At 55.2% G+C, this 230,686-nt stretch carries 206 protein-coding genes, 2 tRNA genes, 3 other RNA genes, 7 pseudogenes and 1 other annotated feature (2 of these 219 running past the window's edge); of the genes and pseudogenes, 89 read left to right on the forward strand and 129 right to left on the reverse strand.

Features of this window, described 5'->3' with window-relative positions; translation table 11 throughout:
- The 5 genes and pseudogenes from NI40_RS22920 to NI40_RS12575 all read right to left on the reverse strand — a co-directional run.
- A protein-coding gene (locus NI40_RS22920) for a hypothetical protein (RefSeq protein ID WP_033144814.1) crosses the window boundary here: on the reverse strand, positions 1-152 show its beginning. Its footprint begins 775 nt before the window's first position; 152 of the gene's 927 nt are visible here — the first part of the coding sequence; its start codon is at positions 150-152; its stop codon lies beyond the left edge, outside the window.
- Positions 153-163: 11 nt separating this feature from the next.
- A pseudogene (locus tag NI40_RS22925) lies at positions 164-1,721 on the reverse strand (TnsD family Tn7-like transposition protein).
- 41 nt (positions 1,722-1,762) lie between these two features.
- Positions 1,763-3,211 carry an ATP-binding protein gene (locus NI40_RS12565; protein WP_001049182.1) on the reverse strand — a complete coding sequence of 483 codons (1,449 nt, stop codon included), beginning with the start codon at positions 3,209-3,211 and terminating at the stop codon, positions 1,763-1,765.
- Complete coding sequence (locus NI40_RS12570; protein ID WP_024551181.1) at positions 3,211-5,334, reverse strand: transposase; 2,124 nt, start codon at positions 5,332-5,334, stop codon at positions 3,211-3,213. Before NI40_RS12570 ends, NI40_RS12565 begins: the two co-directional genes overlap by 1 nt.
- Positions 5,321-6,163 carry a TnsA endonuclease N-terminal domain-containing protein gene (locus NI40_RS12575; protein ID WP_024551180.1) on the reverse strand — a complete coding sequence of 281 codons (843 nt, stop codon included), beginning with the start codon at positions 6,161-6,163 and terminating at the stop codon, positions 5,321-5,323. Before NI40_RS12575 ends, NI40_RS12570 begins: the two co-directional genes overlap by 14 nt.
- 302 nt (positions 6,164-6,465) lie before the next feature.
- On the opposite strand from NI40_RS12575, the gene NI40_RS12580 reads away from it, so the two are divergent.
- Positions 6,466-8,400 carry an exoribonuclease II gene (locus NI40_RS12580; RefSeq protein WP_033145738.1) on the forward strand — a complete coding sequence of 645 codons (1,935 nt, stop codon included), beginning with the start codon at positions 6,466-6,468 and terminating at the stop codon, positions 8,398-8,400.
- Positions 8,401-8,723: 323 nt separating this feature from the next.
- Complete coding sequence (gene pdeR, locus NI40_RS12585; protein ID WP_039263550.1) at positions 8,724-10,715, forward strand: cyclic di-GMP phosphodiesterase; 1,992 nt, start codon at positions 8,724-8,726, stop codon at positions 10,713-10,715.
- Here pdeR and NI40_RS12590 read toward each other — a convergent pair.
- A complete protein-coding gene (locus NI40_RS12590) occupies positions 10,712-11,581 on the reverse strand; it encodes a crotonase/enoyl-CoA hydratase family protein (protein WP_039263551.1) in 870 nt (289 codons plus the stop codon). The two genes, pdeR and NI40_RS12590, sit on opposite strands and share 4 nt — an antisense overlap.
- Before the next feature lie 193 nt (positions 11,582-11,774).
- On the opposite strand from NI40_RS12590, the gene NI40_RS12595 reads away from it, so the two are divergent.
- The 3 genes from NI40_RS12595 to osmB all read left to right on the forward strand — a co-directional run bounded on the left by NI40_RS12595 (position 11,775) and on the right by osmB (position 13,236).
- Positions 11,775-11,957, forward strand: coding sequence for a YciZ family protein (locus tag NI40_RS12595; RefSeq protein WP_024907126.1), 183 nt, complete (start codon positions 11,775-11,777; stop codon positions 11,955-11,957).
- Positions 11,958-12,000: 43 nt separating this feature from the next.
- Entirely contained in the window at positions 12,001-12,753 is a 753-nt protein-coding gene (yciT, locus tag NI40_RS12600; RefSeq protein WP_039263552.1) for a DNA-binding transcriptional regulator YciT, read from the forward strand.
- A gap of 264 nt (positions 12,754-13,017) precedes the next feature.
- Positions 13,018-13,236: an osmotically-inducible lipoprotein OsmB gene (gene osmB, locus NI40_RS12605; protein ID WP_008501216.1), complete on the forward strand. Its 219-nt coding sequence runs from the start codon at positions 13,018-13,020 to the stop codon at positions 13,234-13,236.
- Between the two features lie 105 nt (positions 13,237-13,341).
- Here the strand turns inward: osmB and yciH are convergent, their stop codons facing one another.
- The 5 genes from yciH to pgpB all read right to left on the reverse strand — a co-directional run bounded on the left by yciH (position 13,342) and on the right by pgpB (position 16,991).
- Positions 13,342-13,668 carry a stress response translation initiation inhibitor YciH gene (yciH, locus tag NI40_RS12610; RefSeq protein WP_023312064.1) on the reverse strand — a complete coding sequence of 109 codons (327 nt, stop codon included), beginning with the start codon at positions 13,666-13,668 and terminating at the stop codon, positions 13,342-13,344.
- Positions 13,668-14,405, reverse strand: a complete 738-nt coding sequence (gene pyrF / locus NI40_RS12615) for an orotidine-5'-phosphate decarboxylase (RefSeq protein ID WP_039263676.1) — start codon at positions 14,403-14,405, stop codon at positions 13,668-13,670. The genes yciH and pyrF overlap by 1 nt, the downstream gene beginning before the upstream one ends.
- 185 nt (positions 14,406-14,590) lie before the next feature.
- A complete protein-coding gene (lapB, locus tag NI40_RS12620) occupies positions 14,591-15,760 on the reverse strand; it encodes a lipopolysaccharide assembly protein LapB (RefSeq protein ID WP_023335944.1) in 1,170 nt (389 codons plus the stop codon).
- A 6-nt stretch (positions 15,761-15,766) separates the two neighbouring features.
- The gene (locus tag NI40_RS12625) at positions 15,767-16,075 is read right to left on the reverse strand and encodes a LapA family protein (protein ID WP_023312067.1); all 309 of its coding nucleotides are present in this window, start codon (positions 16,073-16,075) and stop codon (positions 15,767-15,769) included.
- A 148-nt stretch (positions 16,076-16,223) separates the two neighbouring features.
- The gene (pgpB, locus tag NI40_RS12630) at positions 16,224-16,991 is read right to left on the reverse strand and encodes a phosphatidylglycerophosphatase B (protein WP_039263553.1); all 768 of its coding nucleotides are present in this window, start codon (positions 16,989-16,991) and stop codon (positions 16,224-16,226) included.
- Positions 16,992-17,188: 197 nt separating this feature from the next.
- Here pgpB and ribA point away from each other — a divergent pair, with 197 nt between their 5' ends.
- Positions 17,189-17,779 carry a GTP cyclohydrolase II gene (ribA, locus tag NI40_RS12635; RefSeq protein WP_008501210.1) on the forward strand — a complete coding sequence of 197 codons (591 nt, stop codon included), beginning with the start codon at positions 17,189-17,191 and terminating at the stop codon, positions 17,777-17,779.
- A 37-nt stretch (positions 17,780-17,816) separates the two neighbouring features.
- Here the strand turns inward: ribA and acnA are convergent, their stop codons facing one another.
- From acnA to topA, 6 genes are all read right to left on the reverse strand, one after another.
- Positions 17,817-20,492 carry an aconitate hydratase AcnA gene (gene acnA, locus NI40_RS12640; protein WP_039263554.1) on the reverse strand — a complete coding sequence of 892 codons (2,676 nt, stop codon included), beginning with the start codon at positions 20,490-20,492 and terminating at the stop codon, positions 17,817-17,819.
- A 160-nt stretch (positions 20,493-20,652) separates the two neighbouring features.
- The gene (gene ymiC, locus NI40_RS24320; protein ID WP_032623144.1) at positions 20,653-20,751 is read right to left on the reverse strand and encodes a small membrane protein YmiC; all 99 of its coding nucleotides are present in this window, start codon (positions 20,749-20,751) and stop codon (positions 20,653-20,655) included.
- Positions 20,752-20,889: 138 nt separating this feature from the next.
- Positions 20,890-21,024 (reverse strand): hypothetical protein, encoded by a 135-nt coding sequence (locus tag NI40_RS24325; RefSeq protein ID WP_072162352.1) that lies wholly within the window; start codon positions 21,022-21,024, stop codon positions 20,890-20,892.
- A 38-nt stretch (positions 21,025-21,062) separates the two neighbouring features.
- Positions 21,063-21,203 carry a YmiA family putative membrane protein gene (locus tag NI40_RS22945; protein ID WP_213327741.1) on the reverse strand — a complete coding sequence of 47 codons (141 nt, stop codon included), beginning with the start codon at positions 21,201-21,203 and terminating at the stop codon, positions 21,063-21,065.
- 338 nt (positions 21,204-21,541) lie between these two features.
- Entirely contained in the window at positions 21,542-22,516 is a 975-nt protein-coding gene (gene cysB / locus NI40_RS12645; RefSeq protein WP_008502814.1) for an HTH-type transcriptional regulator CysB, read from the reverse strand.
- 187 nt (positions 22,517-22,703) lie between these two features.
- On the reverse strand, positions 22,704-25,301 hold the full coding sequence (gene topA, locus NI40_RS12650; protein WP_039263555.1) for a type I DNA topoisomerase: 2,598 nt from the start codon (positions 25,299-25,301) through the stop codon (positions 22,704-22,706).
- A gap of 399 nt (positions 25,302-25,700) precedes the next feature.
- On the opposite strand from topA, the gene NI40_RS12655 reads away from it, so the two are divergent.
- Complete coding sequence (locus NI40_RS12655) at positions 25,701-25,952, forward strand: YciN family protein (protein ID WP_023312072.1); 252 nt, start codon at positions 25,701-25,703, stop codon at positions 25,950-25,952.
- Between the two features lie 34 nt (positions 25,953-25,986).
- On the opposite strand, the gene sohB is transcribed toward NI40_RS12655, so the two are convergent.
- The gene (sohB, locus tag NI40_RS12660; RefSeq protein ID WP_039263557.1) at positions 25,987-27,033 is read right to left on the reverse strand and encodes a protease SohB; all 1,047 of its coding nucleotides are present in this window, start codon (positions 27,031-27,033) and stop codon (positions 25,987-25,989) included.
- A gap of 251 nt (positions 27,034-27,284) precedes the next feature.
- On the opposite strand from sohB, the gene NI40_RS12665 reads away from it, so the two are divergent.
- A complete protein-coding gene (locus tag NI40_RS12665; RefSeq protein ID WP_039263558.1) occupies positions 27,285-28,046 on the forward strand; it encodes a YciK family oxidoreductase in 762 nt (253 codons plus the stop codon).
- On the forward strand, positions 28,043-28,633 hold the full coding sequence (gene cobO / locus NI40_RS12670; RefSeq protein WP_023312075.1) for a cob(I)yrinic acid a,c-diamide adenosyltransferase: 591 nt from the start codon (positions 28,043-28,045) through the stop codon (positions 28,631-28,633). Before NI40_RS12665 ends, cobO begins: the two co-directional genes overlap by 4 nt.
- 35 nt (positions 28,634-28,668) lie before the next feature.
- Here cobO and rluB read toward each other — a convergent pair whose 3' ends face one another.
- The 3 genes from rluB to rnm form a co-directional block, all read right to left on the reverse strand.
- On the reverse strand, positions 28,669-29,544 hold the full coding sequence (gene rluB, locus NI40_RS12675; protein WP_023312076.1) for a 23S rRNA pseudouridine(2605) synthase RluB: 876 nt from the start codon (positions 29,542-29,544) through the stop codon (positions 28,669-28,671).
- Between the two features lie 96 nt (positions 29,545-29,640).
- Positions 29,641-30,261: an L-threonylcarbamoyladenylate synthase gene (locus tag NI40_RS12680; protein WP_039263559.1), complete on the reverse strand. Its 621-nt coding sequence runs from the start codon at positions 30,259-30,261 to the stop codon at positions 29,641-29,643.
- The gene (rnm, locus tag NI40_RS12685; protein WP_032656720.1) at positions 30,258-31,139 is read right to left on the reverse strand and encodes an RNase RNM; all 882 of its coding nucleotides are present in this window, start codon (positions 31,137-31,139) and stop codon (positions 30,258-30,260) included. Before rnm ends, NI40_RS12680 begins: the two co-directional genes overlap by 4 nt.
- A gap of 139 nt (positions 31,140-31,278) precedes the next feature.
- On the opposite strand from rnm, the gene trpL reads away from it, so the two are divergent.
- The 8 genes from trpL (at position 31,279) to yedF (ending at position 39,571) form a co-directional block, all read left to right on the forward strand.
- Positions 31,279-31,323, forward strand: a complete 45-nt coding sequence (trpL, locus tag NI40_RS24495) for a trp operon leader peptide (protein ID WP_106993556.1) — start codon at positions 31,279-31,281, stop codon at positions 31,321-31,323.
- Positions 31,300-31,393 (forward strand) — a sequence feature (Trp leader region). It overlaps the preceding gene by 24 nt.
- Positions 31,394-31,416: 23 nt before the next feature.
- Complete coding sequence (locus NI40_RS12690) at positions 31,417-32,979, forward strand: anthranilate synthase component 1 (protein ID WP_039263560.1); 1,563 nt, start codon at positions 31,417-31,419, stop codon at positions 32,977-32,979.
- Entirely contained in the window at positions 32,979-34,574 is a 1,596-nt protein-coding gene (trpD, locus tag NI40_RS12695) for a bifunctional anthranilate synthase glutamate amidotransferase component TrpG/anthranilate phosphoribosyltransferase TrpD (RefSeq protein ID WP_023312079.1), read from the forward strand. The genes NI40_RS12690 and trpD overlap by 1 nt, the downstream gene beginning before the upstream one ends.
- A 3-nt stretch (positions 34,575-34,577) precedes the next feature.
- Positions 34,578-35,936 (forward strand): bifunctional indole-3-glycerol-phosphate synthase TrpC/phosphoribosylanthranilate isomerase TrpF, encoded by a 1,359-nt coding sequence (trpCF, locus tag NI40_RS12700; RefSeq protein WP_039263561.1) that lies wholly within the window; start codon positions 34,578-34,580, stop codon positions 35,934-35,936.
- Positions 35,937-35,946: 10 nt separating this feature from the next.
- A complete protein-coding gene (gene trpB / locus NI40_RS12705; protein WP_039263563.1) occupies positions 35,947-37,140 on the forward strand; it encodes a tryptophan synthase subunit beta in 1,194 nt (397 codons plus the stop codon).
- Complete coding sequence (gene trpA, locus NI40_RS12710) at positions 37,140-37,949, forward strand: tryptophan synthase subunit alpha (RefSeq protein ID WP_033145748.1); 810 nt, start codon at positions 37,140-37,142, stop codon at positions 37,947-37,949. The genes trpB and trpA overlap by 1 nt, the downstream gene beginning before the upstream one ends.
- A 180-nt stretch (positions 37,950-38,129) precedes the next feature.
- On the forward strand, positions 38,130-39,341 hold the full coding sequence (yedE, locus tag NI40_RS12715; protein ID WP_039263564.1) for a selenium metabolism membrane protein YedE/FdhT: 1,212 nt from the start codon (positions 38,130-38,132) through the stop codon (positions 39,339-39,341).
- Positions 39,338-39,571 carry a sulfurtransferase-like selenium metabolism protein YedF gene (yedF, locus tag NI40_RS12720; RefSeq protein WP_003856774.1) on the forward strand — a complete coding sequence of 78 codons (234 nt, stop codon included), beginning with the start codon at positions 39,338-39,340 and terminating at the stop codon, positions 39,569-39,571. The genes yedE and yedF overlap by 4 nt, the downstream gene beginning before the upstream one ends.
- A 42-nt stretch (positions 39,572-39,613) precedes the next feature.
- Here yedF and ompW read toward each other — a convergent pair whose 3' ends face one another.
- Positions 39,614-40,246, reverse strand: a complete 633-nt coding sequence (ompW, locus tag NI40_RS12725) for an outer membrane protein OmpW (RefSeq protein ID WP_023312086.1) — start codon at positions 40,244-40,246, stop codon at positions 39,614-39,616.
- 114 nt (positions 40,247-40,360) lie between these two features.
- Positions 40,361-40,636 (reverse strand): hypothetical protein, encoded by a 276-nt coding sequence (locus NI40_RS24125; protein ID WP_166670513.1) that lies wholly within the window; start codon positions 40,634-40,636, stop codon positions 40,361-40,363.
- Here NI40_RS24125 and NI40_RS22950 point away from each other — a divergent pair.
- The 4 genes and pseudogenes from NI40_RS22950 to NI40_RS24210 all read left to right on the forward strand — a co-directional run bounded on the left by NI40_RS22950 (position 40,529) and on the right by NI40_RS24210 (position 43,231).
- Positions 40,529-40,933: a YkgJ family cysteine cluster protein gene (locus tag NI40_RS22950; protein WP_021240310.1), complete on the forward strand. Its 405-nt coding sequence runs from the start codon at positions 40,529-40,531 to the stop codon at positions 40,931-40,933. The genes NI40_RS24125 and NI40_RS22950 overlap by 108 nt on opposite strands.
- 25 nt (positions 40,934-40,958) lie before the next feature.
- Entirely contained in the window at positions 40,959-41,702 is a 744-nt protein-coding gene (locus NI40_RS12730) for a YciC family protein (protein WP_032656704.1), read from the forward strand.
- 55 nt (positions 41,703-41,757) lie between these two features.
- On the forward strand, positions 41,758-42,294 hold the full coding sequence (locus tag NI40_RS12735; RefSeq protein WP_039263565.1) for a septation protein A: 537 nt from the start codon (positions 41,758-41,760) through the stop codon (positions 42,292-42,294).
- 266 nt (positions 42,295-42,560) lie between these two features.
- Positions 42,561-43,231 (forward strand): annotated as a pseudogene (locus tag NI40_RS24210) (SOS response-associated peptidase).
- A 7-nt stretch (positions 43,232-43,238) separates the two neighbouring features.
- Here NI40_RS24210 and NI40_RS12745 read toward each other — a convergent pair.
- Together NI40_RS12745 and umuC are read right to left on the reverse strand one after the other, a co-directional pair.
- Complete coding sequence (locus tag NI40_RS12745; RefSeq protein ID WP_045143072.1) at positions 43,239-43,892, reverse strand: hypothetical protein; 654 nt, start codon at positions 43,890-43,892, stop codon at positions 43,239-43,241.
- 31 nt (positions 43,893-43,923) lie between these two features.
- Positions 43,924-44,954: pseudogene (gene umuC / locus NI40_RS12750) on the reverse strand (translesion error-prone DNA polymerase V subunit UmuC); the annotation flags it as partial.
- A 208-nt stretch (positions 44,955-45,162) separates the two neighbouring features.
- Here umuC and NI40_RS12755 point away from each other — a divergent pair.
- From NI40_RS12755 to NI40_RS23655, 3 genes and pseudogenes are all read left to right on the forward strand, one after another.
- Entirely contained in the window at positions 45,163-45,849 is a 687-nt protein-coding gene (locus NI40_RS12755; protein WP_039263567.1) for an SGNH/GDSL hydrolase family protein, read from the forward strand.
- 403 nt (positions 45,850-46,252) lie between these two features.
- Positions 46,253-47,314 (forward strand): acyltransferase family protein, encoded by a 1,062-nt coding sequence (locus tag NI40_RS12760; protein ID WP_039263568.1) that lies wholly within the window; start codon positions 46,253-46,255, stop codon positions 47,312-47,314.
- A gap of 213 nt (positions 47,315-47,527) precedes the next feature.
- Positions 47,528-48,675: pseudogene (locus tag NI40_RS23655) on the forward strand (IS3 family transposase).
- A gap of 17 nt (positions 48,676-48,692) precedes the next feature.
- On the opposite strand, the pseudogene NI40_RS24330 reads toward NI40_RS23655, so the two are convergent.
- Both NI40_RS24330 and NI40_RS12780 read right to left on the reverse strand, forming a co-directional pair.
- Positions 48,693-48,956: pseudogene (locus NI40_RS24330) on the reverse strand (anti-CBASS protein Acb1 family protein); the annotation flags it as partial.
- A 342-nt stretch (positions 48,957-49,298) separates the two neighbouring features.
- Positions 49,299-50,210 (reverse strand): annotated as a pseudogene (locus NI40_RS12780) (PBSX family phage terminase large subunit); the annotation flags it as partial.
- Between the two features lie 119 nt (positions 50,211-50,329).
- On the opposite strand from NI40_RS12780, the gene yciA reads away from it, so the two are divergent.
- On the forward strand, positions 50,330-50,725 hold the full coding sequence (gene yciA, locus NI40_RS12785) for an acyl-CoA thioester hydrolase YciA (protein ID WP_008502796.1): 396 nt from the start codon (positions 50,330-50,332) through the stop codon (positions 50,723-50,725).
- 38 nt (positions 50,726-50,763) lie between these two features.
- On the opposite strand, the gene tonB is transcribed toward yciA, so the two are convergent.
- Positions 50,764-51,486, reverse strand: a complete 723-nt coding sequence (gene tonB / locus NI40_RS12790; RefSeq protein WP_039263572.1) for a TonB system transport protein TonB — start codon at positions 51,484-51,486, stop codon at positions 50,764-50,766.
- A 220-nt stretch (positions 51,487-51,706) separates the two neighbouring features.
- Between tonB and NI40_RS12795 the strand changes: the two genes are divergently transcribed.
- Both NI40_RS12795 and NI40_RS12800 read left to right on the forward strand, forming a co-directional pair.
- On the forward strand, positions 51,707-52,003 hold the full coding sequence (locus NI40_RS12795; RefSeq protein WP_029741731.1) for a YciI family protein: 297 nt from the start codon (positions 51,707-51,709) through the stop codon (positions 52,001-52,003).
- A gap of 108 nt (positions 52,004-52,111) precedes the next feature.
- Positions 52,112-54,328, forward strand: coding sequence for a phosphoglycerol transferase I (locus tag NI40_RS12800; RefSeq protein WP_080338160.1), 2,217 nt, complete (start codon positions 52,112-52,114; stop codon positions 54,326-54,328).
- Between the two features lie 45 nt (positions 54,329-54,373).
- Here the strand turns inward: NI40_RS12800 and leuE are convergent, their stop codons facing one another.
- Both leuE and NI40_RS23945 read right to left on the reverse strand, forming a co-directional pair.
- On the reverse strand, positions 54,374-55,009 hold the full coding sequence (leuE, locus tag NI40_RS12805; RefSeq protein ID WP_023312092.1) for a leucine efflux protein LeuE: 636 nt from the start codon (positions 55,007-55,009) through the stop codon (positions 54,374-54,376).
- A 109-nt stretch (positions 55,010-55,118) separates the two neighbouring features.
- The gene (locus tag NI40_RS23945; RefSeq protein WP_086379783.1) at positions 55,119-55,292 is read right to left on the reverse strand and encodes a YciY family protein; all 174 of its coding nucleotides are present in this window, start codon (positions 55,290-55,292) and stop codon (positions 55,119-55,121) included.
- Positions 55,293-55,436: 144 nt separating this feature from the next.
- Between NI40_RS23945 and cls the strand changes: the two genes are divergently transcribed.
- Together cls and NI40_RS12815 are read left to right on the forward strand one after the other, a co-directional pair.
- Positions 55,437-56,897, forward strand: coding sequence for a cardiolipin synthase (gene cls / locus NI40_RS12810; protein ID WP_029741729.1), 1,461 nt, complete (start codon positions 55,437-55,439; stop codon positions 56,895-56,897).
- Positions 56,898-56,930: 33 nt separating this feature from the next.
- The gene (locus NI40_RS12815; protein WP_006810881.1) at positions 56,931-57,260 is read left to right on the forward strand and encodes an HI1450 family dsDNA-mimic protein; all 330 of its coding nucleotides are present in this window, start codon (positions 56,931-56,933) and stop codon (positions 57,258-57,260) included.
- Positions 57,261-57,291: 31 nt separating this feature from the next.
- On the opposite strand, the gene NI40_RS12820 is transcribed toward NI40_RS12815, so the two are convergent.
- From NI40_RS12820 to NI40_RS12850, 7 genes are all read right to left on the reverse strand, one after another.
- The gene (locus NI40_RS12820; protein ID WP_045143071.1) at positions 57,292-58,161 is read right to left on the reverse strand and encodes an ion transporter; all 870 of its coding nucleotides are present in this window, start codon (positions 58,159-58,161) and stop codon (positions 57,292-57,294) included.
- Between the two features lie 14 nt (positions 58,162-58,175).
- Positions 58,176-59,180, reverse strand: a complete 1,005-nt coding sequence (oppF, locus tag NI40_RS12825; protein WP_023312094.1) for a murein tripeptide/oligopeptide ABC transporter ATP-binding protein OppF — start codon at positions 59,178-59,180, stop codon at positions 58,176-58,178.
- Positions 59,177-60,190: an ABC transporter ATP-binding protein gene (locus NI40_RS12830; RefSeq protein ID WP_023312095.1), complete on the reverse strand. Its 1,014-nt coding sequence runs from the start codon at positions 60,188-60,190 to the stop codon at positions 59,177-59,179. The genes oppF and NI40_RS12830 overlap by 4 nt, the downstream gene beginning before the upstream one ends.
- A gap of 11 nt (positions 60,191-60,201) precedes the next feature.
- Complete coding sequence (gene oppC, locus NI40_RS12835; RefSeq protein ID WP_023312096.1) at positions 60,202-61,110, reverse strand: oligopeptide ABC transporter permease OppC; 909 nt, start codon at positions 61,108-61,110, stop codon at positions 60,202-60,204.
- A gap of 14 nt (positions 61,111-61,124) precedes the next feature.
- Positions 61,125-62,045, reverse strand: coding sequence for an oligopeptide ABC transporter permease OppB (gene oppB, locus NI40_RS12840; RefSeq protein WP_008502786.1), 921 nt, complete (start codon positions 62,043-62,045; stop codon positions 61,125-61,127).
- Positions 62,046-62,129: 84 nt separating this feature from the next.
- Positions 62,130-63,761: an oligopeptide ABC transporter substrate-binding protein OppA gene (gene oppA, locus NI40_RS12845; protein WP_033145757.1), complete on the reverse strand. Its 1,632-nt coding sequence runs from the start codon at positions 63,759-63,761 to the stop codon at positions 62,130-62,132.
- Between the two features lie 770 nt (positions 63,762-64,531).
- Positions 64,532-65,179, reverse strand: coding sequence for a YchE family NAAT transporter (locus NI40_RS12850; RefSeq protein ID WP_023312098.1), 648 nt, complete (start codon positions 65,177-65,179; stop codon positions 64,532-64,534).
- Positions 65,180-65,657: 478 nt separating this feature from the next.
- Between NI40_RS12850 and adhE the strand changes: the two genes are divergently transcribed.
- Positions 65,658-68,336 (forward strand): bifunctional acetaldehyde-CoA/alcohol dehydrogenase, encoded by a 2,679-nt coding sequence (adhE, locus tag NI40_RS12855; RefSeq protein WP_023312099.1) that lies wholly within the window; start codon positions 65,658-65,660, stop codon positions 68,334-68,336.
- 66 nt (positions 68,337-68,402) lie between these two features.
- Here adhE and tdk read toward each other — a convergent pair whose 3' ends face one another.
- Positions 68,403-69,017: a thymidine kinase gene (tdk, locus tag NI40_RS12860; protein WP_033145758.1), complete on the reverse strand. Its 615-nt coding sequence runs from the start codon at positions 69,015-69,017 to the stop codon at positions 68,403-68,405.
- A gap of 549 nt (positions 69,018-69,566) precedes the next feature.
- Between tdk and hns the strand changes: the two genes are divergently transcribed.
- Entirely contained in the window at positions 69,567-69,980 is a 414-nt protein-coding gene (gene hns / locus NI40_RS12865) for a histone-like nucleoid-structuring protein H-NS (protein ID WP_008502781.1), read from the forward strand.
- A 201-nt stretch (positions 69,981-70,181) separates the two neighbouring features.
- Here hns and galU read toward each other — a convergent pair whose 3' ends face one another.
- From galU to rssA, 3 genes are all read right to left on the reverse strand, one after another.
- On the reverse strand, positions 70,182-71,090 hold the full coding sequence (galU, locus tag NI40_RS12870) for a UTP--glucose-1-phosphate uridylyltransferase GalU (protein WP_033145759.1): 909 nt from the start codon (positions 71,088-71,090) through the stop codon (positions 70,182-70,184).
- Positions 71,091-71,290: 200 nt separating this feature from the next.
- A complete protein-coding gene (rssB, locus tag NI40_RS12875) occupies positions 71,291-72,304 on the reverse strand; it encodes a two-component system response regulator RssB (protein WP_033145760.1) in 1,014 nt (337 codons plus the stop codon).
- A 91-nt stretch (positions 72,305-72,395) separates the two neighbouring features.
- Complete coding sequence (gene rssA / locus NI40_RS12880) at positions 72,396-73,298, reverse strand: patatin-like phospholipase RssA (protein WP_023312102.1); 903 nt, start codon at positions 73,296-73,298, stop codon at positions 72,396-72,398.
- Between the two features lie 114 nt (positions 73,299-73,412).
- On the opposite strand from rssA, the gene NI40_RS12885 reads away from it, so the two are divergent.
- The 7 genes from NI40_RS12885 (at position 73,413) to NI40_RS22990 (ending at position 75,651) form a co-directional block, all read left to right on the forward strand.
- Positions 73,413-73,871, forward strand: a complete 459-nt coding sequence (locus NI40_RS12885) for a YchJ family protein (RefSeq protein WP_039263576.1) — start codon at positions 73,413-73,415, stop codon at positions 73,869-73,871.
- 46 nt (positions 73,872-73,917) lie between these two features.
- Entirely contained in the window at positions 73,918-74,760 is an 843-nt protein-coding gene (gene purU / locus NI40_RS12890; RefSeq protein ID WP_023312104.1) for a formyltetrahydrofolate deformylase, read from the forward strand.
- A 158-nt stretch (positions 74,761-74,918) separates the two neighbouring features.
- Positions 74,919-75,003: transfer RNA gene (locus NI40_RS12895), tRNA-Tyr, on the forward strand.
- 35 nt (positions 75,004-75,038) lie between these two features.
- Positions 75,039-75,123, forward strand: a tRNA-Tyr gene (locus tag NI40_RS12900).
- Between the two features lie 45 nt (positions 75,124-75,168).
- A non-coding RNA gene (locus tag NI40_RS22980) (RtT sRNA) lies at positions 75,169-75,299 on the forward strand.
- A gap of 45 nt (positions 75,300-75,344) precedes the next feature.
- Positions 75,345-75,475, forward strand: a non-coding RNA gene (locus NI40_RS22985) — RtT sRNA.
- Between the two features lie 45 nt (positions 75,476-75,520).
- A non-coding RNA gene (locus tag NI40_RS22990) (RtT sRNA) lies at positions 75,521-75,651 on the forward strand.
- A gap of 129 nt (positions 75,652-75,780) precedes the next feature.
- Here NI40_RS22990 and NI40_RS12905 read toward each other — a convergent pair.
- Positions 75,781-76,224, reverse strand: coding sequence for an Lrp/AsnC family transcriptional regulator (locus tag NI40_RS12905; RefSeq protein ID WP_029740417.1), 444 nt, complete (start codon positions 76,222-76,224; stop codon positions 75,781-75,783).
- A gap of 108 nt (positions 76,225-76,332) precedes the next feature.
- On the opposite strand from NI40_RS12905, the gene NI40_RS12910 reads away from it, so the two are divergent.
- A complete protein-coding gene (locus NI40_RS12910) occupies positions 76,333-77,229 on the forward strand; it encodes a DMT family transporter (protein WP_039263577.1) in 897 nt (298 codons plus the stop codon).
- Here NI40_RS12910 and narI read toward each other — a convergent pair.
- The 5 genes from narI to NI40_RS12935 all read right to left on the reverse strand — a co-directional run bounded on the left by narI (position 77,226) and on the right by NI40_RS12935 (position 85,664).
- Entirely contained in the window at positions 77,226-77,903 is a 678-nt protein-coding gene (gene narI, locus NI40_RS12915; protein ID WP_023312107.1) for a respiratory nitrate reductase subunit gamma, read from the reverse strand. The genes NI40_RS12910 and narI overlap by 4 nt on opposite strands.
- Positions 77,903-78,613, reverse strand: a complete 711-nt coding sequence (narJ, locus tag NI40_RS12920; RefSeq protein WP_039263578.1) for a nitrate reductase molybdenum cofactor assembly chaperone — start codon at positions 78,611-78,613, stop codon at positions 77,903-77,905. The genes narI and narJ overlap by 1 nt, the downstream gene beginning before the upstream one ends.
- Complete coding sequence (gene narH, locus NI40_RS12925) at positions 78,610-80,145, reverse strand: nitrate reductase subunit beta (RefSeq protein ID WP_039263580.1); 1,536 nt, start codon at positions 80,143-80,145, stop codon at positions 78,610-78,612. Before narH ends, narJ begins: the two co-directional genes overlap by 4 nt.
- Complete coding sequence (locus NI40_RS12930) at positions 80,142-83,885, reverse strand: nitrate reductase subunit alpha (protein WP_039263581.1); 3,744 nt, start codon at positions 83,883-83,885, stop codon at positions 80,142-80,144. The genes narH and NI40_RS12930 overlap by 4 nt, the downstream gene beginning before the upstream one ends.
- Before the next feature lie 381 nt (positions 83,886-84,266).
- The gene (locus tag NI40_RS12935) at positions 84,267-85,664 is read right to left on the reverse strand and encodes a NarK family nitrate/nitrite MFS transporter (protein ID WP_039263582.1); all 1,398 of its coding nucleotides are present in this window, start codon (positions 85,662-85,664) and stop codon (positions 84,267-84,269) included.
- Between the two features lie 309 nt (positions 85,665-85,973).
- Between NI40_RS12935 and narX the strand changes: the two genes are divergently transcribed.
- The gene (narX, locus tag NI40_RS12940; protein WP_039263583.1) at positions 85,974-87,770 is read left to right on the forward strand and encodes a nitrate/nitrite two-component system sensor histidine kinase NarX; all 1,797 of its coding nucleotides are present in this window, start codon (positions 85,974-85,976) and stop codon (positions 87,768-87,770) included.
- On the forward strand, positions 87,763-88,413 hold the full coding sequence (gene narL, locus NI40_RS12945) for a two-component system response regulator NarL (protein ID WP_008499531.1): 651 nt from the start codon (positions 87,763-87,765) through the stop codon (positions 88,411-88,413). The genes narX and narL overlap by 8 nt, the downstream gene beginning before the upstream one ends.
- A 3-nt stretch (positions 88,414-88,416) precedes the next feature.
- On the opposite strand, the gene NI40_RS12950 is transcribed toward narL, so the two are convergent.
- The 7 genes from NI40_RS12950 to nasR all read right to left on the reverse strand — a co-directional run bounded on the left by NI40_RS12950 (position 88,417) and on the right by nasR (position 100,735).
- On the reverse strand, positions 88,417-89,823 hold the full coding sequence (locus NI40_RS12950) for a YchO/YchP family invasin (protein WP_039263584.1): 1,407 nt from the start codon (positions 89,821-89,823) through the stop codon (positions 88,417-88,419).
- Between the two features lie 47 nt (positions 89,824-89,870).
- Positions 89,871-92,396 carry a nitrate reductase gene (locus tag NI40_RS12955; protein WP_039263585.1) on the reverse strand — a complete coding sequence of 842 codons (2,526 nt, stop codon included), beginning with the start codon at positions 92,394-92,396 and terminating at the stop codon, positions 89,871-89,873.
- Entirely contained in the window at positions 92,393-96,379 is a 3,987-nt protein-coding gene (gene nirB, locus NI40_RS12960) for a nitrite reductase large subunit NirB (protein ID WP_080338172.1), read from the reverse strand. Before nirB ends, NI40_RS12955 begins: the two co-directional genes overlap by 4 nt.
- Before the next feature lie 13 nt (positions 96,380-96,392).
- Positions 96,393-97,181 (reverse strand): ABC transporter ATP-binding protein, encoded by a 789-nt coding sequence (locus NI40_RS12965; RefSeq protein WP_033145769.1) that lies wholly within the window; start codon positions 97,179-97,181, stop codon positions 96,393-96,395.
- 9 nt (positions 97,182-97,190) lie between these two features.
- Positions 97,191-98,069 carry a nitrate ABC transporter permease gene (ntrB, locus tag NI40_RS12970; protein WP_033145770.1) on the reverse strand — a complete coding sequence of 293 codons (879 nt, stop codon included), beginning with the start codon at positions 98,067-98,069 and terminating at the stop codon, positions 97,191-97,193.
- Positions 98,070-98,071: 2 nt separating this feature from the next.
- Positions 98,072-99,319 (reverse strand): CmpA/NrtA family ABC transporter substrate-binding protein, encoded by a 1,248-nt coding sequence (locus tag NI40_RS12975; protein ID WP_033145771.1) that lies wholly within the window; start codon positions 99,317-99,319, stop codon positions 98,072-98,074.
- A gap of 231 nt (positions 99,320-99,550) precedes the next feature.
- Positions 99,551-100,735 (reverse strand): nitrate regulatory protein NasR, encoded by a 1,185-nt coding sequence (gene nasR / locus NI40_RS12980; protein WP_033145772.1) that lies wholly within the window; start codon positions 100,733-100,735, stop codon positions 99,551-99,553.
- A 72-nt stretch (positions 100,736-100,807) separates the two neighbouring features.
- Between nasR and NI40_RS12985 the strand changes: the two genes are divergently transcribed.
- The 3 genes from NI40_RS12985 (at position 100,808) to NI40_RS12995 (ending at position 103,503) form a co-directional block, all read left to right on the forward strand.
- Entirely contained in the window at positions 100,808-101,161 is a 354-nt protein-coding gene (locus tag NI40_RS12985; RefSeq protein WP_008499522.1) for a DsrE/DsrF/TusD sulfur relay family protein, read from the forward strand.
- 106 nt (positions 101,162-101,267) lie between these two features.
- Positions 101,268-103,052 carry a methyl-accepting chemotaxis protein gene (locus NI40_RS12990; protein ID WP_039263586.1) on the forward strand — a complete coding sequence of 595 codons (1,785 nt, stop codon included), beginning with the start codon at positions 101,268-101,270 and terminating at the stop codon, positions 103,050-103,052.
- 211 nt (positions 103,053-103,263) lie between these two features.
- On the forward strand, positions 103,264-103,503 hold the full coding sequence (locus NI40_RS12995) for a DUF1883 domain-containing protein (protein ID WP_010432930.1): 240 nt from the start codon (positions 103,264-103,266) through the stop codon (positions 103,501-103,503).
- Between the two features lie 30 nt (positions 103,504-103,533).
- Here NI40_RS12995 and NI40_RS13000 read toward each other — a convergent pair whose 3' ends face one another.
- Both NI40_RS13000 and chaB read right to left on the reverse strand, forming a co-directional pair.
- Positions 103,534-104,229, reverse strand: coding sequence for a gamma-glutamylcyclotransferase (locus NI40_RS13000; RefSeq protein ID WP_039263587.1), 696 nt, complete (start codon positions 104,227-104,229; stop codon positions 103,534-103,536).
- 177 nt (positions 104,230-104,406) lie between these two features.
- Positions 104,407-104,637 (reverse strand): putative cation transport regulator ChaB, encoded by a 231-nt coding sequence (gene chaB, locus NI40_RS13005; protein WP_023312121.1) that lies wholly within the window; start codon positions 104,635-104,637, stop codon positions 104,407-104,409.
- Positions 104,638-104,907: 270 nt separating this feature from the next.
- On the opposite strand from chaB, the gene chaA reads away from it, so the two are divergent.
- Positions 104,908-106,008, forward strand: coding sequence for a sodium-potassium/proton antiporter ChaA (chaA, locus tag NI40_RS13010; RefSeq protein ID WP_023312122.1), 1,101 nt, complete (start codon positions 104,908-104,910; stop codon positions 106,006-106,008).
- Positions 106,009-106,096: 88 nt separating this feature from the next.
- On the opposite strand, the gene kdsA is transcribed toward chaA, so the two are convergent.
- The 6 genes from kdsA to hemA are packed head-to-tail and all read right to left on the reverse strand — an operon-like array spanning position 106,097 to position 111,400.
- Positions 106,097-106,951 (reverse strand): 3-deoxy-8-phosphooctulonate synthase, encoded by an 855-nt coding sequence (gene kdsA, locus NI40_RS13015; RefSeq protein WP_023335996.1) that lies wholly within the window; start codon positions 106,949-106,951, stop codon positions 106,097-106,099.
- A gap of 36 nt (positions 106,952-106,987) precedes the next feature.
- Positions 106,988-107,797, reverse strand: coding sequence for an invasion regulator SirB1 (gene sirB1 / locus NI40_RS13020; RefSeq protein WP_023312124.1), 810 nt, complete (start codon positions 107,795-107,797; stop codon positions 106,988-106,990).
- 3 nt (positions 107,798-107,800) lie between these two features.
- The gene (gene sirB2 / locus NI40_RS13025; RefSeq protein WP_039263588.1) at positions 107,801-108,193 is read right to left on the reverse strand and encodes an invasion regulator SirB2; all 393 of its coding nucleotides are present in this window, start codon (positions 108,191-108,193) and stop codon (positions 107,801-107,803) included.
- Positions 108,190-109,020 (reverse strand): peptide chain release factor N(5)-glutamine methyltransferase, encoded by an 831-nt coding sequence (prmC, locus tag NI40_RS13030; protein WP_039263589.1) that lies wholly within the window; start codon positions 109,018-109,020, stop codon positions 108,190-108,192. Before prmC ends, sirB2 begins: the two co-directional genes overlap by 4 nt.
- A complete protein-coding gene (prfA, locus tag NI40_RS13035) occupies positions 109,020-110,102 on the reverse strand; it encodes a peptide chain release factor 1 (RefSeq protein ID WP_039263590.1) in 1,083 nt (360 codons plus the stop codon). Before prfA ends, prmC begins: the two co-directional genes overlap by 1 nt.
- Positions 110,103-110,143: 41 nt before the next feature.
- On the reverse strand, positions 110,144-111,400 hold the full coding sequence (gene hemA / locus NI40_RS13040) for a glutamyl-tRNA reductase (protein WP_023335999.1): 1,257 nt from the start codon (positions 111,398-111,400) through the stop codon (positions 110,144-110,146).
- 201 nt (positions 111,401-111,601) lie between these two features.
- Here hemA and lolB point away from each other — a divergent pair, with 201 nt between their 5' ends.
- The 4 genes from lolB (at position 111,602) to dauA (ending at position 115,956) form a co-directional block, all read left to right on the forward strand.
- A complete protein-coding gene (gene lolB / locus NI40_RS13045; RefSeq protein ID WP_039263591.1) occupies positions 111,602-112,213 on the forward strand; it encodes a lipoprotein insertase outer membrane protein LolB in 612 nt (203 codons plus the stop codon).
- Positions 112,210-113,079 (forward strand): 4-(cytidine 5'-diphospho)-2-C-methyl-D-erythritol kinase, encoded by an 870-nt coding sequence (gene ispE, locus NI40_RS13050; protein WP_033145776.1) that lies wholly within the window; start codon positions 112,210-112,212, stop codon positions 113,077-113,079. The genes lolB and ispE overlap by 4 nt, the downstream gene beginning before the upstream one ends.
- Before the next feature lie 125 nt (positions 113,080-113,204).
- A complete protein-coding gene (gene prs / locus NI40_RS13055; protein WP_003856663.1) occupies positions 113,205-114,152 on the forward strand; it encodes a ribose-phosphate diphosphokinase in 948 nt (315 codons plus the stop codon).
- Between the two features lie 124 nt (positions 114,153-114,276).
- A complete protein-coding gene (dauA, locus tag NI40_RS13060; protein ID WP_039263592.1) occupies positions 114,277-115,956 on the forward strand; it encodes a C4-dicarboxylic acid transporter DauA in 1,680 nt (559 codons plus the stop codon).
- Here dauA and NI40_RS13065 read toward each other — a convergent pair.
- Both NI40_RS13065 and ychH read right to left on the reverse strand, forming a co-directional pair.
- Entirely contained in the window at positions 115,942-117,000 is a 1,059-nt protein-coding gene (locus NI40_RS13065) for a MerR family transcriptional regulator (RefSeq protein ID WP_039263593.1), read from the reverse strand. The two genes, dauA and NI40_RS13065, sit on opposite strands and share 15 nt — an antisense overlap.
- Before the next feature lie 120 nt (positions 117,001-117,120).
- Positions 117,121-117,396: a stress-induced protein YchH gene (ychH, locus tag NI40_RS13070; protein ID WP_039263594.1), complete on the reverse strand. Its 276-nt coding sequence runs from the start codon at positions 117,394-117,396 to the stop codon at positions 117,121-117,123.
- 274 nt (positions 117,397-117,670) lie between these two features.
- On the opposite strand from ychH, the gene pth reads away from it, so the two are divergent.
- Both pth and ychF read left to right on the forward strand, forming a co-directional pair.
- Positions 117,671-118,255, forward strand: coding sequence for an aminoacyl-tRNA hydrolase (gene pth / locus NI40_RS13075; protein ID WP_023336005.1), 585 nt, complete (start codon positions 117,671-117,673; stop codon positions 118,253-118,255).
- A gap of 126 nt (positions 118,256-118,381) precedes the next feature.
- Complete coding sequence (gene ychF, locus NI40_RS13080) at positions 118,382-119,476, forward strand: redox-regulated ATPase YchF (RefSeq protein ID WP_010432886.1); 1,095 nt, start codon at positions 118,382-118,384, stop codon at positions 119,474-119,476.
- Between the two features lie 53 nt (positions 119,477-119,529).
- Here ychF and NI40_RS13085 read toward each other — a convergent pair whose 3' ends face one another.
- The 29 genes from NI40_RS13085 to NI40_RS13225 form a co-directional block, all read right to left on the reverse strand.
- Positions 119,530-119,823 carry a YciI family protein gene (locus tag NI40_RS13085; RefSeq protein ID WP_039263595.1) on the reverse strand — a complete coding sequence of 98 codons (294 nt, stop codon included), beginning with the start codon at positions 119,821-119,823 and terminating at the stop codon, positions 119,530-119,532.
- Between the two features lie 393 nt (positions 119,824-120,216).
- Positions 120,217-120,735 carry a hypothetical protein gene (locus tag NI40_RS13090; protein ID WP_039263596.1) on the reverse strand — a complete coding sequence of 173 codons (519 nt, stop codon included), beginning with the start codon at positions 120,733-120,735 and terminating at the stop codon, positions 120,217-120,219.
- 8 nt (positions 120,736-120,743) lie between these two features.
- A complete protein-coding gene (locus NI40_RS13095) occupies positions 120,744-125,135 on the reverse strand; it encodes an RHS repeat-associated core domain-containing protein (RefSeq protein WP_236918784.1) in 4,392 nt (1,463 codons plus the stop codon).
- 3 nt (positions 125,136-125,138) lie between these two features.
- Complete coding sequence (locus tag NI40_RS13100; RefSeq protein ID WP_023330599.1) at positions 125,139-125,579, reverse strand: DcrB-related protein; 441 nt, start codon at positions 125,577-125,579, stop codon at positions 125,139-125,141.
- Positions 125,580-125,661: 82 nt separating this feature from the next.
- A complete protein-coding gene (locus NI40_RS24130; RefSeq protein WP_039263597.1) occupies positions 125,662-126,360 on the reverse strand; it encodes a hypothetical protein in 699 nt (232 codons plus the stop codon).
- Positions 126,360-128,921, reverse strand: a complete 2,562-nt coding sequence (gene tssI, locus NI40_RS13110; protein ID WP_039263598.1) for a type VI secretion system tip protein TssI/VgrG — start codon at positions 128,919-128,921, stop codon at positions 126,360-126,362. Before tssI ends, NI40_RS24130 begins: the two co-directional genes overlap by 1 nt.
- 65 nt (positions 128,922-128,986) lie before the next feature.
- Positions 128,987-130,405, reverse strand: a complete 1,419-nt coding sequence (locus tag NI40_RS13115; RefSeq protein ID WP_039263599.1) for a serine/threonine protein kinase — start codon at positions 130,403-130,405, stop codon at positions 128,987-128,989.
- Between the two features lie 24 nt (positions 130,406-130,429).
- Positions 130,430-133,045: a type VI secretion system ATPase TssH gene (gene tssH, locus NI40_RS13120; protein ID WP_033145786.1), complete on the reverse strand. Its 2,616-nt coding sequence runs from the start codon at positions 133,043-133,045 to the stop codon at positions 130,430-130,432.
- A 38-nt stretch (positions 133,046-133,083) separates the two neighbouring features.
- On the reverse strand, positions 133,084-134,127 hold the full coding sequence (gene tssG / locus NI40_RS13125) for a type VI secretion system baseplate subunit TssG (protein WP_039263600.1): 1,044 nt from the start codon (positions 134,125-134,127) through the stop codon (positions 133,084-133,086).
- On the reverse strand, positions 134,124-135,995 hold the full coding sequence (gene tssF / locus NI40_RS13130; RefSeq protein WP_039263601.1) for a type VI secretion system baseplate subunit TssF: 1,872 nt from the start codon (positions 135,993-135,995) through the stop codon (positions 134,124-134,126). Before tssF ends, tssG begins: the two co-directional genes overlap by 4 nt.
- A 2-nt stretch (positions 135,996-135,997) precedes the next feature.
- Positions 135,998-136,561 carry a type VI secretion system baseplate subunit TssE gene (tssE, locus tag NI40_RS13135; protein ID WP_033145789.1) on the reverse strand — a complete coding sequence of 188 codons (564 nt, stop codon included), beginning with the start codon at positions 136,559-136,561 and terminating at the stop codon, positions 135,998-136,000.
- On the reverse strand, positions 136,554-137,366 hold the full coding sequence (locus tag NI40_RS13140) for a type VI secretion system accessory protein TagJ (protein ID WP_039263602.1): 813 nt from the start codon (positions 137,364-137,366) through the stop codon (positions 136,554-136,556). Before NI40_RS13140 ends, tssE begins: the two co-directional genes overlap by 8 nt.
- A 9-nt stretch (positions 137,367-137,375) precedes the next feature.
- Complete coding sequence (locus NI40_RS13145; protein WP_033145791.1) at positions 137,376-138,374, reverse strand: hypothetical protein; 999 nt, start codon at positions 138,372-138,374, stop codon at positions 137,376-137,378.
- Positions 138,375-138,390: 16 nt separating this feature from the next.
- Positions 138,391-139,188 (reverse strand): PP2C family protein-serine/threonine phosphatase, encoded by a 798-nt coding sequence (locus tag NI40_RS13150; RefSeq protein ID WP_014884226.1) that lies wholly within the window; start codon positions 139,186-139,188, stop codon positions 138,391-138,393.
- Entirely contained in the window at positions 139,185-140,948 is a 1,764-nt protein-coding gene (gene tagH / locus NI40_RS13155) for a type VI secretion system-associated FHA domain protein TagH (protein ID WP_039263603.1), read from the reverse strand. The genes NI40_RS13150 and tagH overlap by 4 nt, the downstream gene beginning before the upstream one ends.
- A gap of 87 nt (positions 140,949-141,035) precedes the next feature.
- Positions 141,036-141,389 carry a T6SS amidase immunity protein Tai4 family protein gene (locus tag NI40_RS13160; RefSeq protein ID WP_039263604.1) on the reverse strand — a complete coding sequence of 118 codons (354 nt, stop codon included), beginning with the start codon at positions 141,387-141,389 and terminating at the stop codon, positions 141,036-141,038.
- The gene (locus NI40_RS13165; protein ID WP_039263605.1) at positions 141,386-141,877 is read right to left on the reverse strand and encodes a type VI secretion system amidase effector protein Tae4; all 492 of its coding nucleotides are present in this window, start codon (positions 141,875-141,877) and stop codon (positions 141,386-141,388) included. The genes NI40_RS13160 and NI40_RS13165 overlap by 4 nt, the downstream gene beginning before the upstream one ends.
- 58 nt (positions 141,878-141,935) lie before the next feature.
- On the reverse strand, positions 141,936-142,418 hold the full coding sequence (locus NI40_RS13170; protein WP_008502640.1) for an Hcp family type VI secretion system effector: 483 nt from the start codon (positions 142,416-142,418) through the stop codon (positions 141,936-141,938).
- A gap of 180 nt (positions 142,419-142,598) precedes the next feature.
- A complete protein-coding gene (locus NI40_RS13175; protein ID WP_039263606.1) occupies positions 142,599-143,024 on the reverse strand; it encodes a T6SS amidase immunity protein Tai4 family protein in 426 nt (141 codons plus the stop codon).
- Positions 143,021-143,527 (reverse strand): type VI secretion system amidase effector protein Tae4, encoded by a 507-nt coding sequence (locus NI40_RS13180; RefSeq protein ID WP_032642293.1) that lies wholly within the window; start codon positions 143,525-143,527, stop codon positions 143,021-143,023. The genes NI40_RS13175 and NI40_RS13180 overlap by 4 nt, the downstream gene beginning before the upstream one ends.
- 65 nt (positions 143,528-143,592) lie before the next feature.
- On the reverse strand, positions 143,593-145,092 hold the full coding sequence (tssC, locus tag NI40_RS13185) for a type VI secretion system contractile sheath large subunit (RefSeq protein ID WP_014884232.1): 1,500 nt from the start codon (positions 145,090-145,092) through the stop codon (positions 143,593-143,595).
- 3 nt (positions 145,093-145,095) lie between these two features.
- Positions 145,096-145,620: a type VI secretion system contractile sheath small subunit gene (tssB, locus tag NI40_RS13190; protein WP_008502644.1), complete on the reverse strand. Its 525-nt coding sequence runs from the start codon at positions 145,618-145,620 to the stop codon at positions 145,096-145,098.
- 75 nt (positions 145,621-145,695) lie between these two features.
- Positions 145,696-146,712 (reverse strand): type VI secretion system protein TssA, encoded by a 1,017-nt coding sequence (gene tssA, locus NI40_RS13195; protein ID WP_039263607.1) that lies wholly within the window; start codon positions 146,710-146,712, stop codon positions 145,696-145,698.
- 11 nt (positions 146,713-146,723) lie between these two features.
- Entirely contained in the window at positions 146,724-147,440 is a 717-nt protein-coding gene (gene tagF, locus NI40_RS13200) for a type VI secretion system-associated protein TagF (protein ID WP_039263608.1), read from the reverse strand.
- A 16-nt stretch (positions 147,441-147,456) separates the two neighbouring features.
- Positions 147,457-151,077 (reverse strand): type VI secretion system membrane subunit TssM, encoded by a 3,621-nt coding sequence (gene tssM / locus NI40_RS13205; protein ID WP_039263609.1) that lies wholly within the window; start codon positions 151,075-151,077, stop codon positions 147,457-147,459.
- Positions 151,078-151,079: 2 nt separating this feature from the next.
- Positions 151,080-152,318, reverse strand: coding sequence for a DotU family type VI secretion system protein (locus NI40_RS13210; protein ID WP_033145801.1), 1,239 nt, complete (start codon positions 152,316-152,318; stop codon positions 151,080-151,082).
- 17 nt (positions 152,319-152,335) lie between these two features.
- The gene (tssK, locus tag NI40_RS13215) at positions 152,336-153,679 is read right to left on the reverse strand and encodes a type VI secretion system baseplate subunit TssK (RefSeq protein WP_029740099.1); all 1,344 of its coding nucleotides are present in this window, start codon (positions 153,677-153,679) and stop codon (positions 152,336-152,338) included.
- A gap of 28 nt (positions 153,680-153,707) precedes the next feature.
- Positions 153,708-154,211, reverse strand: coding sequence for a type VI secretion system lipoprotein TssJ (gene tssJ, locus NI40_RS13220; RefSeq protein ID WP_023312162.1), 504 nt, complete (start codon positions 154,209-154,211; stop codon positions 153,708-153,710).
- 23 nt (positions 154,212-154,234) lie between these two features.
- Positions 154,235-154,729: a hypothetical protein gene (locus NI40_RS13225; protein ID WP_033145802.1), complete on the reverse strand. Its 495-nt coding sequence runs from the start codon at positions 154,727-154,729 to the stop codon at positions 154,235-154,237.
- A 1,001-nt stretch (positions 154,730-155,730) separates the two neighbouring features.
- On the opposite strand from NI40_RS13225, the gene NI40_RS13230 reads away from it, so the two are divergent.
- Both NI40_RS13230 and NI40_RS13235 read left to right on the forward strand, forming a co-directional pair.
- Complete coding sequence (locus NI40_RS13230) at positions 155,731-158,019, forward strand: FdhF/YdeP family oxidoreductase (RefSeq protein ID WP_039263610.1); 2,289 nt, start codon at positions 155,731-155,733, stop codon at positions 158,017-158,019.
- Positions 158,020-158,041: 22 nt separating this feature from the next.
- The gene (locus tag NI40_RS13235; RefSeq protein WP_039263611.1) at positions 158,042-158,938 is read left to right on the forward strand and encodes a LysR family transcriptional regulator; all 897 of its coding nucleotides are present in this window, start codon (positions 158,042-158,044) and stop codon (positions 158,936-158,938) included.
- Here NI40_RS13235 and NI40_RS13240 read toward each other — a convergent pair.
- A complete protein-coding gene (locus NI40_RS13240; protein WP_039263612.1) occupies positions 158,917-159,675 on the reverse strand; it encodes a phosphate/phosphite/phosphonate ABC transporter substrate-binding protein in 759 nt (252 codons plus the stop codon). The genes NI40_RS13235 and NI40_RS13240 overlap by 22 nt on opposite strands.
- Positions 159,668-160,639: a fatty acid desaturase gene (locus NI40_RS13245; protein WP_039263681.1), complete on the reverse strand. Its 972-nt coding sequence runs from the start codon at positions 160,637-160,639 to the stop codon at positions 159,668-159,670. Before NI40_RS13245 ends, NI40_RS13240 begins: the two co-directional genes overlap by 8 nt.
- Before the next feature lie 149 nt (positions 160,640-160,788).
- On the opposite strand from NI40_RS13245, the gene NI40_RS13250 reads away from it, so the two are divergent.
- From NI40_RS13250 to NI40_RS13270, 4 genes are all read left to right on the forward strand, one after another.
- The gene (locus NI40_RS13250) at positions 160,789-161,769 is read left to right on the forward strand and encodes a GlxA family transcriptional regulator (protein WP_039263613.1); all 981 of its coding nucleotides are present in this window, start codon (positions 160,789-160,791) and stop codon (positions 161,767-161,769) included.
- A gap of 78 nt (positions 161,770-161,847) precedes the next feature.
- Positions 161,848-162,858 (forward strand): type I glyceraldehyde-3-phosphate dehydrogenase, encoded by a 1,011-nt coding sequence (gene gap / locus NI40_RS13255; RefSeq protein ID WP_039263614.1) that lies wholly within the window; start codon positions 161,848-161,850, stop codon positions 162,856-162,858.
- A gap of 281 nt (positions 162,859-163,139) precedes the next feature.
- A complete protein-coding gene (locus NI40_RS13260; protein WP_039263615.1) occupies positions 163,140-163,844 on the forward strand; it encodes a hypothetical protein in 705 nt (234 codons plus the stop codon).
- A 209-nt stretch (positions 163,845-164,053) separates the two neighbouring features.
- On the forward strand, positions 164,054-164,533 hold the full coding sequence (locus NI40_RS13270) for an Hcp family type VI secretion system effector (protein WP_039263617.1): 480 nt from the start codon (positions 164,054-164,056) through the stop codon (positions 164,531-164,533).
- Positions 164,534-164,581: 48 nt separating this feature from the next.
- On the opposite strand, the gene NI40_RS13275 is transcribed toward NI40_RS13270, so the two are convergent.
- Positions 164,582-165,769, reverse strand: a complete 1,188-nt coding sequence (locus tag NI40_RS13275) for an MFS transporter (RefSeq protein WP_039263618.1) — start codon at positions 165,767-165,769, stop codon at positions 164,582-164,584.
- A 115-nt stretch (positions 165,770-165,884) separates the two neighbouring features.
- On the opposite strand from NI40_RS13275, the gene NI40_RS13280 reads away from it, so the two are divergent.
- Entirely contained in the window at positions 165,885-166,841 is a 957-nt protein-coding gene (locus tag NI40_RS13280; RefSeq protein WP_039263619.1) for an AraC family transcriptional regulator, read from the forward strand.
- Positions 166,842-166,943: 102 nt separating this feature from the next.
- Positions 166,944-168,629: an alpha,alpha-trehalase gene (locus NI40_RS13285; protein ID WP_039263620.1), complete on the forward strand. Its 1,686-nt coding sequence runs from the start codon at positions 166,944-166,946 to the stop codon at positions 168,627-168,629.
- 493 nt (positions 168,630-169,122) lie between these two features.
- On the opposite strand, the gene NI40_RS13290 is transcribed toward NI40_RS13285, so the two are convergent.
- Positions 169,123-171,225: a TonB-dependent siderophore receptor gene (locus NI40_RS13290; protein WP_039263621.1), complete on the reverse strand. Its 2,103-nt coding sequence runs from the start codon at positions 171,223-171,225 to the stop codon at positions 169,123-169,125.
- Between the two features lie 112 nt (positions 171,226-171,337).
- On the reverse strand, positions 171,338-171,592 hold the full coding sequence (locus tag NI40_RS13295) for a GlsB/YeaQ/YmgE family stress response membrane protein (protein ID WP_008502662.1): 255 nt from the start codon (positions 171,590-171,592) through the stop codon (positions 171,338-171,340).
- A 208-nt stretch (positions 171,593-171,800) separates the two neighbouring features.
- On the opposite strand from NI40_RS13295, the gene ycgR reads away from it, so the two are divergent.
- Positions 171,801-172,532 (forward strand): flagellar brake protein YcgR, encoded by a 732-nt coding sequence (gene ycgR / locus NI40_RS13300; protein ID WP_039263622.1) that lies wholly within the window; start codon positions 171,801-171,803, stop codon positions 172,530-172,532.
- Between the two features lie 37 nt (positions 172,533-172,569).
- On the opposite strand, the gene emtA is transcribed toward ycgR, so the two are convergent.
- Complete coding sequence (gene emtA, locus NI40_RS13305) at positions 172,570-173,181, reverse strand: membrane-bound lytic murein transglycosylase EmtA (RefSeq protein ID WP_023312175.1); 612 nt, start codon at positions 173,179-173,181, stop codon at positions 172,570-172,572.
- A gap of 107 nt (positions 173,182-173,288) precedes the next feature.
- On the opposite strand from emtA, the gene ldcA reads away from it, so the two are divergent.
- Together ldcA and NI40_RS13315 are read left to right on the forward strand one after the other, a co-directional pair.
- On the forward strand, positions 173,289-174,203 hold the full coding sequence (gene ldcA / locus NI40_RS13310) for a muramoyltetrapeptide carboxypeptidase (protein ID WP_039263623.1): 915 nt from the start codon (positions 173,289-173,291) through the stop codon (positions 174,201-174,203).
- Positions 174,204-174,300: 97 nt separating this feature from the next.
- On the forward strand, positions 174,301-176,034 hold the full coding sequence (locus NI40_RS13315; protein ID WP_039263624.1) for a potassium/proton antiporter: 1,734 nt from the start codon (positions 174,301-174,303) through the stop codon (positions 176,032-176,034).
- Between the two features lie 97 nt (positions 176,035-176,131).
- Here NI40_RS13315 and dadX read toward each other — a convergent pair whose 3' ends face one another.
- Together dadX and NI40_RS13325 are read right to left on the reverse strand one after the other, a co-directional pair.
- The gene (dadX, locus tag NI40_RS13320) at positions 176,132-177,202 is read right to left on the reverse strand and encodes a catabolic alanine racemase DadX (RefSeq protein WP_039263625.1); all 1,071 of its coding nucleotides are present in this window, start codon (positions 177,200-177,202) and stop codon (positions 176,132-176,134) included.
- A gap of 9 nt (positions 177,203-177,211) precedes the next feature.
- Positions 177,212-178,510, reverse strand: a complete 1,299-nt coding sequence (locus tag NI40_RS13325) for a D-amino acid dehydrogenase (RefSeq protein WP_032658462.1) — start codon at positions 178,508-178,510, stop codon at positions 177,212-177,214.
- 321 nt (positions 178,511-178,831) lie between these two features.
- Between NI40_RS13325 and NI40_RS13330 the strand changes: the two genes are divergently transcribed.
- A complete protein-coding gene (locus tag NI40_RS13330; RefSeq protein WP_023293929.1) occupies positions 178,832-180,364 on the forward strand; it encodes a SpoVR family protein in 1,533 nt (510 codons plus the stop codon).
- A 71-nt stretch (positions 180,365-180,435) separates the two neighbouring features.
- Here the strand turns inward: NI40_RS13330 and fadR are convergent, their stop codons facing one another.
- Entirely contained in the window at positions 180,436-181,155 is a 720-nt protein-coding gene (gene fadR, locus NI40_RS13335; protein WP_023336056.1) for a fatty acid metabolism transcriptional regulator FadR, read from the reverse strand.
- Between the two features lie 200 nt (positions 181,156-181,355).
- On the opposite strand from fadR, the gene nhaB reads away from it, so the two are divergent.
- A complete protein-coding gene (nhaB, locus tag NI40_RS13340) occupies positions 181,356-182,894 on the forward strand; it encodes a Na(+)/H(+) antiporter NhaB (RefSeq protein ID WP_039263626.1) in 1,539 nt (512 codons plus the stop codon).
- A 143-nt stretch (positions 182,895-183,037) separates the two neighbouring features.
- A complete protein-coding gene (gene dsbB / locus NI40_RS13345) occupies positions 183,038-183,568 on the forward strand; it encodes a disulfide bond formation protein DsbB (RefSeq protein ID WP_023312182.1) in 531 nt (176 codons plus the stop codon).
- A 122-nt stretch (positions 183,569-183,690) separates the two neighbouring features.
- On the opposite strand, the gene NI40_RS13350 is transcribed toward dsbB, so the two are convergent.
- The 3 genes from NI40_RS13350 to NI40_RS13360 all read right to left on the reverse strand — a co-directional run bounded on the left by NI40_RS13350 (position 183,691) and on the right by NI40_RS13360 (position 185,207).
- Entirely contained in the window at positions 183,691-184,131 is a 441-nt protein-coding gene (locus NI40_RS13350) for a YcgN family cysteine cluster protein (protein WP_024909872.1), read from the reverse strand.
- A 93-nt stretch (positions 184,132-184,224) separates the two neighbouring features.
- Positions 184,225-184,884: a fumarylacetoacetate hydrolase family protein gene (locus NI40_RS13355; RefSeq protein WP_039263627.1), complete on the reverse strand. Its 660-nt coding sequence runs from the start codon at positions 184,882-184,884 to the stop codon at positions 184,225-184,227.
- Between the two features lie 47 nt (positions 184,885-184,931).
- Positions 184,932-185,207 carry a YcgL domain-containing protein gene (locus NI40_RS13360; protein WP_029742143.1) on the reverse strand — a complete coding sequence of 92 codons (276 nt, stop codon included), beginning with the start codon at positions 185,205-185,207 and terminating at the stop codon, positions 184,932-184,934.
- 123 nt (positions 185,208-185,330) lie between these two features.
- Here NI40_RS13360 and minC point away from each other — a divergent pair, with 123 nt between their 5' ends.
- From minC to minE, 3 genes are read left to right on the forward strand one after another with little or no spacing between them, the layout of a single operon-like run.
- The gene (gene minC / locus NI40_RS13365; protein ID WP_023312186.1) at positions 185,331-186,038 is read left to right on the forward strand and encodes a septum site-determining protein MinC; all 708 of its coding nucleotides are present in this window, start codon (positions 185,331-185,333) and stop codon (positions 186,036-186,038) included.
- A gap of 23 nt (positions 186,039-186,061) precedes the next feature.
- Positions 186,062-186,874 (forward strand): septum site-determining protein MinD, encoded by an 813-nt coding sequence (gene minD / locus NI40_RS13370; protein WP_023312187.1) that lies wholly within the window; start codon positions 186,062-186,064, stop codon positions 186,872-186,874.
- A 3-nt stretch (positions 186,875-186,877) separates the two neighbouring features.
- Positions 186,878-187,147 (forward strand): cell division topological specificity factor MinE, encoded by a 270-nt coding sequence (gene minE, locus NI40_RS13375; RefSeq protein WP_008500504.1) that lies wholly within the window; start codon positions 186,878-186,880, stop codon positions 187,145-187,147.
- A 75-nt stretch (positions 187,148-187,222) separates the two neighbouring features.
- Here the strand turns inward: minE and rnd are convergent, their stop codons facing one another.
- From rnd to NI40_RS13400, 5 genes are all read right to left on the reverse strand, one after another.
- The gene (gene rnd / locus NI40_RS13380; protein ID WP_127353321.1) at positions 187,223-188,350 is read right to left on the reverse strand and encodes a ribonuclease D; all 1,128 of its coding nucleotides are present in this window, start codon (positions 188,348-188,350) and stop codon (positions 187,223-187,225) included.
- Between the two features lie 71 nt (positions 188,351-188,421).
- Positions 188,422-190,107 (reverse strand): long-chain-fatty-acid--CoA ligase FadD, encoded by a 1,686-nt coding sequence (gene fadD, locus NI40_RS13385; RefSeq protein ID WP_075204798.1) that lies wholly within the window; start codon positions 190,105-190,107, stop codon positions 188,422-188,424.
- A gap of 203 nt (positions 190,108-190,310) precedes the next feature.
- The gene (locus NI40_RS13390; RefSeq protein ID WP_032658483.1) at positions 190,311-190,892 is read right to left on the reverse strand and encodes a Slp family lipoprotein; all 582 of its coding nucleotides are present in this window, start codon (positions 190,890-190,892) and stop codon (positions 190,311-190,313) included.
- A gap of 37 nt (positions 190,893-190,929) precedes the next feature.
- Entirely contained in the window at positions 190,930-191,625 is a 696-nt protein-coding gene (gene tsaB, locus NI40_RS13395; RefSeq protein WP_039263630.1) for a tRNA (adenosine(37)-N6)-threonylcarbamoyltransferase complex dimerization subunit type 1 TsaB, read from the reverse strand.
- 66 nt (positions 191,626-191,691) lie between these two features.
- A complete protein-coding gene (locus NI40_RS13400) occupies positions 191,692-193,602 on the reverse strand; it encodes an ATP-dependent DNA helicase (protein ID WP_039263631.1) in 1,911 nt (636 codons plus the stop codon).
- 133 nt (positions 193,603-193,735) lie between these two features.
- Here NI40_RS13400 and NI40_RS13405 point away from each other — a divergent pair, with 133 nt between their 5' ends.
- Positions 193,736-194,080, forward strand: a complete 345-nt coding sequence (locus NI40_RS13405) for a RidA family protein (RefSeq protein WP_008500498.1) — start codon at positions 193,736-193,738, stop codon at positions 194,078-194,080.
- Between the two features lie 6 nt (positions 194,081-194,086).
- Here NI40_RS13405 and NI40_RS13410 read toward each other — a convergent pair whose 3' ends face one another.
- On the reverse strand, positions 194,087-194,278 hold the full coding sequence (locus NI40_RS13410) for a YoaH family protein (protein WP_033145823.1): 192 nt from the start codon (positions 194,276-194,278) through the stop codon (positions 194,087-194,089).
- Between the two features lie 61 nt (positions 194,279-194,339).
- Here NI40_RS13410 and pabB point away from each other — a divergent pair, with 61 nt between their 5' ends.
- The 4 genes from pabB to NI40_RS13430 all read left to right on the forward strand — a co-directional run bounded on the left by pabB (position 194,340) and on the right by NI40_RS13430 (position 199,528).
- Entirely contained in the window at positions 194,340-195,665 is a 1,326-nt protein-coding gene (gene pabB, locus NI40_RS13415) for an aminodeoxychorismate synthase component 1 (protein ID WP_039263632.1), read from the forward strand.
- Between the two features lie 6 nt (positions 195,666-195,671).
- The gene (locus tag NI40_RS13420; protein ID WP_023312196.1) at positions 195,672-196,250 is read left to right on the forward strand and encodes a CoA pyrophosphatase; all 579 of its coding nucleotides are present in this window, start codon (positions 195,672-195,674) and stop codon (positions 196,248-196,250) included.
- A gap of 184 nt (positions 196,251-196,434) precedes the next feature.
- Entirely contained in the window at positions 196,435-197,799 is a 1,365-nt protein-coding gene (gene sdaA, locus NI40_RS13425) for an L-serine ammonia-lyase (RefSeq protein WP_039263633.1), read from the forward strand.
- A 130-nt stretch (positions 197,800-197,929) separates the two neighbouring features.
- Positions 197,930-199,528, forward strand: coding sequence for an EAL domain-containing protein (locus NI40_RS13430; RefSeq protein ID WP_039263634.1), 1,599 nt, complete (start codon positions 197,930-197,932; stop codon positions 199,526-199,528).
- A 6-nt stretch (positions 199,529-199,534) separates the two neighbouring features.
- Here NI40_RS13430 and yoaE read toward each other — a convergent pair whose 3' ends face one another.
- Positions 199,535-201,094: a CNNM family cation transport protein YoaE gene (yoaE, locus tag NI40_RS13435; RefSeq protein ID WP_033145827.1), complete on the reverse strand. Its 1,560-nt coding sequence runs from the start codon at positions 201,092-201,094 to the stop codon at positions 199,535-199,537.
- Positions 201,082-201,291 (reverse strand): protein YoaL, encoded by a 210-nt coding sequence (locus NI40_RS24500; protein WP_372584218.1) that lies wholly within the window; start codon positions 201,289-201,291, stop codon positions 201,082-201,084. The genes yoaE and NI40_RS24500 overlap by 13 nt, the downstream gene beginning before the upstream one ends.
- 265 nt (positions 201,292-201,556) lie before the next feature.
- Between NI40_RS24500 and manX the strand changes: the two genes are divergently transcribed.
- The 5 genes from manX (at position 201,557) to mntP (ending at position 205,711) form a co-directional block, all read left to right on the forward strand.
- On the forward strand, positions 201,557-202,522 hold the full coding sequence (manX, locus tag NI40_RS13440) for a PTS mannose transporter subunit IIAB (RefSeq protein WP_039263635.1): 966 nt from the start codon (positions 201,557-201,559) through the stop codon (positions 202,520-202,522).
- Positions 202,523-202,568: 46 nt separating this feature from the next.
- A complete protein-coding gene (manY, locus tag NI40_RS13445) occupies positions 202,569-203,369 on the forward strand; it encodes a PTS mannose transporter subunit IIC (RefSeq protein WP_008500490.1) in 801 nt (266 codons plus the stop codon).
- 12 nt (positions 203,370-203,381) lie between these two features.
- On the forward strand, positions 203,382-204,233 hold the full coding sequence (locus tag NI40_RS13450) for a PTS mannose transporter subunit IID (protein ID WP_006810994.1): 852 nt from the start codon (positions 203,382-203,384) through the stop codon (positions 204,231-204,233).
- Between the two features lie 54 nt (positions 204,234-204,287).
- Positions 204,288-204,746 (forward strand): DUF986 family protein, encoded by a 459-nt coding sequence (locus NI40_RS13455; protein ID WP_039263636.1) that lies wholly within the window; start codon positions 204,288-204,290, stop codon positions 204,744-204,746.
- A gap of 398 nt (positions 204,747-205,144) precedes the next feature.
- Positions 205,145-205,711: a manganese efflux pump MntP gene (mntP, locus tag NI40_RS13460; protein WP_029741998.1), complete on the forward strand. Its 567-nt coding sequence runs from the start codon at positions 205,145-205,147 to the stop codon at positions 205,709-205,711.
- Here the strand turns inward: mntP and rlmA are convergent.
- The 7 genes and pseudogenes from rlmA to mgrB all read right to left on the reverse strand — a co-directional run bounded on the left by rlmA (position 205,708) and on the right by mgrB (position 210,939).
- A complete protein-coding gene (rlmA, locus tag NI40_RS13465; RefSeq protein ID WP_039263637.1) occupies positions 205,708-206,523 on the reverse strand; it encodes a 23S rRNA (guanine(745)-N(1))-methyltransferase in 816 nt (271 codons plus the stop codon). The genes mntP and rlmA overlap by 4 nt on opposite strands.
- 65 nt (positions 206,524-206,588) lie before the next feature.
- Positions 206,589-208,307, reverse strand: a complete 1,719-nt coding sequence (ftsI, locus tag NI40_RS13470) for a peptidoglycan glycosyltransferase FtsI (protein ID WP_039263638.1) — start codon at positions 208,305-208,307, stop codon at positions 206,589-206,591.
- A gap of 219 nt (positions 208,308-208,526) precedes the next feature.
- Positions 208,527-208,736: a transcription antiterminator/RNA stability regulator CspE gene (cspE, locus tag NI40_RS13475; RefSeq protein ID WP_001062678.1), complete on the reverse strand. Its 210-nt coding sequence runs from the start codon at positions 208,734-208,736 to the stop codon at positions 208,527-208,529.
- Between the two features lie 13 nt (positions 208,737-208,749).
- A pseudogene (locus NI40_RS23030) lies at positions 208,750-208,894 on the reverse strand (DUF2627 domain-containing protein).
- 525 nt (positions 208,895-209,419) lie between these two features.
- On the reverse strand, positions 209,420-210,409 hold the full coding sequence (locus tag NI40_RS13480; RefSeq protein WP_039263639.1) for an MBL fold metallo-hydrolase: 990 nt from the start codon (positions 210,407-210,409) through the stop codon (positions 209,420-209,422).
- Between the two features lie 21 nt (positions 210,410-210,430).
- On the reverse strand, positions 210,431-210,721 hold the full coding sequence (locus NI40_RS13485) for a YebO family protein (RefSeq protein ID WP_039263640.1): 291 nt from the start codon (positions 210,719-210,721) through the stop codon (positions 210,431-210,433).
- Between the two features lie 74 nt (positions 210,722-210,795).
- Positions 210,796-210,939, reverse strand: coding sequence for a PhoP/PhoQ regulator MgrB (gene mgrB / locus NI40_RS13490; RefSeq protein WP_006175995.1), 144 nt, complete (start codon positions 210,937-210,939; stop codon positions 210,796-210,798).
- Positions 210,940-211,101: 162 nt separating this feature from the next.
- On the opposite strand from mgrB, the gene NI40_RS13495 reads away from it, so the two are divergent.
- On the forward strand, positions 211,102-211,341 hold the full coding sequence (locus tag NI40_RS13495; RefSeq protein ID WP_033145832.1) for a YobH family protein: 240 nt from the start codon (positions 211,102-211,104) through the stop codon (positions 211,339-211,341).
- 68 nt (positions 211,342-211,409) lie between these two features.
- On the opposite strand, the gene kdgR is transcribed toward NI40_RS13495, so the two are convergent.
- Positions 211,410-212,201: a DNA-binding transcriptional regulator KdgR gene (gene kdgR / locus NI40_RS13500; RefSeq protein WP_023312208.1), complete on the reverse strand. Its 792-nt coding sequence runs from the start codon at positions 212,199-212,201 to the stop codon at positions 211,410-211,412.
- 179 nt (positions 212,202-212,380) lie between these two features.
- On the opposite strand from kdgR, the gene NI40_RS13505 reads away from it, so the two are divergent.
- The gene (locus NI40_RS13505; RefSeq protein WP_039263641.1) at positions 212,381-213,754 is read left to right on the forward strand and encodes an MFS transporter; all 1,374 of its coding nucleotides are present in this window, start codon (positions 212,381-212,383) and stop codon (positions 213,752-213,754) included.
- A gap of 50 nt (positions 213,755-213,804) precedes the next feature.
- Here the strand turns inward: NI40_RS13505 and htpX are convergent, their stop codons facing one another.
- From htpX to NI40_RS13525, 4 genes are all read right to left on the reverse strand, one after another.
- Complete coding sequence (htpX, locus tag NI40_RS13510; RefSeq protein ID WP_014884290.1) at positions 213,805-214,686, reverse strand: protease HtpX; 882 nt, start codon at positions 214,684-214,686, stop codon at positions 213,805-213,807.
- 193 nt (positions 214,687-214,879) lie between these two features.
- Positions 214,880-216,928 (reverse strand): carboxy terminal-processing peptidase, encoded by a 2,049-nt coding sequence (gene prc, locus NI40_RS13515; protein ID WP_029741991.1) that lies wholly within the window; start codon positions 216,926-216,928, stop codon positions 214,880-214,882.
- A gap of 19 nt (positions 216,929-216,947) precedes the next feature.
- Positions 216,948-217,634, reverse strand: coding sequence for an RNA chaperone ProQ (proQ, locus tag NI40_RS13520; protein ID WP_014884292.1), 687 nt, complete (start codon positions 217,632-217,634; stop codon positions 216,948-216,950).
- Positions 217,635-217,730: 96 nt separating this feature from the next.
- The gene (locus NI40_RS13525; RefSeq protein ID WP_033145834.1) at positions 217,731-218,228 is read right to left on the reverse strand and encodes a GAF domain-containing protein; all 498 of its coding nucleotides are present in this window, start codon (positions 218,226-218,228) and stop codon (positions 217,731-217,733) included.
- 132 nt (positions 218,229-218,360) lie between these two features.
- Between NI40_RS13525 and yebS the strand changes: the two genes are divergently transcribed.
- The 4 genes from yebS (at position 218,361) to NI40_RS13545 (ending at position 224,112) form a co-directional block, all read left to right on the forward strand.
- On the forward strand, positions 218,361-219,644 hold the full coding sequence (yebS, locus tag NI40_RS13530; RefSeq protein WP_023312213.1) for a membrane integrity lipid transport subunit YebS: 1,284 nt from the start codon (positions 218,361-218,363) through the stop codon (positions 219,642-219,644).
- Positions 219,613-222,246, forward strand: coding sequence for a PqiB family protein (locus NI40_RS13535; RefSeq protein WP_039263642.1), 2,634 nt, complete (start codon positions 219,613-219,615; stop codon positions 222,244-222,246). The genes yebS and NI40_RS13535 overlap by 32 nt, the downstream gene beginning before the upstream one ends.
- 77 nt (positions 222,247-222,323) lie before the next feature.
- The gene (gene rsmF, locus NI40_RS13540; protein ID WP_039263643.1) at positions 222,324-223,766 is read left to right on the forward strand and encodes a 16S rRNA (cytosine(1407)-C(5))-methyltransferase RsmF; all 1,443 of its coding nucleotides are present in this window, start codon (positions 222,324-222,326) and stop codon (positions 223,764-223,766) included.
- A 106-nt stretch (positions 223,767-223,872) separates the two neighbouring features.
- Positions 223,873-224,112, forward strand: a complete 240-nt coding sequence (locus NI40_RS13545; protein WP_008500472.1) for a YebV family protein — start codon at positions 223,873-223,875, stop codon at positions 224,110-224,112.
- A gap of 34 nt (positions 224,113-224,146) precedes the next feature.
- Here NI40_RS13545 and pphA read toward each other — a convergent pair whose 3' ends face one another.
- Positions 224,147-224,791: a protein-serine/threonine phosphatase gene (pphA, locus tag NI40_RS13550; protein ID WP_033145837.1), complete on the reverse strand. Its 645-nt coding sequence runs from the start codon at positions 224,789-224,791 to the stop codon at positions 224,147-224,149.
- A gap of 166 nt (positions 224,792-224,957) precedes the next feature.
- Here pphA and NI40_RS13555 point away from each other — a divergent pair, with 166 nt between their 5' ends.
- Both NI40_RS13555 and NI40_RS13560 read left to right on the forward strand, forming a co-directional pair.
- Complete coding sequence (locus NI40_RS13555) at positions 224,958-225,899, forward strand: VirK/YbjX family protein (protein ID WP_039263644.1); 942 nt, start codon at positions 224,958-224,960, stop codon at positions 225,897-225,899.
- 173 nt (positions 225,900-226,072) lie between these two features.
- Entirely contained in the window at positions 226,073-226,969 is an 897-nt protein-coding gene (locus NI40_RS13560; RefSeq protein WP_039263645.1) for a benzoate transporter, read from the forward strand.
- 439 nt (positions 226,970-227,408) lie between these two features.
- Here the strand turns inward: NI40_RS13560 and NI40_RS13565 are convergent, their stop codons facing one another.
- The 3 genes from NI40_RS13565 to yobA are packed head-to-tail and all read right to left on the reverse strand — an operon-like array spanning position 227,409 to position 229,006.
- Positions 227,409-227,747 carry a YebY family protein gene (locus NI40_RS13565; protein ID WP_039263646.1) on the reverse strand — a complete coding sequence of 113 codons (339 nt, stop codon included), beginning with the start codon at positions 227,745-227,747 and terminating at the stop codon, positions 227,409-227,411.
- Between the two features lie 16 nt (positions 227,748-227,763).
- Positions 227,764-228,633: a copper homeostasis membrane protein CopD gene (gene copD / locus NI40_RS13570; RefSeq protein WP_039263647.1), complete on the reverse strand. Its 870-nt coding sequence runs from the start codon at positions 228,631-228,633 to the stop codon at positions 227,764-227,766.
- A gap of 1 nt (position 228,634) precedes the next feature.
- Complete coding sequence (gene yobA / locus NI40_RS13575) at positions 228,635-229,006, reverse strand: CopC domain-containing protein YobA (protein ID WP_033145842.1); 372 nt, start codon at positions 229,004-229,006, stop codon at positions 228,635-228,637.
- Between the two features lie 136 nt (positions 229,007-229,142).
- Between yobA and NI40_RS13580 the strand changes: the two genes are divergently transcribed.
- The 3 genes from NI40_RS13580 to exoX form a co-directional block, all read left to right on the forward strand.
- A complete protein-coding gene (locus tag NI40_RS13580) occupies positions 229,143-229,373 on the forward strand; it encodes a DNA polymerase III subunit theta (RefSeq protein WP_008500465.1) in 231 nt (76 codons plus the stop codon).
- Positions 229,374-229,483: 110 nt separating this feature from the next.
- On the forward strand, positions 229,484-230,134 hold the full coding sequence (locus NI40_RS13585; RefSeq protein WP_039263648.1) for a carbon-nitrogen hydrolase family protein: 651 nt from the start codon (positions 229,484-229,486) through the stop codon (positions 230,132-230,134).
- A gap of 24 nt (positions 230,135-230,158) precedes the next feature.
- A protein-coding gene (exoX, locus tag NI40_RS13590) for an exodeoxyribonuclease X (protein WP_010432611.1) crosses the window boundary here: on the forward strand, positions 230,159-230,686 show its 5' portion. Its footprint extends 135 nt past the window's final position; only the first 528 of its 663 coding nucleotides appear in the window; it begins with the start codon at positions 230,159-230,161; its stop codon lies beyond the right edge, outside the window.

Genomic DNA, 230,686 nt, shown 5'->3' on the forward strand with positions numbered 1-230,686 from the left:
TGCAATTTGTACATATCAATCAGTTCGAGCCGAGGAAAGGCATCGTACCTTAGTTCACCATGCTTAGATATTATGTTCCTGCAATTGGATAAGTTATACATTATCTGTGAACGCAGAAGAAAACTGTGCCACAATTCATTTTCGTAAACCATATCACTCCCTCTTATTTAATTAGATTCTTTTTCCTGAGAAGTGTCATTGTCATTGGTAGTTTATCTCTGTATTTCAAAAGCCAGTTATGCCCCCCCCAGTAAAGCATCCAGGCTTGTAAGTGACATCGGGTATTGCCCCTGAGATAAAACAACATTTATTAATGATGATGAGATTATATCTCTCTCGCTCCAGTCTACTCTTTTATTTCTATAACATCGTACTGCTTTAGGAAGACAGGAATTAAGCCAGCCATTTTCATGTTTATTTAGCCAAAAGAAACTAGCATAACAACTTTCCTTGACTAACTTTCGCGTTACAGAAATGGATTGATTATGTATAAATCTTAATATTTTCTGCTTATGACGCCGTCTTAAAGAATCTTTTTTACATTTTTTACGCCATGAGCATAAACCGTAACAAGAAGAAATTACAGAGGATACAGTTCCTTCCGATAATGAGTTTTTCTCAGCTATGGATGCCAGACTAAACCCCCTTACAGCCATAGACTTGATAAGCAATTCAGTGAATATATTAATTTTTGTGTTTCGCTTAAACGCCCTCAGGTATTTTTTATAAATAAGTGTTTTAATGTAACATCTGCTGCGATTAAATTCTCTCCCAAGGTTGCTAACACTAGTATTATTTTCAGCCATATGAAAGCTGTATTCCTTATGACTTTTAAAGATTTCTTTCTTTTTATTAGGACGACTTCCTGCATACGTTGGCCAGCAAGTATTTAACAAACAATAACAAAGCAAAAGGTGTTTTGTGGGATGCTGACAACATTTATCTTTGAGTATAGGCTCCCAGTAGTGATAATCAGTAAGGGATGTCGGTAGAAGCTCCGATGAACCCTCCCCAAATAACTGGCACTTAGCATAAACATGTGCGTAAAATACATTTTTCTTCAGATTCCCGTCCAATGATAATAAATTTAACTTTTTAAGTACATCCATGTAATTTGGGTGACAAATTTCTTTTCTTCTGATTATATTTATGGACTCATAACAAAATTTAGCAAAATCGAAGTCTGTCTCATTGCTGAGTTGTTCTGTATACGAAACAGGAGGCATCAGTCCAATACGTATGTGCGGTGCAGAAGGGACATTGATGCTTTCAAGCACTACCTGGTGCCGATGGCAGGTTGTAACCCCATGAAGTTGATGCGCCAGATGCCAATAAGTAACACCATAATGAAAAGTATCTTCACGAGCGCAAACCGGGCAAAACTTCAATAGTGTCCGCTGTCCTAGTGAAAAATTACTAAGGCGGCACAATCGATTAAGCCTGGCAGGGGTCGTGTTGAAATCCATAATTTCATTACGACTGATTGGTAGTGCCCAGGCAAACAGAGGGAGTAAAGTCTGTTCATGCCAGAGCTGGTCTGCACTTTCGGATGTATGAAGAGAAATAGCCTTTAATCCTGAATTGAGAATTGGATGGACGCTCATATCAGGTTTGTGGAAAATGATCGTTAACAGAGAAGATGGGGACATACCGTACACGGTAGCTGTCCGACAAAACCGACTGAACAAGGATTCATCAGGTAAAACAGACAACATTCTCATTTACCCCACCTCTCTTTGACCGTTACGAACTGATGACCTCATTACAATTTATTAAGTGGATCTGTATTTATAAGCCCGCAACGCTGAAGAGCATCGTAGGTATTTTTCTTTTCAGCTGTTCTGGTGATAACAAGATCATGGTCAAGAGACAGTATTTTCTCGTCGAAATTGCGCATAACCTCGTCTATTTTTCTTACGAATTCCTTGTGCTGTGGCCTGTCTATATCTCCAGGGATCAAAGCTTTTAAGGGCTTCTCTGACATGAACTTAGCCGAAGCATCACTTTCATTAGATGCAGAGAGCCATTTGGCTTCCTCGTCTTCAGTCGCTGCCCCCGGGAGTAAAGTATCCTTATATTCCTCCGTATGGCTTACGAGTACCGGTACAGAGGCCGACAAGACTGCACCAGTTATGATTTCATTACCGCTACCGATAACCTTTAATTGTGCCCCCCGATAAATCATCTGAGCCAATCCAATGTTGCCTTTAGATAAAATGAATAATTTTTCGTTTAACTCATCATTTAATGGTGTTTCAACATTTGTCCATTGTAATGGCCATAAATAATGAATAAACGATTGCCAGTCTTGTGAGTCGTATCTGACATTTGAAATTTTCATATAACCACCAGACTCTGCCCGCCTGGCAATTCTCATTTTCTTTGTCAGAGTCTCGTCAAAAGGATGATTTCCACAAAAAACCATAGATACCCCCATCGAATCTACAATTTCATGTAAAAAATCAATCAACTTACTCTCACCTCCAGTTCTTGAAAATTTTAGCCTCTGCATTTCATCAATAACAAGGATACCTAAAAATGATGATTTTATTCTTTGCGCAATCTGGCGAGCCAGAGCACCATTTCTAATCTCTGGTGTAGTTCGTTCAATACCAATTGCATCATCTAATTTTTGTAAAATCTCTTCACAAAGGTCTCTCACACTTGAGTTGTATGGACAATTAATCTTTACCCATACGATTTGCTTACTGAAGCCGGGAAAAACTCCTTTATAGCTGCTGTGTTCTATAATCTGAGGGAAATGATCCATGACTTGCTCGATCATGGTAGTTTTTCCAGAACCACTCATTCCAACTATCGTAATGGTTTCAGCCTGGGATTTAAAATATCCACTTTCGGGTTCAATATCAGGACGCTCAGTCCCATAGTAATGAAGATATTGAATAGTTCCGCTTTTTAAAGGATTACGGGCTGCATAGCTTTCCCTAAGTGCCCGTAAAATCATTTTATAAGCCTGGATAAGATTGGTTTGAGGGCAACGGAATTTCTTTATACGTTCGACATACTGCTCTCTAACATTCGCCGGGGCAGTCCAGCGGATTTTTTCGTCAATTTCGGGAAAATAACTCATTTCCAGAAGTACTTCATCTTCCGTAAGCGCTTCAGGAAGTGCTTCAATTAAGGGGTTGCCACGATACTCAGGTAACTCCTGTTCTTTATATATCGCTGAAACGCTCCGTATAAGGTTCATTATTCTGCGTCCTCAGTCTTCTTCTTACCTTTTAACCATCTTTGTTTCTCCTCCCGGCCAGGCAAAAGCAGAACCTTACTGGATGACGGAAGTAGGGGTTCAGGTCTTCCATTAGCAACATCAGTTCGCCCTAATGAATCAAGTTCATTTTTCCTGTTCTTTTTAATATCTTTACCATGTACCCGTCGAGATTCGTATATTTCATTTAATCTTTCGTTACCTTTCTTGTTAAAATCATCTTTATTATTGATATTGCTGAGTGAATTCAGAGTAAATAAATTAATTTCTTTTTGAGTATCTACCCAATCAGCCATTACATCTGTATCAAGATGAGCTTTACCTTTAAATATATCTCTTTTCTTAAGCAGGTAATGCTTTTTGAAAATGCTATTTTTGTCAAATCTTACATATATATAATCTACGCAATTGTCATCTATTCTTGCTTCACAAGTGGTTCTTCCAAATACTCTGGCACCTGATGCAATGTCTGGATCACATTCATAAAAAAGATTATTGTACTGAATCCCACCGGCGGTAATGTTAGCGTTCACAGGGATCAACAATCGTGCGATCACTTCGTCGGCCCCAACGGCTCTTGCGCTGAATCTCCCGTGCTTTAAGCTTATCATCCAACTATTTTTTGGTGATATTACGAGATCATTTTCAATCAGTAAGGGATTGATATAAGCCAGTTCTTCATATGTTCTCTGATTATGTGCAAGTATCTCCCGAATCAGTAAAGACGTGACCTCCTGAATCGTTAAACAAGCCCTGGATTGCGGTGTTGGCTCTCCTTTAACAATCTTACCCCTTCGTGTTGTTCCAATAAGCCTATGAATAACTTCATCATTTAGAATACCGAAACAGCGTTCAACAATGCTTTTTCTGTCGCCTCTACCGACTGGCGCAAACTCAAGTTTTGTCAGGGGGGTCATCTTTTCCTGAGGTTTAAGACCAATCATCTCCCCGTTGTCACACATCAATGTTAATGGAATATGAGAACAAGGCCAATCATCATTAGTAATAGAGATTCCAAATAATCTACAATATTCTTTTTTTGGCATAAAGCAATTTGCTAACGCTTGTCGGGCAGCTCGCCATGAAGCATGGTATAAAGAAACATGAAGGCCAACAATCATTCTTGTTGCGCGATCCACCACTGTATAAATAGTTGGGCGCCCAATGACTTTTCGTCTGTTTAAACTCGAAATAAGATGTACATCAGCGACAGTTGAGTCTATTTCGAAAACATCACCCGGTAAAACAGTTGTATTAGCCGCACTACCTAAAAGCGCCCGCATTTTGAGGTCTATTTCTTTTTTCGTGTTCTTCTTCTTTATCGAGAAATCTTTAGTGAAGAGTTTTTTATTCCAGTATGAAAATTGTTTTAAAGAAGGAACATATGGAGCTCTATTTTCTAAGTTCGCTGTTTTAATTTCATCCCTAAAATACAAATCAATATGTCTCTCTAATGTTTTCTTTATCGTATCTCCGTTAACTTTATAATGATACATAATGAGAGATTTTCTAATATTATTTATATCTCTTTCATTAAGAATGAAAACACGTGAACGTTCATTAGGTAATGCTCTGTTTTTCTTGGAATTCCCAAGTTTAATTTCATGTTTGATTCTACTTTTCCCAGCGGCACCACAGTTCGAGAATGCGGGTAGTAATGCATAAACATCCTGCCCATGTCGCCAGTACAACGCCAGAAGCGTTCTGATAGTATATTGTGATATTTTTTTATTTCTGGAGTAGTCCATTAAAAGGTGAGACTTTTTATGTAATGCATAGTCGAACAGAAACATTCTGTCATCTACAAGATCTTTAATGATATTGTAATTTTCATCTCGCCTTCCCCTGTCTTCATCTGTTATTTCTTTCTCATCTACTAACATATATGAAGGGTATATATAATCTTTACAAGTTATGCTATTTGATTCAATATAATATTTAAACAATGAAAATGAGAAAGGAATTGGCTTACCCGTTCTTTCTGATTTTATTTTAAACAAAATTAACAAATCAACCTTTTTGTCAAAATCCAAAACACGATAAAGCCCCTCTGCAAGCAAATCAGTGCCTTGAGAGAGCCAGACTGAATTTCTAATAATATCCATTTGCGTTCAGTCCTATATAGTGGCCATTGGATATTATCTTTATCAGACCGGTTTCGAGTATTGGATATGATAAATCAATTTTTATCATTTTTAATCCAATCATTGCCTGCAATAACATCATCGCTTCTTGTGCATCTACCCCAATGATTGATGAAATCATTGCACGTAGTCCCACTATGGGATAAACATCTGGTTTAAGCTTCCATAGGATTTTATCAAGAGGATATTTATCATAAAATTCAGAACCATCTCTTAATACAGAAGTAGCCCAGCAAATGTTTTTACCGACGACGTTATTGAGTTCCGAGCCAACATAAATTTGAAACTCAACATCAATCAACTGCCAAAACATCCTCTCTATTTCAAGTTTTTGGGCTTCGCGTTCAGGTATGCTCTCGTTATGTTTTACTGCTATAGCTTTGTATCGAAGTCCGCCTTCAGGAGTTCTCAAGGTCAGTAAAAAATCGGTTGTCATAACATTCAGAACTTCGACAGGTACTCCTCTTACTCCCCTCACCATAGGATGTTGAAAATGTAGATGATTTGCTATTTGTTGGGTAAGCCGGAGAGGAAAGAGTGGGAATTGTTCCCGGATATCAATCACCGAGTCATTAAACTCAGCCAGATAGAAAAAGTTACTTTCGACAGAAGAAAGGAGATGATGGTTTCGAAACGTCTTAAGGCCAAAGACTATCGAACGGTTTCCACGGGATTTAACGTCCTGAGCTCTAAGCCAGGGCTGATAACTTTGGCCATAGCCCACTCCTATGCCGTCACCTAGCGCATTTTCATAATCCAAATAGGATTTGAGACGCCTACCCCTACCCATGATCGTACCCAAAAAACGACATTGATACGTACCTATATGTGCATTTTATAGTCTCCAACCCTATAACCACACATTCAGTAAGTATACAACATTAGCGTCGTTTTTTGAGAATGGTTACAACTTTAGTGCTTTGTGTACAACTTTATTGTCTTCGGACAGCGCGTTTGATGGCTGGCTCAATCGTCTGAAAGTCGCGTTTGGTAAAGAGGAATAACCATACTAATTACCCAAAGAGCGCTTGCTGAGACAGTGAGAATCGCGTAAAACTGTCAGCCGCTCAATGGCTACGAAAATAGAACATTATGTTTCAGGACAACCCGCTGCTAGCGCAGCTTAAACAGCAACTGCATTCCCAGACGCCGCGTGCAGAAGGGGTCGTAAAAGCCACGGAAAAGGGCTTTGGCTTCCTTGAGGTTGACGCGCAGAAAAGCTACTTCATTCCGCCACCGCAGATGAAGAAAGTGATGCATGGCGATCGCGTCATGGCCGTCATTCATACCGAGAAGGACCGCGAGTCTGCCGAGCCGGAAGAACTGATCGAACCGTTCCTGACCCGTTTTGTGGGTAAGGTGCAGAGAAAAGACGATCGTCTTGCTATCGTGCCGGATCATCCCCTGCTGAAAGATGCCATTCCCTGCCGCGCCGCCCGTGGCGTTGAGCATGATTTTAAAGAAGGTGACTGGGCCGTAGCAGAAATGCGCCGTCATCCTCTGAAAGGCGATCGCGGTTTTTATGCTGAGCTGACCCAGTTCATCACCTTTGGCGCCGACCACTTTGTGCCATGGTGGGTCACGCTGGCACGCCACAATCTTGAAAAAGAAGCGCCGAACGGCGTAGCGACCGAGATGCAGGACGAAGGTCTGACGCGCCGCGATCTCACCGCGCTGGAGTTTGTCACCATCGACAGCGCCAGCACGGAAGATATGGATGACGCGCTGTACGCTGAAGAGAGCGCCGATGGCAAACTGCATCTTACCGTCGCCATTGCCGATCCAACCGCCTGGATTGCCGAAGGCAGCAAGCTTGATGACGCGGCGAAAATCCGTGCCTTCACCAACTACCTGCCGGGCTTCAATATTCCGATGCTGCCGCGCGAATTGTCAGACGATCTCTGCTCGCTGCGTCCAAATGAAGTGCGCCCGGTCCTTGCCTGCCGCATGACTATCGCCGCAGATGGCGCGATTGAAGACGATATCGAGTTCTTTGCCGCCACCATCGAATCGAAAGCCAAGCTGGCCTACGATAACGTCTCCGACTGGCTTGAAAATACCGGTAGCTGGAAACCTGAATCAGACGCCATTGCCGCGCAAATTCGTCTGCTGCATCGCATCTGCCTGAACCGCGGCGAGTGGCGTAAAACCCACGCGCTGGTGTTCAAAGACCGCCCGGATTATCGCTTTGTTCTGGGCGAGAAAGGCGAAGTGCTGGACATCGTGGCCGAACCGCGACGCATTGCGAACCGCATCGTTGAAGAGGCGATGATTTCCGCCAACATCTGCGCCGCACGCGTGCTTCGCGACAGGCTGGGCTTTGGCATTTACAACGTCCACACCGGGTTTGATCCGGCGAATACCGAAGCGCTGGCGGCCCTGCTGAAGACTCACGATGTGCACGTTGATCCTGAAGAAGTGCTGACGCTGCCGGGCTTCTGCAAGCTTCGCCGCGAGCTGGACGCGCAGCCGTCGGGTTTCCTGGACAGCCGCATTCGTCGCTTCCAGTCCTTCGCTGAAATCAGCACCGAACCTGGCCCGCACTTTGGTCTTGGCCTCGAAGCTTACGCCACCTGGACATCGCCGATCCGTAAGTATGGCGATATGGTTAACCACCGCCTGCTGAAAGCGATTATCAAAGGTGAAACCATTGCCCGTCCTCAGGAGGACACCACGCTGCAGATGGCCGATCGTCGCCGTCTGAACCGCATGGCCGAGCGTGACGTTGGTGACTGGCTGTACGCACGCTTCCTGCAGGATAAAGCCGGTACGGACACCCGTTTCGCCGCAGAGATCATCGATATCAGCCGCGGGGGCATGCGCGTCCGTCTGGTCGATAACGGTGCTGTCGCGTTTATTCCTGCGCCGTTCCTGCACGCGGTTCGTGACGAAATGGTCTGTAGCCAGGAAAACGGTACCGTGCAAATTAAAGGTGAAACAGTTTACAAAGTCACCGACGTGATTGACGTTACTATCGCCGAAGTTCGCATGGAAACCCGCAGTATTATCGCGCGCCCTGTCGCCTGATAACCGGTTCAATTGTCGGCCATTTCCTTTCCGGAAGGGCCGACAATTTTTCTTTTTATCCCCACCACAAAATCATTATTTTTCCTTACTATTTTCAGCATCCCTTCGCCCAAAACCGCCATAATTATCTACAGTAAAAGAGTGTTGTTATATTCGGTTACGTGAATTTCTATACGCTCAGTATCCTTTTTAACCTGACTCGTTTTATTATAAGAAAGCAGGGAAAAACAACAGGTTCACTTCGGTTTTGCCGCTGTTTCTCAACGGAAAAGTCGACAGCAAATGAATAATTTGTGCGCTAATGAACAGCTGCGGGAGAAAACATGATGGACGATCTGGAGCAGAATTTGCTGTTTCGCTACATGGGGACTCACAGCCCGTGGTGGCGCCTGTCAGCCGACAGCAACGCTCTGCACCTCTCCGCCAGCGAAAATGCCGATGTCACTCAGGTCGTGGCGCTGGACGATGAACAGGCCGATCTCATCCGTCATTTAACCGTTATTACCTCCAGTATTTCCATGTCGCTCTCCCTGTACGGAGAAGATGTCCCGGTTCATCTTGTGGGCCGTAAAATTACCCGCAACGAGTGGGCAGGCACCGCTTCCGCCTGGAACGATACGCCCTCCGTGGCGCGCGATCTGGCTCAGGGGCTCTCTTTCGCGGAACAGGTTGTCTCAGAGGCCAACTCCGTCATTGTTATTCTCGATCAGCACGGCAATATTCAGCGTTTTAACCGGCTTAGCGAAGAGTACACCGGCCTGAAAGAGCAAGAAGTCATTGGTCAGAACGTATTTAAGCTGTTTATGAGCCGCAGCGAAGCGGCAGCCTCAAAGCGCAATATTACCGGTTTTTTTCGCAACGGCAGTTCCTACGAAGTCGAACGCTGGATCAAAACGCGTAAAGGGCAGCGCCTGTTTCTGTTCAGAAACAAATTCGTGCACAGCGGCAGCGGTAAAAATGAAATTTTCCTTATCTGTTCCGGGACAGATATTACCGAGGAGCGCCGCGCTCAGGAGCGGCTGCGCGTGCTGGCCAATACCGATACCATCACCGGCCTGCCAAACCGCAATGCGATCCACGATCTGATTTCTGACGCCATCGATAACCGCGGCGACACGCAGGTGGGCGTGGTGTATCTCGATCTGGATAACTTTAAAAAGGTCAACGACGCTTACGGGCATATGTTTGGCGATCAGCTGTTGCAGGCTGTCGCCCTCGCCATTTTGAGCTGTCTGGACGAGGAACAGGTGCTGGCGCGTCTTGGCGGCGATGAGTTTATCGTCATGGCCACCAATACCTCTCAGGGCTCTCTGGAGGCGATGGCGTCGCGCATTTTAACCCGTCTGCGCCAGCCGTTCCGAATCGGTCTGATTGAGATTTATACCGGCTGCTCTCTGGGTATTGCCCTCGCCCCGCAGCACGGAAACGACCGGGAAAGCGTTATTCGCAACGCCGATACCGCCATGTACACCGCCAAAGAGAACGGCCGGGGCAAGTTCTGCGTCTTCTCACCCGAGATGAACCAGCGCGTGTTTGAGTATCTCTGGCTGGATACCAACCTGCGCAAGGCGCTGGATAACGATCAGCTTCTGATCCACTATCAGCCGAAAATAACCTGGCGCGGAGAAGTCAGAAGCCTTGAAGCGCTGGTCCGCTGGCAATCGCCAGAACGCGGCCTGATCCCGCCGCTGGAGTTTATCTCTTATGCCGAGGAGTCGGGGTTGATTGTGCCGCTGGGCCGCTGGGTGATGCTCGATGTGGTTCGCCAGGTGGCAAAATGGCGCGATAAGGGAATAAACCTGCGCGTGGCGGTGAACGTCTCTGCACGCCAGCTGGCCGACCAGACCATCTTCAGCGACTTAAAGCAGGCGCTGAAGGATCTGAATTTTGAATACTGCCCGGTCGACGTTGAGTTGACCGAAAGCTGTCTTATCGAAAATGAAGAGCTGGCGCTGTCCGTGATCCAGCAGTTCAGCAGACTCGGGGCGCAAATTCATCTGGATGATTTTGGCACCGGCTACTCTTCCCTTTCTCAGCTGGCCCGCTTCCCTATCGACGCCATTAAGCTCGATCAATCTTTCGTCAGGGATATTCATAAGCAGTCTATTTCCCAGTCGCTGGTGCGCGCTATCGTCGCGGTGGCGCAGGCGTTAAATCTGCAGGTGATTGCCGAGGGTGTGGAGAATGCAAAAGAAGACGCCTTTCTGACCAAGAACGGCGTCAACGAACGGCAGGGTTTTCTGTTTGCTAAGCCGATGCCCGCTGCCGCATTCGAGCGATGGCTAAAACGATATCAAGCGCGAAATCAACGTTAACTGGCTTTACGCAGGCCCGCCGCGTGATGGCGGTTTTGCAGCGTGACCAGACGCTCCATGTAGGCGATATCTTTCGGCTCCAGGCAGAAAGCGGCATCAACCCAGTCTTCCGTGATGTCCATCAGTTCACTGCGAGGCAATTGCAGAACGCGAGTACGGGCGCGCAGCATCGCCCTTACGCCATTCAGTTTTGGCCGCAGCGTATCGATGAAGGTTCGGGTGGAGACATAGCTTTGTCCCGGTTCAAACAGGACATCCACCAGCCCGTGCTGCTCGTACCATTCAGCCGTATGGGATTCCCCTTTGTAGATAAGTTCCTCCGCCAGCTTCATGCCTGCACGGCGTGCAACGAGGGAATATCCACCCATACCCGGAAACAGGTTGAAGGCTATCTCCGGGAAACCTAAACGGGCATCGCGCTGAGCCAGGACGAAATGGTGCGCCAGAGCGGCCTCAAACCCGCCCCCTAACGCACTGCCTTCTACCATTGCCAGAGTGATGGCTCCCGTATCAAAACCCCGTGAGGCCGCATGGACGCAATCAACGCAGGCGCGAGCGTACGCCCGTAACGCTTCCCGACGTCCGTTCTGAATGCACTCGACGAAGAACTGTAAATCACCGCCCGTATTGTACATCTCGGGAACCAGCGATCCGGTTACCCAAAAATCAACCGCAAAACCAGACTGGCGAACCAGCCATGAAAAGTTCATGATCTCCTCTATTAACGCATGGTTAAAGCAAGGACGTGGCTGAGCCCGCAGCATCATCCAGACCGTGTGACGCTCCGCCTCGTAATACCCTGACAGCTGCGTGAACCGTTCAGTATCGGTAAACAGTGTGCAGGTAGGCTGATTGATAACTGTCATAGTCTAATTCCTCTTATAAAAAAGCGCCTTGCGCGCAGTTTTAGACTAATCCAGTCATTAAGCCTGCTGCATGAGGGGGAATAAATTTATCACTTACGTTTATGTAATTTAGTTATTGCATTTTTTCCCTTCTCTTTTGAACCTAATTTCTGCATCATTGAAAATATTAACTTTTCGCGCCTGGGGTGAGATTATGTCGACTATTGACGCACAAGCTGTAGCACAACGAATTGATACCGTGCTGGATATCCTGGTGGCGGGCGATTATCACTCTGCTATCCGTAATCTCGAGATCCTGAAGTCTGAACTTCTTGCTCAGAATGGTGCTGACAATGCGCCAGAAAACAGACAGCCAAAAGCGCCGTGGGAAGTTTAATCCCACCGTCTCCGACCTCGTTTCGCTTTATTAAATGGATGCTATGAATTCCCGACAACAACTCATTTTGCAGATGGTCATCGATCAGGGACGCGCAAGCGTAGTCGACCTCGCTAAAACCACTGGCGTGTCTGAAGTCACCATCCGCCAGGATCTTAATCTGCTGGAAAAACAGAGCTACCTGCGTCGCGCGCACGGATATGCTGTCCCGCTGGACAGCGATGACGTGGAGACGCGCATGATGAATAACTACGCGCTCAAACGTGAACTGGCGGAATTTGCCGCGTCCCTGGTGAACAACGGCGAGACCGTCTTTATTGAAAACGGCAGCAGCAATGCCCTTCTGGCGCGCACGCTTGCCGATCAAAAAGACGTTACCATCATCACCGTCAGCAGCTATATCGCGCACTTGCTCAAAGAGACGCGCTGTGAGGTGATTCTGCTGGGCGGTATTTACCAGAAAAAAAGTGAAAGCATGGTAGGCCCGCTGACCCGTCAGTATGTCCAGCAGGTTCATTTCAGCAAGGCCTTTATCGGGATTGACGGCTGGCAACCGGAGACAGGTTTTACCGGCCGGGATATGATGCGCTCCGACGTGGTGAATGCCGTGCTTGAAAAAGAGTGTGAAGCCATTGTGCTGACCGACAGCTCTAAATTTGGCGCCGTTCACCCATACACGATGGGCCCGGTTTCACGCTTTAGCCGCGTGATTACCGATGAACGGTTGAGCGATGCGCACCGTAATAAACTGGAAGATGACGGGCTGATCGTCAATATTATTAAAACGACCGCCTGAGTTCCCTCCGCGCCCGAATTTCGGGCGCATACGCCCCTTCTTTCTCTGAGATGATTCCTGGTACTTCTTTAAGAGTTTTTACCTGTTTAACCTGCATTAAAGTCGTAAAATTAATGTTAGCGATATAACAGGAAGTGACTATCACCTGCGTGATTACGTAACGCCTGCGCGACCAGCTTTCACGGAGAACAGAATTAAGTATTCGATTCGTCTATACTTAACGTGTACATCTTTCCGTGAATCGATAATTCAGGAGAAAGTATTATGACCTTAACCAGCAAAAAATTAGCCGCCGCTGTTCTGGCAATCACTGTAGCAATGTCCCTGAGCGCGTGCTCTAACTGGTCTAAACGTGACCGTAACACCGCTATTGGTGCCGGTGCCGGTGCTCTCGGTGGTGCAGTATTAACGGATGGTAGTACGCTGGGTACATTAGGTGGCGCTGCTGTCGGTGGTATTATCGGTCACCAGGTTGGCAAATAATTATTCTCTAAGCCTTCCCCGGTATTGCGATATTTGAACGCATTTCAGGTCTGACATACGCACGTATATAACACGAGCCACGGCATTTGCCGTGGCTCATTTATTTTAACCGCCTGCCAGTTTGACTTTCATCCCTTTGGCTTCCAGTAGAGATTTTATTAAATCACGCTTATCTCCCTGGATTTCAATAATGCCGTCTTTCACGGCGCCGCCGCAGCCACATTTCTTTTTTAACTCGGCCGCCAGCTTTGCCAGTTCAGCATCATCCAGGTCAATGCCGGAGATAAGGCAAACTCCTTTCCCTTTTCGTCCACTGGTCTGGCGCTGGATCCGAACGATGCCGTCCCCCTTTGGACGTTCCACTTTCGCTTTCGGCTCGTCTATACGCCCGCTATCGGTTGAATAGACCAGACGGCTGTTGGAATCGGTCATTAGGCCCCCTTTTTCAGCGATGCGTTGATAGCCTTAAGCGTCTCAGCCGGGTTGGCAGACTGCGTCACCGGACGCCCGATGACCATATAGTCAACGCCAGCAGCCAGCGCCTGCTCAGGCGTCATAATACGGCGCTGATCGCCCACTTCGCTGCCTGCAGGACGAATACCGGGCGTAACCAGTTTAAAATCCTGGCCCAGCGCTGATTTGAAACGTACCGCTTCCTGCGCGGAACAAACAACGCCATCCAGGCCGCAATGCTGCGTCAGACGCGCGAGACGTTCGGCATGCTCGGCGGGTGACAACGTCACGCCCAGGTCGCGAAGATCGTTTTCGTCCATACTGGTCAGCACCGTGACCGCAATCAGCAGCGGTGCATCTTTACCGAACGGCAGGAGCGCTTCACGGGCGGCCGTCATCATTCTTGCCCCACCCGATGCGTGGACGTTGACCATCCATACGCCCAGCTCTGCGGCTGCGGCAACCGCGTGCGCCGTGGTATTCGGGATATCGTGGAATTTCAGGTCGAGGAAAACGTCAAAGCCGCGCTGCTGCAGATCGCGAACGATTTGCGGTCCAAACAGCGTGAACATCTCTTTGCCAACTTTCAGACGGCAGTCGCGAGGGTCGATGCCGTCGACAAGCGCCAGTGCAGCGTCACGCTTATTGTAATCGAGCGCAACAACAACAGGAGAATCCGTAATTACGCGGGAAGTGGAGGATGTAACAGACGTCATGACCAGCCCTTTTCGTCTATGGGCGCGCAGCGGCGCGGAACAGATAAACGGCCAGCATTCTACCTGCCGACGCCGCAAATTGACAGGATCCATTTACGCGCCTGCAAGGCCGGCAAACCGCACGGAGCACAGGACAGAGGAAAAACCATTAGTATGTTGTAACTAAAATGCGGCGTTTTAAAAAATTACTGCCCGTCCAAGCCACGGATTGGCTTGATGGTGGACCAGGCGCGGCAGGAAGGACAGTGCCAGTAGAGCGTATACGCGGTAAAACCACACTTCTGGCAACGATAGCGCGGCTTGCTGCGCACCTGTTCGCCAACCATGTCGCGCAGCACCATCAGGCTCTCTTTGGCGCGCCCTTCTTCTGCGTCGTTCAGGTGGTAATCCATCAGCTTGTGGAACACCCGCATGGTCGGATGACGCTGCAGCTGACGCGTAATATAAACCTGCGCGGTGTCGCTTCCCTCATACTGCTCAACGACGTCTGAGAGCATCAGTTCAGCGGTGGCGCCGGTATTTTCTTCCACGCAGCGACGCAGGAAAGCTACCCACTCTTCCTGCTTGTCGAGCTGTTGATAGCAGGTTTGCAGCATTTCCAGAGTTTCACTGACCAGTTCTTTGTCCTGGTCGATAACCCGCAGCAGGCTTTCAACGGCTTTGGCGTAGTCGCCATTCGCCATAAAGACGCGCCCCATCATGATGGAGATGCGCGCGCTGTTGCGGTCCGCCGCGGCGCCTTTCTTCAGCAGCGCCATGGCTTTATCCATGTCGTCGTTGCCCATCTGCTGAAGCGCAAGCTCACAGTAGAAATGGGCGATCTCAACGCGCTGCTTATCTTTACCCAGCTTCACCAGGCGTTCAGCGGTATCAATGGCTTTCTGCCAGTCGCTGGTGGCCTGATAAATCTGCAGGAGCTGCTGCAGCGCGCCGATGCGGAAATCTGTTTCGTCCACCAGCTGCGCGAACATATCTTCAGCGCGATCGTACAACCCCGCGGCCATGTAATCCCGCCCCAGCTGTTGCACCGCAAGGAGACGTTGATCGTAGGTCAGCGAGGCGCTTTCCATCAGAGTCTGGTGAATACGAATGGCGCGATCGACCTCGCCGCGCGAGCGGAACAGGTTGCCCAGGGTGAGATGCGCTTCAACCGTCCCCGTATCCTCTTTCAGCATATCGAGGAACAGATCTACCGCTTTGTCCTGCTGATTGCTCAGGAGGAAGTTCACCCCCGCAACGTAGTCGCGGGAGAGCCGGTTGGCCTCATCCTGTTTTGTTTGTTGCGCACTTCTGCGGCCCATATACCAGCCATAGGCTGCGGCTACAGGCAAAAGCAGAAACAACAACTCCAGCATAGTCGATTATTCCTTCACGACCGGCACACCAGAGCTTTCCGGAATGTCAGACGCAGGGGCAATGTTATTTTCGAGTCGCTTAATTTTACGTTCAGCGCGCGCAAGAGAAACACGGACTTTCAGCCAGAACAGACCGCAAACCAGCCAGCCAATGGCAAAGCCGGCAGCAAATAAGACCGCCAGCAGGCTCGAGACGCGATACTCACCCTGAGCCAGCAGATAGTTAAACGTCACCTGCTGATCGTTTTGTGCACCCAACGTGACTGAAATGACAAAAATCGCCAATACCAGTAAGAAAATGAGTAAATATTTCACATTACTTCCCGTTATGTGGTTCAAGCGAATAAAGTGTGTTCAATTCACCGCAATCAGCCTTATAAACTACCATTTTAGCGACGAGCGCGAAACGGAAAAAGTGTCGCGCAGGTCATGGATCTATGGGCAAAATACGGAATATCAACCGTCAGGCGTCTGTCTGGTCCCTTTCGGCTATTTCTTCTTTCTCTTCTGGCGGTGGCGTTAGCGGGCCGCAGAATCGTTCAGTGAGCCAGGTCGCCATCATAATCAGCAGCCATGAGATGAGCGTGGCGACGACCAGGTCCCGCGGCCAGTGCATCCCCAGCAGCAGGCGGCTGCCCATAACCCCGGTCGCCCAGATCAGTAAAATCACGATAGTGATCGTTCGACGCCTTGGCCAAAGCAGCCCAACCCCCAGCAACGCCCAGCTGGCCGCAAACATGGTGTGGCCGGAAGGAAACGCGAACCCGGTCTCTTTCTGCCAGTGTTTACGCAAGAATTTCGGGATATTCTGCTGTTCCGCAAGCTGTTCTTTCACCAGCGCGCCGCGATCTTTACGCTTTAAATTGTAGAACTCATCTACCGGAACATGATGCGTTTTTTCCAGCCAGACGACAAAAGGACGCGGCTCCTGAACGCGATCTTTAACCCAGGACTTCACGCCCTGACCGACAATGATAGCGCCCCCGAGGATCGCAAAGAGCATCAGCGCCGCGCGCAAACGAAAGCGCAGACACCACAGAAACCAGGCGCAGAGGAGTACGTGGGTAATAATCCCCCAAGGTTGGGTGACCGTTTCCGTTATCCAGTATAACGTTTTCAGCCGCGTGGCGTTCTGCCCGGGCTGCCACATCCAGCCTGAAAGCCATACGGCCAGAGGCATAATCAGTAAAATGGCCGCACCTGCTGCCGTACGTCTGGCGATTGAAAGCATGTCTTCTCCTTTTTCGCTAAGCGTCACAATCATAACTGAAATTAATCATCCGGGTGGATATGTCGGATCGTGCGTTTAACGTTCATATAGCATGGTGCCCATTAGGCGAACCTGCTGAGCTTGTGGCAAAATGAACTGATACAGAAAGCAAAACAGGGCAAAGGCACGAAACGTGTCAGCCTACTCTGGAGAATCACATGCAGCTTAAACGTGTGGCAGAAGCCAAACTGCCAACCCCATGGGGCGATTTCCTGATGGTGGGTTTTGAAGAACTGGCAACCGGACAGGATCATGTCGCGCTGGTTTATGGTGACATTTCAGGGCAGACGCCGGTTCTGTCCCGCGTCCATTCAGAGTGTCTTACCGGCGACGCGCTGTTCAGCCTGCGCTGTGATTGTGGTTTCCAGCTGGAAGCCGCCCTGTCTCATATTGCAGAAGAAGGTCGCGGTGTGCTGCTTTATCACCGTCAGGAAGGTCGTAATATTGGTCTGCTGAATAAAATCCGCGCTTACGCGCTTCAGGACCAGGGCTACGATACGGTTGAAGCAAACCATCAGCTTGGCTTTGCCGCTGACGAACGCGACTTCACCTTGTGCGCCGATATGTTCAAGTTGCTGGGCGTGGACGAAGTTCGCCTGCTGACCAATAATCCGAAAAAAGTGGAGATCCTGACCGAAGCGGGGATCAACATCGTCGAGCGCGTACCGCTGATTGTCGGCCGAAACCCGAAAAACGCCCACTACCTGGATACCAAAGCCGCCAAAATGGGCCATCTGCTGAAAGAGTGAGGCTAAAAAGCCCGGCACGGGTGCCGGGCTCGTTTCATCAGTCCAGCATCTTACGAATCACATAATGTAAAATGCCGTCGTTCTGGTAATAGGTCAGCTCGGTTGCCGTATCAATACGGCACCGGCAATCCAGCACCTCGGTTTTCCCGTCTGCCCGCTTTAACTTCACCGGCACCGTTTTACCCGGCTGCAGGTTTTGCAGACCGCTAATCTCGATCTGCTCTTCCCCGGTCAGTCCCAGCGTTTTACGCGTCACGCCCTGCGGGAACTCGAGCGGCAGGATCCCCATACCGATCAGATTCGAGCGGTGAATACGTTCAAACGATTCGGCGATAACCACGCGAACGCCAAGCAGACGCGGACCTTTCGCCGCCCAGTCGCGGCTGGAGCCGGAACCGTACTCTTTCCCGGCGATCACCGCCAGCGGCGTACCTTCCTGTTGATATTTGACCGCCGCATCATAGATCGAAACCACTTCCGTCCCCGGCAGATGGCGCGTCATGCCCCCTTCCACGCCCGGTACCATCTCGTTACGAATGCGGATGTTGGCAAAGGTCCCGCGCATCATGACCTCATGATTGCCGCGACGCGAGCCGTAGGAGTTAAAATCGCGGCGTTCGACGCCCCGGCTCTGCAGATAACGGCCTGCCGGGCTATCGGCTTTGATACTCCCCGCCGGAGAGATATGGTCGGTCGTGACGGAATCTCCCAGCATCGCCAGTATGCGCGCGCCGTGGATATCCTTAAGCGGTGCCGGCTCGGCCAGCATCTCATCAAAGAACGGCGACAGACGAATATAGGTCGAGTCATCCTGCCAGTCGTAGGTATCTGAGCCCACGACGTTGATGGTTTTCCATTCCGGCGTACCTTCAAAGACCTCCGCATACTCTTTGCGGAACATCTCGGTTGAGACCTTTTCGACGGCCAGCGCGATTTCACGCGAAGATGGCCAGATATCTTTCAGGTAGACAGGATCGTTCTTGCGATCGTGACCAATCGGATCGGTCGCCAGGTTGATATTCATGTTCCCTGCAAGTGCATACGCCACGACCAGCGGCGGTGAGGCGAGCCAGTTGGTTTTCACCAGCGGGTGAATACGCCCTTCAAAGTTTCGGTTACCGGACAGGACCGCGCCTACCGTCAGGTCACCCTGCTTGATCGCCGTTTCAATGGGTTCAGGCAGCGGACCGGAGTTACCAATACAGGTCGTACAGCCGTAGCCCACGAGGTTGAAGCCCAGTTCGTCAAGGTACGGCGTCAGTTTGGCCTGCGCCAGGTAATCCGATACCACTTTGGAACCCGGTGCCAGCGAGGCCTTGACCCATGGCTGAGGTTTTAGCCCAAGCTCTACCGCCTTTTTCGCCAGCAGACCGGCCGCCATTAATACGCTGGGGTTCGATGTGTTGGTGCAGGAGGTAATAGCCGCAATCACAACCGCGCCATCCGGGAGCTGATACTGATGTCCGTTCAGAACATAGTCGACCGGACGGTGATCTTTCTGCGCCACGTTCACTTCCAGGGCATTGCTGGCGGCAAAGGCTTTTGGCACGTCACTCAACGCAACCCGATCCTGCGGACGTTTCGGTCCGGCGAGGCTCGCCTCGACGCTTCCCATATCGAGTTCGAGCGTGCTGGTGAAGACCGGTTCATCGCCCGGGTTTCGCCACATGCCCTGCGCTTTGGTATAGGCCTCCACCAGCGCGACCTGCTCTTCGCTGCGCCCGCTAAGGCGCATGTACTCCAGCGTGACGTCATCGATGGGGAAAAAGCCGCAGGTAGCACCGTATTCCGGCGCCATATTGGCAATTGTGGCACGGTCGGCCAGCGGCAGCGAATCCAGACCATCCCCGTAGAATTCTACAAACTTGCCCACCACACCATGCTTACGCAGCATCTGGGTGACGGTGAGCACCAGATCGGTGGCGGTTATGCCTTCAGACAGCTTGCCGGTGAGCTTGAAGCCCACCACGTCAGGGATAAGCATGGACACCGGCTGGCCGAGCATGGCCGCTTCCGCTTCGATACCCCCGACGCCCCAGCCCAGCACGCCCAGACCGTTGATCATGGTGGTATGGGAGTCCGTGCCCACCAGCGTGTCCGGATAGGCGACCCACTCTTTATCCTGCAATTCACTCCAGACAGCTTTACCCAGATATTCAAGGTTAACCTGGTGACAAATACCGGTACCCGGCGGGACCACGCTAAACCGGCTGAACGCCTGCTGCCCCCACTTCAGGAACACGTAGCGCTCGTGGTTGCGCTCCATCTCCAGACGCACGTTCTCGCCAAAGGCGTCATCATCACCAAAGCGGTCAACGGTTACGGAGTGGTCAATGACGAGGTCAACGGGGGAAAGCGGATTCACTTTTGCCGTATCTCCGCCGAGACGCTTAACGGCCTCGCGCATCGCGGCTAAATCAACGACGGCAGGAACACCGGTAAAGTCCTGCATCAGCACCCTGGCCGGGCGGTAGGCGATTTCTCTGTCGGCATGGGCATTTTCCAGCCACCCTGCCAGCGCCTGGATATCATCGAGGGTGACAGAGTCACCGTCCTGCCAGCGCAATAGATTTTCGAGTAAAACTTTCAATGACTTGGGTAAACGCGAAATGTCCCCAAGCGTTCTGGCAGCCAGCGGCAGGCTGTAGTAATGCCAGGTTTTATTTTCTGCCTGTAACGTATCCTTACTGGCTTCGCGTAGGGTTAACGACATAAGCTCCTCCTTAATCACAGAGATGCCCCGACAATCATCAGGGCCGTAATTAAAGATAACACAAAGATGTCGTAACGTTTTGATAACAACCCAAATTGATAAATTTAGGATTGGTCCAGAAAGGAAAAACAAAAACCCCGCCGTAACGAGGTTTTACAATTTAGTGGAGGGCCAACCAGATGAGCTGACTCCAGAACAGAATCGACACGGTAAAAACGCCGATCCATGACCAGTATTTGTGAGACGTCATGTTATTCATCATAGGGACACCAGGCATTATTTATTAAAAGTTCCGAGGTAAGTTCTCAGTGCTATATTGCTGATGTGTATTTATTAAAGAGTACGAAAGTGCAGAGTCGATATTCAGACTATTTGCATCATTACGCAATTAACTAAATTATTGTTTTTTGGGTTCGTCTTCTGCGAACACATCAATAAACGCCTGCTGCTGCGGCGTCAGTTTCCAGGACGCGGGTACAACAGTCGCAGGTGCTTTACGCCCTCTGTGGCCGTTGTCACGATGCTGACACATCTGTTTTACCGTTTCTGTACGTACCGTCACTGCCATATTTAACCCCAATATTTCCAGGCCAGGAGAGCAACCACCACCCAAAACAGGGTAGAGACGAGAAAGACCGCCAGCCAGGCTTTACGCTTGAGCGCAGGATCCCTTTGCGGTTCTTCACTTCCTGAAGGCATTGCTAACCTCATACAATCGACATCGCTTATCATTTAGGACCAAACAATTGGTACAATTAATCATCTGTTGAGATAAATCCTAAAGAAACTTTAGCCGAAAAGCCAGTGAATTTACGCACCGGAAGGTATGAAATATTCAATCTTTTGACCAGAAATAAATAATTGAAAAGAAAAATTTGCGAAGGCGTAAATTAGTTTCTACTTTTGTCGCCAATTCACGACATTATAACCATACGGATTAAATGGATAATGACATTATATGACAGGGGATACGCAGATGATGATAATTCTAATTTAGCTTTGAGGCGTTATTTCGGTACCTTTCCCTAAGGGAAAGATACCGGGTGTGATTATTTTTCGGGGAGTTTGATGTCTTTAAACATCTCTTCAATATCTTCATTTGAGCGTAATGCAACGGCGGTATCAACCACGTCACGCGTTAAATGAGGGGCAAAGCGCTGAATAAAATCATACATATAGCTGCGCAGGAAGGTGCTGCGACGGAAGCCAATCTTTGTGGTGCTATGACTGAAAACATCATGCGCATCAAGACGCACCAGGTCAGGGTCTGACACTGGATCCACCGCCATGCTGGCAATAACGCCCACCCCCAGACCAAGCCGCACATAGGTTTTAATCACGTCGGCGTCCGTCGCGGTAAAGACAATGCGCGGCGTTAACCCTGCCCGGTTAAAGGCCGTATCAAGCTCGGACCGTCCGGTAAAGCCAAACGTATACGTTACCAGCGGATATTGCGCCAGCTCTTCGATAGTGACCGACCCTTTGCCCGCCAGGGGGTGATCGGGGGTCACCACGATAGAACGGTTCCAGTGATAGCATGGAAGCATCACCAGATCGTCATACAGATGAAGCGCTTCGGTGGCGATGGCAAAATCTGCATTCCCCTTGGAAACGGCTTCAGCAATTTGCGTTGGCGAGCCCTGGTGCATATGCAAAGAGACGCGAGGATAACGCTCGATAAAGCCTTTGATAACGCCGGGTAGCGCATAGCGCGCCTGGGTATGCGTCGTGGCAATATACAGCGAACCTTTATCCGGCCAGGTGTGTTCCCCTGCCACTGACTTAATCGCATCGACTTTGGAGAGGACTTCCCGCGCAATGCGGATGATTTCCTGCCCCGCAGGCGTCACCTGGGTGAGATGCTTACCGCTGCGGGCAAATATCTGGATACCTAACTCGTCCTCCAGCATACGAACTTGTTTGCTGATGCCCGGTTGCGAGGTATACAACCCCTCGGCGGTAGAAGAGACGTTAAGGTTATGATTCACCACCTCAACGATATAACGAAGCTGCTGTAATTTCATGCCAGACCATCCGATTTAGCGCATGCGGTCAATCGCTTAAGACGATTTAATAATAAGAAACAGGTTAACTATAACCACTATATCATTTATAGCCTGACTGTATAGTACGGAACAAAAAATAATAACAAGGCAATAAAAAAGGGCCGGAAATCCGGCCCTTTTACAGGTAAGTTACGGTAAGGGAAGATTATTTCTTGCCTTCAACCCATTTGCCATCGACAAAGAAGGCAGACCATCCGGTCGCTTTACCCTCTTTCTCGGCCGCAACATACTGCTGCTTAGTTTTACGGCTAAACCGTACCACGGTTTTGTTGCCTTCCGGATCCTGCTGTGGCGCATCGGCCAGATAACGCAGTTTCTCAGGCAGACGATCGCGGAAGCGATGCAATTCTTCCACCAGCGGCGCGCGCGTTTCACGCGATTTCGGGAAGGTGTTGGCGGCCAGGAAGACACCTGCGGCACCATCACGCAGCACGAAGTACGCGTCTGATTTCTCGCACGGCAGTTCTGGTAGCGGAACCGGATCTTCCTTAGGAGGAGCCACTTCGCCGTTACGCAGAATTTTGCGCGTGTTTTTACACTCGTCGTTGGTACAGGCCATGTACTTACCGAAACGCCCCATTTTCAGGTGCATTTCAGAACCACACTTCTCGCATTCCACAATCGGGCCGTCATAGCCTTTAATGCGGAACTCGCCCTCTTCGATCTCATACCCGTCACACGTTGGGTTATTACCGCAGACGTGCAGCTTACGTTTTGGATCGATCAGGTAGCTGTCCATTGCCGTGCCGCATTTCTTGCAGCGGCGTTTGGCACGCAGAGCGTTAGTTTCCGCATCGTCACCTTCCAGCACGTTGAGAACTTCGTTCTCAGGCACCAGGTTGATGGTGGTTTTGCAGCGCTCTTTTGGTGACAGCGCGTAGCCGGAGCAGCCAAGGAACACGCCCGTGGTTGCGGTACGGATCCCCATCTTGCGGCCGCAGGTTGGACAGTCGATGCTGGTCAGAACCATCTGGTTAGGCAGCATGCCGCCCTCTTCAGGGTCTTTCTCCGCTTTTTCAAGCTGGTCGGTAAAGTCGCTGAAGAAGCTGTCGAGTACCTTTTTCCATTCCGCCTGATGGCTGGCAACCTGGTCGAGGCTGTCTTCCATTTGCGCGGTGAAATCGTAGTTCATCAACTCGCGGAAGTTAGCTTCCAGACGGTCGGTGACAATCTCACCCATTTTTTCCGCATAGAAACGACGGTTTTCAACGCGCACGTAGCCACGGTCCTGAATCGTCGAGATGATGGACGCGTAGGTCGATGGACGACCAATACCGCGTTTTTCCAGCTCTTTCACCAGGGACGCTTCACTGAAGCGCGCAGGCGGCTTGGTGAAGTGCTGGGCTGGCACGAGGTCAACCAGCGAGAGCTCATCCCCTTTATTTACCGCCGGCAGCGTTCGGTCTTCATCACCTTTACGCAGCGCTGGCATCACCTTCGTCCAGCCGTCGAAGCGCAGGATACGACCGCGCGCTTTGAGACGGAACTCACCCGCACCAACGGTCAGCGTGGTGGAGTCGTACTGCGCTGGCGTCATCTGGCACGCCACGAACTGGCGCCAGATCAGCTGATACAGCTTCTGCGCGTCGGCTTCCATGTCTTTCAGCGATTCCGCTAACACCGAGACGTCAGAAGGACGAATCGCTTCGTGTGCTTCCTGAGAGTTCTCTTTGCTGGCGAACTGGTTAGCGCTTTCCGGCAGGTATTTCTTACCGAAATTGTCACTGATGTAGCCGCGCACCATGCTGACCGCGTCCTGGCTCAGGTTGGTTGAGTCGGTACGCATGTAGGTGATGTAGCCCGCTTCATACAGGCGCTGGGCCATCATCATGGTCTTCTTCACGCCATAACCGAGACGCGTGCTTGCAGCCTGTTGCAGCGTGGAGGTAATAAACGGTGCCCCCGGCTTGCTGCTGGTCGGTTTGTCTTCACGTTCCAGCACCTGATAGCGTGCATTTTCCAGCAGCGCTACGGCGGCCATGGTCTGGTCGCGGTTTTCTGGACGGAAAGGCTTGTCGTTGTGATGGCTCACCTGCAGCGGCAGAGCGTCACCGCCCGGCGTGGTCACATTGGCATCGACTTCCCAGAACTCTTCCGGCACGAAGGCTTTAATTTCGCGCTCACGCTCAACGACCAGACGCACGGCGACGGATTGCACACGCCCTGCGGACAGGCCACGGGCAATCTTCTTCCACAGCAGTGGAGAGACCATGTAGCCCACAACGCGGTCCATAAAGCGACGAGCCTGCTGTGCGTTTACGCGGTCAATATTCAGTTCGCCCGGCTTCTCAAACGCCTGACGAATCGCATTCTTCGTAATTTCATTAAACACTACACGGCTGTAGCGTTTGTCATCACCACCGATCACTTCCCGCAGGTGCCACGCAATGGCTTCCCCTTCGCGGTCAAGGTCGGTTGCGAGATAGATGTGGTCTGCTTTTTCAGCAAGCTGCTTCAGCTCGTTAACGACTTTTTCTTTCCCGGGCAGCACTTCATATTGTGCATCCCAGTTATGCCATGGGTTAACACCCATGCGGTTGACAAGCGCGCTACGTTCATCCTTTTTAGGCTTTTTAGCCCCTTTGGTGGAGGTAGAGTCTGCGCTCTTTTTGCTGGCTGAGCCACTGGTCGGCAAATCGCGGATATGACCGACGCTGGACTTAACCACGTAGTCATTACCCAGATACTTATTGATCGTTTTGGCTTTTGCCGGGGACTCAACGATGACGAGAGCTTTACCCATATTCACCTTTACCTAATTTAATTCTTCCAGGAATACGCCGCACGTTGATTTCCCTTCCGCTGACGACGAGCCAATGATATTGCGACTGCGTCAGGAGATATCAACCCCTTTGACTTACCGGACGTTAATGAGAAGACGCCCAGGTGATTGAGTTTTCGGGTATTTTTCTCACATCTCGTGTAATTCGTGACGAATTCCCGGTTGAATGTCAAGCAATTCTGTTGCCAGAATGACGAAAGCGCACACTCTACCTGATAAAATTCGTTACGCAACTTTATTAGCATGCAAAAGCAGATCCCGCCAGCCAGGCCCCTGCACCTTATCCCCTCACATTACAGGGAAAATTTGCCCCCAAAGCGCCCTCGGCGTAGACTATTGTCACTGTTTAAGGAGTGGATTATGCAGAATACGACCCAACCTATTGACCGAGCCTCTCTGCTTATCGAAGCAAACAAGCTTATCCGTGACCATGAAGATACGCTGGCGGGCATTGAAGCCACCGGCGTAGAGCAGCGTAATGGCGTGCTGATTTTCAGCGGCGAATACTTCCTTGACGAACAGGGTTTACCGACCCCGAAAAGCACAGCCGTGTTTAACATGTTCAAATACCTGGCGCATACGCTTTCAGAGAAATATCACCTGGTCGATTAACGCAAAACGCGAGGCATATGCCTCGCGTTTTTGTTTACAGCAGCGGTTTTTGTCCGCGCTGAAGCCAGCGCAGCAGCAGACGGTCCGCGCTTTCTGCGGCACTGTTGGTAAAGCGGTCAAGGAGTCGCTTACGCTGGGTAAAGCGCACGCCCACCAGTTCCCGGCCTTCCATCAGATTGAGCAGCAGATCGTCGCTGGTTCCGACTTCATCCACCAGCCCTTTCTCCTGCGCCTGGATGCCGTACCAGTGCTCGCCCGTCGCGACCTGTTCAATATCGAGCGTTGGGCGCATACGGTGTACAAAATCTTTAAAGAGATGATGCGTTTCGTTGAGATCTTCGCGGAATTTTTGACGCCCTTCTTCCGTGTTTTCCCCCAGCAGCGTCAGGGTACGCTTGTACTGACCCGCCGTGTGAAGTTCGATATCAATCTCTTTATTTTTCAGGAAGCGGTTAAAGTTCGGAATTTGCGCGACCACGCCGATCGAGCCAATAATGGAGAACGGCGCGGCAACAATTTTGTCCGCCACGCAGGCCATCATGTAGCCACCGCTCGCGGCCACTTTATCCACGGCAACGGTCAGCGGGATCTGTTTTTCACGCAGGCGCTGCAGCTGTGAGGCGGCCAGTCCGTAACCGTGAACCACCCCGCCCGGGCTTTCAAGACGCACGACAACCTGATCCTGCGGTGTCGCCACGGCCAGAACGGCAGTCACTTCTTCCCGCAGAGAAGACACTTCATGCGCATCCATACTGCCTTTAAAATCGAGCACATAGACGCGCGGCGTGGCCTTATCCTGCGGCGCATTGAGCTTTGCTTTTGCCTTTGCCGCTTTGGCTTCCTGTTTATGCTTTTTCTTCTGCGCTTTCTGCCAGACTTTCTGTTGATGACTATCAAGCAGCGCCAGAGACATCTCTTCCTGCATCTCTTTATACTGCTCGCTCAGGCGGGTGATGCGTAACTCCCCACGCTGACGCTTGCGCTGCGTCAGGTTGGCAATCAGAACGGCAACCACCGCAATGGCAACCACCACCGTCGCGATTTTGGCCAAAAACAACCCATATTGAGAAAGTAATTCCACGCGTTCCACCTTGATTTAACCACGAATCTTTCACGGCAGTGTACAACAGCCCTGCCCATGCGTCTCGCTCGTGACATTACCTCTGCGAGCCGCCTTCAGGAATCCCCGGACTGGAGTTTAAATATTTGCAAATTGTTAATTTTACAGTAATGCGTCCTGTAGACTGATTGAATTATTAGGCTAATTCGGGCATAAAGCCGAAAAGTCATCATAAAAGCGCCATTGCGTCACCGGTCGCCTGAGGAGTCACCGTGCATTATCAACCGCAAAAAAATCTGCTGCAAAACCGGATTATTCTTGTCACCGGTGCCAGCGACGGGATTGGCCGCGAGGCAGCCCTGACATACGCCGAATATGGCGCCAACGTCATTCTGATCGGGCGCAACGAAGAAAAACTGAAAAACGTCGCCCAGGAGATTGAGGCCGTATGCGGCACGCCGGCCCCGTGGTATACGCTCGATTTACTGACCTGCACGCCTGCGGTGTGCCAGGAATTAGCCCAGCGCATCAGCGCTCACTATCCGAGACTCGACGGCGTGCTGCATAACGCCGGTTTGCTAGGTGAAGTGCGTCCGATGGATGAACAGGATCCAGATATCTGGCAGCAGGTGATGCAGGTCAACGTCAACGGCACGTTTTTCCTCACACAGGCATTGCTTCCTTTATTACTCAAATCCGAGTCCGGGTCCCTGGTCTTTACCTCGTCCAGCGTTGGCCGTGAAGGACGCGCAAACTGGGGAGCCTATGCCGTATCAAAATTCGCGACCGAAGGCATGATGCAGGTGCTGGCGGAGGAGTACCAGAGCCGCCATCTGCGCGTAAACTGCATTAACCCGGGCGGTACGCGCACCAAAATGCGCGCCAGCGCGTTCCCGAGCGAAGATCCGCAGAAGCTGAAAACCCCGGCAGACATTATGCCGCTCTATCTCTGGCTGATGGGCGACGACAGCCGCCGCAAAACCGGGATGACCTTTGACGCCCAGCCGGGACGTAAACCAGGAATTTCGCAATGAGTGAAGAACGTCATCAGCAGCGCCAGCAGCGTCTGAAAGAACAGGTCGATGCGCGCGTCGCGGCAGCCCAGGACGAACGTGGGATCGTCATCGTTTTTACCGGCAACGGAAAAGGGAAAACCACCGCCGCATTCGGCACGGCGACACGCGCCGTCGGACACGGGCAAAAAGTGGGCGTGATCCAGTTTATCAAAGGCGAATGGCCCAACGGTGAGCGGAATTTGCTTGAGCCTCACGGCGTTGAGTTTCAGGTGATGGCGACCGGGTTTACGTGGGATACCCAGAACCGGGAAACGGATACTGCAGCCTGTCTCGCCGTCTGGGAGCATGCAAAGAGAATGCTGGCCGATCCCTCGCTGAATATGGTTCTGCTGGATGAGATCACCTATATGGTCGCCTACGACTACCTGCCGCTGGAAGCCGTGCTGGATGCTCTGAAGAATCGTCCTGTACACCAGACGGTTATCGTCACGGGGCGCGGATGTCATCGGGATATTCTGGAGATGGCCGATACCGTCAGCGAGCTGCGTCCGGTCAAACATGCGTTTGATGCAGGCATCAAAGCGCAAATTGGAATTGATTACTAAAGAAAAAAGCCCGGTTCGTTGACCGGGCTTTTATATTAACCGTTGTTGTTACGGCTGCCGGAACGGCGACTGCTGCTCACCTGGCTGTGTCGCTTCACCGCGCGACGGATCTGATTCGCCTTCATGCGACGACGATCTTTTTCCACCGCCACTTTTGAGGTGGTTTCCGGCGTCAGGCCGACCAGCTCGCGCAGGTAGTTGGTTTGGGTCAGATCCAGTTCGGTATAACCCCCGCGCGGCAGACCTTTCGGCAGCAGAATGTCGCCGTAACGGACGCGGATCAGGCGGCTAACCTGGACGCCTACCGCTTCCCAGAGACGACGAACTTCGCGGTTACGGCCTTCGGTCAGGGTCACGTTGTACCACTGGTTAATGCCTTCCCCACCGGTAAACTTGATGGTTTTGAATGCCGCAGGACCATCTTCCAGCTGAACGCCACGCGACAGATCGCGCAGTTTATTTTCGTCAACCTGGCCAAATACGCGCACCGCGTATTCACGTTCCACTTCACGGCTTGGGTGCATCAGACGGTTTGCCAGTTCACCATCGGTGGTAAACAGCAGCAGACCGCAGGTGTTCACGTCCAGACGGCCGACGGCAATCCAGCGAGCGCCACGCAGTTTAGGCAGACGGTCAAACACCGTCGGACGACCTTCCGGGTCGTTGCGGGTGCACAGCTCGCCTTCCGGCTTGTAGTAAGCCAGCACGCGGCAGATCTGTTCAGCGGACTCTTTCACGGAGATAAGATGACCGTCGATGCGGATCTTCAGCCCCGGTACGATTTCTACGCGGTCACCCAGCGTGGCGATTTTACCGTCCACACTCACGCGGCCCGCTTCAATAATGGCTTCGATTTCACGGCGTGAACCGTGGCCGGCACGCGCCAGCACTTTCTGTAACTTCTCGCTCATTGAGCTTCCTCAGGTGTCGCCTTCACAGGCGTCGAATCAGGTCAAAAGAGGGCTGAGCCCTGCTTTGATGGCCGCGTAGTATATCTGCTTATACCTTTACAAGAAAGGCTTTACGTCACCCACGCCTTCACGAATCACTTCCGGTGCATCTTCGGTTAAGTCGACCACGGTGGTCGGCTGCTGGCCGAGATAGCCGCCGTGAATAATCAGCTCGACCACCTTCTCCAGACGATCTTTAATTTCTTCCGGATCGGACTCGGTAAACTCGCTTCCGGGCAGCATCAGCGAGGTAGAAAGCATCGGTTCGCCGAGGGTTTCCAGCAGCGCCTGCGCAATCGGGTTCGACGGTACGCGCATTCCGATGGTTTTGCGTTTCTCCTGCAGCAGACGACGCGGTACTTCCTTCGTGCCCTTCAGGATGAAGGTGTAGTTGCCCGGCGTGTTGTTCTTAATCAGGCGAAACGCCACGTTATCAACATACGCGTAGGTCGACAGCTCAGAGAGATCGCGGCACATCAGGGTAAAGTTATGGCCGTCCGGCAGCTGGCGAATACGGCAAATGCGCTCCATTGCCCCTTTATCTTCAATTTTACAGCCCAGCGCGTAGCCTGAATCGGTCGGGTAGACAATCACGCCGCCTTTGCGGACGATATCCACGGCCTGGTTGATCAGACGTGGCTGCGGGTTATCCGGATGGATATAGAAAAACTGACTCATACTTCCCTCTCTTCAATTTGCTGCGGCTGTTCCCAGAGCTGCCAGACCGGCTCAACGCCAGCGGGCAGCCAGAGCTTGCGCCCCAGTTCGATCCACGCGCAGGGCTGATGGAAATCAGACCCCTGTGACCCAAGCAGGCCGAACTGGCGGGCATAGGTCGCGAGCTGCGCGCGCTCGTTGGGCGCCTGCTGACACTGGGCGACTTCCATCGCCTCGCCACCGCATTCGGCAAAGTGTGCCAGCAGCCTTTTCAGCCATTTAGCAGAAAGATTATACCGCCCAGGATGGGCCAGCACGGCCTTACCGCCAGAATGATGAATCACATCAATAGCTTGTTTTATTGTACACCACTGTGGCGGAACGTATCCGGTTTTACCGCGCGCCAGATACTTTTTAAAGACGTCCGCCATGGTCGTCGCTTTGCCCGCGTCGACCAGAAAACGGGCGAAATGACCGCGGGTGACCGCCCCGCCGTTCGCCATCTTTTGCGCGCCTTCCAGCGCGCCCGGAATATGCGCCTTTTCCAGACGCTCGCCGATCATCTCTGCGCGCTGATTGCGGCGCGTTTTTTGTTCTTGCAAAAATGCCGTAAGTGCCGGATGGTCTATATCGATATTCAGGCCAACAATATGAATCTCATGGTTTTCCCAGACGGTCGAGATCTCGACGCCGGACACCAGATTCAGCGCCAGCCCGCTGCGGGCGATCTCGGCGCGCGCCGCCGGAATGGCATCTGTCGTATCGTGATCGGTTATCGCCAGCGTGCCGACACGCATTTCAACGGCGCGATGAACCAGGGCTTCGGGTGTCAGCAGGCCGTCAGAGGCCTGAGTATGGCTGTGTAAATCATAAATAATGGCGTAGGTGGTATCGCTCAAAGCACTTCCCATAACAGGTTGGAGACATCCGAAAACACCATGATACCGACTTAACGCGAAATTCTGAAATCAAGGGTTGACAACTTGCCATCGAACTAGTTAACTAGTACGCAAGTTCACACGAGAAAGGTATCTGAAAATGACCGCACATTTCACTCTGCACGGCTGGTGGCGCACTTCCTGATCTTCGGGCAGTGTCACGCGTCTGCGAAATGCAAACAGATACCCGCCCGCTACCCAGCGGGCTTTTTTTTGAACAAAATATGAGAACAACAACATGCAAACAGCCAAACCTCATCTCGAACTGCTGACCTGCGAGGCGGCCTATCGCCACAACCCGACCGCGCTGTTTCATCAGGTGTGCGGGGCACGTCCGGCAACGCTGCTGCTGGAATCGGCGGATATCGACAGCAAGGACGATCTCAAGAGCCTGCTGCTGGTCGACAGCGCGCTGCGCATTACCGCTTTAGGTGACACCGTCACCATCAAGGCATTGTCAGACAATGGCGCATCGCTGCTGCCGTTGCTGGATGTCGCCCTGCCGTCAGGCATTGAAAATGAACGCCATCCAGAAATGCGCATTCTGCATTTTCCGCCGGTGAGCCAGCTGCTGGACGAAGACGCGCGCCTCTGCTCCCTGTCCGTTTTCGATGCCTTCCGCCTGCTGCAGAATCTGGTCACCGTGCCGGAAGACGAGCGTGAAGCGATGTTCTTCGGCGGGCTGTTTGCTTACGACCTGGTTGCCGGTTTTGAAGATTTGCCGGAAACCGAGCAGGGTAATCGCTGCCCGGATTATTGCTTCTATCTGGCTGAAACGCTGCTGGTGATCGACCACCAGAAGCAATACACCCGCATCCAGGCAAGCCTGTTCACGCCGTCTGTCTCTGAGAAACAACGCCTTGAGCACCGCATCGCTCAGCTGCAGCAGCAGATGACGGAAGCACCGCCTGCGCTTCCGGTGCAGCGAGTGGAAAAAATGACATGCGACGTTAACCAGACTGACGATCAGTACGGCGCCGTGGTTCGCCAGATGCAAAAAGCGATTCGCGCCGGGGAAATTTTCCAGGTGGTGCCTTCACGCCGCTTCTTCCTTCCCTGCCCGTCGCCGCTCGCAGCCTACGACGTGCTGAAAAAGAGTAACCCAAGCCCGTACATGTTCTTCATGCAGGACAACGAGTTCACGCTGTTCGGCGCCTCGCCGGAAAGCTCGCTGAAGTACGATGCCACCAGCCGTCAGATTGAGATCTACCCGATTGCCGGAACCCGTCCGCGCGGACGTCGCGCCGACGGCTCCCTGGATCGCGATCTGGACAGCCGCATCGAACTTGAAATGCGTACCGACCACAAAGAACTCTCCGAGCACCTGATGCTGGTTGACCTGGCGCGTAACGATCTGGCACGTATTTGTACTCCCGGCAGCCGCTACGTGGCGGACCTGACCAAAGTCGACCGCTATTCGTTCGTGATGCACCTGGTCTCCCGCGTGGTCGGCGAGCTGCGCCACGATCTCGACGTGCTGCACGCCTACCGCGCCTGCATGAACATGGGCACCCTGAGCGGCGCACCGAAAGTACGCGCCATGCAGCTGATTGCCGCCGCCGAAGGACGCCGTCGCGGCAGCTACGGCGGCGCGGTAGGTTACTTCACCGCCCACGGCGATCTCGATACCTGCATCGTAATCCGCTCCGCCTATGTCGAAGACGGTATTGCCACCGTTCAGGCGGGTGCCGGGATTGTCCTTGATTCTGTTCCGCAGTCTGAAGCTGACGAAACGCGCAGTAAAGCCCGTGCGGTCCTTCGCGCCATTGCTACCGCACACCATGCACAGGAGATTTTCTGATGGCTGACATTCTGCTGCTCGATAATATCGACTCCTTTACCTACAACCTGGCAGATCAGCTGCGTGCGAATGGCCATAACGTCGTTATCTACCGCAACCACGTTCCGGCGCAGACCCTGATTGACCGTCTGGCCACCATGCAAAACCCGGTGCTGATGCTCTCCCCGGGGCCAGGCGCACCGAGCGAAGCCGGCTGTATGCCGGAGCTGCTGACCCGTATGCGCGGCAAACTGCCGATCGTCGGCATCTGCCTCGGCCATCAGGCGATTGTTGAAGCCTATGGCGGCTACGTTGGCCAGGCGGGTGAGATCCTGCACGGTAAAGCGTCCAGCATTGAACATGACGGCCAGGCGATGTTTGCCGGGCTGCCGAACCCGCTCCCGGTCGCGCGCTATCACTCGCTGGTTGGCAGCAATATTCCCGCCGGGCTGACGATCAACGCCTCGTTTGAAGGCATGGTGATGGCGGTGCGCCACGATGCGGACCGCGTCTGCGGCCTGCAGTTCCACCCGGAATCAATCCTGACCTCCCACGGCGCGCGCCTGCTGGAGCAGACGCTGGACTGGGCGTTACAGAAGCTGGAGCAGACCAATACCCTGCAGCCGATTCTGGAAAAACTGTATCAGGCGCAGACCCTGAGCCAGCAGGAGAGCCATCAGCTCTTCTCCGCCGTGGTTCGCGGTGAGCTGAAGCCTGAGCAGCTGGCAGCCGCGCTGGTGAGCATGAAGGTGCGCGGCGAAAGCCCGCAGGAGATCGCCGGTGCCGCTACGGCCCTGCTGGAAAATGCCGCCCCGTTCCCGCGCCCGGACTATCAGTTTGCGGATATCGTCGGTACCGGCGGTGACGGCAGTAACAGCATCAATATCTCCACCGCCAGCGCCTTCGTGGCGGCGGCGTGCGGTTTGAAGGTCGCGAAGCACGGTAACCGCAGCGTTTCCAGCCGGTCAGGTTCTTCCGATCTGCTCGCCGCATTCGGTATTAACCTCGATATGAACGCCGAGCGTTCCCGTGAAGCGCTGGATGACCTGGGCGTCTGCTTCCTGTTTGCGCCGAAGTACCACACCGGTTTCCGCCACGCGATGCCGGTTCGTCAGCAGCTTAAAACCCGCACGCTGTTTAACGTGCTCGGCCCGCTGATCAACCCGGCCCACCCGCCGCTGGCGCTGATTGGCGTTTACAGCCCTGAGCTGGTTCTGCCGATTGCCGAGACGCTGCGCGTGCTGGGTTATCAGCGTGCCGCCGTGGTGCACAGCGGCGGTATGGATGAGGTTTCTCTTCATGCGCCAACGCTGGTGGCCGAACTGCGCGACGGCGAAATCCTGAGCTATCAGCTGGAGGCGGCCGACTTCGGCCTTGCCCCGTATCACCAGGAAGCGCTGGCTGGCGGTACGCCGGAAGAAAACCGTGACATTCTCACGCGCTTATTACAAGGTAAAGGAGAGGTCGCCCATGAGGCCGCCGTTGCTGCCAACGTCGCCATGCTGATGCGTTTGCACGGTGAGGAAGACCTGAAGGCCAACGTTCAAAAAGTTCTGGATGTACTGCGCTCCGGTGCAGCTTACGATCGCGTTACCGCACTTGCGGCAAGAGGGTAAAGAATGCAGACCGTTTTAGCGAAAATCGTTGCCGATAAGGCCATCTGGGTGGAAGCCCGCAAGCAACAGCAGCCGCTTGCCAGTTTCCAGAATGACGTCGTACCAAGCCAACGTCGTTTCTATGATGCCCTCCAGGGTGCACGCACCGCGTTTATTCTTGAGTGCAAAAAAGCCTCCCCGTCTAAAGGCGTTATTCGTGACGATTTCGATCCGGCGCGTATTGCCGGCATTTATAAGCATCATGCGTCAGCCATCTCCGTGCTGACGGATGAGAAATATTTCCAGGGCAGCTTCGATTTTCTGCCGATCGTCAGCGGCATCGCGCCGCAGCCGATCCTGTGCAAAGACTTTATTATCGACCCGTATCAGATCTGGCTGGCGCGCTTTTACCAGGCCGACGCCTGCCTGCTGATGCTCTCGGTGCTCGACGACGAGCAGTATCGCCAGCTTTCCGCCGTCGCGCACAGCCTTAACATGGGCGTGCTGACCGAAGTGAGCAACGAAGAGGAGCTGGAGCGCGCGATTGCGCTGGAAGCCAAAGTGGTCGGCATTAACAACCGCGATCTGCGTGACCTGTCCATTGACCTTAACCGTACGCGTCAGCTGGCGCCGCGTCTGGGGTCTGGCGTCACGGTGATCAGCGAATCCGGCATTAACAGCTACGCCCAGGTGCGCGAGCTGAGCCACTTCGCCAACGGTTTCCTGATTGGCTCCGCCATGATGGAACATGACGATCTTAATGCGGCCGTGCGTCGCGTGCTGCTGGGTGAAAACAAAGTCTGCGGCTTAACCCGCGAACAGGATGCTCAGGCCGCGTATGAAGCCGGGGCGATTTATGGCGGGCTGATCTTTGTGGACTCCTCTCCTCGCGCGGTCAGCGAAGAGCAGGCGCGTAAGGTCATCGCAGCGGCTCCGCTCAGCTATGTAGGCGTTTTCCGCAACGTAGAAATTGCAGACGTTACGGCAAAAGCCGACGCGTTATCCCTCAGCGCGGTGCAGCTCCACGGCGATGAAGACCAGAGCTACATCGATGCCCTGCGCGCCGCGCTGGCACCACAGGTGCAAATCTGGAAAGCGCAAAGCGTTGGCGATACGTTGCCCTCGCGTAACCTGAACCATGTGGATAAATACGTCCTCGATAACGGCCAGGGCGGTACCGGCCAGCGTTTTGACTGGTCGCTGCTGAACGGCGAAAAGCTGGACAACGTCCTGCTGGCGGGCGGATTAAGCCCGGATAACTGCGTAGAAGCCGCTAAAACCGGCTGCGCAGGCCTCGATTTCAATTCAGGCGTAGAGTCCCAACCGGGTATCAAAGATGCCAGCAAGCTGGCCTCGGTATTTAAAACTCTGCGTGCATATTAAGGAAGAGAAGATGACGACATTACTTAACCCGTATTTTGGTGAGTTCGGCGGGATGTACGTCCCGCAAATCCTGATGCCCGCGCTGCGCCAACTGGAAGAAGCGTTTGTCAGCGCGCAGAAAGATCCGGCGTTTCAGGCGGAATTTACCGACCTGCTGAAAAATTACGCCGGTCGTCCGACCGCGCTGACCAAATGCCGCAACCTGACGGAAGGCACCAAAACTACGCTGTATCTGAAGCGTGAAGACCTGCTGCACGGCGGCGCGCATAAAACTAACCAGGTGCTGGGCCAGGCGCTGCTCGCGAAGCGTATGGGCAAAACCGAAATCATCGCCGAAACCGGTGCGGGTCAGCACGGCGTGGCCTCTGCGCTTGCCAGCGCCCTGCTCGGCCTGAAATGCCGCATCTATATGGGAGCGAAAGACGTTGAGCGTCAGTCTCCGAACGTCTTCCGTATGCGTCTGATGGGAGCGGAAGTGATCCCGGTGCACAGCGGCTCCGCGACGCTGAAGGATGCCTGTAACGAAGCGCTTCGCGACTGGTCTGGCAGCTATGAAACCGCGCACTATATGCTCGGTACCGCGGCGGGCCCGCACCCGTTCCCGACTATCGTGCGCGAATTCCAGCGCATGATCGGTGAAGAGACCAAAGCGCAGATCCTCGAAAAAGAGGGGCGTCTGCCGGATGCGGTGATCGCCTGCGTTGGCGGCGGATCTAACGCCATCGGCATGTTCGCAGACTTTATCGACGACGCCAGCGTCGGTCTGATTGGCGTCGAGCCAGCCGGGCACGGCATTGAATCGGGTGAACACGGCGCGCCGCTGAAGCATGGCCGCGTGGGGATCTACTTCGGGATGAAATCCCCGATGATGCAAACAGATGAAGGCCAGATTGAAGAGTCTTACTCTATTTCTGCCGGCCTCGACTTCCCGTCCGTCGGGCCGCAGCATGCGTATCTAAACAGCACCGGCCGCGCGGACTATGTCTCCATTACCGATGACGAAGCGCTGGAAGCCTTTAAAACGCTGTGCCGCAGCGAAGGGATCATCCCGGCGCTGGAGTCTTCGCACGCGCTGGCGCACGCGCTGAAAATGATGAAAGAAAACCCGGAAAAAGAACAGCTGCTGGTGGTGAACCTTTCCGGCCGCGGTGACAAAGATATCTTCACCGTTCACGATATTCTGAAAGCACGAGGGGAAATCTGATGGAACGCTACGATAACGTATTTGCAGAGCTGAAATCCCGCCAGGAAGGCGCGTTCGTTCCCTTCGTCACCCTGGGCGATCCGGGCCCGGAACAGTCGCTGAAGATTATCGACACCCTGATTGAAGCCGGTGCCGACGCGCTGGAGCTGGGTATTCCGTTCTCCGATCCGCTGGCGGATGGCCCAACCATCCAGAATGCGACGCTGCGCGCATTCGCCTCCGGGGTGACGCCGACCCAGTGCTTCGAGATGCTGGCGGCGATTCGCCAGAAGCACCCGACCATTCCGATCGGCCTGCTGATGTACGCCAACCTGGTGTTCAACCGCGGTATTGATGAGTTCTATGCCGAGTGCGCGCGCGTGGGCGTCGACTCCGTTCTGGTGGCAGACGTGCCGGTCGAGGAATCTGCGCCATTCCGTCAGGCGGCCATGCGCCATAACGTCGCCCCGATTTTCATCTGCCCGCCGAACGCCGATGACGCCCTGCTGCGCCAGATTGCCTCTTACGGACGCGGGTATACCTACCTGCTCTCCCGCGCGGGCGTGACCGGTGCCGAGAATAAAGCCGCCCTGCCGCTGCATCATCTGGTGGAGAAGCTGGCCGAGTACCATGCCGCACCTCCGCTGCAGGGGTTCGGGATTTCCTCCCCGGATCAGGTCAGCGCAGCGATTGACGCGAAGGCGGCTGGTGCCATCTCAGGCTCCGCGATTGTGAAGATCATCGAGAAGAACGTGGACAAGCCAGAGCAGATGCTGGCCGAGCTGAAAGCGTTTGTGACCGCAATGAAAGCGGCGACGCGCAAAGCATAACCCTTCCACCGTCTGGCTCCCTGCCAGACGGTTACCCTTCCTTCCCCACCTTCTACAACGGATTACCTCAAAATTGATCCCGTCGATATTTTCGGCGTGAATGGCTTTCCATTCTGGCGTGCAAGCGTATGATCTGGACTCTTTTTTATCTTTAATCCTTCTGAGTTCAGAGGCTTATTCATGTCATGGCAATCCTTTAAACAGGCTTACCTGGTTAAGTTCTGGTCACCTGTTCCGGCCGTTATCGCGGCAGGCATTCTCTCTACCTACTATTTCGGTATTACCGGCACCTTCTGGGCCGTGACCGGCGAGTTCACCCGCTGGGGTGGTCAATTGCTACAGCTCGCTGGCGTGCATACTGAAGAGTGGGGTTACTTTAAACTCATTCATCTGGACGGCACGCCGCTTACCCGCATCGACGGGATGATGATCGTCGGCATGTTCGGCGGCTGTTTCGCGGCTGCGCTGTGGGCAAACAACGTTAAGTTGCGGATGCCCAAAAGCCGTATTCGCATAATGCAGGCGGTGGTCGGCGGTATCATTGCCGGATTTGGCGCCCGTCTGGCGATGGGCTGTAACCTGGCCGCTTTCTTTACGGGTATTCCTCAGTTTTCGCTTCACGCCTGGTTCTTTGCTGTCGCCACGGCCATCGGCTCTTACTTCGGTGCCAAATTTACCCTGCTGCCGTTGTTCCGCATTCCGGTGAAAATGACAAAAGTCAGCGCGGCGTCTCCGTTAACCCAGAAGCCGGACCAGGCGCGTCGTCGTTTCCGCCTCGGTATGCTGGTCTTTATGGCTATGGTCGCCTGGGCGCTTTGCACTGCGATGAATCAGCCCAAACTCGGCCTGGCGATGCTGTTCGGCGTGGGTTTTGGCCTGCTCATTGAACGCGCGCAGATCTGCTTTACCTCCGCGTTTCGCGATATGTGGATCACCGGCCGGACGATGATGGCGAAGGCGATTATCGCCGGGATGGCGGTCAGCGCCATCGGTATCTTCAGCTATGTTCAGCTCGGCGTTGAACCGAAAATCATGTGGGCTGGTCCTAATGCGGTGATTGGCGGCCTGCTGTTTGGCTTCGGGATTGTGCTGGCTGGCGGGTGTGAAACCGGCTGGATGTACCGCGCCGTTGAAGGTCAGGTGCATTACTGGTGGGTGGGCCTGGGAAATGTTATCGGCTCGACGATCCTGGCGTACTTCTGGGACGATCTGTCCCCGGCGCTTGCCACGAGCTGGGACAAGGTCAACCTGCTGAGCACCTTCGGCCCCCTCGGCGGCCTGCTGGTCACCTACGCCCTGCTGCTGGTCGCTTTTTTACTGGTTATCGCGCAGGAGAAACGCTTCTTCCGTCGCGCGAGTGTTAAAACAGAAACCCAGGAGAATGCTGCATGAAAGAGATCGTGCCCGATTACCGTCTGGATATGGTCGGTGAACCCTGCCCTTATCCGGCTGTTGCCACGCTTGAAGCCCTACCGCAGCTCAAAAAAGGGGAAATTCTGGAAGTGGTCAGCGACTGTCCGCAGTCCATCAACAACATTCCGCTGGATGCGAAAAACCACGGCTACACGGTGCTGGATATCCAGCAGGATGGTCCGACCATTCGCTATTTGATTCAGAAGTGAGAAAGGATATGCGCCCCGTCGGGGCGCATTGAACGGCCGGGATTAGAAACGATAGCCCGCAGAGAACATAAACACCCACGGATCCAGGCGAGTATTGATACTTTGCTGCTGACCGCCCGCCTTGAAGCGTACGTCCGTATCAATATCCATGTACCAGACCGAGGCGTTAATCAACCAGTCGCGGTTAATCAGATAGTCCAGACCGACCTGCCCCGCCATGCCCCAGGAATCTTTCAGGCTGAGGTCAGTCAGACCGGCCTCTTTACCGGTATCGTTAAACTTCTCGTCAAAGAAGGTGGTGTAGTTCACACCGGCGCCAATATAAGGACGCACCTTGCTGCTGGCATCGCCAAAGTACCATTGCGCCATCAGCGTTGGCGGTAAATGGTGAACCGTTGCGATATCACCGGTTGCGCCCAGACCCACGCGATGACGGAACGGCGTTGCAGCCAGAAGCTCAACACCAACGTTTTCCGTCGCCATATAGGTGAACGTTAACCCTAACTGGGTGTTATTACTGACGTTAAAACCGCCCATACCCAGCACGTTATCCGATCCTTCAGTCGGGCGAACCGTAGCCGAACCGGCACGAATAAAGAATTCGCCTGCTTCATGCGCATACGCGCCGCCAGAGAGACTGCTTAATACAAGGGCTGCCACCGCTAATTTTTTCATATCCGCTCCATCGTTGTGGTTTTAATCGCGGATGAGAATATACTCACAAATGAGTAATAAGTGATCTGCTACAGATCACATTAAAACCAGTAACTTAACATTCATTGATCTGGATTAATTTTTTGTTACGCGTCCAAAAGCGATAAGTTGTTTCCATGTCAATTTTTGGCATTTCACGGTTACAAAATTTTCCCTTTTCCCCCTCTTGCTCTTCCTCTGACGGCTGGATAATTTATCGCTCTCACAAGTTGATTTGATGCGTTCTTCTTTTGCAGGTGTGCCATGAGTGATATCAACCCGTGCATGACGTGCGGAGCCTGTTGTGCGTATTTTCGAGTCTCTTTCTACTGGGCCGAAGCCAGCGATGGCGGCGGTACCGTTCCGGTTCATCTTACTGAGCCGTTAACGCCCTTTCTGCGCTGCATGAGCGGCACAAACCAAAAGCAGGCCCGCTGCGTAGCGCTACAGGGTGAGCCAGGGGTCTCTACCCGATGTTCCATTTATGAGGATCGGCCCAGCCCGTGCCGGGAATTTGCCATGTCGGGGGAAGATGGGCAGGTCAACGAAGCCTGCAATCGCGCCCGGGCGCGCGTTGGATTACCGCCGCTTTACAAAGATATGCTTTTCCATACAAGCCTTGATGCTGCCACAGCAGGTGCATCCGGTGTACAATTGCCGGCTAATTAACACCTGCAATACTCAAGGAGAGTGCATGTCTATCACGGCGAAGTCTGTCTACCGTGACACGGGAAACTTTTTCCGCAATCAGTTCATAACCTTTTTACTGATCGCGTTGCTATGTGCCTTTATCACGGTGGTGCTGGGCCATGCCTTCTCACCGAGTGAAGAACAGATTGCCAGCCTGAGCCAGGGCGACCATCTTGCCGGAAGCGTGGGGCTGTTTGAACTGGTGCAAAACATGACGCCGGAACAGCAGCAAATTCTGCTGCGGGCGTCTGCCGCGTCAACGTTCTCAGGCCTGATTGGTAATGCGGTTCTGGCGGGCGGCGTTTTGCTGATGATTCAGCTGGTCTCGGCGGGCCACCGGGTCAGCGCCTTACGGGCGATTGGTGCGAGTGCGCCAGTCTTACCTAAGCTGTTTATTCTGATCTTTTTAACCACCATGCTGGTGCAAATGGGGATTATGCTGGTCGTGGTGCCGGGCGTATTACTGGCTATCGTGCTCTCATTTGCGCCTGTGATGGTGGTGCAGGATAAAATGGGGATTTTTACCGCGATGCGCAGCAGCATCAGACTGGCATGGGCTAATATGCGTCTGGTGGCTCCCGCCGTGATCGGCTGGCTGCTCGCCAAAACGCTCCTGCTGTTGTTTGCACCGAATTTTGCGGTATTAACGCCGAACGTTGGCGCGGTAGTGGCGAATACGCTGAGCAATCTGATTTCGGCGGTACTGCTGGTCTATCTGTTCCGCCTGTATATGTTAATTCGTCAGTAATCCTGAGGCGGGGGCATCGCTGCCTCCCGCCCCGCTCAGAAGATGGAATCACAGAATGAAGCAGTTTCTTGATTTTTTACCGCTCGTGGTCTTTTTTGCTTTTTATAAGCTGTACGATATTTATGCCGCGACCACTGCGCTGATCGTTGCAACGGCTGTTGTTCTGATCTACAGCTGGGTTCGCTATCGCAAAGTCGAAAAGATGGCGCTGGTTACCTTCGTCCTGGTCGCCGTATTCGGCGGGCTGACTCTGTTCTTCCACAATGATGAATTTATTAAGTGGAAAGTGACCGTTATTTACGCGCTGTTTGCGGGCGCATTGTTAATTAGCCAGTGGGTCATGAAAAAGCCGCTGATCCAGCGCATGCTGGGCAAAGAGCTGACGCTGCCTCAGGAAGTCTGGTCCCGTCTGAATATCGCCTGGGCGGTCTTCTTTATTCTCTGTGGTCTTGCCAATATCTATATTGCCTTCTGGCTGCCGCAGAATATCTGGGTCAACTTTAAGGTCTTCGGCCTGACCGCGCTGACGCTTATCTTCACGCTGTTAAGCGGCGTATACATCTATCGCCACATGCCGCAGGACGAGAAGTAATAAATTATATAGAATACAAATCCATATCAAATAGTTAGATTAAAATTAGACGTTTAATTATGATTAAAAGCACGCTTTAATGTACACTTTGTATAAAGCGTGTTTTTTTTAGCTGCGTTTTGCGTAGCTCCTTCCAGTTTCACGAAGCCCCGCTTTACCACTTCGCTGCCTTCCATCATCATGCTCTTGTTTCAAAATCATAAAGTTTCGGTGCACACCTGTTTATCCCTGCCCTATACTTTCAGTCTAACTGACTGGAGGTTTCTATGTGTGAACGTTTCGCACAAGCACAAACTCGTGAAGAATATCTCGCTTATTTGGCCGATGAAGGTGATCGTGACATCGCATACGACCCTGAGCACATTAGACATTACAACGTCGAGCCAGGCAAAAAGGTGTTGCTGCTGAGCGAACGCGATGAGCAGCTGCACCTCGATCATGTTTTCTGGGGTTACGCTCCCGGGTGGTGGGATAAACAGCCACTAATTAACGCGCGCGTCGAGATGGCGGCCACCATTGGATGTTCAAACCTCTCAGGCAGCATGGCCAGGCTATCTTCTTTGCCGATGGATGGTTCTAATGGAAGAAGAAAGGTGACAAAAAACAGCCCTACTTCATTCACCGGGCCGACGGCCAGCCCATATTCATGGCAGCGATCGGCAGCACCCCGTTCGAACGCAGAGATGAAGCAGAAGGTTTTCTGATAGAGACGTCTGCAGCTGACAAAAGACTGGTCGATATTCACGACCGCCGGCCGCTAGTTCTGTTGCCTGAAGCCGCCAGGGAATGGATGCGGCAGGATATAGGCGGGAAAGAAGCTGAAGAGATAGCTGCCGACGGTGCTGTGCCCGCCGACAAGTTTATCTGGCACGCGGTGTCGCGCGCCGTGGGCAATGTGAAAAACCAAGGATCATATTTGATGCAAGCTTCAAGCTGATGAAAAACTATTGCAAAGCTCCTAGGTTAATTGAATATGCTATTGTCAACAAGAACACAATATAGAAAGCGGCCTGCAAGCAAACAATTATTGATTGATGTACTACCGCATGTATGGCTTTACGATTACCTGGCTCTGGGAGACCCTGTTTTCGAATAACTTGTTGACGTAACTTTTTCCTAAGGAAATTGTAAGGAAATAAGCCAATAAAACTTTCCGCAAATTCTTCGTACGTTGGACCTTCCTTTGCCTGATAACCTGTATGCTTAGTTAAATCATCAAACGCTTTCATTGCCTCTTCATACTCTGAAACCCTTGCTTTCATGATAGTAGTGGTCTTTTGACCTGCAGCTTCAGAAATGGATGCGTTTATTTCAAAATATTTTGCAACAAAACCACAACACGCTGATAATGTTAGAAAAAATATAGCATACCTTAGACCAGGAGTTGAAATATAGGGAATGATTTTATCGATATTTACAATCATTAATGCTGCTGTAGCTCCACAACCAACTACCATCCAAGAGCTAAATTTATCAAAAACACTATGAGTCTCTATCACTCCTGAACTTGCAGCATCAACCATGGAACGATGAAAGTTTTGATTTATTAATTCTTCCCATTTTTCAATATGCTCATAATTTCTTCTTTCTTCGCTCATCTTGTCCCCCAGAGATATGAAGATGTTAGAGTTAACTTACTTTAACAAGATCAGAATATCTCGTCGTATACCGTGGTGAAAGCATTTCTCGCTTCATCTGCCACTGCTGCTCTACACCCTGCCCGGCAAAGTACAGCGTTCCTTTTCCGTCTTTTGCGTTGAGGTGATCGAGAACCTCCATCAACCTTTCGCTACCCGCCCTCGGGGCGTTTTCATCAAACAGTTTGAGCTGAGCCACTCCCTGGCTGAAAAAGTCCCCAAGCATGATCCCTGCCTTATGGTACCGGTGACCATTCTTCCAGATTTTGTCCAGACACTTTACCGCGGCGTTGATGATGTCGCGAGAATCCTTTGTAGGTGTGAGAAGCTTAATTGATGCACTGTTGCCGTAATATGGCTCATTCAGGGCAAATGGGGACGTCTTCACGAATGCAGAGATAAAACGGTAATATTGATGCTCTCCCCACAACTTTTCTGCACCACGGGCCGCATAGCTGGAGATAGCCTGGCGCATCTGTTCGTACTCAGTAACGCGTTTGCCAAATGACCGGCTGCAGACTATTTCCTGTTTTGCTGGTGCGAACTCTTCCAGCTCTAAACATGGCTCGCCTCGCAACTCCCGGACGGTTCGCTCCAGCACGACATTGAAGTGTTTGCGAATAATCCAGGTGCTTTGCTCTGACAGGCCCAGAGCCGTTTTGATGCCCATGGTGTTTAGCTTCTTACTGATGCGCCTGCCGACGCCCCATACATCCTTTACAGGCACAATAGCCAACAAACGACGCTGGCGATCGTTATTGGACAAATCAACAACTCCGCCCGTCTGCCTCTGCCATTTCTTCGCTGCGTAATTTGCTAGCTTAGCGTGTGTTTTTTATCTGCGCGATACCAACCCCGACAGTCAGGGGTGTACGCTTCAGAACCGTAGCGCGGCACTCTTTGCCGAAGGTCAGTCAGGTCTCGGCAGTTGCGAACGCCAGTCAGGTCACAAAAAGCTTCGTCGATACTGTAAATTTCGACTCTGGGACTCATTTCCTCCAGCGTCGTCATTAGCCTTCCTGAGTTTCAACAATTCTCGCTGAAGGAGGTAGAAGTGACTCTGTAGCCGCAACAAAGGCGACATGTGTGTCTGCTGCTGTCGACTGCAATCTTATGAGTCATCCAAAAAAATAAACAACTGTATATAAAAACAGCACGCGGCATTATCAGATTTATCAAGATTCGCTGGCAAGGTAAAAATGATAGAATCCCTGCATTAAAAGGGGTTGTTATGAAGAAGATTAGTTTATTTTTTGCATTATCTATGCCACTTATGGCACAAGCTGAATCACCATATAAAATTGATGAGAGCCCAAAAAGTTTCTACGGGATAACGGAAAGTATTAATAACATGAGGTTATCTCAGGCCTCAAATGATAACTTTCTTTTTTTTGGTGACTCAATTGTTCAAGCACTAAAACAGAATAAGTTACATGTTAATTACGTCAATATGGGCATAGCCGGAGATACTGTTCATGGCGTTATGAAGCAAATTAAAGAAGCTCCTATTGGAAAATTTAACGGGATTTTAGTGTCTGTCGGAGCTAACAATTTGCTGCAGGGTCAACATGGTAAAGAGCTGGGAGATGAGATTGGTGCCGTAATAGATTACGCGGCGCCGCGAACCAAGCAACTCTACGTTATGGAAACATTCGTTCCAAATCGTTTAAAGTACCCTTTCATCTCGCCTGATTTTGATGCTGCAAATCGCATAATTTATAAGACTTGTTCTCAATACAAGAACTGCCAAGTCATCCCCTTGCCAAAAGGCATGATCGGCAAAGATGGTATTGATTTGAAATACACCATTTCTGATGGCGTGCACCCTAACGCATTAGGTTTTACATTATGGAAAAGGGAGATTAACAAAAAGATGGCTAATTTCCCTTATAATCTCTATTACCGCGTTCGTTACTGATGTGCAATTAAAAAAGCCCGCTGGAGCGGGTTTAAAACAGATTAGAACAGTTTTCGAAGTTCACTCTTTACACTGCAAGCCATACAGAAGGTGGACAATACTTCACACTACCGAAGCGTAGACTTCTACAAGGTTCAGGGGCGCACCAGTAACTCTCAACTTTCAGATCATTATGTATCCGCCGGGATGCCACTGTCTCTCTTGAAAACCTGATTGTCATCTCTAACTTCAGAGATGTACAAAAAGAGTAAGTAAAATCCACCAAAATTGAGCTTTCATTCGAAACTCCACAACCGTTATGCAAGCGGCTATCACTACAAGTTTGGCAGCGATTTGAGATGTTTACTTGATCGCCAGCATCATAATGCTATGATTCAGTATATTTTTTTCAGGAAGTTACAAAATGCAGGAACGTTTTCATAGCATCCAGTATTTGAGAGGGATCGCAGCCCTGATGGTGGTCTTCACTCACCTCAAAGAAGATTTAAATGGCGCCTTTGGTTTACCAGATATAGGATCTAAACTATTCTCGCATGGTATTTTTGGTGTTGACTTATTCTTTATAATAAGTGGTTTTATTATCCATCAGTCCACACTGAAGAGGGAGCATAGTAAACCACTAACGTTCGTAATAAGACGAGCGTTCAGGATTTATCCTGTGTTTCTGTTTTGCGTTCTTGCTTTCATCTCCATTGCGCCAGGGACACCACAGCCTGTTGATCTAGCAAAGGGACTGATGTTTATTCCTCTTAACTTTGACGCTCCAGCCCCATTCTTCGGGTATAACTTCCTTTATCCGGCATGGACACTAACGTACGAACTATTATTTTACTCTATCTTTGTTATGGCTATATGCTTCTCGCATGCCAAAAGAGGGCTTTTAGCCTCTGCAACAATTTTCTTTTTTGTTGTTATTCTGCAACTCATATCTAATAAACATGTCGCTTTAGATTTTTCATCTCCAACGTTGTATTCCCAAGGAATATTCAAGCTGCTTGCGTCGCCAATGTTGATAGAATTTGTTTATGGCATTACCATTTCAGTTATTTTTACAAAACTGAAACTAAGTAGAACCTTCTACATTTTGATATCGGCTATAACATTCACTGCGTTTATATTACTGTTTGAATTTGGCATATCAAATTATCATGGCCCATTAAATTATGGCATTGCAGGTGTATGCATCATCATTTCAGGACTTTCATTTGAGCGTTCGGGGTTACTGCCTCAAATTTCAGCACTAGATAGACTTGGGGATGTATCATACTCACTATACCTTTCACATATCATTACGTTCTTCGTATTGAAGCATTATATACTAACTCCACTAAACATAAACCCAAGAGCAAGTATTGCATATTTTATCTTTGCAACATGCAATGCAATTTTAATTTCAAATTTCATATTTAAATATATTGAAATCACGTTTATTAGACTTGGCAAAAATGTTAGCAAGCTTGTCTGATAGTAATCGGGTGGTGTTGTGCACCACCCGTTAATTAATCAAAACTTATACAGATTACCAAAAATCCCACCAAAATCTTTTCTAACGCTCTGCTATCCCCGAATGAAATGTCCATTAGGGTCATTGTGTGGCCAGCAGCTACCGCCCCATTGAATAGCCACGGGTTTAACAGACACCTCCGAGTCTTTTAAAATGACTTAAAGAGAGGTGCTCATGAGCGGTAAGCGTTATCCCGAAGAGTTTAAAATTGAAGCAGTCAAACAGGTTGTTGATCGTGGTTATTCTGTTTCCAGTGTTGCAACACGTCTTGATATCACCACCCACAGTCTTTATGCCTGGATAAAGAAGTACGGTCTGGATTCTTCCACTAATAAAGAACAGTCAGATGCTCAGGCCAAGATCCGCCGTCTTCGGAAAGAGCTGAAGCGAGTTACCGACGAACGGGACATATTAAAAAAAGCCGCGGTGTACTTCGCAAAGCTGTCCGACTGAGGTACGCCTTTATCCGTGACAACACCTGTTGCTGGCCTGTTCGTCTGCTTTGTCGGGTACTGGATGTTCATCCCAGTGGCTTTTACTCCTGGCTTCAGCAGCAGCATTCACAACGCCATCAGGCAGACCTGAGACTGACAGGACAGATTAAACAGTTCTGGTTGGAATAGGGATGTGTCTATGGTTATCGCAAGATCCATCTGGATCTGCGCGACAGCGGGCAACAGTGCAGAGTCAACAGAGTCTGGCGACTGATGAAACGTGCCGGAATAAAGGCTCAGGTCGGATACCGGAGCCCGCGGGCACGTGAAGGCGAGGCCAGTATCGTGTCGCCCAACAAGCTCCAGCGACAGTTCAATCCGGATGCTCCGGATGAGCGTTGGGTAACGGACATAACTTACATCAGGACCCACGAAGGTTGGCTTTATCTTGCAGTGGTTGTTGATCTGTTCTCACGCAAAATTATCGGCTGGTCAATGCAATCCCGGATGACTATGGAAATTGTCCTGAACACACTGCTGATGGCTGTATGGCGGCGTAATCCTTAAAAAAAGGTGCTGGTTCACTCGGATCAGGGCAGCTAGTACACAAGCCATGAGTGGCAGTCGTTCCTGAAATCACACAGCCTGGAGGGCAGCATGAGCCGCCGTGGTAACCGCCACAATAATGCGGTTGCAGAAAGCTTTTTCCAATTGCTGAAGCGTGAACGGATAAAGAAAAAGATCTACGGAACGCGGGAAGAAGATCGCAGCGATATTTATGATTACATCGAAATGTTTTATAACAGTAAGCGTCGACATGGTTCTAGCGATCAGATGTCACCGACAGACTATGAAAACCACTATTATCAACAGCTCGGAAGTGTCTAGATTACCCGTGGCGATTCAGTTTCATCCTTGCTCTCGTCGGCATCGTCACCCTCAATAATTTCCGGGTTAGTCTGCCTGCACTTGCCCATCAACTTCTCTACTGCGCCGTGAGCTATGCCAACGCGTCGGTACAGGGCGTAGAGGTGTTCGTAGGTTACCTGCTCAGGGAAGCCATACTCTTACCATGCTAAATGGCGCTTATTGTCCAGACCCATATGGGCGCGTGCCATCCGCGCATCGTTCAACGCATGGTTGACGGTGAGAGTTAATTTGTCAGACATGGTTTGTCCGGTGGTGGCGTTGTGGCAATAAAAAAGGCCGCCGTAGCGACCTATTCGTTTTTTTTGAGAGGGCCGATTCCCAATCAAATGGTTTCTGTAGCCCGACGCTTCTCTCAAGCACCTTAAGCTTTATCAGTAACGCCTCGTTTCTTTCAGGTTCGAATGATTGGTAGTAAGGGGCGTATTGCTGAGCAAGCTTAGTAAAAATTAGCGATGAATGCTCAAGTCCTATAAGCCTTAACTCTTCTCTTATTTCTGCAACTAAGTGCACAAAGCTATGCATAAAACCTCCGAATCATATGACGGGAGTTTAATTATGGCTTCGCTTGATATTCGTACAAATTATCGTAACCATTTTGGGATCATCATCCCGGCCATCTGGCCCTTACACTTAATGTGTCTATCGAGGCTGTAGCGAATGCCATCCCAGCAGTGCTCGTATCCATCAGCGAGTTTCGGTCATACTTCTTCGGTGATGCAGTCCGTTTTGTACGACCACATAAGGGCCTCACGCGCCACGTTCTTGTACCGAGGATGGATAATAATTTCGTCGAATCCGCGGAGGTGCGCAATGCCATCCTCTACGCTTCCCTACCACTTCTCAGCGGCTGAGATATTAAAGCCCTGCCGCTTGGGATAGCTGATTGTCTCTGGTCGCGCCGAGTCAGCCTTGATGGGCCAGTCACGCGAAGCAGGAATCGTGTCGTATATCTCAGGCATGTGGTCGAGCTCTGTCTGCTGGCCGTATGCCTCGTACTCGATGTACAGCCGTTTATGCAGGATGAACGAGCGCACCAGCGTGTTAGGGTCTTTGGCGAAACCGAAGTCAGCACCGAAGAACAGGCGCTCTGCCTCTTTCCAGAGGCTTTCCGGGAACTCAGCGATGCGGTATTTTCCGGCCAGCACCTGCTTATCTGAGTTTTCAAGGTAAGCACCTTCCCAAACCCACGCGTATGCTGCGGGTCGAGACGGCGCTGGTCATTCTGTCTCTCCTTCCAGCACATCAGGGAGTCACGGGTTGTCCCTATAGTTCATCTCAACGGTGATGAAGTCGTCGCCAGCCTCTTTGCGGAAACGCTTGTCAGTGGTGCTACCGTCGCGCTCTGGGTTCCATGCCACCCAGATCTTTGAGCCTTCCTCACGCACTGTAGGGCTCAGTTTCTGCCAGGCTACTTCGCTGACTGATTCTGCCTCATCAACCCAGCAGAGCAGGATGCGTGCTTTCGACTTAATGCTGTCGAGGTTATGCCGCAGGACGACAAGCACTGATTAATGACTGACCAGAACGTCTACGACAGGCGTTCTGGTCTATTCTCTCCGCTGTGAAATCATAGTAGCATCCCGCCTGAAGTCTTCCGTTACGAGTTAAAACAATGACAACAACTAACGCCCCGCAGGGCGAACTGGTTTTACGCACACTGGCAATGCCCGCTGACACCAATGCCAATGGCGATATTTTTGGCGGCTGGCTGATGTCGCAGATGGATATGGGCGGCGCAATTCTGGCAAAAGAGATTGCCCACGGGCGCGTGGTGACTGTGCGAGTGGACGGCATGACCTTCCTGCGCCCGGTTGCGGTGGGAGATGTGGTTTGCTGCTACGCCCGCTGCGTCAAACGCGGCAACACCTCTATTTCAATCAACATCGAAGTGTGGGTTAAGAAAGTCTCTTCTGAACCCATTGGACAGCGTTATAAGGCCACTGAAGCGCTGTTTATTTATGTTGCAGTCGATAGCGAGGGAAAACCTCGTCAACTTCCGCAGGCCTGATCGACAGGCAAAAAAAAGCCTCCTTTCGGAGGCTTTTTTTATTCCATCTGCGCCCCGCCGTTCAGGCGGAAAACAATATTCACAATCAGTCCATTGCCCGGTTTCCCGGCCTCATAGCGCCATCTGCGCATCGCCGATTTCACTTCGCGCTCAAACATATTGGAAGGCTGAGCGGACAATATTTCCACGTTATCCACGCGGCCATCGGCAGTGACGTCAAATTTCACCCGTACGCGGCCTTCAATACGTAAGGCCTGCGCTCGCGCCGGATACTGAGGCTGGTTGCGACTCAGCGCGCGCGGGCCCGCAGGGGCACTGACTGTCGGCTTAGGCGCGGTTGCGGTGTTATTCATCACCGGACGCGAAGGCTCCGCATTCTCGACCGTCTGGGTCGCACGTGGTTCAACCGGACGTTCCTCGCGTTTCGGACGCTCCTCGACCTTCTTCACCGGTTTTGGCTTCGGCTTAGGTTTTGGCTTCGGTTCAGGCTTGTGGATCACCACCGGCGCTTCCTTCGGTGGCGGCGGAACAGGCTCGGGCTCTGGCTCAGGTTCAGCCACCGGCTGCGGTGGCGGAGGTGCAGCCTGCGGCGGTTCGAGATCCGCTGGCGATACCATCGTCACCGAAATCGGCTGCGCGGGCGCGGGCATTTCAATAACCTGATGAACCGAGGTATACAGCAAACCCGCCACAACAGCACCGTGAATCACGACAGAAAGCAGCGTCGGCCAGGGAAAGCGGCGAGGTAAATCAAGGGTCATCGAAGTCATAATCATCAACGTTAAAAAACCGAACACTGATTTTAAATGCAAATAGCAATCATATTCAATAAGACACTTTGTTCTGGCGCAACTTTAGCGCATGAGAGGCCAAAAAAGGCGCATTCAGATCAGGGTATTAACATTGTTTTTATTTTACATTGCAGTCGTTTGCCCTTTCACATAACGTAACTGACACTTTTACCGGTTAAGGAGCTTCGCCGTGTTTTACGTGATTTACTCTGAAGATGTTGCTGATTCGCTCGAAAAACGCCAGGCTGTGCGCCCTGCGCATCTGGCACGTTTGCAGCTGCTCCAGGATGAAGGCCGTTTACTGACCGCCGGCCCAATGCCTGCAGTAGACAGCAACGATCCGGGCGCCGCCGGTTTTGCCGGTTCCACCGTGATTGCTGAGTTTGAATCCCAGGAAAGCGCTCAGGCATGGGCTGACGCAGATCCGTATGTTGCCGCAGGTGTGTATGCGAAAGTAACGGTCAGACCGTATAAGAAAGTGTTTTAAATCAATCAACTAAATGTAGGGCAGCAAACTAACGTTTTATTGCCCTATTACCATTTTGAATGAAAAAAGATATAATCCATCCATCTCTTTTACTTAGACAGATTTGTTATGGATTATATTTTATTAGTATTATTACTGGCCGTTTGTTTTTCCAATTCTGTACTTGTCAGAATTAAATCAATTATTATGGTTATTGCATTGCTTACATTTGCATTTTGGTTTATATCAGATATGTTTACCGGAAATGGTGTAAATGATGCAGTTTATTATCATCTAAAAAGCAATGTTCACGGAACGTCCATTGATGATATATTACCTAAGATATTTGCTGCAAGCATATTTATTTTGATATCAATTGCGATACTGTTTATTTCATTCAAATATGGAAATAAATTACCACATAGCAAAACCCCATTATTTATATCATTATACATACTTCTCCTTTCGATTTTTATTTTTAAGTCTAACGCAACTCAAAATATTTTTAACTCGCTTCAAAACTTATCCTATGGAAACGGGATGAAAGTGGCTAAACAATATAACGGCATTGATTACGACATGAAGAATAAATATAACTATGTCTTTATTTATGCTGAGAGTCTTGAGCGTTCATTGAGAAATATAAATGGTATTAATTACATCCCAAATATAAGTAAACTCGCAGATCAATACCTTGAATTTACTGACATACAGCAAATTCCTGGTATGGGATGGACAATGGCAGGAATGGTTAATACGCAATGTGCTATCCCATTAGTTCTCCCCCAGGGGAATTCAGCGAGTAATATGTCTCATTTCCTGGCTGGGGCCGATTGCATTGCAACGCATTTGAAAAATAGTGGATACACTACTGAATTTATACGCGGGAGTGATAAAGAATTTGCTGGTGGTGATAAGTTCTTTTCTCAGCATGGCTGGCTAAATCAACATGATAAACAATATTTACTTAATCATCGCGTAGTAGATGAAAATAATATTAGTGGATGGGGAGTTCATGATGATTCGCTCATAGAACATGTATATAGTGAATTTGAGAAATTATCGGCCTCAAAAAGCAATTTCCTTCTCTCGTTCTTAACCGTCAACACTCATCCGCCAGCAGGCACTTATTTATCTGCCTGTGATGGACATATTAATGCCCCCATTAGTAATCCGATGCTTAAATCAGCGAGTTGCTCTGATTATCTTGTTGGTAACTTTATAAAAAAAATCATCAATTCAGACCATTTTGACAATACAATCATTGTTCTTGTTTCAGATCATTTGATGATGGCTAACGCTGCCAGTAAAGAGCTTGACAGCATTCAGGACAAGCGTAGAAACAACTTTATTATTATAAAAAAAGGGGTTAAACCTACTAAAATCGCAAAACCAGGAACATTACTGGATGTATGGCCGACTGTACTTGATATCTCTTCGGCTGATAAACCCGATTTTGGATTTGGTCACAGTTTACTTCGCAATGAAAAAAGCCATATATTACAATCATGGAAAAAATCTAAAAACATAAGTAATTATTTAGGATTTTCATCCTCACTATGGAAATACCCTTCCCTAAATGACAAATTCTCATTTAAGGATGGCATATTGACAATTGGTCAACAAGAATATAAATGGCCTCTCTTCGGATCCGCTGACAAGAATAAAAACATCAAGAGCATTTATTTTGAAGCCTTTGCCTTAAACGCACAAAAATTAACCACCGAAGATAATATTCTTTTTTATATAAATGATTGCTCTATAACATCTCATAGTAAAAAAGGCTTATGTGGCTATGAGTTAACACATAATGGTACAGTACAGTATCAAATAAATGAAAAAGGTCTTTTCAATCGCAGAGAACTCAGTGTTGCCTCTCCTTTGTTTACTGAGAAACTTATCGGTATTTCGTCTGGGCCACTTAATGTTCAGACAGGAATTTATGATAATATTCAAGAGCAAACCATGCCATATGGAGTTAATTTTTATAAGCTGGAAGGAGAAAATAGAAAACTAAAACTTATGGCCAACGTTGACACATGCAACAATGTTCCTGTTGATACTAACGCAGTAAAAAAATTAATTGATAAAGACAACTCGCCCCTCATCATTGCTTCAAATGAGTCTGTTTTTTGTATCCCTTATGAAACCAGACCATCAATTAACGAATTATTGCGCTCTAGTGTTGCTACTCAACTTGCCCCCAGACAGCAAATAATAGGTACTTATACTAAAAATGATACGAAATTCATTTTAGGAAAGCCTGAAATTCCATTAGATGTGTTTATAGACAAAACAAATTTTAATCTGGAAGAATTATGTACAATTTTAAACGACTGTAGGTGATTTATTCTAATCTTTGAAAGGCTCCCTCAGGAGCCTTTCAAACCATCAATGCAGCGACGCTAGCCTCGCCGCAAACCCGACAAACAGCAACCCTATCAGCCCGTTCCCCAGCTTTGCCAGTTTCTTTTTCGTTTTCAGATAACGCGTGACAAACGCGCCTGAGAAGATCAGGAAACTCATATACATGAAGCTTATCAACTCCAGCGTCGTCGCGAGGATTAGGAAAGAAGTGCCGGTGCTCTGCGCATTCACGTCAATGAACTGAACGAAGAACGATACGTAGAACAGAATCGCTTTGGGATTGGTCAGGCTTAATACCAGCGAACGTTTCATGATCATACTGGCCGGTTCGGGGCCGCTCTCATGCGCGTTTTTCTGACGGTTCACCACTGACCAGAGCATTTTGCCGCCCAGCCAGAGCAGATAGAAAGCCCCGAGATAGCGCACGATATTAAACAGTACCGGCGTGGTCTGGATTAATGCCGCGACGCCCGCCCAGGCCAGAAACATCAGAACCGCATCGCCGATAAATACGCCTGTGGCGGCAAGATACCCTTTTTTAACGCCGTGACCGATCCCGGTTTTGAGCACAAACAGGGTATTCGGCCCTGGCACCAGCACGATAAAAAATGCGCCGACAACATACGTCCAGAAATTCAGTACGCCAAACTCCGCAAACACTTCTCCCTCCTTTTGCTAAACACAACAGGAATATCGCTGCAAATACGCTATTCCTAAAAAATCAGACGCTATAAAATCAGCGGGCACCCGTTACGGTGCCCTCATGGTTTCAGATATCCTGGACTGCGAACAGCAACGCATTGCGGTGCCTGGTCAATCCACATTTTCTGATGGCGTGAATACGCATATTGCGGCGGGATTGTGCTTCCAGCCAACGAGCCTTGCGACGACTCACCTGTCGCAACATGCGCCAGCGCCCTACTTCTGTTCTACTGCGCTTCATGTCTACAACTCTTTAACTTACAGAGTCGCCATTATAAACCCAACCCGGCAGCAAACCAGCGCTTTTACCTGGCGTTTTTATTTGCCAGATGAATCCTGATGCGTACACTCATAACAATACGCTTTCAAAAGGATTTTTTTACCTATGACAACCTTCTACACCGTGGTGAGTTGGCTGGTCATTTTGGGATACTGGCTGTTAATCGCGGGTGTGACATTACGCATCCTGATGAAGCGCAGAGCCGTACCCTCTGCCATGGCCTGGCTTCTGATCATTTATATCCTCCCGCTGGTGGGAATTATTGCCTATCTCTCTTTCGGCGAGCTTCATCTGGGTAAACGCCGCGCCGAGCGGGCCCGCGCCATGTGGCCCTCCACCGCGAAGTGGCTGAACGACCTTAAAGCCTGCAAACATATTTTTGCCGAGGAGAACAGCAGCGTCGCCTCCTCACTGTTTAAGCTGTGCGAGCGCCGTCAGGGGATTGGCGGCGTTAAGGGCAATCAACTGCAGCTGCTGACCTCGTCCGACGACGTCATGCAGGCGTTAATCCGCGATATTCAGCTGGCGCGTCATAATATCGAGATGGTTTTTTATATCTGGCAGCCCGGCGGGATGGCTGACCAGGTCGCTGAGTCGCTGATGGCCGCCGCGCGTCGCGGCATTCATTGTCGCCTGATGCTTGACTCCGCGGGTAGCGTGGCTTTTTTCCGTAGCCCGTGGGCGGGCATGATGCGTAATGCCGGGATCGAAGTGGTTGAAGCGCTGAAGGTAAATCTCCTGCGCGTGTTTCTGCGCAGGATGGATCTCCGTCAGCATCGCAAAATGATCATGATCGATAACTATATTGCCTACACCGGCAGCATGAATATGGTTGACCCGCGCTTCTTCAAACAGGACTCGGGCGTAGGTCAATGGGTTGATTTGATGGCGCGAATGGAGGGGCCGATTGCCACCTCGATGGGCATCGTTTATTCCTGCGACTGGGAAATAGAAACCGGCAAGCGTATCCTGCCGCCACCGCCGGACGGAAATATTATGCCGTTTGAAGAGGCGAGCGGTCACACTATTCATACCATTGCTTCCGGGCCGGGCTTCCCGGAGGACTTAATCCATCAGGCGCTGCTGACGGCAACCTACTCGGCGCGTGAATATCTGATCATGACGACGCCCTACTTTGTCCCCAGCGACGACCTCCTGCACGCGATCTGTACCGCCGCGCAGCGCGGTGTCGATGTGAGCATCATTTTGCCACGCAAAAATGACTCCCTACTGGTGGGCTGGGCCAGCCGGGCATTCTTTAGCGAACTGCTGGCCGCAGGGGTAAAAATTTATCAGTTTGAAGGCGGATTGCTCCACACCAAGAGCGTTCTCGTCGACGGTGAGCTGAGCCTGGTGGGCACGGTCAACCTGGATATGCGCAGCCTGTGGCTAAACTTTGAAATCACGCTGGTCATTGATGATGCCGGCTTTGGCGGCGACCTCGCCGCGGTGCAGGATGATTATATCTCCCGCTCGCGGCTGCTGGATGCCAGACTGTGGGTAAAACGTCCGATGTGGCAGAGAATTGCCGAACGACTGTTTTACTTCTTTAGTCCGTTGCTGTAAAACGTGCCCAACGATGTTAAACAGGTAGTCATCATGGAAATGGATCTGAACAATCGCCTGACCGAAGACGAAACGCTCGAGCAGGCCTATGACATTTTTCTCGAACTGGCGGTTGATAACCTCGATCCCGCAGACGTGATCCTCTTTAATCTGCAGTTCGAAGAGCGCGGCGGCGCTGAATTGTTCGACCCTTCAGAAGACTGGGCTGAGCATGTGGATTTCGACCTGAATCCGGACTTCTTTGCCGAAGTGGTGATTGGGCTGGCCGATGAAGACGGCGGCGAAATTAACGATATTTTCGCCCGCGTCCTGCTCTGTCGGGAGAAAGACCACAAGCTGTGCCATATTCTCTGGCGCGAATAATAAAAAAGGCTGCGATTGCAGCCTTTTTTATTTACTCCGGCAATTCACTGCCGCAGCGGTGACAAAACCGCGCGTCGTGTTCATGTTCGCCCTGCTGGCAATGAGAACATTTGCGCTGTTGCTTGCGGCTCTGAAACGCGCTGCTCATGTGTGTGGTAATCAGTCCCGTCGGGATCGCAATCACCGAATAGCCAATCAAAATCAGCACGGACGCCACGATGCGCCCCAGTGGCGTATGGGGCGTAATATCACCGTAGCCCACGGTCGTGACGGTCACAATGGCCCAGTAAACCGACGCATTGAGCGTCGTAAAGCCATATTTGGGCCCTTCTATTAAATACATCAGCGCGCCAAAAACAATCATGACGATGGCAATAAACGAGTAGAACAAAATAAGCTGATGCCGGGCGCTGACGATCGCACTCCAGAACACGCGTAATGACGGCATAAAACGCAGCAATTTCAGAATACGTAATACCCGAATCACGCGCATCGCTCGCCAGGCAAAGACATAACTCAGGCTGATCTCCGGCCACAGCCACATGACATAGAGCGGTAAGATGGTGGCTAAGTCGATAAATCCCCAGAAGCTGAAAACATACCTGGCCGGGTTGGGCCAGGCTATTACCCGGAGGAGATATTCAGCGGTAAAAACCAGGGTAATCGCCAGCTCAAGCCAGACAAAGATATGCCATTCGTCAAACGTCAGGTGGTATTGCGTCCCGGCACCCGATTCAATAAAGATAACTACCACGCTGAGGAGCGCAAATAAACCGCACAGACCTTCGAAGCGTCGCCCGGAAACCGTTTCAGGATCGAATAAAAAATGATAAAGCCGCCGACGGGCTGACGTGAATAAACGCGACACAGTTACCTCGCAAAAAATAAGGGCTGACGTCATGTCAGCCCTTGCGATTATAACGGGTCTACTTTCAGGCAGGAAACCGCATGTCGGAAACTGCCTTCGAGAACCGGTCGCGTTTTAGCACATTCCGGCCCGGCCATCGGGCAGCGCGTGCGGAAGACGCAGCCTGACGGCGGGTTAATTGGTGAGGGTAATTCCCCTTCCAGAAGCTGGATGGTTTTATTTTTCTCCAGATCGGGATCGGGGATCGGCACCGCGGACATTAGCGCTCTGGTGTAAGGGTGCAATGGATTGTGGTACACCTCGTCATAGGTGCCGAGCTCCACGGCATGCCCCAGATACATCACCAGCACGCGGTCAGAAATGTGTTTCACCACGGCCAGGTCATGCGCGATGAAGATCAGCGACAGCCCCATTTCGCGCTGCAGCTTCTGCAGCAGGTTAACCACCTGCGCCTGAATGGACACATCCAGCGCGGAAACCGGCTCATCGCAGATAATCAGCTTCGGTTCGAGGATCAGCGCACGGGCAATACCAATACGCTGGCACTGACCGCCGGAGAACTCATGCGGATAGCGGTTGATGAGGTTTGGCAACAGGCCGACTTTCATCATCATCGCCTTCACGCGGTCGCGCACTTCCTGACGAGACATCTTCGGATGATAGGTGCGCAGCGGCTCGGCAATAATCTCGCCGATGGTCATACGCGGGTTTAATGACGCCAGCGGATCCTGGAAAATCATCTGGATATCGCTGCGCACCTCGCGCCACTCGTCGGGCTTCATGCCCAGCAGGTCTTTACCCAGCCAGGCCACTTTACCGTCGGTGGCTTTGACCAGACCGATGATGGCTCGCGCAAAGGTCGATTTACCGCAGCCGGACTCTCCCACCACGCCCAGGGTTTCCCCTTCGTACAGGCGCAGCGTGACGCCGTCCACCGCTTTTAGAGTTTTCGGCGGCTGCCAGAACCACTGTTTGCCGTCTTTGATGTCGAAATGCACTTTAAGATCGGCGATTTCGAGCAGAACGTTGCGTTTTTCATCTAATGCGTTCATACCAGCTCCTCCTGCGGCTTAAAGCAGGCGCGCAGACGGCCTGGTGCAAACTCTTCCAGCGGCGGAGCGCTGTTGCAGATTTCCATCGCGTGCGGGCAGCGCGGCTGGAACGGACAGCCTTTCGGCAGACGCAGCAGGTTTGGCGGGTTGCCCGGAATGGTGAGCAGGGATTCCCCTTCCGCATCAAGACGCGGCACCGCATTCAACAGACCAATCGAGTACGGGTGCGCAGGCTGATAGAAGACATCGCGCGCTTTGCCGTATTCCATGGTACGACCGGCATACATCACCAGCACTTTGTCGCAGATGCCGGCCACTACGCCCAGGTCGTGAGTGATCATGATAATCGCCGTGTTGAACTCGCGCTTCAGCTCGTTCAACAGGGTCATGATTTGCGCCTGGACGGTAACGTCCAGCGCTGTGGTAGGTTCATCGGCAATCAGCAGCTTTGGCCGGCACAGCAGCGCCATCGCAATCATCACGCGCTGACGCATACCGCCAGAAAACTCGTGCGGGAACATGCGCATACGCTTGCGCGCTTCCGGCATTTTCACCGCATCCAGCATTTTGACCGACTCTTCAAAGGCCTCCGCTTTGCCCAGGCCTTTGTGCAGCATCAGGACTTCCATCAGCTGCTCGCCTACGCGCATATACGGATTCAGCGAGGTCATGGGATCCTGGAAAATCATCGAGATCTGCTCAGCGCGCAGCTTATTCAGCTCGTGTTCCGGCAGGTTGAGGATTTCACGTCCGTTGAATTTAGCGGAGCCGCCAATCACGCCGTTAGCAGCAAGCAGGCCCATCAGCGCAAAGGCAGTCTGGGATTTTCCGGAACCGGATTCCCCCACTATCCCCAGCGTTTCACCCGCGCGCAGGTTGAAGTTGAGATCGTTGACGGCGGTAACATCCCCGTCCGGCGTTTTAAAGGTCACGCGGAGATCTTTCACATCCAGCAGAAGGTTATTCTGCTGTTGCGCCTGTGGCGCAGTGGCCGTTTCAATAATTGTCATGACGGCGCTCCTTAACGGTCTTTCGGGTCGAGGGCATCACGCAGGCCATCGCCGATAAAGTTAAAACAAAACAGGGTAACGACCAGGAAACCCGCCGGATAAAGCAGCAGCCACGGTGAAACTTCCATCGAGTTTGCGCCATCGCTCAGCAGCGCGCCCCAGCTGCTCAGTGGCTCTTGTGTACCCAGACCCAGGAAGCTCAGGAAAGATTCAAACAGGATCATGCTTGGTACCAGCAGTGAGGCATAAACCACCACCACGCCCAGCACGTTAGGAACGATATGGCGAACCACGATATTCCCGGTGGACACACCGCCTACCTGCGCGGCTTCGATAAACTCTTTGCGTTTGAGGCTCAGCGTCTGGCCGCGAACAATACGCGCCATATCCAGCCAGGAAACCATCCCGATAGCCACGAAGATCAGCAGGATATTTTGGCCGAAGAAGGTCACCAGCAGGATGACGAAGAACATGAACGGGAAGGAATTCAGGATTTCCAGCAGACGCATCATTACCGAGTCTATTTTGCCGCCGAGGTAGCCGGAAAGTGAACCGTAGAGCGTACCCACGATCACCGCCACCAGCGCGGCAGCAATACCTACCATCAGCGAGATACGGCCACCGATAGCGACACGCACCAGCAGATCGCGTCCCGAGGAGTCCGTGCCAAAATAGTGGCCTGATTCCATATCCGGCGCGCTGGACATCATGCCCCAGTCGGTGTCGAAATAGGTAAATTGCGACAGCATCGGCGCCAGGGTCACAAACAGTGCGATGATCACCAGAACAACCAGACTGGCAACCGCTGCACGGTTGTGCATAAAGCGACGGCGCGCGTCCTGCCAGAGGCTACGACCTTCTACTTCCAGTTTTTCACTGAAGTTTTCCAGCGCCTCGCTGTTTTTCTTACTCAACATCATGGCGTGCTCCAGCGTTAGTAACGAATTTTCGGATCGATGACGGCATACAGCACATCGACGATAGCGTTAAAGAGAATGGTCAGCGCACCGACGAGAATGGTCAGGCTCAGCACCAGCGAATAGTCGCGGTTGAGCGCGCCGTTAACGAACAGCTGACCAATGCCGGGCAGGCCGTAGATTGTTTCGATAACCATAGAGCCAGTGATGATCCCGACGAATGCTGGTCCCATGTAGGAAAGCACGGGTAACAGCGCCGGTTTGAGCGCGTGGCGGAAGATAATCCGACGCATCGGCAGCCCTTTAGCGCGCGCGGTACGAATGAAGTTCGAGTGCAGCACTTCGATCATTGAACCACGGGTGATACGCGCGATACTGGCGATGTACGCCAGAGATAATGCCACCATCGGCAAAATCATGAACTTCAGTGCCCCGCCGTTCCAGCCGCCTCCAGGCAGCCACTTCAGCGTGATGGCAAATATCATCACCAGTAATGGCGCGACAACGAAGCTGGGTATCACTACCCCGGTCATTGCCACCCCCATTACGGCATAATCCCATTTGGTATTTTGTCTTAGCGCGGCGATAACGCCTGCGGTGACCCCGAAAACGATGGCCAGAATAAATGCCGCAGCACCCAACTTAGCCGAAACCGGGAAGCTGGACGCGACCAGGTCGTTAACGGAATAGTCTTTATATTTAAATGACGGTCCAAAATCACCGTGGGCCAGCTGCTTCAGGTAATTGAAGTACTGGGTGGAGATTGGATCATTTAAGTGGTATTTCGCTTCGATATTCGCCATGACTTCAGGCGGCAGCGTACGCTCACCGGTAAATGGACTGCCCGGCGCAAGACGCATCATGAAGAAGGAAATCGTGATGAGAATAAATAGCGTTGGAATCGCTTCAAGACAGCGACGTAGGATAAATTTCAACATTGCCCGTACCTTCTGGCGTGTGCCTATATTATGTGACGTTGGTTAGACACCGTGGGGCGAGCATGCCCGCCCCACTCATTGCCATTAATGCTTGATAATATACAAGTTTTTAACGTAGATATTATCCATCGGGTCTTTACCGGTATATCCACCTACCCACGGTTTCACCAGACGGGCGTTAACGTAGTAGTAAACCGGAACGATCGCGGAATCTTTATCCAGCTGCTGCTCGGCTTTAGAGTACAGTTCTGTACGCTGCGCTTCGTCAGTGGTTTTCAGCGTGTCGCCAATCAGCTTGTCGAACGCCGGGCTCTTATAGTGCGCGGTGTTGTTCGAGCTGTCGCTCAGCATGGTGTTCAGGAAGGAGGTCGGTTCGTTATAGTCCGCACACCAGCCAGCTCGTGCTACATCAAAGGTGCCCTGATGACGGCTGTCGAGGAAGGTTTTCCACTCCTGGTTTTCCAGCTTCACGTTCGCGCCCAGGTTCTTTTTCCAGATTGAGGCAACGGCGATAGCCAGTTTTTTGTGCAGATCGGAAGTGTTGTACAACAGGCTAAAGGTCAGCGGCTTATCTGCGGTGTAGCCCGCTTCGGCCAGCAGTTTCTTCGCTTCTGCGTTACGCTGTTCCTGAGTCTGTTTGAACCACTCTGGCTCGGTCAGTTTTGCGCCATCGGTGTATGGAGGGGTATAGCTGTACGCCGGCAGATCGCCCTGGTTTTTCACTTTGTTCACGATGATATCGCGATCCAGTGCCAGCTTCAGCGCGGTACGAACACGTACGTCGGTAAACGGTGCTTTCTGGTTGTTGATTTCATAGTAATAGGTGCACAGGTACGGATCGACGTGAACTTCTTTAGGGATCTCTTTTTTCAGTTTCTGGAACAGTTCAATCGGCATGTTGTTATAGGTCATGTCGATTTCACCGCTGCGATAGCGGTTAACGTCAGTCACTTCGGACGAAATTGGCAGGTAGGTCACCTGGTCAATAACGGTTTTCGCGTTATCCCAATACTGCGGGTTACGGTCAAGCACCATACGTTCGTTGACCACCCAGTCTTTCAGCTTATAGGCACCGTTGGTCACGATATTGGCAGGCTGCGTCCATTTCTCACCAAATTTTTCCACGGCGGATTTTGGTACCGGGGAGACGGACGGGTGAACCAGCAGCTTATAGAAGTACGGAACAGGTTCGCTCAACGTCACTTCAAAGGTATTGGCATCGATCGCTTTTACGCCCAGGTCGGTAACAGGTTTTTTGCCCGCGATGATGTCATCAATATTGGCGATGTGGCCATATTGCAGGTAGCTCGCATACGGAGAGGCGGTGGTTGGATTCGCCAGACGCTGCCAGCTATAAACGAAATCTTCGGCCGTGACCGGTGTACCGTCGGACCATTTCGCATCTTTACGCAGATGGAAGGTCCAGACTTTGAAATCTTTGTTTTCCCATTTTTCTGCAACACCCGGCGCCGGGTGGCCGTCTACGTCTGTCACCAGCAGGCCTTCGAACAGGTCGCGGTTAACGTTAGACTCAGGAACACCTTCAATTTTGTGCGGGTCAAGAGACTGAACTTCCGCACCGTTGTTACGCACCAGCGTCTGTTTCTCCGCCAGTTGAACACCTGCAGGAACGTCCGCAGCCATTGCAGCGTTGCCCGCGATTAGCGCAGTTAAAATCCCCGCCGCTACCAGATTTTTTTTTGTGATGATGGACATTGTGTTGGTACTCCACTCATTATAATGACTGGCCTTCGCCAGCTGTGTAATCCCCTGTTGGGGCCTGTACAGCGCAGGAGTTTTTTTTGCTGCTGTCAGGTTCTTCTTTTACTGCTTGCTATCACCGACTTTTTTATTACTGACCGCTCGTATGGCCGTCTTGCGTCGATTCTTTACAGGCCTACCCTGTTTGAGACCTGCATTGGATATCTGAGAAGAGAACCATATGAAAATAATTCTCATCTGCTTGTTTTATGCTGCAAAATATTAGGCCGGAAAGTATCAAATGGCGTAAACGCGCGCCAATACATTTTGCAAATTTGTTAAGCAATTCTCTTTTACGGTGAGTACCGCATCGTTGAGGGCAGCCCTGCCGGACATCGAACACCACTTAAAAACCATGACATTCAATAAGATAGAGAAATTTTTCTCTACACGCGCGTCGCTGCGCTATCATCGAGTGATTTTGTACAAAAATTTAACAACTGGTTATTATTTAGCACATTCATCTAGGGGAATGTTGAATTTACTAATATCATTTCGGTTATCTCTCAGCAAGCCCCAGAGTATCATGTGAGTAAAATAACAGATCGATCGAAGGTTTTCTGCGCAGGCGGGTTTGGCGGGAATTAATAACTCATTGAAATACAAGCAATGAACATTATTAGTAGAATTTATTATGATATGTGAGCATTTCAACTTTAGTTATAGGATTTACTGATAATGACGTAAAAAAACGGAGCCGTGGCTCCGTTCTTTCATACGAAATATCAGTGCAGCAAACCGGGGAAAATGCTTTTAATTCCTGTAACGATGAATTCAATCCCTAACGCCATCAACAGCAGACCCATAATACGCGTTATGACGTTAATGCCCGTCTGCCCCAGCAGGCGCACCAGCCAGGGCGCCATGCGGAATACTCCCCAACAGCAAAGTGCGAAAAGCGCAATGGCAACGGAAAAGCCAATCAGGTGCATCAGGCTATGGTAACGCGTGCCCCAGACAATGGTTGAACTGATGGCGCCAGGGCCAGCCATGAGCGGTAAGGCCAGCGGCACCACGCCAATACTTTCGCGGATAGCTGTTTCTGACTTCTCCTGCTTGTTCTGTTTATCCTCGCCCAGCTTACCGCTGATCATGGACATCGCGATGGTCACGACCAGGATCCCACCCGCTATGCGGAAAGAGTCAATCGAAATCCCGAAGAGCTGGAGAATGGCGTCACCCAGGAAAAGGGAGGTGAGCAATATGATAGCCACTGACAGGTTAGCGGTGAGGTTGGTCTTATTCCTCGCCGCCGCCGTCTGGTAACTCGTCATACTAATAAAGACAGGAATGATCCCCACCGGGTTGACCAGGGCAAACAAACCAATAAAAAATTTAAAATACGTTGGAAAATCAAAGAGCGTTTGGATCACGTTTTGCTCCGCTTATACACATGCCCGGGACTGACACTTTGCCATGAGAAATCGCGCTGAAGATACCCTTTTTATTAGCATACTTCACTCGAAATCTGTGGCAAAACGTTATCATTTCAGGATGTTAAACATATGTATAATCAATGATAGCGTCGCTTCCATTACTTACGTAATTATTTAACACTTGAAAAATCTCAACGAAATAACCCTGCTGAAAGGTATCAGCTTGGGGGAAAATTGACGCAGATCATGATTTCCGTACTCAGAAGTGAGTAATCTTGGTTACGCCCCCAGGGAGATCACCTGACAAAAAGGGATGATGCTAAGGTAAGGCTCTTTTAGTAAATTAGTGTGCTGACGCAGAAAGTAACTCTTTGTTTTACTTTGTGTTACGCAAGTCGTATCGGCTCTGTCTATACTGTGTGACGTATCGAGCGCTGGTTTACTAAAAGAGTTTAAACATTATCAGGAGAGCATTATGGCTGTTACTAATATCGCTGAACTGAACGCCCTCGTCGAGCGCGTTAAAAAAGCCCAGCGTGAATATGCCAATTTCACCCAAGAACAGGTTGATAAAATCTTCCGCGCGGCCGCACTGGCTGCTGCAGATGCTCGAATCCCTCTCGCTAAAATGGCCGTTGCCGAATCCGGCATGGGTATCGTGGAAGATAAAGTGATCAAAAACCACTTTGCTTCCGAGTATATCTATAACGCCTATAAAGATGAGAAAACCTGTGGCGTGCTGTCCGAAGACGACACCTTCGGTACCATCACCATCGCTGAACCTATCGGCATCATCTGCGGTATTGTTCCGACAACTAACCCAACGTCTACAGCTATCTTCAAATCACTGATTAGCCTGAAGACCCGTAACGCAATCATCTTCTCTCCACACCCACGTGCGAAAGACGCGACCAACAAAGCTGCGGATATCGTCCTGCAGGCGGCGATCGCTGCTGGCGCACCAAAAGATCTGATCGGCTGGATCGACCAACCTTCTGTTGAGCTCTCCAATGCGCTGATGCATCACCCGGACATTAACCTGATCCTGGCGACCGGTGGTCCAGGCATGGTTAAAGCCGCATACAGCTCCGGTAAACCAGCGATCGGTGTGGGCGCCGGTAACACTCCTGTTGTTATCGACGAAACTGCTGACATCAAACGTGCCGTTGCGTCTGTACTGATGTCTAAAACCTTCGATAACGGCGTGATCTGTGCATCTGAACAGTCTGTTGTTGTTGTTGATTCCGTGTACGACGCAGTTCGTGAACGTTTCGCCAGCCACGGCGGCTACCTGCTGCAGGGCAAAGAGCTGAAAGCCGTTCAGGACATCATCCTGAAAAATGGCGCACTGAACGCTGCTATCGTGGGTCAGCCGGCTTACAAAATTGCTGAACTCGCAGGCTTTACCGTTCCGGCAACAACCAAAATCCTGATCGGTGAAGTGAAAGTTGTTGACGAAAGCGAGCCGTTTGCACATGAAAAACTGTCTCCAACGCTTGCCATGTACCGTGCGAAAGATTTCGAAGACGCGGTAGAGAAAGCCGAGAAACTGGTTGCCATGGGCGGTATCGGTCACACGTCTTGTCTGTACACCGACCAGGACAACCAGCCAGAACGCGTTGCCCACTTCGGTCAGATGATGAAAACTGCACGTATCCTGATTAACACCCCTGCTTCTCAGGGTGGTATCGGTGACCTGTACAACTTTAAACTCGCACCTTCCCTGACTCTGGGTTGTGGTTCCTGGGGTGGTAACTCCATCTCTGAAAACGTTGGTCCAAAACACCTGATCAACAAGAAAACCGTTGCTAAGCGAGCTGAAAACATGTTGTGGCACAAACTTCCGAAATCTATCTACTTCCGCCGTGGCTCTCTGCCAATCGCGCTGGATGAAGTGATTACTGATGGCCACAAACGTGCGCTCATCGTGACTGACCGTTTCCTGTTCAACAACGGCTACGCTGACCAGATCACCTCTGTACTGAAAGCGGCTGGCGTTGAAACTGAAGTGTTCTTTGAAGTTGAAGCTGACCCTACCCTGAGCGTGGTGCGTAAAGGTGCTGAACTGGCTAACTCCTTCAAACCAGATGTGATTATCGCTCTGGGCGGCGGTTCCCCAATGGACGCCGCGAAAATCATGTGGGTCATGTACGAGCATCCTGAAACCCACTTCGAAGAACTGGCGCTGCGCTTTATGGACATCCGTAAACGTATCTACAAGTTCCCGAAAATGGGCGTAAAAGCGAAAATGATCGCAGTAACCACCACTTCCGGTACCGGTTCAGAAGTTACGCCATTCGCAGTAGTAACGGACGATGCAACAGGTCAGAAATACCCACTGGCTGACTATGCACTGACCCCAGATATGGCTATCGTTGATGCGAACCTGGTCATGGAGATGCCGAAATCACTGTGTGCGTTCGGTGGTCTGGATGCGGTAACTCACGCCCTGGAAGCTTACGTTTCTGTGCTGGCATCTGAGTTCTCTGACGGTCAGGCTCTGCAGGCGCTGAAACTGCTGAAGGAAAACCTGCCAGCGTCCTACAACGAAGGGTCTAAAAACCCAGTAGCACGTGAACGCGTTCACAGTGCAGCAACCATCGCCGGTATCGCGTTTGCGAACGCCTTCCTGGGTGTTTGCCACTCTATGGCGCACAAGCTGGGTTCTCAGTTCCACATTCCTCACGGTCTGGCGAACGCCCTGTTGATCAGCAACGTTATCCGTTATAACGCTAACGACAACCCAACCAAGCAGACTGCTTTCAGCCAGTACGACCGTCCGCAAGCGCGCCGTCGTTACGCTGAAATCGCAGACCACCTTGGTCTGAGCGCACCGGGTGACCGCACTGCTGCGAAGATTGAGAAACTGCTGGCATGGCTGGAAAGCCTGAAAGCTGAGCTGGGTATTCCAAAATCTATCCGTGAAGCAGGCGTTCAGGAAGCTGACTTCCTCGCTCACGTAGATAAGCTGTCTGAAGATGCATTCGATGACCAGTGTACTGGTGCTAACCCGCGCTACCCACTGATCTCCGAGCTGAAACAGATTCTGCTGGATACCTTCTACGGTCGTGAGTTCAAAGAAGGTGACGTTGCCGCTGTGAAAACAGAAGTTCCTGTCATCAAAGCTGACAAGAAAGCGAAGAAAAGCGCTTAATTGAAAGCAGAAGAAAAAACCCGCCTTTATGGCGGGTTTTTTTATGTCTGTATAACAAGGCTGGCGTTATTTCCTGTTGTCGTGTTGAATCGCCGTCAGCGAGCCTACAGACAACGCTTCTTTATAATGCTTACGACAGACTGAAACATAGCGTTCATTACCGCCTATAACCACCTGCTCGCCATCTGCATAAGGTTTCCCGGCCTGGTCAAGACGAAGCACCATGCTGGCTTTTCGACCGCAGAAGCAGATTGTTTTCAATTCGACAAGCTTATCCGACCAGGCAAGCAAATACTGGCTACCAGCAAAGAGCTCACCGCGGAAATCCGTACGCAGGCCGTAACACAGCACGGGAATATCGAGCTCATCAACCACCTCTGAAAGGGCATGAACCTGTTCACGCGTCAGAAACTGGCTCTCATCTACCAGAACACAGTGAATGGGCTGCAAAGCATGTTCTGTACGAATGTCCTCATATAGATCGGTTTTCGGGTTAAACAGTCTGGCAGGCGACGAGAGCCCTATTCTGGAGCTCACCTTCCCTGCGCCAAAGCGATCGTCAATTTCAGCCGTATAAACAACGGTACGCATCCCGCGCTCCTGGTAATTGTACGAGGATTGCAGCAACGCGGTGGATTTCCCGGCATTCATTGCCGAATAGTAGAAATAAAGTTGTGCCATTGGCCGTAAAACCCTAATCAATGTGTAATATTCCCGATGATTCATTGTACCATAATTTGTCTGGTCATCAGCGATGTAGCACACAGAGGAAGCGTTTCAGCGCGGAGTTCACAACCTTCTTTTCATGAAAATAACCCGCTAAAACATGAAGTAAACTCCCTCAGCCTGGCCAATATGTTATATGTTTAGCCAAACATAACACTGCATTTTATAGTGGAATCGCCGTTCATTAAAATTCACTATTTATTAACTATTTCAGTCTTAACATCACGGTGGGGAACTAATACAAAAGGCTGATATTTCTCCGCCGCAACTATAATTCCTGCGGTAAATGTCACAAAAAAAAGAGGCAATCGACTGGGTCCAGCCGGGTTAGCTGATAACAAACGAGACTGTTGGGTGATGAAATTTAAGTTAGCGTAATTAATAATAGCGGCATTATTTAGTATTTTTTGAATTCCTTACATTCCTGGCTATTGCACAACTGAATTTATGGCTCTATTATTAGGTCAACAAACCACCCCCCATTATAAGTTTGAGATTACTACAATGAGCGAAGCACTTAAAATTCTGAACAACATCCGTACTCTTCGTGCGCAGGCAAGAGAATGCACCCTCGAAACGCTTGAAGAAATGCTGGAAAAATTAGAAGTTGTAGTTAATGAACGTCGTGAAGAAGAAAGCGCAGCTGCCGCTGAAATCGAAGAACGTACTCGTAAACTGCAGCAATATCGTGAAATGCTGATTGCTGATGGTATCGATCCAAATGAATTGCTGAACAGCATGGCTGCAGCTAAAACCGGTACTAAAGCCAAGCGTGCTGCTCGTCCTGCTAAATATAGCTACGTTGATGAGAACGGCGAAACTAAAACCTGGACTGGCCAGGGCCGCACTCCTGCTGTTATCAAGAAAGCCATGGACGAACAAGGTAAACAGCTGGACGACTTCCTGATCAAGGATTAATCCAGCCGTATTCAGAAAAATCCCGCGTAATGCGGGATTTTTTTTAACCTAAATTTGTCGCAAACATCCCCTTACACTCTGTCATAAAGCATTATTTGGCAATTTTAATAACTGTACTTTGAGACAGGTTTTGGAAGTGTTTAGGGCACAAAAAAACCGGTGGGCAGCGCCTCACCGGTTTCGGACATATCTAACCGTGGCTTATTTCTTAATACCTACGCTCTCTTTGAGCCAGGTTTTAAATTCTTCACCAAGAGTATTGTGGCGAATACCATATTCAACGAACGCCTGCATATAACCAAGCTTATTACCGCAGTCATGGCTCTTACCTTTCATATGGTAAGCCTCAACGGTCTCTTTCTCGATCAGCATATCAATGGCATCCGTCAGCTGAATCTCATCACCCGCTCCTGGAGGCGTTTTCGCCAGCAGAGGCCAGATTTCAGCGCTCAGGACATAGCGACCTACAACGGCCAGGTTTGAAGGCGCTACGTCGGCTTTAGGCTTCTCTACCACGCCAACCATTGGCACGCTTTCGCCCGGCTCAAGGTTAACGCCTTTGCAGTCAACCACACCGTATGCCGTCACGTCGTCAACAGGCTCAACCATAATCTGGCTGCTACCGGTTTCGTCGAAACGTTTGATCATCTCTGCCAGGTTATCCTGAGAAAGATCGGATTCGTATTCGTCCAGAATTACGTCAGGCAGAATTACCGCTACAGGCTCATCACCTACAACAGGATGTGCACACATCACAGCGTGGCCCAAACCTTTAGCCAGGCCCTGACGAACCTGCATAATAGTAACGTGTGGCGGGCAAATAGACTGAACTTCTTCTAACAGCTGACGCTTAACACGTTTTTCCAGCATGGCTTCAAGTTCAAAGCTTGTATCGAAATGGTTTTCGATAGAGTTTTTTGATGAATGCGTAACCAGCACAATTTCAGTGATGCCGGCTGCGATACATTCATTAACGACATACTGGATTAATGGCTTATCAACCAGAGGCAGCATCTCTTTAGGAATTGCCTTAGTTGCTGGTAACATCCTGGTCCCCAATCCCGCTACCGGGATGACGGCCTTTCTGACTTTCGAATTTAGGGCAGCCATTCAAATTCTCCTGAGCTGTTCAAGTTTTGAACTTTTATGCAATAAATAACGCGTTGAGTATATCAGCCTCACCCCGCAGTCCGGGTCTGAAAAGAACGCGTTGCCGATCAATTAGGACAAATACGCATGAATCTGGGCAGCGATAGTAGCACTCCCCGTAAAACACAGGTAAAGCAATCTTAAAATTAAGATCCAATTGCTTATTCCGTGGACAACATTAAGCGTAGCCGTCCCCCGGCGCCCCAAATTTGGCACTGCCAGGAGGAACAGCGGTGGCTAATTTGATTAAGATATGCCGTACCCAATGTCCCAAGCGGAACACCGTTACTCACCTGAATATGATGTTCACCGGTATTCAGTGAAGCGTTGAGACCTGCTGAAACGAGGATCAGATTCTTTAAACCGCTGTGGTAATAGCCGACCAGCAGCGGGAACTGTCCGGGCAAATTAGCCTGGCGAAAAAGCTGGTTTACCTGTTTGAGCAAACTACCTAACTCCGGCAGCCGTTGTCCCTGATGCGATAACTGTTCCTGCAGCAAACCATTAAAAAGCGCACGAAGAAGTAACGCGGCTAATACGCCATTATCCCCTGCCCGGGTGACATCCAGAGAATAAAACGCAAGGTCGGAATCAGATAAAGGTGCGATATCCAGTACCAGTCCCGGCTGGTCAGCCGCTACCAGCTGACGATAATTTACGCGGCAGTGTGAAATAGTTTGCTGTACGGGTGGCTGAAGTTCTTGCAACAGTTTCGCCGCAGCAGGAGGGTCACTCACCAGGGCATCCCAGTCTTGGAAAAGACGCTCCTCCTCCTCTACCCGGGAATTAAACATATTCGGATAAAGGCACGCTAAGACCGTTTCTCGCAGCCGATTCAGATCCTTGACCGGCTTAAGCAGAATATCCTGGACACCGAGTCGCAATGCTTTGGCGATATCCGCCATATTCTCTGTGGCAGAGATCACCAGAATCGGCGTCTGGTTGCCTTCGTTACGCAGATGTTCAACCAGCTTCAGCCCATTCATGCGCGGCATCTCAATGTCGCAAATCATTAAATCGGGCGTAATGCTGATCATTTTTTCCAGGGCGTCAATACCATCTTCAGCCAGTGAAGTGATTGCTCCCAGCGAGGATAACCACGAATCCAGTAGCGATCGGAAAACGGGCTCGTCTTCTACAATCAAAATGTGTTTTCCGGCCAATGGCTGCGTCATGGTTCCTCCCCTGGCTGACAGTAACTAAATAGTGGCATGCGATCGGCACTATCGCCTGTCAGATTTTGCTGAAGTAGTCAAAAAAAGGTGCTTAACGTGCTGTTTGCACAAAAGGCAACAATTCGTCCATTTTCTTTTCGACGGCTAACGAGCCCGCTGCGATGGCGGCCTCAGCCCGATGGAAATCAAGAGTAGAGATTTGCGGACAGTAAGGCTGAATAAGAATATCTGGCGGGTCGCCTGCCATACGATTGCGCTTAAGGCGATTCTCCAGTACCTGGATTGACGTGGTCATGATTTCTATCGCCGTCGGCGCGGCAACCGAGCGTCGCGCGGCCATACGCCCGATTCTACCGCGCAGGCGCTCATGCCAGGCCAGTTTCTCGCCCTCGGCATCTTCGCTCTGGAGATTGACCGGCATGAGGTCCTGTTGCATCAGGTGGGCGTCGTGCTGCAGGTCGACGGCAATCACGATATCCGCCCCCATTGCACGGGTCAGAGAGATGGGAACCGGGTTTACAACGCCACCGTCAACAAGCCAGTAACCGTTGTGTGGGACAGGCGCCATAAGCCCCGGCATGCTGCAGGAGGCGCGCACGGCAAGATGGATATCCCCTTCGGTTAGCCAGAGTTCGCGTCCCGTGCTGAGGTTCGTCGCGACGGCGCCAAAGGGCATCTGACAATCAGTGAAGTCTTCGAGAGGCATAACCTGACGGAACTGGTTAAAGACGCGTTCGCCGCGCAACAGCCCACCACGCTGCCACGAGAGGTCCATCAGACGCAGGACGTCCCAGTAACTGAAGGAACGCACCCAGGTCTCGAGTTCCGGAAGCTTCCCGCACGCGTAGGCGGAGCCGACAAGCGATCCTATTGAACAACCTGCGACAATATCTACGTTAATGCCCATCTTGTTTAAGGCATTAATCACGCCGATGTGTGACCATCCCCGGGCTGCACCTGAGCCCAGCGCCAGTCCAATTTTAACCTTTCTCATTAGCCCTGTTTTACTTCCCCTGGATTCCTGACATAGCGTCAACGCAACAGCTCAGTTAACATAGTGCTACCCGAAGCGTTTTACGCCTTTATTATTTGTTCCAGGAAGAGAATCGTGTCTCAACTCTGCCCTTGTGGTAGCGCTCTGGAGTATAGCCTATGTTGCCAGCGATATCTGTCTGGCGATCAGGTTGCACCAGACCCGTCACACCTCATGCGTTCACGTTACACTGCTTTTGTGATCAAAGACGCAGACTACCTGATTAAAACCTGGCATCCCTCCTGCCACGCTGCCGAATTCAGACAGGACATCGAAGCCGGCTTCGCGAACACGCAGTGGCTCGGCCTCACCGTCTATGAATTCTCAACGGGCAGTCATGTTGATGAAGGTTACGTCAGCTTTGTTGCTCGTTTTACCGAGAATAATAAACCTGGTGCCATTATCGAGCGTTCCCGGTTCTTAAAGGAAAGCGGGCAGTGGTATTATATTGACGGAACGCGCCCACAGTTTGGTCGTAACGATCCCTGCCCGTGTGGTTCAGGTAAAAAATTTAAAAAGTGTTGCGGGCAGTAATGCCTGACAACCCAGACTTCGCAAATACAAACAGGATTTCCCGGCGATGCAATCATTACAACGTAAAGTTCTGCGCACCATCTGTCCCGATCAAAAAGGACTGATCGCACGAATTACCAACATTTGCTACAAACATGAACTGAATATCGTGCAGAACAACGAGTTCGTTGACCACCGTACCGGCCGCTTCTTTATGCGTACCGAACTCGAAGGTATTTTCAACGACACCACCCTGCTTGCCGATCTCGACAGCGCGCTTCCGGAAGGTTCCGTGCGCGAACTGACCCCAGCCGGTCGACGCCGCATCGTGATCCTGGTGACCAAAGAAGCACACTGTCTGGGCGACCTGCTGATGAAAGCAAACTACGGCGGTCTGGACGTGGAAATAGCTGCCGTTATTGGCAACCATGAGACGCTGCGCACGCTGGTCGAGCGTTTTGATATTCCGTTCGAGCTGGTGAGCCACGAAGGCCATACCCGTGAAGAACACGACGATCTGATGGCGCAGGCCATTGAAGCGCATAACCCGGACTACGTGGTGCTGGCGAAATACATGCGCGTGTTGACGCCATCCTTCGTGGCGCGTTTCCCGAACAAGATCATCAACATTCACCACTCGTTCCTGCCGGCCTTTATTGGTGCGCGTCCCTACCACCAGGCCTACGAGCGCGGCGTGAAGATCATCGGTGCGACCGCGCACTATGTGAATGACAACCTGGACGAAGGTCCAATCATCATGCAGGACGTGATTCACGTGGACCACACCTACACGGCCGAGGACATGATGCGTGCAGGGCGTGACGTTGAGAAGAACGTGCTCAGTCGTGCGCTGTATCAGGTGCTGGCGCAGCGTGTCTTTGTCTACGGCAACAGAACCATCATTCTTTAATCTTTCGGAAAATGAATTGATTAGCTTTGCGCCTTTACGGATAAAAAGCAGGCAAACAGCTTCATTTACCTAAAGGAATGCTTTACAGGGGCGCCTCATTTGATATGATGCGCCCCGCTTCCAGAAGGAAGCAGGTAAGTCAAAAAGCATTACCCCGTGGTGGGGTTCCCGAGCGGCCAAAGGGAGCAGACTGTAAATCTGCCGTCATCGACTTCGAAGGTTCGAATCCTTCCCCCACCACCATCTCTCAGCACGACATCAAAATTTGAATTACCCCTGGTGGGGTTCCCGAGCGGCCAAAGGGAGCAGACTGTAAATCTGCCGTCATCGACTTCGAAGGTTCGAATCCTTCCCCCACCACCATCACTTTCAAATAACTCCAAACCTCCTTTTTGCACCAGGCATCATGTATTTCCGTAACGGGGAAGGATGAGAAGCTTCGACTAAGGTTCGATTCGAGCGTAGCGAGAAAGCGTTGCCGCAGGCAACGACCCGAAGGGCGAGGCGCAACGCGCCGAGTAATCCTTCCCCCACCACCATCACTTTCAAATAACTCCAAACCTCCTTTTTGCACCAGGCATCATGTATTTCCGTAACGGGGAAGGATGAGAAGCTTCGACTAAGGTTCGATTCGAGCGTAGCGAGAAAGCGTTGCCGCAGGCAACGACCCGAAGGGCGAGGCGCAACGCGCCGAGTAATCCTTCCCCCACCACCATCACTTTCAAATAACTCCAAACCTCCTTTTTGCACCAGGCATCATGTATTTCCGTAACGGGGAAGGATGAGAAGCTTCGACTAAGGTTCGATTCGAGCGTAGCGAGAAAGCGTTGCCGCAGGCAACGACCCGAAGGGCGAGGCGCAACGCGCCGAGTAATCCTTCCCCCACCACCATCACTTTCAAATAATCCAAAAAATCATTATAAAACTGAACCGAATCCGCCTTTGTAGGCCGGGTAAGGCGCAGCCGCCACCCGGCGACAGAAGACAGAAGACAGAAGACAGAAGACAGAAGACAGAAGCCTACATCGGCGGCAAACGACGCTTCACCGGCGAACTCTTCACAATCGACGTATTGCACTGGGCATGCTCCGCCAGGCCGTCCAGCAGCACATCCAGCTGCTCTATCGATCGCACCACCAGCCTAATAACAAAGCAATCTTCCCCGGTGACTTTGTCGCTCTCTATGCACTCCGGCATCGCCTGAATGTATTTATCCACCTTATGCAACAACCCCGGCAAAGGCCGCACGCGCACCAGCGCCTGCAGCGTATACCCCAGCGCCGCCAGATTCACCCGTGCGCCATACCCCTGAATCACACCGCGCTCTTCCAGCCTCTTCAGGCGTTCTGCCGTGCTGGGGGAAGTCAGACCGATGCGTCCGCTGAGCACCTTCAAAGACATGCGCGCATCTTCGACCAGACAGGCTAAAATTTGACGGTCGATATCATCGAGAAGGTATTCCATCGTTTTCACCTAATTTTAAAAAGTCATCACTGCATTTCACCTTATCTCATCCCTGTAAAACCCGACAGCGATTTTCGACAATAGCGTCATACAATCAGGAGGTGGATGATGCGTGATTTCCATAAAGGCGTCTGGCAAATGAGCCTGGCGATGTTAATTTCCGGCTCTATCGGTGCGTTTGTTTTACTCAGCGGTCTGCCGGTGACGGAAGTGGTGTTCTGGCGCTGTCTTATCGGGGCAATAGCGCTTTTTATTTTTATCCGGGCAAGTCAAAAGCCCTTCAGTCCCCTCACCCGCACCACGCTGCTGCTGGCCATTCTCGGCGGCGTAGCGCTCGTGGTGAACTGGCTGCTGCTCTTCGCGGCCTATGAACGGATCTCGATTGGTCTTTCGACCGTGGTCTATAACACCCAGCCGTTTATGCTGGTCCTGATGGGGATGTTTTTAGGTGAGCGCGTTAGCCTGGTGAAATGGGGCTGGCTGTTCCTCGCCTTTGGCGGCGTGGTGATCTTGCTCTCCAGCGAGCTGACCGGCGCGCACGGCGGTGAATGGCTCGCCGGAATCGGCCTGGCGATGGCCGCGGCTTTCTTCTATGCGGTCACGGCCATTATTGCCCGCAAGCTCAGATCCGTTGCGCCGCAGCATATTGCCTTTATCCAGGTGCTGACGGGCGTCGTGATGCTTTTGCCGTTTGCCAGCATGCCGTCATTTTCTGGTGATTTTCCCTGGCCGATCCTGCTGACGCTGGGCATCGTCCATACAGGCATTATGTACCAGCTGCTCTACAGCGCGATCCAGAAGCTGCCTACGCCCATTACCGGCTCCCTGTCGTTTATCTATCCGGTGGTGGCGATCGTTGTCGATAATCTGGTGTTCGGACACTCGCTGAACCTGACGCAGCTGGCGGGCGGCGCGCTAATCCTGTTTGCTGCCGCGGGTAATAATCTGGGCTGGGGCGAAAAAAAACCCCGCGAGTGCGGGGTTGGTATCAAAACGGCGAATTAGCGACGGGCGCGCACAATCTGGTATTTGCGCGTCAGGTACTCCACCGGCGCGCTCCAGATATGCACCAGACGTGAGAACGGGAACAGCACAAACAGCGTCATCCCCAGCACCAGGTGAACGCGGAAGATAAACGCCACGCCGTCCAGGTGCGCGGAGGCTCCGCCGTGGAAGGTCACCACGGACTGCGCCCAGCCGACCAGCTTCATCATTTCGCTGCCGTCCATATGCTGCGCCGAGAACGGAATGGTCAGCAGGCCCAGCGCGCACTGCACCATCAGCAGGGAGAGGATCAGAATATCCGCTGCGGTCGTGGTCGCACGCACGCGCGGGCTGAACAGACGACGTTTCAGCAGCAGCAGGCCACCCACCAGAGTCATCACGCCGCAGGCACCGCCGGCGATCATCGCCATCTTCTGCTTCACCTCGATCGGTAGCCACGCTTCATACATCCAGTGCGGCGTCAGCATCCCCAGGAAGTGACCGGCAAAAATCCCCAGAATACCGATGTGGAACAGGTTAGAGCCCACATGCATCCCTTTACGATCCAGCATCTGGCTGGAGGCCGCACGCCAGGTGTACTGGCCGTAGTCGTAACGCAGCCAGCTTCCCACCAGGAACACGGTACCCGCGATATACGGGTAAATGTCGAAGAAGAACATATTCAGGAAGTGCATTAGTGCCGTCCTCCGTTAGAGATATTCAAATATTGCGGTGCAACCGCGCCGGCAAAACGACGCTGGTGAGCGGAGATTTCAGACTCGCCGCAGTTCTGGTCAGCAAAGAATTTCACCTGCTCTTCTTCCCAGACCGCGTCCAGCGCTTGTGGCGTATCATCGCGGGCTTCATCCGCGATTTTCTCCGCCACTTTTTCACTGTCGACCGCGGCGTTGGCCAGCTTCACCAGCAGATCGAACAGCACCGCATAGCGGCTCTCGCGCTGCTGAAGACGCGCGCCGAGCAGCGCCAGGATCGGCGCGATGTCCTGCAGACCGCCCAGCGCCTCTTCTTTCGGCAGCTGCGCCAGGTACTCCAGATACAGCGGGAGATGATCCGGCAGCTCGCGGCTGTCGAGCTGCAGGCCGTGCTGTTCGTACTGGGCCATCAGGTCGACCATCGCCTGACCGCGGTCACGGGACTCACCGTGAACGTGTTCAAACAGCAGCAGCGAGGTCGCACGCCCCCGGTCAAACAGCTGGCTGTAGTCCGACTGGGCATCCAGAAGGTCGCGCGCCAGCAGATCGCGGAGGAAAACGCCAAGCCGCTGGGCATCGTCTTTATCCAGGTTTTCAGATGACGCGAGTGCATCAAAGAGTTCCTGCTGATGCTGCGCAAGCGCAGCATCCGGGTACTCGAGCAGACGCGAAACAATGACGAGTTCAATCATTGGTGCGGCTCCGTTTTGCTGGTCACATCCATGGCATCGATGCGGCGGCTGTTGAACAGGTTGAATTTGCTGTCTGACCCGTGGCAACCGTCGCCAAAGGTAAAGCCACAGCCATTTTTTTCCGGGAAGGCTTCACGGGCCAGCTCGCGGTGGCTGCTCGGCACCACGAAACGGTCTTCGTAGTTGGCAATCGCCAGATAGCGGTACATCTCCTGCGCCTGCGCTTCGGTCAGACCAACCTCTTCCAGCGCGCGGGTATCGATCACGCCGTCTACGGTTTCCGCGCGTTTGAAGTGACGCATCGCCAGCATACGCTTCAGCGCGAGCAGTACCGGCTGGGTATCCCCTGCGGTCAACAGGTTCGCCAGGTACTGAACCGGAATACGCAGGCTTTCCACGTCCGGCAGGATGCCGTTGCTGCCCAGTTCGCCCGCGTCAGCCGCGGACTGAATCGGCGACAGCGGCGGCACGTACCAGACCATCGGCAGGGTGCGGTATTCCGGGTGCAGCGGCAGCGCAAGCTTCCAGTCCATTGCCATTTTGTACACCGGTGACTGCTGCGCCGCGTCAATCACGCTCTGCGGCACGCCGTCCTTCAGCGCCTGCTCAATCACCTTGGGATCGTTCGGATCGAGGAAGACGTCCAGCTGACGCTGATACAGATCTTTCTCGTGCTCGGTGCTCGCGGCGTTTTCAATCGCGTCCGCGTCATACAGCAGCACGCCGAGGTAGCGAATACGGCCTACGCAGCTTTCTGAGCAGACAGTCGGCATTCCGGCTTCGATACGCGGGTAGCAGAAGATGCACTTCTCAGATTTACCGCTCTTCCAGTTGAAGTAGATTTTTTTGTACGGGCAGCCGGTGATGCACATGCGCCAGCCGCGACACTTGTCCTGGTCGATCAGCACGATGCCATCTTCTTCACGCTTGTAGATAGCGCCGCTCGGGCAGGTCGCCACGCACGCCGGGTTGAGGCAGTGCTCGCACAGGCGCGGCAGATACATCATGAAGGTATTTTCGAACTGGCCGTACATCGCCTTCTGCATGTTCTCGAAGTTCTGGTCTTTGGCGCGTTTCTCGAACTCGCCGCCCAGAATCTCCTCCCAGTTTGGACCGCTGGTGATCTTGTCCATGCGCTGACCGGTGATCAGCGAGCGCGGACGAGCGATCGGCTGGTGCTTGCTTTCCGGCGCGTTGTGCAGGTTCTGGTAGTCGTAGTCAAACGGCTCGTAGTAATCGTCGATGCCCGGCAGGTGCGGGTTAGCGAAGATTTTACCCAGCAGCATCGCGCGGTTACCCATGCGCGGCTGCAGCTTGCCGTTGATTTTACGGATCCAGCCGCCCTTCCATTTCTCCTGGTTTTCCCAGTCGGTCGGGAAGCCGGTGCCCGGCTTGCTTTCCACGTTGTTGAACCAGGCGTACTCCATACCTTCACGGCTGGTCCAGACGTTTTTACAGGTGACCGAGCAGGTATGACAGCCGATGCATTTATCCAGATTCAGCACCATGCCGACTTGTGAACGAATTTTCATTTTACGCTCTCCTGTACCTGGTCATTACCTTCGCCGTCTAACCAGTTAATATTCTTCATCTTACGTACCACCACGAACTCATCGCGGTTCGATCCTACGGTGCCGTAGTAGTTAAAGCCGTAGGCCAGCTGCGCATAGCCACCGATCATGTGGGTCGGCTTCGGCGTAATGCGGGTCACGGAGTTGTGGATCCCGCCGCGCTGCTCGGTAATTTCTGACCCCGGCAGGTTAACGATACGTTCCTGCGCGTGGTACATCATGGTCATCCCGGCCGGTACGCGCTGGCTCACCACCGCACGCGCCGTCAGGGCACCGTTGCTGTTGAACACTTCGATCCAGTCGTTATCTTCGATACCCAGATCTTTGGCGTCCGTTTCGCTCATCCAGACAATCGGACCGCCGCGAGACAGGGTCAGCATCAGCAGGTTGTCGCTGTAGGTGGAGTGAATGCCCCACTTCTGGTGTGGCGTCAGGAAGTTCAGCGCCTTCTCTGGGTTACCGTTCGATTTCGCGCCCATTACCGCTTTCACGGAGCGGGTGTCGATTGGCGGACGGTAAACCAGCAGGCTTTCACCGAAATCGCGCATCCACTGGTGATCCTGATACAGCGACTGACGGCCTGACAGGGTGCGCCATGGGATCAGCTCGTGAACGTTGGTGTAGCCCGCGTTATAGGACACGTGCTCATCCTCCAGGCCAGACCAGGTCGGGCTGGAGATAATCTTGCGCGGCTGCGCCTGAATATCGCGGAAGCGGATTTTCTCTTCCTCTTTATTCGTCGCCAGGTGCGTATGGTCGCGGCCGGTGAACTCGCTCAGCGCCGCCCAGGCTTTGACGGCAACGTGACCGTTGGTTTCCGGGGCCAGGGTCAGGATCATCTCTGCTGCATCAATCGCCGTGTTCAGCATGGGCTGGCCTTTCGCCGGGCCGTCCGCTTTGGTGTAGTTGAGCTTGCGCAGCAGATCCATCTCGCTCTGGGTGTTCCAGGCGATCCCCTTCCCGCCGTTACCGATTTTCTCCATCAGCGGGCCGATAGAGGTAAAGCGCTCGTAGGTTGCCGGATAGTCGCGTTCAACCGGAATAATGTGCGGCGCGGTCACGCCCGGGATCAGGTCGCATTCGCCTTTTTTCCAGTCCTTCACGTCCAGCGGCTGCGCCAGTTCGGCGGCGGAGTCGTGCTGGATTGGCAGCGTCACCACGTCGGTCTCTTTGCCGAGGTGCCCTACGCAGACTTCGGAGAATTTCTTCGCGATGTCTTTGTAGATATCCCAGTCGCTTTTCGATTCCCACGCCGGGTCAACGGCCGCAGACAGCGGATGAATAAACGGATGCATATCCGAGGTATTCATGTCGTCTTTTTCGTACCAGGTCGCGGTTGGCAGCACGATGTCGGAGTACAGGCAGGTGCTGGACAGACGGAAGTCGAGCGTCACCACCAGATCCAGCTTGCCGTCGAGGCCGTTATCTTTCCATTCCACCTCTTCCGGCTTCACGCCGCCCTGCTTGCCGAGATCTTTCCCCTGGATACCGTTTTCGGTACCGAGCAGGTATTTCAGCATGTACTCGTGGCCTTTACCGGACGAGCCCAGCAGGTTGGAGCGCCAGATGAACAGGTTACGCGGGTGGTTTTTACCGTTCTCCGGCTGTTCTGCCGCGAAGCGGATAGAGCCATCCTTCAGGGATTTCACGGTGTAATCCACCGGTGACATGCCCGCCTGCTTCGCCGCTTCCGCAATGCGCAGCGGGTTAGTGCCCAGCTGCGGCGCCGACGGCAGCCAGCCCATGCGCTCTGCGCGCACGTTGAAGTCAATCAGGTGGCCGCTGTAGCGGGATTTATCCGCCATCGGCGACAGCAGCTCCTGCGCGGTGACCGTTTCGTAGCGCCACTGGCTGGAGTGGTTATAGAAGTAGGAGGTGCTGTTCATATGGCGTGCCGGACGCTGCCAGTCGAGGGCAAACGCCAGCGGCTGCCAGCCGGTCTGCGGACGCAGTTTTTCCTGGCCGACGTAGTGCGCCCAGCCGCCGCCGCTCTGACCGACGCAGCCGCAGAAGATCAGCATGTTGATCAGACCGCGATAGTTCATATCGAGGTGATACCAGTGGTTCAGACCCGCGCCGACGATGATCATCGAACGGCCGTGCGTTTTGTCCGCGTTTTCTGCAAACTCACGTGCGATACGGGTAATGTGCGCGCGAGGCACGCCGGTAATCTGTTCCGCCCAGGCCGGGGTGTAGGCCTTCACGTCGTCATAGCCGGTTGCGCAGTTTTCATCGCCCAGACCGCGTTCCAGACCGTAGTTCGCCATGGTCAGGTCATAAACGGTGGTGACCAGCGCGGTAGAGCCGTCGGCCAGCTGCAGGCGCTTAACCGGCAGTTTGTGCATCAGAACGTTTTTCAGTTCAACCTTGTTGAAGTGCTCTGAACCTTCACCGCCGAAGTACGGGAACCCGACCTCGGCGATCTCGTCCTGGCTACCCAGCATGCTCAGGCGCAGCTCCGTCTCTTCGCCGGTGGTGCCGTTGCGTTGCTCAAGGTTCCACTTGCCCTTCTCGCCCCAGCGGAAGCCGATAGAGCCGTTTGGCGCCACCAGCTCGCCGTTGCTGTTATACGCAACGGTTTTCCACTCAGGGTTATTTTCCTGGCCCAGCGAATCCACCAGATCGGCTGCGCGCAGCGTGCGGCCAGCAGCATAGTAGCCCTCACGCTCTTCCAGCATGACCAGCATCGGCATGTCGGTGTAGCGACGCACGTAGTCGGTGAAGTACTGGCTTGGCTTATCAAGATGGAATTCACGCAGCATGACGTGGCCCATCGCCATCGCCATCGCCGCATCGGTACCCTGTTTCGGCGCCAGCCACAGATCGCACAGCTTGGCGATTTCCGCGTAGTCAGGAGTGACCGCCACGGTTTTGGTGCCTTTGTAACGGACTTCGGTAAAGAAGTGCGCGTCCGGCGTACGCGTCTGAGGAACGTTAGAGCCCCAGGCGATGATGTAGCTGGAGTTGTACCAGTCCGCGGACTCCGGCACGTCGGTCTGCTCGCCCCAGGTCTGCGGAGACGCAGGCGGCAGGTCGCAGTACCAGTCGTAGAAGCTAAGGCAGGTACCGCCGATCAGCGACAGATAGCGCGCCCCGGAGGCGTAAGAGACCATCGACATCGCCGGGATAGGCGAGAAGCCCGCCACGCGGTCAGGACCGTAGGTTTTAACGGTGTAGACGTTGGAGGCGGCAATCAGTTCGTTTACCTCTTTCCACGAGGAGCGAACGAAACCACCGCGACCGCGAGCCTGCTTGAAGCTTTTTGCTTTGTCAGCGTCTTCGATGATGGACGCCCAGGCATCCACCGGATCGCTGTGCTGTACTTTCGCCTCACGCCACATTTTCATCAGGCGCTTGCGCATCAGCGGGTATTTCAGACGGTTGGCGCTGTAGAGATACCAGGAGTAGCTGGCACCGCGCGGGCAACCGCGCGGTTCGTGGTTTGGCATATCCGGGCGGGTGCGCGGATAGTCGGTCTGCTGCATTTCCCAGGTCACCAGACCGTTTTTAACGAAAATCTTCCAGCTGCATGAGCCGGTACAGTTCACGCCGTGGGTCGAACGGACGACTTTGTCATGCTGCCAGCGCTGGCGGTAACCGTCTTCCCAGTCCCGGTTGGTATCCAGAACCTGGCCGTGCCCATCGGCAAAAGTTTCACCCTTCTGTTTGAAGTAGCGAAACCGGTCCAAAAATTTGCTCATCGGGTATCTCCTGTGTGGAGCCTGTGGCTCTCTAAATCGACATTGCTGATTTGCAGCGAAGGTAACGCCCTGAAAGAGGGGGAGAATTGATAACGATCAAGACGAGGAGGGACTTTCAGGCGAGGGATTACACCAAATACCACCAAAGCGGTATCTTCAAAAAATTCATATCATCATGAAATATAGAGTTATTTTTATTTTATCGTACAAAAAGCCAGTCAAAATTTAACATCTCAGGTATTAAGGGGTAGAGCCACCTGCAAAGCGATGGCGATCGCAGTGTCACCGCAGGCGTCTGCCGTAAAAGCCGTAAGTATGTTGTAACTATTATTCAGGCTAAAAAAAACGCGGCCCGAAGGCCGCGTAAACGGATAATCACACTTACTTATTTTTCTTGGTATTTCGGCCATATACCAGCCACGTAATCACAACGCAGGCGATATAGAAGACGAGGAAGACTTTCATGGCACCGGCCGGTGAGCCGGTCAGGTCCAGAGAGATACCGAACGCTTTCGGGATAAAGAAGCCGCCAATCGCGCCGATGGCAGAGATAAAGCCCAGCGCCGCGGCCGTATCCGTCGCCGCTTCGCGCATGGCCTGCTCTTCGCTTCCGCCCTGCGCCTTCACGCGATCCATCGTCAGCTTACGGAAGATCACGGAGATCATCTGGAAGGTAGAGGCACTCCCCAGACCGGCCGTCAGGAACAGCACCATAAACACGCCGAAGAAGGCGATGAAGTTACCGCCCTGCCCGTCGACGGGTAGAGTGAGGAACAGCAGCGCGCAGAAGACCGCCATCACGACGAAGTTCACCAGCGTCACGCGGGTACCGCCGAGACGGTCAGAGACCATGCCGCCCAGCGAACGCGCCAGGGCACCGATAAACGGTCCGAAGAAGGCAAAGTGCAGGATCTGAATCTCCGGGAACTGCGTTTTCGACAGCATCGCGAAGCCCGCAGAGAAGCCGATAAACGAACCGAAGGTGGCCAGATACAGCAGCGCCATCACCCAGAGGTGTCCACGCTTCAGCACCGGCAGCTGTTCGCTCAGCGACGCCTTCGACGCGGACAGGTCATTCATAAAGAACCAGGCTGCGAGGGTGAAGGCCACCAGGAAAGGTACCCAGATCCAGGCGGCGTTCTGCAGATAGAGGGAAGAACCATCCGCCTGCTCAACGCCACCGCCGCCAAAGGCCGCGAAAATAGAAACAGAGATCGCCAGCGGGGCAATCAGCTGCATCACGCTGACGCCCATATTCCCCAGGCCGCCGTTAATGCCCAGCGCACCGCCCTGCTTCGCTTTCGGGAAGAAGAAGCTGATGTTCGCCATGCTGGAGGCGAAGTTCGCCCCCGCAAAACCGCACAGCAGGGAAATAATCACGAACACGCTGAACGGCGTAGAGGTATCCTGCACCGCGAAGCCGAGCCAGACGCAGGGGACGATCATGATGCCCGTACTGAACGCCGTCCAGCGACGACCGCCAAACACCGGCACCATAAACGCGTAAGGCACACGCAGCAGCGCGCCTGACAGCGACGGCAGCGCGGTCAGCATGAACAGCTGATCGGTCGTAAACGTAAACCCAACTTTCGGCAGATTGACCGCCACCGCGCTAAACAACATCCATACGCAAAACGCTAATAACAAACACGGCACGGAAATCCACAGATTCCGGCTTGCTACACGATGGCCGCGCTGTTGCCAGAACGCCGGATCCTCTGGACGCCAGTCTGTAATAACGGCACCATTTTCCCTTTCGGGAGCGGATGAGTGACTCATAGACACCTCTGATTCTCGAATGATGCTGCAAACATTAGGGTTTTAGGGCGGCGGTAAGTTGATATAAATCAAAGGAAAAGTGGGAGGTTTTGCGGCGTAAAATAAGGCCTCACCCTTAGTGAGTAGGCTAATTCGGTAAAAAAGACGTGGTTTTTCACGGCACTGACGGTTCCTGGCTACCCCCACCTCCTTCCCCCTACTCCGTTGGCAATTTAGGGGTAATCCTTTATTGGTATGGGTATACTCCAGGGTATGCACCAGAATAGCGCCATTCCTGCAAGCAGGCCACGTCAGGAGCACGCCACCTCTATGTTAAAAAGATGTTTATCTCCGCTGACGCTCGTGAATCAGCTAGCCCTTATCGTTTTGCTGTCCACCGCCATCGGCGTGACCGGCATGGCGATCTCCGGCTGGCTGGTACAGGGAGTACAGGGTAATGCGCATGCCATCAACGAGGCAGGCTCGCTACGCATGCAGAGTTATCGCCTGCTGGCGTCGGTTCCCCTGACGCAGGACGATCGGCCCCTGATTGATGAAATGGAGCGCACGGTCTTCAGCCCCGAACTGGAAAACGCCGCTATCCGCGCCGGTCAGCAATATCAGCTTAAAGCCCTTCAGGGCTACTGGCACACCCAGCTGGAGCCCGGGCTGAAACAGGCGCGCAGCACCGAAACCGTTGCGCAGGACGTGGCGGGGTTCGTCTCACGCATCGATGCGCTGGTCTCCTCTTTCGACCAAACCACAGAATTACGCATCGACCGGGTGGTGATGGTGCACCGCGCCATGGCGCTGTTTATGGGGCTGCTGCTGATCTTCACCATCGTCTGGCTTCGTGCGCGGCTGCTGAACCCGTGGAAACAGCTGCTGGCAATGGCCCGCGCGGTGACCGCACGCGATTTTACCCAGCGCACGCACATCAGCGGGCGCAACGAGATGGCCATGCTCGGCCAGGCGCTCAACACCATGTCTGCAGAGCTCTCCGAGAGCTACGCGGTGCTGGAACAGCGCGTTCAGGAAAAAACAGCCGGACTGGAGCAGAAAAACGAGATCCTCTCCTTCCTGTGGCAGGCCAACCGGCGTCTGCACATGCAGGTGCCGCTATGCGAACGCCTCTCTCCGGTGCTGAACGGCCTGCAAAATCTGACCCTCCTTCACGACCTTGAGCTGCGCGTCTACGACGTGGAAGACGAAGATAACCATCAGGAATTTACCTGCCAGTCGGATATGTCCTGCGATGACAAAGGCTGCCATCTTTGCCCTCGCGGCCTGCCGCCGCTGACGTCCGGCGGCACCACCCTGAAGTGGCGCCTGACCGACAGCCACACCCAGTACGGTATTCTGCTGGCAACGCTGCCAGCCGGGCGTCACCTGAGCCACGACCAGCAGCAGCTGGTCGATACGCTGGTCGAACAGCTAACGGCCACGCTGGCGCTCGACAGGCATCAGGAAAAGCAGCAGCAGCTGATCGTCATGGAAGAGCGCGCGACCATCGCCCGCGAGCTTCACGACTCTATCGCCCAGTCGCTCTCCTGTATGAAAATGCAGGTGAGCTGCCTGCAGATGCAGGATGCGGAGATGCCCGAAAGCAACAAGCAGCTGCTCAGCCAGATCCGCAACGAGCTGAACACCTCCTGGATACAGCTTCGCGAGCTGCTGACTACCTTCCGTCTGCAGCTGACCGAGCCGGGTCTGCGCCCGGCGCTGGAGGCCAGCTGTCACGAATTTAGCGCCCGACTGGGGTTCCCGGTGAAGCTGGACTACCAGCTGCCGCCGCGGTTTGTCCCCTCCCACCAGGCCATACATGTACTGCAGATCGCCCGTGAAGCGCTGAGCAACGTGCTTAAGCATTCCGGCGCGACGGCGGTAACGGTCACCGTCAGCCAGCACAATAATCAGGTGAAGCTCACGGTTCACGACAACGGCCGCGGCGTGCCGGAAAATGCCGAACGCACTAACCACTATGGTTTAATTATTATGCGAGACCGCGCCCAAAGCCTGCGCGGTGATTGCCAGGTTCGCCGGAGAGAGACGGGTGGCACGGAAGTCGTGGTCACCTTTATTCCCGAGAAACCGCTTACAACTGCTCAAGGAGAAACCCATGACTAATCAGGAACCGGCATCCATCCTGTTGATCGACGACCATCCGATGCTGCGTACTGGCGTGAAACAGCTGGTCAGCATGGCGCCCGATATCACCGTGGTTGGCGAAGCCAGCAACGGTGAACAGGGCATTGAGCTTGCCGAATCCCTCGATCCCGATCTGATCCTGCTGGATCTGAATATGCCCGGCATGAACGGTCTGGAAACCCTCGACAAGCTGCGGGAAAAATCGCTTTCCGGGCGCATCGTCGTCTTTAGCGTGTCGAACCATGAAGAGGATGTGGTCACGGCGCTGAAGCGCGGGGCGGATGGTTATCTGCTCAAGGATATGGAGCCGGAAGACTTGCTTAAGGCGCTGCAGCAGGCCGCGGCGGGCGAGATGGTTCTCAGCGAAGCCTTAACGCCGGTTCTCGCCGCCAGCCTGCGCGCCAATCGCGCCACCTCTGACCGTGACGTCAGCCAGTTAACCCCGCGCGAGCGCGATATTCTCAAACTCATTGCCCAGGGGCTGCCGAACAAAATGATCGCCCGCCGCCTGGACATCACCGAAAGCACGGTCAAGGTGCACGTGAAGCATATGCTGAAGAAAATGAAGCTCAAATCCCGCGTTGAAGCCGCGGTGTGGGTGCATCAGGAACGCATTTTTTAAGGATTACTCCTCCGGCAGAAGCTTCCAGCGCGGGTCGTTGTCCGGCAATGCGACCAGCGGCTGCACGACGGTCAGCACGATCTCATTGGACGAGACGCGCTGGCCTTTCTCATCTTCCACCACCGCCGACAGGTGCCAGCGGTTTGTCGCCCCTTCACGGTCATCCCAGGCAGGCATAATCACACTCCAGCCGTCGCTGCTGTTGCTTTTGGACGGCGACGTCAGGCTCAGCGCCTGCGTATCCCCCTGCCAGTGGATCTCACGAATGCCGTGCGCGCTGCGAACCTGAAGCTTCAGCATAACGGTCTCGCCCCCTTTCAGATCCCACGGCGGCGTCGCCAGCCAGACGGACAGCGTTTTACGTTGGCGGAACTCCATCACCGGCAGGCTATTGCGCTCCGGCGAGTCGTAGCGGCTTCCGCGCAGGGAGCGCGTGGCGGCGACTTCACCGGCGGAAAGCTGCTTCACCAGCGGCACGCCAAAGCGATAGTTGAGCTTCAGCCCGAGGTTATTCTGGCTCGCGCCACTTTCGCCCTGCTTGTGCGCGGCGGTCAGGGTGACCAGCGGCACGGGGGTATAGTTAAGCCCCAGATTCACCGCCACCGGATTGTGATAGCCCGTTCCGCTGTTGAAGAGATCGACGTTATCGCCGAAGTATTGCTCGAAGCTCACGCTGGTATTCAGATGATGGAACCACGGCAGCCAGGCTTTAGCGGTGACGTCATAGCCGCGCGCCATGCGCTGCTCCTGGACGTCGGAGCGATCGCGCCAGCCGGCAAAGGGCTGATAATAGTTGGCTGACAGGCGCAGATTTTCCCCCCACGCTTCCGCGCCCAGCCCGGCACGCTGCAGGTTTTCATCCAGCAGGTTATCGTAAAACGTGTTGTAACCCAGCAGCCATTTCCCGGCGACCCAGCGCTGGCCTATTCCGGCGTTACTGACCAGGCCATCCGCCTGCTGGGTCAGGCCAAGCTGGCTCCAGCTCAGGTAACGGTTGTTATCGTTCCAGGGGATAAACCAGCTCCCGCTGCTGCCGTTAAATTTGCCGTCGTTATCCACCAGTAGGTTCACGCTGGCGTTCCCCCAGGGCGAAAGCCAGGATTCAATCTGCTGGTTCACTTCGCCGCTCACCGCGTCGCGCACCTGGCCAAACGCAAACTGCCGCGCCTGCTCGCCCGTTGTCAGGCCGTTGTCGGTCATGCTGGCTTCACCGAAGGCTTTCGCCATTTCGGCCAGGTGTTTTTCCCCCTCGCCCGTTGGCGCCGCCATGCCGAGGTCGGGCAAACTATCCCCGTTATTATCAAAGGGATTTTGCGCCTGCTGGATAAAGGAATTCGGCGCACCGTGAACGGCTCCGGCCGTAACAAGGGAGAGTAAAAACAGCAAACGAATGCGGGACGATACAGCCATCAACGTCGTAAATAAGAACCTGTGTTAATGAACAAACTCTTATTATGTTAACGCGATAAGCCTTGAAATGCAGTCCAGGCGGACATTTCAGGATTATCCTGAAACAGCCCTTTCAGCTCCGGCACGCAGGAGCCACAGTTCGTACCGCAGCGCAGCGTCGCCCCCAGCGCGGTGACGGAATCACACCCGCCGACGATCGCCTCCCGTATCGCATTCTCCCCGACGCTGAAACAGCTGCAGATGATGCGTCCCGGATCCGCCGCCTCCCCGACGCTCTGCCCGTTCAACAAGGCGTGGCGTTCTGCGAGAAGCACGGGTGGGGATTGAAAAGCGGCTTCAATCACCGCATGCGCCAGCGCCGGTAACGCGGTGCCCTCCCAGAAGCCCAGCATCAGCTGGCCTTCATGCCAGGCCAGCACGCTGCTGCGTTCACCGGTTTGCGCAACCTGCAGCTGCCAGCCACGAGCGCTGGCGTATTCCATTACCCACGGCAGCAGCGGTTGATCGCCCGCCACCGTCAGGCGTGAGGCTTTACGCCACCAGTAAGCCGAAGAGGGCATTTCCGGCCATTCCCGGGCATAGAGTTCCCCCTGCCAGGCGGGCTGCCAGGGCAGGATCCTGACGGCGGTTTGTTTACTCTCTGGCTGGCCCGAAACCGGATCGCAGCGCCCTTCCACCAGCGCATTCACCTTTCCCTGGCGGGCAAACCCAGCGTTCCAGTGCATCGGGGCAAACGCCTCGCCTTCCCGTATCCCGTCGCTGATTCGCACTCTTGCCACCATCACGCCGCGCGGCGAGCAGATGCGCGCCAGCTGGCCGTCGCACAGGGAAAAACGAACGGCATCTGCCGGGCCAACCTCAACAAACGGTTCGGCGATATGCTGCATCAGCCTCGCCACGTATCCCGTTCGGGTCATGGTATGCCACTGATCGCGGATGCGCCCCGAGTTGAGAATCAGCGGGTATAAGGCGCTGACCGTCGCGCCGTGCGACAGAGGGATAACGGGAACGATGTTTCGGCGCGGAAAACTCCCCGTCGGCCACTGATAAGGCTCAAGCTGATCCCACTCCTCACGGGTTAGCGCAGCCAGTTCATGAAGACTCAATGCCCGCGCGCCGTCATTTTCAAAGGCCGTCAGCGCCGCATGTTCGCAAAAAATCTCGTGCGGATGTTGCCAGGCAAAGGCCTCGCCGTAGCCCAGCCGTTTCGCCATCTGCGCGACGATCCACCAGTCCGGCTTCGCTTCGCCCGGCGCGGGCAGAAACGCGCGCTGGCGCGAAATGCGGCGTTCCGAGTTTGTCACCGTCCCGTCCTTCTCCCCCCAGCCCAGCGCCGGAAAACGGATATGGGCGAACCGGCTGGTATCGGTATCCTTCATCACCTCAGAAACCATCACCAGCGGGCAGCTCGCCAGCGCCTGACACACCGCGTGGCTGTCGGGCAGCGACACGGCAGGGTTAGTGCCCATGATCCACACCGCCTTCACCTCGCCGCGGGCAATGGCGTCAAACAGCTCCACCGCCATCAGGCCCGGGGTTTGCGCCAGCCGTTCCGTTCCCCAGAAACGCGCCACCCGCGAGAGATCGTCCGGCTCAAAGTTCATGTGCGCCGCCAGCTGGTTCGCCAGCCCGCCCACTTCCCTTCCCCCCATCGCGTTTGGCTGTCCGGTCAGCGAAAACGGGCCGCAGCCCGGACGGTTGAACTTCCCGCTGGCAAGATGAACGTTAATGATGGCGTTACACTTGTCGCTGCCGCTGGCGGACTGGTTGATCCCCATGGTGTAGAGCGTGATGGCCCGGGGCGCCGTCATAAACCAGTCATAAAAGGTGCCTATATCCTGCGGCGAGAGGCCGCAAAACGCCGCCACGCGCTCAACGGGCCACTCATCCGTTCCCTGAATCACATTAAGCAGACCGACAAACAGCCCGGCGTCGCTGCCGGGGGCGAGCGCCAGATGCAGGTCAGCAATATCACAGGTGGCGGTTCTGCGGGGATCGATTACCACCACCTTGATCCGCGGGTTGTCGTGCTTCGCCTGCACCAGCCGCTGATAGAGCACCGGATGCGTCCAGGCCGCGTTCGAGCCAGCCAGCACCACCAGATCGCTGTTTTCCATATCCTCGTAGCCGCACGGCACCACGTCTTCGCCAAAGGCGCGCTTGTAGCCCACCACCGCCGAGGACATGCAGAGCCGGGAGTTGGTATCGATGTTTGCCGCGCCGATAAACCCTTTCATCAGCTTGTTGGCGGCATAGTAATCCTCGGTCAACAGCTGGCCGGAGGCGTAAAACGCCACCGCCTGCGGCCCCCATTTATCGATAATCTCCCGCAGGCGCTCTCCTGCCGCGCTCAGCGCCTGCGCCCAGTCCACCTCAAGGCCGTCAACGAACGGGCGCAAAAGCCGCCCCTGTAAGCCCGTCGTTTCCCCCAGGGCCGTTCCTTTCACACACAGGCGGCCCAGGTTCGCAGGATGGGTTTCATCTCCCCGAACGCTGACCGCTTCACCTTCCGCGCGGACGATCACGCCGCAGCCCACCCCGCAGTAGGGGCAGGTTGTCCGGGTTTCCGTCATGAGGCCTCCGCACGCATTACCAGGGCGTCGCTGCCAACCCACACCTTGCCGTTTTCAATTTTCACCGGCCAGGCGCGCACCGCGGGTTCGCCGTTCTCTACCTGACAGCCGTCGCGCAGGCGAATGCGCTGCTTGTAGAGCGGTGAAATTACTACCGGCTCGCCCGCCGCATCGCCAAGAATGCCGCGTGAAAGCACGTTCGCATCGCCGCCCGGCTCCCGATCGTCGAGGGCGTAAACGGTTTTGCCAAAGCGGAACAGCGCAATCGGCTTACGTCCAAGCCGCGCGCCGATACCCGCCTGCTCGGGGATATCGTCGATGCCGCAAATTTCCTGCCAGCGCTTGCTTTCATCCGGCGCAGTCTCGTTCACCGTCGTGCGGAACAGCGCCAGGCGGCTGGGATCGCTGAGCGTGGTTTGCCATTCGCACTGGTAGGCTTCCACCACCCGGGCCATCTCCTGCTCCAGCTCGTGGGCGATGCCGAGGCTGTCGGTGATGATCACCTCCCGCAGATAGTCGAGGCCGCCTTCCAGGTTGTCCATCCAGGTGCTGGTGCGCTGCAGGCGATCCGCCGTGCGGATGTAAAACATCAGGAAACGGTCGACGGTGCGGATCAGCGTTTCGTCGTCCAGATCGCTGGCGAAGAGATCCGCGTGGCGCGGCTTCATCCCGCCGTTGCCGCACAGATAGAGGTTCCAGCCCTTATCGGTGGCAATCACCCCCACGTCTTTGCTCTGCGCCTCCGCGCACTCGCGGGTGCAGCCTGAGACCGCCATTTTGATTTTGTGCGGCGCGCGCAGGCCCTTGTAGCGGTGCTCCAGCCGGACCGCGAGGCCGGTGGAGTCCTGCACGCCGTAGCGGCACCAGGTCGAGCCGACGCAGGATTTCACCGTGCGCAGGGATTTACCGTAGGCGTGTCCGGTTTCAAACCCGGCCTCCACCAGCGCCTGCCAGATCGCCGGCAGCTGTTCGAGGGTGGCCCCAAACAGGTCGATACGCTGACCGCCGGTAATTTTGCTGTACAGGCTGTAGCGTTTCGCAATCTGCCCGATGGCAATCAGCCCGTCGGCGGTCACTTCCCCTGCGGGCATGCGCGGCACGATGGAGTATGTGCCGTCCTTTTGGATGTTGGCGAAGTAGCGGTCGTTGGTATCCTGCAGCGGCAGGTGCGCCGGTTTCAGCAGATACTCGTTCCAGCAGGAGGCGAGCACCGATCCCACCAGCGGCTTGCAGATCTCGCATCCGTGCCCCTGTCCGTAGCGGCTGATAAGCTGGTCAAAGGTGCGGATATGGTTGACCCGCACGAGGTGGTAAATCTCCTGGCGCGAGTACGGGAAGTGCTCGCAGATGTCCTTTTTCACCTCCACGCCCTGCTCCGCCAGCTGGAACTCCATCACCTGCTTCACCAGCGCGCTACATCCGCCGCAGCCGGTCGCCGCTTTGGTGCACTGCTTAACGGCGCCGATATCCGCCGCGCCCGCGCTCACCGCCCGGCAAATATCGCCTTTACTGACGTTATGACACGAACAGATCTGCGCGCTTTCCGGCAGCGCCGCCACGCCGAGCGCTTTTGGCGCGCTGCCTGACGACGCGGGTAAAATGAGCGTTTCCGGCTCTTTCGGCAGGCTGATGCCGTTAAGCATCATCTGCACCAGCGTGGCGTATTCGCTGGCATCGCCCACCAGCACGCCGCCGAGCAGCGTTTTGCCGTCGTGGCTGACCACGATTTTCTTGTAGATTTGCTGCGGGCCGTGCGTCCACTGGTAGCTCAGCGCCCCCGGGGTGCGCCCGTGGGCGTCGCCGAACGAGGCCACGTCCACGCCGAGCAGCTTGAGCTTAGTGCTCATATCCGCGCCGGTGAAGGTTTTATCCTCCCCCGCCAGCGCGGCGGCGGCCACCCGCGCCATCTGATAGCCGGGCGCGACCAGACCGAAGATTTTCCCCTCCCACAGGGCGCATTCGCCGATGGCCAGCACGTCCGGATCGGAGGTCTGGCAGCCGTCGTCAATGCAGATCCCGCCGCGTTCGCCGATAGCCAGCCCGCTGCTGCGCGCCAGCGCGTCCTGCGGACGAATGCCCGCCGAAAAGACCACCATGTCCGTTTCAAGCTGTTCGCCATCGGCAAAGCGCAGCACCAGCCCGCCGTCCGCGGTGGCGATCTCCGTCGTGGCTTTACTGGTGTGAACGCCGACGCCCAGCGCCTCGATTTTCTTGCGCAGCATCGCCGCGCCGTCGTTGTCGAGCTGGACCGCCATCAGGTTGGGCGCAAACTCCACCACGTGGGTTTCCAGCCCGAGCTGCTTCAGGGCATTCGCCGCCTCCAGTCCGAGCAGGCCGCCGCCAATCACCACGCCGCGGCGCGAGCCAGCCGCATGTGCAGCAATGTTGTCCAGGTCGTCAAGGGTGCGGTAGACAAAACAGCCCGGCAAATCGTTGCCCGGCACGGGCGGAACGAACGGGTATGAGCCGGTCGCCAGCACCAGCTTGTCCCAGTGGGTCTCATGCCCGCTGGCGGTACGCACCACGCGCGCGTCGCGGTCGATGCCGACGATCTGCTGCGACAGGCGCAGCTCAATGCCGCTGTCGGCAAAGAAATCCCCCTCCACCAGCGAGAGCGACGCCGCGCTGCGGCCGCCAAAATATTCCGACAAATGCACGCGGTCGTAGGCGGCATAGCGCTCCTCGCCAAAGACGACGATCTGATACTGCTGATGCAGATTGCGCTTAACGCAGTCTTCGAGGAAATGATGGCCGACCATACCGTGCCCAACCACCACCAGAGTAGGTTTTGTCATAGCATTCTGTCCTGCAACCTGCGGTTGCGTAGTGAAACGATCGAACAGCCAGTCCGCGTGGGCGGGCGTGGCCGTTGCCAGTAAATCGGTAAACGTTGCCGCGCTGCGGCAGTCGCCCATCAGCAGCGCGCCAGCCAGCGCCCCCTGATGGATCAATAAACGACGATAGTGACGGGTCAGCGGATCCCATGCGCTCCAGACCACGTCGCCCTCCTGCTCCGCCGCACGGCCGAGGCTGAACAGCTCCACGCCCGTCACCTTGAGACGCATCCCGCTGTCGGTCAGGGTAAACGGCGCGGTAGCGTCCCCGGCCAGCCGCGCGGCCAGGATTTCCGCCTGCGCCAGGCAGGGGGCGACCAGGCCAAACGTCTTCCCGTCAATTTCGCAGCACTCGCCGATGGCGTAGACGTTCGGTTCGGAGGTTTGCATCTGGTGATCCACCACGATGCCGCGCGCGCAGCGAATGCCGCTGGCCTGCGCCAGCGCGACGCTGGGCTGCACGCCGGTCGCCAGCACCACGCGAGCGGCGACGACGCGGCGCCCGTTGAGCAGCGTCACGCTATTCCCGCTCACCGCTGCGATGCCCGAGGCGAGCTCACAGCGCACGCCCCGCGCCGCCAGCGTCTCTTCCAGCAGCATTCCCGCCTGCCGATCCAGCTGCTGCTCCATCAGCCACGGACCGCGATGAACCAACGTGACGTTGTCACCTGAGCGCGCCAGCGCTGCCGCCGTCTCAACCCCGAGCACGCCGCCGCCCAGCACCACCGCCGGACCGGCGATCGTCCGAATGGCACGGGTATCCTCCAGGGTGCGGAACGTGAACACATGCGGCGCATCGCAGCCGGGGATTGGCGGAATAAAGGGCGTTGATCCGGTGGCAAACACCAGCGCGTCCCAGCCCAGCGTGCGGGCGGTGGTTTGCACTTCCCGCGCGTCCACGTTCACGGCGATCGCCTTTTCACCCCGCAGCACCGTCACGCCGCGCGACTGGTACCAGTCGTCATCCTGCAGACAGATGTCTGCAGCCTGCTTTTCACCGCCCAGGACCGGCGAAAGCTGGATGCGGTTATAGGCATGCTCCGGCTCGTCACCGATGACGGTGATAGCGAAACGACCGGCAGCACGCCCGGTGAGCGCGGCAATCAGCCGCGTGGCCGCCATGCCATTTCCGATAATGACCAGTCGCATCAAAGCCCCCTCGTTACGCCGCTTTCGGCTGCTTTTCATAGAGGAAATGGAGGATCTGTTGGCGCATGTGGTGATAGCGGCTGTCGTCGGCCAGCTGCACCCGGTTGCGCGGGCGCGGCAGGTCCACGCGCAGGATCTCCCCGACGGTGGCCGCCGGGCCGTTGGTCATCATCAGCACGCGATCGGAGAGCAGCACCGCCTCGTCCACGTCGTGGGTAATGAGCACGATGGTGGTGTTCAGCGCCTGCTGGATCTGCATCACCGAGTCCTGCAGATGCGCGCGCGTCAGGGCGTCGAGCGCGCCAAAGGGTTCATCCATCAGAAGGACTTTCGGCTTCATCGCCAGCGCGCGGGCAATGCCGACGCGCTGCTTCATGCCGCCGGAGATCTCCCCCGGTCGCTTGTGCAGGGCGTGCCCCATCTGCACGCGGTCGAGGTTGTGCTCGATCCACTCCCTGCGCTCCGCCTTGCTCATGCTGTGGCGAAACACGTGATCGACCGCCAGGGCCACGTTGTCGAAGCAGGTGAGCCACGGCAGCAGCGAATGGTTCTGGAAGACCACCGCACGTTCCGGACCCGGCCCGGCGATTTCACGGTTGTCGCAGATCAGCCCGCCTTCCGTCGGCAGGGTAATACCGGCGATGAGGTTCAGCAGCGTCGATTTGCCGCAGCCGGAGTGCCCGATCAGGCTGACGGTTTCGCCCTCGTGGATATCAAAAGAGACGTTTTGCAGCGCCAGAAACTCGCCGCTGGCGGTGGAAAAACGCTGGCTCACGGCCTGGACCTGAATTAATGGTTTCATGTTCGCTCCTTATTTTTCCTGCCAGCTAAAGCGACGGGCGATCAGCATCAGCCCCTGCTCCAGCAGCAGCCCGACCACGCCAATGATGACGATGGCGATGAGAATGTTTTCAACGTTGAGGTTGTTCCACTCATTCCAGATCCAGAAGCCGATCCCTAAACCTCCGGTGAGCATCTCGGCGGCGACGATCACCAGCCAGGCGATGCCGATGGAGAGACGCACCCCGGTCAGCACCGCGGGCAGCACCGCCGGGAAGAGAATGCGGCGCATGATGGTCCACTCGGAAAGCTGCAGCACCCGGGCCACGTTGAGGTAGTCCTGCGGAATGCGGCGTACGCCTTCGGCGGTGTTGATCACCATCGGCCAGATGGAGCAGATGAAAATGGTCCAGCTCGACGCGGGTTCCGCTTTCTGGAACAGCAGCAGGCCGATGGGCAGCCAGGCCAGCGGGCTAACCGGGCGTAACAGCGCGATCAGCGGGCCGAACATGCGAGAGAAAAAGGTGAAGCGACCAATCAGGAAGCCGAGCGGGATCCCGGCGAGCGCGGCCAGGCCAAAGCCCACCGCCACGCGCTGTAATGAGGCGAGCACGTTCCAGCCGATGCCCATATCGTTAGGCCCGTCGCGATAAAACGGATCGGCAAACAGGGTGATGGCGGAATCGAGCGTGCTGAGCGGCGTCGGGAAACCTTTGCTGTTAATCGCCGCCAGCTGCCAGAGCACCACCAGCAGTCCCAGACCGAGAAACGCCGGGATGATGCGCTGGAGGATCGCGTTAATCCGACGCGCAAACGTCGGCGTACGGCGGCGAACCTGCACCGGAGGCAGGACAATCACCTCCCCACTCTCCGGCGTCTCGTGTGAATTCGTCTTTTGCAGATGCTGCATAATCAGGCCTCTTTACGGTGAATGGCGAAACGGCTGGCGTATCCTTCCGGGTCGGTACCGTTCCAGACGGTGCCGTCCATCAATGTGCTGCTGCGTAATGGTGAAGTCGGTGTGCTGATGCCCCCCACCGCCGTGGCGGCATCCTGCCAGACCGCGGTCTGGTTAATGCGCTGCGCGATGCCCGCGTAGTCCGGCGCGGATTTGAGCAAGCCCCAGCGGCGGAACTGGGTTAAGAACCACATGCCGTCGGAGAGATACGGGTAGCTGACGGCCCCCTCGTTGAAGAAGCGGATCGGGTGCGCGTCCTGCCAGCGCTGGCCCAGGCCGTTGTCGTACTCGCCGAGCATGCGTCCGGTGAGATACTGTTCTTTGCAGTTGAGCCACGCCCGGCGGGAGAGGATCTGCGCGGTCTCGCGTTTGTTTTCCGGGGAGGCTTCGATCCAGCGCGCCGCCTCCAGTACCGCGCTCACCAGCGCCCGCGCGGTGTGCGGGTTTTTCGCCACCCAGTCGCGGCGCGTACCGAGGATTTTTTCCGGATGATCGGCCCAGATAGACTGCGACGTGGCGGCGGTAAAACCGATGCGGTCGTTGATTGCCCGGGCGTTCCACGGCTCGCCGACGCAAAAGCCAACCATGTTGCCAATGCGCATGTTCATCACCATCTGCGGCGGCGGCACCACCACCGTGCGCACGTCGTCAAAGGGGTTAATGCCCGCGCTGGCCAGCCAGTAGTAGAGCCACATGGCGTGCGTCCCGGTCGGGAAGGTGTGCGCGAAGGTGTAGGTGCCGGGCGCCTGCTGCCCAATGAGCTTTTTCAGCCCGTCAAGGTCTCGTACGCCCTTCTCAGCCAGATCGCTGGAAAGCGTAATCGCCTGGCCGTTCTGATTGAGCGTCATCAGGTTCGCCATCTGCTGCGGCTTGCCGGCGATGCCCAGCTCCAGGCCGTACAGCAGGCCGTAGAGAATGTGCGCGGCATCGAGTTCGCCCGCCACCAGCTTGTCGCGCACAGCCGCCCAGCTCGCCTCTTTGGTGGGCACGATGGTAATACCGTATTTTTTATCAAAGCCTTTCAGCGCCGCGATAACCACCGGGGCGCAGTCGGTCAGCGGGATAAACCCGATGCGCACCGTTTCCTGCTCCGGTTTATCCGAGCCTGCCGCCCATGCGGCCTGCATGATACCCGGTAACAGCATTGCGCCACTCGCCAGCACGCTGGCCTGCAAAAAACGCCGTCTCGACAAATCCGCCATGACCAACCACTCCTGAAAAAAAACCAAAAAAAAGCGCCCACGATGCCGAAGCACCAGTGGACGCCTTTATCCCGAAGACGCATGCGCCGCCGTTGGCGCATCGTCAAAAATGGTTAATCCGATAATGCAAAGTGAATGCCAGGTTTTAACCCGCAGTTTCCGGGGCGCTAACCGAACTCCCCTCGCCTGCACGCACCTTAATCAGGCACAAAATGTCCGCTGACCGTGCAGCTACTCCTTTGGTGTTACCTGCCATAAATTCTTCACCATTAGCAGCGCGCGGGCGATATCCACCATCCTTTGGTTTTTGTCCATCGCCATTTTGCGCAGCGCCGTCCAGGCCTGTTCCTCACTCATATTCTGGTGGGTCATCAGCACGCTTTTCGCTTTATCAATGACTTTGCGCTCTTCAAGCGTATCGCGCAGCGATGCTAGCTGGCGCGAGAGCTGTTCTATCTCGCGTGCCTGCTGGCGCACCAGGGTGAGCAACGGTTTTTCCGGATACTGTATCAGCGGGTCGTCCTGCTCATCGGCGGGAGGCACGTACTCATCGTTACGGTAAATACGCTCGTCCACCGCCGTCATCAGATCGGCGATGAGCGTCTCCTCCAGCGTGCGCAGATGCTCAAGGCGCGCGGTTTGCAGAGCAAACCAGGCCAGAGCGGTAAGGCCATCATCCGCGGCAGGCTGGCGAGTACAGGCTACGCGCCGGAGTTGCTCCGTTTCACGATCGGGCTGGCAGTGGAGAGAAAAGGTGGTCTGGACGTCAGCGGAGCTGTGTGAGAGAAAAATTTCAAAGCAGGCCTGCTGCCCGTCGATGCGGTCAACCAGCCTCTGGCGAGTCACATCATCGAAAAAGCCCTGCGTGAAGCCAATCGCCCCCAGGGCCCGTTCCTGTCCCGCCAGCTCTTTCCCCTGCATCAGGCTATAAAGGGCAACAAAACGCCCGGCGATTTGCGGATCGTCAATGCTGTCATTGAGCTGCGGCACGATACTGAGCAGATGGCGGAGCATGCGGGAGTAGTGTTCCATCGCCTGCGGCGCCGTTACCGTTTGCTGAATAACACCGTCGCGCAGCGCGGGAAGCATATCAAGGCACTGAAGCGCGCCGCCGATACGTTCACAGACGGTACTTCCCGGGATCGGCGACTGTTTTTCAAGAATGTCATAAAGTGCAGCGAGGTTTTCATCCACCAGCGCCCGGCTGGCTTTGCATTCGGGGGCGTAGAGCTTACCCTGTGAGCAGAGCCAGACGTTGGACGCCCCACGCTCGCACTGTAACATATGCACCAGTTGGCTAATGCCGTGCACAAGCACGCCAAGCTGTGCCAGCTTGCTGAGCTGCTCCCGGCGCATCATTCTTGCGCGCTCGAGCCATTCGCCAGCGCCTGGCGAAATGCCAGCCATTAATGTCATGCTTACTCTCCAGAACAGCGAAACTCGGGAAAGCTAAGCAATATTCGTGCCTTTATAAGAACAGGAGTCAACATGCAGAAGATTGTGATCGTCGCCAACGGTGCGGCTTACGGCAGCGAATCCCTTTTTAACAGCCTGCGCCTGGCGATTGCGCTGCGTGAAAAAGAGAGCGACCTGGCGTTACGACTCTTTTTAATGTCGGACGCGGTCACCGCGGGGCTGAAGGGTCAAAAACCGGCAGAAGGCTATAACATTCAGCAGATGCTGGAGATCCTCACCGCGCAAAACGTGCCGGTGAAGCTGTGCAAGACCTGCACCGACGGCCGCGGCATTACCGGTCTGCCGCTTATTGATGGCGTAGAGATTGGTACGCTGGTTGAGCTGGCCGAGTGGACGCTGTCCGCCGATAAAGTATTAACTTTTTAATAATAAACCCGTAAAAATATTATTTTCTTATGGACGCGGTTTCAGCATCAAGTTTACCTGCGGGGTTGCCGATAGGCATGGAAACAACACAGCAGGTATTTCACTTATGTTCAGATCGATTCGTGCACGCATCATCGCGGCGACGGCAGGCTGTCTGGTCGTCGCCCTTCTCCTTAATACCGTTATCAACTTCCAGGTCACGCGCCAGGATAACCAGCAGTCCCAGCGCGATATCCTGACCAGCACCAGCGCCAGCCATAACATGGCGATTGCCGACTGGGTAAAAAGCAAGATGACGGTGATCGCCTCCGCGCAGACCGTTGCGCTGAATGACGACCCGGTTCCGGTGTTTAAACAGCTTGCGCAGGCGGGTGGATTCACCAACGTCTATGTTGGCTACGCCAGCAAAACGGCGAAATTCTCTGAACCGGCGGGCGTTCCGGCGGACTATGACCCGACTATTCGCCCGTGGTATCAGCAGGTGGTCAGCACGGACGGTCCGGTTGTCACCGCGCCCTACGTTGACGCGGGGACCGGTAAACTGGTGGTAACCTTTGCGGTGCCGGTGAAAGAAAATGGCACGCTCAAAGCGGTCGTGGCGGGCGATGTGGCCATGGATAGCGTGGTGGCAAACGTGCGCGGGATCCATCCCACCCCGGCCAGCAGCGGGTTGCTTCTGAACAGCGACGGCAGCGTGATTGCCGCTAACGATCCGGCTCTGACGCTGAAACCGTTTGGTGAGACGATCAAGGGCATTGATTTTGCTGCGCTGAAAAGCGGTAACCCCGTCGACGGAACGCTGAACGACGCGGAAAAAACCTTCGTGGCGACAGCCGTGCCGGGCACAAACTGGCTGTTAGTCATCGCGCTCGACAGCGGTGACGCCACCTCCGGCATGCGTTCCCTGCTTAAAGCCTCGGGGATTTCGCTGGTGATCCTCGCACTCCTGAGCGCGGCGATTGTGCATTTCCTGATTGCCCGCCTGCTCAAGCGTTTGTCCGACATTCGCGACGCGATGCACAACATTGCTAACGGCACTAACGATCTGTCCCAGCGCCTGCCGGATAACGGCGAAGACGAGGTCGCGCAGATTGCCCAGGCCTTTAACGCCTTCAGCGATAAGCTGTCGGTGGTGATGGTGCAGCTCCGTGACGCCAGCGAATCGGTGAAAAACGCCGCGCAGGAGATTGCCGCAGGTAACCAGGATCTTTCCGGACGTACCGAGCAGGCGGCATCCAGCCTGCGCGAGACGGCCAGCGCCGTGGAGCAGATCACCGCCTCCGTGACGCAGTCGAATGAATCGGCGGCAGAAGCGAACGACCAGGCGAGCAAGGCCTCAGCGGCCGCGGCGCGCGGCGGCGAGGTGGTATCGCAGGCGATCAGCACCATGCAGTCCATTGAAGTCGCGTCGGCAAAAATTGGCGATATCACCAGCGTGATTGACGGCATTGCTTTCCAGACCAACATTCTGGCGCTGAACGCCTCCGTCGAGGCGGCGCGTGCGGGTGAGCAGGGACGCGGGTTTGCCGTCGTAGCAGGTGAAGTGCGTAACCTGGCAAGTCGTAGCGCTCAGGCGGCGAAAGAGATCAAATCTCTGATTGACTCCACCACCGACAGCGTGGCAACCGGCTCCCGCTACGTGCATCTGGCGGGGGAAAGCATGGATGAGATCCGCTCCAGCATCGGCAGCGTCTCTGGCATCATGCGCGAAATCTCCATCGCCACCAGCGAGCAGATGAAAGGGATTCATGAGATCAACCACGCGGTGACCCATCTCGACAGAATGGTTCAGCAGAACGCCGAGCTGGTGGTGGAATCCGCCGCCGCCGCGGGAGCCCTGCAGAGCCAGGCGGGCGACCTTGCTGAAACAGCCGGGCATTTCCGCATTTAATCTTCTTCCGGCGCGCGTTTAGCGGGTAAAACGCGCGCTAGCCTAAATTTTGAGAAATTTTGTCATTTTTGTTTAATCGTTATGCCATTTTTTGATCAAAATCAGCATCCCGCCCCCTCCCCTTTGGTGTTATGCCATGAGTGAATTGTGAACAACATCACGCTCGGATATGGCAGCAGGGAGAGCGTTGTTTAAGACTACGGGGTAAAAAATGGCACTGGTAAAAACAAGTTTGAAACTGTTTGGCGGGGATACGGTAGTGGTGCGTTGCTCAGAACGCTGTCGTATTCATCTGATGAGTTCGAAAGCACAAAAACAGTCCCAGGCGGATATTCTCACCGTACAGGACGATAAGGCCTGGCTTACCGTGCCGTATACCGGCACGTGGGATGTGCTGATTGATAGCCACAGCCAGTCGCTGGAGCATTCCGTCAGCTACGTGGCAGCATAAGTTTAAACGCCCGGCAAGCCGGGCGTATTGTCAGGCAAAACCCGGTCGCAGCGCGCTGTTGAGCGGGTTCCCTTCCAGCAGCGCCTTCACCTTCACCACCAGCTCATTCAGACAATCGTCCTTCATGCCGAGGCGGGTCAGCTCCTGATCGAGGGAGAACAGATACTGCGCGTTGGTGCCCAGAGGCCCGCTCGCGGCGGCAATCAACGGGGCAATCACCTGCGTGCGGGTATCCGCTTCATACAGCGGATGGCGCGGATCCATAATAAACACCAGCGCATTGACGGTGCGTCCGTCGTCCAGTTCCAGCTTGCACCAGCTCGGCATATAGCAGCCGGTGATCATCTCGCGCTTCCAGAGCAGCGTGAGCTCCTCTCCCAGCGTGGCATCCGGCAGGCGATACGCCACGCCCGTGGTGCGCCCGCCCTCTTTCAGTGCAAGCATACGGCCAGGCTGGCACGCGCTGCCGCGTCCGGCCGTCAGGCGCAGGCAAAATGCGCGATGCCAGCCAGGCAGCGTTCCCGTTGCCGATTCGACAAATTCCAGAGCCGGGTTCCACATCAGGGAGCCGTAGCCAAAAATCCATACCGGGCCATCATCCGGGCGGCAGGCAAGCGTGGCAGCGAGTGACGCCGCACGTTGTTCAGCTGACCAGAGAAGCGATTCCTCAATAGCACCAAATGCCGTCTTACAATCTGCCTTCATTAAGAAATCACGCGTTAACACTTTCCACCTCCGCCACTGCATGCTTCCTTGCGACATCTGTAATTCGCCTTCCCGGCATTTTATGCTGGTCATTTTGCCAGCAGTCGAATAACGATAAGCAATTAGCGGACCAGTTGCAATACAACGGAAGTTCAACCGCCTGAAAAGTCAAAATGAAGGCAGCGAATCATTTCATGGCTATTTCTTTTTATGCCATTTATCGTCGTCTCCTTTCTCATATTCATGTTTTACTGCGGCCCAGGCGACTTTGTGGGCCGTCTCTTCACGGCTGGCATCATCCCGGCGATCGTCCTTATCTTTGTACTGATCCCAGGCGCTGTTGAACGCCTCTTTGTAGATATCCTGTGCGTGAGCGGGCAGCACGTTTTGCACGTTATCGGGTAATTCGCGTTTCGCTTTATAGGGCATCACTAACCTCTCTTTTGGTTAAAGAGATAAGTGTGGACGACGATACAGCATGGTGCCACCCGGCAATAATTTATGAATAAACTACATTTTTAATTAATTGTTATTTAATGAGTAATCAACAAAGAATCTGCATTATACCCATCATCAATAAAAATAATGACAAAGGGTAAAATTAAGTAAAAAATAAAGGGTATTTAACAGAGATCTGTTAATTTAATGACCTCAAAAATCTATCTATAATTACAAGCACCTGCATTGATGGAGAAGCACATGACAGCAACACACGAGGCGGTAAAGACCCGCCACAAGGAGACGTCACTCATTTTCCCGGTTCTGGCACTGGCTGTGCTGCTCTTCTGGGGAAGCAGTCAGTCACTGCCAGTGGTGGTTGGTATCAATATTCTTGCCCTGGTCGGCATCTTAACCAGCGCATTTAGCGTTGTTCGCCATGCGGACGTCCTGGCCCACCGTCTGGGCGAGCCGTACGGATCGTTAATTCTCAGCCTTTCCGTTGTTATTCTCGAAGTCAGCCTGATTTCCGCGCTTATGGCGACCGGCGATGCCGCGCCGACGCTGATGCGCGACACGCTCTATTCGATCATTATGATTGTGACGGGCGGCCTGGTAGGCTTCTCTCTGCTGCTGGGCGGGCGCAAATTTGCGACCCAGTATATGAACCTGTTCGGCATTAAACAGTATCTTATCGCCCTCTTCCCGCTGGCGATTATCGTGCTGGTCTTCCCGATGGCGCTGCCGGGTGCAAACTTTTCCACCGGGCAGGCGCTGCTGGTCGCACTGATTTCCGCCGCCATGTACGGCGTGTTCCTGTTGATTCAGACCAAAACGCACCAGAGCCTGTTTGTGTACGAGCATGAAGATGACGGCGACGATGATGACCCGCACCACGGCAAGCCGTCGGCCCACAGCAGCGCGTGGCATACGGTTTGGCTGATCGTGCATCTGATTGCGGTGATTGCCGTCACCAAGATGAACGCTAACCCGCTGGAGACGCTGTTAACCGAGCTGAACGCGCCGGTGGCGTTTACCGGCTTCCTGGTGGCGCTGCTGATCCTGTCGCCGGAAGGGCTGGGCGCGCTGAAAGCGGTGTTGAATAATCAGGTACAGCGCGCAATGAACCTGTTCTTCGGCTCCGTACTGGCGACGATTTCACTTACCGTACCGGTGGTGACGCTGATTGCCTTTATGACGGGCAACGAGCTGCAGTTTGCGCTGGGCGCGCCGGAGATGATTGTGATGGTCGCCTCGTTGCTGCTGTGCCAGATTTCGTTCTCAACCGGGCGCACCAACGTGCTGAACGGCGCGGCGCATATGGCCTTGTTTATTGCGTATCTGATGACGATATTTGCATAATTTTATCCGGTGCGGGCTGATGCCCTCACCCCAACCCTCTCCCACAGGGAGAGGGAGAACAAAAAACCCGCCGAAGCGGGTTTTTTTATTAGTTGCTGGTGTCCAGCTCGTCGAAGCTCTTCACCAGATCGTCAATCGCTTTGATCTGCTTCAGGAACGGCTCCAGCTTGTCCAGCGGCAGCGCGGATGGGCCGTCGCATTTCGCGTTAGCCGGATCCGGGTGCGCTTCAATGAACAGGCCGGCCAGACCGGTCGCCATGCCGGCGCGCGCCAGCTCGGTCACCTGAGCGCGACGGCCGCCGGACGCGGCGCCGAACGGGTCGCGGCACTGCAGAGCGTGGGTCACGTCGAAAATCACCGGAGACTGACCGGAGACATTTTTCATTACGCTGAAGCCCAGCATGTCGACAACCAGGTTGTCGTAGCCGAAGTTTGCGCCACGGTCGCACAGGATGACCTGATCGTTGCCGCCTTCGATAAATTTATCGACGATGTTGCCCATCTGGCCTGGGCTGACGAACTGTGGTTTCTTCACGTTAATCACGGCGCCGGTTTTCGCCATCGCCGCAACCAGGTCAGTCTGGCGAGCGAGGAACGCCGGGAGCTGAATCACGTCCACCACGTCTGCCACCGGCTGCGCCTGTGAGGCTTCATGCACGTCGGTGATCACTTTCACGCCAAAGGTCTGCTTCAGCTCCTGGAAAATTTTCATTCCCTCTTCCAGGCCCGGGCCACGGTAAGAGTTAATGGAGGAGCGGTTGGCTTTGTCAAAAGAGGCCTTAAACACGTACGGGATGCCCAGCTTCTGGGTCACGGTCACGTAGTGTTCGCAGATACGCATGGCGAGATCGCGGGATTCCAGCACGTTCATGCCGCCAAACAGTACGAACGGCAGGTCGTTTGCTACCTTGATATCACCAATGCTAACCACTTTTTGTTTCATAGGATCGCCTTATTCAGGTGTGAATCGGAATTAAGATTAATGCAGTGTAATTTGTTTGTGCGAGATCGCGTTGATCTGCGCACGAATCATTTCGCTAATAGGGTCTTCCGGACACTGCTCAACGAAATAATTCAAATCATTCAGCGCCACGTGTTCACAGTCGAGCTGCGCGTAGATCAGCCCACGATCGCGAATTTCGTAGGGATCTTCCGGGTTGAACTGCAGCAACACTTCGCTGGCGCGCAACGCCAGCTCCATCTGACGCTCTTCCATTAACGCAGACTTCAGCGTATCCAGCAGCTTGCGAATGACCTCGGCGTTATCCGCCTCGTCGAGATCTTCGTTGAAGAGCTCAGCCACCGGGCTGATATTGCCTTTCAGCCACACGTCCAGCGTATGTTCATCCAGCGTGTCGCCGTTGAAGGGATTAATGAGCCACATTTCGCCGTCCAGCCACTCAGCGCGCAGGATCATCTGCGTCGGAAAAATGACCGGGACCAGCGGAATATCCAGACGGTGCGCGACCCACAGCAAAATAGAGCCCAGCGCCACGGCGCTGCCCTGACGATTTTTTAAGACCTGGTCCAGCCATAACGCGTCAGACAGGCGATACACGCCCCGCGTGTCGCAGAAACCCCATTCGCCGTAGAAAAGCTCCAGCAGCTTCTCTAATTGCCAGTCTTGCGGGCGAGCCTGATTAATCTCTTCACGCGCCAGGCTGACCAGATTCTCCAGCTCATCGTAGACAAACTGCGACGTAAAATCGTCGCGAATCATCTCGGAAATCAGGATCATGCCATCGCAAAGCGGCACTTTATTAAATTCGAAATCGGCTAAGGACCTCATGACTTACCCCAGTAACGGTATTCTTGTGGTGGCGAGTTTAATGATGATGTACAGCACCACCAGACCCAGCAGAAAGGCGATAAACCCGACCTGCTGGCTGCGCGGACGACGACGCCCAAGCGCGATAAAACCCAAAACGATGTAGATGATAACGCCAAACAGCTTTTCAGTCAGCCATGCACCTTTATCAGTAAATGGCAGATAGCCGGTCTTCAACATGAGTCCGGCGCCGGAAAGGAGCAATAGCGTGTCGATGCAGTGCGGCGCGATACGCACCCAGCGGGCATCCATCAGCGGATTGTTGCTGTAGCGCCACCAGTAACGGACGATGAAAAAGCTGACGGTTAGCGCAACGGAAATGAGGTGGACGGTAATGAGCACGGTAAACAGGCTCATAGCCACTGCCCCAGCGTCAGGCGTTCGTTGCCGCCGTAGTCGCGGCAGGTTTCGACAGCGGCGTAGCCAGCTTGCGTAAACAGTGCCCGAACGGCCTCTCCCTGCGTCCAGCCATGTTCCACGAGCAGCCAGCCGCCGGGAAGCAAATGTTCCCGTGACATTGTCACAATGTGTTCGAGATCGGCTAATCCCGCGTTGGCGGCCACGAGCGCCGTCAGCGGTTCGAAGCGCACGTCTCCCTGCGCAAGGTGCGGGTCATGTTCGTCGATATAGGGAGGATTGCTGACAATCATCGCAAATGAGCGATTCTCCAGCGCGGCAAACCAGCTGCTTTGCAGCACCGTCACGTTGCGAAGCCCGAGACGTTCCACGTTACGCTGCGCCAGCGCCACCGCGTCGGACATCACATCCACCGCCGTTACCGCGCAGTCGGGCCGCTCGGTGGCCAGCGCCAGCGCGATAGCCCCGGTGCCGGTACCGAGATCGAGAATGCAGCAGGCCGCCGCCGGTAAACGCGCCAGCGCCTGCTCCACCAGACACTCGGTGTCCGGACGCGGGATCAGCGTCGCCGCCGAGACGTACAGCGGTAACGACCAGAACTCACGCTCACCGACAAGGTGCGCCACCGGCTCGCCGGTTTTACGGCGGGCAAGTAGCGCGGCGAGCTGCGCTTCCTGTTCCGCCGTCAGTTCGGTTTCGCCAAAAGCCAGCAGATAGGTGCGGGCTTTACCCGTCACATGCTCAAGCAAAATTTCGGCGTCGCGTTTCGGGCTTTCGCTTTCTGAAAGCTCATCGGCCGCCTGACGTAACCAGCGCTGAAAATCCATTATTCCTGCTCGGACAGCGCCGCCAGCTGGTCGGCCTGGTATTCCTGCACGATAGGCTCGATCAGCATATCCAGCTTCCCTTCCATTACCTCGTCCAGACGGTACAGCGTCAGGTTGATGCGGTGATCGGTTACGCGCCCCTGCGGGAAGTTATAGGTGCGGTTACGGTCGCTGCGATCGCCGCTGCCCAGCAGGTTACGGCGCGTAGACGCTTCCGCCTGCTGGCGTTTCGCCATTTCGGCTGCGTGGATACGCGCGCCCAGCACGGACAACGCTTTGGCTTTGTTTTTGTGCTGCGAACGCTCGTCCTGACATTCAACGACGATGCCTGTCGGCAGGTGGGTAATACGGATGGCGGAATCGGTGGTGTTAACGTGCTGACCGCCCGCGCCAGAGGAGCGGAACGTATCAATACGCAGGTCTGCAGGATTGATGTCCGGTAGTTCAGCTTCCGGCAGCTCCGGCATCACCGCAACCGTACAGGCGGAGGTGTGAATGCGGCCCTGAGATTCGGTGGCCGGCACGCGCTGCACGCGGTGACCGCCGGATTCAAACTTGAGACGACCGTACACGCCGTCGCCGCTGATCTTGGCGATAACCTCTTTGTAGCCACCATGTTCGCCTTCGTTGGCGCTCATGATCTCCACGCGCCAGCGACGCGATTCGGCGTAGCGGCTGTACATGCGGAACAGATCCCCGGCAAACAGCGCCGCTTCGTCACCGCCGGTACCGGCACGCACTTCCACAAACGCGTTACGCTCGTCGTCAGGATCTTTCGGCAGCAGAAGCACCTGAAGCTGCTGCTCCATCTCTTCAGAACGCGCTTTCGCATCCTGCAACTCTTCCTGCGCCATCTCGCGCATTTCAGGATCGTCGAGCATCATCTGCGCGGTTTCGATATCTTCCTGAACCCGTCGCCAGTCGGTAAAGCATTTAGAAACATCACTTAACTGCGCGTATTCACGCGAGAGCGCGCGAAAACGTTCCTGGTCCGCAATGGTCCCGGCATCCCCGAGCAGCGCCTGTACTTCTTCATGGCGCTCGTGCAGAGCTTCCAGTTTAGCGACGATAGAAGGCTTCATAGGCGTAAGTGCACCTTGTCTTAGAAAATGGGTATAGGGCGCTATTCCAGCCCGAGGCTGTTGCGCAGAATAGTCAGGCGTTCATCATCCCCGTCACGGGCAGCCTGCTGAAGAGATTTGGTTGGTGCATGGATCAGGCGGTTGGTCAGTTTCCACGCCAGATCCTGCATAATCGCATTTGCGTCGCCGCCCTGTTCAAGGGCTGCTAACGCTTTGGCAGTCAGGTCATCACGCACCTGCTCCGCCTGCCCGCGGTACTCGCGGATGGTCTCGCTGACGCTTTGCGCGCGCAGCCAGGCCATAAACTCACTGGTTTCCTGCTCAACGATGGTTTCCGCCTGAACTGCCGCCGCTTTACGCTGGGCAAGGTTGTGCGAAATGATGCTTTGCAGATCATCCACGCTGTAGAGATAGGCATTAGGCAGCTTTCCCACTTCCGGCTCAACATCGCGCGGGACGGCGATATCCACCAGCAGCATCGGCTGATTACGGCGGGACTTCAGCGCACGCTCCACCATCCCTTTTCCGATAATCGGCAGCGGGCTGGCGGTAGAGCTGATAATAATGTCCGCCTCTTTCAGGCGTTCATCGATGTCGCTCAGGGCAACCACCTCTGCACCCACTTCATCTGCCAGCACCTGCGCGCGTTCGCGGGTTCGGTTAGCGATAATCATCTTTTTCACTTTATGCTCGCGCAGATGGCGCGCCACAAGTTCGATGGTTTCGCCCGCCCCCACCAGCATCACGGTGACGGTAGAAAGGGATTCAAAGATTTGGCGTGCAAGGGTGCAGGCCGCGAAAGCAACAGAAACCGCACTGGCACCAATGTCGGTTTCGGTTCGCACACGCTTCGCCACGGAGAACGACTTCTGGAACATGCGCTCCAGCTCGCTGGCCTTTAGATGCCCTTTTTGCGAATCTGCAAAGGCTTTTTTCACCTGACCCAGAATTTGCGGCTCGCCCAGCACCAGCGAATCCAGCCCGCTGGCGACGCGCATCAGATGGCTGACGGCATCGTTGTCCTGATGCCAGTACAGACTGTTGCGCAGCTCGTCTTCATTGAGGTTGTGGTAGTCACATAGCCAGCGGATCAGCGCTTCGTGCAGGTTGTCCTGCTCTTCCACGCTTAAATACAGCTCGGTACGGTTGCACGTCGAGAGCACCACGCCACCCTGCACCATAGGCTGTGCAAGCAGGCTGTCCAGCGCCAGGTCAAGCGTATCCGGCGAAAACGTCACGCGTTCTCGCAGCGAAACCGGAGCCGTTTTGTGGTTGATGCCGAGTGCTAATAGGGTCATGTTGAGCGGGAGTAGTACCAGCGTTAATAAGGTTAGCAGAACGCATCATACAGGATGCGCGAGATCAATAAAAGGGACTGCCTCCTTTCGGAGTAATAGGTTACACAACCCTTTGAGATAATTTGAACGTAGACGGTAGCCCCCTTCGACGCTAGCATTAACAGTTATAACTGCAACGTATCTCAAGGATTTGTCCTCATTATGACCCGACTGATTCGCCTGCTGCCGCTGGCAGCACTGGTTCTGACCGCGTGTACCGTCACCCAACCAAAAGGCCCGGGCAAAAGCCCTGATTCACCGCAGTGGCGTCAGCACCAGCAGGACGTCCGTAATTTGAACCAGTACCAGACCCGCGGCGCTTTCGCTTATCTCTCTGACGAACAAAAGGTTTATGCCCGCTTCTTCTGGCAGCAGACGGGGCAGGACAACTACCGCCTGCTGCTGCTGAACCCGCTGGGCAGCACCGAACTGGAGCTTATCGCCAAACCGGGCGAAGCGCAGATCACCGATAACAAAGGCCAGCACTATACCGCGACCGATGCCGAAGAGATGATTGGCAAGCTGACCGGGATGCCTATCCCGCTCAACAGCCTGCGCCAGTGGATCCTTGGCCTGCCGGGTGAGGCAAATGACTACACCCTTGACGACCAGTACCGTCTGAGCCAGGTGAACTACACCCAGAACGGTAAAACCTGGAAAGTGGTGTACAGCGCCTATGACAGCAAGAGTAAACCGTCGCTGCCATCGAATATGGAACTGACCCAGGGCAGCCAGCGCATCAAGCTGAAAATGGACAACTGGATCGTTAAATGATGACCCACTGGCCCTCTCCGGCAAAGCTGAACCTGTTTTTATACATCACCGGCCAGCGTGCTGACGGTTATCACACCCTGCAGACGCTGTTTCAGTTTATTGACTATGGCGACACGATCTCTATTGAACTGCGCCAGGACGGGCAGATTTGCCTGCTAACGCCGGTCGAAGGCGTGGCGCATGAGGACAACCTGATCGTGCGCGCCGCGCGTCTGCTGATGAAAGCCGCGGCGGAATCGGGCCGTCTGCCCGTGGGAAGCGGTGCGGATATCCGTATCGAGAAACGCCTGCCGATGGGCGGCGGTCTGGGCGGCGGCTCATCCAACGCCGCCACCGTGCTGGTTGCGCTGAACCACCTCTGGGGCTGCGGGCTGTCGAAGGACGAACTGGCAGCCCTGGGCCTGACGCTGGGGGCGGATGTCCCGGTGTTTGTGCGCGGTCATGCGGCCTTTGCTGAAGGCGTGGGTGAGATCCTCTCCCCGGCTGAACCGCCGGAGAAGTGGTATCTGGTTGCCCATCCTGGCGTGAGCATTCCGACGCCGGTCATCTTTAAAGATCCTGACCTGAAAAGGAATACCCCGGTTCGGTCAATAGAAACGTTATTAAATTGTGAATTCAGCAACGATTGCGAGGATATCGCAAGAAAACGTTTTCGCGAGGTTGATGCGGTGCTTTCCTGGCTGTTAGAATACGCGCCGTCGCGCCTGACTGGTACAGGAGCCTGTGTCTTTGCTGAATTTGACACCGAATCCGCCGCTCGTCAGGTGCTTGAGCAAGCGCCGGTTTGGCTGCATGGTTTTGTAGCACGCGGGATGAACACCTCCCCCCTACAGCAGACCATTCTGGCGCAGACTGAGTTTCGGTGACAACGTCACCCTGTTCCAGACGTTGCATCGCGCTCTTTAATACACCGCCTGGATAGCCTTCGCCTGGCCCGCACAGTTTGCGGCGAACGCTATCCACCACTGGACGCATGCCTGAGGTTCTTCTCGTGCCTGATATGAAGCTTTTTGCTGGTAACGCCACCCCGGAACTAGCACAACGTATTGCCAACCGCCTGTACACTTCCCTCGGCGACGCCGCTGTAGGTCGCTTTAGCGACGGCGAAGTCAGCGTACAAATTAACGAAAATGTACGCGGTGGTGATATTTTCATCATCCAGTCCACCTGTGCTCCAACAAACGACAACCTGATGGAATTGGTTGTTATGGTCGACGCCCTGCGTCGCGCTTCAGCAGGCCGTATCACTGCTGTAATCCCTTACTTCGGCTATGCCCGTCAGGACCGTCGCGTCCGTTCCGCGCGTGTACCAATTACCGCTAAAGTTGTCGCTGACTTCCTGTCCAGCGTCGGCGTTGACCGCGTACTGACCGTTGATCTGCACGCAGAGCAGATCCAGGGCTTCTTCGACGTCCCGGTTGATAACGTATTCGGCAGCCCAATTCTGCTGGAAGACATGCTGCAGCTGAACCTGGATAACCCAATCGTGGTTTCTCCGGACATCGGCGGCGTGGTACGTGCCCGCGCTATCGCTAAGCTGCTGAACGATACCGACATGGCGATCATCGACAAACGCCGTCCGCGCGCTAACGTTTCTCAGGTGATGCACATCATCGGTGACGTTGCTGGCCGTGACTGCGTGCTGGTTGACGACATGATCGATACCGGCGGTACGCTGTGTAAAGCAGCTGAAGCGCTGAAAGAGCGTGGTGCCAAGCGCGTGTTCGCTTACGCGACTCACCCGATCTTCTCCGGTAATGCGGTAAACAACCTGCGCAACTCCGTCATTGACGAAGTTGTAGTATGCGATACCATCCCACTGAGCGACGAGATCAAAGCACTGCCAAACGTGCGCACGTTGACCCTGTCCGGGATGCTGGCCGAAGCGATTCGTCGTATCAGCAACGAAGAATCCATCTCAGCAATGTTCGAACACTAATCGAACACGGCCGAAAAACCCGCTGCGGCGGGTTTTTTTGTCTCCGGGTTTTATTTGTATGATTAATGCCTCCTTCACCTGCCATTCACATGACAGATGATGCGCATACGGATGATAGATAATTGTGAAAAACGTAGCCTCCTCACATGTTCTGCCCTTTCGCGCCCTCATCGACGCCTGCTGGAAAGAGAAGTACACCTCGTCACGCTTTGTCCGTGACCTGATTGCCGGGATCACCGTCGGCATTATCGCCATCCCGCTGGCGATGGCGCTGGCGATTGGCAGCGGCGTTGCGCCGCAGTACGGTCTGTACACCTCGGCCGTTGCCGGGATAGTCATTGCCCTGACGGGCGGCTCGCGCTTCAGCGTCTCCGGCCCGACCGCCGCCTTCGTGGTGATCCTCTACCCGGTTTCGCAGCAGTTTGGTCTGGCAGGCCTGCTGGTCGCCACTCTGATGTCCGGCGTCTTTTTGATTCTGTTTGGTCTGGCCCGCTTTGGTCGCCTGATTGAATATATTCCCCTTTCCGTGACGCTGGGATTCACATCGGGGATTGGTATCACCATCGGAACCATGCAGATCAAGGATTTCCTCGGCCTGCAGATGCCCCACGTACCGGAGCACTACCTGCAAAAAGTGGGGGCGCTGTTTATGGCGCTGCCGACGGCCAACCTGGGCGACGCCGCCATCGGGATTGTGACGCTGGGCACGCTGATCGTCTGGCCTCGCCTCGGTATTCGTCTGCCGGGCCATCTGCCCGCGCTGCTGTTGGGCTGCGCGGTGATGGCGATCGTCAATATGTTCGGTGGTCACGTCGCGACTATCGGCTCGCAGTTCCACTATATTCTGGCGGACGGCTCACAGGGTAGCGGCATTCCGCAACTGCTACCGCAGCTGGTGCTACCGTGGGACATGCCCGGCTCCAGCTTTACCCTAAGCTGGGATTCCCTGCGCGCCCTGCTTCCCGCCGCGTTCTCTATGGCAATGCTGGGGGCGATTGAATCCCTGCTCTGCGCCGTCGTTCTGGACGGCATGACCGGCACCAAGCACAAAGCCAACAGCGAACTGGTCGGTCAGGGATTAGGCAACCTCGTCGCGCCGTTCTTCGGCGGTATTACCGCAACGGCAGCCATCGCCCGTTCTGCGGCCAACGTGCGCGCGGGGGCAACCTCACCGGTTTCGGCGGTTATCCACTCCGTGCTGGTGATCCTCGCCCTGCTGATCCTCGCCCCGCTGCTCTCCTGGCTACCGCTTTCCGCCATGGCCGCCCTGCTGCTGATGGTGGCCTGGAACATGAGCGAGGCGCACAAGGTGGTGAACCTGCTGCGTCGCGCGCCGAAAGACGACATCATCGTGATGCTGATATGCATGTCGCTGACCGTGCTGTTCGATATGGTTATCGCCATCAGCGTCGGGATCGTGCTTGCTTCCCTGCTGTTTATGCGCCGTATCGCGCAGATGACGCGCCTTTCCCCTGTTAACGTCGAGGTGCCTGACGATGTGCTGGTGCTGCGCGTGATTGGCCCACTGTTCTTCGCGGCGGCGGAAGGTCTGTTTAGCGATCTGGAGTCCCGCATCGCGGGCAAACGGATTGTGGTGCTGAAATGGGATGCCGTACCGGTACTGGATGCAGGCGGCCTGGATGCCTTCCAGCGCTTTGTGAAACGTCTGCCGGAAGGCTGCGAGCTGCGGGTGAGTAACCTGGAGTTTCAGCCGCTGCGCACCATGGCGCGCGCGGGTGTACAGCCGATCCCTGGCCGACTCTCCTTCTACCCTAACCGTGAAGCCGCGTTAGCGGATCTGTGAGTGACCTGATGCAGAGAAACGTCTCTGCATCATCACCCCGATCGCCTGCTGGAGCCATGCAAGCACGGCAGGCGTCATCCAGGTTCCTTTCATCAGGTGCGGCTCCTGCTGCATGGCAGTACGAAACTTTTGCTGAGTTTCCGGGTTCTTGCCCGCGTAAGACTGGAACAATGCCAGCCAGTTTTCAGCCAGCTTTTGCGCCTCCTCACAGGCAGGATCGGTATTTTCCCGCTGCGCCTGATGCAGTTTCGCCACCAGCGGCGGCCACTCCATCATGCGGTCAAAGTAGTGTGCCCGGGTAAAGGCCATCTCTTCGGCAGTGAGATACTTCTCCCATATGCAGAGCTTAGACTCAGCAAACGCGCGCGTGATGTAATCCGTCATCTCCGGCGTGATGCCGGTCTGCGCCTGCATCTGCGGTTCAACGCTGTGCATCTCGTTCAGCCGGGTGAGAAACTCCGGCTTGCCCGCCGTGTCCTGCTCAAGGCGCTCCATCCAGCGCGTCGCCAGATCCATCGCCCGGGCGTCAGTAGCGGGTATATGGTGCTCCAGCAGCGTGTTGGCCTCTGCAACCAGCCCTGACCAGATAGCCGTCAGCGCATCCTTCTGCACCGCAAACGGCAGCTGCTGTAACTCTTCTTTGCTAAACCAGCGATCGTACATATTCATTAACTCCAGAGTCTGTAGCCAGGATTCCAGATCCGGCGTCGCATCGTCGAGAAGCCCGGTTCGCAGCTCCACCAGCCGGTCGCGCAGCGTATGTATGCTGCGCAGCTGTTTATCCAGCAGCGTGATTTGCGCATCGAGTAACTCGGTTAACGACAGCGACTCCTGTTCCAGGAAATCCCTGATTTCAGCAAGTTCCAGCCCCGCTTTTGCCAGCGCCTGGATCATATGCAGACGCTGGACATCCGCCAGGTTGTAAAGCCGGTAACCTGCCGCGCTTCTGGCAGAAGGCAGCAACAACCCTGTTTGCTCATAGTGGTGCAATGTCCGCACGGTGATCCCGGCGCGTTTCGCCAGCTCACCCACCTGAATCAACATAACTGCTCCTTTTTCTTTGCCAGTGACGCCACTCTGGAGCCTTACGTTACGTGAGGGTCAACCCTTGATGCAAAAAAAACGACTCCCTCGGGAGCCGTTTCGGCGTTCTTTATCGTAGCACTAGCTGTGCTTATGCTGATCGCGACGACAGCGTTTGTCGTAGTGGCGCACCCACCAGTATTTATCGCAGACTTCCTCATGGCCGCTCACGCGCGCCCCGGCGAGCCACAATACCGCACCAACGAAGATACTCAATATCGCGCCGTGCGCGAAGTATTGCGGGAGGTCAATCTGAGGTAACTGGTTTAAAATGGAATAACCCACGCCGCCTACCATCACGAACAGCCCCAATCCCATCAGTACGTTACCGAGTAACGAAGCGTTTTTGCGTTTCATGTGTCACCTCCGGAACTTTGGGTTGTCAGGGGAAAAGCCCCTAATCCTTGTGTGTAAAGTATAGACAACGCCCCTTTTATGAGTTGCGTGAATGATCACAATTACAGATAAGTCCCAAACAAAAGTTTACAAATAAGACTTTGAACAGCTTGAAATTCTAATGGTTCAAATCAGAAATTATTCGTATTTCGCTAGGAAGATCGCAGAATTTTGTCAAGCGGCGCGACAGACAGTAAACTACGCGCCAGATCTGGAACCCATTAGGAATTGAATCGTGACGATTAAACTGATTGTCGGCCTCGCCAACCCCGGCGCAGAGTATGCGGCCACCCGCCACAACGCTGGGGCATGGTACGTCGATCTGCTGGCCGAGCGGTTACGTGCTCCCCTGCGTGAAGAACCTAAATTCTTCGGGTATACCTCACGTATCAACCTTGCTGGCGCGGATGTTCGCTTACTGGTGCCCACCACCTTTATGAACCTGAGTGGTAAAGCGGTGGCGGCAATGGCAACGTTTTATCGCATCAATCCGGATGAAATCCTGGTCGCACACGATGAGCTGGATCTCCCGCCCGGCGTGGCAAAATTCAAGCTGGGCGGCGGGCACGGCGGCCACAACGGCCTCAAAGACATCATCAGCAAGCTGGGCAATAACCCGAATTTCCACCGTTTGCGCGTAGGAATCGGCCATCCGGGCGATAAAAACAAAGTTGTCGGTTTCGTACTCGGTAAGCCCCCGGTTTCTGAGCAGAAACTGATTGACGAGGCGGTAGACGAAGCGGCGCGCTGCACTGAAATCTGGCTGAAAGATGGGTTAACCAAAGCGACAAACCGCTTACACGCTTTCAAAGCGCAATAATCCGCCCGATTCGGCTTTTTTACCGCGCGTCATGCGGGTTACGTGTATAATAGGCGTAGTTATTTACTTTTCATCAATCGGTTATCGTTAACGGATTGATTATCAAGATATTAAGGTGATTTAGAAATGGGATTCAAATGCGGTATCGTCGGTCTGCCAAACGTGGGCAAATCCACCCTGTTTAACGCGCTTACAAAAGCGGGTATCGAAGCGGCGAACTTCCCGTTCTGTACCATCGAACCTAACACCGGCGTTGTGCCAATGCCGGACCCGCGTCTGGACCAGCTCGCGGAAATCGTGAAGCCGCAGCGCATTCTGCCAACCACCATGGAATTCGTGGACATCGCGGGCCTGGTAAAAGGCGCGTCCAAAGGTGAAGGTCTGGGTAACCAGTTCCTGACCAACATTCGTGAAACCGAAGCGATCGGCCATGTTGTGCGCTGCTTCGAGAACGACAATATCATCCACGTTAACAACAAAGTGGATCCGGCTGACGACATCGACGTCATCAACACCGAGCTGGCGCTCTCTGACCTCGACACCTGCGAACGCGCGATTCACCGCGTGCAGAAGAAAGCCAAAGGCGGCGACAAGGACGCGAAAGCGGAACTGGCTGCGCTGGAAAAATGTCTGCCACAGCTGGAAAACGCGGGCATGCTGCGCGCGCTGAAAAACCTGACTGAAGAAGACAAGGCGGCGATCAAATACCTGAGCTTCCTGACCCTGAAGCCAACCATGTACATCGCCAACGTTAACGAAGACGGTTTTGAGAACAACCCGTACCTCGACAAAGTGCGTGAAATCGCGGCGGCTGAAGGTTCTGTGGTTGTGGCGGTTTGCGCTGCCGTTGAATCCGATATCGCTGAGCTGGACGACGCCGACCGTGAAGAGTTCATGGCCGAGTTGGGTCTGGAAGAGCCGGGCCTGAACCGCGTTATCCGCGCAGGCTATGAGCTGCTGAACCTGCAGACCTACTTCACCGCTGGGGTGAAGGAAGTGCGTGCGTGGACCATCCCTGTGGGTGCAACTGCGCCTCAGGCGGCTGGTAAAATTCACACCGACTTCGAGAAAGGCTTTATTCGTGCGCAGACCATCGCGTTTGAAGACTTCATCACCTACAAGGGTGAGCAAGGCGCGAAAGAAGCAGGCAAGATGCGTGCGGAAGGGAAAGATTATATCGTTAAAGATGGCGATGTAATGAACTTCCTGTTTAACGTCTGAGTCGTCTTGAATAAAAAAATCCACGCCCTGGCGTGGATTTTTTTATTGCGGGGTCAAAACACATTGTCTAAAAGTTCTGCCTTCATACTGGGTTCGAAGGGAATGATTTCGGCAGTCGCAAGCTTCAACGCCTGAAAAGGATCCTGGCGCAAGCGCTCTTCGAGAGAGACCAGACTCTCGCATTTAGCGAGTATGACTCCACCGGTTCTTGGGATCCGTCTACCCGATGCCAGAAATATCCCCTCTGCATACCCCTTTTTTAGCCACTCAACATGAGCAGGTATCGCTGCATCGATTTCATCGAGTGGTTTTATATAGGTCAAAATGACAATGTAAACCGTGGTCATCCTTTGCCTCTCAGCTAGGTTTTATGCCTTTTGTTGGAACTGCTTATGCAGCTCCTCTTTTGTCCCCCGGTATTGTTATAACGTTTATGTGTATTTTAATCTTAATAAGCGGGTCCGGATTGGGACAACACGTTATGCATCATAGGAAAAAACCAATCATGCCAGCCGTTTTTTACCGCATAGCTACAGACAATGACGACTTCCCTTGGAAGAGTGAGTGTTAAGCAATAAAAAAAGTCCCTTTAGGAGGTGCAGACAAATATACTTCTTCACAGATTGCATGGAAGTTTGTCAAAACGGCTGGTAACGGCTTTTTTCATTTAATACAAGGACTAATTAACGTGTTGAATCTAACATTACATAGTATAAAAATGATATGCCGAAAGTATATTTTTACCCTTTAGCGATCACAACGCTCCTATAATCTGTTTCATTTTTTATCCAGAACATTTCATCTTGAGGTAACGATCCATCACTGCAGAAATCAACAAGTTCGCCGAACCAACCATCAGGAACATATTTGTGGTAATGCATACTCTCAACATATTCAGAATATAATCGCTTACTTTCAAAGTCTATAAATAAATCCGGCATTAGATCATAAATATCCCACCAGGTTGTTTTTTCTGAAAGCCTATTGTAAAACGCCTCAGCTATATCATCCTTATCGTATAAATAACCATCTTTAATTAAGTTACCAATGAATATCTGTGCGTTTTTTTCATTTACTACTGGTATGTCATATCTTTCCTTATGGATATCCTGTAGGTTTATTTCCACCCCGTTTTTCACAAAATCGTCTATCCATTTAACTCTGTCCAAAACCCACATTTCTTTAAAGGCAACGAACCAATAAAATCTTCCTTCGTTCTTTACTATTACAAGGAGTTCATCATCTTTATTAACGTTCATATAGTAACCTATTTTACATTCCCCGAGCCTGGAATCGCTACTTCTTCAAGCCATTCTGCCCATATTGATGGTAATTCATACGATCTACCTGGCGTTGTCGGATCGACACGCTTAGGAGCTAACCCACCTTGATTTAACGGATTAGTACGATAACCGGCCTGAGGTATTGCACTTTCTTCTATGAAATCCGCCATCCACTTAGGAACTTTAAAGGAGACAATTTCTGCATTACCACCTCTAATATCAAGGAAATGCTGAGCATGCGAGCTATCTCCAATACTGATATTTAAGGTTCCACGTTGAATTTTTGGGTTATTAGCAGAATCTAATTTGATTCTGACCCGACTTGCATTTGGTGGAGTTCCCCCTTGAACCCTAAAGATAGACTCAGTTGCATTGGGATCCCCTCTCTTACATAGACCAAGCGGATCTATCCAACCTAATGGGTTAGGAGCATAGCTGTAAAGATTTAACCCACCATATAGCCCTATCGGGTCCTGCTGCGTAAACCGCCCGCAGTCCGGGTCGTAATACCGGAACAGATTGTAGTGCAGCCCTGTCTCACGGTCCAGGTATTGCCCCTGCATGCGCAGGTTCTGAGAATATCCTGATACCTGCGTCTCGCTTTCCCGCAGCAGCTTGCCCCAGGCGCTGTTCACCCCTTCCCAGCGCACCTGCCCTTCGATATCCGTCATCCGCTCCGGCGTGCCGTTGGGCTGGCAGTGGAACCAGAAAATCTCCGGTGCATCCACGCCGTCAATACGCGCCAGCGGATCGTAGCTGTCCTGATCGCTGTAGACGTAGGTGAGCGGCACATCCCCGTGCACCTCCTGCAGCAGGCGGAACCCTTCCCATACAAACCGGGTGGTGACCGGCTTGCCGGTTGGCTGTCCGCCCAGCATCTGGCGTCGCGTTTTGCTGATGCGTCGCCCGAGCGGATCGTAGCGGAAGCTGACCTGGGTCTGCGGCTTGTTGCGGTCCCGCGGCTGGCTGATGACTTCCGTCAGGCGATGCTCACCGTCGTAGCGGTAGTGCCAGCGGGTCTGGCCGTTATCTTTTTCCACGGTGCGGCCGTGGATGTCATAGCGCCAGCGAATGCCGTTCAGCTGCGTCAGGCGGTTGTGCGCGACCTTCTCAGCGGAACCTTCGAGCGGGTTACCGGCTGCATCCCAGCGCCACTGCTCCTGTCCGGGCAGCGTCCCGTCCTGAACGAGCAGACGCCCGGCGCTGTCGTACTGCCAGCGATACCAGCTGAACGGGTTATCGTCCCGCTCTTCCCGCACCAGGTTATTTCGGTAGTCGTAATCCCAGCGGCGGGACCAGCGGCGCGGCGACGGGCGCTGGGCATTGCCGGTAAAGACGTCCCGGCGATGCAGTCGCCCAAGACGATCGTATTCGCTGCGGGTGGTCAGCAGCCCCTGAGTGCGGCTGGTCTCCCGGTGGAGTTCGTCGCGGGTAAAGTCGGAGACCGACAGCTTATCGAGAGCAATGCTGAGCAGATGCCCGCTGCCGTAGTAAAACTGCTTCAGCTCGCGGCCATCGGGCAGCGTGACGGAGGTGCGGTTGCCCAGCGCGTCATACTCCCACGCCAGCTCGCCGTGCTCGCCCGCCTCGCGCGTCACGCGACCAAGCGCGTCATACTCAAAGGCCAGCTCCTGCTCTGCCGCGGTGGTCCACGCGTCGGCTGCAAGCGCAGGATGCAGCCCAATCCGGCTTAACAGTCCGGACGGCGTGTAGTGATAGCGTGTCTGCCCCTCCGGCGTGGTGCGGGCGACCAGCTGACCGCTCGCGCTCCAGGCGAAGGCGTGGGTGATGGCATCCGGATGACCGGCGGCAAACGTGCGCGCTATCGTGCGCCCGCAGGCGTCGTAGCGATACTGCGAGGCTACGCCATCCAGCCCCACCTCTTCCAGCAGCAGCGAGTCCGCGCCCCAGCGGAACTGATACGCTTCGCCGTTTTCGTTTTCCAGGGCAATCAGACGCCCGCGGCTGTCCCAGCGGCGACGGACCTCTTCACCCTGGGTATTACGCGTCGCGGTTAATCGCCCTGCCTCATCGTATCTGAACTCACTCTCTTTACCGTCGGCGCCCGCATGCTTCACCGGCAGGCCACGTTCGTTCCATTTGAGCGATTCCGTCCAGCCTTCCGGGCGATCGAGCTGCACCGGACGCCCTGCGGCGTCGTAGCGATATCGCGTCTCTTCCCCGTCGGCGCCAGTCTCGGCCACCAGCCAGCCCAGCGGGTGATAGCGGTAGCGGGTAATACGCCCGGAACAGTCCGTCGAACGAACGATCTGCCCGGCCTCGTTGTACTCCTGGTAGCGGCTGTTTCCGGCGGCATCGACCTCTTCAACGACCTGGCCGAACTCGTCCCGGCGCAGCTGCGTGGTCTGCCCCATCGGGTCCACCACGCGCTTAAGCCCGTGATGTTCATCGTACCAGAACCGGGTGGCGCTGCCGTCGGCTTCAATAATGGCCGCAGGAAGCGCGCGGTGTTCCAGCCAGGCGGTGGTGCGGGTATTGCCGTCGGCGTCGGTCTCCTGAACCCGGTTGCCCATGTCGTCGTAGACGAAGGTAACGGCATTGCCGAGCGGATCGATGCGGCGCGTCAGAAGCTCGTTCTCGTCCCACTCGTAGCGCCAGTTTTCACCGCGCTCGTCAACGTAGCGGACAATCAGATTCTGCGCGTTCCAGTAGTGGCGGCGCGTCTGGCCGTCGTAGTGCTCAACGGTCGTCAGCCCGGCGGCTAAATCGTAGCTAAAGCGGCACCCGTCGCCGGTGCTGGTGCGGTTTTCCACCACGCGCCAGTGGTCGAATTTTTTCCAGCGGTATTCGCTCTCCAGACCGCCCGGCATCCGGTGCCAGACCATCAGCCCGTGCACGTTATAGCGGTATTCACGCGTCACCACGCCGGAGGCATCCGTCGCGCTCGCCAGCTGGCCGCGCGCGTCGTAGCCCCACTGCATCAGCGGCCAGGTTTGGCTACCGTCGAAATGGCTGGCTGCGGTAACGCGCTGCGGGAAACGTTCATCTTCGTAGCGCAGGGTGACGTCTATCGCCCGCGGCTCGTCGTGAAGGCCGACCAGCCTGCCGTGCTCGTCCCACTCCGTCAACAGCGCGTTGCCGTATTCATCGCTGAGGGAGGCCAGACGCAGGATAGATGGATTCGCCCGGGTCGGTTTATACAGACGCCACACCGCGCCGTCATCATCGGCAATCGCCACGTCGCCGCTCTCATTGCGGCGGATAATGATGCCTTCGCTGATGCTGTAAAACGCGCGGTCGACAGGCGGCAGCTCGAAGCTCAGCTCGCGCCCGGTTTCGTCGAACCAGGTGGCGTTGTTGTCTTCCAGCGCCAGATAGCTGTCAAAGGTGGTTGCCCAGCCCAGACCGAACAGCCCTTCCCGGGTGGTCAGGCTGTTGTAGCTGCGCTGCCAGCGAAGCGGAAAGCGCCCCGGCAGCGAGAAATCGAGCTCGTCGTCGTCATTCAGCACCTTCACGCCGGTGGCGGCGTGAACCGGGTGCGAGGAGCCAAACACCGCATTCACCGCCATATCGGCCAGCATCCCACCGCCGGCCGCCGCCAGCGCGCAGGGCATGTTTTTCAGGATCTTGCCCGGACGCCCGCGCAGCAGCGAGAGCGCAATCATCCCCAGCGCCAGACCCGGCGTTTTACCGCTTTTGATATCGCGAACCGTGAGCGTGTCCCCGCCGATGATCACGTTCGGGGAGACGTCGTCGGAAACGGTGCCTTCGCATGTGGTGCGATCTTTCGCGCGCACCGCGGGCTGCCCGTTGATGAAGACGCTTTTAGAGCCTTCCGCCAGATACTGCGGCCCGGAGTGCTTTTCGCACGCCACCTTGTCCTCTTCCAGCGGCGAGGTTCCCGCGGCGGCAGAGGCCACGCTCGGCTGCCACATTTCGCTGCCAAACTGACCGGCAGCGGAAAGCAGCATACCCGCGTAATCGGCAAAGCTGCCCGGCGACTGCGGCTCGGGGGACGGTGTATCGGCGGGCGTCAGCGTGCCTGCCGCCCGCGCGGCGGGGATTGCGTTGGTGAGAACGTTACTGGAACCGGTGGTGATTTTACCCGCAGGCGACGGCGGAAAAAGCGCATTGCCTAACCCCTCAGCGGCGTTGCTGATATCGTCGGTGATCCCCGCGACGTTCGCCAGCACGCCACCGATAATCCCGCTTAACAGACAGCTGGATCCAATTGCTGCCACGCCCGCTGCGGCCGCCCCTGCGCCCAGCAATGGCGCCGCTACGGTTGCAGCTGCGCCTACCGCCGCGCCGATCACCGCATAGGCGGCACCTTCCGCCACAATGCTGGTGATGTCAGCAAAAATGCTGGAGTGAATAATCTCGTCGCCCTTACGGGCCGCGTTGTTATCGCTCATGCCTTACACATTCCGGTTGTCGTTTAGCGTCAGACTCTGCTTAAGCGCGCTCCAGCGCACCTCGTCCTCTTCGGTGAATGCCCTGAGTGCCGAGAGGGTAAAAATCATCAATACCGGTTTACCCGGCGTCTGCACGGCCAGCTGTTTTTGCCACAGGCGCTGCCCGTTACGGTCAAACGTCGTCTCAACTTCCAGCCCGTTAATTTTTCCGTCAGGCCCGGCCTTTACGTTCCGGAATTCGCTCTGGGCAATTTCGCCCATCTGAGGACGCAGCACATCCCACTGGCGATGGAACTCTTGTTCATAGTCGCTGCCATCGGGGATAACGCCGCGGCTGACCACCACGGACAGCCCGCTTTCGTCATCGCGAATAATGTTCATGCTGTTATCCTGCCAGGCAGCAGGAAAAAGGGAAAACGAACCTTCCTGGAGGGTGTATTTCATAAGTGAACTCGGGATGATTAATATCAAGAACAGTGAAGGCAAAAATAAAGGCCAGAGAATACTGACCCTTTAGTAATAGATTCTACTTATTAACCCATTGACCTGGCTGATCAACTAAAATATCACCACCCTTACTGACTACCAATTTCAATGGGTTATAGGTAACCGTATAGGTAATTCCGCCATTTTTAAATAAGGAACCAATTACTTTTCCTGTCGCATCGTTTAAAGTCTTCCCATCTAAAGAAATTGTACTATTGTCACTTTTTCTAATTCCAAGGTAAAACATATCATTGCAGTCGCTTTCAAATGAACCACATTTATTGACTAGAGTAATATTGAATTTATCGGTATCAAAAACTCTTTTTTCGGACACCGGCGACTTTAACACTTTTGTTAGTTTATAATACTGCGGAGCATAATATTCACCTTTCTGTGGCGGTGTAATTAAAGTCCAGATCATTTTATCACCAACAACTTCCAGTTTCGCACGTCCCTTTTCACCACCAAATGAAGAGGTAAATTCCACATTTGCTCGATTTTCAGCAATAACACCCTTTAGATTATTCTCATCATCTGAGGGACAGTCAATGCGGTTACCGTTTTGCGTAACATAACAATAACTACCATTCACATTTTGACCAGCTTGAGTTAATCGTAAAGTCAGTGTTGACTCATTTTTTTGTTCTCCGCCCCACTGACCAGAAAACATATCTTTAGCTATTGCATGACCACTATTAAAACCCGCAACCATCAATAACATTACTAATTTTATATTCATTACAAAGCCACCTGTGCACACCGATCAACTCGATTTAACCAACCTGTCAAAAACTTAGCATTTTTAGAGTTATTTACCACAAGATTCTCATAATATTCTTTACGAATGTCCGCTATTCTGGACGTAAGCTTCGCTGAGTCGCTTACGCTGTTCATTGCGTCTATAGTCTTAGGCCCTATTTTTCCATCTGCAATCAACTGCTGGCCGAACTCATTATTCAGCAATTTTTGGATTTGCTTACCGGCTCCGCCGGAGGTTATGGTCCAATCATAAGACATTAGTGCGAGTTTAGGATCATTAAGATTGTTAAATCCAGACGGCTCCCAGTAACGTTTACGGTAAATTGTCTCAGCTTGTTCATTGGTTAAATTTTTTAGGTTATCCAATGTGGGTTCAACACCAAGATCTTCCTTGGCATATTTCTGCCATGTTTTCCACGCAATTCCTTTATTGGTAGCCCCCCCAGCGTCGTTAGGGTCATTAACGTATCCGCCTTCATTTTGGAAAATAATAGGTGAAATCTTTGAAAACTTGTCCTCACTTTGAGTCGGTGTTGCTGAAGTGGCATTACTTACTGTAGCTTGAGGTGCTGGTTTCGTTGCAGACTGTGATGGCACAGGAGACGCTCCTGCCCCTTTCTTGCTTTGTTCAGGCGCAAAATACGCCTGCACTGCCGCATCAATATCCCCTTTATGCCCCGAACCCGGTGCCGTTGTGCCCGGCTTGGTTCCCGACGTATTCAGATGCAGCTTACCGCCCGTGGTGATATACCCATCCCCTTCCACGAAGAAGTTAAACTCTTTGCCGATCAGGTTAATCTTGCCGTTCGCGTTCAGCTCAATGGCGCTCTCACCGGAGACCAGCCGCAGCTTCGTCCCGGAAGCAATCACATACTGCTCCACCGCCGCATCCAGCTTGCCTTTCCCCGTCAGGATCTCGGTTCCGCCTTTCACGGCCTGGGTTTGGTTCGCTTCCACGCGATGCAGTTCATTTTTCTTCACGTAATGGCTGCGCGCCCCGCCGACGCTGTGCGTTTCATCGTTCTTAACGCTGGTGTCCATGTTGCGCTCGGCCTGGATCCACACCTGCTCTGCGCCCGCTTTATCCTCAAACCGCAGGGCGTTGGCATTGTCGACGGAACCGTCTTTCGTGCGGCTCATAAAGCCCATCTGCGTCGCCGCGGCAGGCAGCGCCCACGGCGGCATGCTCGCGTCGTTGTATACGCGCCCCGTAATAATCGGACGGTCCGGGTCGCCGTTGATAAAGTCCACCACCACCTCGTCGCCGACGCGCGGGATCTGCACCCCGCCGTAGCCCTGGCCCGCCCACGCGCTCGACACGCGCACCCAGCAGGAGCTGGTGTCATCGCCTTTCGCCAGGCGGTCCCAGTGGAACTTCACCTTCACGCGACCGTATTTGTCCGTCCAGATACTCTCGCCCTTCGGCCCCACCACTTTCGCGGTCTGCGGTCCGTAGGTGCGCGGCCACGCCGTGGTCTGCGCCGGACGGTACACCACCGCCGACGGGATGACCGTAAAATCGGTGCGGTGAATGGTTTCACCCTCGCCGCTGGCGTAGCGGTTCTCTTCGAAGTGGTAACCCGCCGCCGTCACCAGATACTCGCCGTTGTCGCTGAAGAACGGCGCGTTGGTTAAGTTGAAGGTGTGCCCTGGCGCAATCCCCGCCGCCGTGGCGGTGGCCTGAATCTGCTGATGCTCAACCTGCCAGCGCTCCTGACGGATGCGGGCATAGAACTCCCCGTGCCCTTTGTCCACAAAGCGCCCCGGCCAGTCGTACACGTCGATGCTGCCCGGCTTCGGCGACGCCGGGTTCTGCTGGGCCTGGAACAGCCACGCGTTCGGCTTGCGGAAGTCATAGTCGTCAAGGCTGTAAATCCCCGGCGTCACGCTGTCCTCCAGCGCCCACTGGCTGATGCCCTCTTCGTCCGTACTGCCGCCGGACGGCGTCTGATGGTAAGGAATAACCTCATAGCCGCTGAACGGCTGATGCTGCGTGGCGGCGTCGGTGAGTACCAGGGTATGCTTGTCCGCCTCGTGGCTGAAGTGATAGGCAATCCCCTCCAGCTCCATCAGGCGGCTGATGAAGTCCAGGCTCGACTCCTGATACTGCACGCAGTAGTCCCACACCCGGTAGCTGCCGGTGAGCTTATCCTCAACGTTGACCTGATGCTCGCCAAGCAGGGTTTTCACAATCTGCGGCACCGTCTGCCCCTGGAAAATACGCAGGTTACGGTCGCGCTTCATCGGCCACAGGTCCGGCTCCACCGTCAGCTGGTAGACCGCATAGCGGGTGCCCGTCAGCTCAACGGCGCTGACCGCCACGCGGGTAATCTTGCCGTTAACATAGCGGGAGGTCAGCAGATTCTGCGTCGGGATGGTTACCGTGACCGGCTGGCCCAGCAGCTTGCTGCGATCGATGCGCGCGTCCGTGCCGAGCACGGTCAGCGTCAGCGCGAACGACTCGGACATCGCCTCGCGGCCCGTCAGTTTCCAGAACAGAAGCCCCTCCACCGGGAGCTGAACGGTAATTCGGTTGAGCATAATCTTTATTCCATCTAGCTTATGCGATTCAGAAAATAGGTTCGCATCTGTGACTGAGCGTAATTCTAAGGGTTCACCAGCCAGGTGCCCGGCTTGGTGATATCCAGCGTCTGGCCACGCGTTCTTCCGTTGCCCTGGAGTTCAATCTTCACCTCACCGGACGGCAGCTTGAGCGATGCATAGCCGTTGGTCGCCGGACGCAGCGCTTTTGGCTCGCCGTTCACTTTCAGCGTTTCGCCGTCGAGGATGCGGATATAGACCAGCGCAACCGGGCTCTCCACAGGCGGCGGCGTCTGCTGGGCCGTCGCCTGCTCGTTAACCTTCGCCGTTTCCGGCTTCACGTCCGGCGCGTTTGCGGCGGTCTCAGACGGGCGCGTCTCTGCCGGTGCCTGTGCAGCCTGCTCGGGCGCATCGTTACCGCCGCTGAACAGCATCGCCCCGGCGACAATACCCACCAGCACGCCTGCGGCAACCATGCCCGGGATCTTGTAGCGGCGCCAGTCGAGCAGCGAAGCCGGTTTTTCGTCTTCGACCGGAACCAGCATCGTGCCGGGCTTTTTCGCCGTCAGCACGTCGTTGATCCCTGCGACCGGCATCTCTATCAGCGCGGCGAACTCGTCGATTGACTGCGGACGGTCCTCCATGTGCAGCGCCAGCGCGCGGTCGATGGCCTGCAGCAGCGGAATGGAATAGCCCTGCGGCATAATTTCCACCAGCGGTTTGCAGGTATCCTGAATCGAGCGCACCACGCTGACCGGCGGCGGAGAACCCACAATCAGGGTACGCAGCACCGCGCCGAGGGCGTAAATATCCGTCCACGGGCCCTGCTCGCTTTCGTTGTCGTCGGTGTACTGCTCGATCGGCGCAAAGCCCGGGCGCAGCATGGTTTCCGTTTCATCGGAAAGGTTACCGATGGTGCGGCGCGCGGAGCCGAAATCAAGCAGCACCGGCAGGCCGTTATCCTGGATCTGAATGTTATCCAGCGAGATGTCGCGGTGCAGATAGCCTTCGTTGTGGATGGTCTTGATCGCACCGAACAGCATCGGCAGCGTGCGGCGGATCCAGGCCTCGTTGATCAGCTCCGGCTTTTCCTCGCGCAGGCGCGAAAGCGTGGTGCCGCTGTAAAACAGCGTCCCCATGTAGGCCGTGTCGTTTTGCACCCAGAAACGCAGGACATGCAGCAGGTTCGGGTGGTTAAAGCGCGCCAGCAGACGCGCCTCCTGAATAAAGCTGTTCAGGCCTGCGGAAAACGCTTTGCCAAAACGCTCGCTGCGCAGCACAAGGGTCATGTCGTCGCCGCGCACGGCGAGCGAGGAAGGCATAAATTCTTTGATAGCGATAGTGCGTTCGAGCTGGTGATCCCACGCGCGATAGACGATGCCAAAACCGCCGCCGCCGATCACCTCTTTGATTTCAAACTCGTTGAAGCGGTACCCGACCGGGAGCGCGTTTGGGACAGTCCGATTGTTATCATTATCCGTCATCTTTTACAGTTCTCTTGATGATTATTACGCGGCAAACTGACAGTGAAACTCGCCCTGCTCGCAGGTGACGTGCAGACGTCGGTACTGCTCGTCGCTGCGGCTGGCGGTAAGTAAGATCTGGCTCATCTGAGGCAGCAAGGTGTTGGTCAGAATAGCATCCACCATGCGACCGCCGGACTCCACCTCGGTACAGCGCTGAACAATCTGTTCCACTACGCTGTCGTCAAATTCAGAAATAATGCTGTGATTCTCTTCCAGACGACGCTGAATGCGCTTGAGCTGCAGGCGAACAATCTGCCCCAGCATCTCGTCGCTGAGCGGGTAGTACGGCACCACCAGCAGGCGGCCCAGCAGCGCCGGTGGGAAGACCTCCAGCAGCGGCTGGCGCAGGGCGCCGCTTAACGCGTCAGGCTCCGGCATCAGCTCCGGATCGGCGCACATGGCGCTAATCAGGTCGGTGCCGACGTTGGAGGTCAGAATAATGATGGTGTTCCGGAAATCGATGTGGCGCCCCTCGCCGTCTTCCATCCAGCCTTTATCAAAGACCTGGAAGAAGATCTCGTGGACGTCCGGGTGCGCTTTTTCAATTTCGTCCAGCAGCACCACGCTGTACGGGCGGCGGCGCACGGCCTCGGTCAACACGCCGCCTTCACCATACCCTACGTACCCCGGAGGCGCACCTTTTAAGGTGGAAACGGTGTGCGCTTCCTGGAACTCACTCATGTTGATGGTGATAACGTTCTGCTCGCCGCCGTAGAGGGATTCCGCGAGCGCCAGCGCGGTTTCGGTTTTACCGACCCCGGACGGGCCGCACAGCATAAAGACGCCCACCGGTTTGTTGGGATCGTCCAGCTTCGCCCGCGAGGTTTTCACGCGGCGGGCAATAAGATCCAGGCCGTGACGCTGGCCGATAACGCGCTGGTTAAGCGTGTCGGCGAGGTTGAGCACCGCGTCGATCTCGTTTTTCACCATCCGGCCCAGCGGGATCCCGGTCCAGTCAGAGACCACCGCGGCAACCACGTTTTCATCCACCGCCGCAAACAGCAGCGGCTCATCGCCCTGCAGGGCGTTCAGCGCCTGCTGCTGTTCCGCCAGCTGGCCGCGCAGCTCGGCGCTATCGTCATCGCCCGCCGCGAACAGCGCCGCGCGCAGGCGGATAATCTCCTGCACCAGGCTGCGCTCTTCTTCCCAGCGCTGGGCCAGGGCTTCGCGTTTTGTCTCATACGCGTCGCGTTCGGCGAGTAAAGCGGTTACGCGATCGGCGTCACCGGCTCCCACGCGCGCTTCGCGTTCAGCAATCTCAATCTCCACGTCCAGCGCGGCAAGGTGGCGCAGGCAGTCTTCGAGCTGCGCAGGCGGCGCGCTCTGGCTAACCGCGACGCGGGCGCAGGCGGTGTCGAGCAGCGCAACGGCTTTATCCGGCAGCTGACGCGCCGGGATGTAACGATGCGACAGCTTCACCGCCGCGCTGACCGCTTCGTCGAGCAGCAGCACCTGGTGGTGCGTCTCCAGCGGCGACACGGTGCTGCGCAGCATCAGAATGGCTTTCGCTTCGTCCGGCTCGTGAACCTGCACCGTCTGGAAACGGCGGGTCAGCGCCGGGTCTTTCTCGATGTACTTTTTGTATTCCGCCCAGGTGGTGGCGCCGATGGTGCGCAGCTGTCCGCGCGCCAGGGCAGGCTTCAGCAGGTTCGCCGCATCGCCGGTTCCCTGCTGGCCGCCTGCGCCAATCAGGGTGTGGATCTCATCGATAAACAGAATGATTGGCGTTGCGCTGGACTGGACTTCGTTAATGAGCGCCTGCAGACGAGCTTCAAACTCGCCTTTCATGCCGGCGCCAGCCTGCAGCATGCCGATATCCAGCAGCCACAGCTGAATATTTTGCAGCGGCTCCGGGACGTCGCCGTCGGCGATACGCAGCGCCAGCCCTTCCACCACCGCCGTTTTCCCGACCCCGGCTTCCCCGGTCAGCAGCGGGTTGTTCTGGCGGCGACGCATCAGGATATCCACCATCTGGCGGATCTCTTCGTCGCGCCCGACAACCGGGTCAATCTTTCCTTCGCGGGCGCGGGCGGTCAGGTCCTGGCCGTACTGGGCCAGCGTCCCCTGCGCCGCCGGTACCGTACCCGCCGGTGCGTCCGCGGCGGCGGCGGCCTGCTGCGTCTCTTTGCTGTTGGCGCAAATCGCGTCGAACTGCTCAATCAGCACCTCGACGTTAAGGCGGGTGAACTGCGACGAGATGCTTTTCAGCACGTTGGCCAGATTCCAGGTTTTCAGCATGCCGATCAGCAAATGACCGCCGCGAATACGGCTGACGCCAAACTTCAGCGATCCAAACACCCAGGCGCGCTCCACGGCGCTGTCGATATGCTCGGAGAGATCGGAAACGGAACTGGCCCCGCGCGGAAGGACATCCAGCGCGGCCACGATATCGCGGGTCAGCTGCTGTTCATCGAGGGCAAAGTGGCGGATGACCTGCTGCAGATCGCCATCCTGCTGCTGCATCAGCTGATGCAGCCAGTGCACCAGCTCAACGTACGGGTTGCCGCGCAGCTTGCAGAACGCAGTGGCGCTTTCCAGAGAGGTAAATAACAGCGTATCCAGTTTGCCGAAAAGCACGGCACGGCTAATTTCTGACATGTTAGTTTCCATTAACAATGATTCGGTATACGGAAGGATTACCGCTCTGCGCGATACACCAGATCGCCACGCGGGACAGGCTGCGGCTGAAGGCCCAGCCAGGTGTTATAGCCTAATCGCCCATTGCTGCCGAGCGTGGTGCCCTGCACCGCGTCTTCACGCAGGATCACCCGCGTTTCCCATTCAAACTCCACCCCGGCGTACTGACGCACCCAGTCGCGCAGCTCGGTGACCCACGCTTCACCCGGCAGAAAACGGTTGTACTCCTCCGCGCTCAGCGGGCCAATTTCGATGCGAAACTTATGCTGCACGTCGCGGACGGCAACGCCGAGAAAGGCGGATTCCCCCATGCGCGGCATGCGGCGCCCTGCGCCAAGCTGCGCCTGCTCGCGCGTGGAAAGCGGCATCCACTGCGGCACGTTGCTCACCAGCTTAACCGGCGCTTTAAAATAGCTGCGCAGGATCTTCTCCAGCCCCTCCGGATCCCGCCCGTGACGGGTCAGGTGCCCGGCGTGGGTAAAGCGGGCATGCGAGCTCAGGCTGCCTTTGTTCATCTGTCCCGGCTGGCCCATGCCAATCAGCGATGCCAGATACCCCTCAAAGCGCCTGTTATCAGCGCGATCGAGGGAGACGGTGGGTTGCGCATCCGCCCAGGCGCGGTAAAACAGCAGCGCCAGGCGATGATGGAACAGGTCGGCAAACGCGCTGAGGCTGGTGTCCTGATGATGATAAATTCGCTCGCGGGCGTATTCGGTCATATGGACCGGCAGCGGGCCGTTCGGGCCAAACAGGCCGAAACTGAGGATAGACACCTCGTGCAGCCCGCTTTCCTCCCGCTGGCGGACCTGAGCCAGCGTCGACGGTGCAAAACTCATCGACGGCTGCTGGCCGATGCGCAGCGGCTCAAATTTCGGCAGCGGCGCGCGTCCCAGCGGGTAGCGCTCGCCGCCCTGGGCATCAATGCGCCTTAGCAGCTGAAACAGATCGTAGCGCCAGGGCGTCTCGCGAACCCCTTGCCAGAACGCGTCCGGCAGCCGGGTCAGGCGATGCACGCGCAGCGGTGCAGTGGCAGCGTCACTCATATCAGCGCCCTTTTACCCATGCGCGGCGCCCAGTAGCCAATCTCGCCGCGCTGCTGGCTTTTCAGGGTGAACTCCGTAAAGCTGTTGATGGACACCAGGCGGGCAAAGAGACGTTCCATCACGCTGCCAAAAAGCCACGGACTGGCGCCGGAAAAGGCACGCTCATCGACCGTCAGGGTGATGCCGATCCCGCGGGCGAAAACGACCGGGCCGGGTTCAGGCACGCGGCGGTGAACCGGCTCCAGCACGCAGTGGCGTACCCCTTCCACCTGACGCGCAACGGGCGTTTCTGCCAGGTTGGCGTACAGCCCTAACAGCTGGCGCAGCGCGGCCGCGCCGTCTTCGTTTTCGCTGTCCATCAGGCTGAGGTAGTTCATCTGCAGCTGGCTGATGAGCCGCCAGGTGCTGAACCCTTCCGCCAGCGCCGGGCGCGGCGGCGTTGGGCCTTTGCGCAGGGTGAGGGATTTCACCGGCATGGAGTCGGCCATAATGAACTGCCCGAGTTCCTGCTGCAGCATCAGCGGCAGATCGCGGCTGGTGCAGAGCACCTCTGCAGAGATATAGCGCAGGTTTTCCTGCCACGGGGCGTGCTGTTCATCCACCAGCGAAACAAACACCTCTGAACCGATATAGCCGGTGCGCGTGCCGTAGCGCAGGGCGTGCTCGGACAGCACGCGCTGTTCGCGGCGCAGGGAAAAATAGGCCCCGTAGTTGCCCGCATCGCCGCTCCAGGTGCTCCAGAATGGACGAAACGTCTGGTCATCGCGCTGGCCGTCCGCGCTGCCATAGATTTTTTTGACCGCGTAAATTTCATAATCCAGCGGACGAATGTTATCCACCACCAGATGGTATTCATGCTGGCCTTCATTCAGCTTCTGACGCGCCGCGACCTTTGGGAACAGGTTGATGACCGGCGTACAGTGCAGCGCCAGATGGCTGGCATCAACCACGCGCTCCAGCTGTTCATCCGACTTATCCAGCAGAATGAAGATGTCGAAGGCTTTTTCGCCTTCACAGCGCTCGATAAGCTTGCCCAGACCGCTCAGGCTAATGAAGCGGAAACGGGCCGGAAAGGCGAAATACTCCTGCAGCAGGCGATAGCCATCAAAGTTGCGCAGATCGTCCGGAAGCAGGGCCTGGTCAGGCTCAAAGCCTTCCTGGCGCAGCGCGTCCGACGCCAGCAGCTGTCGCTGCGGCTGCGGGCTGACCGTCTGGCAGACGATCCCGGCGTGATGCTCCATCACCAGCTCCAGCAGCTTCAGCGCTTCAATGTCCGGGCCGCCGAGGAAAAATTCCAGACGGTCGAAATCCAGGTGCCCGAGGTTTTGCGGGCCGTCGCAGGCGATGCGGATCCGCAAGGCGCTGCCGATCCCACGCTGGCTCAGCCCCAGCTGCGCCAGCGGCAGATCGGCGGGCACGCCGCCCAGCTCGACCTTGTCGATTTTCAGCGGCAGCAGGTTGACCTCGTGCGCCGTGGTATAGCTGCAGGTCACGCCGGTTTTTTTTAGCGCCAGGCTGTCCATCATGGTACCGCGCGGCACAATGAAGCCCTTGCTCAGGTCGCCCCGGCTGCTGTCGGGCTCAATCTCCGCGATCGCCATCGACGGCGTGGGCGCAAGATAGTTAGGCGCAATCATCTCCAGCAGACGCTGGGAGAAGCGCGGAAACTCCGCGTCCATTTTCATCTGCACGCGGGAGGTCAGGAAGGCGAAGCCCTCCATCAGACGTTCGGTATACGGGTCCGCCACTTCGATGCCGCGCATGCCCAGCCGTCCGGCGACTTTGGGATAGCGTTCGGCAAACTCGGCCCCCATTTCGCGCAGGTAGGCCAGCTCGCGGTTGTAATATTCGAGCAGTTTACTTTCCATGATTACCCCGCATCTTTCAGTTCAAAATGGCCGTTTTCCAGATCGACATCGGTACGAAACAGAAACTCCAGCGGGTACGGCACACACCACAGACGCCCTTTGATCTCGATGGAGAGCACGTTGTGCAGATCCAGCGAGGAGGTATCCGACACGCAGCGGACCTGCAGCCCCTGCGGCAAAATGCGCGGTTCAAAATTGATGATGGCCTCGGTGAGCTTGCGCTGAATGTCGTGCCATTCGATATCCGACATTCTTTTCCCGGCCAGCGGCGCGACGCCGAAGTTGACCACCGAGCGCTTCACGTGCGGCAAGGCGCTCAAATCGCCGGAGGCATCGTGGTTGATGGTGTTAAACAGCCACTGTAGATCGCGCAGGACGTTGCGGCGCAGGGCGGCGTGGGTGATCAGATTGCTGTTGGCCGACTCGCGCTTTTTTTCCGGCTCATTATCGGTGAGACGATCCAGCAGCGAGGGCTGCATTTTGTCGCGCGCCCCCACCTTCTCCTGCTTGCTGCGGGCTTGCCAGCCGCTGCGCAGCAGATCGCCTTCGCCAGCGGGATTACTCATCGGCTCCATCCGTCGCAAACGTCACGAGGCTTAAGGACAGCAGCGGGTATTCGCTTTGATCGCTCAGCCAGGCCTTCTGGCCCCTGCCTTCGTAAAGGGTGCCGTCTTCGTCGAGCGGCTGCCATTCTGTGGTGCGGCCCAGCCTGACCGCATCAGTGGCATCGGCAGCAAACGGGTAACGCGCCGGGATCTGACACACCTGCTCCGTACCGTCGGTCAGGCGCACCAGCGCGTGACGCCAGACCAGATCGGTCACGCTGGCGGGCGCCTGGAAACGGATCTCCGCGATGGCGCTGAAGGGCAGCCAGAAATAACGGCCGTTCACGATAGTTTCGCAGACCGGGCCGAGACGGGCATCGCCGTCCATCAGCCAGTCAAACGCCTGCGTCTCCTCGTTTTCGAGGATAATCTGGCCGGGGGTGGCCTCAGCCCGATCGAGGGCCTCCAGACGCAGCGCCCGGGCGCGCTCGCCCTCCTCGCTCAGCGCCGCGGCCAGGGTCGTCAGCCACGGCCACTGGGTTTCTGGCATGGCCGGACGCGCCTGTCCCGCCATCACCTGCGCGCGCTGCAGCTCGCCCTGAATGGATTGCTCCAGCAGCGTGACGGTGGGCTTCGCCTGAGGCTTCAGCGCCAGCCAGCTTTTCAGCTGGGTCAGCGCGCGCGTCCAGTTGCCGCTGAGGGTTAAAAACTGCACGAACGCGGCGCGGAGGTCGGCATCCGCCGGACGGGCTTTGATTTCAGCTTCAAGGCGCGCCAGCGCGTCGCTGAGCGACTCGCCCGCCAGGTGTTGATTGAGCGTATTCATAGCCACTCCTTAATTCGCCGCGCGCCATGCGCCGACGGCCGGATCGCGCAGCTGAGGACGCAGCGTGTCAATCAGGACGATATTCAGCGGCGTGCCGGGTGCGACCCAGGCGCTCCAGGTTTTTTTCACCGCCGCAATACGCGCCTGCAGTTTTGCATCGTCGCTGGCGATTTCACGGGAAATCTCCACCGCTACGGTGCCGTTGCTTTTCCAGCTGTTCAGGGCGCTATCGTAAGGCAGGATCATCCAGCTCTGGTCGCTGTTTGGGGTGCTGAATACCATGCGCTCTTTGTTGACGGAGGTGATCAGCGCGTTTTCAGGATCGGCGCTTTGATTCAGACCCGTCACCGGGAAGCCGTGGATATACGTCACCGCCATCTCTTTCTGTCCGCCGTTGCGGGACTGCGAAACCACGGTGTGTCCGCTCAGCCAGCTGCCGTTACCGCAGCGGGTGGTGTCAGAATCCGGAATAAAGAGCGCCGGAGCGGAAGCGCCACCTTCCCAGAAGGTGCGCAGGTGGCAGCCGTCCTGCAGGGTGAATTCCTGCCACGGCGTGCGGTCAGCCGCGACGGTGCGGGAAGCCACGTTCTGGTCCGGCGGCAGCAGCGCGCCGCTGGTTGGGGTTGCGGTGACGGTCGCAGCAGGCGCGGCCTGGTCCTGTTTCACCACCAGCGCCCAGTCCTGCGCTTTGCCTGCCGTACCCTGCGCCAGCGTGGTACCCGCCGGATCGTTTAGCGTCCAGCTAAGCTTATTCACTTTGCTGCACTGGTGTTCCAGCAGGGAGCCAAGACGCGGCACAAAGTTCTCCAGCACGGAGACGTCCTTCTTGCCGTTCGCCACAATGCGCAGCGCCACCTCAGGCTTACACCAGCTCTGCGGCGTGTTGTCTTTAATGTTGTCGATCCAGATATCCAGCTTCTGCGCAGGCGACTGCACGATGCGGAAATTCTCAGCCTGCGCGGTGGAGGTGACCGCCAGAAGTGCCAAACCCGATAGCCAAAGTTTCATATCGTTCCTTGTGTGTCTAATCAGTTCCGCAGGGAAGAAATTGTGCTGCGTCAGAGAGGGTGTGCAGCAAAGTGGTGTCCTGAGGGTTGCCCATCCATACCGCCAGGGCAGTATAGTTATCCTGAGCATTCCCCTCCTGTTCGCCATTCTTTTGAATGATTTGGTTCATTAAGGTCAGCCACTCCTGCGGCGTATTGACCATATGCAGCGACTGCTTCATTTGCTCTTCGCTAACGCCGTGCCAGAACCCGTCGGTGCAGAGTAAGAATGCATCGCCGTCTTCAACCTGCACCACGTCGCTGTAGCTCGCTTCCGGCCCGCCGTTTTCAATTCCCAGCGCCAGATAGAGCAGGTTGCTGTTCAGGTTGTCGGTCTGGTGCCCGGCGTCTTTCATCTGCTGCACCAGGCTGTGGTCGGTGGTCACATGCCACAGCCATCCCCGGCGAAACAGGTACAGGCGGCTGTCTCCGGCGTGCGCCCAGTAGGCCAGGCCGTAATCACGGTCAATGAACAGGCTGACCAGCGTCGTGCCCATCCGGCGATAGTCCTGAACGGCCTGCTGTTCGCTGAGGATGGTGCGGTTAGCCGTCTGCACGTAGTCGCGGATATGCTGCGCATTAAGATGTTTGTCGCCATCGAAGCGGGAGATAATACTGTTGCGGGCCAGCTCTGCAGCCACCTCACCGCCCGGCAGGCCCGCGATGCCGTCGCAGACGACAAAGCAGGCTGAACGTTCCCCTATGGTTTCTCCCGTCTGATCCTGGTTGCTGGCGCGCGTCCCCTGGCGGGAGAGAGAAGCCGTTGCGATATTCATTTGTCTTCCGATCCGCTCTGTGAGTCTTTGTACTGATTCACCTCCATGTCGTACGCATGAAGGAAAGCCTCGCCGAACAGGGTGTGGAAGTCATCCTCAATCTCGCCAGCCGTCTCGCCATAGCTGCGAACAAAATAGTCCCACAGGGCGGCTTTGCGGCTGCCCGGCAGCGCCAGACGAGAGGTCATCCCGTTCTGCTTCGCCTGCTCTTCCAGCTGTTCCGGGTTAAAGGACTGCAGCATCGCGGCAATGATGGCGCGGATACCGGAGATCATGCCCAGCTGGTGCGCCTGCAGGTCGATCAGCGCGTCGCGCACGGATTTGGTCGGCGGCATAAAGCCCGGCATCGGGGTGCCGAACATCTGGATCAGCACGGTTTTGCCGGTCGGCAGCAGCTTGAACGGGTTGTTGGCATCGTCCAGCACCATGGTCATATCGGCCTTCACGCCCCGCTTGAGGATGGAGCGCGAGGAGAGCAGCGCCACGGTTCCCTGAGAGAACATGCCGAGGATCTGCCCGAGCTGACGCATATTTTCACGATCAAACTGCGGGACGGGCTGCATTTCGCTCAGGCCCATGCCTTCCAGCAGCGCCTCCAGCAGCTCGCCCTGCAGCACTTCGCCCTTCTCACCGCTGTTTGCCGTGGCGGTTGGGGCGGCAGCGTTATTGACCGGGTCAATGCGCAGACGGCCCTTCGGTGCCTGAGCGCTGCTGCGCGCAACGGCCTGCGGCGTTGGCATGGTGAAGCCCGCGTAATCCGGCCGCGCGGGCTCTTCTTCAGCACGCGGTTCTTCCTGCGGCTCAGGGGCGAATAGCGGAGAATCGGCCAGCACGTCCTCTTCCTGCTCGGGTTCCGGCACTGGCGCAGGCTTTTCGGCAATAATGTCATCCGGATGGGTCAATGGCGCGCCGCCCATCAGTCCGAGCGGGTCGTCATTACGCGCGGCTGGCGCGCTGGCCTTACCGCCAAACAGGGCCAGCGGATCGAGCTCATCCGTCGCCTCGTCTTCTGGCTTCACGGGGCTATTCTCGCCCGGCGGCACCAGCGTTGACGGGGTGACGTCGTCAAAAATACTCTCTTTTTTGAACAACGCTTCGTCGCTGAACAGCGTGTCCGGGTCGACATTCTTACGCTCGAGCTTTGGATCGCTGTCGTTAAACATCGCCAGCGGATCTTCCGCGTTACGCTCCGGGGCCGCAGGCTGGGAGAACGGATCGTGCGATGCAGCAGGCTGCGGTTTTGTACGGTTGCTGGAGATGCTGTCGGAGATGGAGAACTCCTGCATCAGGCTATCCCAGATCTCCGTTGGCACGGCGGTTGGCTCGGCCTTCCCACGCGGTGCGGCACTCGCCGGCTTCGGTTGCGGAGCGGGCGCGGACGCGGCTGCCGGACGCGCCTGCTGATGCATGCTTGCCGCCATACGGCTCACGGGCTGGGTATCGTGAATCAGTTCGGTCACTTCGATACGGTAGTCATCAATACCGAGAATGTCGCCATCCTGCAGCTCAACCTGACGCCCTCGCTCCAGCGGAATGTCATTTAATACCACGCGGGTGACGCTGCCACGGTTGGTCACGCGGCATTCGCCCTGGGCGTCAACGTGAACAATGGCCTGCAGACGAGAGATGGTGCGGTCATTATCCGGCAACACCAGATTGTTATCCGTACCGCGCCCAATGGTGCCGCCCGGGGCGTAAAAATCACAGCTGCTTTGCGGCGGCTGATGACCGGGTTTCGTAGAAATAATCGTGAATCGCATGGCGTATTCCTGCTGGTATGATTAGCGCTCAAACGCTGCCGCTCTCGGAGCGAGAACGGCGGCGTTTGGGGGCCGATTCCATCTGTTCTATTCTGGCGTTTTGAGCGGACGAATCGCGTCGCTATTGGCGATTAAGCTGCACTTCAAAACCTGATAATGACCCGGCTGAGTGCCACCCACTTTCTCTTTCAGTAGAGAAGCAATCACCTTGTCTGCTTTTTCAAAATTTTCAGCAGGCAAATTGCTAGCTTCGAGCCATGCGGCGGCACTAGCCTCGGCATCAGCTTTCAGGGCTTTGCTGTCCGCAATCTTACCGATACACCGGTTTTGCACCCAGTTTTCAAAGATTTGTTGCTGAGAAAAAGCGCTGATATCAGGCAGCGTTTGGGCATAAACAGCAGAGGCATTTAATGCCAACACGAGCAGCAGTAAACGTTTCATTTCATGCTCCAGAACGTTGCGTTGGTAGGAATAAACGAACCATTTCCTGGAGAACCAAGGAAATGACAGTCATCAGAGCAAATATTTCCATTCCAGAGTGTTACGTGCCCGGTTGCATCACTCCAGCCGTGCCCGGTAAAGATAATAATGCCTTGCTTACCAGCAAATTGGGCAGGCGTTGGCGAAGAAACTGACATATCTGCATTGCCCAGTACCGTGGGTAGAAATGCAATCATATCTTTAACGCGGAACATATAGCGCTTTTTGTCGTTTCCGGTCACTGTCGCATATTTGCTATTAGAAGGAATCGGGATACCACAGTAATTTAAAACGTAGCTCATACGAATTGGGCAGGCATTTTTAAAAATACCGGCATCAATATTATGCTGAACTTTTCCACCCAATAACTTACCAACCTGTTCTACGTTTACATTCACTTCTCTGAATCGGTTCCAGGCGGCGCCAAAAGCAGGACGCATTTGAGACATCTTGTTTCTCCTTGATAAGAAGCTCAGGATAAAGTGAGCCCTTTCGGGCCCACTATTATTATGCTTCTTTGTTTTCTTTGATGTTCCAGCCAGCGCTGCTTTCAGCACCTTTACCACCCGACGTGGTCTGCTCCCAGTACTGCTGTTTCACTTTCGCAGCCTGGAATGCATAGGTCACACCAACGGTATCGCCGTTGTCAGCACCGGTGTACTGAACAGAGGTGACCAGCACATCTTCCAGCGTGATGCGGGAGTATTCCACCTGCTGGCCGCCGGCTTTACAGACGGACAGCTCAACTTTGGTCAGGTGTTTGCCGCTGGCGCAGTGTTTCAGGATAGCGGTGGTGGATTTGTCGATAAGCGCGTTAACGTGCAGGTCGTTGAAGTTAACTTTACCGGCACCGCCGCCACCGCCAACGCTCATATTACCTGGCTGGGAAGCGCCCCAGGAGAAGGAGGTAATATCAGTCCAGCCGGTGTGGTTAGAATCTTTAGATTCGCCCGTAACACCCTCGACCTTCAGAAACATATCAATAGCCATAATATCTACTCTTCGTGGATGAACAATATTGCTTTCGAAAAAGCACTTATATGGCAAACAGGAAAGCATGGGGCTGAATAAAACCGTCCATATTTTACCTCTGCCTCATATCAAATGATCCGTGTCATTTGACAGTCTTACATTCCCCCTGAATGAACGGAAAGAATGTGAAGTCTTTTACTACTGCGGGTTATCCTGAATCCAGGTGCGGTCAGGATTTCCGATGATTAATTGAGGAGCAAGTTTATTAAGTTCGTCACTATAATAAAGTCGCAGGCAGTTTAAGGTCACACCTTGTACTTCTGGTTTTCTCTCAGAATGGAAGGCATTGGTTGCGCCCTTGTATTTATTAATCAGAGCGTTAATTTTGTCATTACCATTCTCAATATCGAAAGGCACCCATTCCAGTAATGCATTACTGCTACGCGCTGCATCCAGAGAAAACTGGCTTTTATCATCAGCCACTTGTGCCAGACAGCGAGAAAAAACAATGTCTTTAACAACTTGCCTATAAGGCAATTTTTTGACAAATGACACCGGATCGTCAGTTGCGTAAACAGAGGCGGAACTGGTGAGCAACAGTAGACTGGCAATTATTTTTTTCATGGCAACTCCCAAAAATTGGCTTTGGTCGTCGTGTAATTTGTATCCGGCGCATTGAAATAACAGTGATCCGAACAGGTTAAACCATTCCAGAATGTGGCATGACCGGCGGCATCATTCCAGCCCTGAACCTCAAACAGAATTACGCCCTTTTTGTTGGCCAATTGCTGTACGGGTATGGAAGGATAACTCACGATCATGTCAGGTTTACCCCACTGGCGCGTCAACCAGGCAATAACATCTTTTACGCGGTAGAAGTACCATTTATTATCAGCACCGGATACTGTGAGATTTGCAATACGCGGAACGGGATGCCCGGTATAATTCAGAACATAACTCATGCGAACGGCACAACTGTTTGACCAACCGCCCTGATTTTCGGGTATTTCGAAGTTGTGCTTAACCTTGCCGCCGATAACTTGCTTAACTTTGCCGATAGAGTCATTTGCATCGTAAATACGTGTTGCCGCCGCCCAGGCAGCAACAAACGAAGGTCTCGCTGTCATATTTCCTCTCAAATTCCCATGCTATAAAGCCAGCGCCGGGCACGGTTTCCCGGCAGCCATTATCATTACGCGTCTTTCGTCTTCAGCGACGGCAGTTTAGATACCAGACGCAGGGAAACGGTCAGACCTTCCAGCTGGTAGTGAGGACGCAGGAAGAACTTCGCGGCGTAGTAGCCCGGGTTGTCTTCAATCTCCTGCACCTGCACTTCCGCAGCGGCCAGCGGTTTACGGGACTTGGTCTCCTGAGAGGAGTTCGCCGGGTCACCGTCGACGTAGTTCATGACCCAGTCGTTCAGCCAGCGCTCCATCTCTTCGCGCTCGCGGAAGGAGCCGATTTTGTCGCGCACGATGCACTTCAGGTAGTGCGCAAAGCGGCAGCAGGCGAACAGGTACGGCAGACGAGAGGCCAGACGCGCGTTGGCGGTGGCATCCGGGTCATGGTACTCGGCCGGTTTCTGCAGCGACTGCGCGCCGATGAAGGCGGCAAAGTCTGAGTTTTTGCGGTGAACCAGCGGCATAAAGCCGTTTTTCGCCAGCTCGGCTTCACGACGATCGCTGATGGCGATCTCGGTCGGGCACTTCATGTCCACGCCGCCGTCATCGCTCGGGAAGGTGTGGCACGGCAGGTTTTCCACCGCCCCGCCGGACTCCACGCCGCGAATCGAGGTGCACCAGCCGTACTCTTTGAAGGAGCGGTTGATGTTGGCGGCCATCGCATAGGCGGCGTTCGCCCAGGAGTAGCTGTTGTGGTTCGCGCCGTCGGTCTGTTCTTCAAAGTCAAAGCTGTCGACCGGGTTGGTGCGAATGCCGTACGGCAGGCGCGACAGGAAGCGCGGCATCACCAGGCCCAGATAGCGGGCATCTTCGGATTCACGCAGCGAACGCCAGGCGGCGTATTCGGTGTTCTGGAAGATCTTGGTCAGGTCGCGCGGGTTGGCCAGCTCCTGCCAGGACTCCATCTGCATCACGCCCGGTGCGGTACCGGTAATAAACGGACAGTGCGCCGCAGAGCCGATGCGCGCCATTTCGCCCAGCAGCTCAACGTCCTGAGGGCTGTGGTCGAAGTAGTAGTCGCCCACGATGCAGCCAAACGGCTCGCCGCCGAACTGACCGTACTCCTGCTCGTAGATTTTCTTGAAGATTGGGCTCTGGTCCCAGCCCACGCCCTTGAAGCGCTTCAGGGTGCGGCCCAGCTCCTGCTTGGAGATGCTCATAAAGCGGATCTTCAGCATCTCGTCAGTTTCAGTGTTGTTCACCAGGTAGCTCAGACCGCGCCAGGCGCTCTCCAGCTTCTGAAACTCTTCGTGGTGAATGATCTGGTTTACCTGCTGAGATAGCTGCTCGTCGATACCGGCGATCAGGTTCTGAATGGTGCGGTAGGTGTCGTTGGAGAAAGTGACGGTATTTTCCAGCGCCTGCTGCGCCAGCGTTTTGACCGCGCTTTCGACGGCTGAACGGGCCTGATCGGTTTTCGGGCGGAACTCTTTGTTCAGCAGCGCGCTGAATTCATCCTGGCTGAACGCCTGACCCGCCTGCTGCTCGTGTTGTTGAGTCTGGTTGCTCATCGATTATTCCTCGCTACCTTTCGCGCTTTCGTCATTTTTCGGCAACTGGCTCAGGGATTTGAGCAGCGTCGGATCCTGCAGAATTTTAGCGATCAGCTCTTCCGCACCGTTTTTGCCGTCCATATAGGTCAGCAGGTTGGAGAGCTGGGTACGCGCTTCCAGCAGCTTGTTCAGCGGCTCGACCTTGCGGGCCACCGCATCCGGCAGGAAGTCGTCCATGCTGTCGAAGGTCAGATCCACGTTGAGCTTACCTTCGCCGGTCAGGGTGTTATCCACCTGGAACGCCACGCGCGGCTTAAGCGCCTTCATGCGTTCGTCAAAGTTGTCGATGTCGATTTCGAGGAATTTACGCTCGTCGACGGCCGGCAGATTTTCAACCGGTTTGCCGACCAGATCGGCCATGACGCCCATCACAAACGGCAGCTGAATCTTACGTTCTGCACCGTAGATCTCTACGTCGTACTCGATCTGCACGCGGGGGGCACGGTTACGTGCGATGAATTTCTGCCCACTGTTACTCATTGCCATGATGTTCTCCATCAAAGATGCGCGGTGAAGGTGAAACGGCAGGCTCCATGCCTGTCGTCATAATGCCTGGACGCGTTATTCGCGGCGCCCAAAAATGTTTTCAAGTTGGTTAACGCCGTCTGGCGCCAGGTCGCGAATAATGTCCATAAAGTTAAGTTCTGACAGCCGCTGCACCCGTTCAATCATCAGCGGTGCGGGGTGGCTCGGTTCGTACTGCGCAAAATACTGCTTCGCTTTTTCCAGCATCAGCTGCGCGTCGGCGCGGCTGGTGACCTGCACGCTGCGCCAGTCGGCGACCGGCTGAACGGGCTGCGCTGCCGACGACTGCTGCTCGGCCTGGGGTTCTGCCTGCGCCTCACGGTTCGGCAGCAGCTTGCTGATGTCGGTTACCTGACACGCGCTGGCCACCAGTCCGACGGTTTTCAGCAGCTGTTCCATCTCGGGCACGCCGCTTTCACCGAGATGCCCGGTGAGCAGCTCGCGAATCGCCAGCAGACGTTCGTTAATGACGATAACCGCGGTGGTTCCCGGCTGGTCGCCGCGGGCCAGCTCGTCAATCAGCCGTGGACGGCCGCCGGGATAGTCCGGACATTCCGTTTTGCTGCCGTCGAGCAGCGCTTGCGCGTCCCGGAGCGAAATTTCATCGCCGTTTGAACGCAGAAGCGAGGCGTTTCGCACGGCGACGGTGAGGTCGGATTTATCGCTCAGCCCCGCCAGGGCGTTAATGCGGTAGAACGGATCGGTTTCGCCATACTCTTCCAACAGCGGATAGAGCGTCTCCCAGTAACGGGCGATCGCCTCCTGCACCAGCAATAATCCGTCCGCGTAGCCCGCCAGCCCGCGGCGGCGCGTCCAGGCATGGGTTAACGCCAGCAGTACGCGAAGATCTTTGGTGCGGGTCAGCAGGCTGGTGGCGTATTTTTCCACCGTGTTCCAGTCAGCGGGCTCTGCCGGGATAATGGTGTCGCCAAACTGCTGTTCCGCTTTCCCCTGACTGGCCTGATTCATGATCTGGAAGTCGGCGTCGTACTCCAGGTTTTCGCCGCAGGGTTTTTCGGGACTGATTGGCGCGAGAAATTCTTCGATATTCATGAGATCCCTGCTTATTCAAACATGGGCGGATAGAGACCGTGACGCCCCGGACGGGCGCCCCCTGCCGGGTCGAACAGCAGGGTGAAAAGCTGCCCGGTAAAGTTACCGCTGTGCACGTGGGTGTACAGCGGGTAGCCGTCGCAGCGGTTGGTCCACCAGTAGCTGGTCTGACGCAGCGGATCAAAACACTCGGCCGCCTGAGGCCAGCCCAGCGTGCTCTGGCCATCCTCGTCATAGCCAATCACATCAAGGATGTCGGAACGCTTTTGCGGCTCGACGGGCTGCGGCGCCGGAATGGTCATCAGCATCTCATCCAGCTGCGAGGCGGAAAAACTGTTGCGCACCGCGTGCAGCCCCAGGCGCCCAATCTGCTGGTACCAGCTTTCGGCCTGGCTGAGCAGGCTGGTCGACCACTCTGACGGGGCGAAGCTCAGCTGCAGGCAAACCGGATACTGTCGGCCAACGCTGTCGCGGCCGGGCAGCAGACAGCCCATCTGGATCATCTGGCTGCCCAGCATGGGCGGTACCACAAAATTCCAGACTGGCGCTTTGTTAAACTGGCGCTCGCCGCTGCGCTGCTCTTCCTGCTGCCAGGCCAGCAGGCCGACCTGGAACCAGTGTGACCACTGGCGCTGTAAAGAGTCAGGAAAGCGACGCTGCAAAAAATCTCCGGCGCTGGGTAATTTGCCATACCAGCTGTAGCGGTTCATCGCAGGGGTATTCGTCATACGGCTGTCCTTGCGGTTAGGGGCATGAGAAACGGGGAAGCTGGAACGGGTTACGAATGCTGTTTGGCGCAAACTCCAGCGTGACCTGATGTCCGTCGACGTTGAAGGTGGCCTGACGGCTCAGGCTACCCGCGCCCGGGCTGGTGCTCGCTTTATCGAAGAAGCGGTTGAGCGCCCAGGCGCCGTTGGTGACCAGCGTCGCCGTGCTGCCGTTCGCCAGCCCCAGCTGCATGCGTACCTGGTTGGTGCCGCCCGGCCCCGGCCAGTTCATGATCTGCACGGCCTGCGGGCCGTGGCTGTAGCGCAGCAGCTGGCCGTCGACGTCCAGCGTCAGGTTCAGAATGGTGTTATCCATTCGCACGGTGCGAACCGTCACCTTGAAGGACGGCGTCGTGGCGCCATTAGCAAAGAAAGCGTCGCGAATCGACTGGGCCTGCTGGAACGGTCTCAGCAGCCCTTCGCTTCCCGGCAGCGTTTTCCCGTCGATGCCCGGCATAAAGCGCCAGTTTGCCTGGGTGGTATCCACTTTATTGGTCAGATTGTCGCGGAAGAAAGCGTCCATCAGCCCGGTTCCCGGCGCAAACATGCGCGCGAGATCGTCAGGGGTGACCTCGGTGCTGGCGCTGCGCACCAGCGGGTAACGGCCGGCGATCGCCTGACGGCAGAAACCGCCCACCTCAACGTTAATCCGCTTACGCACGTTTTCGAGGTCGCGGCGCTGGGTATCGCTGCTGGCGCCCACCGCCATATTGCTGAACATGGTTTGCAGCCCGCCCGGCAGGCGACCGGCGCTGGCCTGCAGGCGGCTGATCGCCTCTCCGCCCGGTGCCGGCATGCCGCTGTTGGCCGCGTCCTGGACGGCGGTCAGGTAGCGATAGAGCTCATCCACCTGCTTGAGAAAATCATCAAACACGATGGTCTTCCCGCCCTTCTCCAGCGGCTGCGCCAGCTCAATCATCGGCGCGTAGTGGTCGGTGACCAGCTGTTCCGGCGCCTGGGTGACCACGGCGGCCTGGGTCGGCGCAGCGTCATTGTTGCTGAACAGCGCTTCCAGCGTGCGGGTGGCGCGGCTGCTCTGCGCCTGCGCTTTATCCGCATCTTCCGGCGCTGGCGCATTGCGTGACAGCGTCAGGACCTGGCTCAGGTTCTGCACCAGACGGCGCAGAGGCGAGTTTGCGCCGGAGAGCAGGCGCGCGGTGTTGATGCGCTGGGAGAGATCGGCGCTGTTATTGAGCTGAATGTCGGCGAGGAAGCGATCCCAGTTCGCGATAAAATCGCGCATGTAGAGCTGGCGCACGGCGTTATCGATCTGCTGTTTATCTTCCTGCGCCGTCGCGGCCCCCAGCACCCAGGCGTCGTCCTCGTGCAGGGCGGTGGTGACGCTGTCAATCTGGCCGTTAAAGCTTTTCCAGTAGCCGTCCGGCGTATAAAGACCCGGCACGCCTTCGCTCACCGGCTTGCCGCTTTTGCGTGAAAACACCAGCTCGCTCTGCGGTCCGCCCAGGTCGGAAAGGGAGACCGGCTTGAGGTTATCATCATGTTCAAGCAGGCGTTTAAGACGACCGTATACGCGCGTGGAGAGCGGCTGCTGATTGATCATCGCTCTTTCGCGGGCCACCAGGGATTCATCCTGCGCGTACGGCGAGGCCTGGATTTTCGGTTCCAGCAGCTGCGTCAGGTGCCATTCAAGCTGCTGCAGCTGCGCCTTCGTGACGTTCTGCGGCAGATTTCGCTGCAGGTTGAGCATCACCCACGAATGCAGGAATTTGCCGTCGTAGTGCTTCGGCTGATACAGCATCTGATAGGCTTTCAGCGCTTCATAGCTGTATTCCACGTCGCTGCCGTTGTCGTTGCGCAGCCAGGTGGTGATGTGCATGGCAACGGCAGGCAACAGCATCTGATCCAGCGCTTTCTGGTACAGAGACTGCGAGGCATCGCTGACGTCATCTCCGCGGTAGAGCCCCATACGGCGGGATACGGGCGGATCGTTTACATCAAACGCGTCGCTTTTCGGCAGGTCCACCAGACCGTTCAGCAGCGGCAGCAGATCGAACAGGTCACGCTGGGTCTGGTTCTGCAGCGCTTTGCTCTGCTGGTCCAGCAGCGGCACCTTCGCATCCACCTCTTCCAGATAGGCCTTGTTTTTGGCATAGCTGGTCAGCCACAGACCGCCGAGGATGACCAGCAGGGCCAGCAGCGCCGCGTAGCCGGACCAGATCACCGCCCGGTTGCGCAGCTCCCACCAGCGGTTTTCGCCCGCGATCCCGGCTTCCTGGAAGATGACGTTTTGCAGCAGGTTCTTAATGAAGAAACTCTGGCCTTTTGCCCCCGGGATCGGCGCTTCTTTGCTGACCGAATCCCAGTTATCCGTCTCTCCCCCTTCCGGCAGCGACAGCGCGCGGTTCAGTTCGCCCATCACGCGGTCGAACGGCATGCCTTCCTGCGTCCCGCTGGCGAAGTAGATCCCGCGCGGAGAGAACTCGGTTTCGAAGTTGGAGCGGGCGAAGACCGTGCTCAGATAGTCCGCCAGCAGCGGACGCAGCGCGGCGAACTCCTGCGGGAAGAGATACGCTTCGGCGCGGGTTTTCGCGTCATGCTCTTTCAGCATGGTTTCCGGCAGCCCGGCATCAAGGCGCTGCTGGAGCAGAGAAAACTCCTGCTGGAAGTTGCCCATCAGGTCGTAATCGGCGTGTTTGGTTTGCTCCCACGGCAGCGTAAAGCCCCAGATCTGGTCGCGCTGCGCTTTGTCGTAGTCGGCAAACCAGGCGCGGAAGCCTTTAAGCAGGTCGGCCTTGGTCACCATCACGTAGACGGGGAAGCGAATACCCAGCTGTTCATGCAGCTCGGACAGACGCTGGCGCAGGTTCACCGCCTGCTGGCGGGACGCCTCGGCGGACTGGGTGAGCAGGTCAGAAATGCTGATGGTGATGATGACGCCGTTGATCGGCTGGCGGCGGCGATACTTACGCAGTAACCCCATGAACTCCAGCCATTCGCCGGCGTCCTGCACCTGCTCGCTCTCCTGGGTGGTATAGCGGCCCGCCGTGTCCAGCAGCACCGCTTCATTGGTAAACCACCAGTCGCAGTTACGCGTGCCGCCAATGCCCCGCAGCGCGGTCTTACCGAAGCGATCGGCCAGCGGGAACTGCAGCCCGGAGTTGACCAGCGCCGTGGTTTTGCCGGAGCCCGGCGCGCCGATAATGACGTACCACGGCAGCTGATAGAGATATTGCGTGCTGAAGCGCTGCGTCCACTGGGCGCCCTGGCCCGCTTTGCTGAAGTGCGCTTTTTTCAGCATCTGCGCGGCTTCATCAAAGCGGCTGGCGAGGATCTGCTCCTCGCTGTTCAGCCGCTTCTGCGGATCCGCCGCTTCCGGGCTGGCGGTGTTCTCCTTGAGCTTGTCCATCAGCTTGCGGTTCAGCCAGGCGTTGTACAGGCGCGGCAGAATGTGGCCCTGCGCCCAGAGCAGATAGACCACGGCAATGCTGATAATGCGGTTCTGCTCAGACTCAAGCGGTCGGGTGTCCACGATGGACAACAGGGGACCAATCATCCAGATCACCGCCGCAAGCGCCGTTACGCCGAGGAAGCTCCACAGAATGCGGTTGGTCAAAATGGAAAGAAGTGTAGTCAGCATCCTTAGTTTCCTTGCGGCAATCCGTTCAGCTCAGCCTGAGTGTTTTCAGGCGACACCAGCAGAGTAATTTCCACACGGCGGTTACGGGCGCGGTTTTCAGGCGTCGTGTTCGGCGCCACCGGGTTAATCTCGCCCCGCCCTTCCGCTTTCACGCGGCCAGGCTGAGAGAGGCTTCCCTGCAGCATTTTCTGTACCGAGCGGGCGCGTTCCAGAGAGAGTTCATAGTTCGAGGCAAAGCGCGCGCTGCGGATCGGCACGTTGTCGCTGTAGCCCACCACCAGAATTTTGCCGCTGACGTTATTCATCGCCTGCGCAATGCGGTTGATGACCGGTTCATAGCGGTCACGCACGACGGTAGAGGCGGAGGCAAACAGCCCGTCGCCCTTCAGGATAACGACGCTGCGATCCGCTTCGTCTTTCACCGCGACCAGGCCCGCCTCGATTTCAGGCTTCAGGAAGCCGCGCAGGTTCAGCACCGCCGGAAGCTGACGGGCCGGCTGCTGAATAGTGGTTTCCGGCAGCTGGGACTGGTAAATCTTCGCCAGCACCGGGTTGGTGTTATCGCCAAGGCGCCAGTTAAGCACGATATAAAACAGGCAGGCGATAAACCCGGCCAGCGCCACGCAGGCCCACAGGGGAACCATCGGCCGCCAGAGCTTGCGCAGCACCGGACGATCTTCCGGATGGGGAGAAAGCGGCGGCGGATAGCTGCCGCGCACGCCGCGGATCATCTGCCACAGCCGCTGCTTGATGGTTTCAAGCTGGGTGCGGCCATTATCCAGCACCCGATAGCGTCCTTCGAAGCCCAGCAGCAGGCAGTAGTTGATCATCTCCAGCAGCAGGATATGCTCGCGCGGGTTCTGCGACAGGCGCGCCAGCAGCTGGAAGAACTTCTCGCCGCCCCAGGTTTCGTTGTGGAAGGTCACCAGCAGACCGTTGCTTGACCAGACGCCGCTGCTGCCCCAGGGGGTGAGCGCGGCGGCCTCATCGAGCGCCGTACACAGGCAGTAACGCGCCCCGACGATCACTTCGTAGGGCAGCCCCGCCTGCTGACAGCGGACTTCGAAACGGCGAATCTCATCGATCAGACGCTGGCGTAACGCCACCTGATCGTCATGGGAGACCGAATGACGGATCTGCGGAATCGCGTTGAGCAGCGGATTGGCGGCCGCCACCAGCTGATTGTTGCTACTGGCTCCGGTAAACGCGGCATCACTGCCGGTGTCCTGTCGTTCCTGCATATTAAGCGCTCGCTTTATTATTCTGTCGGGCTACGGATGGCCCAAAACTCCATATCCAGCCCCGGGAACTCCCCTGCAAGATGCAGGGCGAATGCGCCGGACTTATCCATCTCGTGCCACAGCTCGCTGCCCTTCTCCAGTTCAAAGTAGCTGTAGCCGGCATGCCACGGGATCTGCGGCGGCGCGACCGGCATGGCGCGCAGCATAATGCCCGGCAGCTGAAGCTGAACCAGATCGCGGATTTTCGAGACCGGCGCGACCTTCATCTGCGCCGGGAAATGGGTTTGCAGGTGTTCGCCTGGCACATTGGCTTTAACCGCCAGCACGAAGCCGAACTCGCGCACCATGCTGGTTTCAGGCACCGTGGCGATGTTCAGGCCGTGGGAGCGTTCGTTAAGCGGCAGCTGGATCGCGTGGTCTTCCATCACCAGCGACAGTCCCTGACGCAGCATCAGCATCAGTTTGCTGAAGCAGTTAGCCAGATCGTCATGATCGTAAATCGGCAGCACGCTTTCGGCGGTACGCTGCGACGTCCAGGTGGCGAGCTCGGTCGCAAACGGCAGCCAGCTGCGCCAGAGCGTTTCCGGATGCAGCAGCGGGAGGGTTTTTAAATGAGAAACCTCGCCCAGATGACGGTTAACCAGCGACAGCAGCGTGAACTCAATCAGTTCAGAGGTGTTAAAGCGGCCAGGCTGGCGCAGACGACCGCCAATTTGCTGGCTGCGCTGGACCAGCAGACCGTGCAGATCGTTGATCATGCTGTAGATCTGCGGGCTGTTGTTGGCGTTGAGCATCGGCGGGATGTAGCTGTTATCGAGCCGCACGTGGTTATCGTTACGTTTCTCCGTCACAAACGCCACGCCGATGGCGGTCCATTCCGCCGTGAGGTCTTTTTCCAGCATCAGGGTCAGACGCAGACGGCCAAACTGGACGGTGGCATCCCCCACCGACATGGCGTTGTCGTCTTCCACCTCTTGCTCGAAAGCGATGAAGCGCGCCAGCGAGGCCGGCTCTTCGCTAAAAATCACCTCTTCTCTCTCGCCACGACGAACCGGCAGCGCGAGCACCACCTTTTCGTTGGTGAGATTGTCAGGAATTTTCAGCGGTACAGGACCGTTGCGCCCGTTACGTACCTGGAAAAAGGTGCCATCCGGCAGCAAGCCACTGCAGTAGCTCAGGGCAATGCATCCCTGACGAAGCATCGCTTCATCCAGTTCCACGTCAAGAAAGCCCCAGAGATATGACCGCTGTAGCGCGCCCCATTCACGAACATGGTTGAGCAGATAGCTTTCAGTCCGCTGAAAATGGTGTGGACGCAGGAACATGCCCTCGGTCCAGACGACCTTTTCTGCTTTCGTCATGATGATGTGTTTCCTGTGTTGAAGCGCGTTACTGGCTGATGACCCGAATGCCGTTCACGTCGAGAAAAACGTTGGCCTGAAGTTCATCCGCGGACCATTTCCAGAACTGGTAGATATGATTTTCGCCAGGCACAGGCAGAGGGAGTGAAACGCGCCATTTTTTGCCATCCAGCATCTGATACTCCGCCATCACGCCGATGTAGCGGGCCTCCGGAGAGCTTTGCCCGCTGAGGGTTTTGGACAGCTGTCCCGGCATCAGGAAGAACACGTCGCTGTTCAGCAGATTCGCGCCAAGCGTGGCTGACGCGTTGTTCTGCAGGGAGTAGAAGTCGCTGGACATGAAATCCGCATCGGATTTCAGCAACAACACCCGGACCTTAAGCGGCGCAGATTCGTTGATTTGTGGATGAGCCTGAAACTGCAGATTGTAGCGGGAGGGGTCGCTGTGTGAAGACGACGTACAACCACTGACCAGGGCGAAAATCACCGCGTAAAAGAATAACCACAGCTTATGAAAATTTTTATTATTCATAAAAATGCGCTCATGCAAGCCGTTTAGTTCAGGATCCAGGTACCGTTAGCGCTGTCTTTGCAGGCTTTGCTGTTGCCATCGACGTCGACACAGGTCGCTTTTTTACGCGCCTTCGGACGAATGGCCTGTTTACGCACGGCGGCGTCGTACAGGTCGGCCTTGATCACGGCGCGCATCGGGACGTAACCAATCAGCTGATCGTTCCCTTCATCGGCCAGCGCCATCCAGTAATGTTCAACCTGACCCAGCACCACGTAGGTTTTTCCGGTGTCGAGAGTGCGGATAACTTTGCCGCCGAAGTCAGGACGGCTCATCAGGGAGGCTGGATACATGGCGCGATACGGTTCGTTGACCGGGTTGAACTCCGCCGGCGGCGTCACAGCGTGACGGTGGGTTAAGGTCACGCCGTTGACCTGGCTGGTCTCGATCGTATCGTCGTTGATCACAGGTTTCTGCGGCGCTTTACAGCCCGCCACCGCCATTACAAACAGAAGTGAAAACAGTACGCGCATTTTCATATGCTTTTCCGTAGCGATATTTCGATGATGAAGATAAGGGAGTGAAGTTTGACTTAGGTGCTATTGTTAAAATAGCCAGGATATTTTCGGGGCGTTACTATTTTAAGGGCATAGCTACCGCACGAGCCCTTCAGAATAAGGCCCAGTGTCTTCCTGACATATTTTGACAAACGGTAAACAAGTTTACATGAGCTTCGTCTCAATTCAATATTTACCGGTACGTAACTGTTGGTAAATGAAGCAGTCGGAAAATTATAGGATTAATCCTATGAAAAAACCCGATATGACCTACGCCCTTTTATTTCTTAGCCACACAACATTACAACCATATGTTTTATATACGAAAAACACAAAAGAGAACCACTTTCATTAACGCAATACGGCTATTATCGCCACTACCATAATTAGTAGAATTCGCGTATTGGTGAGGTCAGCAGAATATATGAACCATGAATTATTTGTTGCACCATCAGGGTAACTTTAATATTGAATGCACGTGTTAACGTGAATGTGACTATTTCACTTATGTTGCACGACGTTAATTTTACGCCTCAAAATAACTTTATATTTCGCGTTGCGACAATGACCCGGCCAGGCCTGAATTTTATCCTTTAATCATTAAGCCTGAGTTAACCATCCTGACATTATCGCAGCCAAAAATGCTCGCAATAGCCCGCCAGCTGCGACCCGTGTTTATTGCTGCCGCCCGCAGCCTTCATTCGAAATTTTATTGTTGCTACATCCTCTGCTGCTCGCCCCATCTATCTTGCCTACCGTGTGATAGATAAGATTTATTATTAAAATGATAAAATTTCGTTATAATTTCTTTAAATATTTAAACATCAGATCCGATAAATCGTTGTAATAAAAAGAATTTAAGATAAGGCACTTTTCCGCACCGCATGCGCGTAGCCATCCGGTCGTCATTGCTTTCGCTTATTGTCTTGTACAGCGCTTATATGGGTTCAGACGTTGTGTGACCGAACAGATCAGGAGTGGGTATGAATAAGAAAAGACGCTCGGTGCCGGGTATCAGACACTATGACGGTCCTGCCGGAGGCTGGGGCGCGTTAAAAGCGACGGCCATCGCGGTACGTACCCAAATGGATACCCTTGATGCTCCCGCCACGCTGCTGCGCACCAACCAGCCTGACGGTTTCGACTGCCCGGGCTGCGCGTGGCCGGATAAAGAACACAAGTCGACGTTCCAGTTCTGCGAGAACGGCGCAAAAGCCGTGACCTGGGAAGCGACCAGCAAACGCGTTACCCCCGCGTTTCTGGCCGAAAACAGCGTCTCCTCGCTGCTGGCAACATCGGACTTTGAGCTGGAAGGCTACGGTCGACTGACGCATCCCCTGCGCTATGACCGGGCAAGCGATACCTTCCGGCCCGTCGACTGGGAAGAGGCGTTTCACCGCATCGGCGAAGTATTGCGCGGGCTCGAACCGGACCAGGTCGAGTTCTATACCTCCGGACGCGCCTCTAACGAAGCGGCGTATCTGTTCCAGCTGTTCGCTCGCGAATACGGCACCAATAACTTCCCCGACTGCTCGAATATGTGCCACGAGGCCACCAGCGTCGGTTTGCCGCGTTCGATTGGCATCGGGAAAGGCACCGTCTCGCTGGACGACTTCGATAAGACCGAGCTGGTGATCTCCATCGGCCACAACCCCGGCACCAACCATCCGCGAATGATGGGGACGCTCCATGAGCTGGCCCGTCGCAACGTGCCGATTATCGTCTTTAACCCGCTGCGCGAGCGCGCCCTCGAACGCTTCGCCGACCCGCAAAGCGTGATTGAAATGGCGACCTACGGCTCAACGGATATCGCCTCGACCTATTTCCAGGTGAAGGCCGGGGGCGATGCCGCCGCGCTGAAAGGGATTGCCAAACATCTGCTGGAAATGGAGGCCGAACGCGGTGACGTGCTCGACCATGCGTTTATTGCCGAACACACCCAGGGCACTGAGGACTTCGCCGCCGATATCGCGCAAACCCGCTGGGACGAGATCGAGCGCGAATCGGGCCTGAACCGGGCGGCGCTCAAAAAGGTGGCCGACGCCTATGCGAAATCAAATGCCACCATCATTACCTACGGGATGGGTATTACCCAGCACAATAAAGGTACGGCAAACGTCCGCCTGATCGCTGACCTGCTGCTGCTGCGCGGAAACATCGGCAAGCCCGGCGCGGGAATCTGCCCCCTGCGCGGCCACTCTAACGTTCAGGGGAACCGCACCGTCGGGATCAGCGAGAAGCCTGCCCCGGCCTTCCTGAACCGTCTGAAGGACGTTTTCGGCTTTGAGCCGCCGTCTCACCACGGACACGATGCGGTGCAGGCCACGCAGGCGATGATCGACGGTCGCGCGAAGGCGCTCATCTGCCTCGGGGGTAATTTTGCCGTCGCGATGCCCGATCACGAGCGGGGTTTTCCGGCGATGGGTAACCTTGATTTGAGCGTGCACGTCGGGACCAAGCTCAACCGTACCCATCTGCTGGTGGGCAAAGAGACCTTTATCTTTCCGTGCCTCGGCCGCACCGAGCTGGATCTCCAGGCCACCGGCCGTCAGTCCATTACCGTCGAAGACTCCATGTCGATGGTGCACGCCTCGTCCGGCAAGCTGAAGCCCGCCTCGCCGTTGCTCCGTTCGGAACCGGCTATCGTCGCCGGCATGGCGAAAGCCACGCTGCCGGAAACCCGCGTGGACTGGCTGACGCTGGTAGATGATTACGACCGGATCCGCGATCTGATCGAGCAGACCATTCCGGGCTTTGAGAACTACAACGCGCGGATCCGCGTTCCCGGCGGCTTCCGTATGCCGCTGCCGCCGACGCAACGCATCTGGCCAACGGCGACGGGAAAAGCGATGTTCTCGGTGTTCGACGGCGTTCACGAGAACGCCAGCGGCGAAGGTGAGCATGTTCTGCGGTTAATCACGCTGCGCAGCCACGACCAGTACAACACCACCATTTACGCCCTGGACGACCGCTACCGCGGCGTGTTTGGCCGCCGCGACGTGCTGTTTATGAACGAAGACGATATGGCGCAGTCAGGCCTGGAACACGGCGACCGCGTGGATATCGAAACCGCCCTCCCCGGCAGCGTTCAGCGTCTGAAGGACATCACCGTGGTGGCGTACAGCATCGCGCCGGGCACCGTCGGCGCCTATTACCCGGAGGCCAACGTGCTGGTACCGCTTGATTATCTGGATAAGGACAGCGGTACGCCGTCGTATAAATCCGTTCCGGTTCGCATCACCCTGCGCTCGAAAGAGATCCGCATGCTGTAAGGCTGCTCGCGCAGAGATAATGATGGATATTAAACAGTTAAAATATTTAATTGCGCTCGACGAGACCCGGCACTTTGGTAAAGCGGCCTCGCAGTGCAACGTCACCCAGCCGACCCTCTCCATGCGCATCCGCAGCCTGGAAGAGGAGCTGGGGCTGGTGCTGATCGTGCGCGGGCAGCGCTTTGAAGGGTTTACGCCGGAGGGGGAACGCATCCTCGCGTGGGCCCGCGCCCTGCTTGCCGCGCATGACGGGTTACAGGCGGAGGCCGCGCTGTGTAAAGGCCAGGTGGTGGGCGAATTACGTCTGGGGATGGTGCCGCTGGCGAGCGTGGATCCGATGATCTTTATTCGCCAGCTAACCCAAAAATACCCGGAGCTGACCTACAGCCTCTATTCCATGTCCTCAGCGCAGATTGCCGACGGCGTCAGCCGCAATCAGCTTGAGCTGGGAATTTGCTACCTCAACAGCATCGACACCAGCCTGTTTGACGTTATCCAGCTGCCAAAAACGAAGATGGGCCTGCTGCACGACACTCGCCATTTCCAGCTCGGCCAGGCAGCGCTGACGTGGCACGACCTGACGGATTTTCCGCTGGGGTTCCTGACCAAAGGGATGCACTACCGGGCGCATATGGAGGCCAGCTTTAAATCTGCCGGCATCGAACCGACGTCCGTTTTCGAGAGCGACTCGACGTTTCAGATCATTCAGGCGGTTCAGAGCGGCGTGTGCTGCGCCGTCATGCCGCTGAACAACGGGCTGGAGGCGCTGAACGGCAACTTCCGGATTGTCCCCATCGCCGACGCGAACATTGAGGCTCCCGTCGGCCTGATTATGCGCAGACAGAAGCCCGTCTCCTCGCTGGCGCTGCGCTGCTTTACAGACGCGCAGGAGATTTATCACGCGGTCAATGAGGCGTAGGCCTCGCGCGTCACCACGCTAAAACCGCCGATCAGCACCGCGTCGCACATTTCCCGATGTTCCGGTGAACTGACCAGCGCGTGGAGCGCATCGCGAATGGCGTTAAGCGTTTCAGGCGAGGTGTTAGGCGAGGTGATCAGGGGCAGTCCCGGCGTCAGCGGGGTGCGGTCAATGACCGCCAGCCCCGCAAGGCGTTCCGGCTCATGGCGCTGCAGCAGTGCCCAGGTCACACAGTCGATGGCCGCGATATCCCCCGCCCCGCCTTTCACATCAATCAGCGACTGGCGATGGCTGCCGCTGAAGGACGTTTGCACGAAAAAGGGACCGCCGCTCGCCAGGGGAGCCACTATTTTTCGCAGCGCATTGTAGCCGGACTGGGAATCCGGGGAATTACAGACCGCCCGACGTCCGCGAAAATCCGCCAGCGTGAGGTGCCGATCCTCCTCGCGCACCGCCAGAAAGCTGCGGTACTGGATCCCTTCACAGCCCGGCGCCGCGTAGTGAAAACAGCCGACCACCTGCACGTCCGGTAGCTGCGTGACCAGCGGATAACCGCAGGTCTGGCTGAGGATAAGCGCAGGCTGTTGCCAGTGGGTCAGCAGGTCGGACTCCGGCCAGCCGGGGTCACGATCGACGAACACACCGCGCGCGGCCAGCAGCCCCTTTACCGCCAGCCAGAGCGCGCGGGTGTCGGCGCGATCCACGGCATACATGGGAAACGCCAGCAGGTTACTCATACCCTTCCCCCTGTTGTTTTGCGGGATGAACGGTGACGTCGACGGGCCTGGCCCAGAACTGACGCAGCCATTCACCATAGCCCCTGACGAGAAAACCGTGGTTTCGCTGCTGGTACGCCTCCCGATTTTGCTGGTAGATGGCCTTCAGCCCGTACCAGGGAACGCCCGGCAGATCGTGATGCACTGAATGGTAGTTGAGATTCAAAAACAGTACCCGCCAGAATAACCCGGCCTCGTTAATGACGGAGCGCGCCAGCGGGTCGTCCGCCGCGCGATGTTCGAAAAACGATCGGACCTTGGTCAGCGCCAGCGCCGGATAGCTGACCGCCAGCACAAACCAGACGGGTGAAAAACCGGTATGCGTCATCCAGGCGAAGAGCGCCACCAGCAGCAAAACGTGAACCAGCCACATCGCCATAGCCCGCAGGTGAAGGTGACGAAATGCCGCCACGGCGCTGCCCAGCGTCAGAAGGATATCCAGCAGCGGGGCCAGCACCAGCCGCCCGGCGAAGGTATTCCGCGCCCGAATCATACGTTTCTGCCAGGGGGAAAAGCGCGCCCAGCTCTCGTCGGTAAAATAGTACGACTCCGGGTCATCCACCGGATGGGTCAGGCTATGGTGCCGATGATGGGCGAGATGGGAGTCCCGGTACAGGCCATACGGATACCAGACCGCCAGCGGGAGCGTTCCGAACAGCTGGTTGAGCCAGGCGAAACGCGTGGGGTGCCCGTGGATCAGCTCATGCTGCAGGGACATGTACCAGGCGGTAAACCCGATGAGCAGGAGCGTGGCGGGCAGCAGGCCGAGCGTTTGCCAGAACGCCAGCGTGGCAAACCAGCCTGCATAAATCGTGATAATTAACAGCCACGTGGGCAGTTCGCTTCGCCATAAAAAACCCGATGCAAGGTGGCGGATTTGTTCGCGCTGTTGCGGATGTAAATAGAGGGAGCTTCGTTGACTCATTCCTTCAGACGCCGTTTCGCCAGAGATAATTCTCTGACGATCGGGGATAACGTCTGAAATAACAAAGAACTTAAATCGCATTGCTTTGCCAGAAACGTGGGGCGCACGCGTCGCTTGACTTATTCTGTGATAAAGGTACTTTTCAGGACATGAAGAAGATCCTGATTATTGTTCCCGACGGCGGCATGCTGTTTGAAGCCGCCGGTATCGCCGACATTCTGATGCAGGCCAACCGGCTGCATCCGGAAGGTCTTGCGCAGCCCCGCTACCGGATTATCATCGCCACCACGCAGCCTCACCAGGTGATCCACGGCCAGTCCGGCCTGAATCTGCTGGCGGACTATCGCCTGCCGGAGCTGGACCCGCGTGAACCGCTGGACACCATTATTATCACCGGACGCGGCATGAACGAGCAGGAGAGCACGGCGGTGGTGGACTGGCTGCACCTCGCTGCGCCGCACGCCCGGCGGGTAGCCTCTATCTGCGGCGGCGCGATGCTGCTGGCCCAGACCGGCCTGCTGGACGGTCGCCGCGCGACCACCCACTGGCGGCTGCTGGAGACGATGCAAGCCCAGTATCCGGCTATCCACGTCGAAGGCGGTCCGCTTTATATTCAGGATGGCCCCATCTGGACCTCCGGCGGCGTGAGTTCCGGGTTCGATCTGACCCTGGCGCTGGTGGAAGACGACTACGGATTTACCCTCGCCCGCGACGTGGCGCAGGATATGGTGATGTATCTGCGCCGCCCCGGCGGCCAGCTGCAGTTCAGCCGTTACAGCCTGCAGCAGCCCGGCACATCAGGCCCGATAAGCGAACTGCAAACCTGGATCCTGCAGAACCTCACCGCCGACCTGTGCGTGGAAAATCTGGCCGAGAAAGCGGCGATGAGCCCGCGTAATTTCACCCGCGTGTTTACCCGCGACGCGGGAGTTTCTCCGGCCCGCTACGTTACCGAAGCGCGTCTGGCCGCGGCCCGCCAGCTGCTTGAACAGACCCATGACTCCCTTGAGCGCGTTGCCGAGCAAAGCGGGTTTGGCACCAGCATTAACCTGCGCCGCATCTTTGAGAAACAGCTTCACCTCACGCCCGGCGAGTACCGCCAGCGCTTCCACTGCCGCAAGATGGCGTAATCTGATCCTTTTTTGTCGTTTACGCCAACCGGCCCGACGCCTACAGTGACTCCAGACAACAGAGATAAGGAGTGCACCATGGTTAAGGTCGGTATTAACGGTTTCGGCCGTATCGGACGTAATTTCCTGCGCGCGGCGCTGGGTAACCCGGATCTGCAAATTGTGGCCATTAACGATCTGACGGACAGTAAAACTCTCGCCCACCTGCTGAAACATGATTCCCTTCTGGGCAAGCTTCCCGCCCCGGTTGAAGCGGCAGACGGCGCGCTGCAGGTAGACGGGCAGCGGATCGCCGTATTTAGCGAACGCGATCCGGCGAATATCCCGTGGCGTGACGTCAGCGTTGACGTGGTGATTGAGGCCACCGGCTTCTTTACCGAGCGGGAAAAAGCGGCGGTGCATATCACCCACGGCGGCGCTAAGCGCGTCATCATTTCCGCCCCCGGGAAGAACGACGACCTGACGATTGTGATGGGGGTTAATCACGAGCAGTACGATCCCGCCCGTCACGCGGTGGTGAGTAACGGGAGCTGCACCACGAACGGTCTGGCGCCGGCCGCTCAGGTCCTGCATCAGCAGTTCGGGATTGAGCATGGCCTGATGAATACCACACATGCCTACACCAACAGCCAGGCGCTGCACGATCAGCCGGAGAAAGATCTGCGCGGCGCGCGCGCGGCGGCGCTGTCGATTGTGCCTTACTCCAGCGGCGCGGCAAAAGCGCTGGGGAAAGTGATCCCCTCCCTGGACGGCAAACTGACCGGGTACTCCCTGCGCGTGCCGGTGCCGGTGGTGTCGATTGTGGATTTAACGGTAACGCTGAGCCGTAACGTAACCGCCGAAGAGGTGAATGACGCGTTCCGCAACGCGGCCGCCAGCGGGCCTCTGAAAGGCATTCTGGGCTATAGCGATGAACCGCTGGTCTCCAGCGATTACCAGGGCGACCCACGCTCCTCGATTATCGACGGGCTTTCCACGCTGGTGATTGGCGGGAACATGGTGAAGATCCTGGCGTGGTACGACAACGAGTGGGGCTTCTCAAACCGTCTGGTGGATCTGGCGGTGTGGATGGATAAGAAAGGGCTGTAAGTCTTACCGTGATGCCGGGTGGCGCATGCGCTTACCCGGCCTACACATTATGTCATCATTCAGTAATATCTCCCCCTTCCTCGCTGAATATATAATTCTTAATAATCTCAAGATTATTTAACTCTTTCTAATTCATCGCATCAATTATAAAAACGCACCAATTAAGTTAGAAAATAGGTTAATGTTTATTCTTTATTTTACGTTTAAAAGTGCGAGTCCGATCACTGTCCTTAGTCGATAACGTAGACCATGATACACCCTGCACACAACAGGGACATATTATGTATTACAGCAAGGAAATTATAGAAAGAATTGGATCCGATAAAGATCTTGCATTAAGGCTCGATCGTGCCGTCGCGGGGGTAAAGGACGGTGCCATAGAATATTTAAATAATCTTGGCGATGCGACCACGCGATTGCTTTATTATACCTCTTGCTTCACTGATAATTATCAGGATGTCTGTACACAATTGCGTTCAGAAGACAAGAGGTTCATTTTTGGTGTTGTAGAATTAGTTAAACACAGAGATTTAATCTTCCGCATGGTTAAGATATATTTAGAAACAATGCTTAAAAACAGAAATGAAGATGAGAAAAAAAGCATACTCCAGAAAGTCATACCCTTCACAACCAATTATTCAGTTAAACAAGCTTCGAAATTCGGCTTAATTTATGCTGTTACAAAGTACATATGTTATAGCAATCAAATGAATACCGCAGTGCAAAGGGTGTTAATGACAAAAGTTGCTGGGAGAACGGGTGGCGTATTTTTAGTGTTAAACGGTTATGCAATGATTCAACACGCTGCCGACAGTGCCAATAATCTTAAAAAAAACGTTCCGTTATTTTACCATGCATTATATATGGAAAATATTGAAATGATGTTCTTTCTCATCGAACCCGTAATAATGAAAGCTGGCTATCTGAATGTTTATACAGCGTCAGACAATGATATTACGAATGCATTTATAAAAATGGCCCAATAATGCGAGAATTCATTAAGAGCATCATTAAACTTATTATCGAAGACTGGAAGAATGATTTGAAAGCATATGGCACAATTTTTGTCATTGTGATCTTATCAACGATACCAGCTACCTTCATCGAGGATGACCAAACCGCAATACTTATCATTGGGGCTATTGTTGTGATTGTTTTTTATATAGCGTACTTCTACGAGCCAAAAGGATGAAACATGTCTACACCAGCACATATATGGTTTACTGACGAAAATAACGCGCCCGTTTCAGGCGAGTGTTTAATGCCTACAAGATTGGGCTCTACCGAACTCAAATCGTTTAATCACTCCGTCTGGATCCCCACCAGTTCCAACACGGGAAAACTAACCGGGACACGCCTTCATGTTCCAATCACCTTTGAAAAAGAAATAGATCGCATCACACCCCATCTTTTTCGTGCCGTATGTACAGGCAAAACATTCAAATCTGCATTAATCAAAATGTATAAAATTGATGACGCCGGTATTGAGCGCGAATACTTCAATATCACTCTGGAAAACGTCAAAATAACCAGGATCTCGCCAGTATTGCACCCGCTCGGTATCGCAAGTGCGCATATGGAAGAAGTCGAACTCCGCTATGAATCGATTGAATGGAAATATTGCGACGGGAATATCATGTTTAAAGACACCTGGAATGAAAGAGCAACAGCATAGAACAATGAACACCCGTTAAGTCCCTCTCCCAAAGGAGAGGGAAAAGGCTCACTCTGCTTTCACTTTCACGCCCATAAACACAATCACCATCGCCGTTACCAGCAGAAGCCCGCTTCCGGCGAATACCCCGCTGGCGCCGTTGAGGTCAAATACCGCGCCGCCCCCGGCCGCACCGGCACTTATCGCCAGCTGAATTGAGGCCACAAGCAGCCCGCCTGCACTTTCGGCTTCATCCGGAACGGTAGTGGCAAGCCAGGTTGACCAACCCACCGGAACCAGACCAAATGCAAAGCCCCACAGCGCGACCAGGAACCCGTCCAGCATCGCCAGATGACCAAACGCCACCATGGTGAGCGCGAGAACGCCCATCGCGAACGGCACCAGCGCCAGCGTCAGGCGCAGATTACGCGCCAGCAGATGCCCGGCAACCGAGGTGCCGACAAAGTTGGCCAGCCCAAAGCCCAGCAGGATCAGCGAAATGGTCTCCACGCTCGCCTGCCCCACCGTTTCCAGGAACGGGCGCAGGTAGGTAAAGAAGGCGAAATGGCCGCTGAAAATCAGGATGGTCGCCAGCATGCCGCCAATCATCCCCGGACGACGCAGCACGCGGAACAGCGTACTCAGGCTGCCGCTGCTCTCCGGCTTCATGGACGGCAGGACCCAGAGCTGCCACAGCAGCGCCAGCATGCTCGGCAGAATGCAGAGCACAAAGACGTTGCGCCAGCCGATCAGGCTGCCCAGATAGCTGCCGAGCGGCGCCGCGACCACCGTGGCTATCGATACGCTGGAGAAGATCACCGCCAGCGCCTTCGGTACTTTACCCGCCGGAACCAGGCGCATCGTGGTCGCCGTCGACATCGCCCAGAATCCCCCGATGGCGATCCCCAGCAGCAAACGCCCCATCAGCAGGACGTGCAGGTTGGGCGCAAAGGCCACCAGCAGGCTGGAGATAATTTGCAGCACCGAGAAAAACATCAGCACCCAGCGGCGGTCGATGCTTTTGGTCGCTGGCGTAATCAGCAGTCCGGTTACCAGCGCCACCAGCGCGGTGGCGGTGACGGCCTGCCCGGCCATTCCCTCACTCACGCCCAGGCTCGCGGCCATCGGCGTTAACAGACTGGCGGGCAGAAATTCTGCCGTAATCAAACCAAACACCCCCAGCCCCAGTGAATAGACGGCCCGCCAGGCGGGTTTTGCAGGCGCTACAGCCTCGCTCGCCGCGACACATGAATTCATCTGTTTTTCTCCCGTTATAAAAATGTGACAACTGTCGCAAAAGCATAGAAGGTTCACCCTGGACGATCTATGACATATAATCTCCACTTATTGATTATTCGTCCGGAGTTGCGCCATGACCGTACAGTCACCCGATCTGATCAGCGAACTTTTACGCGGCATGCGTCTGTCAGGTGTGAAATACCGGCGGATCCAGGCCAGCGCGCCGTTTGGCGTCGCCTTCCATCAGGCGCCCGGTAGGGCGCAGTTTCATTTTGTGAGCCACGGTAGCGCCCTTCTGCGAATGGAAAGCGGTGCAATGTTCGAACTGAGCAGCGGCGATGCCCTCTTTATTCCTTGCGGTAATTCTCATGCCCTGCTCTCTGACGAGCGGGCAACCATTACGCCCGTCAATGCCTTTCCCAGCGAGCCCATCTGCAGCTCGGTGTGTGCCATCACCTGCGAGCCCTGCCCGGAAAGCGAGAACACCATCATCTTTAGCGGGTGCATGGATTTTGAGCTGGGCGGGATGCAGCCGCTGATCAAGGCGATGCCGGAAGTGATGATGGTCAGCCGGCTGATGTCCACCTGGCCGGAGATCCACCCGCTGCTGGCGGCGATGGAGCGGGAATCCGTTTCGCGCCATGCCGGGTACGCCGGGATCCTTGCGCGTCTGGCCGACGTGGTGGCGGCGTTAATCGTGCGCGGCTGGGTTGAAGGCGGATGTGGTAAAGCCACCGGCTGGGTGCAGGTTCTGCGAGACCCGCGCCTGAGCCGGGCCATTTACGCCATGCACCAGCAGCCTGGCCTGAACTGGAGCGTGGCGGATCTGGCAAAAGAAGCGGGCACGTCCCGTTCCGTGTTCGCCGAACGGTTTCTGGCCGCGACGGGAACCACCCCGGCAAAATATCTCAGCGAGCTGAGGATGCGGCTGGCCATCCAGTACATTCGCCACGAAAATCAGCCGATTGAAACCGTCGCGCTGCGGCTGGGGTACGGCTCTCTGGCGGCATTTAGCCGGGCATTTAAGCGCATCATTGGACATGCGCCTGGCACGCTGCGGGAAGCCAGCCAGACGCCGGAAGAGGTCTGACGGGCAGGCAATTATTAACGCGAAGCGGGCAATATTCGTCTAAGGTTTTCAGGTGATTGACAACAGCGGTCACGCTGTTTAGTGAAGACAGGAGACGAACTGATGATAAGACCTCGTACACTACGCCCCGCATTCTTGCCCCTTGCGTTAGGAGGCGCGCTGCTCGGCGTCACGACTTGCGGTTATGCCGACGATAGCCCCGCAGTCCAGACAACCTCACCCGATATTTTGCTGGGCCCTCTGTTTAACGATGTGCAAAGCGCCAAACTGTTTCCCGATCAGAAAACCTTCGCGGATGCCGTCCCCAAAAGCGACCCGCTGATGATTCTGGCGGATTACCGGATGCAGCACGCGCAGTCCAGCTTTGACTTACGCCACTTTGTCGAGATGAACTTCACGCTCCCTGCGGAAGGGGAAAAATATGTTCCGCCTGCTGGACAAAGTTTACGTGAGCACATCGACGATCTCTGGCCCGTGCTGACGCGCACCACGGATAAAGCCAGCAACAAATGGGATTCCCTGCTGCCGTTACCCAAACCTTACGTTGTGCCCGGCGGACGTTTCCGCGAGGTCTACTACTGGGACAGCTATTTCACCATGCTGGGCCTGGCAGAGAGCGAACACTGGGACAAAATCAGCGACATGGTGGATAACTTTGCGTATGAGATTGACACCTTCGGCCACATTCCCAACGGCAACCGCAGCTATTACCTGAGCCGCTCCCAGCCGCCGTTTTTCTCAATGATGGTTGAACTGCTGGCGACCCACGACAGCGATGCGCTGAAGAAGTACCGCCCGCAGATGGAGAAAGAGTATGCCTACTGGATGGACGGCGTCGACGCCCTTCAGCCGGGGCAGGCTAACAAACGCGTGGTGAAGCTGGACGACGGCGCTATCCTCAACCGCTACTGGGACGACCGCGATACCCCGCGCCCGGAGTCCTGGCTTGACGACGTGAATACCGCCAAAAGTAACCCTAACCGGCCTGCGACCGAGATCTACCGTGATTTGCGTTCCGCTGCGGCCTCGGGCTGGGACTTTAGCTCGCGCTGGATGGACGATCCGCAAAAGCTCGGCACCATCCGGACCACCAGCATTGTCCCCGTGGACCTGAACGCCCTGATGTTCAAGATGGAAAAACTGCTGGCGCGGGCAAGCCAGGAGAGTGGCGACGCCGCCAGCGCAAGTAAATACGAGGCGCTGGCAACGGCGCGTCAGAAAGCCATCGAGAGCCACCTGTGGAATGATAAAGAGGGCTGGTACGCGGATTACGATCTCAAGAGCAAGAAGGTACGCAATCAGCTCACGGCGGCAGCCCTGTTCCCGCTTTACGTGAAGGCGGCGGCGCAGGATCGGGCCGATAAAGTCGCCGCGGCAACTTCATCGCGCCTGTTGAAACCGGGCGGTATTGCGACCACCACCGTCAATAGCGGCCAGCAGTGGGATGCGCCAAACGGCTGGGCCCCGCTGCAGTGGGTGGCGGCGGAAGGGCTGCAGAATTACGGACAGGAGAAGGTCTCGATGGACGTGACCTGGCGCTTCCTGAAGAACGTTCAGCATACTTACGACCGCGAAAAGAAACTGGTCGAGAAGTATGACGTGTCGACAACCGGTACGGGCGGGGGCGGCGGTGAGTATCCGCTGCAGGACGGCTTCGGCTGGAGTAACGGCGTGACGCTGAAAATGCTGGATCGGGTCTGTCCGAAAGCAAAACCGTGCGACAGCGTGCCGGAGAATCAGCCTGCGGCGAATGAGGAGGCTGCGCCGGTGAAAGCTGCGGCGCAGTAAGGGAGTATTGCCGGGTGGCGGCTACGCCTTACCCGGCCTGCGCGTGCTAGCCCTCTCCCTCCGGGAGAAGGTTAGCCAGTAAGTTTTGAGCAGAAGCAATAACGTTGTTTCAGAACGCCTGAACGCTTTCAGCGATGCCATGGTCCGGCTGTAAATCGCTGAGGCGTTTGCCTTCCGGCCGGGGCGAGGCGCATGGATGCGCCGAGAGGGCGGGCTTTACAGGGATGTTACCTCCGCCCGTCCCCGATAAGCCGGAAGGAATACGCCGAGGGCACCGCGAAGCGGCGATTTACCGCCGGGAGCCCGGGTTGCCAGGGTGGTGGCGACTGAGCCACCCTGGCACGTTCACCGGTCGCATCGTTACAGAGTAGCAAGGAACATAAAGTGAACGGAATGACCACCGGAGCCGTATGTTCCCCCTCACCCTAACCCTCTCCCTCAAGGGAGAGGGGGCAGTCCGATTGCGCATTTTTGACGGGGTTCCCCTGGTTCCTTAGAAACTATAACTCGCCCCTAGCTGATACGTCCTGTCACGCCCAATCCAGCAGTTGGTCGCGTCGTAGCAGGTCAGCGTCTCTTTATTAGTGATGTTCTGCGCACTGGCCTTAAGCGTTAGCCCAGCCAGCGAGGGCAGGATTTCACCCATCCGGTAGGAAGCCGCCAGATCGTACTGCGTAGTGCCGCCCAGTTTACCCGCATCGTTTGCCGGAGAGATTTCCATCGGCCCGGTGTAGCGTGCCCCAGCCCCCAGCATCAGTCCTTTCAGCGGCGTGTTGTCAAAGGTGTAATCCCCCCAGAGGTTGAAGGCATTCTCCGGCACCTGCGTTGGACGTTTGCCTTTGTACTTGTCATCTTCCCGGTTGATCGCGTGGGTGTACGCATAGTTGGCAATCAGCGTCAGGTTGTCCGTCGGACGGCTGATGGCGGAGAGCTCTGCCCCTTTGGATTCCACTTCCCCGGTCTGACGATAGTTCAGGAAGCCCGGATCGGAGGTGACGACATTTTTCTGACGAATGTTAAACACCGAGGCGGTAAAGGTGGTGGCGTAGTCGGCCAGCAGATATTTCACCCCGCCTTCCACCTGTTTGCTGGTGGTTGGCTTGACGTCTTTCGCAACGAGCGTGCCCTGCGGCGACACCGGCGCAAAACCTTCTGAATAGCTGATAAACGGCGAAATCCCGTTATCGAAGGCGTAAAGCGCGCCCAGGCGTTTGGTGACGCGATCCTGCGATACCCAGGCTTTATCACCGTTTTGCAGGTAGTTGGTGGTAACGGAGCGGTAATCGTCGTAGCGCAGGCTGCCCAGCAGGTTGAGGCCGCCTAACTCTACCTGATCCTGTAAGTAGTAGCCGTTCTGCTGATAGCTGAGACGGTTTTTCTGGGCAGTATAGAGCCCCAGCGCGCTTTCCTGGATCTGTGAATAGTCAGGATGCCGCATATCGATGCCCGGCGTGGCCGACGCGTAGCGATAATGGAAATGGGAATTCAGCTTCTGATAGTCAAACCCGGCCAGCAGGTGGTGTTTCCAGTCGCCCAGGGCAACGGTTTTGGTCACCTGGTTGTCGATGTTGAAGCTCTTAAGGTCTTCATCGGTGGTGTAGGCAAAACGGTTGAGCTGATACGCCTCGCTTCCCGTCCCTGTCGCGTAGACGCTGCGCTGGTGGGTATCGACGTCGAAATAGCGCGCTTTCTGATTAAAGCCCCAGCCGCTGTCAAACTCATGTTCAAAGCTGTAGCCCAGCATCCACTGACGCTGCTTAAACCCGCTCCATTCGTCCCCGGCATAATCGCGCTTGCCCGCATATTTCGAGTGCAGGTAGGCGAGCGGCAGCGGGTTAGACGGCGTCAGGCTCGGGGTGTTTTGCGCCAGCGCGTCCAGGGTAAGGCGGGTTTTGCTGTCGGGCTGCCAGGTGACGGACGGCGCAACCAGGTAGTTTTCATACCGGGTGGTGTGCGGCTGATCGTCGTTTTCCGTCGCTTTGCCCAGCAGACGGTAGTTCCAGTCGCTGTCGGCAATCTGCCCGGTTGAATCGAGATAGCCCTCTTTCAGATTACGGTTTCCGGTGTTAACGCCGATTTCGGTTCGGGCTTCCCGCTGCGGTTTTTTACTTTGAATATTCACCAGCCCGCCCGGCGAACCTCCGCCGTAAAGGACCGATGAGGGGCCTTTCAGGATATCAACGCTGTCGATCAGCAGCGGATCGATGCGCGCTTTGGTATTGCCGGTGACGTTATAGGGCAGCTGCAGCCCGTTATAAAACTCCTGGTCAACGGTAAAGCCACGAATTTTATATTCGCTCATGTAGGAGGTATTCCCCCGCACCTCGGTTGAGACGCCCGGGGCATAGCGCAGGATTTCATTCACCGAATTCGCGTGACGCTTTTCAATTTCCGGCGCAGAGAGGGTCGTGATGACCTGCGGCGTTTTACTTTCGGCAACGGCCGATTTCGTGGCGCTGTTCGTCCAGGCCGGCAGCGCGCTGCCCTGCTCTGAGCCCGTGACGACGATGGTGGATTCTTCGGCGAACGCCGGGATCTGCAATGCCAGCGTGACGGCCCCTGCCAGAGCGCAAAGCGTAAAACGTGAGGTATTCATAATGTCGTCTTGTTGTTAGATGCAATACGGAACGACAATTATTATCATTTAGATTAACAAATCAATACTCAGGCAAAAAAACGGCCCTCCGCAGAGAGCCGTTTACGTCAATTTATGCTCGTCGCAGTAACCTGAATATGCCCAGCACCACAATGGCACCCACGACAGCGACCAGAAAACTGTGCAGGTCGAAACCACTTATGTTGCCTCCAAAGCCAAACATCGTCGCCAGCCAGCCGCCCACAACCGCACCAACGACCCCGAGTACACAGGTCAAAATAAAGCCGCCGCCATCGTTTCCCGGCATGATCAGTTTAGCGATAGCGCCAGCAATAAGACCAAAGATAATCCAGGCGATGATACCCATAGCGATGCCCTCTTGCAGGTTTAACGCGTGCGCAGAAAACCTTCTGCACAGCTAACTTAATTATAGGTCATCGCCGGAAAATCATTTTCATCTCACCGACTTATCTTTGGTTAAACAGGCAAAAAAAACTCACCGGTTTGTATTAAGTTTCATTGCAGATTGCCGATAACGCTAAGACAGTCTGTCATCAATCAAGGAGCCATCCGGCGTGAGTCATTACAGTGAGCAGTTCCTCAAGCAAAATCCGCTGGCTGTATTAGGGGTATTACGCGACCTGCAAAAAGGTGAAGTGCCGCTGCGCATCAGCTGGTCGAATAATCAGTTCATCAGCAAGATCCTTGACGCCTCGCAGGATCGGCTGGTGATTGATTTAGGCAGTCAGGAGTATGAAAACCGCGCGGCGCTGAAAGCAGAGAATATCGCTGTGATGGCCGAAACGCAGGGCGCCAAAGTGGAGTTTGTCCTGTCGCGGCTGGAACTGAGCGAATACCAGGGACTGCCGGCTTTTGTTACCCCGTTTCCGACCAATCTCTGGTTTGTTCAGCGTCGTGAATATTTCCGCATCAGCGCCCCGCTGCATCCCGCCTATTTTTGTAAGGCCAAAATGCCGGACAAAAAAGAGATCCGCTTCCGCCTCTTCGATCTGTCGCTGGGCGGCATGGGCGCGCTGATGGACACGCCGAAACCGGACGGGCTGGTAGAGGGCATGCGGTTTACGCAAATCGAACTGGATATGGGGGGCTGGGGTCGCTTTTATTTCGATGCACAGCTGATTGCCATCAGCGACCGCACCGTCGTGGACAGCAAAAATGAAACCATTACCACGCCGCGTCTGAGCTTCCGTTTCCTGAACGTCGGGCCCGGCGCGGAGCGTGAGCTTCAGCGTATTATCTATTCCCTGGAGCGAGAGGCGCGGGAACGCGCAAATAAGGTCCTGTGAAGAAATCGGGCAGCGTGACCGCCGCCCGTCTGCGGCATTACATGGCATCCATCGCTTTCTGTACTTTCCAGATATAACGAGGCGCCTGTGGTGCCGGGTGATTTTTCGCCACATGTTCAAAGAATTCGTCTTTGTCCATGTCGTTAATCTCTTCTATCGCCTCTTTGCGGTCAGAGGAGAAGGTTCTGAGCAACGCGCCGGCACCGTTAACGTAAGACACCACCAGCGCGTACTGCATCACCTCTGGATCCTTAATCCCCTTCAGCACGCCATGCTCCATGATGCTCAGGTAGGCCGTGCCCATTGAAATGTTACGTTCCGGGTTTTTGAGCTCGCTGGTCGACGGCTGGCCGCTCCAGCCCATGTAGCGATAAACCTCTCTCCCTGCCGTTGACGCTTTAAGCTGCATCAGCCCCACCGCGTTGGACTTGCTGACAAGCGTGGGATTACCGCCTGACTCCACCGCAATAATCGCCGTGATGAGACGCGGGCTGACGCCCCAGGCCTTCCCGGCTTGCTCACTGATCGGCATCCACTGCATGGCCCGTTTCACCGGCACTTCCGGGTTCCAGGGCGGATTTTGATAATCATGTTTTGAACTACAGCCAGCGAGCAACACAATCAAAAAAGCAAACCATCTCAATTTCACGTCATCTATCCTTATAGCCGGTCATCGCGGTGCGCCGCCTCTTGAAGCAGGCAGCGTATAAGCGGCATGATATAGACAATTAGTTTCTCATTCAGCAAGGAATTGCCATGTCTCAGTTTCATCTTATCGCGCCGTCGGGCTACTGCATTAACCAGGACGCGGCGCAGCGGGGCGTTCAGCGTTTGCTGGAATCTGGCCATCAGGTAGAAAATCAGACGATTATCCCCCGCCGCCAGCAGCGTTTTGCCGGTACCGAAGCGCAGAGGCTGAATGATATCAATAGTCTGGTGAACCTGACGGGCGAAAACCGGGTTGTGCTTGCGGTGCGCGGCGGATATGGCGCGAGCCGGCTGCTGGAGAGCATTGACTGGCAGGGGCTGGCGCTGCGCCAGCAGCAGGATCCGCTGCTGATCTGCGGCCACAGCGATTTCACCGTCATCCAGCTTGGGCTGCTGGCCCTGCATAACGTCATCACCTTCAGCGGTCCGATGCTGGCCGGTAACTTCGGCGCACCGGAGCTGGATGCGTTTACCGTGGAACATTTCTGGCGTGCGCTGCGCAATTCCACCTATAGCGTGGAGTGGCAAGGCAATGGACCGCACTGGGAATGTGAAGGCCAGCTCTGGGGCGGCAACCTGGCGATGCTGGTCTCGCTCATCGGCACGCCGTGGATGCCGCAAATCGAGGACGGCATTCTGGTGCTGGAAGATATCAACGAACATCCGTTCCGCGTCGAGCGCATGCTATTGCAGCTTTATCATGCCGGAATTCTTGAACGCCAGTCCGCGATTGTGCTGGGCAGCTTCAGCGGCTCTGCCCCGAATGACTATGACGCGGGTTACTCCCTGGAGACCATGGTCGACTTCGTTCGCTCGCGGCTGGATATTCCGGTCATTACCGGTCTCGATTTCGGCCACGAGCAGCAAACCGTGACCCTGGCGCTGGGGGCGCACGCCACCCTGCTCCACAATGATTCCGGCAGCCGGCTGACCATCAGCGGCCATCCTGTCATAAAGGCATAAAAAAGCCGTTATACCCCCTTAATAAAACGCTGTTGCCGTTGTTAATATGTTAGGGTTTTAGTAACAGCGTTAACATTGAGGTGGGAGTAAGAGAACATTGGATGCCGCAGCGATAATCAGCCTTTTCATTTTGGGTTCCGTCCTTGTAACCAGCAGTATTTTATTAAGTTCATTTTCATCGCGTCTCGGCATACCTATTCTTGTCATTTTCCTCGCCATTGGCATGCTGGCCGGCATTGATGGCATTGGCGGTATCCCATTCGATAACTACCCCTTCGCCTACATGGTGAGTAACCTCGCGCTGGCGGTGATCCTGCTGGACGGCGGGATGCGCACCCAGGCAAGCTCCTTCCGCGTGGCCTTAGGGCCTGCGCTGTCGCTCGCCACGGTCGGCGTGTTGATTACCTCCGGCCTCACCGGGATGATGGCCGCGTGGCTTTTCCATCTCAATATCATGGAAGGTTTGCTGATTGGCGCCATCGTGGGCTCAACCGATGCGGCAGCGGTATTTTCCCTGCTCGGCGGAAAAGGGCTTAACGAACGCGTTGGCTCCACGCTTGAGATTGAATCCGGCAGTAACGATCCGATGGCGGTGTTTCTCACCATTACGCTTATCGAGATGATTCAGCAGCATGAAAGCGGGCTGAGCTGGATGTTTGCGTTACATATCCTGCAGCAGTTCGGCCTGGGGATTGTCATCGGCCTGGCGGGGGGCTATCTGCTACAGCAGACGATCAACCGCATCTCGCTGCCCGCGGGGCTTTACCCCCTGCTGGCGCTGAGCGGCGGCATTCTCATTTTTGCCGTCACCACGGCAGTCGACGGCAGCGGTATTCTCGCGGTCTATCTCTGCGGGTTCCTGATGGGCAACCGCCCTATTCGCAACCGCCATGCCATCTTGCAGAACTTTGACGGCCTGGCGTGGCTGGCGCAAATCGGCATGTTCCTGGTGCTCGGCCTGCTGGTTACGCCATCGGATCTGCTGCCGATCGCCGTTCCGGCGCTGCTGCTGTCCGCGTGGATGATCTTCTTCGCCCGTCCGCTGTCGGTATTTGCAGGCCTGCTGCCGTTTCGCGGCTTCAACCTGCGCGAGCGGGTCTTTATCAGCTGGGTGGGCCTGCGCGGCGCGGTGCCGATTATCCTTGCGGTGTTCCCGATGATGGCCGGTCTGGATAACGCGCGGCTGTTCTTTAACGTGTCGTTCTTCGTGGTGCTGATTTCCCTGCTGTTCCAGGGAACCTCGCTCGGGTGGGCGGCGAAAAAAGCCAAAGTGGTGGTCCCGCCCGTGGGCTGGCCGGTCTCCCGCGTGGGGCTCGATATTCATCCGGAGAACCCATGGGAACAGTTTGTCTATCAGCTGAGCGCCGACAAATGGTGCGTGGGAGCCTCGCTGCGCGATTTGCACATGCCGACCGAAACGCGCATTGCCGCCCTGTTCCGCGATAATGTCCTGCTGCACCCTACCGGCAGCACCCGCCTGCGCGAGGGGGATATTCTCTGCGTGATTGGTCGCGAGCGCGACCTGCCCGCGCTGGGCAAGCTGTTCAGCCAGTCGCCTCCGGTGGCGCTGGACCAGCGCTTCTTCGGCGATTTTATTCTGGAAGCCAGCGCCAAATTTGCGGATGTGGCGCTGATTTATGGTCTGGATGAAGGGCTGGAGTACCGCGACAAGCAGCAAACGTTAGGGGAAATCATTCAGCAACTGCTGGGAGCGGCCCCCGTCGTCGGCGACCAGGTAGAGTTCGCCGGGATGATCTGGACGGTTGCGGAGAAAGAAGATAACGCGGTCAGAAAAGTCGGCGTCAGGCCGATGGAAGAGGAAACCGAGTAGTTGTTTTTTTGCCGGGTGGCGCTAACGCTTACCCGGCCTACGTTCGAGGGTTTTGTAGGTCGGGTAAGGCGAAGCCGCCACCCGACATAAATATATGTTACACCGTCACAACCGGCACTCTTGGTGCCAGCGCGCACATCAATTCGTACCCCACCGTGCCCGCCGCGGCAGCCACGTCGTCAATTTTGATTTCGTTACCCCACAGCTCGACGGGTGAGCCAATGCCCGCCTGCGGGCATGGCGTCAGATCAACGGCCAGCATATCCATAGATACGGTGCCCACCGTTCCCGTGCGAACCCCATCGACCCAGACCGGCGTGCCGGTCGGCGCGATGCGCGGGTAGCCGTCGGCATAACCGCCCGCCACGATGCCAATCCGCTGCTCGCCCTTTGCCCGGTAGCGGCTGCCGTAGCCGACCGTGTCCCCGGCCTTCAGCGTCTGCACGCCAATGATTTCACTGCGCAGGGTCATGACCGGCTTCAGGCCGCTGTTGGCGATATCCTGCCACTGGCCTGAGGGAGACGCACCGTAGAGAACGATCCCCGGACGCACCCAGTTATAGTGCGCCTCGGGATGCCACAGCGTGGCCGCCGAGTTCGACAGCGAGCGCGGGCAATCCAGCCCTTCTGCCGCCTGCTCAATGCGGACCATGGCATCGGCAATACCGTCGGGTTTTTCCGCGTCGGCAAAATGCGCCATCAGCGTCATTTCGCCCACGTTTTTCATGGCGCGCAGCTGCTGCCAGACCGTATGCACCCGCTCAGGCTGGAAGCCCAGGCGGTTCATGCCGCTGTTCACCTTGAGATAGATATCCAGCGGAGCATGGAGCTTCGCATCCTGGATCGCCTTAATCTGCCAGTTGCTGTGCACGCTGGTGGTCAGCCGGTACTTATCCAGCAGCGGCAGATCGTCCGCATGGAAGAACCCTTCCAGCAGTAGAATCGGCCCTTTCCAGCCGCGCTCGCGCAGCAGAATGGCCTCTTCCAGATTCAGTAGCGCAAAACCGTCGGTCGCGCTCAGCGCGCTCCAGATACGATCGATACCGTGGCCGTAGGCATTCGCTTTCACCACCGACCAGACGCGCGAACCCGGGGCCGCCCGACGAACAATTTGCAGATTATCCTTCAGGGCCTGCAGGTTCAGCTGGGCCAGAACAGGACGGGACATGACAACTCCTTAGCTATGCGCGCCGTGCAGGTGCTGTGGACGCGAAGGCGTAAACCCCGATTGATAGCGCGCGGCGCTTAAATCGTCAAACGGAATTGCCGGCGTGCGCCCGGAAATCAGGTCGCTCAGCAGCTGGCCCGATCCGCAGGCCATCGTCCAGCCGAGCGTGCCGTGTCCGGTATTGGTCCACAGGTTTTTGAACGGCGTGCGGCCCACGATCGGCGTGCCGTCCGGGGTCATCGGACGCAGGCCGGTCCAGAACGTCGCCTGCTCAACAAAACCGCCGCGCGGGAAGAGATCGCCCACCACCATCTCCAGCGTTTCACGACGCGGCTGCAGCAGTTCGGTGTTGAAGCCGACAATCTCCGCCATGCCGCCTACGCGAATGCGGTTGTCGAAACGGGTAATGGCGATTTTGTAGGTTTCATCCAGAATGGTCGACACCGGGGCGCCGCTCTCTTCTTTCACCGGGATGGTCAGCGAGTAGCCCTTCAGCGGATAAACCGGAATGTCGAGAATGCCTTTCAGCATGGCGGTGGAGTACGAACCAAACGCCATCACGTAGGCATCGGCTTTGATCACCTCGTCGCCGCACTTCACGCCGTAAATTTTTTCCCCTTCCGACAGCAGCTTGTCGACGGAGGTATTAAAGCGGAACTTCACCCCCGCCTGCTCGCACATTTGCGCCAGACGTTGCGTAAAGAGCTGGCAGTCGCCGGTTTCATCATTCGGCAGGCGCAGGCCGCCCGTCAGCTTATGCGCCACTTCCGCCAGCGCCGGTTCAACCTGGCCAAGCTGGCTGGCTTCCAGCAGCTGGTACGGTACGCCGGCATCCTCCAGCACGGCGATATCGCGGGTGGCATTTTCGTACTGTTGCTCGGTGCGGAACAGCTGCAGCGTCCCGCCCTGGCGGCCTTCATACTCAATCCCCGTCGACGCGCGCAGCGCTTTCAGACAGTCACGGCTGTATTCCGCCAGGCGCACCATGCGCCCTTTGTTCTCCATGTAGTGGCGCGTGTCGCAGTTGCGCAGCATCTGCCACATCCACTTCAGCTGGAACTGCGTGCCGTCAAGGCTGATGGCCAGCGGCGCATGGCGCTGGAACATCCATTTAATCGCTTTCAGCGGAACGCCCGGCGCAGCCCACGGCGCCGCATAGCCCGGAGAGATTTGCCCGGCGTTCGCCGCGCTGGTTTCAAGCGCGGGACCGGATTCACGATCGATAACGGTTACGTCATGTCCCGCCTGACTTAAATACCAGGCGCTGGTTACCCCAACGACACCACTTCCCAGTATGACAACACGCATAGCCACTCCATTATGTGCAAAAGAACAATCTTCTAATTACAGATTGATAACCTAGTTGAAAATATTATTCAACATACGACTTTTTTATGGTGACTTACCTCACACATCCCCCAGCATCAGGGGATAGTGCTAATTTGGGATCTCCTGCTGCGCGTTATTTTTAACCAGCATAATATGCTGCGGCATACCGTTTTTTTGCCGTATCAAAAACGCGAAATCGCAAAGAAAAAATTTCTGCCCCAGCACGCTTTTTAACACGTTGATCTATGCTTGAAAGGAGGCTCTCCAGACAGAGAGAGCACCCACAACGAGGGCGCGCTAATGGCTACTATTGATTCCCTGAACAAGGACAACACACGTCTGAGCGATGGACCCGACTGGACCTTCGAGCTGCTGGATGTTTACCTCGCCGAAATCGACCGGGTCGCAAAGCTGTATCGCCTGGATACCTATCCCCATCAGATTGAAGTCATTACGTCCGAACAGATGATGGACGCCTACTCCAGCGTCGGGATGCCGATTAACTATCCGCACTGGTCGTTTGGCAAAAAATTTATTGAAACCGAGCGGCTGTATAAGCACGGCCAGCAGGGGCTGGCGTATGAGATTGTGATTAACTCCAATCCGTGTATCGCCTATTTAATGGAAGAGAACACCATTACCATGCAGGCGCTGGTGATGGCGCACGCCTGCTACGGGCACAACTCCTTTTTCAAGAATAACTACCTGTTCCGCAGCTGGACGGACGCCAGCTCCATCGTCGATTACCTGATCTTCGCCCGCAAATACATTACCGACTGCGAAGAGCGCTACGGCGTGGACGAAGTGGAAAAACTGCTCGACTCCTGTCACGCCCTGATGAACTACGGCGTGGATCGCTACAAACGTCCGCAGAAAATCTCCCTGCAGGAGGAGAAAGCCCGGCAGAAAAGCCGCGAAGAGTACCTGCAAAGCCAGGTGAACATGCTGTGGCGTACCCTGCCGAAGCGTGAGGAGGAAAAAACGATCGCCGAAGCGCGTCGCTATCCGTCCGAGCCGCAGGAAAACCTGCTCTATTTTATGGAGAAGAACGCCCCGCTGCTGGAGCCGTGGCAGCGTGAAATCCTGCGCATCGTGCGCAAGGTGAGCCAGTATTTTTACCCGCAAAAGCAGACGCAGGTCATGAACGAAGGCTGGGCAACCTTCTGGCACTACACCATTCTTAACCACCTGTACGACGAGGGAAAAGTGACCGAGCGGTTCATGATGGAATTCCTCCACAGCCATACCAACGTGGTGTTCCAGCCGCCCTACAACAGCCCGTGGTACAGCGGGATTAACCCGTATGCGCTTGGCTTCGCCATGTTCCAGGACATTAAGCGCATCTGCCAGTCGCCGACGGAAGAAGACAAGTACTGGTTCCCGGATATCGCCGGTTCTGACTGGCTGGAAACGCTGCACTTTGCGATGCGCGACTTTAAGGACGAGAGCTTCATCAGCCAGTTTATGTCGCCGAAGATCATGCGTGATTTCCGCTTCTTCACCGTGCTGGACGATGACCGCAACAACTATCTGGAGATCTCCGCAATCCACAACGAAGAGGGATACCGTGAGATCCGCTCTCGACTCTCTTCCCAGTACAACCTGAGCAATCTTGAGCCGAATATTCAGGTATGGAACGTCGATTTGCGCGGAGACCGCTCTCTGACGCTGCGCTATATCCCCCACAATCGCGCGCCGCTGGATAAAGGGCGCAAAGAGGTGCTGAAGCACGTGCATCGCCTGTGGGGCTTTGACGTGCAGCTGGAGCAGCAGAATGAAGACGGGAGCGTCGAGCTGCTGGAACGTTGCCCGGCGCGGTTGAATACGCTGTAGTGACGCTTTTGCCCGGTGGCGCTACGCTTACCGGGCGAAAAAAAAAACCTCTCGTATGAGAGGTTTTTCTTTTAGCGGGTCTGAATCGCTAAATCACCCGGCAGCGTTTTCTGCATACGGTGCCAGATTTCACCGGAATCGTGACCGTAGCGGCGCACCGTCTCATAAACCTGATCGTGCAGACCTTCGGTACAGAGCTTGCTCAGCTTGTGGTAGAAGCCCAGCGCCAGGCTACGCGCTTCCGGATTGGCAAAGTAGTGGCGGCCAATGCGGGTGTAAAGCCCTTTCATACCGTTGAGGATCAGGCCGTACACCGGGTTGCCGGAGGCAAACGCCAGGCCGCGGAACACGTTGTAATCGAGAGTGGCAAAAGCATCGGCGTGATCTTCCACCTCGTTCGCGCTGGCCAGCACCGCAAGGGCGTCTTCCGGATGCTGACGGAAAGCGGTACGAATAAAGATCGTCGCGATGTTGGTGCGAACGGAGAGCAGATTATCAATGAGCTGCGGCACGCTTTCATGGTCAAGACGCGCCAGCGTTTCAAGAATGTTCAGCCCGGACGTTTCCCAGAAGTTGTTCACTTTCGTAGGCTTACCGTGCTGGATCGTCAACCAGCCATCGCGCGCCAGCCGCTGAAGCACTTCACGCAGCGTGGTGCGAGTGACGCCAATCAGTTCAGAGAGTTCGCGTTCAGCCGGAAGAATGGACCCCGCAGGGAAACGATTATTCCAGATGCTTTCAATGATGTACTCTTCCGCGAAACCCGCCGGGCTCTGCGCCTTAATGACCATAGTGAGATTTCCATTACACAGCTTTAGCAAATTGGACTCATCATACCAGAGGCACGCAGTGGCAGGTAGCGCGGCAAAGAGAGAAAAGAGGGATCGCCGTTTCATTTTTGTGAAATTTACAATGCAGCCTTATCCGCCTCCAGGCCGCGATTTTTGCGTATACTGATGTTTTGTCTTACTTGACGGGAAGGACGTCTGTTGTGGAAATTTCTTTTGGGCGCGCGCTATGGCGCAATTTTTTAGGTCAGTCTCCTGACTGGTATAAGCTGATACTGCTGGTTTTCCTGGTCGTTAATCCCATCATTTTTAGCGTGAACCCCTTTATCGCCAGCTGGCTGCTGGTGGCGGAGTTTATCTTCACCCTGGCCATGGCGCTGAAATGTTATCCCCTGCTGCCGGGCGGATTGCTGGCGTTTGAAGCCGTCGTCATCGGTATGACCAGCGCCGGGCATGTCAAAGCAGAGCTGGCGTCAAATCTCGAAGTGCTTCTGCTGCTGATCTTTATGGTGGCGGGCATCTACTTTATGAAACAGCTGCTGCTGTTCATCTTCACGCGCCTGCTGCTCAGCATTCCGTCGAAAATGTTCCTTTCGCTGGCGTTTTGCCTTGCCGCCGCCTTCCTGTCGGCGTTCCTGGATGCGCTGACGGTCGTCGCGGTGGTGATCAGCGTAGCGGTTGGGTTTTACGGTATTTATCACCGCGTGGCCTCCTCTCGCCCAAATGAGGACCTGCAGGATGACAGCCACGTCGAGGCGCATAACCGTGACGTGCTGGAACAGTTCCGCGCGTTTCTGCGCAGCCTGATGATGCATGCCGGCGTGGGTACCGCCCTGGGCGGCGTGATGACCATGGTGGGCGAGCCGCAAAACCTGATCATTGCCAAAGCGGCGGGCTGGCACTTCGGTGATTTCTTCCTGAGAATGGCCCCGGTGAGCGTACCGGTGCTGGTCTGCGGGCTGGCGACCTGTCTGCTGGTGGAGAAGTTTCGCCTCTTTGGCTATGGGGCGCAGCTGCCGGAGCCAGTACGTCAGGAACTGCAAAAATTCGATGTGCAGAGCCGAAGCCAGCGGACGCGCCAGGAGACGCTACGACTGATTGCTCAGGGGATCATCGGGGTCTGGCTTATCGCGGCGCTGGCGTTCCATCTTGCCGAAGTGGGGCTGATTGGCCTGTCAGTCATTATTCTCGCCACCACCTTTACCGGCGTGACGGACGAACATGCCATCGGCAAGGCGTTTACCGAAGCCCTGCCGTTTACCGCCCTGCTGGCGGTGTTCTTTGCCGTCGTGGCGGTGATTATCGACCAGCACCTGTTCGCGCCGATTATTGCCTTTGTATTACAGGCGTCACCGGATGCTCAGCTCTCGCTGTTTTACCTGTTTAATGGCCTGCTCTCGTCGATCTCAGATAACGTCTTCGTCGGGACGGTCTACATCAACGAGGCCAAAGCCGCCATGGAGCAAGGCGTTATCAGCGCCGGACAGTTTGAGCTGCTGGCCGTGGCGATCAACACCGGTACCAACCTGCCGTCGGTAGCGACGCCAAATGGCCAGGCCGCCTTCCTGTTCCTGCTGACCTCCGCCCTCGCGCCGCTCATACGTCTTTCTTATGGCAGGATGGTATGGATGGCGCTGCCCTATACGCTGGTGCTCACGATCGTCGGATTGCTTTGCGTCAAAATTACCCTCATTCCCTGTACGCAATGGCTGGTACAAGCGGGTATACTTGCGGCGCAGTAAACTATGCATCTCGGGCAGTTCGCTGCCCGTTTGCCTTTTCGCACGATAAACATCCAATTACGTTTTATTTCGCCAGGTACAGGTGGCGCGAAAAACGAATTCGTTTACACTGCGCTTTCTAAGCATGTTCCAGGGAAATGATTATGTTGAGATTTTTAAACCAGTGCTCCCGCGGTCGCGGAGCGTGGTTGTTAATGGCCCTGACCGCCTTCGCGCTGGAAATGGTCGCGCTGTGGTTCCAGCACGTAATGGGACTGAAACCTTGCGTACTGTGTATTTACGAACGCAGCGCGCTGTTCGGCATTATGGGTGCGGGCCTGGTGGGTGCGATTGCCCCAAAATCGCCGCTTCGCTATGCCGGTATTGCCATCTGGATCTACAGCGCCTGGAAAGGAATTGAACTCTCCTGGCAGCACACCATGATGCAATTGCATCCGTCACCGTTTATGACCTGTGATTTTGCCGCCCGCTTCCCGAGCTGGCTGCCGCTGGACAAATGGCTGCCGCAGGTGTTCGTCGCATCCGGTGACTGCTCCGTTCGCCAGTGGGAATTCCTGACGCTGGAGATGCCGCAGTGGCTGGTGGGCATTTTTGCCGCCTACTTCGTCGTGGCGCTGCTGGTGCTGATTGCCCAGCCGTTCAAACCGAAGAAACGCGATCTGTTCGGAAGGTAAACGCAAAACGGCAACCAAGGTTGCCGTTTTTAGCGTTTGCGCCCTCTCCCGTGGGAGAGGGTTGGGGTGAGGGCATCAGGCAGCACAAGCACAAAAAACTCGCCTCGGCGGTTTTTTTAATCTCAACGGGTCGGGTGGTTCATGATGTGATCTTCCCAGTCTCGCACCTCGGACTCTTTCACCGCGATGTGGCGCACAGAAATGCGTTCACCGTGCATCGCCGCTTTTGAACCGGTTAACAGCGGATGCCAGTCAGGCAGACCTTTCCCTTCCGCCAGCAGGCGATACGCGCAGGTATGCGGCAGCCATTCAAACGTCGGCAGATTATCCCGGGTTAACTTGATGCAGTCAGGCTCAAATTCAAACCGGCGCTCATAGTTGCGGCACTGGCAGGTTTTAATGTTTAACTGCTTGCAGGCAACGTTGGTGAAGTAGATTTCGTCCGTATCTTCATCCATCAGCTTGTGCAGGCAGCACTGCCCGCAGCCGTCGCACAATGATTCCCATTCCGCGTCAGTCATGTCGTCGAGAGTTTTGCTTTGCCAGAAAGGGATGTCGTTCATCAGGATGTCCACACGTCAAAAGAAAGCGCACCTTATAACGAGTCTGGCACGTTGTTGCAAGCTTTGCCGCCCTCTTCAGGCGGCAAGATGGGGTTACAGCACGCGGGTTTTCAGCGACAGACCGTTGAAACCGACCTCAAGCTCGTCACCGCTGAGTAGCGGGCCAACGCCTTCTGGGGTTCCGGTCAGGATCACATCGCCCGGCTTCAGGGTAAAGAAGCGGCTCATGTAGGCGATCAGCGGCACAATCTTATGGATCATGTCTGCCGTGGTGCCCTGCTGGCGGACCTCGCCGTTAACCTTGAGGCTGAGCGGCGTGTCCTGCGGATCGCCGGTAAATTCGCTCACCGGCACAAACGCCGAAATCGGGCAGGAATTATCAAACCCTTTGGCTTTTTCCCACGGCTGCCCTGCTTTCTTCATTTTGCCTTGAACGTCACGCAGGGTCAGATCCAGCGCCACGCCGTATCCGGCAATCGCTTTTTTAACATGTTCTTCTGAGGCCTGGCGCAGCGTCGCGCCGATCAGCACGGCAAGTTCAACTTCGTGATGCACCGAGCCCAGCCCCTGCGGCAGCGCCAGCGGCTGTCGGATATCGCACAGCGCCGTTTCAGGCTTAATAAACAGGACCGGTTCTTCTGGCGTCGCGCTGCCCATCTCCTGAATATGTTTTGCGTAGTTGCTGCCCACGCAAACCACTTTGCTGACGGGATAATCCAGTAATGCACCTTGCCAGTTATGATGTTGATACATGGTCGACCCCTAAACGGTTGATGTGTTGTGCCCAAAAACAGTTGAGACTATTTTTTACCGTTCGCCTCAAGATGCTGTTTTAATAAATTCTCGGGTGGCGGTGGAAGCTGTAAATAATAGCCTTGCTCGGCTAAGGCCGTTTTCACTTTATCCAGATCGGCATTAATCAGTTTCTTACGACCATCGAGCGGCAGCAGCATCGCCAGCTGTGGTCGGCCAAAGTTCTTCATTAATTCTTCAGGCACGCGTGAAAAATCGTCTTTCTTTTCGACATAAAGATAGGTCTGGTCACGGCTTGTACTTCTGTAGATCACACAAAACATGTTTTTACTCTGAATTAATGGGTGGTTGCTTGCCTCAATATACTCCTGACTATAACATGCCTGATACTCTTCGGAATATCGCAGCGAGTGGTTGCGGTTAATAGCAAATTGAGTAAGGCCAGGATGTCAAACACGCCCATCGAGCTTAAAGGCAGTAGCTTCACCTTATCAGTGGTACATTTGCATGATGCAAAACCCGAGGTTATTCGTCAGGCGTTAGAAGACAAAATCGCCCAGGCTCCCGCCTTTCTGAAGCACGCCCCTGTTGTTATCAACGTCAGCGGTCTTGAGGCTCCGGTTAACTGGAAACTTCTCCAGCAGGCCGTCTCCTCGACCGGACTGCGTATCGTGGGCATCAGCGGCTGCAAAGATACTGAGCTGAAAGCGGAAATTGAGCGTGCGGGGCTGCCCCTTCTGAATGAGGGCAAAGAAAAAGCCTCGCGAGCGGCACCCGTTGCCGTGCAAACGCCCCCTCCTGCGGTGCAAAACGTTACTACCGTCACAAAAACGCGAATGATTGATGTGCCGGTTCGTTCCGGTCAGCGCATTTATGCACCAAACTGTGATCTGATTGTTACAAGCCACGTCAGTGCTGGCGCTGAGCTGATTGCAGATGGCAATATTCACGTATACGGTATGATGCGTGGACGTGCGCTCGCAGGTGCAAGTGGCGATCGAGATGCGCAAATATTTTGTACTCACCTGACGGCGGAACTGGTGTCCATCGCAGGTGAATATTGGCTGAGCGACAAGATCCCAGCCGAATTTTATGGCAAAGCGGCTCGCCTGCTTCTGGCAGACGACGCGTTGACCGTTCAACCGTTGAATTGATCCCTTTTTAACAAGGAATTTCTATGGCACGCATTATTGTTGTTACTTCGGGTAAAGGAGGCGTTGGCAAGACCACCTCCAGCGCGGCCATCGCTACTGGTTTGGCCCAGAAGGGAAAGAAAACCATCGTTATCGACTTCGATATCGGTCTGCGTAACCTCGACCTCATCATGGGATGTGAGCGTCGCGTCGTGTATGACTTCGTAAACGTCATTCAGGGCGATGCCACGCTTAACCAGGCGATGATCAAAGACAAGCGCACCGAGAACCTCTACATTCTCCCGGCTTCTCAGACGCGTGACAAAGACGCCCTGACCCGTGAAGGCGTGGAAAAGGTGCTCGACGATCTGAAAAAAATGGATTTCGACTTCATTGTCTGCGACTCCCCTGCCGGCATCGAAACCGGTGCCCTGATGGCGCTCTACTTCGCTGATGAAGCGATCATCACCACCAACCCTGAAGTTTCATCCGTGCGTGACTCAGACCGCATTTTGGGTATCCTCGCCTCTAAATCCCGTCGTGCGGAAAATGGCGAAGACCCGATTAAAGAACACCTGCTGCTCACCCGCTACAATCCGGGCCGCGTGAACAAAGGTGACATGCTGAGCATGGAAGACGTGCTGGAGATCCTGCGCATTAAGCTGGTGGGCGTTATCCCGGAAGATCAGTCCGTGTTACGCGCGTCTAACCAGGGCGAGCCAGTGATCCTTGATACAATGGCAGATGCAGGTAAAGCTTACGCCGATACCGTTGACCGTCTGCTGGGAGAAGAACGTCCTTTCCGCTTCATTGAAGAAGAGAAGAAAGGTTTCCTCAAACGCCTGTTCGGAGGATAAGTTATGGCATTACTGGACTTTTTTCTCTCGCGGAAAAAGAACACCGCCAACATCGCAAAAGAACGTCTGCAAATTATCGTTGCGGAGCGTCGTCGTAGCGACGCCGAGCCTCACTACCTGCCGCAGCTGCGCAAGGACATCCTGGAAGTGATCTGTAAGTATGTGCAGATTGACCCGGAGATGGTCACGGTGCAGCTGGAACAAAAAGACGGGGATATTTCGATTCTGGAGCTGAACGTTACGCTCCCGGAAGCGGAAGAGTCGCGTCCGTAGGTTTGTGTTTTCGCCGCCCCGGTAAGCGCAGCGCCACCGGGGAAATATGCCGGGTATATCGCCCGGCATATTTTTTTATCGCGGGTAACCGTCCAGCAGCGTATTCAGGCGATCGGCCATCAATTCCCCGCGCCATCCCGCCATCATCTCCGGCACGCCATTCTGCGGCTTCAGCTTCCAGTGCCAGTTCAGCAGCTGGTTAATCTGACGACGTGAGGCGAGCAGTTCCGCGCTCAGCTTGCTTTCCGTTGCAACTGCCTGCACCAGCGCTTTGATATCCTTAAACGCTTTGCGATAGCCCGGCATGTCCATCAGGTTCAGCAGCGGTTCCGGCAGCGCATCTTCCGGCAGCTCCTGCGCTTTGGCGACCAGCGCCAGCAGGGTTTTACCGTGGAAGCGGATCTCGCTGCCCGAAAGGCCAATGCTGTCCAGCTCCCCCAGGCTGCCCGGCATATAGCGCGCGACTGCCCAGAGATGCTCTTCGCGAACCACAAAGTTAACGGCCAGATCGCGCTCGCGCGCTTTACGCAAGCGCCAGTCTGCCAGCAGCTGCAGGCATGCCAGTTGACGCGTGCGCAGCTGCCAGGCGTTGGTGATATCGCGCCAGGCCTCTTTCGGGTCAACCACTTCCTGACGACGCTGCTGGGTCATACGGCATTCGTCCAGCGCAGCAGCGAGCCAGCCGGAGGCTTCCGCCTCTTTCATCAGCTGTCCGGCAATCGGCAGCAGGTAAAACACGTCTGCCGCCGCATACTCCAGCTGACGCTCGGTAAGCGGGCGCGCCAGCCAGTCGGTACGGGATTCGCTTTTATCCAGCGTCAGGCCCGTATACTCCTCCACCATGGCAGCAAAGCCCCATGAGAGCGGACGATTGCTGAATGCCGCGAGGATCTGCGTGTCAATCAGCGGCTGGGGCATGATGCCAAAGGTGTTCAGAAAGACTTCCAGATCCTCACTGCCTGCGTGCAGGTATTTCGTCACGGCGGTATCGAGCAGCAGGTCACGCATCGGCGTCCAGTCGGTAATGCCGAGCGGGTCAATCAGCGACACGTGTTTACCGTCATACATCTGAATCAAACCCAGCTGCGGATAATAGGTTCGGGTACGGACAAACTCGGTATCCAGGGCAATGGCAGGAAAGTCGCGCGTCACTTCGCACAGCGAAGCCAGCTCGTCGTTGGTCGTGATCATCTGGTAATTCAAAACGGGTTCTCTTTTGTTTGCGCCCATAAAAAACGCCGGCTTAACCGGCGTCTGGGCGATTAGCGTGAAGCTCAGGCCTTATTGTCTACTTTGCCACGGGCTTCGTCACGTAATTCTCGTCGTAATATCTTTCCGACGTTGGATTTCGGCAGCTCATCGCGGAATTCAACCAGCTTCGGCACCTTGTAGCCCGTCAGCTGACGACGGCAAAACGTTACCAGCGCCTCCTCCGTCAGGGAAGGATCTTTCTTGACCACAAATATTTTAACCGCTTCACCGCTGCTGCCGGAAGGGACGCCGACCGCCGCCACCTCGAGTACGCCGCTGTGCTGCATAACCACGTCTTCGATCTCATTCGGATAGACGTTGAAGCCGGAGACCAGGATCATGTCTTTCTTGCGATCGACGATGCGCAGGAAGCCCTCTTCATCCATTACCGCAATATCACCGGTGTGCAGCCAGCCGTCTTTGATGATTTCGTCGGTCGCATCGGGACGCTGCCAGTAACCCAGCATCACCTGCGGACCTCTGACGCAAAGCTCACCCGGCTCGCCCGGCGCGACTTCGTTATCGTTATCATCGACCAGTTTGGCCTCGGTGGAAGGAACCGGCAGACCAATGCTTCCACTGTGATAGTCGATATCGTGTGGGTTCACGCTGACCAGCGGAGCACATTCCGTCAGCCCATAGCCTTCCAGCAAATACTGACCGGTGAGCTTCACCCAGCGCTCGGCGACCGCCTGTTGAACCGGCATGCCGCCGCCCGCAGAGAGATGCAGCGTGGAGAAATCCAGCTGCTGGAACTCTTTGTTATTAAGCAGCGCGTTAAACAGGGTGTTCACCCCCGTCATGGCGGTGAACGGGTATTTCGCCAGCTCTTTCACCAGGCCCGGGATATCGCGCGGGTTGGTGATGAGGATGTTCTGACCACCCAGTTCAATAAACAGCAGGCAGTTCATGGTCAGCGCAAAGATGTGATACAGCGGAAGCGCGGTGATCACCACTTCTTTGCCCGGATGCAGAAGCGGCCCGTAGGTGGCGTTCACCTGTTCAAGGTTTGCCAGCATATTGCGGTGGGTAAGCATGGCCCCTTTGGCGACGCCGGTGGTCCCGCCCGTGTATTGCAGAAACGCAAGATCTTCCGCCACCACTTCGGGTTTCACATACTGCATACGGTAGCCCGCATGCAGCGCGCGGCGGAAGGAGATGGCGTCCGGCAGGTGGTATTTTGGCACCAGGCGCTTGACGTATTTAACGACAAAGTTAACCAGCGTGCCTTTGGCGGTGGAGAGTTGATCCCCCATGCGCGTCAGGATGACGTGTTTAACCTGGGTTTTGTCGACCACTTTTTCCAGCGTATGGGCGAAGTTGGACACAATGACAATCGCGGCCGCGCCGCTGTCGTTCAGCTGATGCTCCAGCTCGCGCGGGGTATACAAGGGGTTAACGTTGACGACAATCATCCCGGCTCGCAGGATACCGAACAACGCCACCGGGTATTGCAGCAGGTTCGGCATCATCAGCGCGACGCGGTCCCCTTTTTGCAGCCCCAACCCTTCCTGCAGATACGCCGCAAACGCCCGGCTACGCTCCTCCAGCTTACGGAACGTCATGACCTCGCCCATATTCACGAATGCGGGCTGGTCCGCGTAGCGCCTTACCGAGTGCTCAAATAATTCCACCAGGGATTGATAACGGTCAGGATTGATCTCAGCAGGAACATCTGCGGGATAACGGTTAAGCCAAACCTTCTTCAATGCATCACCTCTGAAATGAGTGTTCGTCGTCATCACAACCCCGATAATAAACAGTTTGTTAACATTATATTAACTCAGCGTACCAGTTTATTAATTGTTCAGATTTAAGGTTGCGAAGCGCGTCACTCTTTTTTTTCGTTTTATCCGTAAAAAAACAGAGACAGCGGCTGAGCCGCTGTCTCTTTTCTAACAATAACAGTAAGTTACTCAGTAACGATCGTCTGAACCTGTGCAGGACCCGGGTTATACCAGCCCCAGCCCGGGTAGCCGTAACGATAAGGATGTGGACCCCACATCCACGGATCCATCGGCTGAGGCGGCATGATCACCTGCTGTGCCAGCCGCCAGCGTTTATACCCGTTGACCTGCATGGTCATAAATTTATACGGCGTGCTGCCGATTTTGCCCTGCACGGCGCCGGTAATCGGCCCGACGACGGTCACCAGCTGTCCGCGAAAATCGACCGGATCGAGGAAACCACTGACGTCCGCATAGATACGCCCGCGAGAGGCCTCACCCAGTACCGGCCGCGCGCCGCTGTCCAGCGGAACGGTCGCGATCTCCAGACGGGTTTTCCCCTGCTGGTTTTGTACGTCGATGACCTTACCGCCAAAGCGCGCTTCCTGGCCGACGTACAGCTCAGGCGCATTCATCACCCGAACCAGATCCTGCTGTGGCGTCGGGCTGCTGCCCTTAATCGCATCAGGAACGGAAACGCATCCGCTCAGTGCTATGGCAACCGCGCCTGCCATAATAAGGCGTACTACTTTAGTCTGAACCGCCATGATGCGACTCCTTTTTCTCAGTTCCTGTTACTGAGATTCACTCGCGGCCCGGAAGTTTCTTCCACGCAACGGTGTTTCGCAAATAAACCGGCTCCGCGTGTTCAACGGCAACGGTTTTTCCTGCCGCGAGCAGCTGGCAGGCAATCGGAAGCATATCTTCCGCAGCCGGCAGCAGCATGTTGCCGTCCACCAGCGTCACCCCGGCGTCGTTTGCCATGTCAGGCCACGCCGGCCAGCCGGTGCCGACGGTTGCCCACTCGCCGGAGAGCTGCTGCAGCCGCTCAGTGACCGCTTCCGGCTTGAGCACGGCTTCCGTCTCTTCGCCGCGCCACACGCCCTGCTCGTCGCGGGTGTATTCGGCCCAGTAAACTTCGCCCATGCGGGCATCAATCGCGGCGAGCACGCGCGTTGCCCCGGTCATGCGCCATGCGCCCTGGGCCATAGTGGCGAGGGTAGAGACGCCGATCATCGGCAGTTCGGCGCCCAGCGCCAGCCCCTGCGCAATACCAATCCCGATGCGTACGCCCGTAAAGCTGCCGGGGCCACGGCCAAAGGCCAGCGCGTCAAGGTCGGTTAAGGAGGTGTTGCCCTGGGTTAAAATGGCTTTTACCAGGGGCAGAATGCGTTGGGTGTGTTCCCGTGGGCACTCTTCGAAATGAGCAGAAACAGCACCGTCGTTCAACAGAGCGACAGAGCAAGCCTCTGTCGCGGTATCAATAGCCAGAATTCGCATCAGTCGTCGCGCTCTCGCAAGGGTCAGTCACAAAATGGCGCGCATCTTAGCACACTCCGGGGTAAATTACTCCGCCGTTGGGTTTGCCAGGAAACGCACCGCGCGTTTTATGTCCCGCGTCCGCGGCGCGGGCGGCAGGCTGGCAAGGAAGGTCGCCCCGTAAGGGCGCATCACCAGCCGGTTATCGCAAATGACCAGCACCCCGCGATCGGTAACGTCGCGGATCAATCGCCCTACCCCCTGCTTGAGGGTAATCACCGCGTCCGGCAGCTGTACCTCGTCAAACGGATCGCCCCCGCGCAGACGGCAGTCTTCCATCCGCGCCTTCAGCAGCGGGTCGTCCGGAGAGGTAAACGGCAGCTTATCAATAATTACCAGCGAGAGCGTATCGCCGCGCACGTCCACCCCTTCCCAGAAGCTGCTGGTTGCTACCAGCAGGGCATTTCCGGCGCTGACAAACTGCTGTAACAGCTGGCCTTTACTGGTTTCACCCTGCAGCAGCACCGGCAGCGTCATGGTGGCGCGGAACTGCTCGGCGAGGTCACGCATCATGGCGTGAGAGGTGCAGAGCATAAAGCAGCGGCCGTTGTTGGCCTCGATCATCGGTTTTAACATCGCGGCCAGATGGCGCGCCGCCCCCGGCTGGTTCGGCAGCGGCAGATTACGAGGCACGCAGAGCAGCGCCTGTTTTTCGTAATCGAACGGGCTGGGCAGGAGCAGCGATTCCGCATCCTCAATGCCAAGACGTTCCGTGAAGTGATGCAGATCGTCATTCACCGACAGGGTTGCCGAGGTGAAAATCCAGCTTCCCGGTTTTTGCGCCATTACCTCTTTAAATTTATCCGCCACCGTCAGCGGCGTGAGCGCCAGGGTGAAATGCCGCGAGGTGCACTCATACCAGTAGCTGAACCCCGGCTGGTTAATCTCTTTCAGCCGTTTGAGCCGCCCGCGATAGAGCGTGGCGCGTTCGAAGGCCGCGTCCAGCAGCGCGGAACGGCCAAGCGACAGTTTTGCCACGTCGTAGCAGAGTTCGAGGGCATCATCGAGCAGCAACAGCGCGCGCTGGATGTTTTTGTCCGCCAGCAGCTCGCGCAGGTTACCGCGATAGCCCGGCTCGCCAAGCTGTAAGCGGAAATCCTGCGCGCTTTGGGCCAGACGGTCGGCGCACTTCTGCAGCTGCTGGGTATCTTTGAGTTCGGTCCGGTAAGCAATGGTGAAATCTTTCGCCAGATCCTGAAGCTGGCGGCTGGAAAGCGACTGGCCGAAATACTGGCTGGCGATGTCCGGAAGCTGGTGGGCTTCGTCGAAGATCATCACGTCCGCCTCCGGGATCAGCTCGCCGAAACCGCTGTCCTTGACGACCATATCCGCGAGGAACAGATGGTGGTTCACCACCACCACATCCGCGTCCATCGCCGTTTTGCGCGCTTTCACCACAAAGCAGTCTTTATACAGCGGGCAGTCGCTGCCGAGGCAGTTGTCGTTGGTGCTGGTCACCAGCGGCCAGGCAGGCGAGTCTTCCGGCACGCTCGCGCAGGTGCTGATATCGCCCTCTTCGGTCTGGTTCGCCCAGGCGCGAAGGATAATAACGTCGCTGAGGGTTTGCACCGGCAGGTCGCCGCCCGCCAGCGCCTGCTGCTCAAGACGTTCCAGGCAGAGATAGTTGGAGCGCCCCTTCAGCAGGGCCAGACGCCCCTTGTATTTCAGCGCTTTCGCCACCGTGGGCAAATCGCGGCTGTAGAGCTGATCCTGCAGCGCCTTCGAACCGGTGGAAATAATCACCTTCTTTTTCGCGCGCAGCGCCGGAGCAAGGTAAGCATACGTTTTACCCGTGCCGGTTCCGGCTTCGACCACCAGCGGCTGAGCCTTATCGATGGCGCGTGCAACGGCGTGCGCCATCTGACGCTGAGGCTCACGGGGCTTGAAGCCGGGAATAGCCTGCGCTAATTGACCTTCAGGGGAAAAATCGTCTGCCACGGTGCTCTCTCACTGTATTTTTGCACAGGGATTATGTCAGCCCATCCTCTCCTGTGCCACCCCAAATAGTGACGACAGGAGAACAATATGGCAGTCTTGCCGCCTGACGACGAAAAATAACGAGGAAACGTTTATGACAATTGTGCGCATTGATGCCGAAGCCCGCTGGTCTGATGTGGTGATCCATAACCAGACGCTGTACTACACCGGCGTACCGGCTAACCTGGACGCGGATGCCTTCGAGCAGACGGCTAACACTCTGGCGCAGATTGACGCGGTGCTGGAAAAACAGGGCAGCGACAAATCCCGCATTCTGGATGCGACGATTTTCCTGGCAAACAAAGATGATTTCGCGGCGATGAACAAAGCCTGGGATGCATGGGTGGTGGCGGGTCACGCGCCTGTACGCTGTACCGTACAGGCCACGCTGATGAAGCCGGAATATAAGGTAGAGATTAAGATTATCGCGGCGGTGTAAGCCTGATTATTCTTCTGGATCTTCATCTTCATCTTCGAAACGCGCCACGATCCGCTCGCCGGAATGACTGGCGCGAATCTCCTCGGCGACAACGGTAATCGCCTGTCCGCTGCTCATCCCCTGGGACATCAGTTCCTGAATTCGCTCAACCGCTTTCTGCTGCTGTTCATGGCTCAGAGAAGGTAAACCTGCAAACATCGTCAACTCCTGCTAAATTATTCGCGCTAATTATTTCACGCTGCCCGGTAGTATGCCACACATGAACATGCGCTTCCCCACTGTTATTACCTTGCCCTGGCGTGCAGACGCCGCTGAATTCTGGTTTGCCCGCCTGAGCCATCTTCCGTTTGCGATGCTGCTGCATTCCGGCCATGCGGACCATCCCTATAGCCGCTTCGACATTCTGGTGGCCGATCCGCTAAAGACGCTGACAACCGATGACCTGTCGTTAACGGACGATCCCCTGAAGCAGCTGCAGCAGGCCATTAACGCGCTGGGCTTATCTGCCGCGCCGAACCCGGACCTCCCTTTCCAGGGCGGCGCGCTGGGCCTGTTTGGCTACGATCTGGGTCGCCGTTTCGAAACGCTGCCGGAGCATGCGCAGGCTGATATTTCCCTGCCAGACATGGCCGTGGGGCTGTATGACTGGGCGTTAATAGTCGATCACCAGAAAAAAACGGTTTCCCTGCTGAGCCATCATGACGTGCAGGCGCGTCTGGCGTGGCTTGAGGCGCAACGGCCTGCACCGGCAGAGACGTTTACCCTTACCTCTGGCTGGCGCTCGAACATGACCGCAGCGGAGTATGCCGAAAAATTCGCGCGCGTTCAGGCGTATCTGCAAAGCGGTGACTGCTACCAGGTTAACCTCGCCCAGCGCTTCCAGGCGACATACCGGGGAGATGAGTGGCAGGCGTTTACCCGTCTTAATGCCAGCAATAAGGCGCCGTTCAGCGCGTTTGTCCGTCTGGAACGGGGGGCCATACTCAGCCTGTCACCCGAGCGCTTTATCCATCTGGCCGAGGGCACGATTCAAACCCGTCCGATTAAAGGCACTCTGCCGCGTCTTGCCGATCCCGACGCCGATCGCCAGCAGGCGGAAAAACTCGCCGCCTCTCCGAAAGACCGCGCCGAGAACCTGATGATTGTCGACCTGATGCGTAACGATATTGGCCGCGTCGCCGAACCAGGCAGCGTGCGCGTGCCGGAACTGTTTGTCGTCGAGCCTTTCCCGGCGGTGCATCATCTGGTCAGTACCATTACCGCGCGTCTACCCACCTCTCGCACCGCCTGCGATCTGCTCCGCGCCGCCTTTCCGGGCGGCTCCATCACCGGCGCGCCAAAGGTGCGGGCGATGGAGATCATTGACGAGCTGGAGCCGCACCGCCGCAACGCCTGGTGCGGCAGCATCGGCTATATCAGCCTCTGCGGCACCATGGATACCAGCATTACCATTCGCACGCTGACGGCCTGCGGCGGAAACCTTTACTGCTCGGCCGGGGGCGGCATTGTTGCCGATAGCCAGGTCGATGCGGAATATCAGGAAACCTTTGATAAAGTTAACCGTATCCTGAAACAACTGGAGTAATCACGGGTGGAAAAAGAGAACCTGACGCTGGACGATTTTTTATCTCGCTTTCAGCTATTACGACCGCAGGTCAACCGCGAAGCGCTGAACCAGCGTCAGGCGGCCGTGCTGATCCCGGTCGTGCGTCGCGCGCAGCCGGGCCTGCTGCTCACCCAGCGTTCTCCCCATCTACGCAAGCACGCGGGTCAGGTCGCCTTTCCGGGTGGCGCGGTTGACAGCTCCGACGCCTCGCTGATTGCCGCCGCGCTGCGGGAAGCGCAGGAAGAGGTTGCCATTCCGCCGGAGGCCGTTGAGGTCATTGGCGTGCTGCCGCCCGTCGACAGCGTTACCGGTTTTCAGGTCACGCCGGTGGTCGGCATTATCCCGCCCGGCCTGCAGTATCACGCCAGCGTCGATGAAGTTTCAGCGGTGTTTGAAATGCCGCTCGAAGAGGCGCTCCGGCTCAGCCGCTATCATCCGCTCGATATCCATCGACGGGGGCATGACCATCGGGTCTGGTTGTCCTGGTATCAGCATTATTTTGTCTGGGGCATGACGGCGGGCATCATTCGTGAACTGGCGCTGCAAATCGGCCTGAAACCTTGACTATACTTTACATTCCACCCTTTTTCGCAGGTTTGCGATCCGCGTCGCGCTATTAGCAAAACCCATCGTTAACCATTAGTTTAATTCATGTGAATAGTTAAGCCGAGGTCGGTGTTCCCTCTTACACTATGCGCAGTTATAACATCGTTACTGGAACCCCGGTAACCCTGTCAGGAGTGTGAAAGTGATTAGTATATTCGACATGTTCAAAGTGGGAATTGGCCCTTCGTCTTCCCATACTGTTGGCCCGATGAAGGCCGGTAAACAGTTCGTCGATGATCTGGTCGAAAAAGGATTACTGGAAAGCGTTACCCGTGTCGCCGTGGATGTTTACGGCTCGCTGTCATTAACGGGTAAAGGCCACCACACCGATATCGCCATTATTATGGGTCTGGCAGGCAATATGCCGGATACCGTAGATATTGATGCCATCCCGGCATTCATCCGCGACGTGGAAACACGCGGCCGCCTGCTGCTGGCAAACGGTCAGCAGGAAGTCGATTTCCCGCAGGATGACGGCATGCGTTTCCGTAGCGACAACCTGCCGCTGCATGAAAACGGCATGACCATTCACGCTTACAGCAGTGAAAAAGAGATTTACAGCAAAACGTACTACTCCATCGGCGGTGGCTTCATCGTGGATGAAGAGCATTTTGGCAAAGACAGCGTCGGCGACGTCAGCGTACCTTACCCGTTCAAATCGGCTACAGAAATGCTGGGCTACTGCAAAGAGACCGGTCTTTCACTGTCCGGCATGGTGATGCAGAACGAACTGGCCCTGCACAGCAAAAAAGAGATTGAAGACTATTTTGCGAACGTCTGGCAAACCATGCGCGCCTGTATCGACCGCGGGATGAACACCGAAGGCGTTCTGCCGGGTCCACTGCGCGTACCGCGTCGTGCCTCTGCCCTGCGCCGTATGCTGGTGACCACGGACAAGTTCTCCAACGACCCGATGAACGTGGTCGACTGGGTAAACATGTTTGCCCTGGCGGTTAATGAAGAGAACGCCGCAGGTGGACGCGTCGTGACGGCGCCAACCAACGGCGCCTGCGGTATCGTTCCGGCAGTGCTGGCGTATTACGATCACTTTATTGAGCCCGTGACGCCGGACATCTACATCCGCTATTTCCTGGCGGCAGGGGCCATCGGTGCGCTGTACAAAATGAACGCCTCCATCTCCGGTGCGGAAGTGGGCTGTCAGGGTGAAGTGGGCGTTGCCTGCTCCATGGCGGCGGCAGGTCTGGCAGAGCTGCTGGGCGCAAGCCCTGAGCAGGTCTGCGTGGCGGCGGAAATCGGTATGGAACATAACCTCGGTCTGACCTGTGACCCGGTCGCGGGCCAGGTGCAGGTGCCGTGCATCGAGCGTAACGCGATTGCCTCTGTGAAAGCCATCAACGCCTCACGTATGGCGATGCGCCGTACCAGCGAACCTCGCGTATCGCTGGATAAGGTGATTGAAACCATGTACGAAACCGGCAAGGACATGAACGCGAAATACCGCGAGACGTCCCGCGGTGGCCTGGCCATTAAGGTGCAGTGCGACTAATACTGCCTTTCGCCCATCTGCAACGGATGGGCGAATTTCCCTCTTCTTTCTCGTCTCCTTCTGCTTTCCCCACTACACTTTTACTGTTGCGTCCGGCTTTTGTGGCTGGTGGCTTATCAGGCGACCGTTCATGCAAACTGCACAAACGATCATTAAAAACTATCGCCGAAAACGCGTTATCGTCTGTGTGACGGTTGCGCTCCTCACGCTCATCCTGACGTTAGGCATTCGCTTCATTTCACAGCGCAATGTTAACCAACAGCGGATCCTCGATTTTACTAGCCACACCGTTCGCGCCCTTGATAACGTCCTGCTTTCTTTAGAGAACCGCCGCAGCGTGCTGCAGCCCCTGGTAGGGCAGCCCTGCCCGCAGGCGCACCTGGCGCTGCGAAAGCAGGCCGCCATTTTGCAGACGGTACGCTCCATCGCCCTGATTAACGAGGGTATCCTGTATTGCTCAAGTATTTTCGGGAGCCGCAACGTGCCCGTTCGCGACTTCCTGAAAGAATTACCCGCCAGCACGGCGAAGCTGATTTTATCGAGCGATCAGTGGCTGCTTAAGGGTAGCCCGATATTGATCCAGTGGTATCCCGTCTCACAGGACGGTGAAGCTGGCGTAATCGAAATCATCAATATCGATCTGATCGCCAAAATGATCCTCGAGCCCCAGCGCCCGCTCATCAATGACGTGGCGCTGACCGTAGGCGATCGCTTTCTGCGCTATGGACAACGCGTCAGCGACAGCCTGACGTTTGATGAGGAGGGCTCTCTTTTCCAGCAATCGTCCACCCGAAACTCTTTCACCATTACGGTCAGCGGGCCAGGCCCTGGAGAGTTAGCCTTAAAAAGCCTGCCAGCCCAGCTGCCGCTGGGACTCATGCTCAGCCTGCTGCTGGGCTATCTCGCCTGGCTGGCAACGGCAAACCGGATGAGCTTTACATGGGAGATCGATATGGGCATTGCGGCGCGGGAATTTGAGCTTTTCTGCCAGCCGCTGGTGAATGCCCGTACCCAGGCGTGCACCGGCGTGGAGATCCTGCTGCGCTGGAATAACCCCCGTCAGGGTTGGATCACCCCGGAGGTATTTATCCCGCTGGCAGAAGAACATAACCAGATTGTCCCCCTGACCCGCTATGTCATCGCCGAAACGGTGCGCCAGATAGGCTACTTCCCTTCCAGCGCCGGTTTTCACATTGGTATTAACGTCGCCGCCAGCCATTTTCGTCACGCGGCATTGATACAGGACCTGAACCGCCTCTGGTTCAGCGCCGGTCCGCGCCAGCAGCTGGTGATTGAACTCACGGAACGGGATGCGCTACTGGATGTGGATTATCGCATCGTGCGCGAACTGCATCGCAAAGGGGTGAAGCTCGCCATCGACGATTTTGGTACCGGGAACAGCTCCCTCTCCTGGCTTGAAAAGCTGCACCCGGACGTGCTGAAAATCGACCAGTCGTTTACCACCGCCATCGGTACCGACGCCGTGAACTCGACGGTGACGGATATGATTATTGCGCTGGGTCAGCGGCTGAATATCGAACTGGTTGCTGAAGGGGTCGAGACGGAGGAGCAGGCGCGCTACTTGCGCCGCCATGGCGTGCCTGTCCTGCAGGGGTTTTTCTATGCGCGGCCCATGCCGCTACGGGATTTTCCGAAGTGGCTGGCGGGAAGTTCATCCCCGCCAGCGCATCATAACGGGCACATCGTGCCCTTAATGCCGCTGCGCTAAGCCGGCTTACTCATCTTCGTCGTGGGCTGATTGTTCTTTAACAATGCGAACCATATCAACGCGATAGTCGTTGGCTTCAACGATCGTAATGTGCAGCGGCGCCAGCTCGATCACATCGCCGACGCGCGGGATTTGCCCGTTAACGGCGATCACCAGACCGGCAACGGTCGCGATGTCTTCTTCATCGTTGATCACGTTTTCCAGCCCCAGCGTGTGCGAGAGCGCGTGCAGGTCGGTGGTACCTTTAACCAGCCAGCCTTCACCGTCGGCAACGATCTCAGGCGTTTCGTCGGCATCCGGGAATTCACCGGCAATCGCTTCCAGTACGTCCAGCGGTGTAACCAGCCCCTGCACCACGCCAAACTCGTTGGTGACGATAACAAAGCTACCGCGAGCGCGGCGCAGCACTCCGAGCAGGTTGATAGGATCCAGCGTTTCCGGCACGACAATCGCAGGCGACGCGGCAGCAACGGCTTCCACGTTGACGCCCTCTTCCAGGGCCACCAGCATCTCTTTTGCCCGCACGACGCCGATGATCTCATCCAGCTCTCCGCGACACACCGGGAACAGGCTGTGCGGAGAAGAGAGCAGCTGCTGGCGAATTTCATCGACGCTCAGGTTAGCATCAACCCAGCTGATCTCCCCGCGCGGCGTCATGATGCCGCGCAGCGAACGGGAGGCCAGGGAGAGCACGCCGTTAATCATGTAGCGCTCTTGTTCCACAAACGCCCCTTCCGGGACCGGAACCGGGTTATGGTTTTCGGAATCAGACTGGACGTTCACCTGACGACGACCGCCCATCAGGCGCAGAATCGCGTCTGCGGTACGGGCGCGCAGCGGCTGATTCGACTGCTGCTTAATAAAGTTACGGCGCGCAATCTGGTTGAACAGCTCGATCAGAATCGAGAAGCCAATCGCGGCGTACAGGTAGCCTTTCGGAATATGGAAGCCAAAACCTTCCGCCACCAGGCTCAGACCAATCATCAGCAGGAAGCTCAGACACAGCACGACCACCGTCGGATGCTGGTTGACGAAGCGCGTCAGCGGCTTCGAGGCCAGCAGCATGACCGCCATCGCAATGACAACAGCCGCCATCATTACCGGCAGATGATTCACCATGCCGACCGCCGTGATCACCGCATCCAGCGAGAAGACTGCATCAAGCACCACAATCTGCAGCACTACCACCCAGAAGCTGGCATAGCCTTTACCGTGCCCATCATCGTGCTGACGGTTTTCCAGCCGCTCGTGTAGCTCCGTCGTCGCTTTGAAAAGCAGGAATATCCCCCCGATCAGCATGATTAAATCACGCCCGGAGAAGGTGTAATCCATGACGGAGAACAGCGGTTTGGTCAACGTGACCATCCAGGAGATGACGGAGAGCAGCCCCAGTCGCATAACCAGCGCCAGCGAGAGACCAATCAGACGCGCTTTATCACGCTGTTTTGGCGGCAGTTTGTCCGCAAGGATGGCGATAAACACCAGGTTATCAATGCCGAGAACAATCTCCAGCACCACCAGCGTGAGCAATCCCACCCAGATTGACGGGTCCATTAAGAATTCCATGACAAGCTCCTGCTAAAGGAATGACGAAACGGTGCCCCACTCAACGTGGGCAAAACAGAGGTAAACAGAGTTGATACGTGGCGAGGATCGCCGGTGAATAAGGCGCGAAATGGCCTGGTTGATGACTGACGTCGGTGACGGTCCATATAGTGGGCTGTAACCCTATACTCCTGAACGATTAAACGGAGGCTAAACATATCAGAGACACTGTGTTTTTAGCAAAGATTTACGTTCCTTTGCAAAGTTCTGTAACACAGCGGCTTTACGCTACAGATAAATCTGTAACCCGTGGCTAAATTACGGATCTTCATCACATAAATTATTTTTTCACTATCTAAAATAATTCGCGGAAGTCTTAGTTTTTTGAACTCTAACCCTTATCTGAATCGATTCGGTTCGCCAATACGATTCTCAGTACGACTGCCTGGCAGACGTATTAATGATAATAAAAGGAGGTAGCAAGTGACCATTGCTATTGTCATAGGCACACATGGTTGGGCTGCTGAGCAGCTACTCAAAACGGCAGAGATGCTGTTGGGCGAGCAGGAAAACGTCGGCTGGATCGATTTCGTTCCCGGTGAAAACGCCGAGACGCTGATAGAGAAGTACAACGCTCAACTCGCGAAGCTGGATACCAGCAAAGGCGTGCTGTTTCTCGTTGATACATGGGGCGGCAGCCCGTTCAATGCCGCCAGCCGCATTGTCGTCGATAAAGAGCACTATGAAGTTGTCGCCGGGGTTAATATTCCCATGCTGGTGGAAACCTTCATGGCGCGCGACGACAATCCGGCGTTCGATGAACTGGTGGCGCTGGCCGTTGAAACCGGTCGCGAAGGGGTAAAAGCCCTGAAAGCGCAGCCGGTTGAAAAACCTGCCCCTGCATCTGCAGCGGCACCTAAAGCGGCAGCACCGGCAAAACCGATGGGCCCGAACGATTACATGGTCATCGGCCTTGCGCGTATTGATGACCGCTTAATCCACGGCCAGGTCGCCACGCGCTGGACCAAAGAGACCAACGTTCGACGCATTATCGTGGTCAGCGACGAAGTGGCCGCCGATACCGTACGTAAAACCCTTCTGACTCAGGTTGCTCCTCCTGGCGTTACCGCGCACGTCGTGGATGTCGCCAAGATGATCCGCGTTTACAACAACCCGAAATACGCGGGTGAACGCGTAATGCTCCTGTTCACTAACCCGACAGACGTTGAGCGCATTGTTGAAGGCGGCGTGAAAATCACCTCCGTGAATATCGGTGGTATGGCATTCCGTCAGGGCAAAACGCAGGTCAACAACGCCATTTCAGTCGATGCGAAAGATATCGAGGCATTCAACAAGCTGAATGCGCGCGGTATTGAACTGGAAGCCCGTAAGGTTTCTACGGATCAAAAACTGAAAATGATGGATTTGATCGGCAAAGTTGGGAAATAAGCCCGCGCCGGTTCTCATATAAAGTTTATGTAATAGGAGAAGTGCAATGGAGATTACCACTCTTCAGATTGTGCTGGTGTTCGTCGTCGCATGTATTGCGGGTATGGAATCCGTACTTGATGAATTTCAGTTCCACCGCCCTCTGGTGGCCTGTACGCTGATTGGGGCCGTTCTGGGTGACATGAAAACCGGTATCATCATCGGTGGTACCCTGGAAATGATCGCCCTGGGCTGGATGAACATCGGCGCAGCGGTTGCGCCCGATGCGGCGCTGGCCTCTATCATTTCGACCGTTCTGGTTATTGCTGGTCACCAGAGTATTGGTGCCGGTATCGCCCTGGCGATCCCGCTGGCTGCAGCAGGCCAGGTTCTGACCATCATCGTTCGTACTATCACCGTTGCCTTCCAGCACGCGGCGGATAAGGCGGCCGAAAACGGCAACCTCACGGCACTGTCGTGGATCCACGTTTCATCCCTGTTCCTGCAGGCGATGCGTATCGCGATCCCGGCGGTTATCGTGGCGATCTCTGTTGGTACCAGTGAAGTGCAGAGCATGCTGAACGCCATTCCAGAAGTGGTCACCGGCGGTCTGAACATCGCGGGCGGCATGATCGTGGTCGTCGGTTATGCGATGGTCATCAACATGATGCGCGCAGGCTATCTGATGCCGTTCTTCTACCTCGGCTTCGTGACCGCTGCCTTCACCAACTTCAACCTGGTTGCACTGGGTGTGATTGGTGCGGTAATGGCGATTCTCTACATCCAGCTCAGCCCGAAATATAACCGCGTCGCGGGTGCCCCAGCGCAGGCTGCTGGTAACAACGATCTCGATAACGAACTGGACTAGCAGGTGAGCGAAATGGTTGATATGACAAAAACTACCACCGAGAAAAAACTCACTCCGGGTGATATTCGTGGCGTGTTCATCCGTTCTAACCTGTTTCAGGGTTCATGGAACTTCGAACGTATGCAGGCGCTGGGCTTCTGCTTCTCCATGGTGCCGGCGATCAAGCGCCTGTACCCGGAAAACAACGAAGCGCGCCGTCAGGCGATCAAGCGTCACCTGGAATTCTTTAACACCCATCCTTACGTAGCGGCTCCGGTTCTGGGCGTAACGCTGGCGATGGAAGAACAGCGTGCGAACGGCGCAGAGATTGACGATGGTGCTATCAACGGTATCAAAGTCGGCCTGATGGGTCCGCTGGCCGGTGTCGGTGACCCAATCTTCTGGGGTACCGTGCGTCCGGTCTTCGCGGCGCTGGGTGCCGGTATCGCGATGAGCGGCAGCCTGCTTGGCCCGCTGCTGTTCTTCATCCTGTTCAACGCCGTGCGCCTGCTGACCCGTTACTACGGTGTGGCCTACGGCTACCGTAAAGGGGTGGACATCGTTAAGGACATGGGCGGCGGCTTCCTGCAGAAACTGACTGAGGGGGCGTCAATCCTCGGCCTGTTTGTCATGGGGGCGCTGGTTAACAAGTGGACGCACGTGAACATCCCGCTGGTGGTATCGACCATCACCGGTCAGGATGGTCAGACGCGCGTCACCACCGTGCAGACGATTCTGGACCAGCTGATGCCGGGCCTGGTACCGCTGCTGTTGACCTTCGCCTGCATGTGGCTGCTGCGTAAGAAAGTGAACCCGCTGTGGATTATCGTTGGCTTCTTCGTCATCGGTATCGCGGGCTACGCAGTCGGCCTGCTGGGTCTGTAAGTTTCAATGCTATAGGCCGGGGGCTTGCCCCCGGTTTTTTTATCTGGAGGATGAATGACTGTCACGGACATCGTACTGGTTTTATTTATTGCTGCCCTTCTGGCTTACGCGATCTATGACGAGTTCATCATGCCCCGCCGCCACGGCGAGACGCTGCTCTCCCTTCCCCTTCTGCGACGCGGGCGCGTGGATGCGTTTATCTTCGCGGGTCTCATCATTATTCTTATTTACAATAACGTCACTAGCCATGGTGCAATATTAACCACATGGTTATTATGTGCGCTGGCATTAATGGCGGTTTATCTGTTCTGGATCCGCACGCCGAAAATCATTTTTAAATCCCGCGGATTTTTCTTCGCCAATGTGTGGATAGAATATAACCGTATTAAAGAGATGAATTTATCCGAAGACGGTGTGCTGGTGATGCAATTAGAACAACGCCGCCTGCTTATTCGGGTGAAGAATATTGACGACCTGGTAAAAATATACAACTTACTTCTTAAAACTCAATGATTTGCATATATAGCAATGGCTATATTCTGTGTTTATCTTGCGCAAGAAATATAGCCTAAGCTATATCCTTTTCGTTAATTTTCTCTCTATTTTTTAACGATAATTTCACGCTTAAAGACAAATGAAAATCGTTATCAACAAGCATTTTAAATAATGCTTCTCCATTGTTGTTTTATATTCTCAAAATATGTTAAGGTTGCGCCCGTCGTTGGGGAGTAGCCGATTTCCTGCTCGCAGGAAATGTACGTGTCAACATACTCGTTGAAAAACGTGGCGCGTACGGATCGCTGACAGCACATCTTATGTGCGGTGCGATCAGGCGAGACCATAGATACATCAACTGCTGTTCACTGGGGGCAGTGATGTGTCATATGGATATCCCCGGTCTGGACGCTGTTATGAATATCTCCGCTACGATCCTCCTCGCTTTTGGCATGTCCATGGACGCTTTTGCGGCTTCCATCGGAAAAGGCGCCACGCTCCACAAACCTAAGTTCTCAGAAGCCCTGCGTACCGGCCTCATTTTTGGCGCTATCGAAACGCTGACGCCGCTTATCGGCTGGGGTCTTGGCATGCTCGCCAGCCAGTTCGTGCTGGAGTGGAACCACTGGATTGCCTTCGTACTGCTGGTGTTTCTCGGTGGCCGAATGGTGATTGAAGGTTTTCGCGGCGGTGATGATGAAGACGAAGAGCCGCAGCACCGTCACGGGTTCTGGCTGCTGGTCACCACGGCGATTGCCACCAGCCTTGATGCGATGGCCGTCGGTGTCGGTCTGGCATTCCTGCAGGTCAATATTATCGCCACCGCGCTGGCCATCGGCTGCGCAACGCTGATTATGTCCACGCTGGGCATGATGGTTGGACGGTTTATCGGCCCGCTGCTGGGTAAACGCGCCGAGATCCTGGGTGGAATTGTGCTGATTGGCATTGGTGCCCAGATCCTCTGGGCACACTTCGCCGGTTAATCTTCGCGCTGCCAGACGTGGATACTGAAATCCGTCTGGCAGTTAAATATTGATTGTACAGCTAACGCTTCCCATACTTCTGGTTTTGCCCGCCATGCGAACGGCGTCATCTGCAGCAGCGCGGTGGCCTCTTCGCCTTTCAGCGTCATTTCATACGCCACGGTTTGCTCCTGCTTAAGGGTAAAACCGGACAGCTGTTCAGAATGAGGTGCATGCAGACGCACTTCGTCGTAGATCAGCCCTTTCAGCTCCATCAGATGACGCGGGCCCGGCGTTACGGTGACTACCCATCCGCCCGGTTTCACCACGCGAGACAGCTCTTCCGCCTTGCAGGGCGCGTAAATGCGGATAACCGCATCCATGCTGGCATCGTCAAACGGCAGCCGGTGGCTGGATGCCACGCAGAACGTCACGTCCGCGTAACGCTTTGCCGCCGCGCGAATGGCCACTTTCGACACGTCCAGACCGAATGTCAACGCGCCCTTCTCGCGTGCGATCCCGGCAAACCGTGCGGTGTAGTACCCTTCCCCGCAGCCGATATCGAGCATAGCGGTGGCTGAACCCGGCAGGATGTCATTCAGCATCTGCGCGACGGTTTCCCGCAGCGGCAGATAGTGCCCGGCATCCAGAAACGCACGACGCGCCTGCATCATCTCTGCACTGTCGCCTGGATCGCGGGAGCGCTTATGCTGCACCGGCAGAAGATTCACGTAGCCTTCTTTTGCCATATCAAACTGATGCCCCTGCGGACAGGTATAGCTTTTATCTGAATGCGTCAGGGGGGCGTGGCAAAGAGGACAGCTGAAGGACATGGTGACTCCGGAGCATAATCAAAGGGCGAAGTGTACCGCTATTCGCCCTGGTTATAAACGCCCGGTTAACGCATAACGATAAGGTGATCGGAACCCGCCGGTAACCCGTCAGGTTTCACATTCTCCAGACGCAGCACGTTGCCCATAATCTCGCTGAAGACAGGTGCGGAAACGGCACCGCCGTAATAGGCACCATTTTGCGGATCGTTAATCACCACCACCAGGGCAAAGCGCGGATCGCTGGCGGGCGCAACGCCGGCCGTATACGCAACGTATTTATCGACGTACTTCCCGCTGTCGTCAATTTTCTTCGCCGTACCGGTTTTCACCGCCACCCGGTAATCGCGAACGGCGGCCTTAACGCCCCCGCCGCCGGGCAGCGCAACGCTCTCCATCATGTGCTCCACCTCGTGCGCGATCTCTTCCGGCATGACGCGGTGCCCAATAACGGGTGGATCGATACGCGTAATCGAGAGAGGTCGCTCAAGCCCGAAGCCGCCGATCGTGGCGTAGACGTGCGCCAGCTGGAGCGGCGTCACCATCAGCCCGTAGCCGAAGGCAAAGGTCGCGCGATCGAGCTGGCTCCAGTATTTACGATTTGGCAACAGCCCCGCGCTTTCGCCCGTTAAGCCAAGCCCCGTATTCGTGCCAAATCCAAAGTTGCGATAGGTATCAATAAGATGCTGGACAGGCATTGCCAGGGACAGTCGTGACACGCCGGTGTCGCTCGATTTTTGCAGGATCCCGGTCATCGTCAGTTCAGGATAATAGCCCACGTCGCGGATACGATGCCCGTCAAGGGTATACGGGTGAGTGTCAATCACGCTGTCCGGCTGGACCAGGCCCTGCTGCAGGGCCGTCATCAGCACCAGCGGCTTGACCGTCGAACCGGGCTCGAACGTATCGCTGATAGCACGATTGCGGAAATCGTTTATCGTCGCGCCTTCCCGATTATTGGGGTTGAAATCCGGATAGCTCGCCATGGCGAGTATTTCCCCGGTTGGAATATTAATTAGCACCGATGCCCCAGACTCGGCCTTGTTCCAGGCCACGGCATTATCGAGCGCATCTTCGGTGATGGTTTGCAGCCGCTCGTCGATACTTAACTGGATGTTATGCGCCGGTGCAGGCGCCACTTCCGTCAGGTTTTCAACCACGCGGCCGTAGCGGTCTTCCCTTACCTGCCGCACTCCGGCCTTGCCGGTCAGCTGCGCATTGAAGCTTTTTTCCACGCCTTCAATGCCCTGCCCGTCAATATTGGTGAAGCCAATCAGGTTCGCTGCCACATGGCCGGCAGGATAAAAACGGCGGGACTCGTCGCGTAAATTGATGCCGGGCAGATTCAGCTTATCGATCCACTTCGCCTGTGCGGGATCGACCTGACGGGCAAGATAAATAAAACGCCCCTGCGGGTTGGCGTTGATTCGCGCCGAAAGTGTGCCCAGGGAGAGATGCAGCGCATTTGCCAACGCCTGCCAGCGTTCATCAACGCCAACGCCCCCTTTTGCCAGCACCGTTTTAGGATCGGCCCAGACGGCCCGGACGGGCACGCTCACCGCCAGGGGGCGACCTTCGCGATCCATTATCATGCCGCGCGGCGCATCGATCGCCAGCTGGCGGAGGGAGCGCATATCTTCCTGCTTCACCAGATTGTCAGGCTTGATGATTTGCAGCCAGGCAACGCGGCCCAGCAAAAAAGCCAGACTACAAAAAATAGCTAAACAGAGCAGCACAAAACGCGCTGGCGTGAAATTGCCAGCGGTCGTTATCAATTTCTTCTTCACCTGAACCCCAGGACTGTTAAACAACGCCCTGATTTAACGGGAAAAGATGGGTTTAAGGTGGCAAAACAGTGCTACTAACCTCGCAGCTTTGCAACAAGTTACTAACAAGACCGCAAATGGTAATATTTTGAAAGATAAGGGACATAAAAAAGCCCCGCGTTATGCGAGGCTTTATGTCTGAGATTGAAGTGCTGAGCGCTTCAGTCAGCAGCGGTTCGATCAGATAGCAGTTACGTTAACTGCAGCTGGGCCTTTCTGGCCGTCCTGAATTTCGAACTCAACGTTCTGGCCTTCAGCCAGAGTTTTGAAGCCGTTACCCTGGATTGCAGAGAAGTGTACGAACACGTCTTTGCTGCCGTCAGCAGGAGTAATGAAACCAAAACCTTTAGACTCGTTGAACCACTTAACTTGACCTTTAATCTTTGCCATTTTGCAAAATTCCTTAGAGTGTTTTCTTAGCCCGCAGGCATTAACTGAGATAAAACTGAGACATTACTGCATGAGGCACTAATATAAGGTTCGGCAGAGAAGCGGTATTCAACGACAACGTGTTTACTCAGGACTTCTTTACTGAAAATGCCACACATAAACAGAACTGTACCTCGTTTGACCCAAAACGTGTTATCACACACTATGTTTAATATGGCAAGCCATTTTTAAACATGTCTCGATCCGCCGCACAAATTCGAACAGTGCCTGTCAGGTTTTGCACAATTATGCGCATCACTTACAGACAGCTCTGCTGCGTAACAAAGACCCAGCGTTGCTTTCACAAGCGCTGTAATCTAAGACTTTTTTAACATAGCTCAATCATTACGAAGCGTCCAGCAACCGGGAAAAGAAATCTTACGTCCTGATTGAGTTAGAACAATTTGTGAAAACTTATGCTTAAATCATTGTAACGCGACCAAATTGTTTCAGAGAAAAAACACTGTTAATAACCCGCGCCGAACTGTATTAAAATGCACCAACTATTAAATAGTGTTATGCACCAAAATAATGAAATTTTTATGACTCTGCATCAAAAGAAGGCAAGCAAAACGTTTCGATAAAAATAAAACATTCCTGCACGCGTTTACAGACAGAATATATGCACTACGTTATCGCTTCGTTTATAAGGATAAATATTCACCAACTTTCAGTATCCTGAAAGAATGATTAACCGGTGCTAAATTATCTAGCGCGTCAGTTAACTCCCGCACAGGTTCATCCAGGGATTCATCTGCCAGTTCAAACACGCCCCAGTGAATGGGAAACGCCAGAGGGCAGCCCAGCTGCTGCCACAATGCCACCGCAGATTGCGGATCCATATGATGGACAGCCATGAACCAGCGTGGGGCATAGGCTCCAATCGGTAACGCGGCAGCATCTATATGGCCCAGACGTTCAGGTATCAACAGCAGCTCTGGCGAATACCCCGTATCTCCGCTGAACCAGAAACGATGATGTCGACCTTCCATAACCCAGCCGCACCATAATGAGCGATTGCGGTTCCATGGCGTGCGCATACTCCAGTGCTGTGCCGGTACGGCGGTTAGGGTCATCCCCTGCCAGGTGAAGCTCTGCCACCAGTCGAGCTCAACCACGCGTTTTGCCCCCCGGCGGCGAAACCAGCCGGCCAGGCCCAGCGGAACAAAAAAACTGACCTCGGGGAAGCGTTTGAGAATACGGCGAATGGTCGCGTCATCAAGATGATCGTAATGATTATGGGAGATGACGACCGCATCAAGCTGATGGAGTTGATCGACTGACAGAGCGGGAGGCGTTTTGCGCTGTGGTCCCAGGAAAGGGAGTGGAGAAGCGCGCCGTGAAAAAACCGGATCGGTAAGGATGATATTGCCGTCCAGCTGCAGCATCACGCTGGCGTGTCCCAGCCACCATACCCCATCTTCATGAGGTTGCGTAAGCTCAACCGGTTGCCACCACTGTTGGATAAAGTCTTCATAACCCAGCGCGGGTGGCTTCGGTAAACCGGCCTCTTTACGCGCTTTGCGCCAACGGTCAAGGTCGCCGGGTTGATGTCCGACAGGATCGGTATTACGAAAACCGTTCGGAGTGTGATGTTTCAGGGAGGGGTCATACCAGGGATTTTTCCAGACCACAGCCACCTCCCGGACAAAAGATTAACGCTCAGCCACCAGGCGGATAAAGTCGTCTTCGTCTTTGTTATCTTCAGCGACCACGTCTTTCGGCGCGTCTTTCTCTTCCGGTTCGTTAGCCTCACACAGACGGCGCAGCAGCGCATTCTGACGTTTTTGCTGATCGAGCAGCGCTTCCAGCAGTTCAATCTGCTCGTTAGTACGGGAACTGGCGCGGTTCACGAAAAACCAGATGACCAGGCCCACAAGCAGAACAACCAAAGAAATCATCAGGGATGCCATATTCAGCAGCCCTGAATTCAGTAACTCACCCATTTCACCACCTCAATAAAAACGTCTATTTTACCACTGGCGCGAAGGAAGGAAATCATCTTGAGAAAAAATGCGTATTACCACGGAATAAACTTATTGATTGCGCAAACGCCGCTAAAAAACTGTACATCCTGATCGCACATCACATTGATCGTCTGCGTCCATAACACCACGCACGCTATCAGCACGATAATCAGAATTACCCAGCGTATTTTTTTCACTCCACACTCCGTCTAAAAACCTGATGTAACGAGGTTATCACGCTTATCTTAAACAAGGACTAACTGTACCGCCATCGCGCTTTTTTTCAGAATCCTGCACTTGTTTCATCGTGTAAACCGTTTACGCTAGCTTTATGATAACAACGACAAAAGAGGTTAATGATGCGCTTCATCATTCGAACAATCATTGCGCTGGCCATCGTCTGGATTGGCCTTCTGCTCACGGGTTATGGCGTGCTTGTGGGAAGCACCGAGAACGCAGCCGGGTTAGGGATTCAATGTAAATATTTAACAGCACAGGGCGTGAGCACTGCGCAATATCTGCATACTGACAGCGGGATCGTTGGCTTGACCCACTGTCCGGTCCTGCGTAAGACATCCGTCGTGATTGATAATGGCTAATCGGCCGGTGAAATGACTGGCAAAAAAAACGCCGCAACAGATGCGGCGTTTTTTTATACGAGCAGAGATTAAAACGGGTAGTCGTGGTAACCCATCTGTTCAGAAATCTTACGTGCGGCAGTGTGCAGAATAGCTACATACTCATGCAGGCGCTCTTCGGAGAAGCGTAAGGTTGGGAAGGAGATACTCAAGCCCGCGATCACAACCCCAAAGCGGTCAAACACCGGAACGCCGATGCAGCGCAGCCCTTCTTCCTGCTCTTCGTTATCTTCGCCATACCCCTGCTCGCGTACGCGATCGAGCACCGTTAACAGCGCGTCCGTACTGGTAATGGTTCGTGAAGTACTTTGCTTGTATTCCACGCCTTCGAGGATCTGCTTCACTTCTTCACGATCGCGCCACGCCAGCAGAACCTTACCAATCGCGGTACTGTAGAGCGGGTTGCGACGACCAATGCGCGAATACATGCGCAGATTGTACATGGAGTCGATTTTATGGATGTAAACAATGCTGTCTTCATCCAGCGCGCCGAGATGGATGGTCTCTTTGGTCAGGCGAGAGATTTCACGCATCTGAATATCAGCGCTGCGGATCAGGTCAACATTTTGTAGCGCACGGGCGCCCAGCTCAAACAGCTTCAGCGTCAGAGAGTATTTTTCAGATTCGCCTTCCTGGGCTACGTAGCCCAGCGACTTCATGGTTTGCAAAAAGCGATATACGGTGCTTTTAGACATCATCACGCGCTGCGACAACTCTGTAATACCTATTTCACGCTCTTCCCCCAGCGCCTGTAAGATGCCAAACACCTTCAGCACGGAAGAAACAGAATCTGGCTGTTTATCCAAATCCGCAATAGCCATTTACCACCTCATAGAGAGTGTTTTATAAAAATCAGAACCGGTTTTTATTATAAGTTCCCGTCATGTCACCTGCAATCAATCCGCGTTTACTTCGTTACAAATCTGCGACATATCGCGGCTGTAACAATGCTAAAATAGTTACCCTGAGAATAATTTCACGCTGAGCTTTTTTAATCCTAATGGAAAAGACCCTTTCCGATGGCCTGCCTTTACCCCAGCGGTATGGCGCTATAGCGACCATCATTATTGGTATCTCAATGGCCGTCCTTGACGGCGCAATCGCGAACGTTGCCCTGCCAACCATCGCCAGCGACCTGCACGCCTCTCCCGCCAGTTCGATATGGATCGTTAACGCCTATCAGATTGCGATTGTGGTTTCCCTGCTCTCGTTCTCTTTCCTGGGCGATATGTTCGGTTACCGTCGGGTGTATCAGTGCGGTCTGGTGGTTTTCACCTTCACGTCCTTGCTATGCGCCCTTTCAGATTCGCTGCATACCCTGACGCTTGCCCGCATTGCGCAGGGTTTTGGCGGCGCGGCGCTCATGAGCGTAAACACGGCGTTGATCCGCTTAATTTATCCGCAGCGTCATCTGGGGCGCGGCATGGGGATAAACTCGTTTATTGTCGCCGTCTCATCCGCCGCCGGGCCAACTATTGCGGCGGCGATCCTTTCCGTTGCGTCATGGCAATGGCTGTTTGCTATTAACGTGCCGCTGGGCATTGTCGCTATATTCTTTGCCCTGCGCTTTCTTCCCGCTAACGGCCCTAAAAGCACCATGCCGCGCTTCGATGTGGCGAGTGCGGTGATGAATGCCCTGACCTTTGGCCTGCTGATTACGGCGCTGAGCGGCTTTGCGCAGGGACAGTCCCTGATGCTTACCGCCGCGGAGCTCATCGCCCTGCTGGCGATCGGCTTCTTCTTTGTTCGCCGCCAGCTCACTCTCCCCGTGCCTTTGCTGCCGGTCGATCTGCTGCGTATTCCCCTCTTTTCCCTCTCCATTTGCACGTCAGTCTGCTCGTTCTGCGCCCAAATGCTGGCCCTGGTTTCTCTGCCCTTCTTTCTGCAGAGCGTGGTCGGCCGTTCAGAAGTGGAGACCGGCCTGCTGTTAACCCCCTGGCCGCTGGCGACCATGGTGATGGCGCCGCTGGCAGGTTACTTAATTGAACGCGTCCATGCCGGTTTATTGGGGGCGTTGGGGCTGGCGGTGATGGCGACAGGCCTTTTCGCGCTGGCTCTGCTACCGTCCTCGCCAACCGATCTGGACATAATATGGCGCATGATCCTGTGCGGCGCAGGGTTTGGCCTGTTCCAGTCCCCTAACAACCACACCATTATCACCTCCGCGCCGCGCCATCGCAGCGGTGGTGCCAGCGGCATGCTGGGGACCGCGCGCCTTCTGGGGCAAAGCACAGGTGCGGCACTGGTTGCCCTGATGTTTAACCTCGCCGGACAAAACGGCAACCACGTTGCGCTTCTCACCGCGGGAGCCCTTGCTTCCCTCGCGGCGGTCGTCAGCGGCCTGCGGATGACCCAGCCCAAAGTTCAGGCATAAAAAAAGCCGGGCGGAGTGTTCTCCTGCCCGGCTTATTAGGGTTCTTAGCGTTACTTCAGGTATTCCCCACTGCGCAGCGCTTCGATACGTTTATCCAGCGGCGGGTGAGACATAAACAGCTCGCTCAGCGATTTGGACTTACCGTTAATGCAGAAGGCCATCATGCTGTTCGCTTCCTGCGGCTCGTAGCTGGTTTTCAGACGCTGCAGCGCGGCAATCATCTTCTCACGACCAACAAGCTTCGCCGAGCCGGCATCCGCGTGGAATTCACGGTGGCGGGAGAACCACATGGTGATGATGCTGGCCAGAATACCGAATACCAGTTCCAGAACCATCGAAACGGCGAAGTAGATCAGCGGGTTGCCGTTGCTCTCTTCACCTTCGTCACGGTTTCCGCCCATAAAGCCAGCCGCGATCTGCGCCAGAATACGGGAGATGAAGATTACGAAGGTGTTCACCACGCCCTGAATCAGGGTCATGGTCACCATGTCACCGTTGGCGATATGGCTGATTTCGTGGGCAATAACCGCTTCGGCTTCGTCACGGCTCATGTTCTGCAGCAATCCGGTGCTGACGGCAACCAGTGACGCATCGCGACGGGCGCCCGTGGCGAAAGCGTTGATGTCCGGGGCATGGTAAATCGCCACCTGCGGCATGGCGATCCCGGCCTGACGGGATTGCTGAGCCACCGTATTCATCAGCCACTGTTCCATGTCGTTACGCGGTTGTTCAATAACCTCACCACCCACCGATTTCAGTGCCATCCACTTCGACATCAGCAGGGAGATGAACGAGCCACCAAAACCAAACAGCAGCGCCATAATCAACAGACCCTGAACGCTGCTCGACTGAATTCCTGTCAGGCTTAGCACGAGCCCGAAAACCACCATGACCGCCAGGTTGGTGAGCAGGAAGAGCGCGATTCGCATCATAATTTTCTTTTTACCTCAGTTTAACAAAACGCACTATGCGATTACCCACATCGTATGGGTATTGCGGCTATTTTCAAGCATCCGGCGGGCGTAAGTCACCAGAAAGACACAACTTTACACAATTGGAAATCTGGCTGACGGAAGGATGCAGAACAAAAAGAAACAGGCACAATTTCTTGTGCCTGTTGGGAGGTTATTTTGCCGGAGCGGGCTGTACGGCTGGTTTCTCTTTTTCCTGATTCGCCAGGTCGAGAGCGATATGCACCGTCTCGTCCAGATACGGATCCGGCTCCTGGTAATCTTTTGGCAGATCGTCCAGTTTCTTGAGCAGAGGCTTGCCTTCGCGCTTGAAGCGATCGTTGATACGCGCCAGGCGGGTTGCATCGTCTTCGTTGTTCTCTTTCTCACGCTGTGCGTAGTTCAGAGAAACGATATTCCGCTTATCTTTCAGGGCATTGAATCGTGCAATGTCCTTCATGATGTACTGGAACTCCGGATCTTTCGCGATGCGGTCGTTATGCGCTTTCAGCAGTTCTGGGCCAAATTGCGTCATATCACCCGCTTTCACGTAGGTCGCGGCATTGATGCTGTCCCACGGCAAGGCGTTATCTTCAAACTTCTCGCCGGTTTCCGTCTCTTCCGTGCCTGTCGGCATCATGATGTCCGGCGTTACGCCCTTACGCTGCGTACTGCCGCCGTTCACGCGGTAGAATTTCTGAATGGTGTACTGAACCGAGCCCAGCGCAGGCCATTCCGGACGCAGCATCTGATCGTAAATACGATTCAGAGAGCGATACTGCTGAACGGTGCCTTTCCCGAAGGTTGGCTCACCGACGATCAGCGCGCGGCCATAGTCCTGCATTGCAGCGGCAAAGATTTCAGACGCGGAAGCACTGAAGCGGTCAACCAGGACCACCAGCGGGCCTTTGTAGTAGACCACACCGTCGTTGTCGGCATCTTCACGCACTTTACCGTTGTTATCGCGCACCTGAACCACAGGACCAGATGGAATGAACAGACCGGAGAGGGAAACCGCTTCAGTCAGCGCCCCGCCGCCGTTACTGCGCAGGTCGATGATAATGCTGCTGACGTTCTGCTTTTCAAGCTTCTGCAGCTGAACCTTCACATCGTCAGTCAGCCCCACGTAGAAGCCAGGAATATCCAGAACACCTACCTTCTCTTTACCCACGGTTTTCACCGACATTTTCACCGCGCGGTCTTCCAGACGGATACGCTCGCGGGTCAGGGTAACGATACGGGTTTTGGTGCCTTTACCGGCAGGCAGAATTTCCAGACGAACCTTGCTGCCTTTCGGACCTTTGATCAAAGCAACCACGTCATCGAGACGCCAGCCGATCACGTCGACCATGTTCTGGCCTGTTTGTCCTACACCCACAATGCGATCGCCTACGCTAATCGCTTTGCTTTTGGATGCCGGGCCACCCGCGACCATGGAATTGATCACCGTGTAATCATCGTCCATCTGCAGCACCGCGCCGATACCTTCCAGAGACAGGCTCATCTCAGTATTGAACTGCTCGGTGTTGCGTGGAGAGAGATAGTTGGTGTGCGGATCGATTTCGTGCGCAAAGGCGGTCATTGCGAGTGAGAAAACATCCTCACTGTTGGTCTGCGCCAGACGACGAATGGCAAATTTGTAACGACGCGTCAGCGTGTCACGGATCTCTTTTTCGTCTTTGCCGGTCAGCTTAAGACTCAGTTCGTCGTATTTAACTTTACCGTCCCACAGCGCATTCAACTCGGCTTCATCTTTCGGCCAGGGTGCTTTACTGCGATCCAGATTAAAAGTGTCAGTACCGGTAAAGTCCATCGGACGTTCCAGCACTTTCAGCGCGTACTGATAGCGTTCAAAGCGGCGCTTTTGCGACAGGTTGTAGAGATCGTAGAACAGATCCAGCTTGCCTGAACGCAACTCGTCACCCACCTCGGATTTGCGCTTAGCGAACTGCTCGACATCGCTGGCGAGCAAAACGTTATGGCTGTAATCCAGCAAGTTCAGATAGCGGTCAAAGATTTTGGCCGAAAAGGCCTGATCGAGATCGAACTGACGATAGTGCGAGCGGGTAAAACGTGAGGTCACGCGCTCGCTCACCGTCGCGTGCTGCGTCTCTTCCTTGAGAACCGGAATTTGATCAACACGCGTAATATCGTCCACTGCAAAAGCGTGACCTGTTATGGCAAACAGGCCCGCCAGCGCGGTGAGCTTAAAAAAAGTGTTCATGCCAGGCTTGGCCTCCGTTTCAGAACAACAAGTGTTCTGCGCGTACAATCATTGACATACCAGAAGTCAGCTGTACACGAACGCCATCTTTGGTGATTTCCAGTACGGTGGCGTCCATAGCATTGTTACCCGCTTTTACCTTCAGTGCCTGACCTACGCTCAGGGCGTTAATGTCAGAAACCGGCGTATGGCGCGGCTCTTCACGAGGGGCACGCGGGGCTTTTGCTGCTGGTTTGTCTGCACGCGGTTTGCGATCGTTATTATCGTGACGGCGCGGCGCAGGGCGTGGTTTACGCTCACGACGAGGCGCTTCTTCCTGGCCGTTTGCCGCTGCGGCTTCGCGTTTTTTCGCCTGCTGTTCTGCACGTTGTGCCTGAACGCGTGCTTTGGCTTCTTCAAGCTGCTTGCGCGCGTGCTCAACGTGCTGCTCGTCCAGCTCACCACACGGGTTGCCGTCGAGATCCACGCGGGTCGCGCCAGGTTTGATACCGTACAGGTAGCGCCAGCTCGAAGTATAAAGACGTAAGGCGGAACGCAGCTGAGTTTTGCTGAGGTTCATTTCCCCTTCAACACGCGCCACCAGATCCTGAAAAATACCGACTTTCAGGGGACGAGCTTCACCTTCCGCGCTGAAGCACTGCGGGAAACGCTCGGCCAGAAATGCGATAACTTCTTTACTGCTATTCAACTTAGGTTGATTTTCCATGAAATTTCCTGATTACAACGGACGTTGCCAACAAGCGCAGGCATGAACAGGCGTCATTATAATGACGCTATCAGTAAATGCTACGTTATCCGTTGATTATCCTGCGACGCTCGCAAAGAATTTTTGATAATCGGTTGCATCGAGTACGTTTTCCAGATTCGCCACCAGCTCGCGCAGCCCCTGTTCGTCCTCGGTTGTAAAGCGACTGAAGACCGTACTGTCGATATCCAGAACGCCAATAATCTGATTTTTGACTACCAGCGGCAGAACGATTTCAGAATTACTGGCGGCATCACAGGCAATGTGCCCGTCAAACGCATGAACGTCTTCCACACGCTGGACCTGATTTTCGGCCACCGCCGTGCCGCATACGCCACGCCCTACCGGAATACGCACGCAGGCCAGTTTGCCCTGGAACGGGCCGAGCACCAGCGTCTCACCTTCCAGGAGGTAAAAGCCGGCCCAGTTCACGTCAGAGAGACGTTCAAACAGCAATGCGCTAGTATTTGCCAGAGTGGCTAAGAAGCTGGTCTCACCCGCCATCAATGCCTTAAAATCGCGGTTCAGATCCGCGTAGAATTCTGTTTTGTTCATTATTCAATCACTTAGTTGTCTTACAAATTTACCGCATAGCCTATTAAAATAAGCATTAAATGCGCTCATGCTCAAGATGAATCCGTTCATGAGTTATTATAACTTTCAACAATACTTATTTGTGCGCAGCTGATGGCCTTAAAAACAACCAAAATTACGCCGACAAGAAAGATAACTGTCCATACGGTGAGCGAAGCTTTGCCACGTGCACATTATCAGCGTTGCCCCCAGTGCGATACGCTTTTTATGTTGCCGAAGATGAAATCGCACCAAAGTGCCTTTTGTCCCCGCTGCGACGCCAAAATTCGCGATGGCCGCGACTGGTCGCTCACCCGCCTCGCCGCCATGGCCGTCACCATGCTGCTGCTGATGCCCTTCGCCTGGAGCGAACCGCTGCTGAAACTCTACCTGCTTGGCGTACGCATTGACGCCAACGTGCTGCAGGGTATCTGGCAGATGACCCGTCAGGGCGATCCCATCACCGCTGCCATGGTGCTGTTCTGCACCGTTGGTGCGCCGCTGGTGCTGGTCGCCGCCATTGCCTATCTGTGGTTTGGCAATATTCTCGGCATGAACCTTCGCCCGGTGCTGCTGATGCTGGATAAGCTCAAAGAGTGGGTGATGCTGGATATTTATCTGGTGGGCGTGGGCGTTGCGTCGATAAAGGTACAGGACTACGCCTTTTTGCAGCCCGGCATCGGACTCTTTGCTTTCATCAGCCTGGTATTGCTGAGCATCCTGACGCTGATCCACCTGAACGTTGAACAGCTCTGGGAGCGATTTTATCCTCAGCGCCCCGCCACGCGTCCTGATGAAAATCTGCGCGTCTGTCTGGGATGCCACTATACCGGCTTGCCCGACGCGCGTGGGCGCTGCCCGCGGTGTCACATTCCGTTGAGACTGCGGCGCAACAACAGCCTGCAAAAATGCTGGGCCGCGCTGATCGCCTCCCTGGTGTTTCTGATCCCAGCCAATATGCTGCCGATTTCCATCATTTACGTGAATGGCGGGCGTCAGGAGGATACTATCCTCTCCGGGATTATCTCCCTTGCGCACAGCAACGTCGGGGTGGCGGCGATCGTCTTTATTGCCAGTATCCTGGTTCCCTTTACCAAAGTGGTGGTGATGTTTACCCTGCTCATCAGCATTCACTTTAAGTGTGAACAAGGCTTACGGACCCGCATTCTGCTGCTGCGGTTCGTCACCTGGATTGGCCGCTGGTCAATGTTAGATCTGTTCGTGATTTCGCTGATGATGTCGCTCATCAATCGCGACCAGCTACTTGCTTTTACAATGGGACCCGCGGCTTTTTATTTCGGCTCTGCGGTGATATTGACTATTCTTGCTGTGGAATGGCTGGATAGCCGCTTACTTTGGGATGCACATGAGTCAGGAAACCCCCGCTTCGCCGACTGAAGCGAGAATTAAAACAAAACGCCGCATTTCGCCATTCTGGTTGCTGCCCGTCATCGCCCTGATGATTGCAGGCTGGCTGATCTGGACGAGCTATGAAGATCGCGGGAGTACCGTCACCATTGATTTCCAGACCGCCGACGGCATCGTCGCCGGGCGAACGCCCGTTCGCTTCCAGGGGGTTGAAGTGGGTACGGTTCAGGACATCTCCCTTGGAAAAGGGCTGAACAAGATTCAGGTGCGGGTCAGTATTAAATCTGACATGCAGGATGCCCTGCGCAGCGAAACGCAGTTCTGGCTGGTCACGCCAAAAGCGTCTCTGGCCGGCGTGTCAGGGCTGGATGCGCTCGTGGGCGGTAACTATATCGGCATGATGCCGGGTAAAGGAGAGCCGCAGGATCACTTTGTTGCCCTGGATACACAGCCCAAGTACCGCCTCAACAACGGCGATTTAATGATCCATCTGCAGGCGCCGGATCTCGGTTCTCTGAACAGCGGTTCGCTGGTCTACTTCCGCAAAATCCCGGTTGGCCGCGTGTACGATTACGCGATCAACCCGAATAAACAGGGCGTCACCATCGACGTGCTGATCGAGCGTCGCTTCACCAATCTGGTGAAAAAAGGCAGCCGCTTCTGGAACGTCTCCGGCGTGGATGCGGACCTCAGCCTGAGCGGTGCGAAAGTGAAGCTGGAGAGTCTGGCCGCGCTGGTGAATGGAGCCATTGCCTTTGACTCCCCGGAAAACTCAAGCCCTGCCACCGCGGATGACTCATTTGGATTGTACGCTGACCTGGCGCACAGCCAGCGCGGCGTGATCGTCAAACTCGCCCTGCCCGATGCTAAGGGGCTAAAAGCCGGTTCAACGCCGCTGATGTATCAGGGGTTGCAGGTTGGTCAGCTCACCAAAATGACGCTCAACCCGGGCGGCTCGGTCACAGGAGAAATGACTGTCGATCCGAGCGTGGTCGACCTCCTGCGCGAGAAAACGCGTATCGAAATGCGCAGTCCAAAGCTCTCCCTGAACGATGCCAGCCTCAGCACGCTGTTGACCGGCAATACGTTTGAGCTCATCCCCGGTGAAGGTGAGCCCAGCAATAGCTTCGTGATTGCCCCGGCGGATAAATCCCTGCTGCAAAAGCCGGGCGTAGTGACCGTCACGCTGAATGCGCCAGAAAGTTACGGAATCGAAGCCGGCCAGCCGTTAATTTTACACGGCGTGCAGGTCGGTCAGGTGCTGGAGCGCAAGCTCTCCGCGAATGGCGTGACCTTCTCGGTCGCCATCGATCCGCAGTACAGCGACCTGGTGCACGGTGACAGCAAATTCGTGGTGAACAGTCGCGTCGATGTGAAGGTGGGACTGGACGGCGTGGAATTCCTCGGCGCCAGCGCCAGCGAATGGGTTAACGGCGGCATCCGCATTCTGCCCGGTGATAAAGGCCCCGTTCGCGACAGCTATCCGCTGTATGCCAACCTGGAGAAAGCGGTTGAAAACAGCCTGAGCGATCTCCCTACCACCACGCTGACATTAAGCGCCGAGACGCTGCCGGACGTACAGGCAGGATCCGTGGTGCTGTATCGCAAGTTTGAAGTTGGGGAAGTGATCGCCGTTCGCCCGCGTGCGGACGCGTTTGATATCGAACTGCATATCAAGCCGGAGTACCGCAAGCTGCTGACGCCAAACAGCGTCTTCTGGGCCGAAGGCGGCGCGAAAGTTCAGCTTAACGGTAACGGGCTGACCGTGCAGGCCTCCCCGCTCTCACGCGCGCTGCGCGGGGCGATAAGCTTCGATAACCTCAGCGGCGCGGGCGCGAATCTGCGCAAAGGCGATAAGCGTATTCTCTTCCCGTCCGAAACCGCCGCACGCGCCGTGGGTGGACAGATTACCCTGCACGCGTTTGATGCCGGTAAGCTGGCGGAAGGCATGCCAATCCGCTATCTGGGCATTGATATTGGACAAATCCAGAAGCTGACGCTGATTACCTCGCGCAACGAGGTGCAGGCCACCGCCGTGCTGTACCCGGAATATGTGCAGACCTTCGCCCGCACGGGTTCGCGCTTCTCGGTGGTGACGCCGCAGATCTCGGCCGCGGGCGTTGAGCATCTCGACACCATTTTGCAGCCGTACATCAACGTTGAGCCGGGCCAGGGTAATGCCCGTCGTGATTTCGAGCTTCAGGAAGCCACAATCACCGACTCGCGCTACCTTGGCGGCCTGAGCATCGTGGTGGAAGTGCCGGAAGCGGGCTCGCTGAGCATCGGCACCCCGGTTCTGTTCCGCGGCATTGAAGTGGGTACGGTCACGGGCCTGACGCTCGGTACGCTCTCCGACCGCGTAATGGTGGCGTTACGCATCAGCGAACGCTACCAGCACCTGGTCCGTAATAACTCGGTATTCTGGCTGGCATCAGGCTATTCGCTGGACTTTGGCCTGACGGGAGGCGTGGTGAAAACCGGCACCTTCAACCAGTTCATTCGCGGCGGTATCGCGTTTGCCACGCCGCCGGGCACGCCGCTGGCGCCGAAAGCGCAGCCGGGTAAACACTTCCTGCTGCTCGAAAGCGAACCGAAAGAATGGCGCGAATGGGGAACCGCCCTGCCGCGTTAATCTGAAAGGCTCCGGTGTCAACGCACCGGAGCCTTTATGTTACACTGCGCACCTGAACTTTTCCCTGTGGTGTGCCCGTGGCTCAAAACTCCGTATTTCTTCCTGAACAATTCCTGGCGCAGATGCGCGAGGCGCTTCCTTCTCAACTGTCGTTAGATGATTTTATCGCCGCCTGCCAGCGTCCGTTACGCCGAAGTATTCGCGTCAACACGCTGAAAATCAGCGTCGAGGATTTTCTGGCGCTGGTCTCGCCGTACGGCTGGCAGCTTACGCCGGTCCCGTGGTGCGCCGAGGGGTTCTGGATCGAACGCGATGACGAAGCCTCGCTGCCGCTGGGCAGTACCGCTGAACATCTGAGCGGTCTGTTCTATATTCAGGAAGCCAGCTCGATGCTGCCGGTGGCCGCCCTGTTTGCCGATGGCAATGCGCCTGAACGCGTGATGGATGTTGCCGCCGCTCCTGGCTCAAAAACCACGCAAATTGCCGCCCGAATGGGTAACCACGGGGCGATCCTCGCCAACGAGTTTTCCGCCAGCCGCGTGAAGGTGCTGCATGCCAACATCAGCCGCTGCGGTATTCATAATGTTGCCCTGACGCACTTCGACGGACGCGTGTTTGGCGCCGCCTTACCGGAAGCCTTCGATGCCATTCTGCTGGACGCTCCCTGCTCCGGCGAAGGGGTGGTGCGTAAAGATCCCGACGCGTTAAAGAACTGGTCAGTTGAGAGCAACCTTGAGATCGCCGCCACGCAGCGCGAGCTGATCGAGAGCGCATTCCATGCCCTGCGCCCAGGCGGCACGCTGGTCTATTCCACGTGCACCTTAAACCGCGATGAAAACGAAGACGTCTGCCTGTGGCTGAAAGCGAACTACCCGGAGGCAGTTGAGTTCCTGCCGCTTAACGGCCTGTTCGCCTCGGCACAGGAGGCGGTCACGCCGGAGGGTTTCCTTCACGTGTTCCCGCAGATTTACGACTGCGAAGGTTTTTTTGTGGCGCGTTTGCGTAAAACGCAGGCGGTTGCTCCCCTGCCCGCACCTAAATTCAAGGTCGGCAACTTCCCGTTTTCCCCTCTTAAAGGTCGCGATGCAGCACAGCTTGAAGCCGCCGCCAAAAAGGTTGGGCTGGTCTGGGATGAGAGCCTGCACCCCTGGATGCGTGATAAAGAGATATGGCTGTTCCCGGCACAGATCGAGCCGCTTATCGGAAAGGTCCGTTTTTCGCGAATCGGGATCCGCCTGGCGGAAGTGCATAATAAAGGGTATCGCTGGCAGCATGAGGCCGTTATCGCCCTTGCCGGAGGCGAGAATACCTTTGCCCTGACGCATCAGGAAGCCGAAGAGTGGTACCGTGGTCGCGATGTCTATCCGGACAGCACGCCATCAGGCGATGAAGTGATAGTGACGTATCAGGGATATCCGCTGGGGCTGGCAAAAAAGGTCGGCTCAAGGCTGAAAAACAGCTATCCGCGCGAGCTGGTTCGGGACGGCCGTCTGTTTACCGGTAACGATCGCACAGCCTGAAAAAAAGCGCATTTTTTTACTGGCGATTTTGCTCTCCTTGTCTACGATCAAAAATGGGTGATCGCACTGGTCATACCAGATTTTGACAACCGACCCGGAGAGCACTATGACGAAAACCAGCGTGCGTATTGGCGCTTTTGAGATCGACGACGCAGAGCTGCGCGGCGAAGCACAAGGCGATCGAACGTTAAGTATTCCCTGCAAATCCGACCCGGATTTGTGCATGCAGCTCGATGCATGGGATGCAGACACCAGCGTCCCGGCAATACTTGATGGCGAACATTCTGTCCTTTACCGTGAGCATTACGATAGTAAAACCGATGCCTGGGTCATGCGTCTTGCCTGACCTAAAGAGAACCCGCCCGAAGGCGGGTTATTTATTACTGCAGCTGCGCCAGCGTGAAGTAACCGTCGAAAACAGCACCCGTATCAATGTAGTGAAGATTATTAAAATCATATCTTCTGTCGAGGGGCGTATGCCCAAACCAGAAATGATCCGCGCCGCTGATGCCCTCCCCTTTGCCCACCATAAATCCCATCAACCTGTCGCGGTTCCATAAGACGCGCTGGGCGCTAACCGGTTTTTGCCATCGGTATTCCGCGGCCGGATAATCCGCATGGGCAATCACATTCAGACCGTTCGCACAGGTTATCTCGATGATATGCGGTAAATCGCGACAGGCGTCGAGCAACGACAGGGCCAGCTGTTGCTGGTCGCGTTCAAGATGCGAAAACCATATTCCGCCATTCATCGTCCAGAGTGAAAAATCGTTATTATCCAGACTGTCGAGAGCCATTTGCTCATGGTTTCCCCGCACGGCACGAAACCATTTTTCATGAATTAACTGCAGGCATTTAACGCTATCAGGGCCACGATCGATCACATCCCCGACCGAAATAAGTAAATCCTCATACGGGTTAAAGTGACGGCGTTTAAGCTCATCCATAAGCCACTGGTAACAACCGTGTATATCGCTGACAACCCAGACGTGACGCCACATCCCACCTTCAATTCGCTGATACATAGAACCTCCTTTAAACAGTATAGCCGCCGCAGAAAAGGCGACAGACCGGCGCGGTCGTCACGAAGTGAAACAAACGGTAAACCAAACAGAAATAAAGATCCTCACGCTATTAATCCCTTTTTATTGGCTCTTTAGAATAAGGGTATAAAAAAAGAGGGGTCTTCACGTGTCTAATACGCACCTGCATAACGATGTTTTCTATCCGCATCGCACAAACATTATTTCCGAGCTGGTGAACGGCAAACGCGTGCCGGGTCCAATCTGGCGTAAACGCGAATATCGCCTGAAATTCCTTTTACGCTCGCTTCTGTTCTGGTCTTCTACCCATCGCATGCTGGAAGCCCTTTCGGGTCGCGACGATTTCGACAGGCTGCTGGCCTCTCAAATTACGTTGCCCAGCAAGACCCACCGACAGTATCTGATGCGCGGCCTGACGGCTAACGATCGCGCCGACGCTATCGTCAACCATTACTACTGGATTGATAGCCTGAGAGAGAGCGGTCTCGCTCAGGCCCTGAGCAGCCCGCAGGAGCAAACCGTTGTGCAGTTCCATGCCAAAGACGGTGCTACCTATACGGTCAATGCCTCCTCTGCGGGGAAAGCCGAGCGCGAAGGCGAAAGCACGCTGTGGCTACGCGACAACGAAGATACGCTGCTGGCCAGCCTGACCTTTAGCGTCGCGCGCAGTAACGGTCAGCAAGTCATGGTCATTGGCGGGCTTCAGGGACCTCGTCGCTGCGTATCGCGAGACGTCATTAAACAGGCCACCCGCGCCTGTCACGGCCTGTTCCCTAAGCGCGTGTTAATGGAAGTTCTTTTTCAGCTGGCTGCACAGTCATCTGTCCGGGCGATTTTTGCCGTCAGCGACGAGGGGCACGTTTTCCGCGCGTTGCGATATCGCCTGAGCAAAGGCCGCCATTTCCACGCCAGCTACGATGAATTTTGGGCGTCTCTGGACGCTAAAAAACTTTCAAGCTTCTGCTGGCAACTGCCGCTGCAAATGGAGCGTAAATCTCTTGAAGAAATTGCCAGTAAAAAACGCGCCGAATACCGCCGTCGCTTTGAACTGCTCGATGAAATAGAGGCATCCGTTAAGTCCCACTTTTAAGCCTGGCTGGCGTCTTCGCTCACTGCATAGCGGATGCATTCCGTTTAAAAAAGAATGATAAAGCAGCCCACTATTGCACAGGGCGAGGGCGCTCAGTTAGCATTGCGCGAAATGAAACCGGCGAATGCGTTGGGAAAAGCGCAATGCGGGCGCAAAAATGAGGGACTTCGGTAATGATCTATGACTGCTTCTTATATTACGATGAAGATATGCTTCTCGAAATCAGGCTGAACACGCTCGCGGACGTTGTCGATCGCTTCGTTATCGTTGAGTCAACCCATACCTTTACCGGTAAAAAGAGGCCGCTGCATTTTGACATTAATAAATACAGCCAGTTTAAAGATAAAATTATCTACGTTGTTCATGATAAAGAACCGATTACGAAAGCCGCTGAAGAATCACACCCGGCTCGGGAGGTGATTCCGGGTCTGCCAGAGGGAATGGTGGTGGATGCGTGGGCAAATGAAGCCGCGCAGAGGAATGCCATCATGCAGGGTTTGACGCATGCCAACGATGATGATTTGATTTTAGTTTCCGATGTCGATGAGATATTTTCACCACAGGTGGTAGCATCGATAAATCCCAAAAAGCTCTGCACCACTATTTATCAGAATTTCTATAATTATCAGTTTAACCTGCAGGTTTTTAATACTGACAACACACCAAGAAAATGTAAATTACCGCGAGCCACACAATATAAAAATCTCGTTAGTTTCTTTGGCGGCGAACCTGAATCATTCAGGAATCTTAAACGCACCCGAAGCGTTAAAAACTGGTCCTGGCTAAAGTGGAACTGGTTCAAGATTAACAACAGCATTATTGACAATGGTGGCTGGCACTTCTCGTGGGTAATGACACCCGAGCGCATCTCAGAAAAAATGTCGACCATATCCCATACTGAATACGATCTTCCTGAGTTTAACAACCCGGAACACATCATGAAGGTCATTAAAAATGCGGAAGATATCTGGGGGCGGGACAGGACGTTAATCAAGCAAGAGCTAACGGTTGAAAACTTCCCGGAGTACATTGTCCGCCACAAAGACAAATTCAGCGCGTTCATTATTTAACTTAGGGCTGCCCTTTTGCTCGCCAGAGGGCGTTTGCTCAGCGGTCGCTCGGCCACAAAATTTTAACAAAGATCCCAAAAAACCCTGGACGCACGCGGTCCTGAGTATGTTATGGTTTAGACAGGATATGGAATGTTCGAGAAAGTTTCGGGTGATTTAGAGTCAACACCGAACAACGCTTTGAAAAACATACAGATAAAAAGAGACCGAATACGATTCCTGTATTCGGTCCAGGGAAATGGCTCTTGGGAGAGAGCCGTGCGCTAAAAGTTGGCATTAATGCAGGCTAAGTCGCCTTGCCTTTTAAGAATAGATGACGACGCCAGGTTTTCCAGTCCACAGCAAAAGCGGCCGGAAAAAAAGCGCCAGAGCATCATTAAAAGTGAAAAACCGCAGTGCTTTCGTCAGCATCTGCGGTTTTTTATTGGAAACCCGAACGTTAGCAGAGCTTGTCGGCGCGCTCGATAAACGGTGCCAGACTCATTTTTTGTCCCGGATGCGACGGGTCATCGATTTGAATAATACTAATCGGCTGGCCGCTGCTCTTGCCGCTGGCTACCTGCTGCTCTGCGGTATCATTCAGCGGGTATTGCACCAGCGTGCTCGGATTGATGGCATACAGCGCATGACCTGGACGGCAGGTCAGCATCACCTCTTCGCGATTGAACGCCCATTTGTCCTTACCTACTTCAAAACGACTCACGGTGATAACCTGCGGTGCGGCAAGCGCGCTCCCCGTACAGGCCAGCAATAAGAGAGAAAGTACTGTCTTTTTCATATGATATTCAACCTTGTCAGAAGGGTTCCCAGGTGGCGAACAGACTGACCGTTGCCAGCACCAGCGCTCCCAGCACCACTTCTGCCTGTGTCATCCTGATAAAAATCTGCTTTGCTCGCCCGCTCTCCGGACGAAACCGTGGCACCAGAAAATACCGATTTGCCAGCGCAATTACCACCATCAACGCCACCAGCGCACATTTGAACAACAAAAACCGCACGTAGCCAGCCTGCCAGGGAATATCGAGGCCCAGTATCATGAGCGCATTTATCACCCCGGAGAGCAGCACGCCCGCAACGGCGTAATGCCCCACGCGCGAGAAACGCATCATGGTAAAGATGGCGGCATTCTGCCAGCGCCCTTTCGCCAGACGCATGCAGAACAGCAGGGGCAGTAATCCGCCAAGCCAGGTGGCGGCACAGATCAGGTGAAAAGCATAATTAAGACGCTGCAGCGCCCCCATCGGACCGTCGTTCATCGCTGCGTGCCCTACCCCAGCCAGCAGGATAAGCTGTCCCATTGCGAGCAGCAGCAGGCGCGAACCTTTCAGCGGCGCGAGCCATGCGGCACTAACCGTCAGCGCAGCGAGGATTATTTGCCACAGCCAGACGCCGCCAAACCGGGTTCCCATCACGCTGAACCAGATCTGTGGCGCAAACACATCTCCCCAGCCGTTGCCCATCAATCCGCCCTGCAGCATAAACATCAGGACCGCTGCCGCAAGGCTCACTAAGGCCGCCACTTTCTGCTGCGACTGGAATCGCCGGGACAGCAGACGGTGGAGAGAGGAAGGCGCAAACCAGACGCTGTAAAGCGCATTGCCAAACACCAGCATCAGCGCTCCGAAATGGATAAAGCGTAGCCCGATATAACACAGCGCCAGCATGCTATTTCACGCTAAAGTGATAGCTGCCTTTGGTTTTATGGCCGTCCACGGAGACCACATGCCAGTCCACCTGGTAAGTCCCTGACGCCAGCGTTTGTTCCAGCGGAACGGTGAGTTGAGCCTTGTTCTTTTCGTCGCGCGTAGCGGTTCCCGTTTTGATGACCTGCTTTTGCGCATCCGTTACCACTACACCGCTAAATCCAGGTTCGATACCTTCTGAAAAATTCAGCGTAAGTGCCTGCGGTGCGGTCACGACGCTGTCTGCTGCCGGGATCTGCTGTTTAAGATGTGCATGTGCCAGCACGGAAGGCGTCATCATTGTCGAGGCCACAAAAACCAGTGCGCAGACCGCGCGGGAAGCGGAGAAACCCATCCTATCATTCCTTTTTGTTATGTCTGTATGCTAAAGAATAACGCTGTATAATAAACGAGTCGAGGATCATCCTGCCTCCGCTTGTCATCGTCGTGCAATCGCGGTAACGTTGCCGCCGCATAAAAAGGAGAAGGTAATGAAGATCAATCTGGCCGCCCTTCCGCAGGACGAGATGGATAAAGTGAATGTCGATCTCGCTGCCGCTGGCGTCGCGTTCAAAGAGCGTTACAACATGCCCGTCGTGGCTGAAGTCGTGGAACGGGAACAGCCCGCCCATCTGCGCGACTGGTTTCGCGAAAGACTCATCGCCCACCGCCTCGCCTCGGTCAACCTCTCCCGTTTACCGTACGAGCCTAAAGTTAAATAAGCTTAACGAGTCGTTACATTTCCTTACGCGGAATCTGGCAGGATAAGAAAACCCTGATTATTTTAGGTGTATTCTTAAATCTCTGCGACTCAGTGTATAAGGAAGTCACGATGTCACATTGGAATATAGCGGCAGCCCAGTATGGCGGGCTGCATCAGACTGTAGATGACCATGTTACGCACCACCTTCGCTTCATCGCCGAAGCAGCACGGCAGCGGTGCGATCTGCTGGTTTTCCCTGAACTCTCATTAACGGGCTCTGGCTCGCCGACGTTACCTCCCCCGCCCGATGACGCGCAGCTGGAGCCGCTGCTCAACGCGGCGCATCAACACCAGATCACCGTTATTGCCGGGCTCCCCCTGGAGCAGAATGGCCAGCGCCAGAAAGGCCTTGTGCTGTTATCGCCCGCTCGCCATCGCATTTTGCGCTATCCGCAAGGGCGTGGTGCCAGCCTCGTGCCGGGGGATAAACACCTTACCATCCTTGATGCATATCCCGATTCGCCCAATCTCGATCCCCGGGCAACGCTTGTTACCAGCTGCCAGTCGGTGGGGGATCATCGCTGGCGGCAGTCCATCAGTAACCTGCAGCGCTTCGCGCATAAATATGCCATTGCAGTGCTGATGGCGAACGCCTGCGGCGGTAGCGCGCTGTGGGATGAAAAAGGCCAGCTGATCGTGCGCGCGGATAAGGGCGAGCTTCTGGTGACCGGCACGCTCGGCGGAGAGGGTTGGCAAGGCGATATCATTCCTTTAGGCTAGGCGTTTTAAGCTCAGGAGTTTTCAATGCTGCGCGTCATCGATACCGAAACTTGCGATCTTCAGGGCGGAATAGTGGAAGTGGCCTCTGTCGACGTGGTTGATGGTAAAATCGTCAACCCAATGAGCCATCTGGTGCGTCCCGATCGCCCCATCAGCCCTCAGGCGATGGCTATCCATCGCATTACCGAATCGATGGTGGCGGATAAGCCGTGGATCGAAGAGATTATTCCGCACTACTACGGTAGCCCGTGGTACGTCGCGCATAACGCCAGCTTTGACCGCCGGGTGTTGCCTGAAATGCCGGGGGAATGGATTTGCACCATGAAGTTGGCGCGTCGTTTGTGGCCTGGGATTAAATACAGCAACATGGCGCTGTACAAGTCCCGCAAGCTCAGCGTTCGTACCCCTGAGGGGCTTCACCATCACCGCGCCCTGTATGACTGCTATATCACCGCCGCGTTGCTGATTGATATTATGAATATCTCTGGCTGGACGCCGGATGACATGGCGACGATCACCGGACGTCCCGCGCTGCTGACCACGTTTACCTTT

The sequence above is a fragment of the Enterobacter sp. E20 genome (assembly GCF_000801755.2).
GTDB classification, from domain to species: domain Bacteria; phylum Pseudomonadota; class Gammaproteobacteria; order Enterobacterales; family Enterobacteriaceae; genus Enterobacter; species Enterobacter asburiae_B.

Coding starts and splice junctions, on each gene's coding strand:
- NI40_RS12565 (WP_001049182.1), bottom strand. CDS start 3,211: ATGAACCTTATACGGAGCGTTTCAGCGATATATAAAGAACAGGAGTTA.
- NI40_RS12570 (WP_024551181.1), bottom strand. CDS start 5,334: ATGGATATTATTAGAAATTCAGTCTGGCTCTCTCAAGGCACTGATTTG.
- NI40_RS12575 (WP_024551180.1), bottom strand. CDS start 6,163: ATGGGTAGGGGTAGGCGTCTCAAATCCTATTTGGATTATGAAAATGCG.
- NI40_RS12580 (WP_033145738.1), top strand. CDS start 6,466: ATGTTTCAGGACAACCCGCTGCTAGCGCAGCTTAAACAGCAACTGCAT.
- pdeR (WP_039263550.1), top strand. CDS start 8,724: ATGATGGACGATCTGGAGCAGAATTTGCTGTTTCGCTACATGGGGACT.
- NI40_RS12590 (WP_039263551.1), bottom strand. CDS start 11,581: ATGACAGTTATCAATCAGCCTACCTGCACACTGTTTACCGATACTGAA.
- NI40_RS12595 (WP_024907126.1), top strand. CDS start 11,775: ATGTCGACTATTGACGCACAAGCTGTAGCACAACGAATTGATACCGTG.
- yciT (WP_039263552.1), top strand. CDS start 12,001: ATGAATTCCCGACAACAACTCATTTTGCAGATGGTCATCGATCAGGGA.
- osmB (WP_008501216.1), top strand. CDS start 13,018: ATGACCTTAACCAGCAAAAAATTAGCCGCCGCTGTTCTGGCAATCACT.
- yciH (WP_023312064.1), bottom strand. CDS start 13,668: ATGACCGATTCCAACAGCCGTCTGGTCTATTCAACCGATAGCGGGCGT.
- pyrF (WP_039263676.1), bottom strand. CDS start 14,405: ATGACGTCTGTTACATCCTCCACTTCCCGCGTAATTACGGATTCTCCT.
- lapB (WP_023335944.1), bottom strand. CDS start 15,760: ATGCTGGAGTTGTTGTTTCTGCTTTTGCCTGTAGCCGCAGCCTATGGC.
- pgpB (WP_039263553.1), bottom strand. CDS start 16,991: ATGCTTTCAATCGCCAGACGTACGGCAGCAGGTGCGGCCATTTTACTG.
- ribA (WP_008501210.1), top strand. CDS start 17,189: ATGCAGCTTAAACGTGTGGCAGAAGCCAAACTGCCAACCCCATGGGGC.
- acnA (WP_039263554.1), bottom strand. CDS start 20,492: ATGTCGTTAACCCTACGCGAAGCCAGTAAGGATACGTTACAGGCAGAA.
- ymiC (WP_032623144.1), bottom strand. CDS start 20,751: ATGAATAACATGACGTCTCACAAATACTGGTCATGGATCGGCGTTTTT.
- NI40_RS24325 (WP_072162352.1), bottom strand. CDS start 21,024: ATGTGTCAGCATCGTGACAACGGCCACAGAGGGCGTAAAGCACCTGCG.
- NI40_RS22945 (WP_213327741.1), bottom strand. CDS start 21,203: ATGAGGTTAGCAATGCCTTCAGGAAGTGAAGAACCGCAAAGGGATCCT.
- cysB (WP_008502814.1), bottom strand. CDS start 22,516: ATGAAATTACAGCAGCTTCGTTATATCGTTGAGGTGGTGAATCATAAC.
- topA (WP_039263555.1), bottom strand. CDS start 25,301: ATGGGTAAAGCTCTCGTCATCGTTGAGTCCCCGGCAAAAGCCAAAACG.
- NI40_RS12655 (WP_023312072.1), top strand. CDS start 25,701: ATGCAGAATACGACCCAACCTATTGACCGAGCCTCTCTGCTTATCGAA.
- cobO (WP_023312075.1), top strand. CDS start 28,043: ATGAGTGAAGAACGTCATCAGCAGCGCCAGCAGCGTCTGAAAGAACAG.
- rluB (WP_023312076.1), bottom strand. CDS start 29,544: ATGAGCGAGAAGTTACAGAAAGTGCTGGCGCGTGCCGGCCACGGTTCA.
- NI40_RS12680 (WP_039263559.1), bottom strand. CDS start 30,261: ATGAGTCAGTTTTTCTATATCCATCCGGATAACCCGCAGCCACGTCTG.
- NI40_RS12690 (WP_039263560.1), top strand. CDS start 31,417: ATGCAAACAGCCAAACCTCATCTCGAACTGCTGACCTGCGAGGCGGCC.
- trpD (WP_023312079.1), top strand. CDS start 32,979: ATGGCTGACATTCTGCTGCTCGATAATATCGACTCCTTTACCTACAAC.
- trpCF (WP_039263561.1), top strand. CDS start 34,578: ATGCAGACCGTTTTAGCGAAAATCGTTGCCGATAAGGCCATCTGGGTG.
- trpB (WP_039263563.1), top strand. CDS start 35,947: ATGACGACATTACTTAACCCGTATTTTGGTGAGTTCGGCGGGATGTAC.
- trpA (WP_033145748.1), top strand. CDS start 37,140: ATGGAACGCTACGATAACGTATTTGCAGAGCTGAAATCCCGCCAGGAA.
- yedE (WP_039263564.1), top strand. CDS start 38,130: ATGTCATGGCAATCCTTTAAACAGGCTTACCTGGTTAAGTTCTGGTCA.
- yedF (WP_003856774.1), top strand. CDS start 39,338: ATGAAAGAGATCGTGCCCGATTACCGTCTGGATATGGTCGGTGAACCC.
- ompW (WP_023312086.1), bottom strand. CDS start 40,246: ATGAAAAAATTAGCGGTGGCAGCCCTTGTATTAAGCAGTCTCTCTGGC.
- NI40_RS22950 (WP_021240310.1), top strand. CDS start 40,529: ATGAGTGATATCAACCCGTGCATGACGTGCGGAGCCTGTTGTGCGTAT.
- NI40_RS24125 (WP_166670513.1), bottom strand. CDS start 40,636: ATGAACCGGAACGGTACCGCCGCCATCGCTGGCTTCGGCCCAGTAGAA.
- NI40_RS12730 (WP_032656704.1), top strand. CDS start 40,959: ATGTCTATCACGGCGAAGTCTGTCTACCGTGACACGGGAAACTTTTTC.
- NI40_RS12735 (WP_039263565.1), top strand. CDS start 41,758: ATGAAGCAGTTTCTTGATTTTTTACCGCTCGTGGTCTTTTTTGCTTTT.
- NI40_RS12745 (WP_045143072.1), bottom strand. CDS start 43,892: ATGAGCGAAGAAAGAAGAAATTATGAGCATATTGAAAAATGGGAAGAA.
- NI40_RS12755 (WP_039263567.1), top strand. CDS start 45,163: ATGAAGAAGATTAGTTTATTTTTTGCATTATCTATGCCACTTATGGCA.
- NI40_RS12760 (WP_039263568.1), top strand. CDS start 46,253: ATGCAGGAACGTTTTCATAGCATCCAGTATTTGAGAGGGATCGCAGCC.
- yciA (WP_008502796.1), top strand. CDS start 50,330: ATGACAACAACTAACGCCCCGCAGGGCGAACTGGTTTTACGCACACTG.
- tonB (WP_039263572.1), bottom strand. CDS start 51,486: ATGACCCTTGATTTACCTCGCCGCTTTCCCTGGCCGACGCTGCTTTCT.
- NI40_RS12800 (WP_080338160.1), top strand. CDS start 52,112: ATGGATTATATTTTATTAGTATTATTACTGGCCGTTTGTTTTTCCAAT.
- NI40_RS23945 (WP_086379783.1), bottom strand. CDS start 55,292: ATGAAGCGCAGTAGAACAGAAGTAGGGCGCTGGCGCATGTTGCGACAG.
- cls (WP_029741729.1), top strand. CDS start 55,437: ATGACAACCTTCTACACCGTGGTGAGTTGGCTGGTCATTTTGGGATAC.
- NI40_RS12815 (WP_006810881.1), top strand. CDS start 56,931: ATGGAAATGGATCTGAACAATCGCCTGACCGAAGACGAAACGCTCGAG.
- NI40_RS12820 (WP_045143071.1), bottom strand. CDS start 58,161: ATGACGTCAGCCCTTATTTTTTGCGAGGTAACTGTGTCGCGTTTATTC.
- oppF (WP_023312094.1), bottom strand. CDS start 59,180: ATGAACGCATTAGATGAAAAACGCAACGTTCTGCTCGAAATCGCCGAT.
- NI40_RS12830 (WP_023312095.1), bottom strand. CDS start 60,190: ATGACAATTATTGAAACGGCCACTGCGCCACAGGCGCAACAGCAGAAT.
- oppC (WP_023312096.1), bottom strand. CDS start 61,110: ATGATGTTGAGTAAGAAAAACAGCGAGGCGCTGGAAAACTTCAGTGAA.
- oppB (WP_008502786.1), bottom strand. CDS start 62,045: ATGTTGAAATTTATCCTACGTCGCTGTCTTGAAGCGATTCCAACGCTA.
- oppA (WP_033145757.1), bottom strand. CDS start 63,761: ATGTCCATCATCACAAAAAAAAATCTGGTAGCGGCGGGGATTTTAACT.
- adhE (WP_023312099.1), top strand. CDS start 65,658: ATGGCTGTTACTAATATCGCTGAACTGAACGCCCTCGTCGAGCGCGTT.
- tdk (WP_033145758.1), bottom strand. CDS start 69,017: ATGGCACAACTTTATTTCTACTATTCGGCAATGAATGCCGGGAAATCC.
- hns (WP_008502781.1), top strand. CDS start 69,567: ATGAGCGAAGCACTTAAAATTCTGAACAACATCCGTACTCTTCGTGCG.
- galU (WP_033145759.1), bottom strand. CDS start 71,090: ATGGCTGCCCTAAATTCGAAAGTCAGAAAGGCCGTCATCCCGGTAGCG.
- rssB (WP_033145760.1), bottom strand. CDS start 72,304: ATGACGCAGCCATTGGCCGGAAAACACATTTTGATTGTAGAAGACGAG.
- rssA (WP_023312102.1), bottom strand. CDS start 73,298: ATGAGAAAGGTTAAAATTGGACTGGCGCTGGGCTCAGGTGCAGCCCGG.
- purU (WP_023312104.1), top strand. CDS start 73,918: ATGCAATCATTACAACGTAAAGTTCTGCGCACCATCTGTCCCGATCAA.
- NI40_RS12905 (WP_029740417.1), bottom strand. CDS start 76,224: ATGGAATACCTTCTCGATGATATCGACCGTCAAATTTTAGCCTGTCTG.
- NI40_RS12910 (WP_039263577.1), top strand. CDS start 76,333: ATGCGTGATTTCCATAAAGGCGTCTGGCAAATGAGCCTGGCGATGTTA.
- narI (WP_023312107.1), bottom strand. CDS start 77,903: ATGCACTTCCTGAATATGTTCTTCTTCGACATTTACCCGTATATCGCG.
- narJ (WP_039263578.1), bottom strand. CDS start 78,613: ATGATTGAACTCGTCATTGTTTCGCGTCTGCTCGAGTACCCGGATGCT.
- narH (WP_039263580.1), bottom strand. CDS start 80,145: ATGAAAATTCGTTCACAAGTCGGCATGGTGCTGAATCTGGATAAATGC.
- NI40_RS12930 (WP_039263581.1), bottom strand. CDS start 83,885: ATGAGCAAATTTTTGGACCGGTTTCGCTACTTCAAACAGAAGGGTGAA.
- NI40_RS12935 (WP_039263582.1), bottom strand. CDS start 85,664: ATGAGTCACTCATCCGCTCCCGAAAGGGAAAATGGTGCCGTTATTACA.
- narX (WP_039263583.1), top strand. CDS start 85,974: ATGTTAAAAAGATGTTTATCTCCGCTGACGCTCGTGAATCAGCTAGCC.
- narL (WP_008499531.1), top strand. CDS start 87,763: ATGACTAATCAGGAACCGGCATCCATCCTGTTGATCGACGACCATCCG.
- NI40_RS12950 (WP_039263584.1), bottom strand. CDS start 89,823: ATGGCTGTATCGTCCCGCATTCGTTTGCTGTTTTTACTCTCCCTTGTT.
- NI40_RS12955 (WP_039263585.1), bottom strand. CDS start 92,396: ATGACGGAAACCCGGACAACCTGCCCCTACTGCGGGGTGGGCTGCGGC.
- nirB (WP_080338172.1), bottom strand. CDS start 96,379: ATGCGACTGGTCATTATCGGAAATGGCATGGCGGCCACGCGGCTGATT.
- NI40_RS12965 (WP_033145769.1), bottom strand. CDS start 97,181: ATGAAACCATTAATTCAGGTCCAGGCCGTGAGCCAGCGTTTTTCCACC.
- ntrB (WP_033145770.1), bottom strand. CDS start 98,069: ATGCAGCATCTGCAAAAGACGAATTCACACGAGACGCCGGAGAGTGGG.
- NI40_RS12975 (WP_033145771.1), bottom strand. CDS start 99,319: ATGGCGGATTTGTCGAGACGGCGTTTTTTGCAGGCCAGCGTGCTGGCG.
- nasR (WP_033145772.1), bottom strand. CDS start 100,735: ATGACATTAATGGCTGGCATTTCGCCAGGCGCTGGCGAATGGCTCGAG.
- NI40_RS12985 (WP_008499522.1), top strand. CDS start 100,808: ATGCAGAAGATTGTGATCGTCGCCAACGGTGCGGCTTACGGCAGCGAA.
- NI40_RS12990 (WP_039263586.1), top strand. CDS start 101,268: ATGTTCAGATCGATTCGTGCACGCATCATCGCGGCGACGGCAGGCTGT.
- NI40_RS12995 (WP_010432930.1), top strand. CDS start 103,264: ATGGCACTGGTAAAAACAAGTTTGAAACTGTTTGGCGGGGATACGGTA.
- chaB (WP_023312121.1), bottom strand. CDS start 104,637: ATGCCCTATAAAGCGAAACGCGAATTACCCGATAACGTGCAAAACGTG.
- chaA (WP_023312122.1), top strand. CDS start 104,908: ATGACAGCAACACACGAGGCGGTAAAGACCCGCCACAAGGAGACGTCA.
- kdsA (WP_023335996.1), bottom strand. CDS start 106,951: ATGAAACAAAAAGTGGTTAGCATTGGTGATATCAAGGTAGCAAACGAC.
- sirB1 (WP_023312124.1), bottom strand. CDS start 107,797: ATGAGGTCCTTAGCCGATTTCGAATTTAATAAAGTGCCGCTTTGCGAT.
- sirB2 (WP_039263588.1), bottom strand. CDS start 108,193: ATGAGCCTGTTTACCGTGCTCATTACCGTCCACCTCATTTCCGTTGCG.
- prmC (WP_039263589.1), bottom strand. CDS start 109,020: ATGGATTTTCAGCGCTGGTTACGTCAGGCGGCCGATGAGCTTTCAGAA.
- prfA (WP_039263590.1), bottom strand. CDS start 110,102: ATGAAGCCTTCTATCGTCGCTAAACTGGAAGCTCTGCACGAGCGCCAT.
- hemA (WP_023335999.1), bottom strand. CDS start 111,400: ATGACCCTATTAGCACTCGGCATCAACCACAAAACGGCTCCGGTTTCG.
- lolB (WP_039263591.1), top strand. CDS start 111,602: ATGACCCGACTGATTCGCCTGCTGCCGCTGGCAGCACTGGTTCTGACC.
- ispE (WP_033145776.1), top strand. CDS start 112,210: ATGATGACCCACTGGCCCTCTCCGGCAAAGCTGAACCTGTTTTTATAC.
- NI40_RS13065 (WP_039263593.1), bottom strand. CDS start 117,000: ATGTTGATTCAGGTGGGTGAGCTGGCGAAACGCGCCGGGATCACCGTG.
- ychH (WP_039263594.1), bottom strand. CDS start 117,396: ATGAAACGCAAAAACGCTTCGTTACTCGGTAACGTACTGATGGGATTG.
- ychF (WP_010432886.1), top strand. CDS start 118,382: ATGGGATTCAAATGCGGTATCGTCGGTCTGCCAAACGTGGGCAAATCC.
- NI40_RS13085 (WP_039263595.1), bottom strand. CDS start 119,823: ATGACCACGGTTTACATTGTCATTTTGACCTATATAAAACCACTCGAT.
- NI40_RS13090 (WP_039263596.1), bottom strand. CDS start 120,735: ATGAACGTTAATAAAGATGATGAACTCCTTGTAATAGTAAAGAACGAA.
- NI40_RS13095 (WP_236918784.1), bottom strand. CDS start 125,135: ATGAGCGATAACAACGCGGCCCGTAAGGGCGACGAGATTATTCACTCC.
- NI40_RS13100 (WP_023330599.1), bottom strand. CDS start 125,579: ATGAAATACACCCTCCAGGAAGGTTCGTTTTCCCTTTTTCCTGCTGCC.
- NI40_RS24130 (WP_039263597.1), bottom strand. CDS start 126,360: ATGAATATAAAATTAGTAATGTTATTGATGGTTGCGGGTTTTAATAGT.
- tssI (WP_039263598.1), bottom strand. CDS start 128,921: ATGCTCAACCGAATTACCGTTCAGCTCCCGGTGGAGGGGCTTCTGTTC.
- NI40_RS13115 (WP_039263599.1), bottom strand. CDS start 130,405: ATGACGGATAATGATAACAATCGGACTGTCCCAAACGCGCTCCCGGTC.
- tssH (WP_033145786.1), bottom strand. CDS start 133,045: ATGTCAGAAATTAGCCGTGCCGTGCTTTTCGGCAAACTGGATACGCTG.
- tssG (WP_039263600.1), bottom strand. CDS start 134,127: ATGAGTGACGCTGCCACTGCACCGCTGCGCGTGCATCGCCTGACCCGG.
- tssF (WP_039263601.1), bottom strand. CDS start 135,995: ATGGAAAGTAAACTGCTCGAATATTACAACCGCGAGCTGGCCTACCTG.
- tssE (WP_033145789.1), bottom strand. CDS start 136,561: ATGAGTAATCCCGCTGGCGAAGGCGATCTGCTGCGCAGCGGCTGGCAA.
- NI40_RS13140 (WP_039263602.1), bottom strand. CDS start 137,366: ATGAATACGCTCAATCAACACCTGGCGGGCGAGTCGCTCAGCGACGCG.
- NI40_RS13145 (WP_033145791.1), bottom strand. CDS start 138,374: ATGAAACTTTGGCTATCGGGTTTGGCACTTCTGGCGGTCACCTCCACC.
- NI40_RS13150 (WP_014884226.1), bottom strand. CDS start 139,188: ATGAATATCGCAACGGCTTCTCTCTCCCGCCAGGGGACGCGCGCCAGC.
- tagH (WP_039263603.1), bottom strand. CDS start 140,948: ATGCGATTCACGATTATTTCTACGAAACCCGGTCATCAGCCGCCGCAA.
- NI40_RS13160 (WP_039263604.1), bottom strand. CDS start 141,389: ATGAAACGTTTACTGCTGCTCGTGTTGGCATTAAATGCCTCTGCTGTT.
- NI40_RS13165 (WP_039263605.1), bottom strand. CDS start 141,877: ATGTCTCAAATGCGTCCTGCTTTTGGCGCCGCCTGGAACCGATTCAGA.
- NI40_RS13170 (WP_008502640.1), bottom strand. CDS start 142,418: ATGGCTATTGATATGTTTCTGAAGGTCGAGGGTGTTACGGGCGAATCT.
- NI40_RS13175 (WP_039263606.1), bottom strand. CDS start 143,024: ATGAAAAAAATAATTGCCAGTCTACTGTTGCTCACCAGTTCCGCCTCT.
- NI40_RS13180 (WP_032642293.1), bottom strand. CDS start 143,527: ATGACAGCGAGACCTTCGTTTGTTGCTGCCTGGGCGGCGGCAACACGT.
- tssC (WP_014884232.1), bottom strand. CDS start 145,092: ATGAGCAACCAGACTCAACAACACGAGCAGCAGGCGGGTCAGGCGTTC.
- tssB (WP_008502644.1), bottom strand. CDS start 145,620: ATGGCAATGAGTAACAGTGGGCAGAAATTCATCGCACGTAACCGTGCC.
- tssA (WP_039263607.1), bottom strand. CDS start 146,712: ATGAATATCGAAGAATTTCTCGCGCCAATCAGTCCCGAAAAACCCTGC.
- tagF (WP_039263608.1), bottom strand. CDS start 147,440: ATGACGAATACCCCTGCGATGAACCGCTACAGCTGGTATGGCAAATTA.
- tssM (WP_039263609.1), bottom strand. CDS start 151,077: ATGCTGACTACACTTCTTTCCATTTTGACCAACCGCATTCTGTGGAGC.
- NI40_RS13210 (WP_033145801.1), bottom strand. CDS start 152,318: ATGCAGGAACGACAGGACACCGGCAGTGATGCCGCGTTTACCGGAGCC.
- tssK (WP_029740099.1), bottom strand. CDS start 153,679: ATGACGAAAGCAGAAAAGGTCGTCTGGACCGAGGGCATGTTCCTGCGT.
- tssJ (WP_023312162.1), bottom strand. CDS start 154,211: ATGAATAATAAAAATTTTCATAAGCTGTGGTTATTCTTTTACGCGGTG.
- NI40_RS13225 (WP_033145802.1), bottom strand. CDS start 154,729: ATGAAAATGCGCGTACTGTTTTCACTTCTGTTTGTAATGGCGGTGGCG.
- NI40_RS13230 (WP_039263610.1), top strand. CDS start 155,731: ATGAATAAGAAAAGACGCTCGGTGCCGGGTATCAGACACTATGACGGT.
- NI40_RS13235 (WP_039263611.1), top strand. CDS start 158,042: ATGGATATTAAACAGTTAAAATATTTAATTGCGCTCGACGAGACCCGG.
- NI40_RS13240 (WP_039263612.1), bottom strand. CDS start 159,675: ATGAGTAACCTGCTGGCGTTTCCCATGTATGCCGTGGATCGCGCCGAC.
- NI40_RS13245 (WP_039263681.1), bottom strand. CDS start 160,639: ATGAGTCAACGAAGCTCCCTCTATTTACATCCGCAACAGCGCGAACAA.
- NI40_RS13250 (WP_039263613.1), top strand. CDS start 160,789: ATGAAGAAGATCCTGATTATTGTTCCCGACGGCGGCATGCTGTTTGAA.
- gap (WP_039263614.1), top strand. CDS start 161,848: ATGGTTAAGGTCGGTATTAACGGTTTCGGCCGTATCGGACGTAATTTC.
- NI40_RS13260 (WP_039263615.1), top strand. CDS start 163,140: ATGTATTACAGCAAGGAAATTATAGAAAGAATTGGATCCGATAAAGAT.
- NI40_RS13270 (WP_039263617.1), top strand. CDS start 164,054: ATGTCTACACCAGCACATATATGGTTTACTGACGAAAATAACGCGCCC.
- NI40_RS13275 (WP_039263618.1), bottom strand. CDS start 165,769: ATGAATTCATGTGTCGCGGCGAGCGAGGCTGTAGCGCCTGCAAAACCC.
- NI40_RS13280 (WP_039263619.1), top strand. CDS start 165,885: ATGACCGTACAGTCACCCGATCTGATCAGCGAACTTTTACGCGGCATG.
- NI40_RS13285 (WP_039263620.1), top strand. CDS start 166,944: ATGATAAGACCTCGTACACTACGCCCCGCATTCTTGCCCCTTGCGTTA.
- NI40_RS13290 (WP_039263621.1), bottom strand. CDS start 171,225: ATGAATACCTCACGTTTTACGCTTTGCGCTCTGGCAGGGGCCGTCACG.
- NI40_RS13295 (WP_008502662.1), bottom strand. CDS start 171,592: ATGGGTATCATCGCCTGGATTATCTTTGGTCTTATTGCTGGCGCTATC.
- ldcA (WP_039263623.1), top strand. CDS start 173,289: ATGTCTCAGTTTCATCTTATCGCGCCGTCGGGCTACTGCATTAACCAG.
- dadX (WP_039263625.1), bottom strand. CDS start 177,202: ATGTCCCGTCCTGTTCTGGCCCAGCTGAACCTGCAGGCCCTGAAGGAT.
- NI40_RS13325 (WP_032658462.1), bottom strand. CDS start 178,510: ATGCGTGTTGTCATACTGGGAAGTGGTGTCGTTGGGGTAACCAGCGCC.
- NI40_RS13330 (WP_023293929.1), top strand. CDS start 178,832: ATGGCTACTATTGATTCCCTGAACAAGGACAACACACGTCTGAGCGAT.
- fadR (WP_023336056.1), bottom strand. CDS start 181,155: ATGGTCATTAAGGCGCAGAGCCCGGCGGGTTTCGCGGAAGAGTACATC.
- dsbB (WP_023312182.1), top strand. CDS start 183,038: ATGTTGAGATTTTTAAACCAGTGCTCCCGCGGTCGCGGAGCGTGGTTG.
- NI40_RS13350 (WP_024909872.1), bottom strand. CDS start 184,131: ATGAACGACATCCCTTTCTGGCAAAGCAAAACTCTCGACGACATGACT.
- NI40_RS13355 (WP_039263627.1), bottom strand. CDS start 184,884: ATGTATCAACATCATAACTGGCAAGGTGCATTACTGGATTATCCCGTC.
- NI40_RS13360 (WP_029742143.1), bottom strand. CDS start 185,207: ATGTTTTGTGTGATCTACAGAAGTACAAGCCGTGACCAGACCTATCTT.
- minC (WP_023312186.1), top strand. CDS start 185,331: ATGTCAAACACGCCCATCGAGCTTAAAGGCAGTAGCTTCACCTTATCA.
- minD (WP_023312187.1), top strand. CDS start 186,062: ATGGCACGCATTATTGTTGTTACTTCGGGTAAAGGAGGCGTTGGCAAG.
- minE (WP_008500504.1), top strand. CDS start 186,878: ATGGCATTACTGGACTTTTTTCTCTCGCGGAAAAAGAACACCGCCAAC.
- NI40_RS13390 (WP_032658483.1), bottom strand. CDS start 190,892: ATGGCGGTTCAGACTAAAGTAGTACGCCTTATTATGGCAGGCGCGGTT.
- tsaB (WP_039263630.1), bottom strand. CDS start 191,625: ATGCGAATTCTGGCTATTGATACCGCGACAGAGGCTTGCTCTGTCGCT.
- NI40_RS13405 (WP_008500498.1), top strand. CDS start 193,736: ATGACAATTGTGCGCATTGATGCCGAAGCCCGCTGGTCTGATGTGGTG.
- NI40_RS13410 (WP_033145823.1), bottom strand. CDS start 194,278: ATGTTTGCAGGTTTACCTTCTCTGAGCCATGAACAGCAGCAGAAAGCG.
- pabB (WP_039263632.1), top strand. CDS start 194,340: ATGAACATGCGCTTCCCCACTGTTATTACCTTGCCCTGGCGTGCAGAC.
- NI40_RS13430 (WP_039263634.1), top strand. CDS start 197,930: ATGCAAACTGCACAAACGATCATTAAAAACTATCGCCGAAAACGCGTT.
- yoaE (WP_033145827.1), bottom strand. CDS start 201,094: ATGGAATTCTTAATGGACCCGTCAATCTGGGTGGGATTGCTCACGCTG.
- NI40_RS24500 (WP_372584218.1), bottom strand. CDS start 201,291: ATGTTTAGCCTCCGTTTAATCGTTCAGGAGTATAGGGTTACAGCCCAC.
- manY (WP_008500490.1), top strand. CDS start 202,569: ATGGAGATTACCACTCTTCAGATTGTGCTGGTGTTCGTCGTCGCATGT.
- NI40_RS13450 (WP_006810994.1), top strand. CDS start 203,382: ATGGTTGATATGACAAAAACTACCACCGAGAAAAAACTCACTCCGGGT.
- NI40_RS13455 (WP_039263636.1), top strand. CDS start 204,288: ATGACTGTCACGGACATCGTACTGGTTTTATTTATTGCTGCCCTTCTG.
- mntP (WP_029741998.1), top strand. CDS start 205,145: ATGAATATCTCCGCTACGATCCTCCTCGCTTTTGGCATGTCCATGGAC.
- rlmA (WP_039263637.1), bottom strand. CDS start 206,523: ATGTCCTTCAGCTGTCCTCTTTGCCACGCCCCCCTGACGCATTCAGAT.
- cspE (WP_001062678.1), bottom strand. CDS start 208,736: ATGGCAAAGATTAAAGGTCAAGTTAAGTGGTTCAACGAGTCTAAAGGT.
- NI40_RS13485 (WP_039263640.1), bottom strand. CDS start 210,721: ATGGGTGAGTTACTGAATTCAGGGCTGCTGAATATGGCATCCCTGATG.
- NI40_RS13495 (WP_033145832.1), top strand. CDS start 211,102: ATGCGCTTCATCATTCGAACAATCATTGCGCTGGCCATCGTCTGGATT.
- kdgR (WP_023312208.1), bottom strand. CDS start 212,201: ATGGCTATTGCGGATTTGGATAAACAGCCAGATTCTGTTTCTTCCGTG.
- NI40_RS13505 (WP_039263641.1), top strand. CDS start 212,381: ATGGAAAAGACCCTTTCCGATGGCCTGCCTTTACCCCAGCGGTATGGC.
- htpX (WP_014884290.1), bottom strand. CDS start 214,686: ATGATGCGAATCGCGCTCTTCCTGCTCACCAACCTGGCGGTCATGGTG.
- prc (WP_029741991.1), bottom strand. CDS start 216,928: ATGAACACTTTTTTTAAGCTCACCGCGCTGGCGGGCCTGTTTGCCATA.
- proQ (WP_014884292.1), bottom strand. CDS start 217,634: ATGGAAAATCAACCTAAGTTGAATAGCAGTAAAGAAGTTATCGCATTT.
- NI40_RS13525 (WP_033145834.1), bottom strand. CDS start 218,228: ATGAACAAAACAGAATTCTACGCGGATCTGAACCGCGATTTTAAGGCA.
- yebS (WP_023312213.1), top strand. CDS start 218,361: ATGGCCTTAAAAACAACCAAAATTACGCCGACAAGAAAGATAACTGTC.
- NI40_RS13535 (WP_039263642.1), top strand. CDS start 219,613: ATGAGTCAGGAAACCCCCGCTTCGCCGACTGAAGCGAGAATTAAAACA.
- NI40_RS13545 (WP_008500472.1), top strand. CDS start 223,873: ATGACGAAAACCAGCGTGCGTATTGGCGCTTTTGAGATCGACGACGCA.
- pphA (WP_033145837.1), bottom strand. CDS start 224,791: ATGTATCAGCGAATTGAAGGTGGGATGTGGCGTCACGTCTGGGTTGTC.
- NI40_RS13560 (WP_039263645.1), top strand. CDS start 226,073: ATGATCTATGACTGCTTCTTATATTACGATGAAGATATGCTTCTCGAA.
- NI40_RS13565 (WP_039263646.1), bottom strand. CDS start 227,747: ATGAAAAAGACAGTACTTTCTCTCTTATTGCTGGCCTGTACGGGGAGC.
- copD (WP_039263647.1), bottom strand. CDS start 228,633: ATGCTGGCGCTGTGTTATATCGGGCTACGCTTTATCCATTTCGGAGCG.
- yobA (WP_033145842.1), bottom strand. CDS start 229,006: ATGGGTTTCTCCGCTTCCCGCGCGGTCTGCGCACTGGTTTTTGTGGCC.
- NI40_RS13580 (WP_008500465.1), top strand. CDS start 229,143: ATGAAGATCAATCTGGCCGCCCTTCCGCAGGACGAGATGGATAAAGTG.
- NI40_RS13585 (WP_039263648.1), top strand. CDS start 229,484: ATGTCACATTGGAATATAGCGGCAGCCCAGTATGGCGGGCTGCATCAG.